Source organism: Amycolatopsis sp. NPDC051373 (assembly GCF_040689465.1).
In the GTDB taxonomy this organism is placed as follows: Bacteria; Actinomycetota; Actinomycetes; order Mycobacteriales; family Pseudonocardiaceae; genus Amycolatopsis.
In genome coordinates, this window is record NZ_JBFBAE010000005.1 from 1 (window position 1) to 230,686 (window position 230,686).

At 69.9% G+C, this 230,686-nt stretch carries 191 protein-coding genes, 2 tRNA genes, 1 other RNA gene, 3 pseudogenes and 1 riboswitch (1 of these 198 cut by a window edge); of the genes and pseudogenes, 106 read left to right on the forward strand and 91 right to left on the reverse strand.

The annotated features are described in order from the left end of the window. Positions 1 to 546: 546 nt before the first annotated feature. A complete protein-coding gene (locus AB0383_RS10510) occupies positions 547 to 2,133 on the reverse strand; it encodes a GMC family oxidoreductase N-terminal domain-containing protein (RefSeq protein WP_366186551.1) in 1,587 nt (528 codons plus the stop codon). Positions 2,134 to 2,351: 218 nt separating this feature from the next. Between AB0383_RS10510 and purS the strand changes: the two genes are divergently transcribed. After that, on the forward strand, positions 2,352 to 2,591 hold the full coding sequence (gene purS / locus AB0383_RS10515; protein ID WP_204092648.1) for a phosphoribosylformylglycinamidine synthase subunit PurS: 240 nt from the start codon (positions 2,352 to 2,354) through the stop codon (positions 2,589 to 2,591). Beyond that, positions 2,588 to 3,265, forward strand: a complete 678-nt coding sequence (purQ, locus tag AB0383_RS10520) for a phosphoribosylformylglycinamidine synthase subunit PurQ (RefSeq protein WP_364169905.1) — start codon at positions 2,588 to 2,590, stop codon at positions 3,263 to 3,265. Before purS ends, purQ begins: the two co-directional genes overlap by 4 nt. A gap of 1 nt (position 3,266) precedes the next feature. On the opposite strand, the gene AB0383_RS10525 is transcribed toward purQ, so the two are convergent. The 3 genes from AB0383_RS10525 to AB0383_RS10535 all read right to left on the reverse strand — a co-directional run bounded on the left by AB0383_RS10525 (position 3,267) and on the right by AB0383_RS10535 (position 7,791). After that, positions 3,267 to 4,253, reverse strand: a complete 987-nt coding sequence (locus tag AB0383_RS10525; protein WP_364169907.1) for a TIGR02452 family protein — start codon at positions 4,251 to 4,253, stop codon at positions 3,267 to 3,269. A gap of 173 nt (positions 4,254 to 4,426) precedes the next feature. Then, positions 4,427 to 6,166, reverse strand: coding sequence for an ABC transporter ATP-binding protein (locus AB0383_RS10530; RefSeq protein ID WP_364169910.1), 1,740 nt, complete (start codon positions 6,164 to 6,166; stop codon positions 4,427 to 4,429). Next, positions 6,163 to 7,791 (reverse strand): ABC transporter ATP-binding protein, encoded by a 1,629-nt coding sequence (locus AB0383_RS10535; RefSeq protein WP_364169913.1) that lies wholly within the window; start codon positions 7,789 to 7,791, stop codon positions 6,163 to 6,165. Before AB0383_RS10535 ends, AB0383_RS10530 begins: the two co-directional genes overlap by 4 nt. A 173-nt stretch (positions 7,792 to 7,964) precedes the next feature. Between AB0383_RS10535 and purL the strand changes: the two genes are divergently transcribed. After that, entirely contained in the window at positions 7,965 to 10,241 is a 2,277-nt protein-coding gene (gene purL, locus AB0383_RS10540) for a phosphoribosylformylglycinamidine synthase subunit PurL (RefSeq protein ID WP_364169916.1), read from the forward strand. Between the two features lie 112 nt (positions 10,242 to 10,353). Beyond that, on the forward strand, positions 10,354 to 10,926 hold the full coding sequence (locus tag AB0383_RS10545) for a TetR family transcriptional regulator (protein WP_364169919.1): 573 nt from the start codon (positions 10,354 to 10,356) through the stop codon (positions 10,924 to 10,926). On the opposite strand, the gene AB0383_RS10550 is transcribed toward AB0383_RS10545, so the two are convergent. From AB0383_RS10550 to AB0383_RS10570, 5 genes are all read right to left on the reverse strand, one after another. Next, positions 10,907 to 11,980: a pentapeptide repeat-containing protein gene (locus AB0383_RS10550; RefSeq protein ID WP_364169922.1), complete on the reverse strand. Its 1,074-nt coding sequence runs from the start codon at positions 11,978 to 11,980 to the stop codon at positions 10,907 to 10,909. The genes AB0383_RS10545 and AB0383_RS10550 overlap by 20 nt on opposite strands. A 3-nt stretch (positions 11,981 to 11,983) precedes the next feature. After that, the gene (locus AB0383_RS10555; RefSeq protein ID WP_366186556.1) at positions 11,984 to 12,856 is read right to left on the reverse strand and encodes a hypothetical protein; all 873 of its coding nucleotides are present in this window, start codon (positions 12,854 to 12,856) and stop codon (positions 11,984 to 11,986) included. Positions 12,857 to 13,072: 216 nt separating this feature from the next. Further along, positions 13,073 to 13,969: a lysozyme gene (locus AB0383_RS10560; protein WP_364169928.1), complete on the reverse strand. Its 897-nt coding sequence runs from the start codon at positions 13,967 to 13,969 to the stop codon at positions 13,073 to 13,075. Between the two features lie 172 nt (positions 13,970 to 14,141). Beyond that, positions 14,142 to 14,957 (reverse strand): lysozyme, encoded by an 816-nt coding sequence (locus tag AB0383_RS10565; RefSeq protein WP_366186558.1) that lies wholly within the window; start codon positions 14,955 to 14,957, stop codon positions 14,142 to 14,144. 211 nt (positions 14,958 to 15,168) lie between these two features. Next, complete coding sequence (locus tag AB0383_RS10570; RefSeq protein WP_364169933.1) at positions 15,169 to 15,846, reverse strand: type VII secretion system-associated protein; 678 nt, start codon at positions 15,844 to 15,846, stop codon at positions 15,169 to 15,171. Between the two features lie 58 nt (positions 15,847 to 15,904). Between AB0383_RS10570 and AB0383_RS10575 the strand changes: the two genes are divergently transcribed. The 7 genes from AB0383_RS10575 (at position 15,905) to arfB (ending at position 21,701) form a co-directional block, all read left to right on the forward strand. Continuing rightward, positions 15,905 to 16,285, forward strand: a complete 381-nt coding sequence (locus tag AB0383_RS10575; RefSeq protein WP_220245083.1) for a sterol carrier family protein — start codon at positions 15,905 to 15,907, stop codon at positions 16,283 to 16,285. 187 nt (positions 16,286 to 16,472) lie between these two features. Then, positions 16,473 to 17,351, forward strand: coding sequence for a helix-turn-helix transcriptional regulator (locus tag AB0383_RS10580; RefSeq protein WP_364169935.1), 879 nt, complete (start codon positions 16,473 to 16,475; stop codon positions 17,349 to 17,351). A gap of 426 nt (positions 17,352 to 17,777) precedes the next feature. Then, a complete protein-coding gene (locus tag AB0383_RS10585; protein WP_220245081.1) occupies positions 17,778 to 18,017 on the forward strand; it encodes a DUF397 domain-containing protein in 240 nt (79 codons plus the stop codon). Further along, positions 18,004 to 18,375 carry a hypothetical protein gene (locus AB0383_RS10590; RefSeq protein WP_354864993.1) on the forward strand — a complete coding sequence of 124 codons (372 nt, stop codon included), beginning with the start codon at positions 18,004 to 18,006 and terminating at the stop codon, positions 18,373 to 18,375. Before AB0383_RS10585 ends, AB0383_RS10590 begins: the two co-directional genes overlap by 14 nt. Positions 18,376 to 18,601: 226 nt before the next feature. After that, positions 18,602 to 20,128 (forward strand): amidophosphoribosyltransferase, encoded by a 1,527-nt coding sequence (gene purF, locus AB0383_RS10595; protein WP_364169938.1) that lies wholly within the window; start codon positions 18,602 to 18,604, stop codon positions 20,126 to 20,128. 30 nt (positions 20,129 to 20,158) lie between these two features. Next, positions 20,159 to 21,229 carry a phosphoribosylformylglycinamidine cyclo-ligase gene (purM, locus tag AB0383_RS10600; protein WP_364169941.1) on the forward strand — a complete coding sequence of 357 codons (1,071 nt, stop codon included), beginning with the start codon at positions 20,159 to 20,161 and terminating at the stop codon, positions 21,227 to 21,229. A gap of 55 nt (positions 21,230 to 21,284) precedes the next feature. Then, entirely contained in the window at positions 21,285 to 21,701 is a 417-nt protein-coding gene (gene arfB / locus AB0383_RS10605; RefSeq protein ID WP_364170721.1) for an alternative ribosome rescue aminoacyl-tRNA hydrolase ArfB, read from the forward strand. On the opposite strand, the gene AB0383_RS10610 is transcribed toward arfB, so the two are convergent. The 3 genes from AB0383_RS10610 to AB0383_RS10620 all read right to left on the reverse strand — a co-directional run bounded on the left by AB0383_RS10610 (position 21,698) and on the right by AB0383_RS10620 (position 24,444). Continuing rightward, a complete protein-coding gene (locus AB0383_RS10610; protein WP_366186563.1) occupies positions 21,698 to 22,441 on the reverse strand; it encodes a GNAT family N-acetyltransferase in 744 nt (247 codons plus the stop codon). The two genes, arfB and AB0383_RS10610, sit on opposite strands and share 4 nt — an antisense overlap. A 191-nt stretch (positions 22,442 to 22,632) precedes the next feature. Continuing rightward, a complete protein-coding gene (locus tag AB0383_RS10615; RefSeq protein ID WP_366186565.1) occupies positions 22,633 to 23,289 on the reverse strand; it encodes a VanZ family protein in 657 nt (218 codons plus the stop codon). A gap of 258 nt (positions 23,290 to 23,547) precedes the next feature. After that, positions 23,548 to 24,444 carry a Gfo/Idh/MocA family oxidoreductase gene (locus AB0383_RS10620; RefSeq protein ID WP_366186567.1) on the reverse strand — a complete coding sequence of 299 codons (897 nt, stop codon included), beginning with the start codon at positions 24,442 to 24,444 and terminating at the stop codon, positions 23,548 to 23,550. 43 nt (positions 24,445 to 24,487) lie between these two features. Further along, positions 24,488 to 24,623, forward strand: a riboswitch (cobalamin riboswitch). Positions 24,624 to 24,675: 52 nt separating this feature from the next. On the opposite strand from AB0383_RS10620, the gene AB0383_RS10625 reads away from it, so the two are divergent. Genes AB0383_RS10625 through AB0383_RS10640 form a run of 4 tightly spaced genes read left to right on the forward strand, consistent with a single transcriptional unit; the run spans position 24,676 to position 28,733 of the window. Continuing rightward, positions 24,676 to 25,290, forward strand: coding sequence for a hypothetical protein (locus AB0383_RS10625; RefSeq protein WP_366186569.1), 615 nt, complete (start codon positions 24,676 to 24,678; stop codon positions 25,288 to 25,290). Next, complete coding sequence (locus tag AB0383_RS10630; protein ID WP_364170723.1) at positions 25,280 to 26,356, forward strand: CbiQ family ECF transporter T component; 1,077 nt, start codon at positions 25,280 to 25,282, stop codon at positions 26,354 to 26,356. Before AB0383_RS10625 ends, AB0383_RS10630 begins: the two co-directional genes overlap by 11 nt. Continuing rightward, on the forward strand, positions 26,353 to 27,951 hold the full coding sequence (locus tag AB0383_RS10635; RefSeq protein WP_366186571.1) for an ATP-binding cassette domain-containing protein: 1,599 nt from the start codon (positions 26,353 to 26,355) through the stop codon (positions 27,949 to 27,951). The genes AB0383_RS10630 and AB0383_RS10635 overlap by 4 nt, the downstream gene beginning before the upstream one ends. Next, on the forward strand, positions 27,948 to 28,733 hold the full coding sequence (locus tag AB0383_RS10640) for an ECF transporter S component (protein WP_366186573.1): 786 nt from the start codon (positions 27,948 to 27,950) through the stop codon (positions 28,731 to 28,733). The genes AB0383_RS10635 and AB0383_RS10640 overlap by 4 nt, the downstream gene beginning before the upstream one ends. A 33-nt stretch (positions 28,734 to 28,766) precedes the next feature. Here the strand turns inward: AB0383_RS10640 and AB0383_RS10645 are convergent, their stop codons facing one another. Further along, positions 28,767 to 29,621 carry a 3-hydroxybutyryl-CoA dehydrogenase gene (locus tag AB0383_RS10645; protein WP_364169958.1) on the reverse strand — a complete coding sequence of 285 codons (855 nt, stop codon included), beginning with the start codon at positions 29,619 to 29,621 and terminating at the stop codon, positions 28,767 to 28,769. Between the two features lie 103 nt (positions 29,622 to 29,724). After that, positions 29,725 to 29,913, reverse strand: coding sequence for a DUF3073 domain-containing protein (locus AB0383_RS10650; protein ID WP_364169961.1), 189 nt, complete (start codon positions 29,911 to 29,913; stop codon positions 29,725 to 29,727). A 207-nt stretch (positions 29,914 to 30,120) separates the two neighbouring features. Here AB0383_RS10650 and AB0383_RS10655 point away from each other — a divergent pair, with 207 nt between their 5' ends. Continuing rightward, positions 30,121 to 31,017: a hypothetical protein gene (locus AB0383_RS10655; RefSeq protein ID WP_364169964.1), complete on the forward strand. Its 897-nt coding sequence runs from the start codon at positions 30,121 to 30,123 to the stop codon at positions 31,015 to 31,017. On the opposite strand, the gene AB0383_RS10660 is transcribed toward AB0383_RS10655, so the two are convergent. Genes AB0383_RS10660 through AB0383_RS10670 form a run of 3 tightly spaced genes read right to left on the reverse strand, consistent with a single transcriptional unit; the run spans position 30,998 to position 33,715 of the window. Next, positions 30,998 to 31,936 (reverse strand): asparaginase, encoded by a 939-nt coding sequence (locus AB0383_RS10660; RefSeq protein ID WP_366186576.1) that lies wholly within the window; start codon positions 31,934 to 31,936, stop codon positions 30,998 to 31,000. The genes AB0383_RS10655 and AB0383_RS10660 overlap by 20 nt on opposite strands. Beyond that, on the reverse strand, positions 31,933 to 32,499 hold the full coding sequence (locus AB0383_RS10665; protein WP_366186578.1) for an aerial mycelium formation protein: 567 nt from the start codon (positions 32,497 to 32,499) through the stop codon (positions 31,933 to 31,935). The genes AB0383_RS10660 and AB0383_RS10665 overlap by 4 nt, the downstream gene beginning before the upstream one ends. Positions 32,500 to 32,548: 49 nt before the next feature. Further along, positions 32,549 to 33,715 carry a folate-binding protein gene (locus tag AB0383_RS10670; protein ID WP_364169972.1) on the reverse strand — a complete coding sequence of 389 codons (1,167 nt, stop codon included), beginning with the start codon at positions 33,713 to 33,715 and terminating at the stop codon, positions 32,549 to 32,551. 31 nt (positions 33,716 to 33,746) lie between these two features. On the opposite strand from AB0383_RS10670, the gene AB0383_RS10675 reads away from it, so the two are divergent. Next, positions 33,747 to 34,592, forward strand: a complete 846-nt coding sequence (locus AB0383_RS10675; RefSeq protein WP_364169973.1) for an aminodeoxychorismate lyase — start codon at positions 33,747 to 33,749, stop codon at positions 34,590 to 34,592. Here AB0383_RS10675 and AB0383_RS10680 read toward each other — a convergent pair. Continuing rightward, a complete protein-coding gene (locus AB0383_RS10680; protein WP_364170725.1) occupies positions 34,574 to 35,017 on the reverse strand; it encodes a hypothetical protein in 444 nt (147 codons plus the stop codon). The genes AB0383_RS10675 and AB0383_RS10680 overlap by 19 nt on opposite strands. A gap of 338 nt (positions 35,018 to 35,355) precedes the next feature. On the opposite strand from AB0383_RS10680, the gene AB0383_RS10685 reads away from it, so the two are divergent. Next, positions 35,356 to 35,664, forward strand: coding sequence for a hypothetical protein (locus tag AB0383_RS10685; protein WP_364169976.1), 309 nt, complete (start codon positions 35,356 to 35,358; stop codon positions 35,662 to 35,664). 5 nt (positions 35,665 to 35,669) lie between these two features. Here AB0383_RS10685 and AB0383_RS10690 read toward each other — a convergent pair whose 3' ends face one another. From AB0383_RS10690 to AB0383_RS10730, 9 genes are all read right to left on the reverse strand, one after another. Further along, a complete protein-coding gene (locus AB0383_RS10690) occupies positions 35,670 to 36,518 on the reverse strand; it encodes a biotin-dependent carboxyltransferase family protein (protein WP_364169977.1) in 849 nt (282 codons plus the stop codon). Beyond that, positions 36,518 to 37,126 carry a 5-oxoprolinase subunit PxpB gene (gene pxpB / locus AB0383_RS10695; RefSeq protein WP_364169980.1) on the reverse strand — a complete coding sequence of 203 codons (609 nt, stop codon included), beginning with the start codon at positions 37,124 to 37,126 and terminating at the stop codon, positions 36,518 to 36,520. The genes AB0383_RS10690 and pxpB overlap by 1 nt, the downstream gene beginning before the upstream one ends. 123 nt (positions 37,127 to 37,249) lie before the next feature. Next, positions 37,250 to 37,864, reverse strand: coding sequence for an FABP family protein (locus AB0383_RS10700; RefSeq protein ID WP_364169983.1), 615 nt, complete (start codon positions 37,862 to 37,864; stop codon positions 37,250 to 37,252). A 354-nt stretch (positions 37,865 to 38,218) separates the two neighbouring features. Then, positions 38,219 to 38,527 (reverse strand): DUF1416 domain-containing protein, encoded by a 309-nt coding sequence (locus AB0383_RS10705; RefSeq protein WP_220245061.1) that lies wholly within the window; start codon positions 38,525 to 38,527, stop codon positions 38,219 to 38,221. Further along, positions 38,528 to 39,364, reverse strand: a complete 837-nt coding sequence (locus tag AB0383_RS10710) for a sulfurtransferase (protein ID WP_364169986.1) — start codon at positions 39,362 to 39,364, stop codon at positions 38,528 to 38,530. A 33-nt stretch (positions 39,365 to 39,397) separates the two neighbouring features. After that, positions 39,398 to 39,829, reverse strand: coding sequence for a DUF4395 domain-containing protein (locus tag AB0383_RS10715; protein WP_364169989.1), 432 nt, complete (start codon positions 39,827 to 39,829; stop codon positions 39,398 to 39,400). An 81-nt stretch (positions 39,830 to 39,910) separates the two neighbouring features. Beyond that, positions 39,911 to 40,009 (reverse strand): putative leader peptide, encoded by a 99-nt coding sequence (locus AB0383_RS10720; protein ID WP_326567015.1) that lies wholly within the window; start codon positions 40,007 to 40,009, stop codon positions 39,911 to 39,913. Positions 40,010 to 40,111: 102 nt separating this feature from the next. Next, positions 40,112 to 40,558, reverse strand: coding sequence for a thioredoxin family protein (locus AB0383_RS10725; RefSeq protein ID WP_364169993.1), 447 nt, complete (start codon positions 40,556 to 40,558; stop codon positions 40,112 to 40,114). 7 nt (positions 40,559 to 40,565) lie between these two features. Beyond that, positions 40,566 to 41,465 carry a DUF2993 domain-containing protein gene (locus tag AB0383_RS10730; RefSeq protein WP_364169996.1) on the reverse strand — a complete coding sequence of 300 codons (900 nt, stop codon included), beginning with the start codon at positions 41,463 to 41,465 and terminating at the stop codon, positions 40,566 to 40,568. 178 nt (positions 41,466 to 41,643) lie between these two features. Between AB0383_RS10730 and AB0383_RS10735 the strand changes: the two genes are divergently transcribed. The 6 genes from AB0383_RS10735 to pstB all read left to right on the forward strand — a co-directional run bounded on the left by AB0383_RS10735 (position 41,644) and on the right by pstB (position 47,527). Beyond that, positions 41,644 to 42,381, forward strand: coding sequence for a response regulator transcription factor (locus AB0383_RS10735; protein ID WP_364169999.1), 738 nt, complete (start codon positions 41,644 to 41,646; stop codon positions 42,379 to 42,381). 77 nt (positions 42,382 to 42,458) lie between these two features. Continuing rightward, positions 42,459 to 43,358: a mycothiol synthase gene (gene mshD / locus AB0383_RS10740; RefSeq protein WP_366186923.1), complete on the forward strand. Its 900-nt coding sequence runs from the start codon at positions 42,459 to 42,461 to the stop codon at positions 43,356 to 43,358. A 222-nt stretch (positions 43,359 to 43,580) separates the two neighbouring features. Beyond that, positions 43,581 to 44,711, forward strand: coding sequence for a phosphate ABC transporter substrate-binding protein PstS (gene pstS, locus AB0383_RS10745; RefSeq protein ID WP_364170001.1), 1,131 nt, complete (start codon positions 43,581 to 43,583; stop codon positions 44,709 to 44,711). 198 nt (positions 44,712 to 44,909) lie between these two features. Then, complete coding sequence (gene pstC / locus AB0383_RS10750) at positions 44,910 to 45,830, forward strand: phosphate ABC transporter permease subunit PstC (protein WP_364170729.1); 921 nt, start codon at positions 44,910 to 44,912, stop codon at positions 45,828 to 45,830. A 2-nt stretch (positions 45,831 to 45,832) separates the two neighbouring features. Beyond that, complete coding sequence (gene pstA / locus AB0383_RS10755) at positions 45,833 to 46,747, forward strand: phosphate ABC transporter permease PstA (RefSeq protein ID WP_364170004.1); 915 nt, start codon at positions 45,833 to 45,835, stop codon at positions 46,745 to 46,747. A 3-nt stretch (positions 46,748 to 46,750) separates the two neighbouring features. Then, positions 46,751 to 47,527: a phosphate ABC transporter ATP-binding protein PstB gene (gene pstB / locus AB0383_RS10760; protein ID WP_364051854.1), complete on the forward strand. Its 777-nt coding sequence runs from the start codon at positions 46,751 to 46,753 to the stop codon at positions 47,525 to 47,527. A gap of 253 nt (positions 47,528 to 47,780) precedes the next feature. On the opposite strand, the gene phoU is transcribed toward pstB, so the two are convergent. From phoU to AB0383_RS10785, 5 genes are all read right to left on the reverse strand, one after another. Next, positions 47,781 to 48,452, reverse strand: coding sequence for a phosphate signaling complex protein PhoU (phoU, locus tag AB0383_RS10765; RefSeq protein ID WP_364170007.1), 672 nt, complete (start codon positions 48,450 to 48,452; stop codon positions 47,781 to 47,783). An 83-nt stretch (positions 48,453 to 48,535) separates the two neighbouring features. Continuing rightward, positions 48,536 to 52,324 carry an LCP family protein gene (locus tag AB0383_RS10770; RefSeq protein ID WP_366186586.1) on the reverse strand — a complete coding sequence of 1,263 codons (3,789 nt, stop codon included), beginning with the start codon at positions 52,322 to 52,324 and terminating at the stop codon, positions 48,536 to 48,538. A gap of 228 nt (positions 52,325 to 52,552) precedes the next feature. Then, on the reverse strand, positions 52,553 to 53,227 hold the full coding sequence (locus AB0383_RS10775) for a GGDEF domain-containing protein (RefSeq protein WP_366186588.1): 675 nt from the start codon (positions 53,225 to 53,227) through the stop codon (positions 52,553 to 52,555). A 93-nt stretch (positions 53,228 to 53,320) separates the two neighbouring features. Then, positions 53,321 to 53,905 carry an isopentenyl-diphosphate Delta-isomerase gene (gene idi / locus AB0383_RS10780; protein WP_364170015.1) on the reverse strand — a complete coding sequence of 195 codons (585 nt, stop codon included), beginning with the start codon at positions 53,903 to 53,905 and terminating at the stop codon, positions 53,321 to 53,323. Positions 53,906 to 54,406: 501 nt separating this feature from the next. Further along, positions 54,407 to 55,240, reverse strand: a complete 834-nt coding sequence (locus AB0383_RS10785) for an alpha/beta hydrolase (RefSeq protein WP_366186590.1) — start codon at positions 55,238 to 55,240, stop codon at positions 54,407 to 54,409. 380 nt (positions 55,241 to 55,620) lie between these two features. Between AB0383_RS10785 and AB0383_RS10790 the strand changes: the two genes are divergently transcribed. From AB0383_RS10790 to AB0383_RS10860, 15 genes are all read left to right on the forward strand, one after another. Further along, positions 55,621 to 55,959: a WXG100 family type VII secretion target gene (locus AB0383_RS10790; RefSeq protein ID WP_366186592.1), complete on the forward strand. Its 339-nt coding sequence runs from the start codon at positions 55,621 to 55,623 to the stop codon at positions 55,957 to 55,959. A 45-nt stretch (positions 55,960 to 56,004) separates the two neighbouring features. Then, on the forward strand, positions 56,005 to 56,304 hold the full coding sequence (locus AB0383_RS10795; RefSeq protein WP_220245046.1) for a WXG100 family type VII secretion target: 300 nt from the start codon (positions 56,005 to 56,007) through the stop codon (positions 56,302 to 56,304). 95 nt (positions 56,305 to 56,399) lie between these two features. Continuing rightward, the gene (locus AB0383_RS10800; RefSeq protein ID WP_364170023.1) at positions 56,400 to 56,972 is read left to right on the forward strand and encodes a hypothetical protein; all 573 of its coding nucleotides are present in this window, start codon (positions 56,400 to 56,402) and stop codon (positions 56,970 to 56,972) included. A gap of 48 nt (positions 56,973 to 57,020) precedes the next feature. Continuing rightward, positions 57,021 to 60,638, forward strand: a complete 3,618-nt coding sequence (locus AB0383_RS10805; RefSeq protein ID WP_366186595.1) for a hypothetical protein — start codon at positions 57,021 to 57,023, stop codon at positions 60,636 to 60,638. A 28-nt stretch (positions 60,639 to 60,666) separates the two neighbouring features. Continuing rightward, on the forward strand, positions 60,667 to 64,668 hold the full coding sequence (eccCa, locus tag AB0383_RS10810) for a type VII secretion protein EccCa (RefSeq protein WP_366186597.1): 4,002 nt from the start codon (positions 60,667 to 60,669) through the stop codon (positions 64,666 to 64,668). Positions 64,669 to 64,732: 64 nt separating this feature from the next. Continuing rightward, on the forward strand, positions 64,733 to 66,109 hold the full coding sequence (gene eccD / locus AB0383_RS10815; RefSeq protein WP_366186925.1) for a type VII secretion integral membrane protein EccD: 1,377 nt from the start codon (positions 64,733 to 64,735) through the stop codon (positions 66,107 to 66,109). Positions 66,110 to 66,124: 15 nt separating this feature from the next. Then, on the forward strand, positions 66,125 to 66,394 hold the full coding sequence (locus AB0383_RS10820) for a type VII secretion protein EccB (RefSeq protein ID WP_220245042.1): 270 nt from the start codon (positions 66,125 to 66,127) through the stop codon (positions 66,392 to 66,394). Between the two features lie 76 nt (positions 66,395 to 66,470). Continuing rightward, on the forward strand, positions 66,471 to 69,515 hold the full coding sequence (locus tag AB0383_RS10825; RefSeq protein WP_366186599.1) for a hypothetical protein: 3,045 nt from the start codon (positions 66,471 to 66,473) through the stop codon (positions 69,513 to 69,515). Positions 69,516 to 69,546: 31 nt separating this feature from the next. Continuing rightward, positions 69,547 to 72,867, forward strand: a complete 3,321-nt coding sequence (locus AB0383_RS10830) for a right-handed parallel beta-helix repeat-containing protein (RefSeq protein WP_366186601.1) — start codon at positions 69,547 to 69,549, stop codon at positions 72,865 to 72,867. A gap of 11 nt (positions 72,868 to 72,878) precedes the next feature. Beyond that, entirely contained in the window at positions 72,879 to 73,277 is a 399-nt protein-coding gene (locus tag AB0383_RS10835; RefSeq protein ID WP_364170035.1) for a YbaB/EbfC family nucleoid-associated protein, read from the forward strand. Further along, positions 73,274 to 73,714, forward strand: a complete 441-nt coding sequence (locus AB0383_RS10840) for a hypothetical protein (protein ID WP_366186603.1) — start codon at positions 73,274 to 73,276, stop codon at positions 73,712 to 73,714. Before AB0383_RS10835 ends, AB0383_RS10840 begins: the two co-directional genes overlap by 4 nt. 50 nt (positions 73,715 to 73,764) lie before the next feature. Further along, positions 73,765 to 95,031: a TcdA/TcdB catalytic glycosyltransferase domain-containing protein gene (locus AB0383_RS10845; protein ID WP_366186605.1), complete on the forward strand. Its 21,267-nt coding sequence runs from the start codon at positions 73,765 to 73,767 to the stop codon at positions 95,029 to 95,031. Continuing rightward, a complete protein-coding gene (locus tag AB0383_RS10850) occupies positions 95,021 to 95,545 on the forward strand; it encodes a type VII secretion system-associated protein (RefSeq protein WP_364170044.1) in 525 nt (174 codons plus the stop codon). The genes AB0383_RS10845 and AB0383_RS10850 overlap by 11 nt, the downstream gene beginning before the upstream one ends. Before the next feature lie 19 nt (positions 95,546 to 95,564). After that, complete coding sequence (locus tag AB0383_RS10855) at positions 95,565 to 96,467, forward strand: SDR family oxidoreductase (RefSeq protein WP_364170047.1); 903 nt, start codon at positions 95,565 to 95,567, stop codon at positions 96,465 to 96,467. Between the two features lie 217 nt (positions 96,468 to 96,684). Beyond that, entirely contained in the window at positions 96,685 to 98,127 is a 1,443-nt protein-coding gene (locus tag AB0383_RS10860; RefSeq protein ID WP_364170049.1) for an amino acid permease, read from the forward strand. Positions 98,128 to 98,183: 56 nt separating this feature from the next. On the opposite strand, the gene AB0383_RS10865 is transcribed toward AB0383_RS10860, so the two are convergent. The 5 genes from AB0383_RS10865 to AB0383_RS10885 form a co-directional block, all read right to left on the reverse strand. Then, a complete protein-coding gene (locus AB0383_RS10865) occupies positions 98,184 to 98,336 on the reverse strand; it encodes a hypothetical protein (protein ID WP_366186608.1) in 153 nt (50 codons plus the stop codon). 238 nt (positions 98,337 to 98,574) lie between these two features. After that, a complete protein-coding gene (locus AB0383_RS10870; RefSeq protein ID WP_366186610.1) occupies positions 98,575 to 100,035 on the reverse strand; it encodes a cytosine permease in 1,461 nt (486 codons plus the stop codon). 23 nt (positions 100,036 to 100,058) lie between these two features. Continuing rightward, positions 100,059 to 100,982 (reverse strand): PfkB family carbohydrate kinase, encoded by a 924-nt coding sequence (locus AB0383_RS10875; RefSeq protein ID WP_366186612.1) that lies wholly within the window; start codon positions 100,980 to 100,982, stop codon positions 100,059 to 100,061. After that, positions 100,979 to 101,968 carry an ADP-ribosylglycohydrolase family protein gene (locus AB0383_RS10880; RefSeq protein WP_366186614.1) on the reverse strand — a complete coding sequence of 330 codons (990 nt, stop codon included), beginning with the start codon at positions 101,966 to 101,968 and terminating at the stop codon, positions 100,979 to 100,981. Before AB0383_RS10880 ends, AB0383_RS10875 begins: the two co-directional genes overlap by 4 nt. Beyond that, positions 101,965 to 102,657, reverse strand: coding sequence for a GntR family transcriptional regulator (locus AB0383_RS10885; RefSeq protein WP_364170062.1), 693 nt, complete (start codon positions 102,655 to 102,657; stop codon positions 101,965 to 101,967). The genes AB0383_RS10880 and AB0383_RS10885 overlap by 4 nt, the downstream gene beginning before the upstream one ends. A gap of 163 nt (positions 102,658 to 102,820) precedes the next feature. On the opposite strand from AB0383_RS10885, the gene AB0383_RS10890 reads away from it, so the two are divergent. Both AB0383_RS10890 and AB0383_RS10895 read left to right on the forward strand, forming a co-directional pair. After that, the gene (locus tag AB0383_RS10890; RefSeq protein WP_364170065.1) at positions 102,821 to 103,243 is read left to right on the forward strand and encodes an Hsp20/alpha crystallin family protein; all 423 of its coding nucleotides are present in this window, start codon (positions 102,821 to 102,823) and stop codon (positions 103,241 to 103,243) included. A gap of 247 nt (positions 103,244 to 103,490) precedes the next feature. Next, complete coding sequence (locus AB0383_RS10895) at positions 103,491 to 104,135, forward strand: hypothetical protein (RefSeq protein ID WP_366186616.1); 645 nt, start codon at positions 103,491 to 103,493, stop codon at positions 104,133 to 104,135. On the opposite strand, the gene AB0383_RS10900 is transcribed toward AB0383_RS10895, so the two are convergent. Beyond that, complete coding sequence (locus AB0383_RS10900) at positions 104,099 to 104,905, reverse strand: SAM-dependent methyltransferase (RefSeq protein WP_364170070.1); 807 nt, start codon at positions 104,903 to 104,905, stop codon at positions 104,099 to 104,101. The genes AB0383_RS10895 and AB0383_RS10900 overlap by 37 nt on opposite strands. Positions 104,906 to 104,965: 60 nt before the next feature. Further along, positions 104,966 to 105,568 (reverse strand): TetR/AcrR family transcriptional regulator C-terminal domain-containing protein, encoded by a 603-nt coding sequence (locus tag AB0383_RS10905; RefSeq protein ID WP_364170073.1) that lies wholly within the window; start codon positions 105,566 to 105,568, stop codon positions 104,966 to 104,968. Positions 105,569 to 105,631: 63 nt separating this feature from the next. Between AB0383_RS10905 and AB0383_RS10910 the strand changes: the two genes are divergently transcribed. After that, entirely contained in the window at positions 105,632 to 107,551 is a 1,920-nt protein-coding gene (locus AB0383_RS10910; protein ID WP_366186619.1) for an FAD-dependent monooxygenase, read from the forward strand. A gap of 118 nt (positions 107,552 to 107,669) precedes the next feature. Here the strand turns inward: AB0383_RS10910 and dusB are convergent, their stop codons facing one another. Together dusB and AB0383_RS10920 are read right to left on the reverse strand one after the other, a co-directional pair. Continuing rightward, a complete protein-coding gene (dusB, locus tag AB0383_RS10915) occupies positions 107,670 to 108,815 on the reverse strand; it encodes a tRNA dihydrouridine synthase DusB (RefSeq protein WP_366186621.1) in 1,146 nt (381 codons plus the stop codon). 152 nt (positions 108,816 to 108,967) lie between these two features. Further along, positions 108,968 to 110,008, reverse strand: a complete 1,041-nt coding sequence (locus tag AB0383_RS10920; protein ID WP_366186623.1) for an alcohol dehydrogenase catalytic domain-containing protein — start codon at positions 110,006 to 110,008, stop codon at positions 108,968 to 108,970. 360 nt (positions 110,009 to 110,368) lie between these two features. Here AB0383_RS10920 and AB0383_RS10925 point away from each other — a divergent pair, with 360 nt between their 5' ends. Next, positions 110,369 to 111,718, forward strand: a complete 1,350-nt coding sequence (locus tag AB0383_RS10925; protein WP_366186625.1) for an MFS transporter — start codon at positions 110,369 to 110,371, stop codon at positions 111,716 to 111,718. Positions 111,719 to 111,775: 57 nt separating this feature from the next. Here AB0383_RS10925 and AB0383_RS10930 read toward each other — a convergent pair whose 3' ends face one another. Genes AB0383_RS10930 through AB0383_RS10945 form a run of 4 tightly spaced genes read right to left on the reverse strand, consistent with a single transcriptional unit; the run spans position 111,776 to position 115,415 of the window. Further along, positions 111,776 to 113,020 carry an LLM class flavin-dependent oxidoreductase gene (locus AB0383_RS10930; RefSeq protein ID WP_366186627.1) on the reverse strand — a complete coding sequence of 415 codons (1,245 nt, stop codon included), beginning with the start codon at positions 113,018 to 113,020 and terminating at the stop codon, positions 111,776 to 111,778. A gap of 32 nt (positions 113,021 to 113,052) precedes the next feature. Then, entirely contained in the window at positions 113,053 to 113,814 is a 762-nt protein-coding gene (locus tag AB0383_RS10935; protein WP_366186629.1) for an SDR family oxidoreductase, read from the reverse strand. A gap of 12 nt (positions 113,815 to 113,826) precedes the next feature. After that, the gene (locus AB0383_RS10940) at positions 113,827 to 114,600 is read right to left on the reverse strand and encodes an alpha/beta hydrolase (protein ID WP_364170093.1); all 774 of its coding nucleotides are present in this window, start codon (positions 114,598 to 114,600) and stop codon (positions 113,827 to 113,829) included. A 17-nt stretch (positions 114,601 to 114,617) separates the two neighbouring features. Further along, on the reverse strand, positions 114,618 to 115,415 hold the full coding sequence (locus tag AB0383_RS10945) for an SDR family oxidoreductase (RefSeq protein WP_366186631.1): 798 nt from the start codon (positions 115,413 to 115,415) through the stop codon (positions 114,618 to 114,620). Positions 115,416 to 115,566: 151 nt separating this feature from the next. Here AB0383_RS10945 and AB0383_RS10950 point away from each other — a divergent pair, with 151 nt between their 5' ends. Together AB0383_RS10950 and AB0383_RS10955 are read left to right on the forward strand one after the other, a co-directional pair. After that, positions 115,567 to 116,148, forward strand: coding sequence for an NADPH-dependent FMN reductase (locus tag AB0383_RS10950; protein WP_354864886.1), 582 nt, complete (start codon positions 115,567 to 115,569; stop codon positions 116,146 to 116,148). After that, the gene (locus AB0383_RS10955; protein ID WP_366186633.1) at positions 116,148 to 117,683 is read left to right on the forward strand and encodes an AMP-binding protein; all 1,536 of its coding nucleotides are present in this window, start codon (positions 116,148 to 116,150) and stop codon (positions 117,681 to 117,683) included. The genes AB0383_RS10950 and AB0383_RS10955 overlap by 1 nt, the downstream gene beginning before the upstream one ends. Here the strand turns inward: AB0383_RS10955 and AB0383_RS10960 are convergent. Continuing rightward, positions 117,580 to 119,529, reverse strand: coding sequence for a GAF domain-containing protein (locus AB0383_RS10960; protein ID WP_366186635.1), 1,950 nt, complete (start codon positions 119,527 to 119,529; stop codon positions 117,580 to 117,582). The two genes, AB0383_RS10955 and AB0383_RS10960, sit on opposite strands and share 104 nt — an antisense overlap. Beyond that, the gene (locus tag AB0383_RS10965; RefSeq protein WP_366186637.1) at positions 119,526 to 122,534 is read right to left on the reverse strand and encodes a GAF domain-containing protein; all 3,009 of its coding nucleotides are present in this window, start codon (positions 122,532 to 122,534) and stop codon (positions 119,526 to 119,528) included. Before AB0383_RS10965 ends, AB0383_RS10960 begins: the two co-directional genes overlap by 4 nt. A 182-nt stretch (positions 122,535 to 122,716) precedes the next feature. On the opposite strand from AB0383_RS10965, the gene AB0383_RS10970 reads away from it, so the two are divergent. After that, on the forward strand, positions 122,717 to 123,508 hold the full coding sequence (locus AB0383_RS10970) for an alpha/beta hydrolase (protein ID WP_366186640.1): 792 nt from the start codon (positions 122,717 to 122,719) through the stop codon (positions 123,506 to 123,508). Then, positions 123,508 to 124,026 (forward strand): 3,4-dihydroxy-2-butanone-4-phosphate synthase, encoded by a 519-nt coding sequence (locus tag AB0383_RS10975; protein WP_364170106.1) that lies wholly within the window; start codon positions 123,508 to 123,510, stop codon positions 124,024 to 124,026. Before AB0383_RS10970 ends, AB0383_RS10975 begins: the two co-directional genes overlap by 1 nt. 11 nt (positions 124,027 to 124,037) lie before the next feature. On the opposite strand, the gene AB0383_RS10980 is transcribed toward AB0383_RS10975, so the two are convergent. Then, positions 124,038 to 124,592 carry an isochorismatase family protein gene (locus AB0383_RS10980; RefSeq protein WP_366186642.1) on the reverse strand — a complete coding sequence of 185 codons (555 nt, stop codon included), beginning with the start codon at positions 124,590 to 124,592 and terminating at the stop codon, positions 124,038 to 124,040. A 74-nt stretch (positions 124,593 to 124,666) separates the two neighbouring features. Between AB0383_RS10980 and AB0383_RS10985 the strand changes: the two genes are divergently transcribed. Further along, a complete protein-coding gene (locus tag AB0383_RS10985; protein ID WP_366186644.1) occupies positions 124,667 to 125,617 on the forward strand; it encodes a Gfo/Idh/MocA family oxidoreductase in 951 nt (316 codons plus the stop codon). Positions 125,618 to 125,866: 249 nt separating this feature from the next. On the opposite strand, the gene AB0383_RS10990 is transcribed toward AB0383_RS10985, so the two are convergent. Then, a complete protein-coding gene (locus AB0383_RS10990) occupies positions 125,867 to 126,157 on the reverse strand; it encodes a hypothetical protein (RefSeq protein WP_366186646.1) in 291 nt (96 codons plus the stop codon). Positions 126,158 to 126,280: 123 nt separating this feature from the next. Here AB0383_RS10990 and AB0383_RS10995 point away from each other — a divergent pair, with 123 nt between their 5' ends. After that, positions 126,281 to 128,569, forward strand: coding sequence for a DUF2339 domain-containing protein (locus tag AB0383_RS10995; protein ID WP_366186648.1), 2,289 nt, complete (start codon positions 126,281 to 126,283; stop codon positions 128,567 to 128,569). A 60-nt stretch (positions 128,570 to 128,629) separates the two neighbouring features. Further along, the gene (locus AB0383_RS11000; RefSeq protein ID WP_366186650.1) at positions 128,630 to 129,031 is read left to right on the forward strand and encodes a pyridoxamine 5'-phosphate oxidase family protein; all 402 of its coding nucleotides are present in this window, start codon (positions 128,630 to 128,632) and stop codon (positions 129,029 to 129,031) included. Between the two features lies 1 nt (position 129,032). Here AB0383_RS11000 and AB0383_RS11005 read toward each other — a convergent pair whose 3' ends face one another. After that, a complete protein-coding gene (locus tag AB0383_RS11005) occupies positions 129,033 to 129,602 on the reverse strand; it encodes a superoxide dismutase (RefSeq protein WP_366186652.1) in 570 nt (189 codons plus the stop codon). A gap of 330 nt (positions 129,603 to 129,932) precedes the next feature. Between AB0383_RS11005 and AB0383_RS11010 the strand changes: the two genes are divergently transcribed. Beyond that, positions 129,933 to 130,436 (forward strand): DUF6328 family protein, encoded by a 504-nt coding sequence (locus AB0383_RS11010; RefSeq protein ID WP_364170733.1) that lies wholly within the window; start codon positions 129,933 to 129,935, stop codon positions 130,434 to 130,436. Positions 130,437 to 131,316: 880 nt separating this feature from the next. On the opposite strand, the gene AB0383_RS11015 is transcribed toward AB0383_RS11010, so the two are convergent. Beyond that, complete coding sequence (locus AB0383_RS11015; RefSeq protein ID WP_366186654.1) at positions 131,317 to 131,814, reverse strand: Lrp/AsnC family transcriptional regulator; 498 nt, start codon at positions 131,812 to 131,814, stop codon at positions 131,317 to 131,319. Between the two features lie 335 nt (positions 131,815 to 132,149). Between AB0383_RS11015 and AB0383_RS11020 the strand changes: the two genes are divergently transcribed. Genes AB0383_RS11020 through AB0383_RS11030 form a run of 3 tightly spaced genes read left to right on the forward strand, consistent with a single transcriptional unit; the run spans position 132,150 to position 134,959 of the window. After that, positions 132,150 to 133,691 (forward strand): APC family permease, encoded by a 1,542-nt coding sequence (locus tag AB0383_RS11020; protein ID WP_366186656.1) that lies wholly within the window; start codon positions 132,150 to 132,152, stop codon positions 133,689 to 133,691. A 15-nt stretch (positions 133,692 to 133,706) separates the two neighbouring features. Further along, the gene (locus tag AB0383_RS11025; protein ID WP_364170129.1) at positions 133,707 to 134,504 is read left to right on the forward strand and encodes a thymidylate synthase; all 798 of its coding nucleotides are present in this window, start codon (positions 133,707 to 133,709) and stop codon (positions 134,502 to 134,504) included. After that, positions 134,501 to 134,959: a dihydrofolate reductase gene (locus AB0383_RS11030; protein ID WP_366186658.1), complete on the forward strand. Its 459-nt coding sequence runs from the start codon at positions 134,501 to 134,503 to the stop codon at positions 134,957 to 134,959. Before AB0383_RS11025 ends, AB0383_RS11030 begins: the two co-directional genes overlap by 4 nt. Positions 134,960 to 134,978: 19 nt before the next feature. Here AB0383_RS11030 and lysA read toward each other — a convergent pair whose 3' ends face one another. Then, positions 134,979 to 136,316, reverse strand: coding sequence for a diaminopimelate decarboxylase (gene lysA, locus AB0383_RS11035; protein ID WP_366186660.1), 1,338 nt, complete (start codon positions 136,314 to 136,316; stop codon positions 134,979 to 134,981). 208 nt (positions 136,317 to 136,524) lie between these two features. On the opposite strand from lysA, the gene AB0383_RS11040 reads away from it, so the two are divergent. Next, complete coding sequence (locus tag AB0383_RS11040; RefSeq protein WP_366186662.1) at positions 136,525 to 137,484, forward strand: RNA polymerase subunit sigma-70; 960 nt, start codon at positions 136,525 to 136,527, stop codon at positions 137,482 to 137,484. 6 nt (positions 137,485 to 137,490) lie between these two features. Here AB0383_RS11040 and AB0383_RS11045 read toward each other — a convergent pair whose 3' ends face one another. The 6 genes from AB0383_RS11045 to AB0383_RS11070 form a co-directional block, all read right to left on the reverse strand. Beyond that, the gene (locus AB0383_RS11045; RefSeq protein ID WP_366186664.1) at positions 137,491 to 137,676 is read right to left on the reverse strand and encodes an RGCVC family protein; all 186 of its coding nucleotides are present in this window, start codon (positions 137,674 to 137,676) and stop codon (positions 137,491 to 137,493) included. Further along, positions 137,673 to 138,722 (reverse strand): acyl-CoA desaturase, encoded by a 1,050-nt coding sequence (locus tag AB0383_RS11050; protein ID WP_366186666.1) that lies wholly within the window; start codon positions 138,720 to 138,722, stop codon positions 137,673 to 137,675. The genes AB0383_RS11045 and AB0383_RS11050 overlap by 4 nt, the downstream gene beginning before the upstream one ends. Positions 138,723 to 138,899: 177 nt before the next feature. Next, positions 138,900 to 139,802, reverse strand: coding sequence for a dihydrodipicolinate synthase family protein (locus AB0383_RS11055; protein WP_366186668.1), 903 nt, complete (start codon positions 139,800 to 139,802; stop codon positions 138,900 to 138,902). Between the two features lie 59 nt (positions 139,803 to 139,861). Continuing rightward, complete coding sequence (locus AB0383_RS11060) at positions 139,862 to 140,464, reverse strand: dihydrofolate reductase family protein (protein WP_366186670.1); 603 nt, start codon at positions 140,462 to 140,464, stop codon at positions 139,862 to 139,864. Beyond that, complete coding sequence (locus AB0383_RS11065; RefSeq protein ID WP_366186672.1) at positions 140,461 to 140,922, reverse strand: dihydrofolate reductase family protein; 462 nt, start codon at positions 140,920 to 140,922, stop codon at positions 140,461 to 140,463. Before AB0383_RS11065 ends, AB0383_RS11060 begins: the two co-directional genes overlap by 4 nt. A gap of 104 nt (positions 140,923 to 141,026) precedes the next feature. Next, positions 141,027 to 141,497, reverse strand: a complete 471-nt coding sequence (locus AB0383_RS11070; protein ID WP_366186674.1) for a heme-degrading domain-containing protein — start codon at positions 141,495 to 141,497, stop codon at positions 141,027 to 141,029. A 409-nt stretch (positions 141,498 to 141,906) separates the two neighbouring features. Here AB0383_RS11070 and AB0383_RS11075 point away from each other — a divergent pair. The 3 genes and pseudogenes from AB0383_RS11075 to AB0383_RS11085 all read left to right on the forward strand — a co-directional run. After that, positions 141,907 to 142,116: pseudogene (locus AB0383_RS11075) on the forward strand (alkaline phosphatase family protein); the annotation flags it as partial. Between the two features lie 133 nt (positions 142,117 to 142,249). After that, complete coding sequence (locus AB0383_RS11080; RefSeq protein WP_366186676.1) at positions 142,250 to 143,002, forward strand: alkaline phosphatase family protein; 753 nt, start codon at positions 142,250 to 142,252, stop codon at positions 143,000 to 143,002. After that, on the forward strand, positions 142,999 to 143,433 hold the full coding sequence (locus AB0383_RS11085; RefSeq protein WP_366186678.1) for a phospholipase domain-containing protein: 435 nt from the start codon (positions 142,999 to 143,001) through the stop codon (positions 143,431 to 143,433). The genes AB0383_RS11080 and AB0383_RS11085 overlap by 4 nt, the downstream gene beginning before the upstream one ends. 518 nt (positions 143,434 to 143,951) lie before the next feature. Here AB0383_RS11085 and AB0383_RS11090 read toward each other — a convergent pair. Further along, positions 143,952 to 145,184 carry a M20 family metallopeptidase gene (locus tag AB0383_RS11090; RefSeq protein WP_366186680.1) on the reverse strand — a complete coding sequence of 411 codons (1,233 nt, stop codon included), beginning with the start codon at positions 145,182 to 145,184 and terminating at the stop codon, positions 143,952 to 143,954. A gap of 76 nt (positions 145,185 to 145,260) precedes the next feature. Here AB0383_RS11090 and AB0383_RS11095 point away from each other — a divergent pair, with 76 nt between their 5' ends. The 3 genes and pseudogenes from AB0383_RS11095 (at position 145,261) to AB0383_RS11105 (ending at position 146,324) form a co-directional block, all read left to right on the forward strand. Continuing rightward, positions 145,261 to 145,743 carry a tRNA adenosine deaminase-associated protein gene (locus tag AB0383_RS11095; protein WP_354864834.1) on the forward strand — a complete coding sequence of 161 codons (483 nt, stop codon included), beginning with the start codon at positions 145,261 to 145,263 and terminating at the stop codon, positions 145,741 to 145,743. A 23-nt stretch (positions 145,744 to 145,766) separates the two neighbouring features. After that, positions 145,767 to 146,192: pseudogene (locus AB0383_RS11100) on the forward strand (nucleoside deaminase); the annotation flags it as partial. Positions 146,193 to 146,237: 45 nt separating this feature from the next. Then, a tRNA-Ser gene (locus AB0383_RS11105) sits at positions 146,238 to 146,324 on the forward strand. Between the two features lie 272 nt (positions 146,325 to 146,596). On the opposite strand, the gene AB0383_RS11110 is transcribed toward AB0383_RS11105, so the two are convergent. Further along, positions 146,597 to 147,169: a hypothetical protein gene (locus tag AB0383_RS11110; RefSeq protein WP_364170162.1), complete on the reverse strand. Its 573-nt coding sequence runs from the start codon at positions 147,167 to 147,169 to the stop codon at positions 146,597 to 146,599. Further along, positions 147,169 to 147,468: a hypothetical protein gene (locus tag AB0383_RS11115; RefSeq protein ID WP_220244967.1), complete on the reverse strand. Its 300-nt coding sequence runs from the start codon at positions 147,466 to 147,468 to the stop codon at positions 147,169 to 147,171. The genes AB0383_RS11110 and AB0383_RS11115 overlap by 1 nt, the downstream gene beginning before the upstream one ends. A gap of 313 nt (positions 147,469 to 147,781) precedes the next feature. On the opposite strand from AB0383_RS11115, the pseudogene AB0383_RS11120 reads away from it, so the two are divergent. Both AB0383_RS11120 and AB0383_RS11125 read left to right on the forward strand, forming a co-directional pair. Then, positions 147,782 to 148,426, forward strand: a pseudogene (locus AB0383_RS11120) (TauD/TfdA family dioxygenase). Next, entirely contained in the window at positions 148,423 to 148,851 is a 429-nt protein-coding gene (locus AB0383_RS11125) for a limonene-1,2-epoxide hydrolase family protein (RefSeq protein WP_364170165.1), read from the forward strand. The pseudogene AB0383_RS11120 and the gene AB0383_RS11125 overlap by 4 nt, the downstream one beginning before the upstream one ends. Before the next feature lie 332 nt (positions 148,852 to 149,183). On the opposite strand, the gene AB0383_RS11130 is transcribed toward AB0383_RS11125, so the two are convergent. Then, a complete protein-coding gene (locus tag AB0383_RS11130; RefSeq protein WP_364170167.1) occupies positions 149,184 to 150,221 on the reverse strand; it encodes a CapA family protein in 1,038 nt (345 codons plus the stop codon). A gap of 105 nt (positions 150,222 to 150,326) precedes the next feature. Here AB0383_RS11130 and AB0383_RS11135 point away from each other — a divergent pair, with 105 nt between their 5' ends. The 3 genes from AB0383_RS11135 to AB0383_RS11145 all read left to right on the forward strand — a co-directional run bounded on the left by AB0383_RS11135 (position 150,327) and on the right by AB0383_RS11145 (position 154,711). Then, positions 150,327 to 152,822, forward strand: a complete 2,496-nt coding sequence (locus tag AB0383_RS11135) for an endonuclease/exonuclease/phosphatase family protein (protein ID WP_366186684.1) — start codon at positions 150,327 to 150,329, stop codon at positions 152,820 to 152,822. A gap of 88 nt (positions 152,823 to 152,910) precedes the next feature. Then, positions 152,911 to 153,489 carry a hypothetical protein gene (locus AB0383_RS11140; protein WP_366186686.1) on the forward strand — a complete coding sequence of 193 codons (579 nt, stop codon included), beginning with the start codon at positions 152,911 to 152,913 and terminating at the stop codon, positions 153,487 to 153,489. Positions 153,490 to 153,601: 112 nt separating this feature from the next. Next, positions 153,602 to 154,711, forward strand: coding sequence for a serine protease (locus tag AB0383_RS11145; RefSeq protein WP_366186688.1), 1,110 nt, complete (start codon positions 153,602 to 153,604; stop codon positions 154,709 to 154,711). A gap of 4 nt (positions 154,712 to 154,715) precedes the next feature. Here AB0383_RS11145 and AB0383_RS11150 read toward each other — a convergent pair whose 3' ends face one another. The 6 genes from AB0383_RS11150 to AB0383_RS11175 all read right to left on the reverse strand — a co-directional run bounded on the left by AB0383_RS11150 (position 154,716) and on the right by AB0383_RS11175 (position 159,844). After that, positions 154,716 to 155,084 carry a hypothetical protein gene (locus AB0383_RS11150; RefSeq protein WP_220244960.1) on the reverse strand — a complete coding sequence of 123 codons (369 nt, stop codon included), beginning with the start codon at positions 155,082 to 155,084 and terminating at the stop codon, positions 154,716 to 154,718. Next, on the reverse strand, positions 155,081 to 157,822 hold the full coding sequence (locus AB0383_RS11155) for an FtsK/SpoIIIE domain-containing protein (RefSeq protein WP_366186690.1): 2,742 nt from the start codon (positions 157,820 to 157,822) through the stop codon (positions 155,081 to 155,083). Before AB0383_RS11155 ends, AB0383_RS11150 begins: the two co-directional genes overlap by 4 nt. Before the next feature lie 29 nt (positions 157,823 to 157,851). Next, entirely contained in the window at positions 157,852 to 158,100 is a 249-nt protein-coding gene (locus tag AB0383_RS11160; protein ID WP_220244958.1) for a hypothetical protein, read from the reverse strand. Positions 158,101 to 158,104: 4 nt separating this feature from the next. Then, positions 158,105 to 158,365 carry a hypothetical protein gene (locus AB0383_RS11165; protein WP_220244957.1) on the reverse strand — a complete coding sequence of 87 codons (261 nt, stop codon included), beginning with the start codon at positions 158,363 to 158,365 and terminating at the stop codon, positions 158,105 to 158,107. Positions 158,366 to 158,952: 587 nt separating this feature from the next. Continuing rightward, positions 158,953 to 159,037, reverse strand: a tRNA-Ser gene (locus AB0383_RS11170). Between the two features lie 57 nt (positions 159,038 to 159,094). Beyond that, the gene (locus tag AB0383_RS11175; RefSeq protein ID WP_364170181.1) at positions 159,095 to 159,844 is read right to left on the reverse strand and encodes a protein phosphatase 2C domain-containing protein; all 750 of its coding nucleotides are present in this window, start codon (positions 159,842 to 159,844) and stop codon (positions 159,095 to 159,097) included. 77 nt (positions 159,845 to 159,921) lie between these two features. Between AB0383_RS11175 and AB0383_RS11180 the strand changes: the two genes are divergently transcribed. Together AB0383_RS11180 and AB0383_RS11185 are read left to right on the forward strand one after the other, a co-directional pair. Beyond that, positions 159,922 to 161,673: an N-6 DNA methylase gene (locus tag AB0383_RS11180; protein WP_366186693.1), complete on the forward strand. Its 1,752-nt coding sequence runs from the start codon at positions 159,922 to 159,924 to the stop codon at positions 161,671 to 161,673. Between the two features lie 9 nt (positions 161,674 to 161,682). Beyond that, entirely contained in the window at positions 161,683 to 162,567 is an 885-nt protein-coding gene (locus AB0383_RS11185) for a serine/threonine-protein kinase (RefSeq protein ID WP_366186695.1), read from the forward strand. A 50-nt stretch (positions 162,568 to 162,617) separates the two neighbouring features. On the opposite strand, the gene AB0383_RS11190 is transcribed toward AB0383_RS11185, so the two are convergent. Next, positions 162,618 to 163,124, reverse strand: coding sequence for a hypothetical protein (locus AB0383_RS11190; protein WP_366186697.1), 507 nt, complete (start codon positions 163,122 to 163,124; stop codon positions 162,618 to 162,620). A gap of 213 nt (positions 163,125 to 163,337) precedes the next feature. Here AB0383_RS11190 and AB0383_RS11195 point away from each other — a divergent pair, with 213 nt between their 5' ends. Continuing rightward, positions 163,338 to 164,009, forward strand: coding sequence for a L,D-transpeptidase (locus AB0383_RS11195; protein ID WP_364170192.1), 672 nt, complete (start codon positions 163,338 to 163,340; stop codon positions 164,007 to 164,009). Between the two features lie 113 nt (positions 164,010 to 164,122). On the opposite strand, the gene AB0383_RS11200 is transcribed toward AB0383_RS11195, so the two are convergent. After that, entirely contained in the window at positions 164,123 to 164,437 is a 315-nt protein-coding gene (locus tag AB0383_RS11200) for a hypothetical protein (protein ID WP_366186699.1), read from the reverse strand. Positions 164,438 to 164,509: 72 nt separating this feature from the next. Between AB0383_RS11200 and AB0383_RS11205 the strand changes: the two genes are divergently transcribed. After that, positions 164,510 to 164,662 carry a hypothetical protein gene (locus AB0383_RS11205; RefSeq protein WP_366186701.1) on the forward strand — a complete coding sequence of 51 codons (153 nt, stop codon included), beginning with the start codon at positions 164,510 to 164,512 and terminating at the stop codon, positions 164,660 to 164,662. 173 nt (positions 164,663 to 164,835) lie between these two features. Here the strand turns inward: AB0383_RS11205 and AB0383_RS11210 are convergent, their stop codons facing one another. After that, positions 164,836 to 165,180: a hypothetical protein gene (locus AB0383_RS11210; protein ID WP_366186703.1), complete on the reverse strand. Its 345-nt coding sequence runs from the start codon at positions 165,178 to 165,180 to the stop codon at positions 164,836 to 164,838. 161 nt (positions 165,181 to 165,341) lie between these two features. Between AB0383_RS11210 and AB0383_RS11215 the strand changes: the two genes are divergently transcribed. Both AB0383_RS11215 and AB0383_RS11220 read left to right on the forward strand, forming a co-directional pair. Next, the gene (locus tag AB0383_RS11215; protein WP_366186705.1) at positions 165,342 to 168,326 is read left to right on the forward strand and encodes a PQQ-dependent sugar dehydrogenase; all 2,985 of its coding nucleotides are present in this window, start codon (positions 165,342 to 165,344) and stop codon (positions 168,324 to 168,326) included. A gap of 155 nt (positions 168,327 to 168,481) precedes the next feature. Continuing rightward, the gene (locus AB0383_RS11220; protein ID WP_364170198.1) at positions 168,482 to 168,928 is read left to right on the forward strand and encodes a cupin domain-containing protein; all 447 of its coding nucleotides are present in this window, start codon (positions 168,482 to 168,484) and stop codon (positions 168,926 to 168,928) included. Between the two features lie 55 nt (positions 168,929 to 168,983). Here the strand turns inward: AB0383_RS11220 and AB0383_RS11225 are convergent, their stop codons facing one another. After that, complete coding sequence (locus AB0383_RS11225) at positions 168,984 to 170,504, reverse strand: 3-hydroxyacyl-CoA dehydrogenase (RefSeq protein WP_366186707.1); 1,521 nt, start codon at positions 170,502 to 170,504, stop codon at positions 168,984 to 168,986. Positions 170,505 to 170,604: 100 nt separating this feature from the next. Next, the gene (locus AB0383_RS11230) at positions 170,605 to 171,282 is read right to left on the reverse strand and encodes a TetR/AcrR family transcriptional regulator (protein WP_364170203.1); all 678 of its coding nucleotides are present in this window, start codon (positions 171,280 to 171,282) and stop codon (positions 170,605 to 170,607) included. A gap of 126 nt (positions 171,283 to 171,408) precedes the next feature. Here AB0383_RS11230 and AB0383_RS11235 point away from each other — a divergent pair, with 126 nt between their 5' ends. Beyond that, entirely contained in the window at positions 171,409 to 171,858 is a 450-nt protein-coding gene (locus tag AB0383_RS11235) for a nitroreductase family deazaflavin-dependent oxidoreductase (protein ID WP_364170206.1), read from the forward strand. Position 171,859: 1 nt separating this feature from the next. Here the strand turns inward: AB0383_RS11235 and AB0383_RS11240 are convergent, their stop codons facing one another. The 4 genes from AB0383_RS11240 to AB0383_RS11255 form a co-directional block, all read right to left on the reverse strand. Next, entirely contained in the window at positions 171,860 to 172,054 is a 195-nt protein-coding gene (locus tag AB0383_RS11240) for a hypothetical protein (protein ID WP_364170207.1), read from the reverse strand. Positions 172,055 to 172,063: 9 nt separating this feature from the next. Continuing rightward, entirely contained in the window at positions 172,064 to 172,726 is a 663-nt protein-coding gene (locus AB0383_RS11245) for a response regulator transcription factor (RefSeq protein ID WP_220244944.1), read from the reverse strand. 40 nt (positions 172,727 to 172,766) lie between these two features. Next, on the reverse strand, positions 172,767 to 173,918 hold the full coding sequence (locus tag AB0383_RS11250) for a histidine kinase (protein ID WP_364170210.1): 1,152 nt from the start codon (positions 173,916 to 173,918) through the stop codon (positions 172,767 to 172,769). 961 nt (positions 173,919 to 174,879) lie between these two features. Next, positions 174,880 to 175,491, reverse strand: a complete 612-nt coding sequence (locus AB0383_RS11255; RefSeq protein ID WP_366186711.1) for a hypothetical protein — start codon at positions 175,489 to 175,491, stop codon at positions 174,880 to 174,882. A gap of 176 nt (positions 175,492 to 175,667) precedes the next feature. On the opposite strand from AB0383_RS11255, the gene AB0383_RS11260 reads away from it, so the two are divergent. From AB0383_RS11260 to AB0383_RS11270, 3 genes are all read left to right on the forward strand, one after another. Next, entirely contained in the window at positions 175,668 to 176,417 is a 750-nt protein-coding gene (locus AB0383_RS11260; protein WP_285971785.1) for a response regulator transcription factor, read from the forward strand. Continuing rightward, positions 176,395 to 177,918, forward strand: coding sequence for a HAMP domain-containing sensor histidine kinase (locus AB0383_RS11265; RefSeq protein WP_366186713.1), 1,524 nt, complete (start codon positions 176,395 to 176,397; stop codon positions 177,916 to 177,918). The genes AB0383_RS11260 and AB0383_RS11265 overlap by 23 nt, the downstream gene beginning before the upstream one ends. Before the next feature lie 66 nt (positions 177,919 to 177,984). After that, positions 177,985 to 179,898, forward strand: coding sequence for a glycosyltransferase family 39 protein (locus tag AB0383_RS11270; protein WP_364170219.1), 1,914 nt, complete (start codon positions 177,985 to 177,987; stop codon positions 179,896 to 179,898). Here the strand turns inward: AB0383_RS11270 and AB0383_RS11275 are convergent. Then, positions 179,885 to 180,808 carry a serine/threonine dehydratase gene (locus AB0383_RS11275; RefSeq protein WP_364170220.1) on the reverse strand — a complete coding sequence of 308 codons (924 nt, stop codon included), beginning with the start codon at positions 180,806 to 180,808 and terminating at the stop codon, positions 179,885 to 179,887. The two genes, AB0383_RS11270 and AB0383_RS11275, sit on opposite strands and share 14 nt — an antisense overlap. 236 nt (positions 180,809 to 181,044) lie before the next feature. Between AB0383_RS11275 and AB0383_RS11280 the strand changes: the two genes are divergently transcribed. The 3 genes from AB0383_RS11280 to ffs all read left to right on the forward strand — a co-directional run bounded on the left by AB0383_RS11280 (position 181,045) and on the right by ffs (position 184,061). Next, the gene (locus AB0383_RS11280) at positions 181,045 to 183,513 is read left to right on the forward strand and encodes a nitrate- and nitrite sensing domain-containing protein (RefSeq protein ID WP_366186716.1); all 2,469 of its coding nucleotides are present in this window, start codon (positions 181,045 to 181,047) and stop codon (positions 183,511 to 183,513) included. After that, entirely contained in the window at positions 183,510 to 183,938 is a 429-nt protein-coding gene (locus AB0383_RS11285; protein WP_364170225.1) for a roadblock/LC7 domain-containing protein, read from the forward strand. Before AB0383_RS11280 ends, AB0383_RS11285 begins: the two co-directional genes overlap by 4 nt. Positions 183,939 to 183,966: 28 nt before the next feature. Beyond that, positions 183,967 to 184,061, forward strand: an RNA gene (gene ffs / locus AB0383_RS11290) — signal recognition particle sRNA small type. Between the two features lie 27 nt (positions 184,062 to 184,088). Here the strand turns inward: ffs and AB0383_RS11295 are convergent. Continuing rightward, positions 184,089 to 184,955 (reverse strand): fused MFS/spermidine synthase, encoded by an 867-nt coding sequence (locus AB0383_RS11295; RefSeq protein ID WP_366186718.1) that lies wholly within the window; start codon positions 184,953 to 184,955, stop codon positions 184,089 to 184,091. Positions 184,956 to 185,078: 123 nt separating this feature from the next. Here AB0383_RS11295 and AB0383_RS11300 point away from each other — a divergent pair, with 123 nt between their 5' ends. Together AB0383_RS11300 and AB0383_RS11305 are read left to right on the forward strand one after the other, a co-directional pair. After that, positions 185,079 to 186,671 carry an ALF repeat-containing protein gene (locus AB0383_RS11300; RefSeq protein WP_366186720.1) on the forward strand — a complete coding sequence of 531 codons (1,593 nt, stop codon included), beginning with the start codon at positions 185,079 to 185,081 and terminating at the stop codon, positions 186,669 to 186,671. Between the two features lie 45 nt (positions 186,672 to 186,716). Beyond that, positions 186,717 to 188,888: a DNA polymerase III subunit gamma and tau gene (locus tag AB0383_RS11305; protein ID WP_366186722.1), complete on the forward strand. Its 2,172-nt coding sequence runs from the start codon at positions 186,717 to 186,719 to the stop codon at positions 188,886 to 188,888. A 525-nt stretch (positions 188,889 to 189,413) separates the two neighbouring features. Here the strand turns inward: AB0383_RS11305 and AB0383_RS11310 are convergent. Beyond that, on the reverse strand, positions 189,414 to 190,265 hold the full coding sequence (locus tag AB0383_RS11310) for an N-acetylmuramoyl-L-alanine amidase (RefSeq protein ID WP_366186927.1): 852 nt from the start codon (positions 190,263 to 190,265) through the stop codon (positions 189,414 to 189,416). 96 nt (positions 190,266 to 190,361) lie between these two features. Between AB0383_RS11310 and AB0383_RS11315 the strand changes: the two genes are divergently transcribed. After that, on the forward strand, positions 190,362 to 190,724 hold the full coding sequence (locus AB0383_RS11315; RefSeq protein ID WP_366186724.1) for a YbaB/EbfC family nucleoid-associated protein: 363 nt from the start codon (positions 190,362 to 190,364) through the stop codon (positions 190,722 to 190,724). Positions 190,725 to 190,727: 3 nt separating this feature from the next. Beyond that, positions 190,728 to 191,324: a recombination mediator RecR gene (gene recR, locus AB0383_RS11320; protein WP_364051417.1), complete on the forward strand. Its 597-nt coding sequence runs from the start codon at positions 190,728 to 190,730 to the stop codon at positions 191,322 to 191,324. Between the two features lie 180 nt (positions 191,325 to 191,504). Here the strand turns inward: recR and AB0383_RS11325 are convergent, their stop codons facing one another. Next, on the reverse strand, positions 191,505 to 193,448 hold the full coding sequence (locus tag AB0383_RS11325; protein ID WP_366186726.1) for an FG-GAP-like repeat-containing protein: 1,944 nt from the start codon (positions 193,446 to 193,448) through the stop codon (positions 191,505 to 191,507). 782 nt (positions 193,449 to 194,230) lie between these two features. Between AB0383_RS11325 and AB0383_RS11330 the strand changes: the two genes are divergently transcribed. From AB0383_RS11330 to AB0383_RS11340, 3 genes are all read left to right on the forward strand, one after another. After that, positions 194,231 to 194,782 (forward strand): hypothetical protein, encoded by a 552-nt coding sequence (locus tag AB0383_RS11330; RefSeq protein ID WP_366186728.1) that lies wholly within the window; start codon positions 194,231 to 194,233, stop codon positions 194,780 to 194,782. 481 nt (positions 194,783 to 195,263) lie between these two features. Further along, positions 195,264 to 199,211, forward strand: coding sequence for a nucleic acid/nucleotide deaminase domain-containing protein (locus AB0383_RS11335; protein WP_366186730.1), 3,948 nt, complete (start codon positions 195,264 to 195,266; stop codon positions 199,209 to 199,211). 33 nt (positions 199,212 to 199,244) lie between these two features. Continuing rightward, a complete protein-coding gene (locus tag AB0383_RS11340; protein ID WP_366186732.1) occupies positions 199,245 to 199,718 on the forward strand; it encodes a hypothetical protein in 474 nt (157 codons plus the stop codon). 607 nt (positions 199,719 to 200,325) lie between these two features. On the opposite strand, the gene AB0383_RS11345 is transcribed toward AB0383_RS11340, so the two are convergent. Then, positions 200,326 to 200,784, reverse strand: coding sequence for a hypothetical protein (locus AB0383_RS11345; protein WP_366186734.1), 459 nt, complete (start codon positions 200,782 to 200,784; stop codon positions 200,326 to 200,328). Between the two features lie 482 nt (positions 200,785 to 201,266). After that, positions 201,267 to 202,376: a UDP-N-acetylglucosamine 2-epimerase gene (locus AB0383_RS11350; RefSeq protein ID WP_366186736.1), complete on the reverse strand. Its 1,110-nt coding sequence runs from the start codon at positions 202,374 to 202,376 to the stop codon at positions 201,267 to 201,269. 72 nt (positions 202,377 to 202,448) lie between these two features. Here AB0383_RS11350 and AB0383_RS11355 point away from each other — a divergent pair, with 72 nt between their 5' ends. The 11 genes from AB0383_RS11355 to AB0383_RS11405 all read left to right on the forward strand — a co-directional run bounded on the left by AB0383_RS11355 (position 202,449) and on the right by AB0383_RS11405 (position 214,664). Beyond that, positions 202,449 to 203,468 (forward strand): glycosyltransferase family 2 protein, encoded by a 1,020-nt coding sequence (locus tag AB0383_RS11355; protein WP_366186929.1) that lies wholly within the window; start codon positions 202,449 to 202,451, stop codon positions 203,466 to 203,468. An 8-nt stretch (positions 203,469 to 203,476) separates the two neighbouring features. After that, positions 203,477 to 204,778 carry a hypothetical protein gene (locus tag AB0383_RS11360; RefSeq protein ID WP_366186738.1) on the forward strand — a complete coding sequence of 434 codons (1,302 nt, stop codon included), beginning with the start codon at positions 203,477 to 203,479 and terminating at the stop codon, positions 204,776 to 204,778. A 79-nt stretch (positions 204,779 to 204,857) separates the two neighbouring features. Next, positions 204,858 to 206,834, forward strand: a complete 1,977-nt coding sequence (locus AB0383_RS11365; RefSeq protein WP_366186740.1) for a DUF6541 family protein — start codon at positions 204,858 to 204,860, stop codon at positions 206,832 to 206,834. 27 nt (positions 206,835 to 206,861) lie between these two features. Further along, positions 206,862 to 207,599 (forward strand): glycosyltransferase family 2 protein, encoded by a 738-nt coding sequence (locus AB0383_RS11370; protein WP_364170736.1) that lies wholly within the window; start codon positions 206,862 to 206,864, stop codon positions 207,597 to 207,599. Between the two features lie 9 nt (positions 207,600 to 207,608). Further along, entirely contained in the window at positions 207,609 to 208,046 is a 438-nt protein-coding gene (locus AB0383_RS11375; protein WP_366186742.1) for a DUF2304 domain-containing protein, read from the forward strand. Positions 208,047 to 208,090: 44 nt separating this feature from the next. Then, positions 208,091 to 208,570, forward strand: a complete 480-nt coding sequence (locus AB0383_RS11380) for a uridine kinase (RefSeq protein WP_366186744.1) — start codon at positions 208,091 to 208,093, stop codon at positions 208,568 to 208,570. Between the two features lie 281 nt (positions 208,571 to 208,851). Beyond that, a complete protein-coding gene (locus tag AB0383_RS11385; RefSeq protein ID WP_364170264.1) occupies positions 208,852 to 210,522 on the forward strand; it encodes an ABC transporter substrate-binding protein in 1,671 nt (556 codons plus the stop codon). 91 nt (positions 210,523 to 210,613) lie between these two features. Continuing rightward, the gene (locus AB0383_RS11390) at positions 210,614 to 211,615 is read left to right on the forward strand and encodes an ABC transporter permease (protein ID WP_364170267.1); all 1,002 of its coding nucleotides are present in this window, start codon (positions 210,614 to 210,616) and stop codon (positions 211,613 to 211,615) included. Then, entirely contained in the window at positions 211,612 to 212,547 is a 936-nt protein-coding gene (locus tag AB0383_RS11395; RefSeq protein WP_364170270.1) for an ABC transporter permease, read from the forward strand. Before AB0383_RS11390 ends, AB0383_RS11395 begins: the two co-directional genes overlap by 4 nt. A 3-nt stretch (positions 212,548 to 212,550) precedes the next feature. Next, positions 212,551 to 213,546 carry an ABC transporter ATP-binding protein gene (locus tag AB0383_RS11400; protein WP_364170272.1) on the forward strand — a complete coding sequence of 332 codons (996 nt, stop codon included), beginning with the start codon at positions 212,551 to 212,553 and terminating at the stop codon, positions 213,544 to 213,546. Beyond that, positions 213,543 to 214,664 (forward strand): ABC transporter ATP-binding protein, encoded by a 1,122-nt coding sequence (locus AB0383_RS11405; protein WP_366186747.1) that lies wholly within the window; start codon positions 213,543 to 213,545, stop codon positions 214,662 to 214,664. Before AB0383_RS11400 ends, AB0383_RS11405 begins: the two co-directional genes overlap by 4 nt. A gap of 52 nt (positions 214,665 to 214,716) precedes the next feature. Here AB0383_RS11405 and AB0383_RS11410 read toward each other — a convergent pair whose 3' ends face one another. Beyond that, positions 214,717 to 215,139 carry a nuclear transport factor 2 family protein gene (locus AB0383_RS11410; protein ID WP_366186749.1) on the reverse strand — a complete coding sequence of 141 codons (423 nt, stop codon included), beginning with the start codon at positions 215,137 to 215,139 and terminating at the stop codon, positions 214,717 to 214,719. 98 nt (positions 215,140 to 215,237) lie between these two features. On the opposite strand from AB0383_RS11410, the gene AB0383_RS11415 reads away from it, so the two are divergent. From AB0383_RS11415 to AB0383_RS11425, 3 genes are all read left to right on the forward strand, one after another. Then, entirely contained in the window at positions 215,238 to 215,627 is a 390-nt protein-coding gene (locus AB0383_RS11415) for a YciI family protein (RefSeq protein ID WP_364170281.1), read from the forward strand. Continuing rightward, on the forward strand, positions 215,624 to 216,820 hold the full coding sequence (locus tag AB0383_RS11420) for a DUF6596 domain-containing protein (protein WP_366186751.1): 1,197 nt from the start codon (positions 215,624 to 215,626) through the stop codon (positions 216,818 to 216,820). Before AB0383_RS11415 ends, AB0383_RS11420 begins: the two co-directional genes overlap by 4 nt. Before the next feature lie 107 nt (positions 216,821 to 216,927). Then, on the forward strand, positions 216,928 to 217,569 hold the full coding sequence (locus tag AB0383_RS11425; RefSeq protein WP_364170287.1) for a DedA family protein: 642 nt from the start codon (positions 216,928 to 216,930) through the stop codon (positions 217,567 to 217,569). Here AB0383_RS11425 and AB0383_RS11430 read toward each other — a convergent pair. Beyond that, positions 217,566 to 218,138, reverse strand: coding sequence for a TetR/AcrR family transcriptional regulator (locus AB0383_RS11430; RefSeq protein ID WP_366186754.1), 573 nt, complete (start codon positions 218,136 to 218,138; stop codon positions 217,566 to 217,568). The two genes, AB0383_RS11425 and AB0383_RS11430, sit on opposite strands and share 4 nt — an antisense overlap. A gap of 89 nt (positions 218,139 to 218,227) precedes the next feature. Here AB0383_RS11430 and AB0383_RS11435 point away from each other — a divergent pair, with 89 nt between their 5' ends. Continuing rightward, complete coding sequence (locus AB0383_RS11435) at positions 218,228 to 219,388, forward strand: MFS transporter (protein WP_366186756.1); 1,161 nt, start codon at positions 218,228 to 218,230, stop codon at positions 219,386 to 219,388. On the opposite strand, the gene AB0383_RS11440 is transcribed toward AB0383_RS11435, so the two are convergent. Next, complete coding sequence (locus AB0383_RS11440; RefSeq protein ID WP_366186758.1) at positions 219,371 to 220,279, reverse strand: EamA family transporter; 909 nt, start codon at positions 220,277 to 220,279, stop codon at positions 219,371 to 219,373. The two genes, AB0383_RS11435 and AB0383_RS11440, sit on opposite strands and share 18 nt — an antisense overlap. Before the next feature lie 189 nt (positions 220,280 to 220,468). On the opposite strand from AB0383_RS11440, the gene AB0383_RS11445 reads away from it, so the two are divergent. After that, positions 220,469 to 221,374, forward strand: coding sequence for a LysR family transcriptional regulator (locus AB0383_RS11445; RefSeq protein WP_364170738.1), 906 nt, complete (start codon positions 220,469 to 220,471; stop codon positions 221,372 to 221,374). Here AB0383_RS11445 and AB0383_RS11450 read toward each other — a convergent pair. Beyond that, positions 221,371 to 221,919 carry a DedA family protein gene (locus AB0383_RS11450; protein ID WP_366186760.1) on the reverse strand — a complete coding sequence of 183 codons (549 nt, stop codon included), beginning with the start codon at positions 221,917 to 221,919 and terminating at the stop codon, positions 221,371 to 221,373. The two genes, AB0383_RS11445 and AB0383_RS11450, sit on opposite strands and share 4 nt — an antisense overlap. Before the next feature lie 129 nt (positions 221,920 to 222,048). On the opposite strand from AB0383_RS11450, the gene AB0383_RS11455 reads away from it, so the two are divergent. Further along, positions 222,049 to 222,948, forward strand: coding sequence for an SDR family oxidoreductase (locus AB0383_RS11455; RefSeq protein WP_366186762.1), 900 nt, complete (start codon positions 222,049 to 222,051; stop codon positions 222,946 to 222,948). A gap of 326 nt (positions 222,949 to 223,274) precedes the next feature. Here the strand turns inward: AB0383_RS11455 and AB0383_RS11460 are convergent, their stop codons facing one another. Together AB0383_RS11460 and leuA are read right to left on the reverse strand one after the other, a co-directional pair. Next, positions 223,275 to 224,246, reverse strand: a complete 972-nt coding sequence (locus AB0383_RS11460) for a YafY family protein (RefSeq protein WP_366186764.1) — start codon at positions 224,244 to 224,246, stop codon at positions 223,275 to 223,277. A gap of 10 nt (positions 224,247 to 224,256) precedes the next feature. Next, positions 224,257 to 226,044, reverse strand: coding sequence for a 2-isopropylmalate synthase (gene leuA / locus AB0383_RS11465; RefSeq protein ID WP_364170307.1), 1,788 nt, complete (start codon positions 226,042 to 226,044; stop codon positions 224,257 to 224,259). A gap of 244 nt (positions 226,045 to 226,288) precedes the next feature. Here leuA and AB0383_RS11470 point away from each other — a divergent pair, with 244 nt between their 5' ends. Continuing rightward, the gene (locus AB0383_RS11470; RefSeq protein WP_366186766.1) at positions 226,289 to 226,666 is read left to right on the forward strand and encodes a hypothetical protein; all 378 of its coding nucleotides are present in this window, start codon (positions 226,289 to 226,291) and stop codon (positions 226,664 to 226,666) included. Between the two features lie 67 nt (positions 226,667 to 226,733). Here AB0383_RS11470 and AB0383_RS11475 read toward each other — a convergent pair whose 3' ends face one another. Both AB0383_RS11475 and AB0383_RS11480 read right to left on the reverse strand, forming a co-directional pair. Beyond that, the gene (locus AB0383_RS11475; RefSeq protein WP_366186768.1) at positions 226,734 to 227,411 is read right to left on the reverse strand and encodes a hypothetical protein; all 678 of its coding nucleotides are present in this window, start codon (positions 227,409 to 227,411) and stop codon (positions 226,734 to 226,736) included. A gap of 175 nt (positions 227,412 to 227,586) precedes the next feature. Continuing rightward, positions 227,587 to 228,183 carry a nitroreductase family protein gene (locus AB0383_RS11480; RefSeq protein WP_366186770.1) on the reverse strand — a complete coding sequence of 199 codons (597 nt, stop codon included), beginning with the start codon at positions 228,181 to 228,183 and terminating at the stop codon, positions 227,587 to 227,589. 234 nt (positions 228,184 to 228,417) lie between these two features. Here AB0383_RS11480 and AB0383_RS11485 point away from each other — a divergent pair, with 234 nt between their 5' ends. Continuing rightward, complete coding sequence (locus tag AB0383_RS11485; RefSeq protein ID WP_364170318.1) at positions 228,418 to 229,683, forward strand: aspartate kinase; 1,266 nt, start codon at positions 228,418 to 228,420, stop codon at positions 229,681 to 229,683. Further along, on the forward strand, positions 229,683 to 230,686 hold the 5' portion of the coding sequence (locus AB0383_RS11490) for an aspartate-semialdehyde dehydrogenase (RefSeq protein WP_220244907.1). The gene runs 37 nt beyond the window's last position; only the first 1,004 of its 1,041 coding nucleotides appear in the window; its start codon is at positions 229,683 to 229,685; its stop codon lies off the right edge, out of view. The genes AB0383_RS11485 and AB0383_RS11490 overlap by 1 nt, the downstream gene beginning before the upstream one ends.

Consider the following 230,686-nt stretch of genomic DNA (forward strand, 5'->3'; position numbering starts at 1 on the left):
AGCCGGCCACCAAGCGTCACGCTACGATCAACCCTTCGAGCCTGCCCGGGCTCGGTGACAGACAACGAGACCTGCACCAGACCCGGGGCGCATCAGTACTTAGGTCGAACCCAACCGTGTGGCTAGGCGCCAGGGATCGACTCAATTGGGGAGAAGTCCATGGGCTGACCCCAGGTGTGGATAAGCGGGTGGGTCCGACCCAGACTGTGGGTAGGCGGCTGGGTTCGACCTAGGTTTGGCTGGTTGGGACGGACCTACCTGTGGGTGGTCTCGTCAGGTCTGACCCACCAGGGGACAACTGGTTAGGTTTGACCCAATCGGGACCACTGGCTAGGTCCGACCTAACTGGGGTCGCTGGCGAGGTAGACCCGGCCGGGGATAACCGGCGAGGGCGGACCCGGCCGGGGATAACTGGCGAGGTCGGACCAGGCTGGGGGCAACCGGTGAGGCGAGGTCCGACCCAATCGTGGACAACTGCCTAGGTCCGACCTAGCTGCGCGCAAACTGGGGACAGCTCCTTGGGTCCGACCTAAACCGGGGTCCGACCTAAGCCGACCGACCTCGAATCAAGTCGGCAGCTTTCTCCGCCACCATGATCGTCGGAGCGTTCGTGTTGCCGCGCGGCACCACCGGCATCACCGAGGCGTCGACGACGCGCAGGCCTTCCACCCCGCGCACCTTCAGCGAAGGGTCGACCACCGCGCGCTCGTCCGAGCCCATCGCGCATGTGCCCACCGGGTGGTAGAGCGTCTGGGTGTTCTCGCGGATGTGGTCGGTGAGGGCGTCGTCGGAGAGGTCGTGGGTCGTGGGCAGGAAGGGCTTGTCCAGGAACCGTGCGAGCGGCCCCGACTTGCCGATGTCGATCAGTGACCGCAGCGCCGTCTTCATGATGTCCAGGTCGATCGGTTCCGCGTAGTAAGCCGGGTCGATTTCCGGCTTCCACAGGGGATTCGCCGACTTCAGCCGCAATCGGCCGCGGCTGGCGACGTCGACCAAGGTCGCCGCCGAGGTGAAGCCCGGGACGGTGGGCTCGCGGAAACCGTTGTCGTAGAACAACGTTGGCGCGACGTGGATTTGCATGTCGGGAGCGGCGAGACCGTCGCGGGTCGGGAAGAACGCCCCGGCCTCGCCGATGTTCGACGCGAGCGGCCCGCGCCGCGTCAGCTGCCAGCGGACGAGGCCCGCCGGCGTGGCCGCGTCGACGAGGTCGGTGGTGCCCTTGGTCGACCAGATGATCCCGGCCGCCGGGTGGTCGTGCAGGTTCGAACCGACGCCCGCCAGCCCGGCGACGACGTCGATCCCCAGCTCACGCAGGTGCTCCGCCGGCCCGATGCCGGACAGCATCAGCAGCTGCGGCGAGTTCACCGCGCCCCCCGACAGCAGCACCTCCGCGTCGGCGCGTGCCGTGACCTCGACGCCCTTGTGCAGGTAGGTCACGCCCACCGCGCGCGTGCCCTCGAACACGACCCGCGTGGCCTGCGCGTGGGTGTGGACAGTCAGGTTCGGCCGGGTCAACGCGGGCCGCAGGTACGCGTCGGCGGTGGACCAGCGTCGCCCGCGCTTGCAGGTGACCTGGTAGACGCCGGCGCCTTCCTGGGTCTCGCCGTTGAAGTCGTCGGTGCGCTTCAAACCCCAGGCCACGGCGCTGTCGACCCACGCGCTCGAGAGCTCGTGGGTGAAGCGGCGGTCTTCGACCTGCAGCGGGCCGTCGGTGCCGTGCAGCGCTCCGCCGAGGCGCTGGTTGCCCTCGGCGCGCTTGAAGTACGGCAGCACGTCGTCCCAGCCCCAGCCGGTGGCGCCGTGGGAATCGCGCCAGCCGTCGTAGTCGGCGCGGTTGCCGCGGATGTAGATCATGGCGTTGATCGACGAGCTGCCGCCGAGCATCTTGCCGCGTGGCCAGTAGGCCGGCTTGCCGGTGTGCTTTTGCTCGACGGTCTCGTAGTTCCAGTCCCAGCGCGTCTTGAACAGCGACGCGAACGCGGCCGGGATGTGGATCTCGTCGGCGGTGTCCTCGCCGCCGGCCTCGAGCAGCAGCACCCGAGCGGCCGGGTCCTCGCTCAGCCGGGCCGCCAGCACACAGCCCGCGCTGCCCGCGCCGACGATGACGTAGTCGAACGAGTCCTGACCGGCCACGATGCCTCCAGCTGCTCATGTTGGCGTGCTGTCAACGACTCATCATGGCCCAGCACGCGGGCCGGGGAAAGGCCCCGTGAGCAGCATCCTCTCCCCGCGCGGCGCGGGCCAGTTGTGACCTGCGCTTCTGTGCGCGGCACCGGACGGGCGCCGGGCGCCACGGGTCAAGTACGCTCGGCCCGTACCCCACGACCTGCGTGAATAAGGAGCAGCCTGCCGTGGCCCGAGTCGTCGTCGACGTCATGCCGAAGCCCGAAATCCTCGACCCGCAGGGCCAGGCGGTGGCCCGCGCGCTGCCGCGTCTGGGCTTCACCGGCGTCACGGAAGTGCGCCAGGGCAAGCACTTCGAGCTCGAAGTCGACGACACCGTCGACGACGAGACGCTTGCCAAGATCGCCGAGGGTTTCCTCGCGAACCCCGTGATCGAGCAGTGGACCATCCGCCGGGTGGACGCGTGAGCGCGCGCATCGGCGTCATCACCTTCCCGGGCACGCTCGACGACGGCGACGCCGCCCGCGCGGTTCGCTACGCCGACGCCGAGGCCGTGCCCCTGTGGCACGCCGACGCCGACCTGCGCGGCGTCGACGGCGTGGTCGTCCCCGGCGGCTTCTCCTACGGCGATTACCTGCGCGCCGGCGTGATCGCCCGCTTCGCGCCGGTGATGACGTCGGTCATCGACGCCGCCCGCAAGGGCATGCCGGTCCTCGGCATCTGCAACGGCTTCCAGATCCTCTGCGAAGCCGGCCTGCTGCCCGGCGCGATGATCCGCAACGTCGGCCTGCACTTCGTGTGCCGCGACCAGTGGCTGCGCGTCGACGACAACACCACGGCGTGGACCAGCCGCTACGACAAGGGCGCGGAAATCCTCATCCCGCTCAAGAACAACGACGGCTGCTACATGGCCGACCAGTCCACTTTGGACATGCTGGAGGGTGAGGGCCGCGTCGCGTTCCGCTACGTGGACGGCAACCCCAACGGCTCCCGCAATGACATCGCGGGCGTCCGCAGCGAAAACGGCCGCGTCGTCGGCCTCATGCCCCACCCGGAACACGCGATCGACGCGCTGACCGGACCGTCGGACGACGGGCTCGGCATGTTCCTGAGCGCGGTCGACGCGTTCGCGAAGGCCTGATTCACCGGCCGAACGTGCGGGCGAACGCGGCGTAGGCCGGTTCGCCCGCACGCCGGTCCAGCACGGCGAAGGTGACGTGCTCGAAGTGCGGCCGGGCGTCGAGAGCCTTCCGGAACGCGCTCGCCACCACCGCCGGATCGTTCTCGAACATCCCGCAACCCCACGCACCCAGCACGAGCTTGCGGTGCCCGTGGCTCGCGGCGATCTCCACGACGCGCTCGGCCCGCCGTTTCGGGACGGCCGGCACGGAGGCTTCGTGCTCCGGCTGGTTGCGCTTGATCGCGCCCAGGTTGGGGGCGGCCGCGGTCAGGAACGCGACGGTGGTCGCCTCGGGCAGCAGGGCACCGTGGTCGCCGCGGAACACCGGCACGCCCGGCGAGTGGATGACGCGGTCGCCGTAGCAGAGGTCGCTGTTCGCGCGGTGGTACTCGTAGAACTCCCGCGCTTCGAGCAGGCACGCATAGAGCGCCGAGCTGCGGGCGATCGCCTCTTCTTGCGCTTGGGCACCGTTGAGGAAGCCGCCCTCGTGGGCGAAGACGATCGTGGTGTCCATGATCTCGAGGGCGGCGTACTCGTCGAGCGTCGCCTCCGACGGGCTCGCGGACGAGGTGATCGGCAGCGGTCTCTGCCACAGCAGGTTGCCCGTGCCGGCGTCGAGCAGCGCCGCGCTCGAGCACAGGTCGCCGAAGCCGACGGCGATGTGGTTGTCGGCCACGACGCTGCCCGCGCCGCAGAAGTGCTCTGACGGAGGCGCCGCCTGCCACCGCTGGGTGCCGTCTGCGAGGGCATACGCCACGGCGTTCTGATCGTTGACGACGACCAGCGACTCGCCGACCACCCATGAGTCGATTCCCAGGTTGTACTGGGGAACCTGCTGCGTGCCGACGCACCAGGGCCCGGCCGCGGCCGGTTGGGCGGCCGGCGGTGCGCCCGGCGAGACCGCGGGCGCGGGAGAACTGCGACCGACGATCACGATGGGCACGACCACGGCCGCCACCACGACGACGGCCAGGAACGCGCCTACGACAACGAAAAGAGTCCGATTACCACGAGAACGAGCGTTGCTCACTGTCAGTGCCCTCTCTGCCACTGCCAGTGTATCGACGAGGGCCGACAAAACCGTGAGCATCCTCGGTTGCGGTGACCCGGCGACGCGCCCGGCTACGTCGCCGCAGCCACCAGTCGTGCGTACGGGCCGTCGGCCGCCAGCAGTTCCGAGTGCGAGCCCAGCTCCGTGATCCGACCGCCCTCGACCACGGCGACGCGGTCGGCCGCGGCGGCCGTGTGGAGGCGGTGGGCGATGGCGATCACGGTGCGGCCCTCCAGCACGGCGTTCAGCGAACGCTCCAGCTCACGCGCGGAACCCGTGTCCAGCAACGAAGTCGCCTCGTCCAGCACCAGCGTGTGCGGGTCCGCCAGGACGACCCGCGCCAGAGCCAGCTGCTGAGCCAACGCCGCCGGGACCGCGTATGCGCCGGAGCCCAGCCGCGTGTCCAAGCCGTCCGGCAGGGAGGCGTACCAGTCTGCCGCACCTGCGGACGTCAACGCGGCCAGGAGTTCCGTGTCCGTCCAATCCCCGCCATCACGGCGTGCCGGCAGCGACAGGTTTTCCCGCAGCGAACCCGAGAACGTGTGGTGCTCCTGTGTCAGCAGCAGCACCTCGCCGCGCAGCAAATCCTCCGCCAGCGAAGAAACCTCCGTGCCACCAACGCGGATCGAGCCGGACGTCGGCGCCGAGATGCCCGCGAGCAGCCGGCCCAGCGTCGACTTGCCGGCGCCCGAAGGTCCGACGATCGCCAACCGCTCGCCCCGCGGCACCGACAAGTCGATCCCGTGCAGCACCTCGCGATCGGCCGTGTACCCGAAGTGGACGTCGCGCACCTCGATGTCGCGCCCGGCCGGCACCGTGGTCACCTCAGAACGCGCCGGAGCGGGCTGCACACCCAGGATCCGGCGCGCCGCGGCCAGCGCCACCTGCAGGTCCTCCATCCAGAACAGCGCCTCGTTCAACGGCGCCGTCATGGCCTGCGCGTAGGCCAGCATCGTGGTGATCGTGCCGAGCTGGGCCCAGCCCTGCGAGTACGCGAAGAACCCGAGGCCCAGCAACGCGGCGATCGGCAGCACGTAGCTGATCTCCAGCGAAGGCAGCCACCGCAGCTGCAGCGCGCGCATCCGGCGTTCGCCGAGCACGGCCTCGTCCAGGGCGTCACGGCCGAGGCGGATGCGGCGGTCGGTGAGGCTCAGGGCCTCGGTCGTCCGCGCGCCCTCCACGGTCTCGTGCGTGGCCGACTGCAGGTCACCCCAGCGGTCAAGCATCCAGGCCATCAGCTTGGGGATCCGGCGCTGGTACCAGATGTTCACGGGCACCAGCAGCGGTAGCGCCACGAGCAGGGCCAGCGCCAGCAGCGGCGACGTGATGATCATCGCGACCGTGGTCAGCAGCACCGTCACCACCGCGATCAGGATCTCCGGCGCCGCGAAGCGCACGGCATGGTCGAGGCGGCTGATGTCGCTCGTCGCGCGGCTGAGCAGGTCGCCGGTGCCGGCGGCCTCGACCGTGCCGAGCGGCAGGCTCAGCGAGTTGGCCACGAACCGTTCGCGCGTCTGCGCCAGCACTCGCTCGCCGAACATCCGGCCACGCAGGCGCGCGGCCTTCTTCGCCCAGGCCTGCAGCAGCAGCGCCACCACGAAACCCGTGGCCAGCAGGTCGACGCGCACCGTGCTGCCGCCGTCGACGACGCCCTGCACGAGCAGGCCGAGCAGCTGCGGCCCGGCCAGCCCGATCAGCGTCGCGAGGCAGAACAGCCCGAGCATCACCGAGAACTCGCGCCGGTGCTCGGCGGCCGTGCGCGCCGCCCAGCGCCGCACGTCGCGACCCGACGCGAGGGGGAGCCGTTTCACACCGTCACCGCTTTTCCGCTCACGACCTCGTCCGCCACGTGAGTCCACAGTGGACTCTGACTGAACACCACGGTCGTCTTCCCGCGCCGCAGGTCCGCGACGCGCTGGGTGATCCTGGCCTCCGTGTGCGCGTCGACGGCCGAGGTCGGCTCGTCGAGCAGCAGCACGTCGGCGTCCGTCGCGAGCGCCCGCGCCAGGCTCAGCCGTTGCCGCTGGCCGCCCGACACCTCGCGCCCCCGCTCGCCGATCAGCTCGTCGACACCCCGGGGCAGCGCCTCGATGATGTCGTCGGCGTCGGCCGCGTACAGAGCCGCTTCCACGCTCACGTCACTCGGCAGCGCGGAACTCAGCTGTTCGCGCAGCACGCCCGAGAACCACAGGTCCTGGTTGTGCGCGTACACCACCCGCGCCCGCAGCTCCGCCAACGCGACCTGGTCCACGGGCACGCCGCCGACCAGCACGGGCTCGGCCGCGTCCGTGAATCGCGCCAGGCGGTCGGCCAGCGTCTCCGCGTCGGCCCCGAGATCGACGACGGTGAGCTTGCCCGCCGCGAGGCAGATGCCGGTCTCGGTGTCCACCAAATCGAGCGGCCCGGCGGCCAGCGGCACCGGCGACGCCGGCTCGGCCAGCCGAGGCCGCAGCGACAGCAGGGCGCAGATCTTGCGTGCCGACACGAGCCCGGAGCTGACCGCGCTCACGGCCTCCGTCGCCGTGTCCACGGGCACGACCAGGAACGCCGAGACCCCGTAGAACGCCACCAGCTCGCCCACGCCGATCGTGCCGTCGAGCGCGAGCCGCGCGCCCAGCCACGTGATCGCCACGGTGACCAGGCCCGGCAGCACGATCGCCGCCGCGGCCAGCCACGCCTCCGCGCGCCCGACCTCCACGCCCGAGCGGCGCACCAGCTGGCTCGCGTCGTGGAACCGCTTCAGGAACCGCCGCTCGCCACCGACCCCACGCAGGATCCGCAGGCCGGACACGATGTCGGCGCCTAGTGCGTTGACGTCGCTGAGGTTCTCGCGCTGCACCGTCTTGCGCTTCTGCAACGGCTTGAGCAGCGGCCCGATCCCGAGCACGGCCAGCGGCACGCCGACCAGCGCGACGACGCCCAGCAGCGGCGACGAGCCCAGCATCGCGATACCGATCACCACGAACGCCACCACGGAACCCACGGTCCGGCCGATCACCTCGTAGGTGTTGCCGATCCAGTTGATGTCCGACGAAGTCACCGCCACGACGTTGCCGGTCGTCGTCGCCTCGCGCAGGGTCGCGCCCAGGCGCGTGGTGTGCGTGGTGACCAAGCGCTGCGTGGTGCTCGCGCCGTGGAGCCACATGCCGTACGACGTGAAGTGCAGCCACGTGCCGAAGCCCGCCTGGAACACGCCCAGCCCGGCCGCCACCAGCGCCCAGCGCCAGATCGCGCCGGTGTCGCCCGCCGCGATCGCGTCGATGCCGCGGCCGATCACCAGCGGCAGCAGCGCGCTGGGCAGCGACCAGAAGGCGCCCGTGAACGCGGCCGTCACCACCAGCCACGGGCGCGAACGCAGCACCGCGAGCAGGTAGCGGCCGGCCGTCGGCCGTGCGGGCAGCCGTGGTGAGGCGAAGGGATATGTGGCGGAGAGCACGATTGTCGACGGTAAGCCGGTCAACTGGGCCTGCGCGACTGATTTATCTTCTGGCGAACGGCGGATGGCCGAGGGATGCCACTGAGGGTGTGACCCGGCCGACACGTAGTCTTGAAGGTGTGGCGAACCCTGACACGGACCCTGGATCAAACACTGTGACCAGCAGCTCTGTCATGAATACTGACACCACCGCGCGGGCCGCGGAGACCCCCGACACCACGCAGCCGTACATCGAACTCGGCCTGGCCGAAGACGAGTACGCGCGCATCCGCGAGATCCTCGGCCGCCGTCCCACCGACGCCGAGCTGGCGATGTACTCGGTCATGTGGAGCGAGCACTGCTCGTACAAGTCCTCGAAGAAGCATCTGCGCTACTTCGGCGAGACGGCCACCGACGAGATGAAGGCCAAGATGCTCGCGGGCATCGGCGAGAACGCCGGCGTGGTCGACATCGGCGACGGCTGGGCGGTCACCTTCAAGGTCGAAAGCCACAACCACCCGTCCTATGTGGAGCCTTACCAGGGCGCCGCGACGGGTGTCGGCGGCATCGTGCGCGACATCATGGCCATGGGCGCGCGCCCGCTCGCGGTGGCCGACGCGCTGCGCTTCGGCCCGGCCGACGCCCCCGACACCAAGCGCGTGCTGCCCGGGGTGGTCGCCGGCGTCGGCGGTTACGGCAACTGCCTCGGCCTGCCGAACATCGGCGGCGAGCTGGTGTTCGACCCGTCCTACAGTGGCAACCCGCTGGTCAACGCCCTGTGTGTCGGCGCCATGCGCGTCGAGGACCTGCACCTCGCGTTCGCTTCCGGCACGGGCAACAAGATCATCCTGTTCGGCGCGCGCACCGGCCTCGACGGCATCGGCGGCGTGTCCGTGCTGGCGAGCGACACGTTCTCCGGCGACGAGACCGCGGCCGGCCGCCGCAAGCTGCCGAGCGTGCAGGTCGGCGACCCGTTCACCGAGAAGGTGCTCATCGAGTGCTGTCTCGACCTGTTCAAGGAGAAGCTCGTCGTCGGCATCCAGGACCTCGGCGGCGCCGGGCTGTCCTGCGCGACGTCGGAGCTCGCGGCCGCGGGTGACGGCGGCATGCACGTCTACCTCGACCGCGTCCCCCTGCGCGCCACCGGCATGACGCCGGCGGAGGTGCTCTCGAGCGAATCGCAGGAACGCATGTGCGCGGTCGTCTCGCCGGAGAACGTCGAGGCGTTCATGGCCGTGTGCGCCAAGTGGGACGTGATCGCCACCGACATCGGTGAGGTCACCGACGGCGACAACCTCGTGATCACCTGGCACGACGAGGTCGTGGTCGACGTCCCGGCCCACACCGTCGCGCACCAGGGCCCGGTCTACGACCGCCCGATCCAGCGCCCGGCGAGCCAGGACGAACTGATCGCCGACACGTCGGCTTCGCTCAAGCGCCCGTCGACCCCCGAAGAGCTGCGGGCCGACCTGCTCAAGCTCATCGCGTCGCCGAACCAGGCGTCGAAGGAATGGGTCACGGCGCAGTACGACCGCTACGTGCGCGGCAACTCCGTGCTCGCGCAGCCGTCGGACTCCGGCATGATCCGCATCGACGAGGAGAGCGGCCGCGGCGTGTCGGTGTCCACCGACTGCAACGCGAAGTTCGTCTACCTCGACCCGTACCGCGGCGCGCAGCTCGCGCTCGCCGAGGCGTACCGCAACGTCGCCACCGGCGGTGCGACACCGGTCGCGGTGTCAGACTGCCTGAACTTCGGCGCTCCGACCGATCCGGCTGTGATGTGGCAGTTCGAGCAGGCCGTGCACGGTCTGGCCGACGCGTGCGTCGAGCTGGGCATCCCGGTCACCGGCGGCAACGTGAGCTTCTTCAACCAGACCGGCGACACGGCCATCCTGCCGACGCCGGTGATCGCCGTGCTCGGCGTGATCGACGACGTCACCCGCCGCATCCCCACCGGCATCGGCGCGGAAGCCGGCGAGACGCTGCTGCTGCTCGGCGACACCCATGACGAGCTCGACGGCTCCGCCTGGGCCCGCGAGCTCCACGGCCACCTCGGCGGCGTGCCCCCGCGCGTGGACCTGGCCCGCGAGAAGCTCCTGGGCGAGATCCTCGTGGCCGGTTCGCGCGACGGCATGATCTCCGCCGCCCACGACCTCGCCGACGGTGGCCTGGCGCAGGCCCTCGTCGAGACTGTCCTCATCGGACAGTGCGGCGCGCGGGTGTTCCTCGACCGCGACCAGGACCCGTTCGTGCAGCTGTTCTCCGAGTCCTCGGGCCGCGTGCTCGTGGCGGTGCCGCGCACGGAGGAGCTGCGGTTCACGGAGATGTGCACCGCGCGCGGGCTGCCGTGGCGCAAGACCGGCGTCGTCGACCCGGACTCGCGCGCGCTCGAGCTGCAGGACATCACGGAGTTCTCGCTCGATGAGCTGCGCGAGACCTGGGAGAAGACGCTGCCGGCGTTGTTCGACTGAAGTTCTTGATCGCGGAGAGGGCCGCTTCCCGGACACCGGGGAGCGGCCCTTTGCTTGAGCCCTGTCCCGCTTGTCAGTGACTGACAGATTTGTCTCGGCTAGACTCGGCCGCATGGTCGGTGAAGGGTTGCGCGAGGTCACGCGCAGGGCGGTCACCGCGGAGATCGCCGCGAATGCGATGGATCTGTTCACCGAGCAGGGCTTCGAGGGCACGACCGTGGACCAGATCGCGGCCGCCGTGGGGGTTTCGACGCGCACCGTCTTCCGGTACTTCGCCGGCAAGGAGGACATGGTCGTCGGCAACCTGATGGAGCTCGGGCACGAGCTGGCCGCGGCTCTCGAAGCGCGGCCCGCCGATGAGGCGCCGTGGGCGGCGTTGCGCGCGGCGCTGCAGGTGTGCGTGGAGTCGCTGGAGGCCGCGGGGCTGCCTCGCGCGACGATCCTGGCCGAGACGCCCGCGCTGCGCACGGCGTTGCTGCGCAAGCACTTGCAGTGGCAGGAAGTGCTCGCGCCGGTGCTGGCCAAGCGGCTGGGTGGCGACGAGTTCGCGGCCCATGCGCTGGGCTCGGCCGCACTGTCCTGTTTGGACGTCGCGGGCTACGAGTGGACGCGCGTGGCGGGCAAGCAGCCGTTGGGGGACCTGCTCGACGCGGCGATCGAGGCGGTCAGCCCGCCGGCACGGTGAGCCGCGCGACGCCGTCGTCGAGTGGTTCGAGCAGCCAGCCGTCGGGGATCTGGTTGTCCTTTGTGGACGTCACCTTCGTGTTGTAGAGCGCCAGGTGCTCGGGCACGCGCGCGAAGCGCAGGTCGGCGTGGCCGCCGAACGAAGCCCGCCGCAGGTCCAGTGAGTCGTCGAACGTAACGTCGGTGAAGAGGGCGTCCTTGGTGAACACGGCGTCCTTGAACGCGGTGCGCCCGGCAAACGTCGTCTCCGTGAAGTCGGCGTTCTCGGTGAACACCGTGCCGCTGAACCACGCGTAGTCCAGGAACTTCGCGCCGCGACAGCGGAAGTTGCCGATCAGGCGGCCGTCGCCGGTGCCGGCGGCGGTGAAGTACGCCCGGTCCGTGATCAAGCAGCCGCTGAGGTTCGTGCTGCTGTGCAGCGACGCGTAGCGCAGCAGCAGCCGGCCGATCTTGCGGCGGGACAGATCGAGGTACTCCAGCACCGCACCGGTGAGGTCGAGGTCGTAGCTCGCAGCGTCCACTTCGGACGCCCACGGCAGCAGCTCGGCGACGAGCCGCTGCGCGGTCAGGCGGACCTGGAGCTCTCGCTCGACTTCGGGTCCGTCGCCGTGCTCGGGATTCTCGTACCGTGCGTGCTTGAACGGCCGCCGCAGGTAGGCGCACAGCACGTCGAGCACGGTCTGCGTGTACGTCGGCCGGCTGCGCGCCAAACCCGCCAACGCGTGCAACGCACCGACGCGCACCTGGTCGGCCTCGTGCCCGAGCAGCTCCACCGACTTGGCGAACCGCTCGTCGGACACGCGCTCACGGTCCTGTTCGGCCCGGCGCATCTCCAGGTCGTGGCGCTGCCGCTCGATCTCCTGGCGCGCCTCTTCGACGCGGCGGCGCCGGTCGTTGAGCCACAGCGCGTAGAGCGCCACGACGGCGCCGCCGGCCAGGCCGGCCGTTTTCAGGGCATCGCTGCGGCTGGTAGCGGGGTCGGTGAGCAGCCAGCCCCCGACCCCGCACAGCAGCAGCACGGACGCGACGAACGTCCAGAGCAGTGGGGACCGCACCGATCAGAAGGCGATGACGAAGAAGAAGCCGATGCACCAGTTGCCGCCGACGCTGGTGGCGATCACCGAGCCGTTGGCGTCCTTTCCGGACAGGCTGCCGTCGAGGTTGGCCGTGACGGTCGCGGTGCCGTCGTAGCTCTCGACCTTGAGCTGCGGGGTGCCGGTGGTGGCCTCGTCGATGCTGTCCTTGGAGAACGCTTCGCTGCCCTGGCACGTCATCGCGGTGGCGCCCGCGCCGTCCTTGGCGTTGATCTTCGCGACGAACGCGTCCACGGCCTGCTTGCCCTCGGCCGGCGCGTTGCCGCCACCACCGGTACCGGGGAGGTCGCTCTCGTCGGTCGGCAGGCCCGGCTCCGACGGTTCGCCGGTGGGCAGCTGCGGCCGCGACGACTGCGCGGGCGGCGGCACCGGGTTCTGCGTCTGCGCCGTGGAGCCCGAGTCCTTGCTCAGGAAGAAGCCGGGCGCGACGAATCCGGTGATGCCCAGCGCCACCACGACCACCACGGCCACGGCGATGCCGATCCACAGCCCGGTCTTGTTGTTCCTCGGCGGCTGGGGACCACCGCCGTACCCGCCGCCGTACGGCTGGTTCGGGTCCCAGCCCTGCTGCGGATACTGCTGGGTGCCCGGGTACTGCTGCTGGTACGGCCGGCCGTACGGCTGCTGCCCGGGGTACTGCTGCTGCGTGCTCGGGTCCCAGCCCTGCTGCTGGCCGCCCTGCTGCGCGTTGGGGTCCCACCCGGGCTGCTGGCCAGGCTGCTGCGCGTTCGGATCCCACCCCGGCTGCTGAGGAACCCCGCCCGTGCCGGGCTGCTGCCAGCCCTGGCCGTAGGGGTCCGGCTGGCCGCCTTGCCCTGGCTGCGGTGGGTAGGTCATCTCCGGTTCCGCCCTTCCTGGTGCACCGATTCGCGCCGTGGTCTGACGACCGGCGAGCGCCGGTGGTTCCTCCCCACGTGAGGTGCATTCTGCAAGGTCGGGAGCCACTGCACAAAAGACGTGACGAGAACGAAGCTCCCGGCCGCCCCGCAGGCAGGGGCGGCCGGGAGCCTCAGCCGGGAATCAGCGGTGAATCAGCTGTCACCCAGGAGCGGATCAGCCGTTGGCCAGAGCCTGGACCCGGTCGAGGGCACCGTTGAAAGTGTCCTGGTCGAGCGGGCTCGAGGTGTACTGCCAGACGGTGTAGTAACCCCAGCCGTTCGGCAGTGCGCCGGCCGACGACGCGTACCGCGCGACCCAGAGCGGCACCGTGGACGAGAAGTTCTGCGATGTGCCCACGCACTGGTTCCACCAGCTCGCCGAGGTGTAGATGACGGGCCAGCGGCCGGTCTTGGCGTGGTAGGTGTCGTGGAAGTCGCGGATCCACGCGCCCATCGAGGCCTGGCTCAGGCCGTAACACGTCGCGCCGTACGGGTTGTACTCCATGTCGAGCGCGCCCGGCAGGGTCTTGCCGTCCTTGGACCACCCGCCGCCGTGGGCGACGAAGTAGTTCGCCTGCGCCGCTCCGCTGGAGGTGTTCGGGGTGGCGAAGTGGTACGCACCGCGGATGAAGCCCTGGTTGTACGAACCGTTGTACTGCTGAGTGAAATACGGGTTGGTGTAGCTCGTGCTTTCCGTCGCCTTGGTCCAGACGAACCGTTTGCCCTGGTTCCACCAGCTCGCCCAGTTGACGTTGCCCTGGTAGCTGGCGACGTCCATGCCCGGCACGGTGGCCAGGACCTGGTTCGGGATGGCGGCCGCGGGCTGCGGCTGCTCGGCTTTGACTTTGGACGCCGGTGTTGAGGAATCGCCCTCCACTCGGCGGATTTGGGACCCCAGTTCGTGGTTGTGCGCCTGGATGTCGGCGTTTATCGCAGTGATCTCACTGGCCGATTGGTCCGGGTTGTAGGGAACGGCAATCGCCTGGGCCGTGGAGCCGAGCAGGAGCGCCACGGTGGGGATGGCCAGGACGGCGAGCAGGGTCGCCCGCCGTCCTCTTCGGGAAGTGGACATCGTTGAATCCCTTCACAGATACCCTCGCTGAGGGCGGCTATTGCAGGTAGCCGCCCGGGGGAGATTCTTGATGACGTCCCTCGGTTTGTCATCAAGATCCGTGAAGTTAAAAGTTCGCCTGGGTGATTTTCATCGGTTGATGACTACTAATTCCCAGCGTAGTAACGAATGTTCACCCGATTGCCAGATCGCGGAGGTTGGTGAGGGGACCGTTGAGCCAGTTCTGGTCTCCCGGCAGCGAACCCTTGTCCGCGAACTGCCAGATCGCCTGACTGTGCCAGCCGGCCGGCAGCTCGCCGATCTGCGTGTTGTAGCGCGCGAGCCACAGTGGATTCGCGCCGAGCGCCGGGCTGTTGCCGGTGCAGCGTTTCCACCAGCTCGTGGACGTGTAGATCGTGGGCAGGCGCCCGGTTCGTGCACGGTAAGTGTCCGAGAAGGACCGGATCCACGCGACCATGCCGGCGGGGTCCTTGCCGTAACAGGTCTCGCCGTAGGGGTTGTACTCCGCGTCGAGCGCGCCCGGCAGCGTTTTGCCGTCCGCGGACCAGCCGCCGCCGTGGGCGAGGAAGTAGTTGGCCTGCGTCGTGCCGTCGGACACGTCCGGGCGCGCGAAGTGGTACGAACCGCGGATGATCCCGGCTTGGTACGAACCGTTGTACTGCTGGGCGAACTGCGGGTTGACGAACCCCGTGCCCTCGGTGGCCTTCACGTAGACGAACTTCGCGCCGGCCTTCGCGGCGGCGGTCCAGTCCACCGCGCCCTGGTGGCCGCTCACGTCGTGACCGAGGACCTGGTCGCTCGCGGTGTATTCCACGTTCGGCGCGCCGGCGACGCCCTCGTACTTCTCGATCTGCGAGCCGGCGTAGTGGTCGTCGGCGCCTTCGTAGCTCGGCGCGGCTGTGGCCGGGGTGCACAGCGCGAGCCCGGAAACGACCGCGGCGCCCCACACGGTGGCACTCCGGCGCAGCAGCGGATTACGACGCTTCACCCTGGGCTCCCAACCGGACGCGTGTACTCCAACGAAGGCAAACGATGCCCGCAAGCCGCCGTTCCGGCGACTCGGTGATCACCTGATGGAGTGAGGACCGCAGGTCGGGGTGGGGTCGAGATCCGTGAGGGTGACGGGTCGTGGGTACGAAATAGCCCGCAGTCCACTCGGGACAGCGGGCTATTTCGAAACGTCTCAGCCGGAGTGGAGCTCAGCGCCGTTCTTCGGCCAGCGCCTTCAGCAGGTGCTCGGCCGGCACGACGGCGGTGATGCCGTCGTGCGGGTTGATGGCCACGGGGTGCCCGCCGAGCAGGCTGACGATGTCGCGTCCCAGCACGGCGCGTGCGTGCGGCCACTCGCGCGGCACGAGCGACTTGGCGGTGTAGGCGGGGACCATCACGCGGCCGTCGGTGTTGTGGAAGCCGATGACCGTGCGCTGCACAGGGGACATGGCGTAGACGAACAGCGTCGAGTCGAGGATGACCTTCGGCAGATCTTCGGCCGGGCGGTGCTCGGTGCGCACGAGCTGCAGCAGCCGCTCCAGCTCCGTGCCGGGCTCGGGGTAGCCGAGCGCCTTCGGCGAGGGCCGGTAGCGGTCGTTGGGGTGGAAGTCCTCGACGACGTCGCCCGAGGCGTTCACCGGGTACGCGCCCACGACGGCCCACGACGGCACCGGGCCGCCCGGGTCGAAGGCCTCGTCGATGACGTAGAGCCAGCTGTTGGGGTTGGCGCGCGCGTTGGCCCGCATCTCGGGGGTGATTTCGGGTTTGCCCTGCGGTCCGCGCCGGCCGTGCCGCCCGGCGGTGGCGGGCTTTCCCTCCGGTTTGCCGCGGCGCGCCGCGGGGGTGGTCGGGGAAACCATCCGATCTGCCTCGTCCCGCTGCGCCATCGCCGTCCCTCGGTGCCGGGTGCTGAATGTTCGTCCGACGTCACTCTACTGTTGGGCCATGGCCTCTTCGCGTTCGGTCGATCCCGCTGAGTTACGGGCGGCGGTGCTGGCCGTTTCGGGCTGGTTGCGAGGTGACGGGCCGGATCCGGCGCGGCCCGAGCTGGCGGCCGCGGTGCGGCTGAGCCTCAAGGCGCTCGCCGCCGACGCGCCCGGGCGCAGCGTCGAAGTGCGCGTGCCGCCGTTCGCCGCCGTGCAGTGCGTCGAGGGTCCCCGCCACACCCGGGGAACGCCACCGAACGTGATCGAAACCGACCCCCGCACGTGGCTCGAGCTGGCGACGGGCCTTCTCGATTGGCCCAGCGCCCTCGACGCGGCGCGCGTGACGGCCTCGGGCTCGCGGGCCGACCTTTCACACTGGCTCCCCGTGGTCCGGCTCTGACCACCTGGGGGTCTTGACCGGTGATTACTCACCTGACTGTGTCGTCGGGGGCCGACTCTCCGTAGAATCGTGACGACAAACCCGACGCGTGCCGAGCCGTGCTATACGGGTTGGCTCTGTACGTGTACTTTGGGTAGTCGGGCTGGAATCCCCCAGGTAAACGAGCGGCGTACGGAAGGTCCCGGTCATGAACGCGGTGAACGCGTCCGGTGGCGAGCAGAGTCTCGGCCCGACTGCGCGCCGGATGATCCTCGGCTCGCAGCTGCGCAAGCTGCGTGAGGAAGCCGGGATCACGCGTCAGCAAGCGGGCTACAACATCCGTGGTTCCGAGTCCAAGATCTCCCGCCTCGAGCTCGGCCGCGTCGGTTTCAAGGAACGCGACGTCGCCGACCTGCTCACCATGTACGGCGTCGCGGACGACGAAGAGCGTCGCGCTTTCCTCGACATGGTCACGCAGTCGAACGAGGCCGGCTGGTGGCGCAAGTTCGGCGATACCGTGCCCGGCTGGTTCACCGACCTCGTCGGTCTGGAAGAAGCCGCGTCGCGCATCCAGATCTGGGAACCGCTGTTCGTCTCCGGCCTGCTGCAGATCGAGCCCTACGCGCGTGCGATCTTCAGCCACGGCCGCCCCGAGATGGCCGACGAGAAGGTCGACCAGCTCGTGGCCCTGCGCATGCGCCGCCAGAAGTTGCTGGCCAGGCCCGACGCGCCCCGCCTGTGGGCGGTCCTCGACGAGTCGGTGCTCTACCGGCCGATCGGCGGGCCGAAGGTGTTCAAGCAGCAGCTCGAGTACCTGCTCGAGGTCACCACGCTGCCGCACGTGTCGGTGCAGGTCCTCCCGTACTGCCGTAGCGGTCTGTCGGCCGAGCACGCCTTCACGCTGCTGCGCTTCGCCGAGTCGGAACTGCCGAACATCGCCTACGTCGAGTACCTCACGGGCGCCCACTACCTCGACAAGCGCGACGAGATCGAAAAGTACGGCCGCGCGCTCGACCTGCTGGCTGTCGACGCGGAGACGCCGGAGCGCAGCCGGGCTCGGTTGGCCAAGCGCCGCGCGGAGATCTGAGTCTCGCCGAGTTCGTGGTCTGCCTGAGCCGCTGAGGGGTCCTCAGCCGCGTCGCGAGGGTGCCGCGTCATGTCACTCTGCAGGGCGTCGAGGCGCCCGCAGGGCGTCGAACCGGCGGTCACTGAAATTTCGGCGCTCACACGCCGTCGCGGCTATTCACCCGCTGAGGTCGCCGGTGGGTCGAGCTTTCGCTCAGCGCCACTTTCCTGGCGTCAACAGCGACCCAGCGTGATTTTTCACCCCTTCGAGTGGTGATGTAATCGTCCGACCGGGACTTTCTACTGAAGTCTGTCGTCACGCAGTGAGAAACTTGCAGAAACTTCTGCACGTGCATTTACCGCTGCATGAGCGCGTGCTAGCGTCCCAGTCACAGGTAGATGCACGTGCAGATTCCTGAGCTTTTCACCGTCCCGGAAGGTGGGGATCATGGCTGAGCGGTTCGAGAACGGCATTCCGGCCGACCGTCTGACCGGCGCCCAGTGGCGCAAGGCGAGCTACAGCGGCGCTGTGGGCAACTGCGTGGAGGTCGCTCCGCTGGCATCCGGCGAGATCGCGATGCGCAACTCCCGCTTCCCGACCGGTCCGGCGCTCGTATACACCCGTGCGGAGATGGCCGCGTTCCTCGCCGGCGCGAAGGACGGCGAATTCGACGATGTCCTCGGCTGACGCGCTGGAGACCGTCGAAACCGGTCTCCAGGAGCTCATCGGCCGCGGGTACCAGTTCGTGCACCAGACGGACGCGAACGGCGAGTTCGAAGCCGTGGTCGGCGTGCGGGTCCACGACAACGTGGTGGACGTCGTCCGGCTCAACGCCGAGGACGACGCGGTCGCCACGCGGGTGCCGGGGACGGAGGACAACGTCTTCGAGCCCGAGAAGTGGCTGTGGCGCCGCCGCGGTGAAGTCGCCGAGGTGCTGACCGAAGTGCTCGCGCTCCCCGATGAGGAGACCAAGGCGCTCGCCCCCGCCAAGGGGTGCTGGGTGCCCGGGCGCGGTGGCACCTCGAAGTGGCTCGCGGCCCGCTGAGACACCCTTGATCTTCAGGCCCCGTGCGATGTGGACAGCCACGTCGTGCGGGGCCTGGTTCACGTTCGGGGCCGAGAATCGGGATCCACAACGCGAGCACTGCTCTCCCTGGAGCGGTCGTCACAAGCCCGTGAAGTGGGGAGAACCACGTCGCGCACGGCCAGACCCGGCTTAACACCCCTTACACTTGGACTTGGCCCGCCCACGTCTTCTTGGGAGCACCTCGGTGGTTTCCGACCCCTCCGCCCGTCCTGACCAGCCCGAACCGGAACCCCGCGAGGAGTGTGGCGTCTTCGGCGTCTGGGCTCCCGGGGAAGAGGTCGCGAAGCTGACCTACTACGGCCTGTACGCGCTGCAGCACCGCGGGCAGGAGGCGGCCGGCATCTCGGTCTCCGACGGCTCGCAGATCGTGGTCTTCAAGGACCTCGGCCTGGTCAGCCAGGTGTTCGACGAGCAGGTGCTGCAGTCGCTGCAGGGCCACATCGCTGTCGGGCACTGCCGCTACTCCACGACCGGCGCCACGATCTGGGAGAACGCGCAGCCGATCTTCCGCACCACGGCCACCGGCAGCGGCCTGTCGTTCGCACACAACGGCAATCTCGTCAACACCGCCGAGCTGCGCGACCGCACGAAGGCCGCCGGCCTCAAGCCGCACGCGGGCCTCACCGGCTCGTCCAGCGACTCCGACCTCGTCTGCGGCCTGCTCGCCGCCAACGCGGCCGACAAGGGCATCGAGGCCGCGGCCATGGAGCTGCTGCCGACGCTGAAGGGCGCGTTCTGCCTGGTCTTCGCCGACGAGAACACCCTCTACGCCGCCCGCGACCCCCACGGCGTGCACCCGCTCGTGCTCGGCCGCCTGGAGCGCGGCTGGGTCGTGGCGAGCGAGACGGCCGCGCTGGACATCTGCGGCGCGTCGTTCGTGCGCGAGGTCGAGCCGGGTGAGCTCATCGCCATCGACGCGGAAGGCCTGCGCTCGTCGCGGTTCGCGAACCCGGAGCCCAAGGGCTGCGTGTTCGAGTACGTCTACCTCGCCCGCCCCGACACCACGATCGCCGGCCGCAGCGTGCACGCCACGCGCGTGGAGATCGGCCGCCGGCTCGCCGGCGAGCACCCGGCCGACGCCGACCTGGTCATGCCCGTGCCGGAGTCCGGCACGCCGGCCGCGATCGGCTACGCGCAGGGTTCGGGTATCCCGTACGGCACCGGTCTGGTGAAAAACGCCTACGTCGGGCGCACGTTCATCCAGCCGTCGCAGACGATCCGCCAGCTGGGCATCCGGCTGAAGCTCAACCCACTGCGGGACGTGATCCGCGGCAAGCGCCTGGTCGTGGTCGACGACTCGATCGTCCGCGGCAACACGCAGCGCGCGCTCGTGCGCATGCTGCGGGAGGCCGGCGCGCTCGAGGTCCACGTGCGGATCGCTTCGCCGCCCGTGCGCTGGCCGTGCTTCTACGGCATCGACTTCGCCTCGCGTGCCGAGCTCGTGGCCAACGGCGTCGACCTCGACGGCATCCGCCGCTCGATCGGAGCCGACTCGCTGGGCTACATTTCGCTCGACGGCCTGGTCGCGGCCTCGGAGCAGCCGAAGTCACGCCTGTGCACCGCGTGCTTCTCCGGCGAATACCCCATCGACCTGCCGGACGACGCGTTGATCGGCAAGCACCTGCTGGAAAGCATGGATTCGGTCAATGGCAAAGCGACTCCGGTCAGCCCGGCCGGGTACGGTGCCGAAGACGCCGTCCGGCGTCCCTAGTCAGATTTGTCCAGTAGGGAGTCCGCTTCCGTGAGCGAGTCCACGAGCGCCACGTACGCAGCCGCCGGTGTCAGCATCGAAGCCGGTGACCAGGCCGTCGAGCTGCTCAAGCCCCACGCCGAGCGCGCCACCCGCCCCGAGGTGCGCGGTGGTGTCGGCGGGTTCGCGGGGCTGTTCTCGCTCAAGCTCGACAAGTGGAAGGAGCCGGTGCTCGCGTCGTCCACCGACGGCGTGGGCACCAAGATCGCGGTCGCGCAGGCTCTGGACAAGCACGACACCGTGGGCATCGACCTGGTGGCCATGGTCGTCGACGACCTGGTCGTGACCGGCGCCGAGCCGCTGTTCCTGCAGGACTACATCGCGGTCGGCAAGGTCATCCCGGAGAAGATCGCGGCGCTGGTCGGCGGCATCGCCGAAGGCTGCGTGCAGGCCGGTTGCGCCCTGCTCGGCGGCGAGACGGCCGAGCACCCGGGCCTGATGGGCGAGCACGACTACGACGTGTCGGCCACCGGCGTCGGCGTGGTCGAGGCGTCCGCGCTGCTCACGCCCGAGAAGGTGCGCCCGGGTGACGTCGTGCTGGCCATGGGTTCCTCGGGCCTGCACTCCAACGGCTACTCGCTGGCCCGCCACGTGCTGCTCGACATCGCGCGCATGCCGCTCGAAGGGCACGTCGAGGAGTTCGGCCGCACGCTCGGCGAGGAGCTGCTGGAGCCGACCAAGATCTACGCCAAGGACTGCCTGGCGCTGGCCGCCGAGACCGAGGTGCGCACGTTCGCGCACATCACCGGCGGCGGCCTCGAGGCCAACCTCGCGCGCGTGATGCCGCGGGGCCTCGTCGCACGGCTGGAGCGCGGCACGTGGACGCCGGCGCCGGTGTTCGCCCTGATCGGGCAGCGCGGCAAGGTCGAGCGCGCCGAGCTGGAGAAGACGTTCAACATGGGCGTCGGCATGGTCGCGATCGTGTCGGCCGAGGACGTCGACCGGGCGCTGGCCGTGCTGACCGCGCGCCACGTGCCGGCGTGGATCCTCGGCGACGTGCAGCCGGCCGACAACCCCGACGGCCCGCGCGCCGTGCTCTCGGGCGACCACCCGAGGTTCTAGAAACGCGGTTGTCGCGGCTGGAAGACTGGACAGCGTGGCATCAGTAGCAGAGGACGTGGTGGTCGGCTCCCGGTTCGTGATTCCGGCGGCCGAGTTGAGCGAGCGCTTCTCCCGGTCGTCCGGACCGGGCGGGCAGGGCGTGAACACCACCGACTCGCGCGTGGAGCTCTCGTTCGACGTCGCGCGGTCGGCGGTGATCCCGGAGTCGTTGCGCGAGCGGATCGTGGCGCGGCTGGCGGGTCGCCTGGTCGACGGCGTGATCACCATCGCGGCCAGCGAGCAGCGTTCGCAGCTGCAGAACCGCGACGCCGCGCGTGAACGCCTCGCCGACCTGCTGATCAAGGCTTCGGCGCCGCCGCCGGCCAAGCGGCGTCCCACCAAACCCTCCCGGGGTTCGAAGGAACGCCGCCTGGCCGCGAAGAAGCGCCGCAGCGACGTGAAACGCGGCCGCGGCGGCCGGTTCGACGACTAGCTCACCGACAGGTGCACGCACTCGCCGGCCGGCTGGTAGCCGACGCGGCGGTAGACCGTGGCGATGCCCAGATCGCCCGGGGTGAGGAAGGCCGTGGGGCCACCTCGCTCGTGGACCAGACGCGTGAGATGCGCCGTGATCGCCGCGGCGATTCCCCGGCGGCGGTAGGCCTCGGCGACGGCGATGCCGGCGATCTCGGCCGCGCCGTCCACGATGTCCAGCGCGAACCCGCCGCCGATCACCGCGCCCGTCGCGGTGTCCTCGGCGCGCACGGCGCGGTCGCCGAACGAGCGGGTGCTCGCCAGTTCGGCGTCGGACACCTCCGGGGACTCGCCGAAGGCCACGTTCTGCGCCGAACGCAGGCTGCGCAGGTCGGCGTCCGTCTCCGGAACACGGAGCACGATCCCGGCGGGTGCCGGGTGGTCCACGAAGTCGGCCGGGGTGCAGGTCATGAGCGGGATGCGCCGCTCGAGCGAGTACCCCTGCGCGACGAGGAGGTCCTCCAGGCCGGGCGCGGCTTCGGTGAAGAACTCCAGCCGGGGCTGCAGGCCGCGGCCCGCGTACGCCTCGGTCAGCGCGGTGATCTCCGCCGGTGACGGCCCGGCGCCGTCATCGGGGATCGCGTAGTTGAGCATCGGGTGGCCGGTGGTGCGGGAGAAGGTCGCGAGGAACGGGCCGATCCGTTCGACGTCACGGCCTCGGGGCGCGGTGGCACGGACATGCGCCTGAAGGGCGGACATGCTGGGTGATCCCTTTCGGGGTCGAAGGAGACCCACGCGCGCTGCCGAGAAGGGCAGGGCATGGGAGGACGGCTGACGGGCTCGCGTCAGGCTTGACCTCGGCCGTCGCGAGCAGCGGCAGCAAACATAGGCGTTCCTTCGTCCGAAGATCCGAGAGCTTCCAGTGTCCCAGCTGGGGCAACCGATTTAACTCAGCGCCGTTCGCGGTGGCCGATCCCGGCGTAGCGCGTGTCCCACACCGAACGCGGCACGCGCAGGCGGACAGGCGCGTTGCAGACGGTCCGCCGCACCTGCTGCGGGATCGCGACCACGGGCACCACGTCGAAGTAGCGCCAGCCGCGGCGGGTCAGGGCGGCACCGAGCGTGGCGCCGATGGTGTTGAGCAGCACGTCGTCGGTCGAGGTCACGCGGCCGCTGTGGATGAGGAACTGCGTGACCTCCACCAGCACGGACGCGCTCAAGGCGGTGAGCGTGATCCGGCTGATCGACCGCAGCCGGCGCAGGCGCAGCGGCACGAGCGCGCCCAGCGGGCACAGGAGAAGCAGGTTGCCGACGACTTGCCAAAGCGATCCGTCGTCGGACAGCGCGGCGGCGAGGTCGGCACCGGGCACGAGATCGAGGGTGCTCCCCGAAGCGGCGCCGACGGGCATGATGACCAGGCAGAGCACGAGCGCGCCGATCGTCACCGCCGTCACGTCGACGGCCGCGGTCGCCGACGCGTGGCCGAGGCTGATGCTGCTTCTTCGCCGCCTCCGCGCGGCGAGCAAGGGCCAGCAGAGCAGCGCGTACGGCAACGCGATGGCCGTGATCGGGATGATCCCCCAGAAAGCGCGCAGCAAGGCGCCCATGCGCTTCCCTTCTCGAACCCCTCTGAACTGCTTCTTCCCGCCCTCCCAAGATCAACCTTCGCATTGCCGGTTCGAGTCGGCATGCTCAGCGGGCCGCACTATTCGGTGATCTTTCCGGTGGCGCGAAACGGCTTCCCGTGGTTCGGTCGAGGCGCGGACCGTCCATAGTGGATGCTGTGGACAACCCTGTGGAAGGATTTCGCCGACTTGGTGAAAAGCCTTGTTTCACAACGGAAATCAAGGGTTCGAGCCTGTGTACTACCCGGCGAGCTCGCGCGCCTTCCCGATGAGCGCGGACAGGTGCAGGCCACGGTGGACGTCGCACGGATGCGTGGTCGTGCCACTCGCGACCATGGCCGCGAAGTCGTCCAGCAGTGCCGTGTAGGACTCCCCGGCGGTGCCCGGTTTGCGACCGAGCGTCCGGTAGCCGTGCTCGCCGTAGACCGCGACCTCGACCACGCTCGGCTGAACCGGCAGTCGCAGCGACAGCGTCGCGGTGCTCGTGGCGCCGCCCTCGTGGGCGAACATCAGCTGCCACAGGTCGTCGGGGCCACGGTGAGCCGCGAGCACGTCGGTGATGCGGCCGAGGGCGGCGTCGAGCAGGTCGAACGCGTGCGGGCCGATGTCGGCGAGCGCGCCACCGGCCGCGTCGAGGCGCCAGGCCGAGGTCGAGTACTGCCCGCCGAGCAGCGCGCCCGACAGCCAGCGCGCGCCACCGCCGCGCCAGCCGCCCGAGGCGGCGAGGCCGTCGAGCCACTCGCGCGTCTGCTGGGAGAACCGCAGCGTGAGCATCACGAGCGACGCGACGCCGGCTTTGTCCACGGCGTCGGCCAGCCGCTGGGCGCTCGCCAGGTCGGCGGCGATCGGCTTCTCGAGGATCAGGTGCTTGCCGGCCTCGGCCGCGCGCGTCGCGATCTCCGCCTGCACGGCGGGCGGCACGGCGAAGGCGAGGGCGTCGACCAGCGAGAACAGCTCGTCGAGGTCGTCGGTGCCGACGGCTCCGTGGGCCTCGGCCAGCGGACGGGCGCTGGTGATGCGGCGCGCCCACACGGCGGTGAGCTCGGTGCCGGGGTGTTCGGTCAGGCCCGGCGCGTGCACCGTGGTCGCCCAGGGACCGGTTCCGACGAGGCCGATGCGCAGCTGTCCGACGTCCACGCCCGGCAGTGTAAGTGTGTCCGGCGCCGCTTCCGGCGGGTACCTCCGGTGGGTTAACGTCGGTCAGCTGTACACCACGATCGGGGGAAGCCGGTGGGAATCCGGCGCTGACCCGCAACCGTGAGCGGCCGCCCGTGCGGCCGTGAGCCGGATCGCCCGCCGTGGTCCGATTCGATGCGAGGTTCATCAACGATGCGGTTGTTCCCTGTCTTTTCTGCCCGGCTCCTTGCCGTGGCCGCGCTCCTGGTCACCGCCGGTCTGTCCGGTGCGAGTCCCGCCACCGCGACCGTGCCCGGCAAGGGCGCCGCGGGGTACTGCCCCGACGCCACGGGCGTGACGGTGGTCGTCGACTTCCAGGACCTCGGTGGCGACACCCTGATCCGCTGCGCGCCCGGGCCGCAGGCCGACGGCGTGGCGGCCATGCAGAACGCGGGCCTCGACATCGCGGGCGTCGGCAAGTACGGCCTCGCGCTGATCTGCAAGATCGAGGGCAAACCGGCCGACCAGTCGTGCTCGGGGATGCCGCCGGAGAGCGCGTCGTGGAGCTTCTGGACGGCGACCGACGGTGGCAAGTGGGCTTCGAGCCAGGTCGGCGTGCAGGGCTGGAAGCCGCCGGCGGGGAGCTTCGAGGGCTGGTCGTTCGCGCACAAGAAGTCCTTCCAGGACTACCCGCCGCCGCGGGTGGCGCCGGTGCGGAAGGCCAACGTGCCTGCGCCCGCGGCCGCGGCCACGGATTCCGGCGGCAGCGGTTTCCCGTGGAGCCTGGTGATCGGGCTCGTCGTGATCGCGGTGCTCGTCGTCGCGGGTGTGGTCGTCGGGCTGCGGCGCAGGCGTGCTGCCCGGTAACGCGCGGGCTCTGCACCCGGGCGCGTGGTGGGTGTGGGCGCTCGCGCTCGCCGTCGCCGCCAGCCGCACCACCAACCCGCTGCTGCTCGCGCTGGTGATCGCCGTGGCCGGGTTCGTGGTGGTGAACCGCCGGGGCGACGCGCCGTGGGCGCTGGCTTTTCGGGTGTACGCGCTGGTCGCGGGCGTGATCGTGGTGTCGCGCGTGCTGTTCCGCATCCTCAGCGGCGGCGAGGACGGCGGCCACGTGCTCTTCACGCTGCCGACGATCCCGCTGCCCGCCGCGGCCGCCGGGATCGAGCTGCTGGGGCCGACGTCGGCGGAGGAGCTGCTCGGCGGCTTTTACGACGGGCTGCGGCTGGCCACGATCGTGCTCTGCGTCGGCGCCGCCAACGCGCTGGCCAACCCGAAACGCCTGCTCAAGGCCGTGCCCGGCGCGTTGGCCGAGGTCAGCACGGCCGTCACGGTGGCGCTTTCGGTCGCGCCCCAGCTGGTGGAGAGCGTGCAGCGGGTGCGGCGCGCGCGACGGCTGCGGGCGGCGCGCGGCCGGGGGCTGAGGTTCGTGAAGGGGGTTTTCGTGCCGGTGCTCGCCGACGCGATGGACCGCTCGCTCCTGCTGGCGGCGGCCATGGACTCGCGCGGCTACGGCCGGCGTGGCTACCTCGCGCCGCGCGTGCGGGTGCTGATCGCGACCTGCGTGCTCGCGGGGCTGTTCGGGGTCGCCGTCGGGGTGTACGGGGTGCTCGACGGGTCGTCGAGCTGGCTCGGCGTGCCCATGCTGGTGGCGGGCTTGGCCGTGGCGTCCGCCGGGTTCGTGCTGGGCGGACGGCGGATCCGGCGGACGGCGTACCGGCCTGATCCGTGGCGGCTGCCGGAGACGTTGGTGGTGCTGTGTGGGGTCGCGTCGGCGGGGCTGCTGCTGGCTTCCTCGCCGGCGCAGCTGGCCACGTCGGTGAGCCCGCCGAGCTGGCCGACGTTGCCCTTGCTGCCGGCGTTGGCCGTGTTGATCGCGGCGTTGCCGGCCTGGCTCGCGCCGCGGCCACTGCCCGTCGCCGAGGTGGCTCGATGATCGAGTTTTCACAGGTCACCGTCACCTACGACGGAGCTTCCTCGCCGGTGCTGCGCGGCGTCGACCTCGTGGTGGAGGAAGGCGAGCTGTGCCTCGTGGCCGGGCGCACGGGGGTCGGCAAGTCGACTTTTCTCGGCGCCATCAACGGGCTCGTGCCCCACTTCACCGGCGGGACCCTGGCCGGGCGCGTGCTCGTCGACGGCCTGGACACAGCCACGCACCTGCCGCGTGAGCTGGCCTCGGTGGTCGGCGTCGTGGGGCAGGACCCGCTCGCCGGGTTCGTCACGGACACCGTCGAGGAAGAGCTCGCATACGCGATGGAGCAGCTGGCCGTGGCGCCCGACGTGATGCGCAAGCGCGTCGAGGAGACGCTCGACCTCCTGGGCATCGCCGAGCTGCGCGACCGTCCACTTCGGACGCTTTCGGGCGGCCAGCAGCAGCGCGTGGCGATCGGGTCCGTGCTCACGGCGCACCCGCGCGTGCTCGTGCTGGACGAGCCGACGTCCGCCCTCGACCCGACGGCCGCCGAGGAGGTGCTGGCCGCGATCACGCGGCTGGTCCACGACCTCGGCACGACGGTCGTCGTCGCGGAGCACCGGATGGAGCGCGTGGCGCAGTACGCCGACCGGCTGCTTTACCTGCCCGGCGACGGTTCCGTGCGGTCCGGACCGCCGGCGGAGGTGGTCGCGGACGCCGACGTGGCGCCGCCGATCGTGGAGCTCGGCCGCTTCGCGGGGTGGTCGCCGCTGCCGCTCTCGGTGCGGGACGCGCGGCGGCGGGCCGGGCCGTTGCGGGAGCGGCTCTCGTCGGTGACCCGCCCTGCCGCGGCCGGCGTGCCTACGGAGGACGCGCTCACCGCGCAGGGGGTGCAGGTGCGCTACGGGGGCGTAATGGCCGTGCGTGGGGTGGACCTGCGGCTGGGCCGGGGCGAGGTCGTTGCGCTGATGGGGCGCAACGGGTCCGGCAAGTCTTCGCTCCTGTGGGCGCTGCAGGGCAGTGGGCCGCGCTCGGGTGGAACCGTCGACGTGCTGGGGGCGGACCCGGCTTCGGTGCGGCCGCGGGCGGCGCGGTCGCGTGTCGGTCTGGTGCCGCAGACGCCGTCCGACCTGCTGTACCTCGACTCCGTGGCCGCCGAGTGCCGGCAGGCGGACGTCGAATCGGGCGCCGCCGCGGGCACGGCCCGGGCGTTGCTGGACCGGCTGGTTTCGGATGTCTCCGCGGATGCGAACCCTCGTGACCTCTCGGAAGGACAGCGGCTCGCGCTCGTGCTGGCCGTGCAGCTGGCGGCCGCGCCGCCCGTCGTCCTGCTCGACGAGCCCACGCGCGGCCTGGACTATCCCGCGAAGCGCCACTTCGCCTCGGTGCTGGCCGCGTTGGCGGCCGAAGGTCACGCGATCCTGCTGGCCACGCACGACGTCGAATTCGTCGCCGTGGCCGCGCACCGCGTGGTGGTGCTGGCCGAAGGCGAGGTCGTGGCCGACGGCCCGACCTCCGACGTCGTCGTGTCGTCCCCGGCGTTCGCACCGCAGGTCGCGAAGGTCCTGGCGCCGCAGGAATGGCTGACGGTCGCCGAGGTCGAGCAGGCGCTGAGGTGACCGACTTCCTCGGCCCGGCCGTGCGGATCCGGCTGCGAACCGCCGCCGTGCTCGTGGTTGCCGTGGCACTCGGCCTGGCAATGTTCTGCTGGCCGCTCTTCGTGTCCACGCCGCCTTCGGGCCACACCGCCGACGCGCCGTTCATCTTCATGGCGACGCTGCCGGTGCTGATCCTGATCGTGCTCGCCGAACTTTCCAGCGGCGGTCTCGACGCGAAGGCCCTGGCCCTGCTCGGCGTCCTGTCCGCCGTCGACGCGGCGCTGCGGCCGCTCGGCGCCGGCACGGGCGGCATCGAGCTGGTGTTCTTCCTGCTCGTGCTCGCCGGCCGCGTTTTCGGCCCGGGCTTCGGCTTCGTGCTGGGCGCGACCTCGCTCTTCGCGTCCGCGCTGCTCACGGGCGGCGTCGGGCCGTGGCTGCCGTTCCAGATGCTCGCGTCTTCACTGGTCGGCCTGGGTGCGGGGTTGCTCCCGCGGGGCGTGCGCGGCCGCTGGGAAATCGCGCTGCTCGCCGCCTACGGTGTGGTGGCCGCGTACTTCTACGGGCTCGCGATGAGCATGTTCACCTGGCCGTTCCTGGCGGGCACGTCGGCTTTGGACTTCGTGCCGGGTGCGCCGCTGGGCGCCAACCTGCACCGGTTCCTCGTCTTCACCGTGCTGACGTCCACGCTCGGCTGGGACACGGGCCGCGCGATCACCAACCTCGTCGCGATCCTGGTCCTGGGCCCGGCCATCCTCACGATCCTGCGCCGAGCGGCTCGGCGAGCGGCGTTCACCCGGCCCTGAGCGAACGCCCGGCCTCGTCGAGCCCGTCGAAAATCAGTAGGTGTAGAAGCCCCGACCGGACTTCTTGCCCATCAGGCCCGCGTCGACCATGCGCAGCAGGAGCGGCGGGGCCGCGTAGAGGGGCTCCTTGAACTCGTCGTACATCGAGTCCGCGATGGCCTTCACCGTGTCGAGGCCGATGAGGTCCGACAGGCGCAGCGGGCCCATCGGGTGGGCGGTGCCGAGCTCCATGCCGCGGTCGATGTCCTCGGCGGTGGCGAAGCCGGACTCGACCATGCGGATCGCCGAGAGCAGGTAGGGCACCAGCAGCGAGTTGACGATGAAGCCGGCGCGATCCTGGGCGCGGATCACCGTCTTGCCCAGCGCCCCGGCGTGCTCCTCGGCGCGGCGGGCCGTGTCGTCGCCCGTGAGCAGCGACGGGACCAGCTCCACCAGCGGCAGCACCGGCACGGGGTTGAAGAAGTGGATGCCCACGACCTGCTGTGGCCGGTTCGTGGCCATGGCGATCTTCACGATCGGGATCGACGAGGTATTGGACGCGAAGATCGCATCTTCCCGCGAGACGATCTTGTCGAGCTGCCCGAACACGTCGACCTTGGCCTGCTCCTGCTCGAGGATCGCCTCGATCACGAGGTCACGGTCGGCCAACTCGGCCAGCTCCGTGGTGAAGCGCAGCCGACCCAGCGCCGCGTCGGCGTCCTCGGCCGACAGCTTGCCGTTCTTCACGCCCCGCTGCAGCGACCTCTCGATGCGCGCCTTGCCGGCGTCGAGAGCAGGCTGGCTGACCTCGGTGATCACCACGTCGAAACCCGACTTGGCGTGCACCTCGGCGATGCCCGAGCCCATCTGCCCGGCACCCACCACGCCGACTCGCTGAATGTCTGTCACCGGCTAGCTCCTTCGTCACGCAGGCACAGAAAATGGGCAGCACGCGACGCGCGAGGGTGGTGCCGGGCCGTGCCCGGACTCCACCCTCGCGTATCGCGTCTGCTCAACGCCGGTATTCGTCGTACCCGTCGTCGTACGGGTCCTCGTACCGGTTGTCGTCCTCGTGCCCGTTGCTGGGCGAGGAATCACTTGACAGCTCGCGCTGCAAAGCATCGAAATCGGTGTCGTGGGAGCTGTACTTGAGCTCGCGCGCCACCTTCGTCTGCTTGGCCTTAGCCCGGCCGCGCCCCATGGCTCGACCCCCTCGCACAGGGGCGGGGCGGCCGGGGGAATCGGCGGCCCCGCATCGTCTCGACAGTTCTTTCCTGGTCACACCGTACCGTGTCCCGGGGGTTCGATGCGACGTGGCACGGTGTGCCGGTGGCGACAGTGTCCGCCGGACGCCGGTTACCGGCCTGTCGGGGGTGATCCGCGCAGGTGGGCGTGCCACGATGCTCAGGTGCTCCGTCCCTTCGTGGCGTATCTGAGGGTGTACGAACCCCTGCTCGCGCTCGGTGACCCGCCCGACGACCGCCTGCGTGAAGCGGTCGCCGCGGCGAAGCTGCGCCGGGCCGCGATCGGCGAACGCGAGCAGGCTGTGTGGCTCAAGTCACAGGCTGCCGCGCCCGCCCGGTTGCTGCCCGCGGAGCTCGCCGACGGCCGGCCCGCGCCGAGCTTGCTGACCGACGTCCTCGTGCTCGACCCGGCGGAGGTGCCGGCCGGCCACCCCGGCACCGGCCCGTTCGTCTGCCCGCTCGAACTGCGCGCCCGCGCGGCCGCCGCGCTGGTGACGTTCCTCGGCGACGCGACCCCGGCGTTGAAGAACGCCGTGCTCGACGCCGGCGGGGTCTCAGCCGACCGCGCCCGCTCGCACACGAAGGCCGCGATGACCGACCTGACCACGGCCGCCGCCCACACGCTCACCACCACCTGGACCGTGCCGCTGCCGTGGTTCGTCCTCGTCGACCCCGACGAGCGCAAGCTCGTCCTCGGCTCCGGCCAGGACGATCCGGTGCGCGAGCTGTCGTGGCGCATGTCGATGTCCGACGCGCTGACCCGCGCGGCCGAGGCCGGCGAGCTGATCGAGGCCGCGTTCGGCGACTCCGGTCCGGGCCGCGTGCTGTCGCAGACGCGCCAGTGGCTGGAGAGCTTCGACCCGGACTCCGTAGTGGAACTGGACTACGGCGGCCTGGTGCAACTGTTCGCCGATGCGATCCTCGAGTCCGACACCACGGCCGAGGAGGTTCACGACATCCTCGAGGCCCTGCGCACCGGCAACGTCGAGGAGCTGGCCGAGCTGTTCTCCGAGCTGCGCGAGTTCTGGGGCGACCTCGCGGCTAGGGAGCGCTCCAACTGACGAGCAGCCGGCCCACGGGCCGGCCACCACCGAGCACGGGCGGGTTCGCGAGGGCTTCGAGGTCGGAGACGTCCACGCCCAGGTGCGCGAGCACGGCCACGGCCAGCGGCGCGCAGCCGCGCTTCGCGCCGTCCGACATCTTCAGCGCCACCGCCGTGCCGTCGGCCAGCGCGAACGCCAGCACGCCCTCGGCGCCGATCTTCGACAGCAGGCCTGGCACCGCGCCCATCAGCGCGGTGTCCTCCCGGTCCGTGCCGGCGACCAGCCACGGGTGCGCGCGCATGGCGTCGGCCACGCGCAGTTCTTCGGACCCCGCCGAAGCCTGCACCAACCGGCCGAACGCCCGCGCCAGGCCGGTGAGCGAGTAGGCGAACAGCGGCGCACCGCAGCCGTCGACGCCGGTGGTGGCGATCGGTTCCCCGGTCAGCTCCACCACGGTGTCGGCGAGCGCCTTCTGCAACGGGTGGCCCGGCTGCTCGTAGCCGTCGGTCGGCCAGCCCGCGGCGACGCAGGTGGCGAGCATCCCGGCGTGCTTGCCGGAGCAGTTCATCGTGACGCGCAGCGGCTCGGTCGCCGCGTACATCGTCGGCTCGTGCAGCGGGTACGCGGGCGGGCAGGCCAGCGCCGACTCGTCGAGGCCGGCCGCCGCGAGCATCGCCGCGACGCGCTCGACGTGACCGGGTTCGCCGGAGTGGGAACCGCAGGCCAGCGCGAGGTCCGCGCCGTCGTAGTCCAGGCCGGCGCGCAGCATGCCGACGCCCTGCAGGGGTTTGGTGGACGAGCGCGGGAACACCGGACTCATCACGTCGCCGACCTCGTGGATCACGCTGCCGTCCGGGGCCGTGATCACGAGCGAACCGCGGTGCACGCTTTCCACGAGGCCGGACCGCTCGACCTCGACGAGAACCGGTTCTGTCACTCTTCGGTGCGTCCCAGTTCGGAGTCGAGCAGCTCGTCGACGGTCGCAGAGCCGCGCTGGTAGCGGGCGGCGATCTCGGCGTTGAGGGTGTCCATCACGCCTTGCACCTGGCGCCGGAACGTGGACACCGAAGACTCCTCGGTGGCGTAGGTGTCGAGCGCGGAGGCGAGCTTGCCGTCGGAGAGCGTGCCGACGTCGGTGAGGTCCGTGTCGCCGATCAGCGCCTCGGCGTGGCGGCGGTGCTCGCCGGCGCGCGAGGGTTCGAGCTGCTGGTGGCGCCCGGAACCGGTGGCGGGGCCGAGCGCGTTGTCGGCAAGGATCATGGCTAACTGGTCGACGATGCTGTTGACGCCACCGGACGACCGGCGCTGCTGTTCCGCGCGCACGATGTCGATCCGCGCGTGCAGCAGCCGGCGCAGGTACGAGAGGTCGGTCTCCTCCTGCGCGGCCTCGTCACGGCGTTCGCGCAGCACCGGCAGCGGCAGGTCGCCGAGTCCGGTGAGGTATCCCGGGGCGAGGACGCGGTCGATCCGCCGTCGCCCACCGGGACGCACTTCGATCACGGGCACATCCTGCTCTAGATTCCCCGACAATGCTACCGCCGGGTTCGCTTCAGCCCCGCAACCGTTGCGCGGCCTCCCGACCAGGGGCGGCGTGCTCACCCGGCACGGAGTCGGGGTCCACGATGGCCTGAACGATGCGGTCAGTGTTGTTTTCAGAGTTCTCGGCCGCGTCGTCTTTCCCCAGTCCGGCCAGCAGTTCCGCGCCTGCGGGCACGGAGCGCTTGACCAGGGCCAGCGCGATGGGGCCGAGCTCGTGGTGCTGCACGACGGTGCCCACGCGGCCCACCACACGTTCGCCCAGGCGCACCGGGTCACCTGTTTCGGGCGTGATCTCGGGTGAACCGTCGAGATGCAGCAGCGCGAGGTAGCGCGGCGGGCGCCCGACGTTGTGCACCTTCGCGACGGTCTCCTGGCCGCGGTAGCAGCCCTTCGCCACGTGGGCGGCGCTGCCGATCCAGCCGACCTCGTGCGGGATGGTGCGGTCGTCGGTGTCCACGCCGACCCGCGGGTGCCGCGATTCCACGCGCAGCGCTTCGAACGTCCAGCTGCCGGCCGGGCGCGCACCCGCGTCGGTGAGGCGCTGCCACCACGTCGCGAGCTCTTCACGCGGCACGAGAAGGTCCACACTGGACCGGGACGGCCACGGCATGCGGCGCGCGAAACCACCGCCGGGCAACTCCGACACGGAATACGGCTCGGTACCGACCTCCACACCCACCGCCGTCAGTACGCGTTCGGCCTCGGGCCCGAGCACGGTGAGGACGGCGAGTTCCGTTGTGGCGTCGAGGATCTCGACCTTCGACCAGAACTTCATCGCCTCGAGGTATTCACGCAACGTCTGCTTGCCGCCCTTGGGCAGCGCGCTCGTCGCGACGGGGCCGGGGTCGCTGTCGAGCCAGACGGTGCCGTCGAGGTGCGCCAGCACGAAGTGCGTGTCGACGTGGCCCTGGCTGTCGAGCACGAGGGCTTCGGTGCCGGACCCTTCGGGCAGCTCCGTCACGTGCTGGGAGATCACGAGGTGCAGCCAGCTCAAGCGTTCTTCGCCTGAAACAGCCAGCACTTCGCGGTGCGAGCGGTCGATCACGACCACGCCGCGGGCGGCGGTGCGCTGCTCGGCGAACGGATCGCCCCAGTGCCACGGAACTCCCGACTCGGGGTGTCCGTCAGGCGCGGCGATCGCGCGGGGGGCTTCGAGCAACGGCGAGCGGTAGGCCATAACCACAAGACTAGGTGAGTACCGTGACACTATGCGCGTCCTCGCCTTCCTCGATGGAACCCTGGCCGACCCCGAAGCCGCCCACATTCGTGTGGACGACCTCGGATTGCTGCGCGGAGACGGGGTGTTCGAGACCATCCTCGTGGCTGACAAAAAACCGCGGGAACTGCGTCCGCACCTCGACCGACTCGCCCGCTCCGCGGCGATGCTGGAGCTGCCGGCGCCCGACCTCGCCGCCTTCGAGACGGCGGCCCGCGCCGTGATCGACAACTGGGCCGGTGGTCGGGAAATCGCGTTGAAACTCGTGTACACGCGGGGTGTCGACGGTGATCCGGCCGGCACGCCGACCGCGTTCGCCATCGGCATGGAGATCGACGAGAAGGTGCGCCGCGCCCGCGCCGAGGGCGTCGCCGCGGTGACGCTGGAGCGCGGCTTCGGACCCGAGGTCGCCGAGCGCGCGCCGTGGCTGCTGTTGGGCGCGAAGACCGTTTCCTACGCCGTGAACATGGCCGCCCTGCGCGAGGCCGGCCGTCGGGGCGCACAGGATGTGATCTTCACCGCTGCCGACGGTTCCGTGCTGGAAGGCCCGACGTCCACGGTCGTGCTGGCCCGCGAGCGCACGCTCTACACGCCGCCGTCCACGGTCGGGATCCTGCCGGGCACCACGCAGGCGGCGCTGTTCCGCGGTGCGGAGAAGGCGGGCTGGACGGTGAAGGTGGAGCCGTTCTCGGCCGCCGACCTGGCGACGGCCGATGGGGTGTTCCTCGCGTCGTCGGTCCGGCTCGTCACCCGCGTGCACACGCTGGACGGCACCGCCTTGCCCGACTCGGCGGAGCTGCACCGCGAGCTGGTGGCGGCCTACGAAGGCGAGTACTGAGCCGGTGCCTCGCTGATCACCACGGCGGACGCGCGGACGCCTTCGGCCTCGTAGGCGGCGATCTTGTGGTGCCCGACCAGGATCAACGGCCGGGTGCCCGACAGCACGACGGCCACGGGACGGTGGCCGGTCCGGATCGCGGTGCGGTAGTAGGCGACGCGCGCTTCGTCGTCGGGTGGCCAGGTCGCGGTGGGCACGAGGGGCTCGTCGGTGTCGAGTCGGGCGGGGCCGTCGACCTGGTAACACCCGTCGACGAGCAGAGCCAGCAGGTCACGCAGCGTCTCGGCCAACGGACGCCGCAGCTGGCCCGTGGCCAGCGCGATTCGCAAGGACTGCGGCAGCTCCACCTGCACGCCACCGTTCCGTTCGAGGACCCTGTTCAGCTCCAGGACACCTGTCCCACCCGTGACCGTTACCCGTTCCACGCTCATCAAGACGAGCGGAACCGCACAGAGGTTCCAGGGTGTGCCTGCGCGAGTGCGCCGAGTGACCCGCGTCTCACCACGGCGTGTTGGTGAAGGCCGGTGTTCGAGCGCAAGGCCGACGTGAACTGCGCAATCAGCGGACCCGATCAGCAACGAGGAATTTGTTGGCAAGCGACACGGCCCGACCGGGGGTGGAGCAGGGTTCCCGCGGCCTGCCGGGGAAATGAATGACGCCGGCCGGGAACATCCTTTGGCCGCACCGGAGTCGTCGCTGGTCACCTGGTTTCAGGTCGGGCTTGGTCCCGTGCAGCCGTTCTGGACGCCGGTGCAACATCACCGTGGAGAGCGGACAGGATCCGGTCGTCCTTCACACGGCGCAACACCTGCACCAATCCTTGGTCGACTTCGCCCACGACGTCTTTCGATGCGAGTCGCGGATCGATCTGGCCCCGGTGCCGCCACCTCTGCCCGACGCGGTCTGGTCCGGTCCGCCGCGGTACCGCGTGGGTTTCCAGGGCACGTTGATCGAATGGTCACTGGACGCCATCGGCTGGCTCGGTGAGTTCAGCGCCGACGTGGCAGCCCGCCGAGGCGCCGGCGTCCCGCTGCTGCGCACGGTGAGCCGCTCGGCATCCGCGTCGGCATGACCGGATCAAGACGAGCGGAACCGCACAGAGGTTCCAGGGCGTGCCTGTGCGAGTGCGCCGAGTGACCCACGTCTCACCACGGCGGCCACCGGGTAGCCGCCGGTCGTGGGGTGGTCGGCGAGGAAAACGACGGGCAAGCCGCTCGGCGGGACCTGGATCGCGCCGGTCAGCAGGCCCTCGCTGGGCAGCTCGGCGGTGTTCGCGCGCCGCAGCGGTGGGCCGTCGAGGCGCAGGCCGACGCGGTTGGACTGTGGCGTCACCGTCCACCACGCGCCGAGGCCTTCGACGAGGTCGGTGAACCAGTCGTCGCGCGGGCCGAGGATCACGGGCACGACGAGCCGATCGGGTGCCGTGGGGGCGATCACCACGTCGGCTCCCGCCGGCACGCCGGTGACCGGGCCGAGTGGCAGCGAAACGCAGTCTTCCAGCGGTTCCGGCCCGATGCCCGACAGGACGTCCCGCGAGCGGCTGCCCAGCACCGGCTCGACGGCGATCCCGCCCGAAACCGCCAGGTAGCTGCGCAAACCGGCCGACGGGCGGCCGAGCGCAAGCGTTTGCCCCTCCCGTAGCGAGACGGCCGAGTGGGAACCGACCTGCCGGTCGTCCACCTGCACCGGCACGAGGGGTCCGGTCACGGCGACCGTGCACGGCGCCGTCGCCCGCACGGCAAGCCCGCCCAGCAACGCTTCGATCCCGGCCGCATCCTCGGGGTTGCCGACCAGGCGGTTGCCGAGGCGCAGGGCAGCGGCGTCGAGGGCACCGGAAGGGGGCACGCCGAGGTGTGCGTAACCGGGCCGGCCGAGATCCTGCACCAGCGCGAGCGGTCCCGTGTGGACGATCTCCAGCGCGCGCATCACACGCTCCGGAAGCGCACGCGGTCGCCGGGCGCGAACAGTGCGGGCCGCTCGGCGGCCGGGTCGAACAGCGTCGCGTCGGTGTGCCCGAGCAGCCGCCAGCCGCCGGGTGACTCGCGCGGGTAGACGCCGGTGAACTCTCCGCCGATGCCCACGGACCCGGCGGGGACCTTCGTGCGCGGGGACTCGAGCCGGGGTTGCCGCAGTGCGTCCGGCAGCCCGGTCAGGTAGCCGAAACCGGGCGCGAAGCCGGTGAACGCGACGGTGTACTGGGCTTCGGTGTGCAGCTCGACGACGTCGGCCTCGGAGACCCCGGCATCGCGCGCCACGAGCGACAGGTCCTCGCCGTCGTAGTGCACGTCCAGCGTGACCTCACGCGCCGACCCAGCGGGCGGGTGCGTGAGATCAGCGCCGTCGAGCAGCTCCCGCACCGACTTGAGCGCGGGTGACCCGGGCTCCGACACCACCAGCAGGCTGCGGGCCCCGGGCACGAGGTCGGCGATCCCGTCGACGACGGCGGCCTCGACCGTGGCGCGGGCGGCGGTCATCTGCGCGAGTGAGTCGCAGTCGAGCAGGGCGGCGTGCTCGCCGCAGGGCCGCCAGAGCATGGACAGAGCGTACTGTGCTGATTGCTACCAATCCGACCACAGTCACGGCCGAATGGCTTCGTAGCAACGGTTACGTGCCGGGTGGTGGTCGGCCTACTTTTGGCCGGATCAGTAAAGCCCAGCTCAGCCGACGACGCGGTGCAGCAGAGCCGACACGTGCGGCTGCATCTCCTGGCCCATCATCGCGCGCTCCTCGACGTAGCCGAGGCTGCCTTCGATGAGGCCGTAGAGCCGCTGCGCCGCGGTGACGTCCTTGGCCGTTGCCGTGCGGATCACCGCGTCGGTGCCCAGCTCCCACGACGTCTGGTTGCGCGGCTTGCCGTAGTAGAGCTCCACGATGCCGGAGCTGTGCGTGAGCAGCAGCTCGATCGTGTCGTCCTCCTGTGGCCGCCAGAACCCGCTCTCGCGGGCGGCGGGGCGGATGACGTTGCCCTCGTCGTCGAGCAGCCACGCGCGGGCCTCGTGCGTGAGGAACGGGCGGCCGTCGTGCGCGATGGTGAGCTGCTGCGCGAACTTGACCGGCCCCTCGATGGTGGGGTAGTCGACCTCGCCCTCACCGCGCCAGACGCCGACCATCGGCAGCAGCGCGAGGCACGCGTCGTTCAGGTTCGGGCCCTCGCGCAGGTTGGCCGTGTCGTTGGGGATCGGCAGGTCGTCCCACAACGGCAGGTTGCGCGTGCGGGTGCTCGCCGCGCGCTCCTCCGCGGCCGCGATGGCTTCGTCGCCACTGGCGGTCATGGTGCTCAGCGCTGGTCGGCGTACAGCCGGTAGACGACGTAGCAGGCGAACCACACGATGGCGACTGCCGCCAGGGCCAGCAGGATCGTAAACAGGGTCTCCACAGCGAGGACAATAGTCGGCCCGGCGCCCTCAGGCTCCGCGCAGGGTCGTCGCGGTGAGCACAGTCACGACGAGCAGCACGCCACCGGCCATGGCCGCGTGCGGCCCGGCCGTCAGGTTCGCGCTGCCCGAGAGGGCGGCCACGCCGTGGAGAAGTGTCCTTCCCTGCGCGGGTACACGGAGCGGGTCCTGAACGAAGAAAAGTGAAGGGCCCCCAGGGAAAACCCTGGGGGCCCTTCATGGAAAAACGCGTCAGCCGACCGAGATCGCCAGCTGGTGCAGGCCTGGGCCTTCGGCGGTGACGGAGGCCTCGCCGTTGCCCGTGCGGTGCAGCGCGCGCACCGTCCACGAGCCCGGCGCCGCGTAGAAGCGGAAGTCACCCTCGGGTGAGGCGACCACCTCGCCGGTGAAGTCGCCGCCGCCGTCGAGCAGGCGCACGAACGCGCCGCCCAGCGGGCCGTCGGAGCCGGTCACCTTGCCGGCCAGCACGACCTGACCGTTGGTGTCGAAGTCAGCGGGCGTGGCCACCTGGACCGGGGCGCCGCAACCGTCGTCAGCCATCTACTTCGCTCCCAATTCGACCGGCACGCCGACCAGCGAGCCGTATTCCGTCCACGAACCGTCGTAGTTCTTCACGTCGGAGTAGCCGAGCAGCTCGTGCAGCGCGAACCACGCGATGGACGAACGCTCACCGATGCGGCAGTAGGCGATGGTCGCCTTCGCGTCGTCGATGCCGGCCTCGGTGTAGAGGTCCTTGATCTCGTCCTCGGTCTTGAAGGTGCCGTCCTCGTTGGCGACCTTGGCCCACGGCACGTTCAGCGCGCCCGGGATGTGGCCCGGCACCTGGGACTGCTCCTGCGGCAGGTGCGCCGGGGCGAGCAGCTTGCCGGAGAACTCGTCGGGCGAACGCACGTCGACGAAGTTCTTCGCGCCGATGGACTCCACGACCTCGTCGCGGAACGCGCGCAGCGAGAGGTCCTGTTCCGTGGCCTTGTATTCGGTGGCGTCGCGCTTCACGTCGTCGGCGTTGAGCTCACGGCCGTCGAGCTCCCACTTCTTGCGGCCGCCGTCGAGCAGCTGCACGTTCTGGTGGCCGTAGAGCTTGAAGTACCAGTATGCGTAGGCGGCGAACCAGTTGTTGTTGCCGCCGTAGAGGATCACGCGGTCGTCGTTCGAGATGCCCTTCTCCGAGAGCAGCTTCTCGAACGCGGCCTTGTTCACGAAGTCGCGGCGCACGCCGTCCTGCAGGTCGTTGCGCCAGTCGAGCTTCACCGCACCGCGGATGTGCCCGGCGTCGTAGGCGGTCGTGTCCTCGTCGACCTCGACGAACACCACACCGGGTGTGTCCAGGTTCTCCTCGGCCCACTGAGTGGTGACCAGGGCGTCTTCACGGCTCATGGAAGCGAACTCTCCTTCTGGGGTTTGGAACTGCTAGGAAGCCCGCGCGGGGCTGAAGCGCTTGAGCAGCAGGTACATCTCGCAGCCGAGGCAGAAGTTGAACGCGCCGTTGAGGAACGCGGCGAACAGCGCGAACGCCGTCGCGACGATGCCGAGCGGGGCCACGCCGGCGATGAAGCCGATCGTGCCCACGAGCGCGAACACGAAGCCCACGGCCTGCGCGAACCGCAGCGGCGCCGCGTCCTCGCGCTCGGTCGGCGGGCCGAGCCGCGGCGCGACGAGCGCGCGGTACAGCACGGAGTACGGCGCCGGCTTCAGACCGACGAACGCGCCGATCGCGAAGATCACGGTCTGCAGGGCCAGAAGCGGCCACCACTGCGTCACGAGCACCACGGCGAGCACGACGGTGGTGATGATCGCGGCGAACCGCGGGCCACGCGGGTCGACAGCCGGTCCGGCGGGCATGGTTCCTCCTGCTGAGGGCGAGGCGAAGGGCGTGCGAGAGCACGGACGGTAGAGCGTGCGAAAACCGGCGGACGACGTGCTTCAGCGCCGGCGCGACGAGCGCGGACACAAGCTGCTGCGCACGCGGCACAAATCCACCGCGCGGCGCTGCGTCAGCAGGGTGATGGGCAGCTCGTCCACGTCAGGAAGGGTACCCAGTGCTCCAACCGGCTGGGAACCGCGTTCATACCTTGGGACGAGTCCCGCCCATTGGGAAACAGCCGGTGAGGCGGTCGCCGCCAGTCAGCGAACGTCGGCTTCGGCCAGGTGCGGACGCAGGGCTTCCAGCAGCTCCGGGCCCTTCGGCACGCCGCCCACGCGCAGCAGCTCGCGGCCGTCGGCGGTCAGCGCGAGCGTGGTGGGGGTGCGCAGCACGGACAGGGCGTGGGCGACCTCGGGCTGTTCGGTCACGTCGAGGTCGACGTGGTGCAGCCCCTCGGTCTTGTCGGCCAGCGACGACAGGATCGCGCGCGTGTGGCGGCACGGCGCGCAGAACGTGGTGGAGATCTGCACGAGCGTGACGGCCGAGGCCGGGTCGAGCGCTTCGGCGACCGGAGCGGGCAGCTGGGCGAGGTCGCGGGCCGCGGCGGCGGGCTTGGCCGCGCGGACCCGTCCGTTGCGGGCCTTGAGCAGCAGGCCGGCCAGAACCGCGACCACCAGCGTGGCCAGCAGCACCCAGACTCCGATCACCGGGCACTCACCCCTTCGACGTCGTCAGGTCCGAGAAGTTCACGTTGGTTGCCTCGCCCTTGATCGTCACGGAACCACTGTCCACGCGCACCGCCGTCGGGGTGACCGAGAGCGGCAGCGTGCCCGTGTCGATCGAGGCGCGGAAGTTCGGCAAGAGGGCCTTCTGCACTGACTCCGGAACGACGGTGGTCTCGTGGTCATTCCCGAATTGCAGCCGGTGGGGGGTGATCGTGATGGTCTTGCCCTTGAGCTCGATCAGCGCGAAGCAGAAGATCTCCACCTTCTGACCGGCCACCTGCACGTCACCCGACAGGCGCATGCCGGCGGTGTTGCCGTCCTCCGGCTCGCCTGCCGCGTTGGTGGGGGTCGGGTCCGGCTCCTGGCCCTGGTCGGTGTCGCCGTACTTGACGTAGGCCTCGGTGCTCTGATCGATGCGCAGGTTCTGGATCTTGTCGAGCGGCGAGATGCGCGCGATGTCCGACGCCTTGATCGTCACGGCGCCGGTGAGCTTGCCGATCTTCACGTTCTTCGTGTTGCCCGCGGTGAGGTCGGACAACGGCGCTGTTACGTCTTCGAGCTCGGCGCTCACGCCGAGATCGCGCAGCTCACCGCCCACGGGCACGCCGTCGGCCGATACGGTGATGTGACTGTAGTCACCCGAGAGCGCCTGTGTGAGGAACGGGAAACCGTGGATGTCGACCGACGGGTCGTCGGTCAGGCCGAGCTGCTCGCGCGCCTTCTGGGAGATCGTGTGCTCGGCGAACGCGGCGGCCCCGAAATCGGCTCCGACCAGCAGGATCACGATGACCCCGAGCACGATGACCCAGCGGCGGACGCGCCGTCCGCGACGCCGGTTGTCCGGCCGAGGAGCCGGTCGGTCGTCCCGCGTCACGGGCCTGCTCACCATCGCGTCGGTTCTCCTGTTCGTCGGGGGCCGGGGCGCTTCCTGGGGTTCGGCCAGGTGTGATCGATCCAGCACGAGCTAGGTGACGTGTTGTTCACCCGGTATTCTCACTCAGCACCGACCGAGGCCCACGTTCGAGGCCGTGCGCCAGGCCCTGACTTTGTGAAGGCGGTGTGGCTCCATGAGCCTGGACCTTCTGGTACTTACCGCGGAAGCCGACCCCACCTCTGTGCTTCCCGCATTGGATCTGCTGCCCCACACCGTACGCGTCCGCGAGCCCGAGGTGACGGCCCTGCTCGACGCCGGGCACCGCGACGTCATCCTGCTCGACGCCCGCAGCGACCTCGCCTCGGCGAAGAGCCTCTGCCGCCTGCTCAAGGGCGCCGGCGACGACGAGGCGAGCACGCCCGTGATCGCCGTCGTCGGCGAAGGTGGCCTGGTGGCCGTGAGCTCCGAGTGGCGCACCGACGACATCCTCCTGCCGACCGCCGGCCCCGCCGAGGTCGACGCGCGCCTGCGGCTCGTGACGACCCGCGACGGCGTCTCCGGCCAGGTCGAGGCCGAGCTGCGCGTGGGCGACCTCGTGATCGACGAGGCCACCTACACCGCTCGCCTGCGCAAGCGCACCCTCGAGCTCACGTACAAGGAGTTCGAGCTCCTGAAGTACCTCGCGCAGCACGCCGGGCGCGTCTTCACCCGCGCGCAGCTGCTGCAGGAGGTCTGGGGCTACGACTTCTTCGGCGGCACGCGCACGGTCGACGTCCACGTGCGGCGCCTGCGCGCCAAGCTGGGCCCGGAGCACGAGCAGATGATCGGCACCGTCCGCAACGTCGGCTACAAGTTCGAGCGCCCGGCGAAGTCCGGTCCGAAGCAGCCGGCGCCGGCGATCGAATCCGCGCCCGAGTACACCAACCGCTGAGCGCACGCGATTCCCCCAACGAGCCCCTTCGCGCGGCGCCGCGCGTGGGTAATGTCGGCTTCGTGGCGGAAACAGAGCTGACGGGCTGGACGGCCGAACTCGGGACTGACGCGGCGGAAGCGGTGCGTGAGGTGCTGCTCGCGGCGAAGGCGGCCGACGGGCGGCCCGAGGTCGACGCGACCGGTCCGTTGCCGCGCGAGTTCGCGGGCGGGCTGCACCTGCTCGCGCGCCTCGACGGCAAGCCCGCCGGCTACGCGCACCTCGACACCGAGGGCGACTCCTACGGCCGCCAAGTTGCGGAGGTCGTGGTGCATCCCGACTACCGCCGCCGCGGCGTCGGCACCGCGCTGGCCCGCGAGCTCGACGCGAAGGCCGCCGAAGGCGCCCGCGTCTGGGCCCACGGGGACAGCGCCGCGGCCGCCGCCCTGGCGAAGGACTTCGGCCTCGGCCGGCAGCGCGAGCTGCTGATCCTGCACGTCGAGGTCGAAGGCGCCGACTGGCCCGAACCCGTGCTGCGCGAAGGACTGCGGCTGCGCACCTTCGTGCCGGGGCAGGACGAAGAGGCCATGATCGCCGTCAACGCGCGCGCGTTCGACTGGCACCCGGAGCAGGGCGCGTTCAGTGTGGACGAGCTGCGCGCCGAAGAACGGCAGCCGTGGTTCGACCCGGCCGGTTTCTTCCTGGCGGAGAACCAGGACGGCGACGTTGTCGGCTTCCACTGGACGAAGGTGCACGAGCCCGTGCCCGGCCGCTTCGGCGGTGAGCCGGTCGGGGAGGTCTACGTCGTGGGCGTCGATCCGGGCACACAGGGTGGCGGTCTCGGCAAGGCGCTGACGCTCGCGGGCCTGCGGTACTTGCGCGAGAAGGGACTACGCCAAGTAATCCTTTACGTCGAGGGCGACAACGCACCGGCACTGGCGGTCTATTCGAAACTCGGGTTCACGCGTTTCGAAACCGACGTCCAGTACGGTCGGTAGTCACCATCGACGGGGCACGCCCCGTGTTACTTTCTGCGTACATGCAGGTCACGGCAGGGACACGACACCCTTTCGGCGTAGTCGCCCTGCTCACATACGGTGCCTTGTTCACTTTGCGTTCATGTGAGCAAGGGGGACCGTCCATCGGGGCTGCCTAATGTCCGGATCCGGCGCGCTGAGACGCGCGCCGATCCGGCGAAGTCTCCGAGTGGAGGAAATGCAGTGAAGATCATGCGGCCCCTTGGTGCCGTGGGCATCGTGGCGAGCGCCGCCCTGGTGCTCGCTGCCTGTGGTAGCGACCCTGCGGCGAGCAACGGCAGCAACTCCAGCTCGGCCGCCGCCCCCGCCGCCACCGGCACCGCGCAGGTCGACTGCGGTGGCAAGAGCCCGCTGTCCGGTGAGGGCTCGACGGCTCAGAACAACGCCATCGACGTCTTCAAGCTCGCCTACGGCAAGCAGTGCAGTGGCCAGCAGGTCAACTACACCGCCAGCGGCTCGGGCGCGGGTGTCAAGCAGTTCAACGGCAACCAGGTCGACTTCGGCGGCACGGACTCCCCGGCCACCGGCGCGGATCTCGAGGCCGCCAACAAGCGCTGCGCCTCCCCGGCGTGGAACATCCCGATGGTCGTCGGCCCCGTGGCCGTCGGTTACCACCTGTCGGGTGTCGACAAGCTCGTTCTCACGCCGTCCGTGATCGCGAAGATCTTCAGCGGTGGCATCACGAAGTGGAACGACCCGGCCATCAAGGCGATCAAGGGCAACGAGAGCTTCACGTTCCCGGACAAGGCGATCCAGGTCGTCTCCCGCTCGGACGAGTCGGGCACCACCGACAACTTCCAGAAGTACCTCGGCGCGGCTGCCAAGGCCGACTGGACCAAGGGCGCGGGTAAGAAGTTCAACGGTGGCGTCGGTAACGGTGCTTCCGGCTCGAACGGTGTCGCCACCACGGTCAAGGGTGCCGACGGCTCGATCACGTACGTGGAGGGCGCGTTCGCCAAGGACGGCGTCACCCCGGCCCTGATCGACAGCGGCTCCGGCGGCGTCGAGCTGTCCGCCGAGAACGTCGCGAAGTCCCTCGACTCCGCGACCTTCCTGAACCCGGGCTCCAACGACCTCGCGCTCGACCTGAACAAGATCTACGCGAGCAACGTCGCCGGTGCCTACCCGCTGCTGCTCACGACCTACGAGCTCGTGTGCTCGAAGTACTCGAACCCGGACGTCTCGAAGGCCGTCAAGGCGTTCCTGACCACGTCGGCGACGACCGGCCAGCAGCAGCTGTCGAGCAAGGGTTACGTGCCGATCCCGCAGAGCCTGCAGGACAAGGTGCTGACCGCTGTCAAGGCGATCTCCTGACTTATCCTCGACTTGGCTGAATAACAAGTACACGCAGGACCTAACCAGTCGATGAGCGAGTCATCCTCGACGCGAACGCCCACCGGCACCCCCGGTGGGCGTTCGTCGTCCGCCCGAGCGTTCCCGGAGGATCCGATTTCGGACACAACATCCGCGCCGGCGCCCGAAAGGCCGCCCGCGCAGGAGAAGCCGAAGAAGGTGCGGGCCGGTGACCGCATCTTCCAGAACCTGACCACCGGGGCCGGCATCTTCATCGTGGCTCTGATCGGCCTGATCGGGATCTTCCTGATCATCCAGGCCATCCCGGCGCTGCGGGTCGACAAGGTCAACTTCCTGTTCAACCACGGGTGGTCCACCAACGACCCGGAGAACATGGCGTTCGGCATCGCCGACCTGTTCGAGGTCACCGTGGCGACCTCCGTGGTGGCGCTGATCATCGCCATGCCGGTGTCGCTCGGCATCGCCCTGTTCCTCACCCAGTACGCGCCGAAGCGGCTCGCCCGCGGGTTCGCCTACGTGATCGACCTGCTGGCCGCCGTGCCGTCGATCATCTTCGGCCTCTGGGGCATCATCGTGTTCGCCCCGGCGATCGAGCCGTTCTCGCTGTGGGTGAACTCCACGTTCTCGTGGTTCCCGCTCTTCGCTCCGGGCAACGTGCAGCCCAACGTGCGCGGCACGATTTTCACAGCCGGCATCGTGCTGGCGGTGATGATCCTGCCGATCATCACGTCGCTCTCGCGCGAGGTCTTCGAGCGCACGCCGACCCCGCACATCGAAGGCGCGCTGGCGCTGGGGGCCACCCGCTGGGAGGTCATCCGCACCACGGTGCTGCCGTTCGGCAAGGCCGGTTACATCGGGGCGTCGATGCTGGGCCTCGGCCGCGCGCTCGGTGAGACCATCGCGCTCGCGGTCATCCTGCTCATCCCGCAGGGCCGCAACTTCGACTGGAGCCTCTTCGACGGCGGTGCGACGTTCGCGTCGAAGATCGCCGCGAACTACAGCGAGTTCAACAACGCCACCTCGGCCGGCGCGTACATCGCCGCCGGTCTGGTGCTGTTCGTGCTGACGTTCCTGGTGAACTTCGCCGCCCGCTCCGTCATCAGCAGGAAGGGGGACTGAGCATGTCCACAACGCTCGAACGTCCCGCTGTGACCCCCGCGTTCCAGCAGGTCAGCCTGGCCCGCAAGGCCAAGAACGGCTTCGCCACCGTGCTCGTGTGGCTGGCGTTCCTGATCGCCGTGGTGCCGCTGGTGTGGGTGCTCTACACCGTGATCGTCAACGGCATCAAGCGGATCCCGTTCTCGAACTGGTGGACCGAGGACTTCGGCTCCGTGCTGAGTGACGAGGTCGGCGGCGGTGTGCTGCACGCGATCATCGGCACGCTGGAGCAGGGCCTGATCTGCGCGATCATCGCGGTGCCCATCGGCCTGCTGGTGTCGATCTACCTGGTGGAGTACGGCCGCGGCAAGCTCGCGAAGGCCACCACGTTCATGGTCGACATCCTCTCCGGTGTCCCCTCGATCGTGGCCGCGCTGTTCATCTACGCGCTGTGGATCACCACGCTCGGCCTGCCGCGCAGTGGGTTCGCGGTGTCGCTGGCGCTGGTGCTGCTCATGATCCCGGTGGTCGTCCGCTCGTCGGAGGAGATGCTGCGGATCGTGCCGGACGACCTGCGTGAGGCGTCCTACGCGCTGGGCGTGCCGAAGTGGAAGACGATCATGAAGATCGTGCTGCCGACGGCGTTGTCCGGCATCATCGGCGGCATCATGATGGCGCTCGCCCGCGTGATGGGCGAGACGGCGCCGCTGCTGGTCCTCGTGGGCTACTCGGCCTACGTGAACTGGAACCCCTTCGACGGCGAGCAGGCCGCACTGCCCCTGGTGATGAACAACGAGCGCGTGACCAACTCGCTCGACCCCGGGAGCGTCGGCTTCGACCGGATCTGGGGCGCGGCGTTGACGCTCGTCATCATCATCGCGATCCTGAACTTGCTCGCCACCCTGCTCTCCCGGCTCCTCGCCCCGAAGAAGAAGTGAGTCATGGCCAAGCGAATCGACGTCAAGGACGTAGACATCTACTACGGCAAGTTCCACGCCGTGGACAGCGTCACGCTGAACGTGCCGCCGCGCAACGTCACCGCGTTCATCGGGCCGTCGGGGTGCGGTAAGTCGACCGTGCTGCGCACGCTCAACCGGATGCACGAGGTCATCCCGGGTGCGCGCGTCGAGGGCGAGGTGCTGCTCGACGGCGAGGACATCTACGCGTCCGCGGTGGATCCGGTGCAGGTGCGCCGCACGATCGGCATGGTGTTCCAGCGCCCCAACCCGTTCCCCACGATGTCGATCAAGGACAACGTGGTGGCCGGGCTTCGCCTCGGCGGCACCAAGAACCGCAAGCAGCTCGACGAGATCGCCGAGCGCGCGCTGCGCGGTGCCAACCTGTGGAACGAGGTCAAGGACCGGCTCAACAAGCCGGGCGGCGGCCTCTCCGGTGGTCAGCAGCAGCGGCTCTGCATCGCCCGCGCCATCGCGGTGCAGCCCGACGTGCTCCTGATGGACGAGCCGTGCTCCGCGCTCGACCCGATCTCGACCCTCGCCATCGAGGACCTGATCGGTGAGCTCAAGAAGGAGTACACGATCGTCATCGTCACGCATAACATGCAGCAGGCGGCTCGTGTTTCCGACCAGACGGCGTTCTTCAACCTGGCCGGCGTCGGCCAGCCCGGCCGGCTGATCGAGCTGAACGACACGGAGAAGATCTTCTCCAACCCGGACGAGAAGGCGACCGAGGACTACATCTCGGGCCGCTTCGGCTGATCGTTCTCTTGGGTCTGCAGCGAAAACGGCCCCTCTGTCCGATGTGGACGGAGGGGCCGTTTCGTTTGTCGTTGCTCAGCAGTCGTGATTGATGGCCTGCCGGGCCGCGTCGACGGCGGCGCTGGCACCGACGGCCTTGGCCGCGTTGAGTGCCTTCTGGGCACTGACGAGCCGCGCCTGGCGTCGGGCCAAGATCAAAGTGGACGGTCGACCGGGGTTCTGATCGAAGAGCCTTTGTGGACTGACCGCGAGATCAGACGTTGAGGTCCTCGTCGGAGTCGTAGCCCGGCATGCGGCCGGTGACCACGAAGATCATGCGCTTGGCGACCGAGACGGCGTGGTCGGCGTAGCGCTCGTAGAAGCGGCCGAGCAGCGTGACGTCGACGGCCGCGGCGACACCGTAGGGCCACTCGCGGTCCATCAGCACGGTGAACAGGTGACGGTGGATGTCGTCGACCTGGTCGTCCTCGGCCTCCAGGTCCTTGGCGGCGTTGACGTCCTTGGACTTGATGACCTGCTCGGCCTGGCGCGCGAGCTTCACAGCGGCGCGGCCCATCTCGATGAAGTAGGGCTTCACCGACTCCGGCAGCACCGCCTCGGGGTGGCGCCGCCGCGCGGCCTTGGCGACGTGCAGGGCGAGGTCGCCCATGCGCTCTAGGCTCTCGGCGGCGTGGATTGCGGCGAGCACGGTGCGCAGGTCCGTGGCGACGGGAGCCTGGAGGGCGAGCAGCGCGTAGGCCTGTTCCTCGCACTCGGCGCGGGCGTCGTCGACCTTCGCGTCGTCGCTGATCACCTGCTCCGCGAGGCCCAGGTCGACCTCCAGCAGTGCCTTGGTGGCCAGCTCCATCGCCTCGGCGACCTGAGCCGACATGGCAGCCAGGTTCTCGGCGAGCTGTTCGAGTTCGACATGGTAAGCCTCACGCATGGAGACACCCTACGACGCGCGTTGTCCGAATACCGCATCGTAGGGTGAACCGCACGTGAACCCGGTCTAACGAATCCCGTGGCTCAGCCTTCGGCGGTGTTGCTGTCGATCTTGGCCGAGTTGCCCGCGTTGGCCGCGGTGGTGGTCTTTTCGCCGGGCAGCGGGGTGTTGTCGCGCAGGGCGTCGAAGAGCGAGTCCGTTCTGGACTGCACGAGGACCTCGTTGCCGCGCTTGTTGGCGGTGCCGGTGGTGGGCACGGTCATGAAGTTGATCTTGGACGGGTCCACGCCGCGCATCGACTGGGCGAGCGTCATCATCTGCTGCACACCGAGGTTGTCACCGAAGGTGGCCTTCGCGAACGCCGTGATGAAGCCGGACAGCTTGCCCGGGTCGAGGACCACATCGGACGACATGACCTTCTTCAGCAGCGCCCCGATGAACGCCTGCTGCCGCTTGATGCGGCCGTAGTCGGACGTCGGGTCGCCCTTCACATGCCGGGCACGCACGTAGTTCAGGGCCTGGTCGCCGGAGATGGTGACGTCACCGGTCTCCAGCAGGACCTTGCCGAGTACCTCGTCGTCGATGGGCTTCTCGTTGTTGATGGTGACGCCGTGGACCGCGTCGACCATGTCCTTGAAGCCGTTGAAGTCGATGCCCACGAAGTGGTTGATGCGCAGGCCGGTGATCTTCTGGACCACCTTCGTGACGCACTGCGGGCCACCCACGGCGTACGCGGTGTTGAGCTTCGCAATGCTCTGCCCCGACACGACCTCGTCGGTGGTGGCGGACTTCGAGGGGTCCCAGCGGTTGCAGTCGGGCCGGTTGATCTCGAGGTCGCGCGGGAACGACACCACGACCACGCGCTTCCGGTCGGCCGGCACGTGGGCGACCATCACGGTGTCCGAGCGGGCGCCGGGGTTGCTCTCGGCCGTGCCGACGCCTTCTTCCGCGGAGGCGCCGTCGCGGCTGTCGGAGCCGACCATGAGGAAGTTCTCGTCGTTGGCCTGGGCGTCGGCGTTGCGGATGTCGGAGGAGTTCTCGTCGAGCGCGGCGACCTGGGTGAACTTGGCGTCGAACCAGTTCACCGCCCCCCAGGCTACGCCGGTGCCCAGGAAGACCAGCACGGCCAGCACGATGAGCACGATCCGCCCGATCCGGACGGCCCGCTCGTTGTGGCGCTGCTTCTTCTCCTGCAGACGCGTTTGCGGGGCGCGCTCTTCGGGATTCTCGTCGTCTGCCTCTGCCTCTGCCTCGGCTTCGGCGGGGATCGCCTTCTGGATCCCCGTGGGCGCCACCACGCGCTGCAGGGCGGTGCGCGTCTGCTCGAACAACGCGACGGGCCTCGCCGTCAGCCGCGCCATCCGCTCGCGCCGCTTGTCCTCCTCCGCCAGCATCTCGTCGTGGGCGGCCGAGAAGCGCGCGAGAGTGTGGTCGATCTTCCGGCGGTACTGCGTGGCCTCGTCGATCGCCTCCATCTCGTCCGTCATGGTCAACGGATCGAGCTCCGACCGCGCGGGCACCCCGGCGGGGCGCGCGGGTGGGCGGCGCTGGCGGGGTGGACGTTTGCCGTCGACGGGAGGCGTGAGCTGGGTGCGCTCCCCGACTGGGGAGGTGAGCTGAGTGCGCTCTGCCCCCGGGGCGGCTTGGTTGTTCTGGTCGGCTTCGGCGCTTTGGTCGTTCTCGTCGAACCCGTCGGCCGCGAGACCTCGGTCTGTGCCGGGCACACCGGACTTGCCGGGCACACCGGACTTGCCGGGCACGCCGGACTTGCCGGGCACGCCGGACTTGCCGGGCACGCCGGGCTTGCCGTTGTCGGCGCCGTTCGGCCCGGGCCGGCCGTTCGCACCGGCTTGGGGCCGCCGCTTGCCATTCGCCCCGGCCTTGCCATTCAGCCCGGCAGCACCGTTGGCCGTCGGCACACCGTGCGGCCCGGACGTGCCACTCGACCCCGGCTTGCCATTCGCACCGGCAAGCCCATCCAGTCCCGGCATCCCGCCGGGGCCCGGCATGCCGTTCGGTCCGGACTTGCCGTTGGGAGCCTTGCCATTGAGCCCGGCCATGCCGTTGCCCGCGGCGTTGCCATTCGGCCCGGCCTTGCCATTCGGCCCGGCTTGAGGCCCTGGCTTGCCATCGGGCCCGGCCTTGCCATTGGGCTTGGCGACGCCGTTGGCACCGGGCATGCCGTTGCCCGCGGGATTGCCGTTCGGCCCGGTTTGAGGCGCGGGCTTGCCACCGGGCCCAGCCTTGCCATTGGGGCCGGCAACGCCGTTGGCCCCCGGCATGCCGCCGCCATTCGGCCCAGCCTTGCCATTCGCACCGGCAGGACCGCCGGGGTGTGGCATGCCGTTGGCCGTCGGCATGCCATTCGGGCCTGCCTTGCCATTGGGGCCGGCAGCTCCCGGCACGCCATGGGGGCCGGACGTGCCATTCGGCGCGGACTTGCCATGGGGACTGGCAGGGCCGCCTGCGCCTGGCACGCTGTTTGCGCCGGTCATGCCATTCGCGTCGCCTCGCGGCGCCGGCTTGCCGTTCGGGCCGGGCTTGCCATTGGGACTGGCAGCGCCGTTCGGCCCCGGCATGCCATTCGTGCCGGTCTGGGGGCTCGGCTTGCCATGGGGAGCCGGCTTGCCATTCGGGCCGGCGGCGCCGTTGGGCCGTGGCATGCCGTTGGTGGGAGGCATGCCATTCGGGCCCTGGTTGCCATTCGGCGCGGCAGCGCCGCCTGCGCCTGGCATGCCGTTCGGGCCGGGGCGCTGGCCGTCGGGGCGCGCGGGGCGTTCGGCCGGGGGTAGCGGGGCGGCGCCCGGCGGGCCCGAGGTGCGGCCGCGGGGGCGGCCGTTCGGGGGCTCGGGCGGCGCTGAAGCGCCGTGGCGGCCGGGGGGGTCGGCGGCCGGGAGGTCCGAGAAGTCCGGGCTGTCGTCGGGCGCGGCGTGGCTGCCGCCGGGCGCCGGGGGTTCCGGGGCGCGGCGGCGGCCGGTGGGGAGTGGCTGCGAGGTCGTCGGGCGGCGCGGGGAAGGCGGTTCCGGCGCGGCTCGGCGGGGTCCGCGCGCGGGGGCCGGCTCCGCGGCATCCGCGGCGTGCGAGGCCCGGCCCGGGGAATCCGCGCGTGGCACGGGGCCGCCCGCCGAAGGTGCGGCGGGCGGGTCGTCGTCGGGGCGGGCGCGGCGGCCGCGGGGTGGCGGCTGCTCGGCGCGGTGAGAGCGGGAAGAGGCCGAGTAGCTCTCGTCCGCGAGGTGCGAGCTGCTGCCGCCGCCGAGGTGGGAGGAGCCGTTGGATTCCGCGAGGTGCGAGCTGCTGCCGCCGCCGAGGTGGGAGCTGCCGTTGGACTCTGCCAAGTGTGAGTTGCCGGGGCTGGCCAAGCGGGAGCTGCCGTTGGACTCCGCGAGGTGCGAGCTGCTGCCGCCGCTGAGGCGGGAGCTGCCGCTCGACTCCGCGACGTGCGATCTGCCGCGGCCGCCCAGGTGGGAGGAGCCGTTGGATTCCGCGAGGTGCGAGCTGCCGCCGAGATGGGAGGAGCCGTTCGACGCTGCGCGGTGTGAGCTGCCATCGAAGTCCGAGTCGTCGGCGCGGCGCGAGCCCGTGCGGGAGCCGTGCGCGGCAGAGTAGCCGTTGGGTCCGCCCAGGTGGGAGCTGCCGTTCGACTCCGCCAGGTGGGAGCTGCCGTTCGACCGCGCCCCGGGTTCCGCGCGCCGCGAGCCCGGGTCCGAGTCTTCCGTGTCGAAGGTCGGGCGTTCGCCGGTGTGGCGGGCCACGACGTCGGAGACGCTGATGCCGCCCTGGGTTTCCATGGAGCGGCGGCGGCCGGCGCGGGTGCGGGGGGTGCTGTTGTCCGAGTGGCGACCGGTGCCGGGGAGGGGGCGATCGTCGGGCACTCGGACTCCTTTCGCACTTCGGGCGCTTACGAACCGGCGGCGGGGCCTTTCGTTCCGGCTCTCCCCGGGCACGTCGTTCCCCGGGAGGTTTTCGTTATCGTACGGATACCCGCCGTTCGTGACGACACCCTCCCGCGAACTTCTTCACCTTGAGTCGACCCAAGACGGCCCGAAGCGGACGAACAGGTGAAGATTGGAGCAAGCGAATGGGAGTGAGCCGCCTTTACGTTACTCAGAGTGGGTTATGACGCGCGTCGTTTCGCGGTCGTGATAGGCGACTTTGTTGCGCCCCGCGCGTTTCGCCGCGTACAGGAGGTTGTCCGCGCGCAGGAGTTGCCGCTGGGCGGACACCGGGCCGGCGGAAGCGTGCGCCAGTCCCGCGCTGATGGTGACTCTCAAGCCGGGCTGAAGTTCTGACCAGGGGTGACGGGCGACCCGCGTGCGAGCGGCCTCGACGATCCGCACGGCCCCCGGCGCGTCGACGCCCGGCAGCACGAGCGCGAACTCCTCGCCGCCGTAGCGCGCGCAGAACCCGTCGGGTGGCAGCTCTTCCTGCAGGAGGTCGGCGACGCGGCACAGCACGCGATCGCCGAGGAGGTGACCGTACGTGTCGTTCACGTGCTTGAACCGATCGAGGTCGATCAGTGCGACGGCCAGCCCGCGCGCGGCCGGCAGCCCGGGCAGGCGCTGGTCGAGGTAACGGCGGTTGTAACTCGACGTCAACGTGTCCCGGAGGCTGCCGGCCCGCGCGATGTCGAGCGCGCACCGCAGGTGCTCGTACGCCCGGCGCCAGTCGCCCTGCTTGGCGAACATGCCGGCGATGGACTCGTGCAGGCTCAGCAGATCGGGAGCGGGTGCACCCGCCGTGAGCTCGTCCTCGGCCGCCACACCCACCTCCGCCACCTCATGGTTGTCGTCTTAAAGGAGCGGTGTCTTGAGGCATCGGTACGCGCGAAAGCGAATATCGCTCAAGTGGACGACTGGGGCCCGGTTTTGTCACGCACCGAAGTTCTGTTGCCCCAACGACGAAAACGGCTTCTTCCCCTTGAGCTGCGCGTACTGGTCTTTGGCCCAGTAACTCACGTTTACCCCAGTGCCTTCGAGCAACTGTGCGTAATCGGGCCACGAGACCCACCGCCAGTCACCGACTTCCTCGGGGTTCGGCTCGGGGTCGCGATCGACCCACGCGACGAACACCGGGCAGAACTCGTTCTCCACGATCCCCTGGAACGGCGGCGTCCGGTACCGGTACTTCGGCAGCACGCACTCCAGGTCCTGCAGTTCCGGCAGCCCGATCTCGTACGCCGCGCGCCGGCGCACGGCGTCGGGCAGCGACTCGCCCGGCGCGGGGTGCCCGCAGACGCTGTTGGTCCACACCCCCGGCCACACCTTCTTGTCCAGTGCTCGTTGCGTGATCAGCAACGACTGGTCCGAACGGCGCAGCACATAACACGAGAACGCGAGGTGCAGCCGCGTCTCGCCGTGGTGGCTCGCGAGCTTCGGCCCGGTCTCTCCCGTCGGCACGCCGTCCTCCGTGACGAAGACGACGCGCTCGGACTCGGATTCGGTGATGGTGTCCACGTGACCACTGAACACCAGAGCTCCACGGACGAGGTACCGCAAGGCGGGTGGCCGTGCCGTTCATCCCGTTTCGGGTGGCCGGGCGGCACGGTGCGTGACCGCCGCGGCCCCTCGCGCCTCCGGGCGACCTCCTCGGGTGAACGATTGAGTCCGAAGTGGACAAAACGGCACCGGGCCCGGCCGGTCGACACGATCCGTCACCGCCGGGGCCATCGAGCCGCCGCGGGGCCCGTCTCGGGTGAACTACCGAGCCGGCCCTTGACGCACGGTTGCCACGAGCCCGGAAACCCGATGATTGACGGGAAATCCTTACCCAGGAGCGAAAATCGACAACATAACCCGCCCTCGGCGAACCACACCGAACAGCACATTCCGTGACAGCCGCCGGCCCGCAGGTCAACGCGTGACCGCCTCGGGTGAACGATCTTGTCCACCGGTCCGAATTGGACGTATGTCAGTAATAATTCCCGTGTGCCAACGAAACCAGGGCCGGCTCCTTCGTCAGTGGCTGCCGAGGTGCTCCACGATGAGGGAGGTGAGGGCCTCGGGGGCTTCTTCGGCGACCCAGTGGGACACGTCCTCGAGCATCTCGAACCGGTACGGCCCGGTGACCCAGTTGCCGGTGTCGAGCGCCGCCGTGGAGCCGAAAGCGACGTCCTCGGTGGACCACACGTAGAGCGTCGGCACGTCGATCTTGCCGATCTTCCCGCCGGGGCGGCCGGCGCGGTACCAGTTCAGCGCGGCCGTGAGCGCGCCCGGTTCTTCGAGGCGCCGCACGTACTCGTCGATGCGGCTGGGCGGGATGCGGCGGTCGAAGATGTCGCGCAGCGCGCGGGCGCCCTCGGCGAGCATCTTCCGCTCCGTGGCCGGCGTCGCGCGCCACTCCGTCATGTACGCCGAGCGCAGGTGCTGGTCCTCGTCGGTCTTCATCGCCGCCGCGAGAGCGGCGGGATGCGGGGTGGACACCACGGCGAGGCTGCGCAGCCGGCCGGGGTGCGCGTCCGCGGTCCACCACGCGACGGCCCCGCCCCAGTCGTGCCCGACGAGGTCGAACTTCGGCCACCCCAACGCATCCGCCATTGCCACGGCGTCGTCCACCAGGGTAGAAATACCGTACTCCGCCGGTTGTTCTGGTCGAACGTCCGGCGAGTACCCCCGCTGGTCGGGTGCCACGGCGCGGTAGCCGAGCACGCCGAGGGTCGCCACCTGGTGTTCCCACTCCACGGCGGCCTCGGGGAAACCGTGGAGCAGCAGCACGGGGCGACCGTCCTGGGGCCCGGCGGCGATCGCGTCGAAAGAGCCGGCTTCGGTCGGGATGGTGAGCTGGTCGATCACAGCTCGCACTCTACGGGGGCGCACCGACATTTTCCGGCGATGGCCTCTCATGCAGACCTGGGCGGAAAAAGGGGCAAGAAGCGGACCGATCCGGTCAGTCGCACCGGGGCCTTGCTGGGCATGTCTTGTTTGTCTGGTCGTGAACGCTGTTGCCCCCGCGTCCGCGACGTGGTGTCCATAAGGGAACAACAGACCGCAGGGTGTCGCGCACTCACTTACCGTTACCTCGCCGGCTCCGGTCAGCCTTCTCGAACCTCGGAAGTGTGAAGCGGCGTCACGGCATTTGCGATGAACCGTCCTCACGACGACGTCGTGTCGGCGGAGAGCAGCTTCGACTACATGTCGACAATCGAAGAACAATCCAACCAGAGGAGAAGAGCATGGCTTCGCAGGACGGCGCCAAGGTCGATACCGGGATCATGCGTCAGGGTGCGAGCACGATCAACAGCACCGGTGACGGGATCACGAGCACCGGTGGCCAGGTGGACTCGACCATGCAGGAACTGCTCGGCACCTGGCGGTCGGACTCCGCCACGATCTTCCACCAGGCCATGGGCGAGTTCGACAACACGGTGAAGAAGATCGTGCAGCGCCTCACCACGCTTTCCGAGCACGTCACCCAGGGCGCGGCGGACTACGACCGCGGCGACGAGGACAACACCTCCACGGCTCGCGCGCAGGCCGCTGCCATCGGCGGTGGCGGCCTCAACGGCTTCTGATCTGCTCGAAACCAATCCCCAGCTTTCTCCTGAGAGGACAGATCCATGGCTCTGGGCAACTTCCAGATCAACTTCGCCGTGATGGGCGACACCGTCAACACGGCCAAGCAGCAGGCGCAGCAGATCACCTCGCTGCTGGAAGAGATGCACAGCAAGATCCAGGCGCAGCGCGAGCACTGGACCGGTTCGGCGGCCGACGAGTTCCAGTCGACCTACGAGTGGTGCCACCAGCAGGCCCAGGTCCTGCCGCAGGCCCTCGACGCCGCTTCGCAGACCCTGTCGCACATCAACGAGGGCACCTCGACCACCGAGAGCGGCAACGCGCAGCGGTTCGCGCAGCGCTGATGCCGGCGTCGCGGGTCCCCGGGGCGCGGTGGGTCACCCGCCGCGCCCCCGGTGTCCCCACCGGGTCCGCAGACCTGAAAGGACAGTGAGCACTCATGGCATTCGACCCAGTCGTCTTCGAATCGGCGAAGACGGTGATGGACTCCATCAACGGCGACGGGAACAACACCCCGGCGTCGACGAGCGGCCCGTTCAAGAGCCCGGGTGACCAGACCCCGCCGCCGGTCGACAACCCGTGGATCCCGCAGGGCAACGTCACCACGCCGCCCCCGGTTCCCGGCGGCGCCGATCACCCCGGCAAGGGCGTGACCACGGTCAACACCGAGGCGATGCGCACGTTCGCCACGAACATGCAGACCCTCGCCGACGGCCCGCTCAAGGACCTGCCCGGCCAGCTCGACGGCATCACCGTCAAGCCCGGTATCTTCGCCACCGCCAACGGCAAGATCACCCAGCCGATCGTCGGGCCCGGCGGGGTGCGCGACACCACGCGCGCCACGATCCAGGACCTCATCACGTCGCTGCACGACCTTTCCGAAGCCGTGAACACGGCGTCGAAGGCCTACGACGACGCCGACGAGGCCAACAACATGACGATGGACAAGTACAACCAGTACTTCGGCAACGTCAGCAACGAAATCAACAACGCGGGCAACAAGCACAGCTGACCGGTCCCACGGGGGCGGCGGTCCCAGGTTCGAGGCGAACGAGGGAAGATGGCAGACAACCCGAATAACAACAACGGGTTCCAGCAGGACGACGACGGCATCTGGCCCGACTCCAGCAGCAACGGGAAATCGAACACCACCGGGGACCCCGGCAAGGACTTCGACGGGCTGACCTGGAAGCAGATCGAGGCCGCCATCCTCGGCGGCGGTTCGATGACCGGCGGTCAGGACAACCTGGACCGGGCCTACGGCAACGTCAATTGGCAGTCGCTGCAGGCCGCCGCCGGCGTGTTCCAGACGACGCAGCTGAACCTCGCCGCCATCTCCCAAGCCATCAAGGACCAGACCGCCGCTCTCGCGGGCGACGACGGGCCGTGGAAGGGCACCGCTGCCGACAACTTCAAGGTCCTGGCCGCCAACCTGAGCGGGAAGTTCGACGCCCTCGTGCACATGATCACCGACGGCGGTGGCGGTGCGCGCGACATCCCGACCCAGCTCGTGAACTCCGCCGCCTACCTGCAGTGGGCGCAGAACACCCTTCGCTACATCGACAGCTACTACGCCGAGCAGGTCATCGCCCGCGGCAAGGTGCTCGGCGACGGGCGGGCGTTCATCTCGCAGTTCCCCGACGCGGTCGAGATGATGACCAACGACATGCGTCAGGTCGGCAACCAGCTGGCCGGGAAGTACAACACGGTCGCGACCTCCAGCTACAGCCCGCCGCCGCCCGGCCAGGCCCCACCGCCCCCGCCGCCGAACGTCCCGCCGCCCGGCGGCGGTGACGACAACCTGCCGCCGCCCCCGAACATCCCGCCGCCCGCCGACATCCCGCCTCCCGGCGGCGGTGCCGGTGGTGGCGACGGTGGTGGTGGCGCGGGCAACGTCCCGCCCCCGAACATCCCGCCGCCCCCGGGTGACACCGGTGGCGGTGACGGGACCGGTGGCGCCGGCAACCCGCCGCCCCTCAACGCCGCGGCCATCCCGCCGCCTCCTGGTGACGTCGGTGGCGGCGACGGTGGTGCCGGCGACCCGCCGCCGTTCAGGAACCTCGACGTGGCGCCGCCGAACCTCGACACGTCCGGTGGCGGCGGCCCCGGTGGTGGCGCCGGGCTGAGCAACTTCGACACCACGCCGCCTCCGCTCACGTCGCCGAACCTGCCGCCGCCCCCGGGCTCGATCGGTGGCGACGACGGCGGGCAGAACGGTGGCCAGAACGGTGGTCTCGGCAACCTGCCCCCGTTCACCTCGCCCAATTTGACGCCGCCGCCCGGCTCGACGGGCAGCAACAACGGCGCCGGCAACGGCGGGACCAACCTTGCCAACATCAAGCCGCCCGCGCTCACGCCGCCGCCCGGTGACGTCAAGGGCGGGGGTGGCCTCGGGGACCTCGGCAACACCGGTGGTCCCGGCAGCACGGGTGGTGGTGGCGGCCTCGGCGACATCAAGCCGCCGGCCCTCACGCCGCCGCCGGACAACGCCGGCCTGGGCAACAACCTGTCGAGCAACGCGCTGAACCCGTCGGACCTGCCGCCGGGCTTGCAGGATGGCAGCAACAACGGCAACCAGGGCGCCATCCCGCCGCCGTCGATGATGCCGCCGCCGACCGGCGCGGGTGGTGCCGGTGGTCTGGGCAACCAGGGCAGCGACCGGCCGGACTCGGCGGGCCTGCTCGGGGGCGTGGACAAGCCGTGGCTCTCGGACATCCCGAAGGGCATCGGCGACCCGACCTCGCTCGGCGAGACCCCGCCGCTGAGCCACGCTTCGTGGGCGCCGCCGCCCGGTGACGCCGGTGGGACCGGTGGCGCGGGCGGTGCGGACCTCGACGGCGCCGGCGGTCTCGGTGGCGCGGGCTCGGACGGTCCCGGTGGGATCAAGGGGCTGGACTCGAGCAACCTCGTGCCGCCGCCGGACCTGCCTCAGTCGCTGGCGGACCCGAACGGGACGAACGGTCCCGGCCAGGTCGGCGCCGGCGGTGCGGGCTCGGGTATGCCGATGATGCCGCCGGGTGGCGCGGGTGGTGGCGCGAGCGGCCTGGGCAACCAGGGCAGCGAGCGGCCCGACTCCGCCGGTCTGCTCGGGGGCATCGACAAGCCGTGGCTCACCGACGTCCCGCAGGGCATCGGCGACCCGACCTCGTTCGGCGAGACGCCGCCGCTCAAGTCGGCGTCGTGGGCTCCGCCGCCCGGAGCGGACGCGAGTATCAGCGGTGCCGGTGACCTCGGTGGTGCCGGTGACAGCGGTGGGCTCGACGGGGTGAAGGGGCTCGACTCGAGCAACCTCGTGCCGCCACCGGACCTGCCTCAGTCGCTGGCGGACCCGAACGGGACGAACGGTCCCGGCCAGGTCGGCGCCGGCGGTGCGGGCTCGGGCATGCCGATGATGCCGCCGGGTGGCGCGGGAGGCGGGGCCGGTGCGAACGCACCGGCTGCCGACCGGCCCGACTCGGCCGGTCTGCTCGGTGGCGTGGACAACGCGTGGCTGGCGAACTCGCCGGCCGGCGTCGGTGACCCGAACTCGTTCGGGGACACCCCGCCGTCGAAGTCGGCCGACTGGGCGCCGCCGGCACTGTCCTCTGTGGACAGTATCGACGCGCCCGCCACGCACCACGTCGACAACACCGGCACGCCGGGCATGGCCGTCCCGCCGCAGAACGGCATGGGCGGTCCCGCGCCGGCGGGCACCGCGACCGACCGGCCCGACTCCGCGAGCCTGCTCGACGCCACCACGCAGCCGTGGACGAACGGCCAGGTCCCGGCGAGTGCCGGCGACCCGGCCGTGGTCAGCGACACCCCGGCGGCGCCCGCGACGTCGTGGTCGACGCAGCCCGATCCGGTGCCTGCCGCGCCGGTGCCGGTGGCCGTCACTCCGGTCACCCCGGTGCCGGTCGACGCCACTCCGGCCCACCCGACGCCGGTCGACCCGACGCCCGTCGAAGCCGCCCCGGCCGAGACGGTGACCCCGGCGACCCCCGACGACCTGGCCCCCGTCACGGGCTGGGGCACCGGCGACCAGCCGCCGGCCGGCTCGGGTGGCTGGGCGACGAGCGCGGTCCCGGCCGTTCCGGTCGTGGTGCCGCCCGTGCAAGCGGGCTGGGGCGTGGCCGGCTCGGCCGCAACGCCGGCAACCCCGGCCACGCAATCGGCCCAGAACACGCAGAACTCCGAGCAGTACAACGACAAGCACGACGACCGCGAAGGCGCGATCGCGGGCGGCGTCGGCGGTGGCGAGCCCGACGAGGTGCGCATCGCCGTGGTCCAGGCCGCGGAGGTCGTGGACACCTCGGCGTGGGACGCCGGCACGGCCGACTTCCTGCCGGGCCTGCTGCCTTCCTCGGTGTTCGCGCAGCGCGAGGAGCGTGAGGAGGACTTCGTCACCGACCTGGTGGAGCGCTCGGACAAGCCGTGGCGCCCCGCGGGTGGCACGGAGGACTCGCCGCACCTCGCGACGTACCAGCGGGTGCGGACCGGTCAGGGCGAGTTCTACGCCGACGAGCTGCCCACGAACGGCGGACCCGACCCCGACGAACTCGAGTCCGAAGAGGACACTGCCGAAGTCGAAGAGGGCGAAGAGGAAGAAGAGGCCGAGCGCACGATGGCGGACCTGCTGAGCCAGGACGAGTCCGCGTGGGGTCGCCCGGCGAGCCGGCCTTCGGGCGTGCTCGAGTGACGGGGAAGGTTCGGAAGGAGGTGCACCGGTGAGTACTGAGACGGTCAAGCGTGGCCCGCGGGCCGCGGGTCCGGAGCTGCCCGAGGGGCAGGAAGACCTGCAGGAGCCGCCGGTGCTCGCCGAGCCGGCGGCCCGGGACTTCAACTCGCTGTTGATGATGCTGCCGATGGGCATCGGGTCGATGGTGATGATCCTGGCGTTCTCGGGTGTGGGCGGCAGCTCGCCGATGACGTATGTGCTCGGTGGCGGCATGGGCGTGTCGATGATGGCCATGAGCCTGGGCCAGCTGTCGCGGGCGGCGGGTGAGCGCAAGCGGAAGATGAAGGCCGAGCGGCGCGACTACCTGCGCTACATCGCGCAGGTGCGCGACCGTGCGCGGTCCACGGCGGAGCACCAGCGGCGGGCGGTGGCGTGGAACAACCCGTCGCCGGATTCGCTGTGGTCGCTGGCGATGGGGCCGCGGCTGTGGGAGCGGCGGGTGAGCCACGACGACTTCGGCCGCGTGCGCATCGGGCTGGGGTCGCAGCAGTCGGCGCTGGAGCTGATGCCGCCGGTCACGAAGCCGATCGAGGACCTGGACCCGCTGTCGGCCATTTCGTTGCGGCGCTTCACCGAGACGTACCGGACGTTGTCGGGCATTCCGACGGCGGTGGGGCTGCGCAGCTTCACGAGCGTGGAGTTCGACGGCGACCCCGAGGCCGCCGTCGGTCTGGTGCGGGCGATGCTGGCGCAGCTGATCACGTTCCACTCGCCCGACGAGCTTCGCGTGGCGGTGCTGACGACCGAGGCCGCCCAGTCGCAGTGGGACTGGGTGAAGTGGATGCCGCACAACAACCATCCGACGTTCCGCGATCCGGCGGGTCCGTTGCGGTTGCTGGCGACAGATCACGACGAGCTGATGGACATCCTGGGCCCGGACGTCGCCGACCGCGACGACCACGACAAGTCGGTGGGTCCGAGCACGACCGAGCCGCTGGTGGTGATCGTGGCGCACCTGGCGCCGATCCCGGAGTCGTCGCGGCTGGTGGGCGCGGGTCTGCGCAACGTGGTGTTGCTGGACGTCACGGGTGCGCTGCCCGGTGGCCCGAAGGTGCTGCGGCTGAACACGAAGGACGATCTGGTCGAGTTCCCGGCCGGCACGGGCGCGGGTTCGGCGTTGCGCGACGAGCTGTCGGTGACGCAGGCCGAGGGCCTGGCGCGGTTGCTGGCGCCGAAGCGGACGAGCGGCACGTTGGAGATCGCGGAGCAGCCGCTGGAAAGCGACTTCGGGTTGACGGCGTTGCTGAACATCAAGGACGTGCACACGTTCGACATCGCGGCGCAGTGGCGGCCGCGGGCGGTGCAGCGGGCGCGGATGTCGGTCCCGATCGGCGTGACCGAAGAGGGCGAGATCGTCGAGCTGGACCTGAAGGAGTCGGCGCAGGGCGGCATGGGCCCGCACGGCATGCTGATCGGCGCGACCGGTTCGGGCAAGTCGGAGCTGCTGCGCACGCTGGTGCTGGGGCTGGCGGCGACGCACTCGTCGGAGATCCTGAACTTCGTGCTGGTTGACTTCAAGGGTGGCGCGACGTTCCTGGGGATGGACCGGCTGCCGCACACCTCGGCGATGATCACCAACCTGGCCGACGAGCTGCCGCTGGTCGACCGCATGCAGGACTCGCTCAACGGTGAGATGGTGCGCCGGCAGGAACAGTTGCGCGCCAGTGGTTATCCGTCGTTGTACGAGTACGAGAAGGCGCGCGCGGCCGGTGAACAGCTGGCGCCGATGCCGACGTTGTTCCTGGTGGTGGACGAGTTCTCCGAGCTGTTGAGCGCGAAGCCGGAGTTCATGGAGCTGTTCGTCTCGGTCGGGCGGCTGGGCCGGAGCCTCGGTGTGCACCTGCTGCTCGCGTCGCAGCGGCTGGACGAGGGCCGCATCCACCGCGTGGAGGGCCACCTGTCGTACCGGATCGCGCTGCGCACGTTCTCCTCGATGGAGTCGCGCAGTGTGATCGGGGTCGGCAGCGCGTATGAGCTGCCTTCGGAGCCGGGCAACGGTTTCCTCAAGATCGACACCACGAACCTGGTGCGCTTCAAGGCCGCGTACGTGTCCGGCCCCGTGCCCGCCGGCAGCGGCGAGGGCCACGCGGACGCCGCGCGCGTGAGCCGCGAGGTGGTGCCGTTCTTCACCCAGGCGCGCCCGAGCCGGTTCATCATCCGCGACGACGAGCCGGACGCGGGCGAGAAGAAGATGTCCGATGTGGACGCTCTCGACGCGGCGCCGGTCGGCCCGACGCTGGCCGACGTGTTCGTCGACCGGCTCACGGGCGCGGGCCCGGCGGCGCGGCAGGTGTGGCTGCCGCCGCTGGCGGAGTCGCCGAGCCTCGACTCGCTGCTGCCCAGCGTGCTGCCCGACCCGGTGCGCGGCATGAGCGTGCAGGACCCGGCGCACCACGGCCGCCTGCGGGTGCCGATGGGCATGATCGACCGGCCGTTCGAGCAGGTGCGCGAGCTGCTGATGGCCGATCTGTCCAGTGCCGCGGGCCACGTGGCCGTGGTGGGTGGCCCGAAGACGGGCAAGTCGACCATCGTCCGCACGCTGGTGCTGGCGCTGGCGATGACGCACACGCCGGAGGAGGTCCAGTTCTACGGGCTGGACTTCGGTGGTGGCGGCATCATGTCGATCAACGGCCTGCCGCACGTCGGCTCGGTCGCCACGCGCCTCGAGCGCGACCGCGTGGTGCGGACCATCGAAGAGATCTCGCAGATCATGGAGTACCGCGAGAACGTGTTCTCCGAGCGCGGGGTCGAGTCGATGGAGGTCTACCGGCAGCTGCGCCGGCGCGGCCAGATCGACGACCCGTTCGGCGACGTCTTCCTGGTCATCGACGGCTGGTACAGCCTCAAGAACGACTATTCGGAGCTGGAGCAGAAGATCGGCGAGCTGGCCTCGCGCGGTCTGTCGTTCGGCATCCACGTGGTGATCGCGTCCACGCGCTGGTCGGAGATCCGCCCGTACCTGCGCGACCTGCTGCAGACGCGGTTCGAGTTGCGCCTGGGTGACCCGATGGAGTCGGAGATCGGTTCGCGCAAGGCCAAAACGGTGCCGAACCAGCCCGGCCGCGGCATGACGCCGGACGGGCTGCACTTCCTGGCGGCGCTGCCGCGCATGGACGGCAGCTCCGCGACCGACGACCTGGCGGCGGCGACCAAGGCCGTGGCCGAAGAGGTGCACACGTTCTGGCCGGGCCGCAAGGCGCCGGCGGTGCGGATGCTGCCGAACACGTTGCCGATCAGCGAGCTCCCGCGGCCGGACGGCGACCTGCGGATCGCGCTGGGCCAGGACGAGCAGCGGCTGCTGCCGGTGTGGCACAACTTCGAGGCGACGCCGCACCTGCTCACCTTCGGCGACAACGAGACCGGCAAGACCAACCTGCTGCGGCTGGTCATCCGCTCGGTGCTCGCGCGCTACCAGCCGAGCGAGGCGAAGATCGTGCTCGCCGACCCGAGCCGCATGCTCGACACGGAGGTCCCCGAGGCCTACCGCGTCGGCTACGCCACCACCACGGAGGCGTTGCACGAGCTGGCCGCGCAGGCGAGCGTGTCGCTCACCCCGCGGGTACCGGACCAGTCCATCACCGCCGACCGGCTCAAGCGCCGCGACTGGTGGACGGGCCCGCGGCTGTTCTTCGTGGTCGACGACTACCAGCTGCTCACCGGCGGCATGGGCTCGCCGCTCGAGCCGCTGCTGTCGCTGCTTTCGCAGGGCGCCTACATCGGGTTCCACCTCATCGTCGCGCGCAGCACCTCCGGGGTGATGCGCGCGCTGAGCGACCCGGTGATCCGCCGGGTGTGGGAGCTGGGCAGCCCCGGCGTGGTCTTCTCCTACCCCAAGGAAGAAGGCAAGTTCCTCGGCGAGGCGACCCCGCGCAACCTGCCCGCGGGCCGCGCGCAGCTGGTCACCCGCCGCGGCGTGAAGCTCGTGCAGACCGGTTACGTGCCGCTGGGCGCGGAAGCCGAGCAGCAGCAGCTGGTGGGCGGCCTGCGATGAGCTCTTTCGAACACGGTGCTTTCGACGACAACGCGCGCGCTGGAAGGAGCGGACGTTGACAGCCATGCAGGGCGAGCTCTGCCGGATCACGGTGTACGGGCCGCAGGGGCGGGCCGATCTGGCCGTGCCGATGTCGGTGCCGCTCACGAGCCTGCTGCCGGTGCTGCTGCACCACACCGGCGGCCGCGAGGACCTGGCCGACACGTGGGTGCTGCAGCGCCTCGGTGAGGCCCCGCTCGACGCGGCCGGCACGCCGGAGTCGCTGGACTGGAAGGAGGGCGAGGAGTTCCACCTCCGCCCCCGCCTGGACCCGCTGCCGGAGCTCGACTTCGACGACATCGCCGACGGCATGGCCACCGCCGTCAGCCGCCAGCCCGGGCGCTGGAAGCCGGAGTTCAACCGCTGGCTGTTCCTCGGCTTCGCGATCTTCGCGCAGGTCGTGCTGGCGTGGATCCTGCTCATGCCCGGTCCGCTGGGCCTGTCCGCGATCGGGACCGCCGTTGTGGCGCTGGGCCTGGTCGTGGCCGCGGTCGCGTGCGGCGTGCGCTCCGAAGACAACGCGCTGCTCCTGCTGCTCGGCCTCGGCGGCTGCGGGTTCGCGGCCATCGCCGGCGCCGTGGGCGTGGCCGGGGTCGACGCCGCGTTCGACCTGCAGGGCGCGCCGATCCTCGTGGGCTCGTTGACGTTCGCGCTGGCCGGTGGCCTGCTCATCGGTGGGCGCGCGGCGTGGTCGCCCGGCCTGCCGTTCGTGCCGTTCGGCGCGGTGGTGGCGACGGGTGTCGCCGGCGCCCTTTCGATGTGGCTGCACCTCGGTGCCGGGCTGACCACGACGCAGACGGCGGGCCTCGTGTCGGCCGTGCTCATCGCGGTGCTCGTGTTCGCGCCGCGCATCGGCATCCGGTTCGCGCGCATCCGCGGCCCGCAGCTGCCGCGCACCGCGTCGGAGCTGCAATACGACATCGAGCCCGCGCCCGCCGAGCAGATGGTGCGGCAGACGGCCTACGCCGACGGTTACCTCACGATCTTCTGCATCGCGTCGGCGGTGGTGTTCACCTGCGCGTTCCCGTTCCTCGCGGAACAGGACCTGTTCCCGAAGCTGCTGGCGTTGCTCGTGGCCGCGGCGGTGCTGATGCGCTCGCGGGCGCTGCTCGGCGCGTGGCAGCGGGTGCCGCTGTCGATCGCCGGCTCGGTCGGGCTGGTGCTGCTCGCGCTGTCGCTGGTCGACCCGATGGCGGCCAACTGGCGCGGGGTGTCGGCCGGCGGGCTGGCGCTGGTGTTCTTCCTGCTGGTGCTGGCGATGCTGCGGCCGCCGCCGCGGCGCCTGCTGCCGATCTGGGGCCACCTGGCCAACTGGACCGAGACGTTGAGCGCGGTGGCGGTGATCCCGATCCTGCTGCAGCTGTTCGGGGTCTACGGCTGGGCGACCGGGCTCACGGCGTGAACGGGGTGAGCTGACATGGTGCAGACGCAGAAGGACCACGTCGAGGCGTATTCGTTCCTCATCGGACGGATGACCTCGGCCCTGGTGCTGGGCGACGCGAGCCACCTCGACGTGCCGGCCAAGCGGACCTGGAACGGCCTGCTCGGCGGCGCGCTGCTGGCCCTGCTGATCGTGGTCGGGTTTTTCGTCTACGGCCTGATCGCGCATCACACCGGCGGGAGTGCGCCGTCTGCACCAGTGGGGGGCACCGGCGGGCCGTCCCACACGGTGCGCATCCCGACGTGAACCGATAGACCTACGCCGCACGTGACAGCTGTGCCGGGAGCTCGGGCCGGTGCCGGTAGGAAGGACGAAGGTGAACATGGACCTCTCGCTGGTGCGTCGCGGGACCGGTGCCTCCGGTACCACCCTCGACAAGCAGACGGTCGGGAACGCTCTTGTCGTCCACCCCGCGACCGGGATGACCGACGAGGCCCAGGCGCTCGCGCTGGGCGTCGCGGCCGACACCGAGCACGACCTGGTCGTCGTGGACCTGCCGGTGGACTCGCCGATCTGCCTGTGGGAGTCGGTGGCGAAGGTCCTGCCGCGGCGCCGTCGCGGAGTGCGGCTGGTGATCGGCGGGCGTTCGCGCGAGACGTCGGCGCTGGCCGGGCAGTGGCTGTCGGAGCGGATCAACCGCACGGTGCTGGCGCCTGACGGTTCGGTGATCCCGAGCGCCGGCGGTGCCCTGTTCGTCCACTCCGGACGCGGCAGCGGCTGGGTGAAGTTCCAGCCGGGGCGCGCGCCGAAGTGGGAGGCCAAGCGGTTCCCGCGGCCGTCGTGGGACTCCGGGCTCACGGCGGAGTTGACGTCCACGAGCTCGCGCGGGGTCGCGGAGCCGTTGCCGGGTGGGCTGTGGGTGCGTCCGGTCGGCTTCGACCAGGGACAGCGCGCGCACCGCGCGGCGCTGGTCAAGGGCCTGCCCGCGCAGCACGACACGATGACCATCGTGCTGGGCTGCCCCGGCTGCCCACCGTTGACGCTCGACGACGCGGCCCGCCTGTGGGTGCGGCTGCCGGAGAACGTGCGGGCCAACGCGCGGTTCGTGCAGTACGGGCCGATGTCGGTGCCGGCCGGGACGTCGCTGGGCCAGGCGCTGGCCGACCTGCTGGGCAAGGAGGTCGCGTTCTACACCGGCCTGCCCGTCGGGTCGCCGCAGCTGGTCGACGTGCGCACGGTGCTGTTCGACGGCCGGCTGGGCTGGACCACGTTCGTGCGCGAGATCGGCTACCAGCCGCGCGTGCAGGGCGGGCCGGTGCAGGCGCCGCGCCTGATCAGCCACCGCCCACCGATCCACGGCCTCAACGAGGTCGCCCCGGCCGTGTACTGGTACTCGCCTGACGCCGTGATCGAGGTCGTGCAGTCCGGCCTGCTGGTGCGCTCGCCGCACGACGGCCGCGAAACCCCGGCCGTGCGCGCGCTGACGCTGGACAACTCGATCAACAACCTGACTTTCGACGCGACGAGCGAAGACGCCGTGGACCGCATGCGCATGCTGGCCCAGGACGTGCTCGCGCGGCTCGACGAGAACACGCGGCGCATGAGCCGCGTCCTGCCCGCGCACGCGCTGCTGGCCGAGCGCGGCCGGGTGCAGGTGACGACCAAGGCGCTGGCGGAGATCGAGCAGGGTGACGCGGCTCCGGCCCCGGCGTTGCTGGAAGCCAGTCCGACGGAGGTCGTGGTGCCCGGCGAGTACAAGCCGGCCGCGCCCGTGGACCTCGAGGTGGACGTCACGCCGGAGCCGGCGTTGCTGCGGTCCGAGCCGACGATCACCCAGCGCCTCGACCCGGGTGTCGGGGTACCGCGGTCGCTGGCCGGGGGCGGCAGCCCGATCACGATCACGTCGGCTCGGCCGCCGATGGTGCCGATGGAGGAGTCCTCCGGCGGTCCGTTCGGGCACAGGCAGGACGACAAACCGGCGGGCCGGCACGCCGAGAAGCCCGGTGGCGCCGGGTTCGCGGGTCCGGTCGGCCCCACCGTGCTTCAGGGTGGAGCCGAGGCTCCGGCTGCGTTCGCGGGTCCGTCGGTGCCGCCGAAGTTCGGGGCGCCCGAGGGTGGGGCCGAGGCTCCGGCTGCGTTCGCCGGTTCGTCGGTGCCGCCGAAGTTCGGGGCGCCCGGCGGTTTCGCGGGCCCGGGTTCGGTCGTGCCGGTTCCCGGTGCGCCGACCGGGTTCTCGGGTCCGGCTACCCCGCCCGCGCCGATTCCGCCTGCCGCGCCGCCGGTCGGGATGCCGTCGGCTCCGGTGGCTCCGCCCAGTCTGGCCGCCGGGCCCGTGTCGATGCCACCAGCCGCGACCCCGCCTGTGGGGATGCCGCCCGCGGCCACGCCGCCGGCCGGGATGCCTCCGGCCGCCACTCCGCCCACCGGGATGCCGCCTGCCGCGGGGGTGCAGCCGGTGACGCCGCCGTCGGTCGAGGCGCCGACCGTGCAGGGACCGGTCGTTCCCGTCGAGATCACCACCCAGAACACCGAGACCGCCGAAGACGCTGAAACCAGCGAGGACGCTCAAGCCACCGAAGCCGTCGCCGAGCCAGTCGCCCCGGTCGCCCCGGCCGAGAAGGGCGAGGCGCGCCTGCAGCCCACCCCGGGTGCCGAGGCGACGGCGCTGCTGCCCAAGCGTCGCGCCGAGAAGGAACGCGAGTGGCTGCGCAAGTCGCTCGGCGCGGAGTACGGCTTGATGTCCAACGCCGTGGCCCGCATCCTGTCCGAGCACCCCGGGTTCCAGGGGGCGCTGTCGACGTCGTCGGCCGAGGTGCTCACAGACGCGGTCGCCGTGCAGCTGTACCTCTCGGTCAAGGGCGCGGCCATCGACGGCGCGCTGCGTACCGGCGCCAACGGGCCGCACGTGCCCATCGCGCGCTGCGTGGTCGCGGGCCTGAGCCGCCTGCCCTCGCACCGCGGCCCGGCGACGTTCGCGACGTCCGTGTCGAAGTCCGAGTGGGACCTGTTCCGCTCGCAGAAGGTGCTCACCGAGTGGGGTTTCCTCAACACGCTCACGCAGCCGTCGTCCACTTTGGACGGCGAAACCGACGTGCTGGTCTGGTCGATCACGGCCCGCCGCACGAAGCTGCTGGAACCCACCGCCGGTGGCGTGGAGAACCGGGTGCTGTTCGTGCCCGGCACGAGTTTCAAGGTGCTGGACCTGCGCGAACCCGCCGAGGGCGTGCGCGGGCTGGTACTGCTGCGGGAACTGACGTCGAGCGAGGTGGACGAGACCGGCAAGGTCGCGTCCGACCGGATCTCGCTCGACGAGCTGGCTCTGGTGTCGCTGCGCCGGGAGCTCGAGGTGTGGGCCGAGGCCGAGGGACGGGACCCGATCGCCGAGGTGTCCGCGCCGCGGTTCGGGGCGCTCCCGGGGCTGGTGTGAGCGTGGTGTCGAGGCGGGAGAGGCGAAATCGATGAACCGACAGTTGCTCGTGGTCGGCGGTGATCGGCCGGGGGCGTTCCCGACCATCGGCGCCGCGCTGGCGCAAGCGCAGCCGGGGGCCACGATCAGCGTGAACCCGGGCCGCTACGAGGAGAACCTCGTGGTGGACCGGATGGTTTCGCTGGTCGCCGAGCAGGGTGCGGGCACCGTCGAGGTCGTGGCGAGCGAGGGCAGCGTCCTCGTCGCCAATGCCGAGGCCGTGCAGCTGCGCGGGTTCACGCTCACCAGCACCGACAGCAACCTCGTGGCCGTCGACGTGGTGCGCGGCGAGGCGGCGCTGGACGGCTGCCGGATCTCCGGCGCCTCCTGGGCGACGCTGCTCGCGCGCCTGCAGGGCCAGCTCGCGCTGCGCGGCTGCACGGTCACGAGCTCTGCGGGCGCCGGCGTGGTCGTGGCTTCGCCGGCGCAGAGCACGATCGAGGACACGGAGATCGTCGACGCGGCGTCGTCGGGGATCGTGGTGGCCGAGGTCGGGTCCGTGGTGCTGCGCCGGTGCGCCGTGCGCCGCCCGCAGGGCAACGGGATCTGCGTGAACGGCGAGGCGGTGGCAGTAATCGAACACTGCGAGATCACCGGCGCACAAAAACCTGCGATGGTGGTGGAACAACAGGGCCGCGCAACAATCACGGGCCTCACTGTGCGTGAAAGCGCAAATGTTGATCTTTATCTCACCAGCCAGGGCCGGATCTCGGTGGCGAGCTCACAGTTCGTCGCCGCGCCGATGCAGGCCGCGCACGTGGCCGGGTCTTCGGCGCCGCTGCTGCGCGAGTGCGTGTTCTCCGGTGCCGAGCGCAACGCGGTGCAGGCGACGGCGAACGCGGCGCCGCAGTTCGTGGACTGCACGTTCGAGGGTTCGCCGGTCGCGATCCTCGTCGACGGTGAGTCGACGCCGAAGTTCGAGCGCGCGACCGTGCGCGGTTCGACGCAGACGGCGGTGCTCGTGAACGCCGAGGCGGCCGTGAAGATCACCGGCCTGCGGCTGAACACCGAATCCGGGCCGGGAATCGTCCTTTCCGGACAGTCGCGAATGGAGCTGGCCGACGCGTCGATCGAGACCGGCCGCGAGGCGGGCCTGGAGGCGACCGAGTCGGCGCGGGTGACCGTGGCCGACATCAGAGTGGGCTCGACCGCCGAACACGCCGTGACGCTCGGGGCGAGCACGCCGTCGTCGCTCACCTCAGTGCTGGTGCGCGGCGGCGGCCTTCGTGTGTCGGGCCCGGCCGAAAGTTCGTTGCAGGACTGTGAAATCGCCGAGGCGAAGGCCGACGGGATCACCGTCGCCGGCGGCTCCGTGCTGAGTGCCTCGCGGTGCCGCGTCCGCAGCGCCAAGCGCAACGGTGTGGTGCTGGAAGAGGGTTCGCGCGGGTCGCTCGTCGAGTGCGAGGTGCTCGGCGCCGGTGGCGACGGGTTCCTCGTCGAGACGCGCGAGCCGGTGACGATCCGCGACTGCGTGGTCAACGACGCGGGCGGCGAGGCCGTGCACCGCCTTGAGGACGACCAGGCGACGGTGGAGAACGTGAGCACCGACCAGGTGCGGGCGGAACCTTCGAGCGGATTGTCGTCGGAGTTCCCGTCGACGCCCGACCAGCCGACCGGCCCGCAGAGCGTGAGCGACGCCGCGGGTGAGGTGCTGGACGGGCCGCTGGGTGACCTGGAGTCCCTGGTGGGTCTGGCCGGGGTGAAGAAGGAGGTCACCGGCCTGATCAACCTGATCAAGATGTCCCAGATGCGTGAGCGCATGGGGCTGCCGATGCCGCCGATGAGCCGCCACCTCGTGTTCGCGGGCCCTCCCGGTACCGGTAAGACCACGGTCGCGCGCCTGTACGGCACGGTGCTGGCGGAGCTGGGCATCCTGTCCAAGGGCCACATGATCGAGGTCGCGCGTCAGGACCTGGTGGGCCAGTACATCGGTTCGACGGCGATCAAGACCACCGAGGTGGTCGAGAAGGCCATCGGTGGCGTGCTGTTCATCGACGAGGCGTACACGCTGGCCGCGGGTTCGGGCGGGTCCGGTCCGGACTTCGGTCAGGAAGCCATCGACGCGCTGATGAAGATCATGGAAGACCAGCGTGATTCGCTGGTGGTGATCGTCGCGGGGTACTCGGAGCAGATGGACCTGTTCCTGCAGTCCAACCCCGGTCTGGCGTCGCGGTTCACGCGCACGATCGAGTTCCCGAACTACAGCGTCGACGAGCTGGTCACGATCACCACGGGCTTGACCCGCAAGCACTACTACGAGCTGACCGACGACGCGATCACGGCGTTGCGCGAGTACTTCGAGCGGGTGCCGAAGGACGCGACGTTCGGTAACGGCCGTGTGGCGCGCAAGCTGTTCGAGGCGATGGTGAACAACCAGGCTTCGCGGCTGGCGTTGCAGCCGCCGTCGAAGGACTCGGAGCTCAACCGGCTGACGGCCGAGGACCTGCGGGCCGAGCTGGTGCAGCTGGCGGCCGCGGCGGCCGCGGCGGTCTCGGTGGGTTCGGACCCGGCGGCGGCCGTCGGCGCGAGCACGGGCTGGAACCGGCTGCGCACCCTCGTCGGCCAGGCCGGCGTGCGGGAGAACGCGCAGCGCCAGCTGGTGCGCCTGGGCGGGCTGAAGCAGGAACGCCAGCCCCTGGGGCACCTGGCGAACCTGGTGATCAGTGGCGAACGCGGGTCCGGGCGGGCCGAGTTCGCGAAGCTGTACGCGTTGAGCCTGGCGGAGCTGGGGCTGGTGAACGTCGGGCAGCTCGTGCGTTGCTCGGTGGCCGCCGACCTGTACCCGCGCTGGCCGGGGCAGGCCGAGCACCTCGTGCGCACGGCCATGAACGACGCCAGCGGTGGCGTGCTCGTGCTCGATGTGGACGGTGACTGGGAGATCGCGACGCACAGCTCGGGCGCGGAGGTCGTCGAGGCCGTCGCGGAGGCCGTGACGCGCCGTCCGGCTGACCCGGTGGTGGTGCTGAGCGGGCAGACGCAGCGGGTGGCCGCGTTGCTGGGTGTGGTGCCCGCGTTGCGGAGCTCGTTCACCGTCGGGTGGGAGCTCGGCGAGTACACAGTGGACGAACTGGCGGAGATCGCCGTGCGGCTGCTGGTGCGGCGCGGTCACGACGTCCCTGACGACGTCCGGGACGCGCTGGCCCACGAGCTGGCATCGGCTTCGGAGCACACCGTGCACGCGGCCCACGAGCTGGCGCGGACGTTGTCGGTGGCGGCCGCGTCGCGCACACTCGCGGCCGCGGACCTGCGCGGGATCCGTCCACCTGAGACCGGAGCGCTGGCGCTGGGCCAGGGCCTGGCGTCGGTCGGCTGAGGAGGTAACGCATGAGTTCGCCGTACCAGAAGATGCTGGACGAGGCCATGGGCGCCTACCAGCAGCAGCGCGAGCGGTTCGAGGAGAACCGCAAGCAGGTGGATTCGCTCACGACCAGCGCCACGTCGGCGCGGCGCGAGGTGACCGCGACGGTGTCGCGCACCGGTGAGCTGACCGAACTTTCCTTCCCCACCAGTGTGTACAAGAGGATGGCGCCGGCCGAGCTGGCGGCGGTGATCGTGAAAACGGTCGAGGAGGCGCGGCAGAAGTCGATCAGCGCCTCTGCGGAGGCGATGGCACCGATGCTGCCGCCCGGGCTCTCGGCGCAGGACTTGATGAGCGGCCGCGTGGACGTGCGGGCGTTGTTCTCGGGACGTGTTCCCGGCATGGAGGAAGGGACCCAGGCATGACTGACGACTTCTTCGTCGACGCGGACGGACTCACCAACAGCGCCAACGGCTTCGCCCAGAAGGCGGGCGAGCTGCGGAGCCTGGCGCAGCGCGTGCAGGCCCTGACCAACCCCAGCACCGTTCTGGCCGCGACCGGCAACGACAAGAACGGCTCGAACTTCGCCAACGTGCACCTCGCGGCGGCCGGCAAGATCTACAACGGACTCGACGCGTGGGCCAAGGCCGTGGACGGGACGACCACGGCGGTGCGCGACATGGCCGACTCGTTTCGCGACGTCGACGAGGGCGCGACGGAGCTCGCGGGGTCGTTGCGGACGGACTTCACGCAGCTGAACACGGACGTCAACAGTGGTGGCGACGGTGGTCCGGCCGAGCCGTTGCGGGCGCGTGAAGGCACCGCGCTGAAGCCGACGATTCCGTCGAAGCCGACGCACTGAGTCCTTTGTAGACCTATTTTTGTCAAGGGGGTGAACCCGCGGTGAGCCTGATGGTGGATCCAAGCCTGAACTGGATCTTCTACATCATCGCGGGTGACGCCTGGCCGCAGGGCGACGAGGACGCCATGCGCGCGCTGGCCGACGAGTGGGACGATGTCGCCCGGCGCGTGGCCGAAGCGGGCACCGGCTTCAACCAGATCGCGGGCCGCGTGGCCGCGAACGTCGGCGGCGACGTGCAGAAGAACTTCGTCGACTTCGCCAACAACCTCGGCACGATGGGCACGGACTTCATCGCGGCCGCGCAGGGCCAGGCGCAGGCGCTGCGGGCGCAGGCGCTCGACGTCGAGAAGTCCAAGTACAGCATGTTGATCGCCATCGCGATCACGGCCGCCGACATCATCTGGGCGATGTCGAACCCGTTCACGATGCCGCTGGTGCCGGAGATCTTCGCGGCGGGGCGCACCGCCATCGTGGAGATCGAGCGGACGCTCATGCAGCGCCTGATGAACCTCGCGACGCACCTCGCGGAGGCCGCCGCGGAGGAGGCAGCGGAAGAGATCGCGGAAGAGATGCTCGCGCAGGTCATCCAGATCGCGCAAGGCAACCGCCACGGCCTCGACGGCAAGGCCATCATGCAGTCCGGCGTCCTGGGCGGCATCGGCGGCGCGTTCGCCCACAATTTCCACGGCGCCATGAACAAGTTCGACAACAAGTTCGGCACCAAGTTCGGCAAGAACGTCTGGGGCGCCGCCGCCAACGAGGCCACCACCGAAGTCGTCGTCGGCGGCGCCGGCGCCGCCATCTTCGGCGGCGACACCGACAGCCTCGGCTGGGGCGCCCTCAACGGCGGCCTCTCCGGCGCCGCCTCCCACGGCGCCCACCACGCCGGCCAATCCCTCCACGACAAACTGAACGCCGGCGGCGACGGCCCGACGGCCAAAGGCCCGAACGGTCCGGGGGATCTGGGCGGGATCAGCGGGAATCCGGGTTTGGAGAACCTGTCGGTGCCTCCGCCTCCGCCCCCGCCCCCGGCTGCCGGCGGTTCTGGCGGCAACGGCTCTGGTGCCTCCGGCGGCTCTGGCGGCAACGACGGCTCGGTTGGCTCTGGCGGCTCTGCCGGCGCCGGTGGCAACAACGGCTCTGTCGCCAACTCGGGCGGTGGCGCCAACTCCGGCTCCGGCGACACGGGCGGCGCCAACTCCGGCTCCGGCAACAACACCGCCGGCGGCAACACTGGCGGCGCGAACACCAGCGGCGGCACAACCGGCGGAACCAACTCGAGCAACGGCGCAACCGGCGGCGCGAACACCGGCAGCGGCGCGAACTCGGGCGCTGGCAACACTGGGACTGGGACTGGGAACGCGGGCAACACCGGCGCGGGCAACACAGGTGGCGGCAACACGGGCAACACGGGCGCCGGCAGTTCCGGCAACGCGGGTGCAGGAAACACCGGCAACGCCGGGGCCGGTGGCACCGGCAACCCTGGTGGCGGTGTCACGGGCGCCGGTAACACCGGTAACACGGGTGTAGGTAATGGAAATGCCGATGGCGGCAACGCCGGTGGGAGCAACACTGGCAACGTCAGCGCCGGCAACACCGGCAACACGAGCGGCGGCAACTCCAGCTCAGGCAACACAAACACCAGCACCGGCAACACCGGCCCGGCCGGCAACACCGGAGCCGCAAACACCAGCACCGGCAACACCGGCCCGGCCGGCAACACCGGAGCCGCAAACACCAGCACCGGCAACACCGGCCCGGCCGGCAACACCGGAGCCGCAAACACCAGCGGCGACAACTCCGGCGCCAACAGCAACACCGGCACCGGAAACACCGGCTCCACCGGCGGCCTCAACGGCAACCCGAACACCGGCGCAAGCAACACGGGCACTGGCAACACCAACTCGGGTGTGGGCAACACCGGCACGGGTAACACGAACATCGGCACAAACAACACCGGCGCGAACGGCTCCGGCACCAACACCGGCACAAACAACACCGGCGCGAACGGCTCCGGCACCAACACCGGCACAAACAACACCGGCGACACTTCGGTACCGCCGCCATCAGCGCCGAACTCGGTCAACACCGGCAGCCCGGTGCCGCCGCCCTCGGTCCCGGGCGGCGTCAACTCCGACACCGGCCACACAGCCGCCCCACCGCCCTCCACCGCCGGCGACCACTCGGCCACCCAGAACGACCCCGGCCTCCCCGGCTTCGGCGGCAACCAGAACACCGGCGCTCCGCCCAACACCCCCACCAACGGCAATGCCACCCAGACCCCGAACACCACCACCGGCCCCAACACCACCAACACCGGCACAGGCTCGAACACCTCGGGCACCAACGTGAGTTCGAACAGCAACATCAACACCATCCCGAACGCGACCTCGGGCAACACAAGTTCGAACAACAACATCACCAGTGGGCCAAACAACACCGCCGCCACCACCGCGGGTCCGAACATCAACACCGGCACGGGCCCGAACAACACCTCAGGCACTGCGGGTTCGAACAGCAACATCGGCGCCGGTCCGAACACCAACACGGGTTCGAATGCCGACACCAGTACCGGTCCGAATGCCGCCTCGGGTACCAACACGGGTCCGAATAGCAACACCGGCACCGGCCCTAACACCGCCTCCGGCACCCTCACAGGTTCGAACAACAACACCGGCCTCAACACCAACGCGAACCCGAACACCACCGGGAACACCAAGACCACCCCGAACACGACCTCCGACCCAACGTCGACCAAGTCGGTGCCGCCTCCGGTGGCCGGCAGCGTCGGTGGCGTCAAGTCGACTTCGGGACCCGATCAGACCCCGGGGAACATCTCCACCGGCCCGAACGCCAAGACCAGCTCCGACGGCCCGAACCTCACCCCGGCCGTCCAGCCGAACACTTCCCCGACGCCCGCACCCCAGAACCTCACCCCCACGCCGGCGCCGAACCAGAACACTTCGCGCTCGCCGACTCCGTCCGAGAACACTTCTCCATCGGCGAATCGGGCCGGGAACACTTCGCTCTCGCCCACTCCGGCCGAAAACACCTCACCGGCTCCCAAGTCGAGCGAGAACCTCTCGCCGAACCCGAACCTGGCGACGAACCCGAACGTCTCGCCGACCCCAGCGCCAACCTCGTTGAAGACCTCACCGACCCCGACGCCGGACATCAAGACCGAGACCGACTCCGACTCGGCTACCGACATCAATGTCGACCCGAAGCAGGATCTGGCCACAGACACCAAGTCCGAGACCGCTGTCGACTCGGCGAGTGATGTCAAGACCGAGCCGAACTCGAACCTGACGACCGACACAAACGCCGACCCCAAGGAGGACTCGGCCACTGACATCAGGTCCGACCCCACGCCGGATTCGGACACCAAGACCAACACCAACACCAACCCCGAGACCAACACCAATCAGAACCCAGCCGCCAACCAGGACCCAGCCGCCAACCAGGACCCAGCCACCAACCCCACCCCCCGCCGCAACCGCCACACCCCCGCCGAAGCGCCCAGCAAGCAGGGCCCCGCCAAGACGGACCCGAACACCCGCGACACCGGCCTGGTCGAAGCGGCACTCCGCAGCGCACACTTCCAATCCGCCAAAGTGGACAGTGCGAAACCCTTCCTCACCAAGGCCGACATCAAAGCCGCGACCGACTCGCTCATCACCAAGGTCACCGAGAACCCCGGCAACTTCGACTTCACCTCGCTCAAGCCCAACGGCCTCGGCGACTGGGCGGTCAAGAACCTCGACTCCCGTCAGCTCAAGGACATAGCGCCGGACCTGGAGCCGGAAAACAAAGACGCCGATGACGCGACGCACATTCGCACCTGGCGCAAGGCCGTGTCGCAGGACTTGGCCGGGCCGTCGGGCAAGCGGTGGCAGGATGTGCGCACTGCGGTGAGCGGCAAGCTGTCCGACGGCGACCGTCAGGTGCTGGACCACATCACGACCGAGGTCAACGAGAACGGCGAGCTGCCGACGTCCGCGGACCTGGTCGTCAAGGGGCTGCGGACGCCGTCGTGGCATGACTCTGTCGTCGGGAAGCGGTTGCCGCAGGCGGTGGCGCATGCGTTGGACGTGCGGTTGATCGTGGAGCGGGGCGGGCCGGATCACACGTCGCGCTACGGGAGTGAGAACAATCCCGAGGTGCGCGTTCGCAACCAGGACGGGCAGTTCGGGGCGCTGGGCGGGCCGTCGCGGCGGGAGATGGTGCGCGGGTTCGAGGCGGCGCTGAGCGACCTCGACGCCGACCAGGTGCGCGACATCGTGGTGGACCTCGCGACGAACCAGCGCGACAACGACGTCAACGATCCCGCCGCGCGGTTCGAACGCATGCGGCAGGCGCTGGTCCAAGGCAACTCCGACGTCCTGACCAACGACCTCAACAAAGACTTCCTCGAAGGCGCCAAACGCATCCTGCGCCTCAAGCAGGCCGTGGCCTACCCCGGCGGCCCGAACGAGTTCACGAAGGCGTTGCGGGACAAGCGAAACGACGTCACCACCCGCATCGGCGACCTCAAGGCCGAGGGCAACACCCTGGCCAAGCGCTTCCTCGGTGAAGACCAGGACACGCGCGACCAGCGCGAACAGCTGATCACCAGTCTCGAGCAGATGCAGGAGGAGCTCACGAGCCGCATCCTGCTGCTGGCGGCCGACAAGCGGACCCTCGACAACCTGTACCTGCTCGACCAGCACGTCGACGGCCCCGACGCCGACAACCTCGCCCGGCTGCGGCCCAACCAGCTCAAGTCGCTCGACACGCACCTCAACCAGCAGATCGACGCCGCCACCAAGGCCGGCTTCGACACCACGCACCTGAAGACGCTGCAGCAGCGCGTGCAGGACGAGCCGACCGTGCGCCAGCTCGTGAACAACATTCCGGTCACCGGCACCCAGCACTTCGAGAACCTCGCCGAGCAGACCGCCGACAGCCTGGCAAGCCTGCGCGAGGACCAGAAGAACGTCGCGCTCGACACGGGCCTGTGGAGCTTCCTCAACCACCTCGACACGAAGGAGAACGCCGACTACCGCGCCCAGCTCGACCAGGAGATCAGCCAGACCGAGGACCACCTGTCGGATCTGCAGCGCAAGATCGACCTGATCAAGAATCCCGACTACGGCATCCGCATCTCCCGCAGTGCGCGCATCTTCAACAACATGCAGCACCTGGAGACGTTGACCACGGAGGGTAAAGCCAAGGCGGCGGCGGAAAAGGCGGCACTCGCGGCCAACCGGAACCCGAACCCGGAGTCCACACCGGACATCAGGCCGGTGGAAGGTCCCACGCCCGGCCCGAAGTCCACAACGGACACTGACCAGGACCAGCACGTCAACCAGGACATAGACCAACACTCGAGCCAGGACAACAACCAAGACTCCACTCAGGACCAGAGTCCGGACAACAACCAGGACCCAACCCCCGCCGACCTCGGGCCCGACCTCGAACGCGAAGTCTTCGAGTCCTCCCTCTACGGCATGGACCGCTCGGGCCTCAACGCGCTCCACACCCTCTACCTCGACGACCCCATGCGCCTCCCCGAGGTCCAGAAGATCCTCAAGTACGACAAGATCGCCCTCTCCGAAGGCGGTCTCGACGGCCACCTGAAGAACCTGCAGACCTCGATCGACGACGTCACCAAAGACCTGCAGGGCCTCAAGAACGTCAAGGACCAGCTGCCCAACCGCCTGAAGACGGACTCGATGATCCGCGACCAGGCCGAGCGCAACCAGCAGCGCGAGTTCCTCAACCGGCGCCTCGACCGCCTCAACCAGCAGGTCGAACAGCTCAACCAGAACCGCGCCGCCGTGCTCACCGTTTACGGGCTGCACGTCGGCAACGACCCGAAGTCGTGGGGCTGGCGTCAGGTCGGCGACCAGGACCTGCCGGCGATCGCCAACCACGTCGCGCAGCAGATCACCGCCGCGCAGCTAGTGGGGGACCCGACCGAGCACCTCGAGAATCTGCTCGAGACCGTCACGAACATGATGGTCAACGGCCGTCCGCCGGCGCCGTTCTCGCCCTCGGGTGCGCCGCCGAAGCCGCACAGTGACAACAACCGGCCGAACCCCGGGCAGTCGCCCAAGGATCTCCCCGGTCCCAAGGACTGGGGCAACCGGCGCGACACGGCGCCGTCGTCACGGCTCGTGCTGGAGCGGTTCGACCCGAAGAAGGCGATCGCGCAACAGTTCTCCGGCAACCGCGACGGCCTGAAGGACGGCCAGCTCGAAGGCGCCGTGATGCACATCCGCTACGACGTGCGCCGCTTCGAGACCTCACCCGGCAACTGGGTGCGCGAGTTCACCGTGCCGCTGGACCTCACGTCGTCGTCGAACTCCGTCTCGATCGACCAGCGCAACCAGCTCGCGCAGGCCCTGCAGAACCACCTCGACAACACCGTCAACCAGCACTACCGCCTGCCCAATGGCGACCAGCTCCACATCACCGTCGACGCCCGCGCCAACAACACCGTCGACCCTGCCGACGACAACTGGACCTCGGACCCGTCACGCAGCGTCCCGGTCAACATTCACGACACCGCTGTGGACCCCAAAGCGCCTCGCACCAACCAGACCAACTGGGACGTCAACGACAACCCCACCGGCCTCACCCACGAGGTCATGCACTTCCTCGGCCTCGGCGAGGGCTACCGGAACGACACGCTGCTGTTCAATCGCACCGACCAGCCCGGCGTGATGGGCCGCGATGCCTGGTCCGACACGTCGCTCACCGACGACAACCTGGCCAAGATCGAGGACATCTCGAACCAGGCCGTGATCCACGACCACCACCTCGGCGACCCGGACGCGAAGCCGAACCGCCCGTACCAGCCGCCGCAACGCGCCACCGAGTCCACTTCGGACCACCCGAACCTCCACACCCCGACCGAAGCGCCGAGCACCACGGTCGACATCAACGGCAAAACCCTCACCGTGCAGCACGGCACGGTGATCCCTCGTGACGTCCTGCGCCCCGCGCAGGGCACGATGCTCGGCACCCACGGCATCGAGGGCGTCTACGTCGGCGGCCACGAAGGTCCCGACAACTTCCGCCGCGCCGTCATCGCGAGCATCTCGCAGGACGCGCCCAGGGAACACCAGCGCATCACCACGAACCTCCGCGCCAACACCGACACCGACCTCGACGCCATCGCCCGCGCCGCCAACCTCCGCGTTCACGTCCTGGAACAGAACGGCAGCTGGACCAGCCACGGCCCCGAAACCGGCCGCCCGGTCCACATCGCCAAGGCCGAAGTGGACGGCAAGGACAGCTACCTCGGTACGAAGGAAGACGTCCACATCGGACGCCAGAACGTCAGCTACCCCGGCCCGTCGGTCGTGCTGACGAAGAAGGACCTCGCGGCCAACACGTTCGACCGCGAGAAGCGCAAGGTCCTCAACCGCGGCGAGTTCGAGATCGAGACGATCCGCGGTGAGCAGTACGTGCGGATGTACACCGCGGTACTCAACCCGGCGAAGCCCGGATCGTTCAAGGATGTGCACCAGGACGACGAGGGCAACGTCAACGTCTTCGGCGGCGCCGGCAAGGCCGACATCTTCTGGGTGGGCGGCGGACGGCCCATGCGCGCGGTGCAGTGGACGTCGAAGTACGAGACCGACCCGAACTACCAGCCGGGCATGCAGCCGGTGCTGCGTTCGTTCCTGGTGCCGCTCGACACGTTCACCAAGGTCAGCCGCGAAGCGACAGTCGAGGCGCTGCCGGACAACAAGCTCGCCATGAACGTGGACCAGACCGGTGATGTCAACCAGTTCGGCCTGCGCGGCGAGCACTTCACCGCCATGCGCGACGCCGCGCTCAAAGGTTCGCTCGTCACCTACTCCGCCAACCAGACCTACGACCACTCCGAGCTGGCCGGCCGCCAGGAGGACATCGCCGACCTCTACTCGCGGCTCGGCCTGCCGCCCGATTTCCAGTCCGACGCGCTGGGCAAGGACAACGACCCGTGGTTCGGCTGGACGACCGACAAGGGCCAGGAACGCAAGTACTTCCGCAACGACCCGCAGGACCTGCGGGCGCTGGCCACGAAGCTCTCGGACCTCTACCACACGCACCAGGAACTGAAGGGCGGGAAATCCTGGGACGCGTACTTCACACCGCACTCCGACTCGATCCCCAGTGACAAGGAGAAGCCCGGCAAGGACGGTGGGAAGCAGGCCCCGCCGAGCACCGTCGAGCAGCGCCGCCAGGACCTCAACGTCTTCCTCAACACCCGGGGCCCGTCCGGTTCGGTCGTCAAGCAGCTCACCGACGGGATCGGCCGCACGCTCGGCGAGAAGCTCGACCAGGGCCCGGGCACGGTGGCGCTCGACGGCATCAAGGTGCGCGATGAGGTCCTGACGGCCGCGAAGAACCTCGGCGGCATCCTCAAGGACGTCGTCAACAAGGAGTTCCGGGCACTGCACACAAACCCGGTCACCAAGTTCGTCTCGCCCGACGCCAAGATCGAGACGATCGCCAAGATGCGCGAGGTGATGGCGAACGAGGAGCTCGTGGCCGCCATCGCCAAGAACACGGCCGACCAGCTGGTGACCACGACGCTCGATTCCCTGGGCGCGAATCGCGGGGTCGACGGCTTCAAGCAGAAGCTGACCACGGCCGTCGAAAACGCCGTGAAGCAGCAGTTCACCGTCACCGACGGGAAGTTCAGCGACAAGGTCGAGCAAGGGTTCGCGGACAACGAGGGTGCGAAGAAGAACTACTTCGCCGGCAACCGCGCCGATGCCGTCGCGGCCGAGGTCTCGGCCGCTCTGAAGAACGCCGACCTGGCCCAGGACGCGAGGGATTCCGGCCTCGGGTTCGACCGGGAGACCGTGAAGCAGCGCCTGTCCGACGGCGTACTACCCGACGCCGTCTCCGAAGTGACGACGCAGCACCTCGTCGGCCTCGACTCGAAGCAGCTGCAGGAAGTGTTCGAGAACGGTTTGCAGGACGCGGCGGCCAAGGTGCGCACGAGCATGGACAAGGACCCCGTGCTCAAGTTCACCACCACCGCGCAGCGCGAGGCCCTCGCCGACGAAGCCGCGAGGGTGCTAAACCCCGAGACGGTCAAGGGCATCACGTTCAAGCCCGTGACGCAGGAAGACGTCGACGCGTTCATGGCGAAGGTGCCCGACTACGCCACTCAGGCGGAGATCGGCGCGGCCATCGCCACCGACGAGAAGCGCGTGAAGGTCGACTTCAACACCCGCGAGAACGCCTATGACCCCGCCACCAAGCAGGTCGACTCGAAGACGTTCGACAACGAGTACGGCGCCTGGTCGCAGGGCGCGACCCGCGGCCACACGCAGTTCCACCCGGCCGGTGAGTTCGGCCGGCACCAGGACATCGGCCGCGGCCTTGACACAGTGATCGGCGACGAGCTCGCGAAGACCGACGACGACCACCGCGGTGCCCAGCGGATCCTCGACCACCTCGTCACCCGGCTCGACAGCCGGCCGGACGGCAGCACGCCAGACGCCCACGAGTCGATCGTGCGCAAGTTCAACGAGGTCGTGAAGGCCGAGGGCAAGCACAACCGCTACCGCACCGGGACCAAGGCGAACCCGAACACCTTTGGGGAACACGCCCAGATGGTGCTCAACCAGTACCTGCGCCTCACCCGAGGCGAACACGACGCCGACCGGTTCGTGCCCCGCGAGACGCTGGCCAAGGCGATCCTGTTCCACGACATGGAGAAGCTGAACTCCAAGAACCAGTACGGCGCCGGGCAGGAGCAGCACGACAACGAGCCGGAGCACCGCGGCGCCGTCGAGCAGATGAACCGCCACGAAGGCCTGTGGAACTCCGCCCGCGATTTCCGCATCGCCCGCGAAATGGTGGACGCCGACCCGTTCGGCTTCTACTTCCGCGGCAAGGACGTCAGCGCCCAGCAGGTGCACGATTTCATCGAGAACCTCGCGAAGGACGTCGGCCGGCCCGGCGGCGGGCCGGTGCGGGCCACCGACGTGAAGAAGCTGTTCGACGAGTTCCACCAGTACTACCAGGCCGATTTCTCGTCGTACTTCGCCGACAGCCACTTCGTCCACAATGGCAAGGTCGAGGCCTTCGGCGCCAAGTCGGCCCTGTCGGGGATCAAGGAGGAGCGGAAGAACGGCCCGCTCGTCACCACGGACGGTGGCCACCGCTTCGAGTACGACCCGGACTACGCGCAGAAGTACGACGAGCTCAAGCAGCTTTTCGACGACGACGTGCGGCGGGAGCAGGAAGAGCAGGAACGCGTTGTCACCGTCGCCGACGACGATCCGGTGCCCGACACCCGCTCGCTCACCGACCGGTTGCCCGAGTACGCCAAGAAGGGCGAGGCCCTCGGCTCACTCGTGCCGATGAACCCGCACGGCGTGAAGCAGGTCGGCGACACCATCAAGCGCCTGGTCACGTCACTCGACTCCCGCAGGAACCCGCCGGACCCGGTGGGCATCGACGCCATCACCGGCACGCTCGACAGCGCCGCCTTCGAGTCGTTCCTCGGACCGGGCCGCAAGTCCATGGTGCGCGTCGGGGAGAAGTGGTACGAGGTCCACGTGCGGGCCGAGCTCGACCTGGACGCGGTGCAGGCCGACGAGATCGCGAAGCAGCCGCACGCCACGATCAGCGACGTCAACGACCAGACGCAGGCCACGCACGCCCAAGGCCAGAACGACACGATCGCGCGGACCGTGGGCACGTCGTACTTCGCGCTGATCCCGCCCGGCGCCTACGTGTCGGTCGCGCCCATGGTGCAGCTCGCGACGGCGGCGCAGACGCACACGTCCACCGTCACGGGCACCGAGCAGCGGGTGGTGCGCTCGGCCGGCGACGTGGACGGTGCCGACGTCAACGTGAAGTACTCGATCACCGTCACCGACCAGGTCGGCGGGCTCACCGGGTCCACTGTGGACGGCAAGGTTTCGCTGCTGTGGTCGCAGGACCTCGGCAACCTCGAGCCGGACGCCGAGGCCAAGGGTGACCCGAAGCCCGGCTGGGCCGAGAACATCGAGCTGCTCGCGCCCGAAGCCGTGCTGCTCGACGAGCAGGCACTGTTCGACAAGGTGGCCAAGCGGCTGCACCCCTCGGTCACGAAGTTCGGGGCGCCCGGGCGCCAGGCGTTGCGCGAGTTCGTCAGCGGCGGTGGGATCCGGGGTGTCCTCGGTACGGCGTTGCAGGGCGGCCCGGTCGTGTCCAGCGACCTGCTCAGCCCCCACGGCAGCCACCGCGACGCCGTGCAGCTGCAGGCGCGGCCGAAGGACGTCGAGCTCGTCGGCGTGGTGCCGGGGGACAGCGAGCTGCGGTTCAACGACTCGTCGGTGAACGGCGGGGCGACGGCGGCGGCGTCGAAGTCCGGAATGGACCTGTCCGTGACCGTCGGCGGTGGCTCTTACCTGCCGGGCAAGGTCGGTGGCCTCGTCGGCGTCAGCGGGTCCGTCTCGTCGAAGGTCACCGAGACGGCGATGGGCGGCACCAGCGTCACGGCGAAGAACACGGTGGAAGCCAAGGGCGACATCGGGATCTACAAGGTGAAGGTGGACGTCGACGTCGTCACCTCGGCCGGTGAGGTCGAGACCGTCGAGGCGACCGCGTACGTCCGCATGGGGCTGCCCGAGGCGAAGGCCCAAGGCCTGCCCGTGCCGGCGGACACGCGCGAGAAGCTCACCGACGTCGGCAAGCGCTACGAGCCGCCCTACCTCGCCGCGGCCGCCGCCGCGGGCCACGTGCGCACCGGCTCGTTCACGCCGGCCGCGAAGGTACAGCCGCAAATCGAAAACGCGCTTCGCGACCGGCCCGGCATGGCGAAGTTCCTGCCGCGCTGGGACAAGTTCCAGGCCGACGACAAGAGCTCCAGCCGCGACATCGCGGAGCGCTTCGCCAACCTGCGCAAGCTCACGGCCACGTTCTCACCCGCGGCACTCAAGGCCAAAATGGACACTCTGCTCGGCCCCGGCGTGTCCGTGCAGCTGAAGCGGCGCGGCCTGTTCACCGACGAGTACATCAGCGTCACGGTGAAGGCCAAGCTGTCGCCGGGTCGGCACCTCGGGCAGGCCACCGGGCGCTCGGTCAAGGGCTCGGTCGCCACGGCGCCGTCGCTGAGCAGTGCGACCACTGTGGACAAGAGCTGGTCGGTCGGGCTGGAAGGCCGCATGGTCATCCCGCAGCCCACGGCGATCGCGAGCTCCAGCATCAGCCCCGCGGTCGTGCCGATCCAGTACTCCGACGCGTACAGCTGGAAGAACTCCGGCGGCCCCACCGTCACGACCACCACGAGCCTTTCCGGCAGCCCCGACTCGCAAGTGTTCGAGCACGACGTGGAGTTCGAGGTCGAGATCACCAGCTACACCCGCAACCGCCCGTGGGTGAAGCGCCTGACGCCGGGTTCGCCGTTCCGCGTGACGCCCAAGGTGTCCACTGTGGCCAAGACCGGAGACCCGGCGCTGCCGAAGATCTCCGGCAAGGTCGACCTGTGGGTCAACGACGGTTCGGCGCTGAAGAAGGACCCCGGCGACTTCCTGCCCGGCAAGCCCGGCACCACCGTGCTGAACAAGAACGACACCCCGACGATCGATGACATGCTGGCCGGCCCCCAGCCCGACCAGCCGAAGTTTCTGCACGTCGAAGCGGTCACCAACACCGAGGCCCTGCGCGACGAGGCCCTGCGCCAGCTGGAGCGCGCGTCCGACGGCGACGGCGTGCTCGGCCTGTCCGGCGGCGAGGCCCGCAAGCGCGTGGACCGGATGTTCTCGCCCGAGACGTTCCGCGGCGGCCTGCCGAAGTTCCTGCGCCAGGGCGCGCGGGCCGGCGGCTTCCGCTACGAACGGCGCGTGGCCGACCGCGTCGGCGGGCTCGGCATGAACGTGGCGCTCAGCAACCCGAAGGTCGTCGTGGCGTCCGACGCGGGCGGAAGCGAGACCACGTTCGCCGGTGGCGCGAAGGCCGCGTTCGAGCAGACGCACAAGCAGGCGCTCGAGGGCAACGTGCAACTCGGCGTCACCATCCGGCCGGACGGCAGCATGGCCGCCGCCCACGGTCAGGGGCAGGTCTACGCGTCGGCCAAGTGGAGCCCGTGGACCCGCACATCGGGCGGCTCGAAGGAGGTCAGCGCGAGCGTCGACCACCTCAATCGGGCCAATGCCAAGGGCCGCACCGTGCTCGTGCAGTACGACGCCGACGTGCGGCTGGTCGCCGAGACGCGCCAGGAGAGCCTGGTCAACGGCTCGACCTCACGTGCCGGCGCCGACGTGAAGCTGCCCGGCGCGGTGTACGTGCGCATGTCCGAGGACCAGGCCCGCGAACAGGGCCTGCTGCCGAAGGTCGAGCCGCGCACCGAGCCGCCGGGCAAAATGGCGCCGCCCGCGCTCGTCGGCCGCGACTCCAGCGCGCTGGGCGCTGCCGTGGTCGAGGACGCGCCCGACCTGTCGCAGCTCGTGCGCGACGCCCGGGCCGCGCTGGGCCGCACCGGCGACAAGCTGCTGCCGAAATCGGTGCTCGACGACTCCATGACCAACTTGCAGCGCACGCTCGATCTCGCGTCGCCCGACGCCGTCACGTCCCTTGTGGACAGTGCGCTCGACGGTGGCGCGCCCCTGCTGCTGCACGACGCCGGCGTGCTGTCCACCGACACCTACCAGGTGCTCCTGAAAGCGACGATCACCGACACCGAGTTCCTCGACGTCGTCCACGACGGCGGCGAGATCGACCACGTCGTGAGCGCCGCCGTGACGGACAAGGAGAACGCCGGCCACGGCTCGTCCTACGGCGGCCAGTTCCGCGGCGCAGGGCGTGGCCTGTTCAGCGACACCAAGCCGGACGTGAGTGGCTACGAGGGTCTCACACTCGGCGTGTCCGGCTCGAAGACGAAAACCGACCAGACGGTGTCGGCCACCGCGACGACCAAGGGCTCCAAGGCTTCGCAGAGCGGCCCTGCCGTGCGCCACCGCCACAAGGTGAAGTTCGAGCTCGTGGTGCAGCGCGGCGGCAAGACCTACCCGGTCACCGCGCAGAACGCGAACGTGACCGTGCGCTCCGCGGCCGACGACCACAAGATCAGCACCGAGGGCCAGGCGCTGAAGGCCCACGAGCCGCGCACGACCGAGCTCACCGCCGCCGACGCGACACCCGAGAAGCTCGCCGAATGGCAGGCCCAAGGCGTGGGCAAGCTGCCGCCGTCGGCGCACACCGAGGGCGTGCGTGGGTCTGCCGCCGTGCAGGCCGGGGCCGAGCGCGCGCTGCGGCTCGCCGGCGCCGGCAACAGCCTCACCGGCCGGGGCACCGGCGCCAACAACACGCTGGTCACGTCGCTGACCAACGAGATCCTGCAGGGCCACCTGCCGAACATGCTCGACGGCCCGCAAGCCGCACCCGACCTCCACGAAGCGTCGCTGATCAAGAACGGCCACGGCAGCGTGAAGGTCTACTCGCGCCTGGTCAAGCCCGACCTCACGGCCCTGAGTGACACCGTGAAGCTGGAGCGCACCGACCAGACCACGGCCACGTTCACGGGCGAGGCGAAGGAGGCGCTCAGCGGCGAGAACCAGTACCTGCCCGGCGTCGGCGGCGTCACCGACCCGAAGGACAACTCGCACTCGTGGAGCGGCGCGGACATCCGCAACCCGGCCGCGATGAGCGATCCGACGGCGACTGTCGCGGGTGGACAGCGGTCCACCGTCGCGAAGCCGAAGGGCCGCAGTGGGCTCGTCGGGTTCGACGTGGAGTACCGGGTGGTCGCCGACCTCGGTGGCGGTCGCACGGCGGCCGTCGAGGTGAAGGTGCCGGCGTCGGCCCTGGTCCGCATGTCCGATGTGGACCTCGAAAAGCTGCTGGGCGAAGCGCTGCCGGACGCGATCACCAAGGCACAGGACGCGGTGAAGGACGCGGCCTCGGACTGGCGCAAGGCGGAGGAGGCCGTGGAGACGGCCCAGCACGAAGCCGATGACCGCTGGCTCGACGAGCGGGACAGCGTCAAGACGTTGACCAAGGACGCGAACGGGCTGGCCGTCGAGACCGACGCCGACCCCGTGCGCGAGCTGCGCCAGGCCCTGGCCGACGCGGAGAACGACGCCAAGGACGCCGGGCGTGAGCTGCGCGAGGGCAACGCCGAGATCACGCGGCTGCAGGACGTCCCGGAACAGGCGCTGGCCCTGGCGTCGGTCACCGACGAGGGCTCGCCCGAGCGGCAGCAGCTGCTGGACCAGGTCGCCCGCGCGGAGCAGGGCGTGCGCGACATCCGCGCCGCGCAGCCCGGGCTCGTGCGGCGCCGCCAGGACGCGCAGGACCGCGCGGAGCAGCTGGCCAACGTCCTCGACTCCTACCGAAACGACAACTCCGACTTCACCTCCCGCCGTGAAGACGCGCTGCGCCAGGTCCGGGAGGCGCGCGAGAAGGCCGACGAGGCGCGCAAGAAGTGGTGGCAGGCCAAGGAAGAGGTCGACTGGCGGCTCGCCACGCACCTGTGGCCGGCCAAGAAGGTCGAGTCCCGTTTCGACCCGCGTTCGACCGAGCACGTTGTCGAGGCCCCGGACACCGCACCCGACACTGGGCCCGCGACGATCTCCGGCTGGGACGTCAACGCGGACCGGCCGTACGGCTTCGACGTCAACGACGTTCAGCTGCATCAGGTCACGGACCGCTCGGGCAAGGTCGTCGCGGTGTCGTTCCTGCCGGCGGCGGAGCAGACGTCCGCGGTCGAGCACGACTGGATTGCCGACAACTCCGGTGAGGTCTCTTCGCTCGACGAGGGCGTGACGACGAAGACGCTCGACCCGGTCGTTGCCGAGGCTCGCCGCCACGGAACCACGCCTGACCTGGGCGGACGTCAATTCGGTGACTGGGCCGCGAAGTCGCCCGCGCCGTGGGGCACCGACACCGGCGACACGTTCTTCGTCTTCGCCCACGGCAAACCACAGTCGGTGAAGCTGACGCTGGTCGGCGGGCAGACCGTGCGGGTGGACGGCACGACGTTCGCGCGGATCGTCGCCAACTCGGCGCCGTTCGCGCAGGCCGGGCCCAAGTCGTCGGTCACGCTCATCGCGTGCAGCACCGGCCAAACCGACGGTCCCGGCGGCGTGGCCCACGACTTCCAGCGCGCGCTGAGCGACCTCGGTGGGCCGGCGACGGTGCACGCGCCGACGAAACCCACGCTGTTCGGTCGCGACACCGCGACGCTGGGCAAGGCGCTCGGCTCCACCGGCGCGTTCACCGCGGTCACGGACGGCGGGCACTTCCGGACGTTCGGTGGCAAGCCGGGTGACGAGGCGATCGTCGCCCTCGTGCACGAACTCGACACCAACCCCCGCACCGAACCGCCGGCCGGGCCGATCTCGCCGGCGGACCACGACGGCACGCTCGCGCTCGCGTCCACAGTGGAGCGGCAGCTGGCCGACACCGCCGCCCGCACCGGCGAGCTGCGGCTCACCGACGTCCACGACCTCGTGGCCCGCCACGAGCGGCCCGACGTCGTCTACTCGGCCGTGCTCACCCACCTGGCCTCGGGCAACACGCCGGTGCACACCGTGGTCGACGCCCGCCGCGACCCGGACACCGGAGAGTGGACGCGCGTGCCGCTGCCGCCGATGGCGCGTGGCCTGATCACGGTGACGGGCAAGGGCACCTGGAGCACCGATGAGCTGGCCCGGCCCGCTCGGCTCAACCCCGCGTGGACCGAAGGCCCGGCGCGCGAGACCACCCACCCGCGGCCCGACGCCGCGCACTACGCCGAGACGCTCGCCGAGCACCACCTCGACGGCGAGCCGCTGCCGGCGGTCACCGTGCCCGCGGACCGCGTGGACCACTTCAAGGCCGACGTCACGCGCCTGCTGGGCGAGCGCGGCTTCGGCGACCTGGCGTTCGACCACTTGGTGCACGCCGACCACACGCGCCTGACCGGCGAGGTTGTCGGCGAACCGGGCATGACAATCGACTTCGCGCCCGGCGCGGTCACCACGACCGTGCTGACCGACCACACCGGCACCGCGCGCGGGCTGACGTTCCTCGACCCCGCGGAGGCCGCGAAGGTTCAGACCTGGCTGCGGCAGACCGGGGGCGAGAACCTGGTGGTCGAAGCCGACCCGGACGAGATGCGTGCCTTCGCCACCGGCGCGGCGAACGACCTGCGCGGCCGCGGGCCCGGCGACGGCGGCATCCCCGTGCGCACACCGTGGGCCGACGAATTGGCCGAGGGCCGCACGTTTCTCGTCACCGGCCACGGCGAGGAAACCCGCGTGAAGGTCGCCGTGACCGGCCCGGACGGCACGCGGCGCGAGGTCTACGTCGACGGCGAGACGCTCGCCCAGATCGTCACGGCGTCGCCCGAGTTCACCGACGCGCAGCCGGATTCGGTCACGCTGTTCCAGTGCGCGGCGGCCCGGCGGCTCGGCCCCGGCGGGGTCGCGCACGACTTCCAGGCGGCGCTCGAAGCCCGTGGCGGGCCGTCGATCGTGCACGCGGCCACCGATTCCGTGCTGGCCAACCACCGCGACGACAGCCCCGACGACGAACCGTCGGCCCCGCTCTTCGGCGCTCGCGACGACGCGTTCACCGCCGTTGTCCGCGGCGGGCACTGGGAGACGCTCGGCCGTCCCCTCGACGCGGACGCCGTGGTCGACGAGCTCACGAACGCGTTGCTCAAGAACTGGCGCTACGCCCGGGTTCCCGCCACGGGAGGCCCGGTCCGCCTCGCCGACCGCGCCCGCACGCTGTACCTGGCGGCCGAGGTCGTGAACGCCGTCTACGACCGTGCGCCCGACGACGAGGTGCAGGCGCTGCTCGGCCGGCACGAGGATCCCGAGCTGCTCGCCGCCGTGGTCAACGAGTACCTACGGGCGACGGTCACGCCCGACGAGGTGCCGCCGTACACCTCCGCCGCCGAGCTCACCCAGGACCTGCGCGCGGCCTCGGCCGGCCACGGACCGGCGCCGGACGGCGCGCCACTGCTCGGCCCCGACCTGTTCGGCCTCTACCGCGCGCCGGAGCCGCCCGGCTTCCTGCGTGGCCACGACTACTCGAACCTCACCGCGGGCCAGGGCCTCGCGCTGCTCGACACACTTGACCTGACCCGGGGCGTGCCGGTGCTGCGCGACCACGCGGACCCGGCGAACCTGCCCGACCTGAGGGACTGGACGATCGAGCACACCCGCGCCGACGACCGGCTGTCCGCGTGGGCGCCCGGCGACGTCGAGCCGTTGGAAAAGACCACGTCGACGCCGCTGCTCATGCACGCCATCTGGCTCGGCGGGCCGCTGCGCGACGCCGGCACGATGCGTGCGTTCCGCGAGAACTTCGGCGGCGCGGCCGCGCGGCTGCACGACGGTGTCGTGCCCGTGCTGTGGACGGACGTCCCGCGTTCGCAGATCGAGCTCGCGCTGACAACCGAGCCGCCGGCCGAAGGCCCCGACCCGCTGGCCGACGTGCGCGACTTCGTGAACTGGGCGCAGCAGCACCACGTGCGGCTCGTGAACGTCGACGAGGTGTTCTCGAGCGAGAACCCCATGCTGCTCAACGAGTTCTACCACTCCGAGACCGGCAAGCTGACCGGTCCGGGCTACGCGGCGGCCAGCGACATCCTTCGCATGGAGCTGATGAACCGCTTCGGTGGCCTCTACACCGACGGCGACAACGTGGTGGAAAGCCTTGAGGACCTGTTCCACGCGGCGACCTCGCGCGAGGGCTACGCGACGCACCGCATCGGCATGAACGTGGCCAACTCGGCGTTCGCGATGAGCAAGGGGCACCCGTTCGCTCGCGTGCACCTCGACGTCGTGCGCGAGAACTACGGCAAGACGCAGCGCAACCTCCTGCCGCCCGAGGCGTACGACCTCCCGCCGGCGTTCTTCCAAATGCCGCAGGGGCGCGTGCACCGCAACTCGATCATCGTTCGCACCGGGCCCTCGGCGCTGTCGGGCACTGCGCGGCGCATCGGCCTGCCGTCGGCGTTCGAACTGCCTGAGATGACCGACATCCGGATGAACAGCGACGGCAGCTGGCTCAAGCCGCCGGCCGTGGGGGCGCGACCGGTGTCGGGGCGCGACGAGACGCTGGAGCTGACCCAGCACGTGGTGCAGAGCCTGGTGCGCGGGCTGTACAACCGCGCCGGTGACCTGCACCTGACCGCGGTCGAGCCGGCCGTGCGCCGCCACGCCGACCCGGACCTGGTGTGGGACGCGGCGCTGGCGTTCCTCGCGGCGGACCCGGACCTGGCGCCGCTCGTGCGCACGGTGACCGACCAGCACACCTACACCGGGACCGACCACGACGTGCGGCTGCCGGCTTCCGCGCGGGCTTTGCTCGACATCGATTCCGACCGGGTGCACCGCACGCTGGGCGAGGTCCAGCACGGGGCTACGCTGCGGAACCCGGACGACGCCGTGTTGGTGTCCGATGTGGACAATCCAGTGGAGATCGGCGCGCGGGAGCTGGCGCGGGCGTTGCGGGCGGTCGACGGTGAGCCGCCCGCGATCCACGTGACCGGCGGCGACCGTGCGCAGGCACGCGAGGCCGCGCGGGCGCTGGCCGGGCACCTCGGGCGTGAGCTGGGTGATCGCGACCTGCTGGCGCGGGTGCCGGTGAAGATCCGGGTCGCCGAGGGTTCGGGTGTCACGGTGTCGTTCCGGCCGGTGCGGGGTGCCGCGGTGGAGTTCTCGCTTGGTTCATCGGCCGCTCCCGCCGTGTTCGGCGGTGTCGACGGGCAGCCGTACTCCTCGGATTCGGTGCCGTTCAGTGGCTACCGCGGTGCGAACCCCGGCGTGGTCACGAAGATCGACACCCTGCCCGAAGGCAGTGCCGAGCTGACGCAGGCGGCGGACCGGCCGCCGACGCTCGTGCTCGCGTCGGGTGCGCTGGCGGACGAGTTCACGCAGCACGTGCGATCGTCCGGAATGGACCTTCCGGTGCACGCCACGCCCACGCCGTCGCCCGACAACGTCGTGGACACCTTCCCGGCCGTCTCCTACCTGGTTTCCGGTGACCACACGCTGACCGAAGACGACCGGCGCACGATCGCCGAACTCGGCCAGGCTGCCGAACACGGCTGGTGGTACCGGCCGTCGATCCCGGCCGGCCCGGTGAGTCTCGACGACCGCACCGGCACGTTGGCGCTGCTCAGCGGCGCGGTCACCGCGTTGCGTTCGGGCGGGACGGCGCTCGACCTCACGGCCGCCGCCGACGTCGTGGCCCGCCACGAGCAGCCTGATCTCCTGTGGACGGCGGCGCTGGAGCTGGCGTCGCGCAACGTCGACGTGCGGAACGTGATCGACCACCGGCTCGTCGACGGACGCTGGCAGCAGGTCCGGCTGCCGGAGTCGGCACGTGAGCGGTTCACGGTGACGGGCAAGGGCGTCTGGCGCGGCGGCGCGGTGTCCCGGCCCGTGCGCCTGAACACCCAGCCCGGCCCGGCGAGCGACTTCGACGTCGAACCGGTGTCGCTGCCGCTCGACGAGTCCGTCGCGCGGTGGATCGCGGAGTCGACAGTGGAACGCGCGGCCGACGGACTGCCGGCGCCTCGCGCCCAGGTGAGCGGCCCGGACGACGTGCGCGTCCAGTTCGCCGCGCAGGTCCAGGCTTTGCTGGCGGACCTGACGCCGGCCGGGGTCACGCCGCACGCGGCGGCCTCGATCGTGACCACCGGCCCGGGTGCCGAGGCCATGGCAACGATCTCGCTGCCTGCGAACGCGGCACCGTCCACGCTGTCCGCCGCCGAAACCGCCGTCGCCGTGGGCCTGGCCGAGGAGTACACGCTCCTGCAGCTCCACGGCGTCGCCGACACCGTGCTCGCCAAGCCCGGCCGTGCCGCGGAAGCGCTGCTGGACCTGGCCAACGAGGTCGCCCACGGCACGGACGTCGGCCGGGCCGCCGACGCCGTCGAGGTCCTCGACCGCCACGGCGCCCTCGACGCCGCGTTGGACAACGGCCTGCTCCTCGCCCAGTTCCGCAAGATCCTGGGCCACGCGGACGCCGAGTCCTACGCCCGCGACCTCGCCACGGCGATTCGCGCGTTCGCCTCGGAAAAGCTCGCGACGGACGTGCTGAAGGAAGCCGTGCGCGGCGCGCTGGAGGGCTGGCGCGGCGGGCCGGGTACGTTCGAGCAGCGCGTGGAGCGGACCCGCGACACGCTGTGGGTGATGCGGCGCCTGCACTTGAGCAGCCTGGCGTGGCTGAACCGCTGGCGCACCGCCGAGCACATCCGGCAGTACGCCGCGCGCATGAAGGAGCAGGCGGCGAAGCAGGACGTGATGCTGGCCAAGGTGGGTGAGGCGCAGGACGCCTTCCTCGCCTCGGTGGGCGAGCCGCACGCGAGCGGAGGAGGCGCCGGCGATGGCGAATGACCAGTGGGTGCTGCTCGTCGACCCGGCGTGGGCGCCGTCGTCCACCGACGACGGCGCCGAGGTCGCGGCCCCGCCGCTGGCCGCCGTCGTGGGTGGCTGGCTCGCCGGTGAGGACGGCGCGGTCGGCCGCTTCGAGGCGAACCCCGCCTACGAACCCTCGGGTCCTGGCTCGCCGAGCGACCCGCTCGACGCCGTGCTCCGCCTGGTCGCCCGCGGTGACGCCGAAGCCGACCAGCTCGCCGCGATCCTGCGGGAGTCGACTGTGTCGGTCGCCCTGGACGTGGACGACGTGCCGCTGGTGGCGCCTTCGCCGGACAACATCCCGTGCGTCCTCGCCACCACGGCCCCGGTGCACCGCACCCGCGTCCGCGCGGCCGGCTGGCTGCCCGTCGCCGCGCGCGACCTGCCCGCGTTGCTCGAGGCTCACAACGGCGTTGACCTGCTGCTGAACCCCGGCGCCCCAGGGTGCACCCGTCTGCTGGCCGACACCGTCCGGGACGCGCTGGCCGGCTGACCGTGTCACACTCGAGGTGATGGCTGATCTCCGGAACCGGGTAGCTCTGGTGGCCGGCGCGACCCGCGGCGCCGGGCGCGGCATCGCGGCGGCCCTCGGCGAAGCCGGCGCGACGGTGATCTGCACCGGCCGCAGCAGCTGGGAACGCGACGGCCATTCCGACTACGACCGCCCCGAGACGATCGAGGAGACGGCCGCGCTCGTCACCAGCCTCGGCGGCACCGGCGTGCCCAGTCAGGTCGACCACCTCGACCACGAGCAGGTGCGCGTGCTGGCCGAACGCGTGCGCCGCGAACACGGCCGGCTCGACGTGCTGGTCAACGACATCTGGGGCGCCGAGCGGCTCAAGGGCGGCCCGGCCGACTGGAACACACCGATCTGGGAGCACGACCTCGACGACGGCCTGCGGATCCTGCGCCTTGGCGTGGAAACGCACCTCGTGACCTCGCACTACCTGTTGCCGCTGCTCGTTTCGCAACCCGGCGGGCTCCTGGTCGAAGTCACCGACGGCACGCTGGAGTACAACGCTTCCCAGTACCGGATCTCCGTGTTCTACGACCTCGCGAAGGCCTCGGTGAACCGGCTCGCGTTCTCGCAGGGCCACGAGCTCGCGGCACACGGCGGCACGGCCGTCGCGATCACACCAGGCTGGCTGCGTTCGGAGATGATGCTCGACAACTACGGCGTCACCGAGGAAAACTGGCGCGCCGCCTTGGAACCTGACCGCCCGGACGGCCTTCCGACTGCCCCGCCGCCCTTCGCGCAGTCCGAGTCGCCGCGCTACGTGGGCCGCGCGGTGGCGGCGCTGGCCGCGGACCCGGAGCGCGCGCGGTGGAACCAGCGGTCGGTGAGCTCGGCGGAGCTCGCGCGCGAGTACGGCTTCACCGATGTCGACGGCTCGCAGCCGGACAGCTGGGCATGAAACGCGTTTCGCGTTTTCCGGTACGGGAGTCCGTGAATTTCGGCATTATCGGGCACATTTGAGAATGGCTTGAGGTTCGCAGCTCAAATCAACCCTAAGTTATCGCCGCTCCCGTTGCGGCCGGATGCGGTCCGACCACATCATGATCTGGCACGACACAGTGGTCGGCCGACCCTGCGTCACGACACGCACTTTGTTGTCAGAACAGGGGAATCACATGTCGCCCTCGGATCAGACGGCGGTCGCCGAGCCGCCGGAAACCTCGTTCAAGCACGAGGAAGCCGGGTACCACAAAGGACTGAAGAACCGTCAGGTCCAGATGATCGCGATCGGCGGCGCCATCGGGACCGGTCTGTTTCTGGGCGCCGGCTCGCGCCTGCACGGCACCGGTCCGGCGCTGGCCGTCGTCTACGCGGTGGCCGGGATCATCGCGTTCTTCGTGGTCCGTGCGATGGGCGAACTGGTGATGCACCGGCCGTCTTCCGGATCCTTTGTGTCCTATTCGCGTGAATTCCTCGGCGAGAAAGCCGCGTTCTTCGCCGGCTGGATGTACTTCCTGAACTGGGCCACGGCGGGCGTCGCCGACGTGACCGCGGTGGCCAAGTACACGCAGTTCTTCTGGCCGGACCTGCAGCAATGGATTCCTGCGCTCATCGCGTTGTTCGCGATCCTCGCGGTGAACATGGTCTCGGTGAAGCTGTTCGGCGAACTCGAGTTCTGGTTCGCCGCCATCAAGGTACTCGCGCTCGTGGTGTTCATGGTCGTGGCGATCTTCGTGTTGATCAGCCGAACGCCCGTCGACGGCGTGGTGACCGGCCCGAGCCTGATCACCGGCAATGGCGGCCTGTTCCCGACCGGTGTGCTGCCCGCGTTGCTGATCCTGCAGGGTGTCGTGTTCGCCTATTCCGGCGTCGAGATGGTCGGTGTGACCGCCGGCGAGACCGCCAACCCGCGCAAGGTCATCCCGAAGGCGGTCAACTCCGTCGCCTGGCGCATCGGCATCTTCTACGTGGGCTCTGTGCTTCTGCTGGTGATGGTGCTGCCGTGGACGGCGTACAAGAGCGGGGAGAGCCCGTTCGTCACGTTCTTCTCGAAGCTCGGCATCCCCGCGGCCGGCGGCATCATGGACGTCATCGTGCTCACCGCGGCGCTGTCCAGCGTGAACTCCGGCCTGTACTCCACCGGGCGAATCCTGAGGTCGCTCTCGATCGCCGGCTCGGCCCCGAAGTTCACCTCGAAGATGAGCAAGAGCGGCGTCCCCTTCGGCGGCGTGCTCCTGACCGCGGCGGTGTACGTGCTCGGCGTGGTACTCAACTTGGTGGTGCCCGGTGAGGCCTTCGAGGTGGCGCTGGAGTTCTCGGCGCTGGGCATCATCGGCATGTGGTCGATGATCGTGATCTGCCACCTGGCGATGACTCGCAAGGCCGCGCGCGGCGAGATGTCCAGGCCTTCGTACCGCCTGCCGGGCGCGCCGTACACCAACTACGTGACGCTGGCGTTCCTCTTGCTGGTCCTCACGATGAGCTGGTGGGGCGGCACGACCGGCCGGATCCTGATCTACAGCATTCCGGTGCTGGCGTTGGTTCTGGTCGCCGGCTGGCTCGGGGTCCGCGGCCGCGTCCGCCGGATCGCGGCGGAGCGGCAGGACGAGCTGACTTAGGTTCGCGCCTGATCTCCTGGGCCTCGGCGCGGTTTTCTCCGCCGGAGGCTCAGTCGCTACCTGGTGAGCACCTCGTCGGTTGTGGCGACGCCGACGAGCGGGCCGTAGAGCCGGGGGATTGCGAGCGTTCGTTCGTGGGTCTCGTCGGAAACGCCCGCGTGCGCGTCGGCGACGACGGTCACCGGCACGCCCGCGTCGGCGGCGGCCAACTCGGTGGAGAGGACACAGCATTTCGTGGAGACACCCGCGAGCGCCGAGCCCGCCGTCGCCTGCGAGGGTGGCGAGTTCGGACGTCCACCTGCCGAACGTGGTCTCGTCCACAGTGGACCTGGCACGGCTCGCCGACCAACACGTAGGCACAGGAATCCGGTGCTCGCAGGGCGACCGGCCACACTTCGTAATACTTCACCCCGGCGGGGGTAAAACCCGACCACAGCGCGAGATCGCTCAAAGGCGATCTCGCCGCCTCGGCGAAGCCGAGGCAGACAACACCGTCACCACGAAACCGAGCCCCAGCGCCACCAGTACGCCGAGGTTCGCAAACGCCCACGAGCCCTCGCGACCGCCGAGACCGAACGGCGCCAGCAGGTAACCCTGCCAGTGCAGCCAGCTCGCCGACGCGTTGGTGACCAGGCCCCAGCCGACGGCCGTTGCGACGATGATCAGGGCGATGGGCCCGAAGCGCACGTCGCCGTAACGGCCGCGGCGGTCGTAGAGGTCGGCTTCGGCGTAGTCGCGGCGGCGCAGCAGCACGTCGGCGAGCATCACGCCGCACCACGCAGCCACGGGCACGCCGAGCGTGGTGAGGAAACCCTGGAACTGGCCGAGGAAAGTGCCGCCGAAGAAGACGATGTAGACGGTGCCGGCGATCATGATCACGCCGTCGATCAGCGCCGCGACGTAGCGCGGGATCCGCAGGCCCGCGGACAGCAGCGACAGCCCTGAGGAGTAGATGTCCAGCACGGCGCCGCCCACCAGGCCGAGCACGGCGACGATCGCGAACGGCACCAGGAACCACAGCGGCAGGATCGTGGTCAGCGCGCCGATCGGGTCCGCCGCGATGCTCGAGTTCAGCTCCGGCGACGAACCCGCCAGCAGCAGCCCGAACACCAGCAGTACGAGCGGCGCCACCGACGCGCCGAACGTCGTCCAGCCGATCACACCGCGTCCGGACGACGAGCGCGGCAGGTAGCGCGAGTAGTCGGCCGCCGCGTTCACCCAGCCGAGCCCGAAGCCCGTCATCAGGAACACGAGCGCGCCGATGAACTCCTGCGCCGAGCCCGCGGGCACCGCGCTCACCGCCGACCAGTGCACGTGGCCGGCCACCAGGATCACGTAGACCACGGTGAGCACGCCGGTGATCCACGTGATGATCGTCTGCAGCCGCATGATCAGGTCGAAGCCCATCACGCCGCTGAGCACGGTGAGCCCGGCGACCACGACCAGCGCGATCACCTTCGTCGTCGTGCCACCGCCCCAGCCGAGCCGCTCGAACACCGTCGCGGTGGCCATCGTGGCGAGCGCGGTCAACACCGTCTCCCAGCCGACGGTGAGGATCCACGAGATCGCCGACGGCAGGTGGTTGCCGCGCACGCCGAACGCCGCGCGCGAGAGCGTCATCGTCGGCGCGGAGCCGCGTTTGCCCGCCACCGCGATGAAGCCGCAGAGCAGGAACGAGAACACGATCCCGATCACACCGGCGATCGTGGCCTGCCAGAACGAGATCCCGAACCCGAGCGCGAACGAGCCGTAGCTGAGCCCCAGGATCGACACGTTGGCGCCGAACCACGGCCAGAACAGATCCCTTGGCCGGCCCCGGCGCTCGGCGTCGCCGATCACGTTGATGCCGTGTGTCTCGACCTTGAGCCGGCTGCTTGTTTCCGGTGCCTGTTGTTCGGTCCTGGCCATGGTGCCCGCCTATCTGAACCTGATCATATTTGCTCGGTGCGACGGTAGAAGTCGCCCGTGTCGTCGTCAATATTCCGCCAGAATTCGTTCAGTTCCGCACGCGTTGGTGCGGTGGCGGGTCCGTGTCGGGTTACGGACATCGCCGCGGCGGCGTTGGCGCGGCGTGCTGCGTTCGGCAGGTCCGCTCCACGCAGGAGCTCCGCGGCCAGGACGCCGCAGTGGCTGTCACCGGCACCGTTCGTGTCGACCGCGGTGACGGGGAAGCCGTCGATCCGGGCGGTCTCGCCGCCGTGGTGGATCGTGCAGCCGGCGGGGCCGTCGCGGACGATCACGGTCGTACTCTCGGCGAGCGCGGTGACGTCGAGCGACTCGGCCTCGCGGGCATTGCAGCTGAGGGTGTCTACTGTGGACAACAGGGTGCTCAGCGCGCGTGAGTCCAGTTCGGACACCAGCGAACCGGGGTCGAACAGCACCCGCGATCCCGGCAGGTCCGGCAGCCAGCGCAGCAGGGCGTCGCGGTTGGCGGCGTGCAGGAGGCTGTAACCGGTGACGTACACGAGGTCGTCGGGCGCGGCGGCGACACGCGCGAGCTGGTCGGCGCGCAGCCGGCCCTCGGCGCCGGTGCCGGTGGCGAACGTCCGCTCGCCGGAGGGGTCCACGAGCGCCACGACGACGCCGGTGTCGCCGCTGACCGTGGGCTCCTGCGCGACCGTGATGCCCTCGATCTCCAGCGCGGCGCGCACGAGGTCGCCGAAGCCGCCGGTGCCGTGCGTGCCGGCGTAGACGACCTCGGCGCCCGCGCGTGCGGCCGCGGCCATGACGTTGAACCCGCCGCCGGGCAGCAGGTTCGTGGACGTCGCCAGCACGTCGCCGCCTGGTGCCGGCAACCGCGGCACGGTGAGGACGAGGTCGACGACGACCTGTCCCGTGTGGATCAACCGGCTCACGGGATGGTCCTGCGCACGGTGACGAGACCGTCGACGAGCGGACCGAGGTCGAGACCGTTCACTCTGACCACGGTTTGGGCCAGCTCGGCCGGGATCTCTTCGCCGCACGCGCCGAGTAGCGCCCCGCAGATCGCGGCGACGGTGTCGGTGTCGCCGCCCAGCCTCGCGGCCGTCGTCAGCGCGTCGGCCGGGTCGAGCACCTCGGCCAGCGCGAACGCGGCGACCACCGACTCCTGCGCGGCCACGGAAGTGCCGATCACGTCGGCCACGGCGTCGTCCAGCTCGGTGCGCCGCAGGCCCCGCACCCAGTCTCGCGCCCAGTGGATGCGCGCGGCGACGCTGCCGCCCGCGCTCCAGTGGCCTCGCGTCGCGCCGAGGGCGGCCGCACGTTCGGCCAGGTCGAAGGCGTCCATGCGGTTCGCGCCGTCCACACCCGCCGACACCGCTGCGGCGACAGCGGCCGCGGCCGCGAGGCCGAGCGAGGTGTTGTGCGTGACGCGCGCGGTCTCGGCCACGGCGTCGACGAGCGTCGCCAGGTCGTCAACCGGTGTGGCGATGCCGACCGGGGTCACGCGCATGGCGGCGCCGTTGGTCGTGCCGCCGCGGCCGGCCTCTTCCGGCGGGACGCCGTTTTCCAGCAGTGACAACGCTTTTTTCGTCGACGGCCCGAGTAGATCGGCTGAACCGCGGCGGATCATGTCGGCTTCCCAGGCCAGCAACGCGTCGGCGAACACGCGCGGCTCGACGTGGCCGCCGCCGGCCACGAGCAGGCGTGCGAGCAGCAGGGCCTGCTCGGTGTCGTCGGTGATCGTGCCCGCGGGCAGGCCGGGTGCGATGGGCTGCCCGGCGATCGCGTCGCGGAAGCCGTCGATCTTCCCGTACGCGGCGCGGATCTCGGCGCGGCACATCGACTGCGTCGGCATGCCGAGCGCGTCACCCACGGCCAGTCCGGTCAACGCGGCGAGCGCGCGGTCTCGGGGGCTCATCGTCGGCCGAAGGAGAGGTGGAAGCTGAAGCGCGTGGGATCGAGCAGGCTCACGACGTGCTCGACGAGCCGGGAATCCGCGTCGAGCGACGTGCGCGTGGCCTTGAGGAACAGCTCGCCGGCGGGGCGGCCGAGCAGCGCGGCAGAAGTGGCGTCGAGCGGCTGTGCGGTGATCCACTGGTCGCCCCCGACGGGCTCCACGCCGGCTTCGCGCAGGGTCGCCGTGATGGAGCTGTCGACCAGGCGCAGCTCGGCCAGCGACCCGACGGGTGGGAGAGTGGCTTCTTCGAGCGAGACGCCACGGCCGGTCTCGTCGCGGCGCAGCCGTTTCACGCGCACGAACTTCGGCGTGGTGAACCGGCGGGTGAGCTCGGCGTCCTGGACCTCCGTGATGCCGAGCAGTTCGGTGGTCACGGGCGCGCCGGAGTCGGCGAGCGCGCGGGCCCAGCCGACGCGCTGGTCGAGCGTGACCCCGTCGAACGTCACGAACGACCCGACGCCGGCGTGGGTGGAAATGAGCGCTTGATGTTGCAATTCCACCAGCGCGTTGCGCACAGTCCCACGGCTGACCTGGTACCGCTCGGCGAGCTGGTGCTCACCCGGCAACTGGTCACCATGGGCGAGCCGGCCCGAGTGGATGAGCTCGGCGAGCTCACCGACGAGCTTCTGCTTCTTTCCACCCGTGTACATGTTCACACCTGTACACCTGTACACCTGGTCGTGTCCGTCTGGCAACTCTCGGCTGTGATGTGCGTCTATCGGGAACAACTAAGTTGAGTTGTCCGTTGTCAACTTCGTAAGGTCCGGTCAGCCGTCCAGGAGCTGATCGAGGCCACCTGAAGGAGGAACGCAGATGTTGATCCGGACCGACCCGTTCGCCCAGTTCGACCGCCTGACCCAGCAGTTCTTCGCCGGCCAGCCCACCAGCTCACCGCGCACGATGCCGATGGACGCCTACCGCGACGGAGACGAGTACGTCGTGCAGTTCGACCTCCCGGGCGTGGCTCGCGAGTCGATCGACGTGAGCGTGGAGCGCAACGTGCTGACCGTGAAGGCCGAGCGCGCTGCCGCCTTCGGTGAGGACGCCCGCGTGCAGGTCTCCGAGCGTTCGCGCGGCAAGGTTTCGCGCCGCCTCGTCCTCGGTGACACCCTCGACACCGACCGTGTCGCCGCGGAGTACGTCGACGGTGTGCTGACCCTGCGCATCCCGGTGGCCGAGAAGGCCCAGCCGCGCAAGATCACTGTCGGTGGCGAGCCGCAGCAGCTCGAGAACTGAGTACCAGGCGCATTTCTCGGCCCCGTCGTTCCTCTCGGGACGACGGGGCCGAACCATGTCTGTCCACAGTGGATCGTTCTGCTGGGGATTCTTCCGGGCAAGTACGTTGCCCTGCCTTGCCTTCACGGTATGATGTGGTCGCCGTCACACCAAGGTCGTGAACCGTTCACCGGATGGGACCCGTGTCTGCGGGTGTCCGGCACCGAGGTGCGGAGCCGGGAAACCCGACAAGGTTCTGGAGAATCCCATGCTGCGCAAGACTGTTCTCTCCCTGGCCGCCTTCGGTGCCGTCGCCGGCGCGGTGCTCGGCGGTGCCGGCATCGCCTCCGCTTCACCCGCCGCCTCCGGGGCGAGCGGCATCCTCGACTCGGGCATCAACTTCTCGGAACCGCAGGGCTCCCAGGGTATCGGCGGCAACGGCGGCGAGTGCGTCACCGTCAACATCCCCGCCACCGGCTCGCTGCAGAGCTTCGGCGACACGATGACCCTGTGGACCGGCGCGGACTGCAAGACCGGCGACGCCGCGGTCCTCACCGACAGCGTCGCCGACATCCCGGCCACCTTCGGCGCCGGTTTCGCCCACGTCCAGTCCATCTTCATCGGTGACAACGCCCCTGCGAAGCCGCCCGTCGCCGGTGCCAGCGCGATCATCGACTCGGGCAAGAACTTCTCCGAGCCGCAGGGCTCGCAGGGCATCAACGGCAATGTCGGCGACAAGGTCAACATCAACATCCCGGCCACCGGCTCGATCCAGTTCGTCTCCGGCACCTTGACGCTCTACACCGGCCCGAACCTGACGGGCAAGTCGCTGGTCGTCACCCACGACGTCGCCGACCTCGCCGCCCTCGGCTTCGGTCAGGTGCAGTCGGTGCTGATCGGTGCGGCCGCCTGATCCTTCCCCGCTCGCGAAAAAGGCCACTCCGACCTCCGGGGTGGCCTTTCGCTGTTTATCCACAACCCCCTGTGGACAACCTGGGGACAGCTTGTGGAGAACACGGGAAACTGCAGCTCAGAGCTTGCGCCCGATTCCGCCGGCGATGATCCGGTGGGCGACCGTGAGGGCTTGAGCTGCGGGCCGTCCGACCACCGGTGCACGAGTTCGGTGATGCCGGGCTCAACCATCTCCAGCCCGTCGAACAGCTCCTCGATCTCGGTGCGCGTGCGCCACGTCGCGCCACCCGGCGAGCCGCGCGCGACGGCCTGTTCGAGTTCGCGCATCACCGCGGTGTCCTCGGACTCCGGGTCGAGCGGGTGGGAAATGATCACGGAGGACCCGCGCGGCAGGGCGTCGATGTACTCGCGCATCACCTCGGCCCGCGCGCTGCGCTCGCCCTTGTGGTGGTGCAGCGTCGCGACCTGCGAGAGCGCGATCGGCTGGTGCCAGTCGAGATGGGTGCGCACGGTCTCGTTGTCGAGGATCGAGCGCGGGGTGACGTCGGTCTGCTTGGCGATGAACCGCATGGCGCGGATGAACGCGCGGTTCTCCTTGGCGACCTCGACCACGTCCGGCAGCGCGGCGGCCATCTGCCGGCCGGTCTTGCGGTCGATCTCGTAGTTGTCGCTGCCGCCCAGCGGGTAGTTGTACACGCGTGCCACGGAGGCCCGGTTGTGGTCGACGCCCACGGAAGCGTTCGCATCGGCACCAGCGGCGTTCGGCGACATCGCGCTCGAGCTCCCGAAGGTCGTGTCGGGAGTCGCACCGAGCGCAGTCGCCGGGGCGACTCAGGGGGCCGCGGGGCGGGTGGCGTTCAGCCCGGCGAGGACGACGCCGAGCGCGTAGCGGAAGTCGTCCGCTGGGGTGGCCCCGGCAGCTTGGCGGTCGCGTAAGCCTTGCGCCATCAAGGGAAACGGAATCTGCACGGTTTCGTCGGGCCTGGTCTGGTCCTCGACCGCGCGGCCGAGCACGAAGTGGACGAACACCCCCGCCGCGCGCGTCGCGTCGGCGAGCGGGAACCCCGCCCGGTGCAAGATCTCGACGGCGCGCTCCGCGAACTCACCCAGCGATCGGGCCACACTCAGGTCGGCGCCGATCGCGATGCTGGGCCCGTCGCGGTGGCCGAGAAGCGCGGTGTGCAGCGCTTTACCCGCTTCCTCCAGCCACTCGAGCCAGTGCACGGTCTTTTCCGGCAGCCGGCCGAGGACCGGCTCGACGATCGCATCGGTCATGTGGTCGAGCAGCGCGCGTTTGCTGCTGAAGTGCCAGTACAGCGCCGGCGCCTTGACGCCGAGCTCGCCGGCGAGCCGCCGGACGGTGAGCTTGTCGAGCCCGTCCTGCTCTAGCTGGGCCAACGCGGTGCGCACCGCGTCCGGCACGTCGATCGGCATGCTCCTTGACTCCTTAACTAGTTCAGGTGCAGAGTAGCACTTAACAAGTTAAGGAGATTTCTCGTGGACGCAGACGTCATCATCGTCGGAGCCGGCCCCGTCGGCCTCCTCCTCGCCGCCGAGGTCCAGCTGGGCGGCGGCCGCGCCGTGGTGCTGGAACGCCTCACCGAACCCTCGCGTGATCGCAAGGCCCGCGGCATCGGCCCCCTGGCCACCGAAGCCCTCCGGCGCCGCGGCCTCGGCCCCCACCTGTCCGCCGCGGACCCCGACGGCGCCCGCGACTTCACCCGCGACCACGGCACCGAGCTGGGCCACTTCGCGAACATCCACAAACTCGCGCCAGACCCCCACCGCCACGGCACCCGCATTTGGCAGCCCGACCTGGAACGCCTCCTCACCACCCACGCCGAGTCCCTCGGCGCCCGGATCCTCCGCGGCCACGACGTCGTCGCCCTGGAATCCGGTACCGACAGCGTCACCGTCCTCACTCACACGTCCACCGGCGAACATCGCCTGTGCGCCCGTTACCTAATCGGGTGCGACGGCGCACACAGCCGCGTCCGAAAACTCACACCCTTCGCCTTCCCCGGCACGCCACCCCTCCTGCGCACCATCGCCGGCGCCGTCACCTTCAGCGGCCCCGCCCCAGCCTCCGGCCGCTACCCCACCGGCACCTTCCTCCACGGCGGCTCCCTCGCCGGCGTCACGGAACTCGCCGGCTCGGCCACGGTCGCGTCAGCCGCGCCGTCCGGCACCACCACCCCGGTCACCCCGGCCAGCGATGGCCGCCCGTCCACCACGCCGGCTGCGGGCGGTGGTCTGGTCACCTCCGCGGTTTCGACCGGCGGCGGCCCCCCGTTAACGCCGACCAGCGCCGTTGCCCCAGCGGTTCCGGTCGGCGACACTCACCCGTCCGCCACCCTGGCGGCCGGTGCCGGTCTGATCACCTCCGCCACCTCGACCGGTGACTGCCCCTCCGCGGCCCCGGCCAGCGCCGCTGCACCAGTCGCCACGGTTGGCGATGGCCGCCCGTCCACCCTTGCTGCCGACGGGGGCCTAGCCATCTCAGGCACGTCGCACGACGATGGTCGCCCGGGCGCTCCGGTCGTCCTGGCCGGAAGCACTCGGTTCACACCAGCGACCGTGCCGAGTGACGCCGCGCCGGTGACCTCGGCCAATTCAGCCGGCGAAGACCGCCCGGCCATCCCGGGCACCCGGGCCGACAACCGTGGCCCGGTCACCGCCGCTGAGCTGGCCGCCGCCATCCATCGGGTCACCGGCGCCGACGTCACCATCGACGATCTCCGCGAACCCCGCGACTTCACCGACCAGGCCCGCCAAGCCGACACCTACCGCCACGGCCGAGTCCTGCTGGCCGGCGACGCCGCCCACGTCCACTCGCCCAGCGGCGGCCAAGGCCTGAACCTCGGCCTGCTCGACGCGATGAACCTGGGCTGGAAACTCGCCGCCGTCTCCCGCGGCGCCGCGCCCGAGTCACTCCTGGACACCTACACCCGCGAACGCCACCCCGCCGCGGCGGCCGTCCTGCACAACACCCGCGCGCAGTCGGCCCTCTTGGCCCCCGGCCCCCACGTCGACGCGCTGCGCGACATCGTCAGCGAACTCATGGAAATCCCCGCGGTGAACCGGTATTTCAGCGCTCTACTGTCCGGTGTGGACCATCGGTACGAGCTGCCGTACCCCGGCACCGAACCCGTCGGCCTCCACTCGCCCGACTTGGACCTCATCGACGACCACGGCGTCCACTCCAGACTGCACGAACACCTGCGCTCCGGCCGTGGCCTGCTCCTGCTCACACCCGAGACACAAGCTTTCGCGAGTTATGCGACAAACCGTGTTGAAATCCTCCCAGTGACCAACATCGGCCCGCGCCTCCTCCGCCCCGACGGCGTCATCGCCTGGGCAGAAGGGGACAGCGAGTCGTTGCAACTCGCACTCGACACGTGGTTTCCAGCATCATGATCAGCTCAGTGAAGTGCGAATATCCTCGCCGCCCGCGAATTGTGCGACGCGCCGTGTTCGAATTCCGCCAGCGACCAACATCGGCCGGTGAAGCCAAAACCCAAAACCACAACCAGGCTCACCCGCCCGAATGCATGTCCTCAGCCTCAGGCACACAGTCGTCATCCGGGTCGTTCAGCCAACCGTGCGGCAGCGTCACCTTGCCCGGCGAGCCCTGGCGCCCCCGGGGACCATCGGCGTTCTCCGGGAACGGCGCGTCGAAGTCGAGCCGGGCGATGAGGTCGTCGAGCTCGTCGAGGCTCGACACCATCGCGAACCCGCGCCGCAGCTCGGACCCCACGGGGAAGCCCATGAAGTACCACGCCATGTGCTTGCGCAGATCACGCAGCGCCTTGGTCGCCCCGTCGTGCGCCACCAGCAGCTCCGCGTGCCGGCGCAACACCCGCGCGACCTCGCCCAGGTTGGGCCCGGCCGGGATCTCGCGCCCCGCGAACGCCGCCTCCAGCTCCCCAAACAGCCACGGCCGCCCGAGGCACCCGCGCCCGACGACCACACCGTCGCAGCCGGTCTCGTCGACCATGCGCAGCGCGTCGGCGGCGGAGAAGATGTCACCGTTGCCCAGCACGGGAATGCTGGTCACGGCGTGCTTGAGCTCGGCGATCTTCGACCAGTCGGCCTGGCCGGAGTAGCGCTGCGCGGCCGTGCGCGCGTGCAGGCTGACCGCCGCCGCGCCCTCGGCCTCGGCGATACGCCCGGCGTCGAGGAACGTGCGGTGGTCGTCGTCGATGCCCACACGGAACTTGACCGTGAACGGCACCCCGGCCTCGGCCGCCGCCGCGGCCGATTCGCGCACGATGTCCGCGAACAGCTTCCGCTTGAACGGCAGGGCCGCCCCGCCGCCCTTGCGAGTCACCTTCGCGACGGGACACCCGAAGTTCGAGTCGATGTGGTCCGCGAGCCCCTCGCCGGTGATGATCTTCACGGCCTCGCGCATCGTCTTCGGATCCACGCCGTAAAGCTGCATCGACCTGGGCTTCTCGTGCTCGCCGAAGGTCATCATGTGCATCGTCCCGGGGTGCCGCTCCACGACGGCCCGCGCGGTGATCATCTCGCACACGTAGATGCCCGCCCCGTACTCCGCGCACAACTGCCGGAACGCGACGTTCGTGATCCCCGCCATCGGCGCCAACACGACCGGCGGGTCGACCTGGTAGGGGCCGATCTGCAGGGCGGGCTTGCTCAAGGTGGCGGTCACGTCCTCCATTGTCGCTTGTGGTGTCGATCACGTCGAGGAGGGGCACGTCAAGACAGCTGCATGGCCAGGTGAAGGTCGTATTCGTCGCTGCGAAGCTCATCCAAGATCTCGATGAGCTCGCTCGCCATCGCTGAAATGAAGTCGACCTTGCTGACCAGACGTCACGGTGACACCACCACCTTGATCGACGCCCCTGTATCCCGCTGCGCCTCGAACGCCGCCGTGATGTCCGCCAGCGCGAAGCGGTGCGAGATGAGCGGCCGGACGTCCACTCGTCGCGACACGAGCAGGTCGAACGCCTCCTGGCAATCGCGCGGGGTGTAGGCGAAGCTGCCGAGCAGGCGGAGCTCCTTCTGCACCAGGTCGTCGACCGGGATGCTCAGCGGGTGAGCCGCGAGCGCGATCGCGGCGATCGGCGCGGCGGACCGGGCCAGGGAGAACGCCAGCGGCAGCACAGGAGCAGCACCCGAGCATTCGAACACTGCCCCGATCGCACCCGAACGAGGTTGGTAGGGCGACGAAGTCGTGCCGCGCGAGGCGAACAGGGATGCGCCCACATCGTCCGACGAGGGGTTCAACGCTTCGTGCGCCCCTGCGGAAACGGCGGCCGCCAGGCGCCGATGTGAAGTATCCACCACGATCACATCACGGGCGCCCGCCGCGCGGAGGACTTGCACCACGCATTGTCCGATTGTTCCCAGGCCGAACACCACGATCGGCTCGTCCAACGGCGGCGCGGCGTGGTGCACGGCCCGCACGGCCACCGAAAGCGGCTCCAGAAAACAAGCCTCCTCCAACGGAAAGTCGCCAGGAAGCACGAACAAGTGCTGCCCCACCACGGCGTTCCGCACCAGCACCTGGTCCCCGAACCCACCGGAATGACCGGACCCTTCAGAACACAGGTTCTGCCGACCTTCCGAACACCGCGGACAAGACCCGCACGGCGCCGCCGGATTCACCGCGACCCGGTCGCCGACGCGCAAGCCGGCCACGGCAGACCCCACCGCGGTCACCGTCCCCGCGTACTCGTGCCCGAGCGGCACGCCGGGCGCGATCCACACGCCCTCGGTGTAGGAGTGCACATCCGAACCGCAGATCCCGCACGCCCCCACGGACAAGACCACATCGGACGGTCCGCACACCGGTGCGTCGACCTCGTCGAGGGACAGGGTTTCAACCGCCTGCCAAGTGACCACGCGCACAACAGCCTCCTAAGTGGATTTACCTCGGAAAACCGGTATCGGAAACCGCCCCGGCCCAACGCAAAAGAAGGTCCTTTGTGCTCGGGGCGAGAACCCAGGCACCGCACCAGATCCTGGACATCGACCAACGATAACCACGCGTTGCGCCGCACGGGTGAATTCCGAAAGATCAAGAAACGCGTTGCTGCACAAGAACTTTATCCTGAATCGAGAAGCTCCGAAGTGGCGCTTGACACACTCTGGACCCGGGCGCAAGCTGTCTCGAACCGACTAGTCGGTCGGGAGTACTTCGGCTGAGGCACCTGTTCCGCCTCCCTATCCACCACCTGCATCCGCACCCCTGTGTCCGGAGGGTCTGTCATGTCGTTCCCCGCACCGGTAACCCGCCCCAAGCTCTTCACGGGCAAACGCGGGCTCATGCTCGCGAGTATCCTGATCGTCAACTTCGTGGTCTGGCTGGACAGCGCGAAGTTCAGCCTGCTCAACCCGTTCTGGTCCACCGACCTGCACCTTTCGCCGAGCCAGATCTCGAGCGTCACGGCGAGCTACCTGCTGGGGTACTTCCCCCTGCTCCTGCTCGCCGGCATCCTCGCCGACCGCCTCGGCGCCAAGCAGATGCTCATCATCTGCATCTCCGGCGTCACGGTGCTCTCGGCGACGATGGCGTTCGTCCACACCTACAACGAGATGTGGTGGCGGAACCTGATCTTCGGCGTCTTCTTCGGATTCTCCTGGGCCCCTTCACAACGGCTCCTTTCCGTGTGGTTCCCGGGCGCACTCGGCGCCAGGGCGACGTCGACGTGGATGAGCTCGACCCTCATCGCCGGTGTGCTCGCGCCGGCGATCGCACTGCCGCTGGCGAACCACCTGTCTTGGCGGGACGCGTTCATCGTGGTGGCGGCGCTGGGTGTGCCGGCGCTGGTGATGCTGGTTCTGTTCACCGCCAACAAACCCGAGAAGCTGCGCGGGATCACGCCTGCGGAGATCGCGAGCATCCACGCCGAACATCGCGGGGTCGAGGTCCGCGAGAAGCTGAGCTTCGGTGAACTGCTGCGAGCGCTGAAGAACCGCAGCATCCTCACGATGATCATCGCGACCGCACTGGCGACGACCCCGACGTGGCTTTCGGGGCCGTGGCTGCCCTACGGCCTGATCACCCTCGACAAAGTCAACCCCGACACGGTGGCCTGGGTCAGCCCGCTCATCGCGATCGTCCCGGTCCTCTTCGGACTCATCAACGGAACACTGGTGTCCCGGTTCTTCGGCGGCCGCACGCGGCCGTGGCTGGTCCTCGGCCCGGCCTGTGGCGCGGTCGGCTTCCTGATGGGTGTGCTGCTGCACGATTCGACGTGGGTCCTGTGGGGGTTCTTCATCGGGGCCTTCGCCTTCCTCTGCGATCCGATGTTCTGGGGTACGGTCAACAGCTACTGGTCCGGCATCGCCCGGCCGGAGGTCACCGGCACGCTCAACGGCGCGTCGGCGGCCATGCAGGTCGCGGTCGGCTGGGTGATCACCGACCAGAGCGGGAAGTGGATCGACACTTCGGTGTCGGGCCGCGGCCAGCTCGACACGATCTGGATCGTCGGTGCGATCCTGTTCGCCGTGGCCATCATTCCGGTCCTTCTGTCCAAAGAGGTACGAGTGCACCAGGCCGTGGCGGGTGACCTCGAGCCGACGCTGACGGCCCGGACCACCGATCCGGTGTCCTGACGCACACGAGCTGAAGAAGGGGCTTCCCCGCACTGCGGGGGAAGCCCCTTCGGCGGTTCAGCCCGCGGTGACCGCGGAGGGGAAGCGTTCCGCGATCCGCTGCTGGCTCACCTTGGGCGTCCAGCGGTCCTCGAGGCCGGCCCAGATGTCCCGCAGCTTCGGGATCACCTGCGTGCCGAACAGCTGGTTGTTCATCGCCGCGACCTCTTCGGGCAGGTTGCCCACGTGCATGCACGTGATGAGCTGGCCGATCCGCAGGTCCGTCACAAGGTCGCGCACGCGCTGCTCCACCCGCTCCGGCGTGCCGGCGATGATGTAGCCCAGCTCGTCGTACTCCCAGAAGGACAGTTCGCCGTTCTGAGCCTTCATGCGTTCCTCATTGGACATCGTGCGCGCCCGCGTGAGGTTGGCCCGGATCGACGGCAGCGAGTTGTAGCCCGGCGGTGTCGCGAATTCCAGCGCTGTGGGGTTTTGGCGGTAGAAGTACTTCACGGCGTCGCCGTAGAGCCGCTCGGCCTCGGCGTCGCTGTCGGCGCAGCAGATGATCTGCGTGAACGCCATGCGGTTCGGGTTCATGTCGGCGCCCTGCTGCTCGGTGTAGTCCCAGAAGCCCTTCACGATCGGCTCGGCGCTCTGCTTGCCGCTGAAGGAGAGGTAGCCGTAGCAGTAGTTGAAGGCGTTGACCACGTCCCACGTCTCCACGCTGCCGCTGCCCGGGATCCACACGGGTATCTCGTCCTGCACCGGCCGCGGCCACGTGTTGACGTAGCGCAGCTTGGTGTACTTCCCGTTGAAGGGGAACGGTTCCTCGGCCTTCCACGCGCGGGTTATGAGGTCCCGGGCTTCGTGGAAGCGGTCGCGGAGCTCGATGGGCGGCACGCCGTAGGAGAAGGCCGTGTCCATCGGGGTGCCGAACACCATGCCGGCGATGATGCGGCCACCGGAGATGGTGTCGAGCATCGCGATCTCCTCGGCCACTCGCACTGGCGGGTTGTACAGCGCCAGCGAGTTGCCGCACAGCGCGATCGCGGAGTTCTGCGTGGTCCCGGCGAGGATGGCGGCGATCAAGTTGGGCGACGGTGTCATCGCGAGTGATGTTTGGTGGTGTTCGTTCAACAACAGGGAGTCCCAGCCGAGGCCGTCGGCCTGTTGCATCAGGCGCAGGTAGGTGTGGTAATCCTCGTGCACCTGCGACGGGTCGGCCACCGACGCCGGCGGCGTGACCCATGAGCTGTGCACGGTGCGGCCGTAGTCGTCGGGAAGCTTGGTGTAGTACTGCTGCGCGAACCAGTGGAACTTCACGTGCGTACCTGCCTTTCGAAGGAGTTGGGGGTTCAGCCCGCTGCCATGGATCCGCCGTCGACGCGGTAGGTCTCGCCGTTGACGAACGCCGACTCGTCGGAAGCCAGGTACAGCACCATGTTCGCAATGTCCGACGGCAGCCCGGCACGCGGTGACGCGGTGCCGGCCAGCGACTTCTCCGGGAGATCGGGCACGGCGTCGAGCAGCTGCTGGGTCTGGATCACACCCGGGGCGATCGCGTTGCAGCGGATGCCCTGACGTCCGTGCTGCGCCGCGATGTACCGCGTCAGCCCGACGACGGCCGCCTTGGTGGTGCCGTACGCCGTGAGTCCGGCGCTGCCGCGCAACCCGCCGATCGACGCCATGTTCACAATCGAACCGCCTCGGCCGGCCGCGACCAGGTGCGGAAGTGCGAATTTGCACACCAGGAAGATGCTCCGCACGTTCGTGGCGAACGCCCGGTCCCACAGCGCGATGTCGGTGTCGATCACCGTGGTGTCGCCGAACCACGCGTCAGGACCCACGAGCGCGGCGTTGTTGTGGATCACGTCCACGCGGCCGTGGCGCTCGATCACCGTGGCAACCATGTCCTCAATGGACTGCTGGTCGGTGGCGTCGAACCGCACGGCGCTCGCCGTGTCACCGATCTTCTCGGCCACCAGCTTGGCGCCGTCCTCGTTGATGTCCGCGACCACCACGGTCGCGCCTTCCCGCGCGAGCGTGTACGCGGTCTCGCGGCCGATGCCCGCCGCGCCCCCGGTGACCAGCGCGACCTTGTCGTCTACCCTGCCCATTTCGACGTCCTCTCAGGAATCCAGGAAAGCGGTGACCACGGACACGAACTCGTCTTCCTGCTCGACCATCGGGTAGTGCCCGGCCTCGTCGATCACGGTGACCTTGGCGTCGGGCACGAGTCGCGCGAACTCCTCGGCGTACGCGGTGGTGACGAGGCCGTCGGACGCGCCGTTGACCACGAGCGTCGGCGCGGAGATCAGCGGCAGCCGGCGCCGCAGGCCTCGGTCGGCGATGGGCCACATGAACTTCGTGGCCGAGCCGAGGTTGCCGGCGGAGAACAGGATCCCCGCGTGGGGGTCTTCGGGGTCGGGCACGAAGTTCGTCGGCTCCTGCTCGGGCGGACCGGCGTGCCACTTGGCGGCCTTCACGTCGGCGGCCGCGCCGAACGGGTCGAGCGAAGGCTGGTCGTCGAGCCAGATTCCGAACGGATCCACCAGCACGAGCCGCCGTACGAGTTGGGGAGCGATCACGGCGAGTTCGGCTGCGAACATCCCGCCGAGCGAGTGCCCGACAACGTCCACCTGCTCCAGCCCCCAGGAACGGACCAGTTCGCGGTGGAACAGCGCGACGTCGAGCACGTCGGTGAAGTGCTCGAACCCGGTCGACTTGCCGTAGCCCGGCAGCTCGGGCGCGAGCACCCGCCGGGACTCGGCGAGCCGCTTCAGGAAGCCGGCGCCGCCGGGGTGGCGCTCGTATCCGTGCAGGTACAGCAGGGGCGACCCGCTGCCGTCCTCCCAGAGGTCGACCTCGAACCGCCCGATGCCTGCGATGTCCAGCGTTGTCATGCGGGAACCTCCATTCCTCAATCGGTGAACTGGCCGCCCGCCGGGTGCAGCATCTGGCCGGTGACGAACGACGATTCGGCGGACGCGAGCCACAGCACCGCGTTCGCCTGCTCGTCGGCGGTGCCGAGGCGGTTCATCGGCGTGATGCGCATCGCCGAGGAGTAGGCTGCCTCGTTGTCTTTGATCCCGGCGATCATCGGCGTGGCCGTGTAGCCGGGGCCCACGGCGTTCACGCGGACGCCGGTGGTGGCGAGCTCGAGTCCGAGGACCTTGGTGAGCATCCAGACGCCGGCTTTCGACGTGCAGTAGGGCGCGGCGCCGGCGAGCGGGATCTTCGCCGCGCTCGAGGCGATGTTGATGATCGAACCCCCGTCACCCTGTTCGAGCATCTGCCGGGCGAGCGCGCGGTCGGTCATCATCACGCCCAGCACGTTGACGTCCAGGACCCGCCGGAACGCCTCCGTCGCCAGGTTCACCACGTGCGTCGCGTCGCCGTTCTGCGCGCGGGTCTCGACGGTGCTCATCCCCGCAGCGGTCGCGATGCCCGCGGCCGCCACGCCGACGTCGACCCGGCCGAACTCGGCCACCGCCGCGGCGACGAGGGCGTCGCAGTCGGCTTCGCTGGTGGTGTCTGTTCGTTTGTACACAGCCTTTTGGCCGATCTCTTCCACCAGTCGTAAGGTTTCGCTCGCATCTTGCACGTCGCCGATCACCACGTGTGCGCCCTCGCGCGCGAAGCGCACCGCGGTGGCCCGGCCGATGCCGCTCGCGCCGCCCGTGACGACGGCGATCTTGTTCTCCAGTGCCATGACCATGCGCTCGACTGTGACCTGTGGCACGCGGGTGCGACAACGGAAGTTCGTGCGCGCTGCCGGCCCGCGGCATGTGCGGATTCCCATTGCCGCGGCGCCCGGCTCCCGCTGACGATGAGATGGGCAAGTCAGCGCGAGTGACGGGTGGTGGGTCGTGGAACGAGCTGGACAGCTGCACGTCGTGGGCCTTGGGGGCACTGTGCGCCCCGGATCGTCGAGTGAGCAGTCGCTGCGGATCGCGTTGCGGCACGCGCAAGAGCTGGGCGCGACCACGCACGCGTTCGCCGGGGCTTCGTTGGCCCAGCTGCCGATGTATGCGCCGGGCGGCGACGGCGGTGCGGTGGCGCGCGAGCTCGTCGACCACCTGCGCCGGGCCGACGGGGTGATCATCGCCTCGCCCGGCTACCACGGGTCGATGTCGGGGCTGGTCAAGAACGCTCTGGACTACGTGGAGGACATGCGCGAGGACCCGTTGTCCTACCTCGCCGACCGGGCGGTCGGGCTGGTCGTGGCGGCGCACGGGTGGCAGGCGGGGGTGACGACGCTGGGTGCGTTGCGCTCGGTGGTGCACGCGTTGCGTGGCTGGGTCACGCCGTACGGCGCGGTGGTGAACTCGCTGGAGACGCAGTTCGCCGACGGTGCCTGTGACCAGCCGCGTGTGGTGCAGCAGCTGCACCTGGTGGCCGACGAGGTGGTGCGGTTCGCGGGTCTCGTCGCCGCGGCGCGGGTCGCCTGATGGAGCTCTCGTTCGAGCCGCTGACGCCACTGTCCTATCTGGACCGCGCGGCGGCGGCGCACGGGTCTCGGGCCGCGGTGGTGGACGGCGCTTCTCGATGGACGTACGCGCAGCTGCACGACCGGTGTCGTCGGCTGGCGGGGGCGCTGGCGCCGTTGGCCGGTGGGCGTCCGGTGGCGGTGCTCGCGCCGAACACGCACGTGTTGCTGGAGGCCAACTTCGGTGTGCCGTGGGCGGGAGTGCCGCTGGTAGCGGTGAACACGCGGCTGTCGGCGCGCGAGGTCGCGTACATCCTCGAGCATTCCGAGGCTTCGGTGCTGGTGCACGATCCGGTGTTCGACCCGCTGGTGGACGAGGTGCTGTCAAGCGTCAGCGGGGTGCGGCGGATCCGGTCCGGGGACGAGTACGAGGCGTTGCTCGCGGCCGCTGTCCCGCTGGCGTTGACGCCCGACGACGAGCGGGCCGTGCTGTCGATCAACTACACGTCCGGCACCACCGGTCGGCCGAAAGGCGTGGTGTACCACCACCGCGGCGCGTACTTGCAGGCGTTGGCGATGGTGGGGCACGTGGGATTGTCACCATCTTCTGTGCATTTGTGGACACTGCCGATGTTCCACTGCAACGGCTGGTGTTTCCCCTGGGCCGTCACGGCGGCCGCGGCGACACACGTGTGCCTGCCGAAGGTCGAGCCCGCCGAGGTGTGGCGGCTGATCCGCGAGGAGGGCGTCACCCACCTCAACGGGGCGCCCACGGTGTTGTCGATGTTGGCTTACGCACAAGAAGCCGCACCGGTCACTCCGGCGGTGCGCGTGGCGACCGGTGGCGCCCCACCGTCGCCGGCGATCCTGCGGCGCATGGGTGAGCTGGGGTTCGACGTGACGCACCTGTACGGACTCACGGAAACCTTCGGACCGGCGATGATCTGCGACTGGCGTCCGGAGTGGAACGGGCTCGACGCGGCGGCGCAGTCACGGATGAAGGCACGGCAGGGCGTGGGGAACATGATCGCCTGCGTCGTACGGGTGGTCGGCGCCGACGGGGTGGACGTGCCCGCCGACGGAGTGACAGTCGGCGAGATCGCGTTGCGGGGCAACAACGTGATGCTCGGCTACTTCAAAGACCCCGAGGCCACGCGTGCGGCGGCGCCCGACGGGTGGTTCCGCACCGGTGACCTGGGTGTTCTGCATCCCGACGGGTATGTGGAACTGCGCGACCGCAGCAAGGACGTGATCATCTCCGGTGGCGAGAACATCGCGTCCGTCGAGGTGGAGCAGGCGATCGCGGACCACCCGGCCGTGCTGGAGGTCGCGGTGGTCGCCGCGCCGCACGAGCACTGGGGCGAGGTGCCGGCGGCGTACGTGACGCTGCACGCGGGCTCGTCGGCGACGGAGGAGGAGATCGTGGCCCACGTTCGGTCGAGGCTGGCGCGGTTCAAGGCGCCGAAGTCGGTGCAGTTCGGTGAGCTGCCGAAGACGTCGACGGGGAAGGTGCAGAAGTTCGTGCTGCGGGAGCGGGCGCGGCGGGGCCCGGCATGAGTCGGTAGAGCTGCAGGGCGACCTGCAGGTCGAGGGTGTTTTCGGGGTCGCGCCAGGCGGCCCCGTCGAGCACGTGGTCGATGCGTTCGAGGCGCTGGTAGAGCGTGTTGACGTGGATGCCGAGCGCGCGGGCCGCGGCGGGTGGGCTCTGGCCGCGGTCGAAGTAGCACTCGAGGGTGGCCAGCAGGGACGAGCGGTGTTCGGCGTCGTAGTCGAGCAGCGGTCCCAGGGCCCGGCGGACGACGCGGTGTAGTTGGTCGGGGCCGACGTTGTCGAGGACTACGCCGACGACGCCCAGCTCGTCGAGGCCGGCGCCGCTGCCTTTTCGGCCGAGGGCAAGTAAAAGGCGGTGGCAGCGCAGGGCTTGGTGGTGGGTGGTGCGCAGCGCCGGGAGGTCGTGGGCCGGGCCGGCGGCTCCGGCGGTGACGGGGGTGCTCGCGTCGAGCTCGGCCGCGACGGCCCGGGCGATGGCGCCGGCGTCGCACCCGGGAAGGATCAGGACGAGGTGACCGTCCACTTCGCTCGCGAGGCCGCCGCGCCGGCCGGCGGCGCATTCGGCTGCGGTGGTGAGTTCTGGCGCATCTCCTGATACCACCACGATCACGTGAGGTTCGTTTTCCACCAGGACGGTGAACCTTTTCGCACGCCGCGTGATGGAGTCCCAGTCGGGTTCGCGTTCGCCGAGGAGGTCTTCCACCAGCTCGTGGCGCAGGTCTTGTTCGACTGTTGCCGTCTGGCGTTCGAGAAGTACCAGGAGTGTCGCGGTTTGTGCCGCGCGTTCGAGGGTGCCGAGTTCGGTTTCGGTCAACGGCTGGGTTCGGCCGAAGTACAGCCGCCCGTGCGTCTCGCCGCCGGCGCGCAGCGGGACGACGGTGCCGGTGCGGAACACGGCCTCGACCGGGATCCCGCCGGGCGCGGTGGCGGCGACGCGGTCGGTGCCCGTCTCGAGGGCGACGGTGCCGTCGAGCAGCCGCGCCATCGTGTCGGCCACTTCGCCGAGGTCGGCGCCTGCGAGTGCGAGCGGCATCAGGAGCTCGTGGGCGGTGCCGGCGAGCTCGAGCGCGTGGCGTTGTTCGGACATTTGCGCGTGGGTTTCACGCAGCTCTTCGGTGGAGCTGCCGAGCTGGCCGAACAGCCGCGCGTTGTCGATCACCACCGACGCGTGGTGCGCGAGCGAGGTCAACAAAGCGATGTCTTGTTGATCGAATGTTCGCTCGTGACGATCGGCTGCGAACAACGCACCGATCACCCGATGTCCCAGTTTCATCGGCACACCGGCGATGCTCACCACGCCGTCTTCCCCGACGGCGCTCGCCACCTGCGTTTCGCGGCAGATGCGCGGGTCGGTGAGGTAATTGGTGGTGGCGAACGGACGTCCGGTCGCGATCACGCGGCCGCCGACGCCTGAGCCGGGCCGTTGGCGCACCGAGCGGATCGGCGCGGTGACCGTGCCCGAGGTGACGCGCATGTAGGCGTCGCCGGTGTCGTCGTCGATGAGGGCGATGTAGGTGGAGTCGGTGGCCAGCAGGCGGCGGACGCGTTCGACGATGGCGCTGAGCACCTCGTCGACGTCTCGCAGCGAGGTCAGGTCGCGCGCGGTTTCGTACAGGGCTTGGGTTTCGCGTTCGCGCTGCGCCCTGCGAGCGAGGATGCCGCGGACGGTGCGTGCGTCCGCGATCGCTTGCCGCAAAAGGTTCTTCCGGTCTCCTTCGGGAAGCTGCCGGACGTGTGCCTCGACGGTTTCGAAATCAGTGGCAGGCGCCTCTTCGGCGAGCAGGAAGGTGAGGTGGGCGAGGACTTCGGCCGGAGTGTCTATTGTGGACGTGATGAGCGCTTCCGCTGTCATGACACCACCGGGATCTGGTCGATTACGCGCCGGAGTTGCAGGGCGATGCGCAGCGTGAGCGCGCCCGCGGGCTCACGCCAACGGCGATGCCCGAGCACTTGGTCGACGCGGTCGAGGCGCTGGTAGACGGTGTTGGCGTGCACCTGCAGCCGGCGCGCGGCGGCGCGCGGGTTCTCGCCGGCGGCGAAGTAGCCGTCGAGGGTTTCGGCGAGCAGGGAGCCGTGTTCGGTGTCGTAGGCCAGGATCGGGCCCGCGCTGTCCTTGACGAGCCGGCGGACGTGTTCGCGCGAGGCGCCGTCGAGCACCAGGCCGAGCACACCGAGGTCCGCCAGGCTGGCGGCGGTGCCCGCTCGCCCGAGCGCGACGAGCAACCGGTGGCAGCGCTCGGCTTCCCGGTGCAGGCTCCGCACGACGGGCGCGGTCGCGGCGGGTCCCGCCACACCGGCGGTGACGGTGCCGCCGGTCGCGCGCTCGAGGTGCTTTCTCGCAGATCGCACGGCTGCCGTCGCGTCGGTGCAAGGCACCAGCAACACGACGTGCCCTCCGTGCTCGGTCGCCACACCGCCGTGCGCCCGCACGTAATCGGCGGCGGCTCTCAGCAGACGTCTCCTCGTGGTGCCTGTCGCGGACAACACGAGAACCGTCTGCCGCACGGAAAAGTCGATCGCGCCGGACACCTTCGCGCGCCTGCGCAACGCCACCCAATCCGGCTCACGTTCGGCAAGTAACTCATCCACCACCTGCCCGCGCACCTGCTGTTCGGCAGCGGACATCTGACGTTCGACCAGCAACAACAGGGCCGCCGTCTGCGCCGACCGCTCGAGGATCCGCTTGTCGGTGTCCAACGGCTCAACCCGCCCCGCGAACACCAGATGCCCGAACGTCTCACTGCCGGCCCGCACGGGCACCGTCCAGGCGCGCCGGCCCAAGTCCCGCACCCGCCCGGGCCCGGGTTCGCCGGCCGACCACTCAGACGGCCCGGCCTTGGCGGGTTCATCGGGCTCGTTGGCCTGACGCTCAGGCAGCCCGGCCTTCTCGAGTTCATTGGGCTCGCCGGTCTGGTCGGGCTCGTCGGCGCGCCCGGTCGCGCGCCGGCCCCGCTCGGTTGCGGGTTCCCCCGACGGCTCAGCCGGATCCGCCAGGCCGTTCTCCATCAGGCCGTTCTCCATCAGGGGCATTCCAACGGCTTCCGCGGCGAGTACGGTCCCCTTCCGCGCGTTGCGGTCCCGCTCGCGGACCCGGCCGGTTCCCGGCTCGGCAGGCGGCTGGGCGGCCGGCTTCGGCACGCTGGTCTCCACCACCGGCGCCCAGCCGACTTCGGCGGCGCGCACGGGCGTCGTCCGCGCGTTCCGGCTCCGGTCTTCGCCGGGTGCGGATTCCGTCCGGGGCGGTTCCGGAGATCCGATGTTCGTCGGCGGTGTACCGTCGGCTTTGTCGTCGGCTTTGTCGTCGGCTTTGACGGCGGGCGCGGTCAAGCGCGCGCCCTGGCCGCGGCGGTGGAGGGGCGCGGATTCCGGCTGTGACGGTTCCAGCCGATCGGCGTTCGCCAGGGGCATCCCGTCGGGTTGGTTGGTGCGCGAAGGCACCCTTCGGACGCTTGGTCGGGGGTCCTGTGCGCGGGCGGTGCTGGGGCTGTCGGCTGGCAGGTCCGGCAGCTCCGCGGGACTGGCGTTCGCCGGGGGTGTCCTGCCGGGTTGGTTGGTGCGCGAAGGCGCCCTCCCCGCGCTTGGTCGGGGGTCCCGTGTGCGGGCGGGGCCGGGGCTGTTGGGTGGCAGGTCCGGCGGCCTGTCCAACGGCTCCGCGGGATCGGCGTTCGCCGGGGGTGTCCTGCCGGGTTCGGTGGCGCGCGAAGGCACCCTCCGTGCGCTTGGTCGTAGTTCCCGTGCGCGGGTGGGCCCGGGGTCGTCGGGCGGCAGGTCTGGCAGCCTGTCCAACGGCTCCGCGGGATCGGCGTTCGCCGGGGGTGTCCTGCCGGGTTCGGTGGCGCGCGAAGGCACCCTCCGTGCGCTCGGACGTACATCCCGTGCGCGGGTGGCCCCGGGGTCGTCAGGTGGTAGGTCTGGCAGCCGATCCAGCAATTCAGCCGGACCGGCCTTCGCCAGCGGTGTTCCGTCGGGCTCGGCCGCGAGGACGGCACCGTCGAGCGTCTCCGCGACGGCGGCCACCAGCTCGGCCAAGTCGGCGCGGCGCAGGACCATCGCCATCAGCTGTTCGTGGGCCGTCGCTGCCTGTTCGAGGGCTTTGTTGTGGCGGGCGAGCTGGTGGTTGGCGACGGTCAGCTCTTCGGCGGTCGCTTTCGTGGCTGCGAAGAGGCGTGCGTTTTCCAACACGATCGCTGCGTGATCCGCGAGCGAGCCCAGCAGATCGATCTCGGATTGTGCGAATGTTCGCTCGTCGCGGTTGGCTCCGAACAGAACGCCGATCACTTCCGCACCTACGCGCATCGGGACGCCGAGGATGCTCACGATCCCGTCCTCCGCCACGGCCGACGCGACGGAGTGCTTGCGGCGGATCCGGTCGTCGCGCAGGTAGTTGGCGGTGGCGAACGGGCGGCCTTCCTGCGCGACCCAGCCGCCGACGCCGTAGCCGGGCGGCTGGCGCAGCGATTCGATGGGCCGCGTGATCGTGCCTAGCGTGACGCGCATGTACGCGTCACCCGTCTCCGGATCGACGAGCGCCATGTACGCCGCGTCTGTGCCGAGCAACCGTCGCGCGCGGGCGACGATCGCGTCGAGCGCGGCGTCCACCTCCCTCACCGAGGCGAGGTCACTGGCCGTGTCCAGCAGCGCCTGCATCTCCCGCTCGCGGCGCTTGCGGTCGGCGAGCAGCCCGCGGATGCGCGCGGCCCTGGTCAGTGTGAGGGCGACGAGCTCCCCATCACCCTCGCCCGCCAGGTCCTCGCCGAGCCGGTCGAACTCGCCCGTCGCGCCGGTTTCGTCGGCGAGCAGGTGCAGCAGCCTGGCCAGGTCCCGTTCCGTGGTGGTCACACCGCCGTTGGTGTCCATCTCGTCTCCTCGGTGCCTGTTGACATCTTGACCACAGATGTGAGGCCCCGTCGACCAAAAGCCGCTGGATGGCGCAGTGTGTGTGCGTTCACCCACGTCCGATGTGCGGCTCGTGTACATCCTCCCGTTGTCGCGCGACCCGACGCGGCCGGATGCTCGTGTCTTCGAGAGGACGGTGCCCCTTGGCGACAGCGACCGTGAACGGCGTGACCCTCCACTACGACACCGCAGGCGAAGGCCCGCCGCTGCTGCTCATCGCCGGCCTCGGCGCCAACTCGAGCGCGTGGGCGGGCGCGGTGCCCGAACTGAGCCGCCGGTTCACCGTGATCACCTTCGACAACCGGGGCGTCGGCCGCAGCGCGGTGCCCCCGGGTCCGTACGCGGTGGACATGCTGGCCGACGACGCGGCCGCGCTGGTGCAGTTCCTGGACTTCGGTCCGGTCGCCGCCGTGGGCTGGTCACTCGGCGCGTCGGTGCTGCAGTCGATGCTGATCCACCACGGTTCGATCCTGTCGAAAGCCGTGCTGCTCAACGGTTTCCCGTCGTACACACCCATCCAGCACGCCTGGCTCGACGCCGGCCTCGCCCTCCGCCGTGCCGACGTGGACCCGCTGGCTGTCGGCGTGATCGGCATGGCCTGGGCCTTCACCGCCCGCGTGTTGTCGGACCACGAAACCCTTGCCGCCCAGGCGAAACTGGCGGCGGACGACCCGTACCCGACGTCGCTGGAGGGCTTCGAAGCGCAAGCCGCGGGCCTGCGCGGCTACGACTCCCGCCCGGACCTGCCTTCGGCTCTGACCCCAACCCTCGTGCTGGCCGGCGCCGAAGACGTCCTGACGCCTGTGTCGCAGTCCGTGGAAATGGCTTCGCTGCTGCCGAACGCTTCGCTACGGGTCCTGCCGCGCGGAGGCCACGCCATGCTCCTGGAGTACCCGGACGACACCCTCGCCGCGATCACGGACTACCTGGGCTGATGAGCCTCGCCGCCGATCTGGACGTCGGAGCGCTCGCGGCCCTGGGCCGCGGCGAACCGGTGCTGCTCGACGACTGCCTGGTCCTCTCGGCCGAGCTGGTGACCACCGCGTCGATGGCCTTCCTCATCCGCTATACCAGCGGTTTCGCCTGCGTCGCCCTCCCGCGCGAGCGGCTGCGCGCCCTGCGCATCCCGCTGCTCCCCGCCGACGACACCGACTGCCCGCCGTTCGCCGTCTCCGTGGACGCCGCCGGCGGCACCACCACGGGCATCTCCGCCCACGACCGTGCCCTGACCGCGCGAACCCTCGCGGTCCGGACCACGACGTGGACCGACCTCACCCGGCCCGGCCACGTCGTTCCGATCCTGGCCCGCCCCGGCTGCACGGGCGTGGCGGAAGCGGCCGTGGAACTGTGCCGTCGAGCCGGCCTCGCCGCGGCGGCCGTGCTGGCCGTGGTCGAGGGCGAGGAGCCGGCACTCGCCGGCCTGCCGAGGTTCTCGGCAGTGGAGGTGTTCTGACTTCGCACAGGTCAGGCTGTGAAGTCGACCTCCTCGGTGGTCACCGTGCCGGCCTTCCGGCCGGGCGCCGTGTGGTAGCTCCAGTACAGGTTCGTGTGTGCGATGACCTTGTCGGGCGTCGGCGCGCCGTACTCAGAGAGGTCTTCGGTGGTGTGCGCGTCGCCGATGAGGGTGGCGTCGTAGCCGCGCGCGATGGCGCCGTGGAGGGTCGAGCGGATGCACTCGTCCGTCTGCGCCCCCGAGACGAACAGGCGCCCGATTCCGCGCTCGGCCAGCACTGACTCGAGGTCGGTTTCCTCGAACGAGTCGGCGTAGGTCTTCTGGACCAACGCTTCCGAGTCCCGCCGGACGAGCTCCGGCACGTACTGCCACTTCTCGCTGTCACGCCGCATCTGGTCGCTGTTGTGCTGCACCCACACCACGTCGACGTCGGCGACGCGGGCTTTGTCGACGAGCACGCCGATGTTGGCGACGACCTTGTCGCGCTCGTGGGCGTGGTCGACCACGCCGTTCTGCACGTCGATCACGAGCAGGCCGGTCTTCGGGCGGTTGACGAGTGTGGTCATGGCGCCTCCTCCGTTCGGGTGGGTCGATGGTAAGTCTTGGGTCCGACAGTTTCGGGCCAAAACGTGGAGGACGCATGCTGCGCTGGGGAATCATGGGTACGGGCGGCATCGCCGGCGCCTTCGCGGAGGATTTGAAGCTCACCGATTCCGGCGTGATCGCCGCCGTCGGCTCGCGCAGCCAGGAGAGCGCCGACGCGTTCGCCGACCGTCTCGGCATCCCCACCCGCCACGGCAGCTACAAGGCGCTTGCGCAGGACCCGGACGTCGACGTCGTGTACGTAGCCACCCCACACCCGATGCACCACGACAACGCCATGCTCGCGCTGGCCGCAGGCAAGCCGGTGCTGGTGGAGAAGCCGTTCACCATGAACGCCGACGAGGCCCGTTCGCTGGTCTCCTTCGCGCGCGAACGCGGACTGTTCCTGATGGAAGCGATGTGGACGCGCTTCCTGCCGCACATCCACCACGTCCGCAGCCTGCTCCCGGAGCTCGGCGACATCGTCACCGTCTCCGCCGACCACGGCCAGTGGTTCGCCGAGGACGCCGACTTCCGCCTCTTCGCCCCGTCCCTCGGCGGCGGCGCGCTGCTCGATCTGGGCGTCTACCCGGTTTCGTTCGCGTCGATGATCCTCGGGACGCCGTCGCGCGTGGCCTCGATCGTTTCGCCGGCGTTCACCGGCGTCGACGCCCAGACGTCCATGCTCTTCGGCTACGACAGCGGCGCCCACGCGGTCCTCAACTGCACCCTCCGCGCCGCCTCACCCACCACGGCCTCCATCGTCGGCACCGACGCCCGCCTGGACATCGAAGGCGCCTTCTACGCCCCGGCCTCGTTCACCGTCACCCCGCGCGGCGGCACCCCCGTCCGCCACACCCACACCGACCCCGGCCGCGGCCTCCGCCATCAGGCAGACGAGGTCGCTCAGCTCCTCGCGGCTGGCGCGCTGGAAAGCCCACTGATGCCGCTCGACGAAACCATCTCGATCATGGCGACGATGGACGAGGTAATCGCTCAAGCCGGCTGACGGTCCGGACTACTGTATCGGGCGCTATCCAAAGCTCGGGAGGGTTGCGGACGGCCCCGCAGGACCCCGATGCAGGCCGCGACGTGTGGCGGCCTGTGTTCGGGACTCGGCTGCCAACCGAGGAACGCCGGGGCGACCGGTGCTGCGACTTCGCTTCAGCCGCGGAGCGCACGGCCGCTCCCCGCCAGCCGGGGAGCGGACGGTGACCTGCGCGGGAACCTCGCCCAGGTTTGAGGCGCTGGCCGCGCCTCAGCGGTGGTCCAGCTCCTCGCCGGCCTGCCGCGCGACGGCGGCCCGCAGTTCCTCCATGCGCGTTCTCGGACAGAAGGTCGTGTGGTCGTGGAGGGATAGGTCGTTGAAGCTCCCCGCCGCGCCGCGGAACAGCCCGAGCGACGACCTCAGCGTGCGCCGCCGTTCGAGCGGGGTCTGCGCGTGTGCGAGCCGTTCGTGGTGCGTCCGGAGGAACGTCGCCGCGCCCGGTTCGTGCGGTCGGTGCACCTCGGCCGGCTCGGCGACGTCGTTCAGCAGCTGATTGTCCACGCCACTCCTCGTCGCCGGGCCTTCGTCGCGAAGACTGGCCCGAGGTGATCGCAACCGTCCCGTGTCCGGGGTTGAGTAGTGCTACGGATCCGATCACCACCACCCATCCCCGACCCTGACCGCATGACCACGGACGCCGCCACGCTGCACCGCCTCGCCGACGCCCTCGACGACCTCGGCCGGCACATCGCCGCCGTCGGCACCGAACTCCGCTCCGCCGCGGCGCCCGGCACGTCGACCCCGGACCCGGCTCAGCAGGGTGGGGCGGTCAACCCGCTTGTCAAACCCGCTTCTCAGCCGCCAGCGCCGCCGGGCCGGCCGGTGACGCCCGCCGAGACGCAGCAGCCCGCTGCGGTCCAGGACCCGAGCCAGCCCGGGCAGGCGCAGCCTTCGCCGGCCGCTGCGCCGCCGCACGCCACCCCGCTGCCGGCCGCACAAGCGCAGCCCAGTCCGCAGCAGCCCGGCGGCGAGCAGTCGCAGGCTCAGACTGCCTCACCCCCGGGGTCGCTCCAGGCAGATCCGCAGCTGACTCACCAAGTCGGGCCGGACCAGTCGCCCCTGGTGGCTTCGCAGCCGATGCAGCAAGCCGGGCCGGACCAGTCGGCCCAGGTAGCTCCGCAGCCGACGCAGCAAGCCGGACCAGACCAGTCGCCCCAGGTAGCTCCGCAGCCGACGCAGCAAACCGGACCAGACCAGTCACCCAAGGCGGCTCCGCAGCCGACCTACCAAGCCGGACCACACCAGCCGTCCCAGGCGGACCCGCAGCCAACGCACCCCCAGGCCGGCTCTCAGCCGTACTCGCCGTACGGCCCCGGCTACCAGCCCTACCCCGGCCCTTACGCCTACCCGATGCCGCCCGCACCCCAGCCGTACGCGCAGCGGCCCTACCCCGACACCAACCCCTTCCCGCCCTACACCCCGTCGCCCACGCTGAGCGAGCGGCTCGGCAAGGAGGGCGCCGGGTCGCGGTTGCTCGCGTGGGTCGGTGGGGCCGTGACGTTGCTGGGTGTCGTGCTGCTGCTGGGGCTCGCGGTGCAGCGCGGGTGGCTGGGACCGTTGCCGCGGATACTCGTGGGGGCCGTGTTCGGTGCGGCGCTCGTCGGCGCGGGGGCGTGGCTGCATCGCAAGCCGGCCGCGCGCACCGGTGCGTTCGCCCTTGCCGCGACAGGGATCGCGACGCTCTACCTAGACGCGATAGCCGCCACCTCCCTGTACGAGTTCCTGCCCATCCCCGCGGGCCTCGCCGTCGGGCTCGTGACCGCGCTGGGCGGGCTGTTGCTCGCCGTCATGTGGGATTCCCCTCTGCTCGCCAGTTCCGTTGTTGTCGCTTGCGGCGTGTGCGCACCCGTGATCACCCAGGGCTTCACGCCGGAACTCGTGACCTTCTTGCTCATCATCCAGATCGCGACGGTGCCCGTCCAGTTGCGACGGTCGTGGTGGTCCCTTTCGCTCACTTCGGCAATTCCGCCCTTGACAGCGTCGCTGATCGGCACCGCGTTGCACACGCAGAACACCGGCGTCGCGGCGGCCGCCGGCTTCGTGAGCGCCGCGATTTCGATGATCATGTTGCGCCGCAAGGAAAATGATCCGACCCTGCTGGCCGTACTCGCCATCGCGCCGCTGCCCGTGTTGGCCGCCGCGGTGGTGCTTCCGAAGACACAGGCCGCGCTTTTGACGGGCGCGGTGGCGGTTGTCCTTGTCTCGACATGGCCGATCGTGCGTGGCCAAGCCGGCACCGTCGCGGGTGTCGCCGGTCTGGTTGCCGCTTTGCAAGCCACTGTCACGGAATTCGACGGGGGTGCGGTGTTGCTCGGCGAAGCGGTGGCGCTCGCGTTCGCCGCTCGCTACACGAAGAACCGTTTCGTGCTCGGGGGTTCGCTGGCTTTCGCGGTGATCGGCGGGCTTGTCGCGATCGTCGTGGACGTGACGCCGGCGCTGCTCGTCGTCCCGAGTCCGCACGCGACTGCGGATCTGCTCGGCGCACTCGCCGCGGCCGCGCTCATGCTGGGTGCCGCGATCGCGTTGACCTGGGCCGCTGTGCGTCTCGAAATCCTCAAGCCCAGTAAGCTTTTTCCGTGGCTTCCCGGCGGTCTCGCGGCCCTCTACGGCGCAGCCGGTCTGGTCCTGTGCGCGGCGCTCCTCGCGGTTCCCGGCCGGTCCGGTTTCCTGCTGGGCCACGCGTTGATCACCGTCTCCTGGACGGTCGCCGCCCTCGTCCTGCTTCTCCGCGGTATCGCTGTCGTCGCGCTTCGCGTGGTGGGTCTGGTGCTGGTCGCCGCCGCGGTCGCGAAGCTGGTGCTGTTCGACCTCGCGGCGCTCGACGGGCTCGCCCGAGTGGGTGCATTTCTCGGCGCCGGTCTGGTTCTTTTGCTTGCAGGGAGCCGATATGCGCGGATGGTCGCCTCGCGCTAGCGGAAACTGTCGGTGGGTTGTGGTTCTCTTGAACTCACCACTTCCGAGGGGAGATCGAAGATGCCGTACACAACCGACCCGAACCTGATCAAGCGCGCCGGCGAGCCCGTGGGCTGGCTGACCACCATCACGCCGAGGGGGCGCCCCGCACCGCGTCCGGTGTGGTTCGTCCTCGACGGCGACGACATCCTGGTGTTCAGCCAGCCCGACACCGCCAAGCTCCGCCACATCGCCGGCAGCCCGGAGGTGAGCTTTCACCTCAACAGCGACGAAAACGGCGGAAGCATCCTCGTCGTCAACGGCCGCGCTCACGTCGACGAGGGAAAACCCTCCGAAGCGCCGGGCTACCTCGACAAGTACGAGCCGTCCTACGTCGGCGTCGGATACGCCGACGCGGCCGCGTTCGACGCGTCGTTCTCGGTGTGCGTCCGTATCGTCCCGGAGCGCTCCTGGGGGTTCTAGGTCAGAAGCCGACGTCCAGGCAGGCCAGCCGGGCGCCCGCGGTGCCGGCGTGACCGGGGTCGGTGTGCGTGTGGGTTTCGTGGATCACCACGGAGTGCGCGCGTCGTGAGCCGAACTTCCAGTCCACAGTGGACTTGGCGTGGCCCGTGCCGAAGCGGTCGGTGGTGAAGTCGAGCCAGATCTCGTTGCGCGGGTTCGCGTAGGCGGGGTCGACCGATGGCTTCACCGGGTCCGGCGTGTGCTGGAAGTGCGGGCCGGCGTCGTCACCGGTGGGGCCGCATGCGTTCGCGTGGGCGTGGGCGCCGTACTGGTGGTTCGGCAGCAGGCCGGTGACCACGAGCACGGTGGTGGTGCCGGTGGCGCGTGCGGACGTGCCGAACACGTGGGCCTGCGCGCCGCCCGGGACGAGGTCGGTGCGGTAGGTCACGGCGGGGGCACCGGGGGCGTACCCGGTGAAGGTGCCGTGCGCGGAGGTGAAATGCACCGGGGTTGCCGCTTCGGCGGTGGCGCCGGAGAGGCCGGCCAAGCCGGCGACGAGAGCAGCGGAAAGGAGTGTGGAAGCGATTCGCATGGTCACTCTCTAGCCAGCGCGCGGACTGCGACGCCATGGGCGCCACCCGAACGTGTGAGCAGTTCCCCGTCGTGGGCAGCATCGGGTGAAACCTTCACGGGGCCGGTCGGCCAGGTTCGAGGGGAGGGCGGGGCCTGGCGGTCGGGCTTAGTGTTTTGGCACGAAGCCGAGCTTGGAGTCCATCCGATGACTGACGCCGACGAGCAGCGCCGAGCCAACCCGTCCACCGCAGACCCCGCAGGAGCCGAATTCCGCCGTGGGGTCGGCCTCGGTTCGACCACCGACGGTGCACCGCCGGTGGAGGCCGACGGGGTCATCGACAACCGCGACGTGGAGCACACCGGGGAGACGCGCAACCAGAAGCTGCAGCGCAACGTCGGCGAGCTGCTTCAGGAGCTGCGTGTCGCGCAGGCCGGGGTGCAGATCCTGTTCGGGTTCCTGCTGGCGGTGGTGTTCACGGACCGGTTCCAGGCGGCCAGCGGGCTCGAGAAGGTGCTGCACCTGGTCGCGGTGCTGCTGGCGGTCGCCGCCACGGCGCTGCTCACCGCGCCCGCGGCGTGGCACCGGCTGCTGTTCCGCACGGGCCGCCGCGACGAGATCCTGCGCGTCGGCAACCGCGTCGTGCTCGCCGGCTTCGGGTGCCTCGCCGGGGCGGTCACGCTGACGGTCGCCCTCATCGCGAAGGTCGTCTACGGCACCGCCGCTTTCATCGCCGCGGGCAGCTTCACGGTCCTGCTGTTCGGCTTGCTGTGGTTCGTCGTCCCCTTCCGCCTCCCCAAGGACGACCCGATCCCCGCCAACCCGCTGCGGCCAGAGCGCGACCGGCAGGGCTGACCGGCCGACGAGCCGTGCCCGCGGGCCGGCCGGACCGCTCGCCTGCTGTTGTGGCGCTCCGGTGTTGGCGGGGCGGGGCGGCGCGGCGAGACGTTGCGGGCGCCGGGCTCCGCGGGGACCGCCGGCACGGGGCGACAGCGGGACACCGGAACAACTCGCGAGAGTGGTCGCGTCGCGGCAGGACCGCTTGTGCCGCCTGCGGGCGCCGGGCTTGGGGGGACGGCTGGCACGGGGTTACAGCGGGATACCGGAACAACTCGCGAGAGTGGTCGCGTCGCGGCAGGACCGCTTGTGCCACTGCGGGTGCGGCGGGGCCACTGCCACTGCCACTGCCACGCTGCCACTGGCTGCTCGCGGTCACGATCTGGCGCGACCGAGCTGCTTGGGCCGCAGGCGAGCGCGACGGGACCGCCGCCCAGCCTGCTCGCGTCGCGAATCGGCGCGACCGGATCGTCGGCGCCGCAGCATGCACGCGCGATAGGTCCCGCCGCCGAGCCGGTACGAGGGGACCCTTCGCACCAGCTTGCGAGCGCAAGGGGACCGTTCGCACAACCTGCGAGCGCAAGGGGACCGTTCGCACAACCTGCGAGCTTGAGAGGGACCCATCGCACCAACGCGACAGCAACGCCATGCATCCCGGCCGCAGCGCGCCCATCGGGTCGGCGCGAACATCACAACGACTTTGCCGGAACCCTGCCCGGGAAGGCGGGGGCTGCGCGGTGATTGGGGAAGGGCTGGGGGATAAAGAGAAAAGGCACGCACCCAAACCAGAAGCAAGAGACCGGAGTAGGAAGCCCACCTCAAACACCCAGTCACAGCGGCGAAAAGCTCGGAACTGAGGCGGGGACCCGGCCTCATCCGAGAAACGCGGCGAAAAACCTCACACGGTCAGGTTGCCCCACGCGTAGTTCTGCTTGGCCAGCTTCAGGTACACGAACAGCTCCGTGGAGGTCACCCCGGGGATGGGGCGTACCTGGTCTCCCAGGACGGCCAGCAGGTGCTCGTCGTCACGGCAGAGAAGCGACGCCAGGAGATCGAAGCGGCCGGCGCAGAGGACCACCTGGTGGACGTCGGCGAGGTCCGACAGGCGGTTGGCGACCTCGCGCGGGTCGCCGCTTACGGTGACGCCGATCATGGCCTGGCGGGTCAAGTCGACGTTTTCAGGGGCCGTCACGGCGACGATCTGCATCATGTCGTCGCGCAGCAGGCGTTGGACTCGCTGGCGCACGGCGCCCTCGGAGAGTCCGACTGCTTTGGCCAATGCGGTGAACGAGGCACGGCCGTCGTTCTGGAGCAGGGCGATCAAGGTTCTGTCTGTGCCGTCCAACGCCTTCGGCGCGCGCAGCTCCTCGACCTTCGTACGGTTTCCGTCACCCATGCCGTCCCTCCCTGTGTTTCGGCATGTGATTCCTTAGGCGCGCAGCGTATCTGCCCTCGCGCCCGAACAGGAGTTTGTTTCGGGATTCACGCGATTCGCCGACCAGGCTGACGACGACGCCGAAATCAGTGGTCAAGGCGCCGTGGAGGTGAGGTTTTCGGTGTGCGGATGTGCGACGGCGCACACGGAGTGCCGGGCCCGAGCCCCTACCCGGTACCGTCTGGCGGCTGTGAATGGCCCAGAAGGGCCCCGAAAGAACGAAAAAGACCCGGAAGGCCTAACGAAGGCCTGGAGGGTCCGACCAAAATCCCACCCCCGCGTAAGGAGGACCGGTCATGCCCGAAGCCGTCGCGCTCGGCGCGCACCCCGCCCCGGCCGTGCCGGCCAAAGGGCTCCGGACAGGGGCTCTGGGCATGGTGTCGGCGACGGTGATCGGGATGTCGTCGACGGCCCCGGCGTACTCGATCGCCGCGACGCTCGGGTTCATCGTGCTCGCGGGCGCCGGCTTCAAGGCCGCCGCGTTCATCCTTCTGTCGTTCATCCCCGTGCTCTTCGTGGCCGTCGCGTTCCGCGAGCTCAACACCGCCGAACCCGACTGCGGCACCAACTTCACCTGGGCGACGCGCGCGTTCGGCAGCCGCGCGGGCTGGATGACGGGCTGGGTGGTCACCGTCGCGCAGCTGCTGGTCATGAGCAGCCAGTCGGCGCTCACCGGCCGCTACACGCTGCTCCTGCTGGGCGCGGACAGCCTCGCGGACAACCGCGCCGTGACCACCGCCATCGGCTGCGCGTGGCTGCTCGGGCTCTGCTACCTGTGCTACCGCGGCATCGAAGTGTCCGCGCGCGCCCAGTGGATCCTGCTGGGCATCGAGCTCGCCGTGCTCATCATCTTCTCCGCCGTCGCCCTCGTCCGCGTCTACGAGGGCAGCGCCGGTCCGCAGGCAAGCCACCCGCAGTGGAGCTGGCTGTGGCCCAACGGGGTCGGCCTCGGCACGGCCGTGTCGGCGGTGCTGCTGGCCGTGTTCATCTACTGGGGCTGGGAAAGCTCGCTGTCGGTCAACGAGGAGTCGGCCGACCCGCGCCGAGCGCCCGGACGCGCCGCCGTGCTCTCGACGGTGCTGCTCTTGCTCAACTACCTGCTCGTCACGGTCGCCGCGCTCGCGTTCGCCGGCGTCGGGGAGAGCGGCATCGGCCTGGGCAACGAGGCCAACTCCGAAGACGTGCTGGCCGGCCTCGGCGGCGCGGTGTTCGGCGACTCCGGGCTCGGTAAGGTGATGGGCCTGCTGCTCATCGTCTCCGTGCTCACCAGCGGCGCCGCCACCAGCCAGGCGACGATCATGCCCGCCGCGCGCACCACGCTGTCGATGGCGAGCCACGGTGCGCTGCCCAAGGTCTTCGGCCGCGTACACCCGAAGTACCGGACGCCGTCGGTCTCCACCTGGACGTTCGGCCTCGTCGCGCTCGTGCTCTACGTGCTGCTCGCGGTGTGGAGCGACAACGTGCTCTCGGACTCGGTCGACGCCGTCGGGCTGACCATCGCGATCGAGTACACGATGACGGCACTTGCGTGCGTCTGGGTGTTCCGCAAGACCCTTCTGACCAGCCTGCGCCACTTCGTCCTGCGCGGCGTGTTGCCGTTCGTCGGCGGGGTGTTCTTCCTGGCCGTGCTGGTGCTCGCGCTCATCGCATACGCGAAGCCGGACGCGGGGGAGACCACCGTGTTCGGCATCGGCGGCGTCGCGGTGATCGGGGTCGTGTCGATCCTGGTCGGGTTCCCGCTGATGTTCGCCGTGCACCGCGCGTGCCGCGAGTTCTTCGCCGGCCAGCGCCTGCCCCGCGGGTCGGTGGCGCGTGACGGCGAAGCCATCGAGGTCTGATTTAGGCTGGTGGGCATGCCGGACACACAGTACGAAGACCTGCTCCGCCACGTGCTCGACACGGGCGCCCGCAAGCAGGACCGCACCGGCACTGGCACGCGGTCGATCTTCGGGCACCAGCTGCGCTACCGGCTGGCCGACGGCTTCCCGCTGGTCACCACGAAGAAAGTCCACTTCCGCTCGATCGCCTACGAGCTGCTGTGGTTCCTGCGCGGCGACTCGAACGTCCGCTGGCTGCAGGACAACGGCGTCACGATCTGGGACGAGTGGGCCTCCCCCGAAGGCGACCTCGGTCCGGTCTACGGCGTCCAGTGGCGCTCGTGGCCGACCCCGGACGACGGGCACGTCGACCAGATCAGCGAAGTGCTCAAGACGCTGCGCGAGAACCCCGACTCGCGGCGCATGATCGTGTCCGCGTGGAACGTCGCCGACATCCCGCGCATGGCGCTGCCGCCGTGCCACGCGTTCTTCCAGTTCTACGTCGCCGACGGCGAGCTGTCCTGCCAGCTCTACCAGCGCAGCGCGGACCTGTTTCTCGGTGTGCCGTTCAACATCGCCAGCTACGCCCTGCTCACCCACATGATCGCCGAGCAGGTGGGCCTGCGCGTCGGCGACTTCGTGTGGACCGGCGGAGACTGCCACATCTACGACAACCACGTCGACCAGGTCCGCACGCAGCTCGCGCGCGACGCGCGGCCGTTCCCGACGCTGAGCCTGAAGCCGGCCGACAGCCTGTTCGACTACACCTACGAGCACATCTCGGTCGACGGTTACGACCCCCACCCCGGCATCAAGGCACCGGTGGCGGTGTGATCGGGGTCGAATGGGCGCAGTCGTCCAACGGCGTCATCGGCCGTGACGGCGCGTTGCCGTGGCACCTGCCGGAGGACCTGAAGCACTTCCGCACGTTGACCTCGGGCGCGACCGTGCTGATGGGCCGGCGCACGTGGGAGTCGCTGCCGCCGAGGTTCCGGCCGTTGCCCGGCCGGCGCAACCTCGTACTTTCGCGCACGCCGCAGGAAGGCGTCGAGACGTTCCCCGACCTGGCGCAGGCGTTCGCCGCGGTGTCCGGGGACGTGTGGGTGATGGGCGGCGAGGCGGTGTACCGGGCGGCGCTGCCGTTCGCGGACCGGATCGTGGTCACGGAGATCCAGGAGCACTTCGAGGGCGACACATACGCGCCCCAGGTCGGGCGGCCGCCGGACTCCGCCGGCGAGTGGCAGGAATCGTCGACGGGGCTGCACTACCGGTTGCTGACCTGGGGCTGAGGTCAGCAACCGGCTCGCTTCAGCAGCGCCGCAGCAGGTCCTCCTCGGTTTCGCGCGGCACGAGCAGCTTCGCGAAGCCGTCGCGCACGCCGATGAGCGGCGGGCGGCCGACGAGGTTGTAGTTCGAAGCCAGCGAGTGGTGGTACGCGCCGGTGCACGGCACGGCCAGCAGGTCGCCGGCGTGCACGTCGCCGGGCAGGCAGATGTCGTCGGCCAGCACGTCACCCGTCTCGCAGTGGCGGCCGACCACGGTCATCGGCGTGCGCGCGGCCTTCGTGTGCCGCCCGACGAGGCGCGCGGTGTAGCGGGCGCCGTACAGGGCGGGGCGCGCGTTGTCGCTCATGCCGCCGTCGACGGCGACGAACGTCCGGCTGCCGCGCTTCACCGCACACACCCGGTAAACCGTGATCCCGGCGGGGCCGACGATCGCGCGTCCGGGCTCGATCGTCAAGCGGGGCAAGGGAAAGTCGTGCGACGAGCATTCATAGGCCAGCGCGACCCGGAGCCGGCGCGCGTAGCCGTCGAGATCGAACGACGCCTCGCGATCGAGGTACGGCACGGCGTGGCCGCCGCCGAGGTCCAGCTCGCGCAGGGTGACGCCGTACTGGTCGCGCACGCGCACCAGCACCTCCACCATGCGCCGCGCGGCCTCCTCGTACCGGTCGACGCGCGCGACCTGCGAGCCGATGTGGCAGTGCAGCCCGACCAACCTGAGCCCGGGCTGCGCGAGCACGGCGGCGACGGCGCGGTCCACGTTGTCGCGGACATCCGGGCGCAGCGAGAAGCCGAACTTCTGCCCTTCGGTGCCGGTGGTGATCGCCGCGTGGGTGTCGCCGGAGACGCCGGGCGTCACGCGGATCATGACCTGCTGCGCGCCGTGGGCCAGCGCGCCGAGCTGCTCGATCTCGTCGAGCGAGTCGAGCACGATGCGGCGCACGCCGTACTCCAGCGCGGCCTTGAGGTCTTCCGGGGTTTTCGCGTTGCCGTGCAACAGGATCCGCTCGGAGGGGAAGCCGACGGACCGCGCGACGGCGAGCTCGCCCGCCGAACACGTGTCCAGCGAAAGGCCCTCCTCAGCCATCCAGCGCAGCACGGCGCGCGTACACAGCGCCTTGCTCGCGAAGGCCACTTCGGCCTCCGGCAGGGCACGGCGGTAGGCGCGTGCGGTCTCGCGGACCTGGGCCTCGTCGATGAGGTACGCCGGGGTCCCGAACCGGTTGGCCAGGTGGCTCACCGGAGCACCCGCGAAGATCAGCTCACCGCCTTCGCCGAGGCAGGTGCTGCGCGGCCAGAGCCCCGGCTCGAGATGGTCGGCGGCCTCATAACCGAGGCTGGGGAGGAGCTCGCTGAGTGTCACGGTGACCTCCGGGCGATGTGCGAATTCGGACACCGTCAGCACACTGCGGTGGTGTTCGATTCGCCCCAGCCGTGAACACCACCCTGACGCTCCGCCCGGCCGCGCTGACACCTTCTTGACGCGCGAGTAACTTCGGCCACATTCCGTTTGACCTGCGAAGAGTCGATTTCTCCCGCCGCGTCCCGTCTCATGGGACATGGTTGAAGAGATGACGGACTTCGCGACCGAAACCGAGACGCACCGCCACGAGCTTCGGGTGCACTGCTACCGGCTGCTGGGTTCCTTCGACGAGGCCGAGGACCTGGTGCAGGAGACGCTGCTGCGCGCGTGGCGCGGCCGCGGCACCTACGACGGCCACGCCGGCCTGCGCGCGTGGCTCTACCGCATCGCGACGAACGCGTGCCTGGATCACCTCGCCGCGCACCCGCGTGAGCTGCCGGTGCTGGACTTGCCGACGGCCGGCGGTTCCGATCTGGCGCCGCGGCCGGACGTCGCGGTGCCGTGGCTGCAGCCGGTGCCCGACGACGTGCTCGGCGAGGTGGTCGCGCGCGAGACGGTGGAGCTGGCTTTCCTCGCGGCGATCCAGCACCTGTCCCCACGCCGTCGGGCGGCGGTGGTGCTGCGTGACGTGCTCGGCTGGTCGGCCCGCGAGACGGCGGCGGCGCTCGAGACGACGCCGGCGTCGATCAACACCGCCGTGCTGCAGGGGCGGGCGTCACTGAAGGAACACCTGCCGCAGCGGCGGACAGAGTGGTCTTCCGAGGGCAGCGACGAGGAACTCGCTGTGGTGGCGCGGTATATGGCGGCGTTGGTGGATCACGACGAAGAGGCGTTCGCTTCGTTGTTGCGCGAAGACGTCCGCTGCAGTCACGCCCCGGGCGCCGGCGGGCACGTCGGCGCGGAGCCGACTTGGTACGCGGGCCGAGAGACGGTGCTCGAAGGCTGGGCGCCCGCGTTGCGCGGCCCGGACGCCGTGGCGTTCCATGTGCTGGCAACGCGGGCCAACGGCCTGCCGGCGCTCGCGACCTACGTCCGGCTCGACGGTGCGTTCCGGGCGTTCGGGCTCAACGTGTTGCGAATCGCGTGGGGGAATGTCGCTGAAGTGACAACATTCGCACCGGCGGTGTTCGAGCTGTTCGACTTCCCGCAAACGCTGCCACTCGACTGACGCTGGTCAGCGTCCTCGGTGCTCGGCTTTTTTCGCGGCGCCACACACGCAGCCGCGCTCGGAGTGGCCCGCCGCGGTCGCCGCGCAGTACCTGCGGGCGATCACGTCGTGCTCCTCGAGCGGGTGCGGGCAGCTGGGGCAGGACGTCTCGGGCCGGACCTCCGCCGGGGTCTCGTGTTCGGCGGAGGTCATGACGTGGCCGGCTCCGGCGCGCGCTCGCGCAGGGGAGCGCCGACGGAGTGAAGGTGTTCGAGCACGTAGCCGTAGGAGCGCGCCCAGCCGCACTGGGCGTAGGAAATCCCGTGGCGGGCGCAGAACTCGCGCACGATCACCTGCGCGTGCTTGAGGTTCCCGCGAGCCATGCTCGGGAAGAGGTGGTGCTCGATCTGGTAGTTGAGGCCGCCGAGGGCGAAGTCGACGACAACGCCGCCGCGGATGTTGCGCGACGTCAGCACCTGCTTGCGCAGGAAGTCGAGCTTGTGGCCCGTCACGAGCATTTCCATGCCCTTGTGGTTGGGAGCGAACGAACATCCCATGTACAACCCCCACAGGAACTGGTGTACGACGATGAACACCAGACCCGTCAGGGGTGACAACACGATGAACACCGCGGCCAGGTACGCCACCAGGTGCCCGATCAGCAACGCCGACTCGAGCTTGTGCCGGCGCATGTCACCGGCCCACACCGCGCGAATGCTCGACACGTGCAGGTTGAGGCCTTCGAGCAGCAGCAGCGGGAAGAACAAGAACGCCTGGTACTTCGCCACCCAGCGCAGGAAGCCGCGCTTCTCGTGGCTCTGTGCGCGCGAGAACGCGAGCGCGGCGATGTCGACGTCCGGGTCCTCGTCCTCGTGGTTCGGGTTGGCGTGGTGGCGGGCGTGCGTGGCGATCCACCAGCCGTAGCTGAGCCCGGTGAGTCCACCGTGGACGAGTCCGGTGGCGTCGTTGGCCTTGCGGCTGGAGAAGATCTGCTTGTGGCCGGCGTCGTGGCCGATGAAGGCCAGCTGCGCGAACATCATCGCGAAGAAGGCGGCGAGGAACAGCTGCCACCAGGAGTCGCCGAGGAACACGAACGCCACCCAGCCGCCCGCGAAGGCGGCGAGGTTGAGGCCGATGCGGATTCCGTAGGCGGTACGGCGGCGCTTGAGCAGGCCGGCCGCCTTGACGAGCCGCGAAAGTTCGGCGAAATCGCTTCCGGTGGCGGGTTCCGTGGCGTCGAAAGTGGGCGAAGTTGTCATCGCGACACCGCTCTGGTTCAGGCGAATCGCTTGTCCAGAGACGGATTCCGGCCACGACGGGTCCGGTCCCGGTCCGGGAGAAGGGCGCTGGGGCCTAGGCCGCGGTGGCACCGCAGCCTGACCACACCCTCTCATCCTCGGCTTGCAAAGGCAATTGCCCGCGGGTGTCGGGAAACCTCAAGAAAGTCCCCACGACGAGAGCAGACCGAAAACCTGCTCGCGCTCGGCGGCGGTCAGTCGGCGGCTCGGCGGCCGCACGTCGGGCCGGCAGAGGCCGAGTTGCGACAACGCGTCCTTGACCACGCTGACGTTGTTGGCGTTGCGTTCGGCCGCGCGCATCTGTTCGAACGGCCGGATCAGTTCCCACAACCGCATGGCACCGGCGAAATCGCCCTCGCGCAGCCGCGCGAACAGGTCGAGCGAGACGCGCGGCGCGACGTTCACCAGCCCTGATGTGAACCCCTGCGCGCCGACCGCGAAATAGCCCGGCGCCGAAAGCTCGGCCAGTCCCGCGATCCAGACGAACCGTTCGAGACCGGCGTCACGCGAAACTGTTGCAAAACGCACAGGATCTGACACCGCGTACTTAACACCGATCACATTCGGCGCCGCGTCGGCCAGGCGCGCAAGTTCTTCGCCGTCGATCTCGGGGTTGCGCACATACAGCACCACGCCGATCTCCGGCACGGCCGACGCGATCGCGCGGTGGTACTCGACCCAGCCCTCGCGTGAGACGTACGGGTGCACCGGCTGGTGGATCATCACCAGGTCGGCACCGGTGTCGCGCGCGTGCCGGGCCGCCTTCACGGCCGTGCGCACGTCGTGTCCGACGCCCGCCAGCACACTCGCCTCCCGCGCCGCCTTCACGGTGACCTCGAGGCACAGCCGCGTCTCGTGCTCGTCGAGCGCGTAGAACTCGCCGGTGTTGCCGTTGGGCGTGACCACCTCGACGCCGTTGGTCACCAGCCGCTCGACGAGCCGGCCGTATGTCTCCGTCTCGACCCCGCCGCTCCCGTTGAACGGCGTCACGGGGATCGCGACGACGCCCGCCAACCGCCGTTTCTGCACTTCGAACGCCACTGGTGTGTCCGATCTGATATATGATGTGACGACGCAGAGGGTAGCACTGGGGTGGTGGGTCAGGCGTCCTGATCTTCGGGTCGGGCGGTCCGGTAGACCTGCACGGAGACACCCTTGCCGGTCGTGCGATGTTCGACGAGCTCGAGTGCGCGGCGCGGTGTTCCCGGCGGGAACAGCCGTTGTCCTTTTCCCAACACCACGGGGAACACCCACACGCGGTGCTCGTCGACCAGGCCGGCGGCCATCAGCGTCTGGAGCAGATCGCTGCTGCCGTGCACCTGCAACTCCCGCCCGGGCTCGGCCTTGAGCTCGGTCACGGCCCGCACGACGTCGTCGCGCAGGAAGGCCGTGCCCTGCCACGATGAGCGCGTGAGCGTGCGCGAGGCAACGTACTTCGGCAGCGTATTCAGCGGTCCCGCCACCGGGTCGGAGCCGCCGACGGAGGGCCAGTAGCCCGCGAAGATCTCGTACGTGCGGCGCCCGAGAAGGAACGCGTCGGCGCGCGAGAACCAGTCGGCGGTGTACTCGGCCATCACCGCGTCGTAGTACGGCGTGACCCAGCCGCCGAGGTCGAAACCGCCGCGCGGGTCCTCGGTGGGCGTGCCCGGGCCCTGCACCACGCCGTCGAGGGAGACGAACGTGGTGGCGGTGAGCGTGGTCATGCCATCGACCCGAACGTCGGCGCGCCCGCGGCCGCGTACTCCTGGATGACGACGCCGGTGCTCGTCGCGCTCGTCGACAGCGGGCGCAGTGCGAGCGGGTGGGCGCCGGCGGGGAAGAGCGGGTGGCCTTCACCGAGGACGACGGGGAAGACGAGCAGGCGGTACTCGTCGACGAGGTCGTCGAGCTCGGCCACGAGGCTGCCGCTGGCATGGAGCTGCAGCTCGCCGTCGTAGCGGGCCTTCAACCGGCGGATCTCGGTGGCGAGGTCGCCGGTGACGACGTGCCTCGGCAGGTCACCGGTGCTCGGGCAGTAGTCGGCGATGTCCTTGACCTGCAGGAACGCCGACGCGCGGCGCTGCCAGCGGGCCAGTGCCGCGCCCATCTGCGCGTCGACGTGACCCGGTCCGCGCACCACGCCGTCCAGAGTCAGGAACGCCGTGACGATCAGCTTGCCCATCGGTCGTCTCCCTCGTTCGTCAGGTCTTGGTGAACCGTCGAACGAGGGATGCGCCGAATCGACAACTTCTTGTGCGCGGGCTACCAGTTTTTGTGCGGGGTTTTTCAGCCGACGAGGAACGCGGCCAGTTGCTCGACCACGAACGCGTGGTCATCGGCCTGCGGCAGGCCCGAGACGCCGACCGTGCCGACCGGCCCGACGTTCTTGACCAGCACCGGGAACACGCCGCCGTGGGCCGCGTACAGGTCGGGGTCGAGGCGCGAGTCGGCCTCGAAGCTGCTGCCCTTTGCACGGAACTGCGTGCCGACGAGGAACGAGCTGTGCCCGTAGCGGTCGACGACGCGGCTCTTGCGGTCGATCCAGGCGTCGTTGTCGGCCGATGTTCCCGGGAGCGCGGCGTGGAACAACCGCTGTCCGTTTCTGCGCACGGAGATCGTGACGGGCAGGGCGCGTTCGCGCGCCGCGGCGAGCAGGTGCTGGCCGAGCGCGAGGGCGGTCTCGTTGTCGAACCGGGGAAACACCAGCCGGCTCTCCTGCTCGAGGAGCTCCTGCATGAGCTCGGATTCGGTCGTCATGTCCGATATTAAATCAACACTGTTGTGTAATCGCCACCGTGTTCAGCCGCGGTTCACATTCGGCTGCTTGTCGTCCACCGTGACCTGGGGAAGGCTGCTTGCCGCGCGTGAGGTGGATCTCCGTCACGCACATTCCGGACGAGGAGGTACGGAATGGGTAGGCGGAAGGGCGGCTGAGCCGTCGCTCGGTGCTCGGCGGCGCGGCGGCGGCCGGCATGGCAGGCGCGGCGGCGGGTCTCGGCGGCGGGTCTCGGCGGCGCGTTCGCCGAGGCGGCCGCGGGTCCCCGGCGGCGCGGCAGCCTCGACGACGTCGAGCACGTCGTGGTGCTCATGCAGGAGAACCGGTCGTTCGACCACTACTACGGCACGGCGGCCGGTGTTCGAGGCTTCGGCGACACCGCGACGGTGCGTGACGTGTTCCGCCAGCCCGACGCGAAGCGCACCGACGGAGGCACCTGCTGCCGTTCCACGTCGACACCGCGCTCGTCGACGGCCAGACCTCGGCGACCTCGCGCACGACTGGGCGACCACGCACCAGGCGTGGGCCAACGGCGCCTACGACGCATGGGTCCCGGCGAAGACCGAGGTGACCATGAGCTACTTCAACCGCGAGGACCTGCCGTTCCGCCGGGCGCTCGCGAGCGCGTTCACCTTGTGTGACAACGACTTCTGCTTGCTGCAGGCTCGCCGAGCGGGCCGGCCTGCGCACGCAGTGGTAGGCGGATTCGGGGCAGGACAAGAACGTCGACCACGTGCTGCAGCAGTTCGTGGCGGACTGCAAGACGGGCACGTTGCCGGCGGTTTCGTGGGTGGTGGCGCCGTACGCGTACTGCGAACACCCGGCCGCGCGGCCGGTGGACGGCGCGGCTTACACGCAGCGCGTGCTGAAGGCGTTATGGGACAACCCGAAGCTGTGGGAGTCCACTGTGGTCCTGATCAACTACGACGAGAACGACGGGTTCTTCGACCACGTCGTGCCGCCGTGCGCTCCGGCCGGGACGCCGGGCGAGCTGCTGCCGGTGAACCAGCCCTCGGGCCCCGGCGGCGTCGGGACGGGCGCACTGGCGCCAATCGGCCTCGGGCCGCGCGTGCCGATGACGGTGATCTCGCCGTGGAGCCGCGGCGGGTTCGTGAACTCGCAGGTCTTCGACCACGTGTCCGTGCTGCGGTTCCTGGAGACGTGGACGGGCGTGCGCGAGCCCAACATCTCGGCGTGGCGCCACGAGATCTGTGGTGACCTGACCAGTTGCTTCGAGTTTTCGCGTCGGGATGTTTCGATCCCCGCGCTGCCGGACGCGACGGCGTTGCGCGCCGAAGCGGACCGGACGCAGACGAAGCTGCCCCAGCCGGCGCCCCCGCTGACGGGGCAGCAGGCCATGCCGGAACAGGAGCGTGGAACGGCTCCGGCGCGGGCGTTGCCTTATCAGCCGGTGGCTTTTGTTTCGGTGGGTGCGGGGTCGCCGGCTTTGCAGGCGTCGAATCACGGGCGGCTGGTTTGCAGTTGACTTCTTACGCTTATCACGCCGGTGGGGCTTCGCAGCTGTTCGACGTTTCCGGTGGCGGGTCTGCTGCGGGGAAGATTGCGTTTTCTGGTTCTTATGATGTCGCGGTTCACGGGCCGAATGGATTTGTGGTGGAGGCGTCCGGGGATTCGTCGACTTCGGGGGTGGAGGTCGCGGCTGCCATTTCGGGTTCGGCAGCGCACCCGGTTTTCCAGGTTAAGGTGACAAATTCCGCGTCTCGGCCGGCGACGTTGACGGTGAAGGGGCGCCCCGGCTTTGTGGTGGGTGCGCACGGTCAGCACACGATTTCCCTTGATGCGCTGGCCGGCAATTCCGGCTGGTATGACGTGCGGCTGTCGCTCGTCGGGCACCCGGAGTGGCACCGGCGGTTCGCCGGGCACCTGGAGAACGGGCAGCCGAGCAGGACGGCTTGATCTGGCTGTGCGAGGGGGCCGTTCGCTGGGCGAAGGGTCCACTTGTGCGGGCGCTCGCGCATGACTGATCCTGTCGCAGTGCCCGGCGGCGTGACTGGTCCTGTCGCGCGCGGGTTGCGACGCGACTGGACCTGTCGCAGTGCCCGGCAGCGTGACTGGACCTTTCGCGCGCCGGTTTGCGCCCGCGACAGGACCTTTCGCGCACAGCGTGAGGGTGCGACTGGACCTTTCGCACGCAGTGCCAGGGTGCGACCGGGCCTTTCGTGCCCAGCATCCTGGCGCGAGCGGACCACTCGTGCGCTGGCTGAGACGCGACTGGACCGCTCGTGCAGTCGATTGAGTGCGAGCGGTCCGGTCGCGGCGCGCCGAGCGCGGGCGAGGGGACCTTTCGTGCCACAGCAGCGGAGCGAGTGGTCGCTTCGTGCCAGTCTTGACGTCGCGAGGGGACCGTTCGTGCACATGAACCGGCACGACGGGACCGTTCGCCCAGCGAAGGTCCCCTCGTGAGCCCTCAGCCCTCAGCCCCGCAAAGCGTTCAATGCGAACGCCGCATACATCGCCACCCCAGCCGGCATCGCGGCCTCGTCGAAGACCACCCGGTTCGAGTGGTTCGCGGGTGCGTCCGAGGGCGAGAGCCCCGGCGGGCACGCCCCGAGGAACGCGAACGCCCCCGGAACCCGTTGCAGCACATAAGAAAAGTCCTCCGCCCCCATGATCGGGTGGGGAATCTCCTGGACGTTCTCCTCGCCCAGCACCGTCGCGCCAAGGGCCAGCACCTCGGCGGCCACCCCGGGGTCGTTCACGGTCGGCGGGTAGCCCGGCTCGATGTCGGCCAGGACGCGGCAGCCGTGGGCCGCCCCGATGGACTCGCAGACGCGGGGCAGCTCGGTCCGGACCACGGCGCGCGTGGCTTCCGACAGGGTGCGGATGGTCCCTTCGAGCACGGCGGTCTCGGGGATGATGTTCGTGGTCGTGCCGGCCTCGATGCGGGTCACGGAGATCACGGCGGGGTCGAAGACGCCGATGCGGCGGGTGATCATCGTCTGCAGGGCGCCGACCACCGCGGCCGCCGCGGGGACGGGGTCGATGGCTTCCTGCGGGGCGGACCCGTGGCCGCCGCGGCCGGTGACGTCGACGCGGAAGGTGTCGGCGGACGCCATCATCGCGCCGCCGCGGACCTGGAGTAGGCCGGTGGGCGTGTTGGCCATCATGTGGAGGCCGAAGGCCTGCGAGACGCGCGGGCCGGCGGCGTCGAGCACGCCCTCGTGGATCATGAAGCGCGCGCCGTGGTGGCCTTCCTCGCCGGGCTGGAACATGAAGACCACGGAGCCGGCCAACGAGTCGACGCGCGAGGCCAGCAGGCGGGCGGCGGAGGCGAGCATGGCGACGTGGGTGTCGTGCCCGCAGGCGTGCATGGAGTCGTCGACCTCGGACGAGAACTCGAGGCCGGTGTCTTCGTGCAGCGGCAGCGCGTCCATGTCCCCGCGCAGCAGCACGGCCGGGCCCGGGCGCGCGCCGCGCAGCACGGCGGTGAGCGATGTCGTGGAGCGGCCTTCGGTCACGGAAAGCGGCAGGTCGGCGAGGGCCGAACGGATCGCTTCCTGCGTCTGGGGCAGCTGGAGCCCCTGCTCCGGCCGGCGGTGCAGGGCGCGGCGCAACGCGACAGTGCGGTCCTGCAGCTCCCGCGCGGCGTCGAGCAGCCCGTCGAGGCGGGTGTCCGGGAGAGTCGGCAGGTCGGTGGGTCCGGTCATGGCTCGATAGTGGCACCACGGACGCTTCGGGTGCACCGTGCGTGCGCTCGCATCGACGGCGGAATACGGTGTGCGCATGGCGGTGCAAGAGCCGGTCACGGGCTTCGCGATGGCAGTGGTCCGAGAAGACGGTCGGTGGCGGTGCAGTGCGCTCGATCCCGCGGCGCTCACGGAGCTCGACGCGGCGATCACCGAGCTGGGGAAACTTCGCTCGACCGGCGCGGCGTTCGGGCTCCTGGCGGTGGACGACGAGTTCTTCGTGATCGTGCGGCCGAGCCCGCGGGGGCCGTCGCTGCTGTTGTCGGACGCCGCGGCGGCGCTCGACTACGACATCGCCGCGGACGTGCTCGACGTCCTGCGCGTCGACCCTCCCGACGAGGACGACGACGCCGTCTGGCCCGAAGGTGACCTCGACATCCTCGCCGATCTCGGACTGCCGGGCGGCGAGCTTGAAGTTATCGTCGGAGAGGTGGATCTCTACCCCGACGAGCAGCTCCAGATGATCGCCCAGCGCTGCGGCTTCGCGGCCGAGTTCTCGAAACTTCTGGACGAGCTCTGAGACGCCCGGCCGACACCGAAGCCGTGCAGGCGGCGCTCGAAGCCGCGCGCGGTCCAGGCGCCGATGTGCCCATCGGCGCCGTGGTGTTCGGCCCTGACGGAAGGCCACTCGCCGCGGCCCGCAACGCCCGCGTCGAGCTCGGCGACCCCACCGCCCACGCGGAGATCCTCGCCCTGCGCGCGGCGGCCCGCGTCCACGGAGACGGCTGGCGTCTGGAGGGCTGCACGCTCGCGGTGACGTTGGAACCCTGCACGATGTGCGCGGGCGCCCTCGTGCTCGCCCGCGTGGCCCGCCTGGTGTTCGGCGCGTGGGAGCCCAAGACCGGCGCCGTGGCTTCCCTGTGGGACGTCGTGCGCGACCGCCGGCTCAACCACCGCCCCGAAGTCCACGGCGGTGTGCTGGCCGAGGAGTGCGCGGAGCTGCTCGAGACGTACTTTGCCACCCGCCGCCACCCCGCCGATGTCGTGCCTTCGGCCTCCGGTATTGTTCTCGGCGGTGGCGTGTCCGAGCGGCCGAAGGAGCACGACTCGAAATCGTGTGACGGTTAATCCCGTCCGTGGGTTCAAATCCCACCGCCACCGCTCGCGAGTGGGCGAGCTATGTCGACGGAAGGCGTCGAGGTAGCTCGCTCTCCGTGTTTTCTGGGGGTGCAACCCCCAGACCCCGCCCGGAGGGCGTTGCCCCCGGACCCCCGTGGTGGTCAACTGCCGCGGATTGGTCACTGGTGGCGGGTGGCGTCCTTGAAAGACAAAGCCGGTGTTGCGCGAAGGTCGAGCTGTCGTCGGCGCGGCCGGTCGAGGGCGTTTGGTTGAGGGGTACGGATTTGCCGGGCGTCGGCGGAAGCCAGTGGGACTCAGTCGAACGGCAGAACCGGCGTGCCGAACGGCTCCAGGAACGAGATCGTCTCCATGATCGTCGACACCCCCGTTTCCACGGCCCGTACGACCGCGGCGCACGCCTCGATCACCGGTTGCACCGCTTCTGTCGAGCGGTCGCCCGCCAGTACCGCCACCGCGGACGCCGCGGCTGACCCCGCGACGCAAGTGACCTGAGCGGCCGTCTCCGCCGCGAGCCGGTCGAGCAGATCGGCCAAGTCCAGCCCGACGGCGGCAGTGCGGGCGGCGGCTTCGGCGGCCTGCCGGTAGTGCACGTCGAGCTCGTCGGCGCGGGTGCGGAACAGGGCGGCAGGCTCGCCGCCCCAGCGGCGTTCCGCGCGGTGGGCGCCGCTTTCGAAGGCGAGGCGGGCGGTGACCAGGACGTCGCGGCCGGCCGACAGGGTGCGGGCCGACTCGCGGATGGCGGGGGGTGAGCAGTCGATCTGCTGCAGCGCGGCCACGGGGTCCGGGGCGCCGAGGCGCGCGCCGGCCTTCCGCAGCGGCTCGAGGGTCGCGGCGGCCTTCTCCAGGGCCGGGTGCAGGAAGGGCATCAGGTGAACAGCGCCGTCGCCACCGCGGGGCGGATCTTCTCCGCGTGCCCGCCCGCCGCCATGCGCAGGCGGCCCGCGAGGTCGGACGTCGCGTCGCCCAGCACGCGGGCGTCGACGTCGCGGGCGGCCAGCGCGGCCTCCCAGCGCGAGGCCAGCTCGCGCGCCGGCGCGGAGATGCCGAACGGCGTGGACTCCAGGCGCGCCTCGGCGAAGCGGCCGGCCGCCTGGTCGGCGTCGGCCGCGGCCTTGTCCAGCGCGTCGGCCGCGGCGCGCAGCCGCTCACTCGTCGAGCTCGCCATGGCGACCTCCCCTTCCCGGAACAAACCAGTTCAAGGTGGCCAGGCCCCCACCTCGTCACCCTGTAGGGGGAGATCTAACCTCATCACGTCCTGTGTGGTCACTCGGCCGGGCGTAGGACAGTTTCACATCGTGAAGAGCCTTGACCCCGCTCGGCAGCGCTGACGACCATCGCGCCCATGCCGGCCACCCGCCGCGCCGCCGACCCAGCCGCCCCGCCGGGGCAGGCACAGGCGCGCCCCGGTCCACGTGGCAAGTCACTCCGATCGGCCGAACTCCGCTCAACCAAGCCGATTCGCCCACCCGGAGGGCTTGATGTCGATCGACCTGCCGAGCTTGTCGGCCACCCCCGCCGACGGCATCCTCGAAGGCCCGCGCGTGCTGCGCCGGTTGCCCGAAGGCGCCGAAGAACGCCCTACGAACTGTTCACCGTCCGCACCCTCGGCCGGGTGAGGGTGTCGACCTCGGAGCGTCAATGACCCCACGGCTTCGCATAGAGCTGAACCGCGCGTTGCTGGAGTGGAAGATGCTGTTCTTCCGCGAACAGAAACTGACGGCGGAACAACAGCGCGTGTTCGCTTCCCACTGAGGAGCGTTGAAACCTGCCCCTTCATCCCGCAAGGCGACAACAACGAAGTCGTCCGCTTCACCCGCACCGCCGGCATGCCGGGCTACGAGAACATCTGGCACACCGACGTCACCTGGCGCCCCGCACCCGCGCTCGGCTCCGTCCTCCGGCTGGTGGAGGTCCCGCCGGTCGGCGGCGACACGATGCGGGTCGACATGGCCGCCGCCTACGACAACCTGCCGGCCGACGTGCGCGAAGGCGTCGACGTGGCGTTATGGGACAACCGCGCCACCCAGCACTACGCAGTGAACGACTACCACCCCCTCAACCGGGTGGCCGAACGCGTCGCCATCGTGGGCGACCGGCCGTTCGGGCCTAACCTGGTCGTATGAGCGAACCCAAGGCCGTGGTCACCGCGTTCCTGCAGGCTCTCGAGGACATGGACGTCGAGCGGGCGCTGAACCACGTCGCAGTCGACATCACCTACCAGAACGTGCCGCTCCCGCCCGCCCGCGGGCTCGCGGCCGTGGAGAAGCAGCTGCGCATGCTGACCCGGTTCGGCACCGGGTTCGAAGCGCGCACGCACCACATCGCCGCCGACGGCAACGTCGTGCTCACCGAACGCACCGATGTGCTGCGCCGCGGCTCGTTCGCGGCGGAGTTCTGGGTGTGCGGCACCTTCGAGGTCGAGAACGGCCGGATCGTGCTGTGGCGCGACTACTTCGACTGGACCACTGTCCTCGCCGCCGGCGCGAAGGGCGCCGGCCGCGCGGCGGTGGCCGGAGCGAAGACCCTCATCGGCAAGGCCCGTCCGTGAGCGGTGCGGCCGCCAAGCCGCCGAGCCGCACCGCCCACGAACCCCCGGGGCAAACTTTTCGCGGACGCCGCGGTCGCGGGAAAAGCGGAAATCCCGCGTCCGCGGCGTACCCCAGCGGGCGCCAAACCGCGCGAGCCGAACACGATCAACCCCCATGTGATCGTGTCGCCTCCCCCCCACGGTTTGCGACCCGTGAGCTCCCGGGAAGTGGTCTGGGCCACTTTCTCGTGGGCTCGCGAGTAAAGGTACCTCCGCCGCAAACCGACGGCGCCAAAGCTTGACCTGCATTTAAGGCAGATGGGCCGTCCGGGTGACGACCTGGGGAAACGCCCTCAGCGCTTCGGCGCGAGAAACCCTTCGACGGTGCCGATCCCGGAGCCCACGGCCACCTTTGTGGACCGGCGCGCCGACAGTTCGGCCACGTGCCGCAGCACCTGTGCCGCCGCTTCGCCGGCCAGCGGCACGCACTCGTTGTCCTCGCCGCGGCGCACCGGTATGAGTTCGAGCCGCGGCCGGTCGCCGAGCAGGCACCCGGCGAGCAGCCCGTCGACGTGGCGGCCGCGCATCGCGGGCCAGTCGAACACGAGGTTGCCGAGGCTGTAGAGGATCGGACGCCCCCGGTAGACCTCCACAGCCTGGATGCTGTGCGGCCCGTGGCCCACCACGAGGTCGGCGCCCGCGTCGATGATCGCGTGGGCATAGGCGATCTGGTACTCGGTGAGCTCTTCGCCCGGCAGCCCCCAGTGCATCGACACGACCACGTGGTCGGCCGCCGCGCGGGCGCGGTGGACGTCGGCGACCACGCGTTCCAGGTCCGCCGGCACCGGGGTGGTGTGGACGATCGGCGGCCGGCCCGGCACGTCGAGCACCCGCGGATCCGGCTGGTACGAGGTGTACGCGCCGGCGACCGCGACGCCCGCCGAATCGGCCTTCGCCTCTTGGCCGACCGGCCAGCACAACGACGTGAACGCGAGGAAGGCGACGCGGCGATCGGCCCGTTCGATCACGGCGGGCGTGTGCGCGGCGGTGAGGTTCGCACCACCGCCGCAGTACGCGATCCCGGCATTCTCCAGCACCGACAGGCTGGCGAGCATGGCCGGCGGCGGGTACGTCACGTTGTTGGCGACCGACACCACGTCGATCCCGGCGGCGGTGAGCGCCTCGACCATTTCCGGCGCGGAATGGCGCCAATTCGGCTTGTGCGGGATGTCCAGACCGCCGTGGTCACTGATCGATCCCGACAGTGGACCCTCGAGGTTGACAAAACGCAGGTCGGCCCCGCTCAACAACGGTGTCAGCGCCCGGAATGCCGTTTTCGGCTCGCTTCGGCCCTGCACGTTGACGTCTCCGCCGAGTACGAGAGAGATCACTGTGTCAACCCGTCCCTCGGAGGTAATTCCGCGAACTCGTTACGAATCGTTGCCTCTTAGTCTTCCTACCCTTCGCTTGTTCGGGGGACGATGCGTCGACCGTTCATGCAAAGGGGACTCAGGGTGACCATATCCGGTCGAAGAAAGAGCGTGCTGACCGCCGCTGCCGTCGCGGGCCTGGTGGTGAGCGGAGCTCCCGCCGCACTCGCCACACCCAGCGCAGACGCGGTCATCGCCGAGGTCTACGGCGGCGGTGGCAACGCCGGCGCCACGCTCACCAACGACTTCGTGGAGCTCGCGAACCGCGGCGGCGCGCCGCTCGCGCTCGACGGCTACAGCGTGCAGTACCTGCCGGCCACGGCCAGCGCGTCGAGCACGTGGCAGGTCACGAAGCTCGCCGGCTCGGTCGTCGCGGGCGGCCGCTACCTCGTCGGTGAGTCGAAGGGCTCCGGCGGCACCGTCGCGCTGCCCACCCCGGACGCGACCGGCACCATCTCGATGTCCGGGACCGCCGGCACGATCGCGCTGGTCACCGGTTCCACCGCGCTGACCTGCAAAACCGCCGCCGACTGCGCCGCCGCCCCGCAGGTCAAGGACCTCGTCGGCTTCGGTGACGCCGTGGTCCGCGAGGGCACGCCGACGGCCGCCCTGTCGAACACGACCTCGGCCGCGCGCGCCGCGTCCCTGGCCGACACGGACGACAACAGCGCCGACTTCACCGTCGGCGACCCGACGCCCACCAACTCCAAGGGCGAAACGGCCGGCGGCGACACCGGTCCGGTCGACCCGGGCACGCCCGCGAAGATCCACGACATCCAGGGCACCACGCGGATCTCGCCGTTGAAGGACAAGAAGGTCAGCGACGTCACGGGCATCGTGACGGCCGTGCGCACCTTCGGTTCGTCGCGCGGCTTCTGGCTGACCGACCCGAACCCCGACAGCGACCCGCGTACCAGTGAGGGCCTGTTCGTGTTCACCGGTTCGACCACGCCCGTCGTCGCCGTCGGCGACGCGGTGACCGCGGCCGGCACGGTGAAGGAGTTCTACCCGGACGCCCCGGCGACGTCGAACTACCAGTCGCTCACCGAGCTGTCCAGTGCACAGTGGACGGTCGGCACGCACGGGAACCCGTTGCCCACGCCCACGAAAATCACGCCCGACCAGATCCCGGACGTGCTCGCGCCCAACGCCGGCGGCAACATCGAGGCGCTGCCACTGGAGCCGGCGAAGTACGCGCTGGACTTCTGGGAGTCGCACGAGAGCGAGATCATCAGCATCTCCGACGCCCGCGTGGTCGGCCCGAGCAACGACTTCGACGAGCTCTACGTGACCACGAAGCCGCAGCAGAACCCGACGCCGCGCGGCGGCACGGTCTACCTCGGCTACGACAAGATCAACACCGGTGTGCTGAAGGTCCAGTCGATCATCCCGTTCGACCAGCAGCCGTTCCCGAAGGTCAACACCGGTGACGTGCTCACCGGGACGACGTCGGGCCCGGTGGAGTACAGCAGCTTCGGCGGCTACACGCTCTTCGCGTCGCAGATGGGTCCGGCGAAGGACAACCACCTGCAGAAGGAGGTCACGGCGCGCCAGCGTCCGGGCCAGCTCGCGGTGGCGACGTACAACGTCGAGAACCTCGCACCGTCCGACCCGGACACGAAGTTCGCGCAGCTCGCGCACGGCATCGTCGACAACCTGGCCGCGCCGGACGTGGTGACCCTCGAGGAGATCCAGGACAACGACGGCGCCACCAACGACGGTGTGGTCGCCGCCGACGTGACGCTCAAGAAGTTCACCGACGCGATCATCGCGGCGGGCGGCCCGCACTACCAGTGGCGCGAGATCGACCCGACCAACGACGAGGACGGCGGCGAGCCGGGCGGCAACATTCGCGTGGGCTTCCTGTTCAACCCGGCGCGAGTGTCCTTCGTGGACCGCCCGGGCGGCAGCGCGCTGTCCTCGGTGGGTGTCGTGAAGGACCACGGCAAGGTGCACCTGACGCAGTCCCCGGGCCGCGTCGACCCGACGAACGACGCGTGGACCGACAGCCGTAAGCCGCTGGCCGGCGAGTTCGTCTTCCAGGGCCGCACGGTGTTCGTGATCGCCAACCACTTCAACTCCAAGGGCGGCGACCAGCCGACGCACGGCCGGTTCCAGCCGCCGGTGCGCAGCTCCGAGGTGCAGCGCCAGAAGCAGGCGACTGTGCTGAAGGGCTTCGTCTCGCAGCTGCTTTCGGCCGACCGCAACGCCAACGTGGTGGTGGCCGGTGACCTCAACGACTACCAGTTCTCGCCCGCGTTGGCCCAGCTGACGTCCGGCGGCCTGAAGGACCTCATCGCGACGCTGCCCGCCGCCGAGCGGTACAGCTACGTGTTCGAGGGCCAGTCGCAGGTGCTGGACCACATCCTGGCCGCGCCGGCGCTTCGCGGCGTGGACTACGACGTGGTCCACATCAACGCCGAGTTCGCCGACCAGGCCAGCGACCACGACCCGCAGATCGTGCGGTTCCGGCCGTCGACGGGGAACAAGCTGGGGGACGTTGCTTACGACCTGCTGGACTACCTGGACCAGTTGCTGGGGCGGACAGCTCCGCGTAAGTAGTTTCGCCGGGTGCGGGAAGGCTTCCCCGATCGGAGGCCTTCCCGTATCCGCTTTTCTCGCTAGAATCCCTCCGGCAAAGGGGGATTTGTTGAGCAAGGAACAGCCCGAGCGCGAGGGCTTCTGGTCGCTTGGCCACAAGTGGATCACAGCCATCGCTGCTCTGATCACCGCACTCGCCACTGCCGGAATCATCGTCGGTGTGAACAGCGGTTCTTCGGACAAGAGCGGAAACGCGCTGCCTGCACCGACTCAACCCGCGTCGCAGGCGCCGGCGGCTCCGGGATCGACGGCCGCGAGTTCGGCCCCACCCGCTTCCTCGAACGCACCCGCTGATCCGGCCGTGTACTACGCCGGTCCGGTCACCTGGGGTCAGGTCAACCTCGACCTGACCCCGCCTGCCTATTCCTCCACCAACGACATCATGGGGTCCGGCCCGGATCTGTACAACAGTGGTCACGTCAAGATCGACATCTGGGCCGACCGCGGTGAACCCGGGCGCAAGGACTGCGAAACCCTTGCGCTCACCACCGGCGGCGCGGAGGTCGACTCACTCCACGCGGGCAGCATCGTCTGTGGCATCACCGAGAAGGGCCGGCCGTTCCGGTTGAACGTGAAGGTCGCCAGCAGCAACGGCATCGTCACCGACGCGGTGGTCTGGAACGCGTAGCCGTTCGGCGAGTAACCCGTAGCCGAAAGGCGTACGTGGTGATCAGCCCGCCGCATGTTGTCCCGGCAGCCGCGCGATTCGTACGTTCGGACCAACCGATGAGGAGGTCCGAATGCGCAGGACGATGATCGTGGGCGCGGCTGTTCTGGTGGCCGGCACGGTGGCGGCGGCGCCCGCGATGGCGGTGTCCGGGGGTGACACCGCGCGGCCCGGCGCGGCGCCGTGGATGGCGACGGTCGTGTTCAAAGGGGACGGGCCCCTGGTGCAGCGGGAAAGTTGCGGCGGCGCGTTGATCGCGCCGGATCGGGTGGTGACGGCGGCGCACTGCCTCGACCACGTGGACCCCACGCACTTCGAGGTGCACCTCGGGGGTGGGACGCTGTCGACGGATCCCGGGCGGATCGTGCCGATCGAGGGGTGGTCGGTCGACCCGGGGTTTCGGCTGATCCCGTCGCCGCGGGCGCCGGAGGACTACTCGAAGGCCAGTGCCGCCGATGATGTCGCGCTGATCAAGCTGGCGCGTCCGGTGTTCGACATTCCGACGTTGCCGGTGGCCAACAGGGCGCCGAAGCCAGGCTCCACTGTGGACGTCTACGGGCACGGGCTCACCAGAACACCGGACCCGAAGGACCCGCTGCCCGCGCTCGGTGACCGGCTCGCGCACGCGCAGCTCAAGGTGATCGACGATCAGGCGTGCGGGCAGGCCTTCGGGAGCCAGGACGTGATCGACGGGCCGTCGGTGCTGTGTACGCAGGCCGCGGCGACGGTCTGTTCCGGCGACAGCGGCGGTCCGCTGGTTCAGGACGGCCGGCTCGTCGGCATCGTCAGCTTCGCCGGTGAGGTCGCCGGTAAGCAGTGCGGTGACCCGACCGCCAACGGGTTCGCCGACGCGGCCGCGTTGCGTTCCTTCCTGACGCAGCCGAGGCCGCCGCTCGCGCCGATGACTCAAGCGGACCCCACGATCGCCGGCACCAAAGCCGCGGGCAACACGCTCACCTGCGAAGCTCCGAAGTGGACCAACGGCACACCGGCCGAGGTGGACTACGCCTGGTACTCCAACAAGGTCGACCCCTCCAACGGCTTCGAGTTCTACATCCCGGTCGAGGGCGCGACGAACTCCCAGCTGGCCATCACCCCGGACCTCGCGGCCCACAAGCTGGATTGCGGCGTCACGGCCAGTACCGCGGGCGGCACCGTCGTGCTCTACACCGACGTCATCTGACAACTCAGCGTTTCGCTCGCCACCCCAGCGCCAGCACGGCCTGCACCAGCTCCTGGTACGACGGCTTCACTTCCTCGAGATACCGGTCCAGGTACTGCGGCCGCGCCGTCGACACCGGCTGCGGATCATCGGCCGGCTCGAGGAAGGTGAGCCGTGCGACGTTGTGCAGGGCCATCTTCCACCAGCGGGAAGCGCGTTCGGCCGCCTTCTCCTCGCGTTCCTTCGCGGCGGAGACGGCGGCGTGCGCGTCGGCGAGCTGGTGGTCGATTTCGTCGGCGCGGGCGAGCTCCCAGGCGCGCAGGTTGTCGGCGGAGCCGCGGGCCAGGCCGACGATTTCCTTGTAGCGCATGGCCGCGCTGGCGTCGTCCGTCATGCCGGGTCTCCCGTCTGCTCGGGCCGCTGGAAGGGGATGATGACTTCGGGGGCGCCGTGCGTGGTGCGGTCGAAGAACAACGCGCGGCCCTGGCGCGGCGACCAGTGCACGACTTGGCCGGCGGCGAACGGGGACAGCTCGTTGCCCTGCACGTCGAGCGCCGCCCAGGTGCCGATGTCGTCGGTGCCGCCGAAGCCGAGCGTGTCCTTGAGGCGCGCGATGCTGCGCCACCAGCCGATGGTGTGCACGCCGTGGCCCGGGCCCGTCTTGAGCACCGTGCGCAGGTGATCGAGGCCGCTCTTGAGCTGGCCGGGGGCCTTGGTTTCCAGCGTGGGCAACGCGGCGTCCACCCCGTACAGCAGCAAGATCCGTGACGGGCCGCCGAGTTCCCCGTCCACAATGGAGGTCAGCAAAGCCGCCAGGTCGTCGATCAAATCTGTCACGTGACCCTCGGCGCGCAGCCGTTCCGTCAGCTCCAGGACGGCCGGCGCGCACGCCTCGATCGGGCAGTACAGCACGAACTCGACCTCGCCGATCTCGTACTGCCGCGCCAGTGACCGCGCCGCGGAGTCCATGATGGACAGTGCCTCCGCCGACGCGCCGCCCAGTACCGCGACGTTGCGGCCGGGCGCGCGAGGCAGCTCCACGCCCTGCGCGGCCTCCGTCACGTCGATCGACTGTCCCAGCAGCGCGCGCGGGCGCGAGGTCGGCTTGAGCTCCGTGTACGCCGGGAACTGTTCCAGCACCGGCGAATGCGCGCCGTCGAACAGGCGGGGGCGCGGGAAGCGTCCGGAGTAGAGCTCCCACAGCTTGTGCTGCAGGTCGACGAACACGTTGCGGCTGCTCGCGTCCGGGATGTGCGCGAGCAGGTTTCCGTGCGCCACGCCGGAATCGTGGTTGATCACGGCGTGCCACTTCGGCGCGGACACCGCCGCGTTGTTCGTCTCCGCCAGCACGCGCCGCGCCTTCGGCATCGCGATGCGTAGCGTGCACTGCTCGAATACCGCCGGCTTGCCCCAGAACGCCTCGATGCCCGCGACGTCCTGGCTCGCGAGCACGAGGTGGATGCCCTGCGAACGCCCACGCCGCGCGATGTCCTCCAGTAGCTGCGTGGCCATGGCCGTGACCTGGTCGCGCCCGGCGAACAGGTACTGGAACTCGTCGATCACGGCGACGATCCGCGGCCAGTGCCCGCTCGGGTCCTGCTCGCGCAGGTCGGCCAGGTTCGTGACCTCGTGTTCCTTGGCCGCGGCCGAACGCCGGCGCAGCTCGTCGGCGAGGAAGCGCAGCAGTGCCAGGCCGAACTCGCGGTCGGTGTTCACGTTGACACCCACGAGCTTCGCGTGCGGCAGCCAGCTCGCGTCCTTGCGACCGGGCGCGAGGCCCGCGAACGACACGCCTTCCTTGAAGTCCAGCAGGTACAGCGCCAGCTCGTCCGGCGTGTAGCGCGCGGCGAGGCTGCCGAGCAGCGAGTACAGGAAGTTTGTCTTACCGGAACCGCTCGGCCCGCCGATCAGGGCGTGCGGGCTCGCGTCGCCGATCACGACCTCGACGGCCTCGCCCTCGTAGAACCCGACGGGCGCGCGCAGCTCCCGCGCCGAGCTCTCCTGGCCGAACTCCGTGGGCAGCAGGTCGGCGAACGAGCGCGGCCCGCCTTGCTTGGCGATCAACGCTTCCGCGATCCGCCCGGCCGCCCGGATCACCTGTCCGGAAGGCAATGGCGGATCGAGGTCCACGACGAGGTCGGTGCCGGTCATGCTGCTGATCGCGCGCCGCTCGTCGAGCAGGCTCAGCGATTCGATCGACGCGCTCACGGCCGTGGGCACGTCGATGAGGATGAGGCAGATCCCGGCGGCGAGCGCGCCGCTGGCCACACGCTTGAGGTCGCGTGCGAGCTCCGGTTCCAGCGTCTCGCCGTTGCCGTAGAGCACCGCGATCCGGTACGGCTCCACGCGCTGGTTGCTGGCACGGCGCAGCTCTCGCAACGACGTGTGCCCGGCCTGCATGCCGGTGGCGTGGATACGGCGGATGTGGCCGGCCAGCTCGTCGAGGAGGTCTTCCAGCCGCGTCGGGTCGTAGAGCGACAGCGCACTGGTACGGCTGATCGGATAGAGGTCGGGCAGGATCGCGGTGAGCTGCCCGATGTCCCACAGGTGGATCTTCACGGCGCCGGGCTCGAACGTCGATAGCACCCGCATCAGCAGGTTCTGCACGATCCCGTCGATCACCGGACGCGTTTTGGGCGCCGAGGTGATCTGCAGGTGCGACTCGTCGAGCAGGGGCACGGCGACGTCGAACGTCCGCGAGATGTCGCGGCCGGCCGCCGTCGCCGAGCCGACGCGCCACAACCCCGGCGCGGTGATGCCGGGGTTGGTCCCCACCCGGCCGAGCCATTCGCTCGGCGGCCGCCCCGCGGGACCCGGTGCGTTGGCCGTCACCAGGTCCCGCAGGGCGCCCGGACCCGAGCTCCAGTCGGTATAGAACGCGTTGCGCACGCCGCCGAGCGAAGCGAAAACCTCGTGCGCGGCCGGGTGCCGCGCCCATTCCGTCTGCTGCTCGGCGTTGGCGTGGTTCATGCCGACGCGCACGATTTCCTGTTCGAGAGCGAGCCGCGCCACGTCGGCCTCGGCGGCTTCGCGGGCGCCGGCGGCGGCACCGAGCACGAGCCCGATCTGGTGCCGGACCCGGTCCAGCGCCGTCTGAACGCGGTTGCGCTGCTCGGCGGATTTACTGGCCATCGGTGTCGCTCATACTGTGCCGTTCGTCCCTACAGGCGTGACTGGTATCCGCTCACCAGGTCGTCGGCGGCGGCTAGGCGGGTGAGGAGATGGTCGAGTCCCTCGTCGGCCTGGTCCAGTTGCGTCGGCAGCCAAGGATCGGCCTTCGCTTGTGCGTCGACGAGCGCTCTGCGGGCGTCCCCGAGCAGGGACTTGGCCCGCTCGGCGTGGGCGCGCCCGTCGGTGAGGCCCGCCATCGCAGCGGTGAGCAACTGGTGGATCTCGGCGAGTCCCGACATGGAGCTACAACCGGGCCGAGTAGGAGTCGGCCGACGAAATACTGGCCTGGATGGTGCTTTGCATCCCGGTGATTCCGTTCAGCGCTTCGGCCAGCAGACCGTGGGCCTGGTTGACCTCGTGCTGACTGCTGCCCTGCGTCGCCTGGGAAAGCGACAACTGGGCTTCTTCGAGAGATTGCGCTGCCTGCTGCAGGGCGGCGATGCTCGCGGACGCCTTCTCGTTCGCGAGCGCGATGCCAGCGCGGATCTCTTCCACTCCGGGCATGGGGGCGGACTCCTCGGTGCGTCGGGGCTGGAACGACCACGTACAAACTTAGCGTGATCAGGTGTCTTCGGTAAGTGAGGAACTGGGGGAGAATCGACAAGGCCCCGGACGTGGGTGACGTCCGGGGCCTCGCGGGCAGCGGTTGGTAGCGGAACCCCCGAACCGTGTTCCAGCCATGGTGACCTGCGGTTTTCGAGGCTCGCGCGCGAGTGGCCGCGCCCAGGTCAGGCCGGTATTCGTGACACCGATGAACCTCTCCGAACTTCTACGATCGAGTCTGCGGAGGAGACTAGCGGGTGCGGCCGGGTTGGGTTTCGGAGGTCCTCGGGTAGCCCCCGGCCTGCGCGGGTGTCGATCAGCAACGCTTCGGCAACGGCCTCCACGCGGACGCGTACGGGAGAAAACGGGTATATGAAAGGAAATTCGCGTTTCCGGAAGTGCCGCGCCGCTTGGTCTTATCGCGCGCCGATCACGCGCGGTGAGGAATCGAGGCTGGGCAACAAGAGTGGCGCGTCGGCCGGAGCCCGCGAACGACAAAACGCCGGACGGCTCGTGAAAGCTGCCCGGCGTTTCGCCTGCTACTGCGGCGGAGGATACAGGATTCGAACCTGCGAGGGCGTGAACCCAACACGCTTTCCAAGCGTGCGCCTTAGGCCGCTCGGCCAATCCTCCGTGGAGAAGGGTACCGGATGGGGTGGTGCGGTCCCGCAGGTGGGCCGGGGGTGGCGATCAGGCGGGGACGACGTCGGCGACGACGATGGTGATGTTGTCGGGGCCGCCGCCGTCGTTGGCGAGGGTGATGAGGGCGGGGACGGCTTCGCCGGGGGTGCCGGCGGCAAGGGTCTCGGCGATGGCGGGTTCGCCGGCGCCGGCGGTGAGGCCGTCGGAGCAGAGCAGGAGGCGGTCGTCGGCGAGGGGGGTGAACTCCCAGACGTCCGGGTCGCCCGAGCCGGTGCTCTGCAGCGCCTTCATGAGCAGCGAGCGGCGTGGGTGGTCGATGGCGTCGGCCTGGGAGATGCGGCCGTCTTCGACGAGGGCCTGGACGAGGGTGTGGTCGCGCGTGATGCGGTGCAGTTCGCCGTCGCGCAGGAGGTAGCCGCGGGAGTCGCCGATATGGGCGGCGGCGAAGCGCACGCCGTCGAAGAGCAGGGTGGTGAGCGTGGTGCCCATGCCGTGGGTGGCGGGATCCTGCTCGGCGACCTCGGCGAGGCGCTCGCCGACGCGCCGGACGCCGTCGGCGAGGGTGCTCTGGAGGTCGAGCGAGGTGAGGTCGAGTGAGCGCAGCTCGGAGTCCAGGCTCGCGAGCACGCCGACCGCGGTGGCACTGGCCACTTCCCCGTGGGGCTGACCACCGATACCGTCGGCCACGGCGAGCAGGCGTCCGCTGGCGTAGACGGAGTCCTCGTTGATCGAGCGTCGTCGCCCGGTGTCGGAGCCCGCGGCGTAGCGCAGGGTGAACCGGGTCTGGTTGGTGACCATATCACCATGAAACCATTGGTTGACTGAGTTAACAAGTAAAACGATGGAAACTCCAGTCATCAGCTATCGTGCTGGCCATGGACGACACCGCGACGGTCAGCGCCGCCGACATCGCCCGGCTCGCGGGGGTGCGTCGCGCCGCGGTGAGCAACTGGCGGCGGCGCCACGACGACTTCCCGCGCCCGGTCGGCGGCACCGCGTCCAGCCCGCTGTTCTCGCTGCCCGAGGTGCAGGCCTGGTTGACCAGCCGCGGCCGGCCCGTGGTGCTCGCGCCGATCGACCTGGCGTGGCAACGGCTGCGCGCCCTCGGCGACGACCTCGAGCTGGACACCCGCGTCGCCGACGCCGGTGAGTATCTCGCCCACGCCACCGAACGTCCCACGGACGACCCGGAGCTGCTCGCCCTCCTCGCCGAGGTGGCCACGACGAACGGCGCGACCTGGACGTTCGAGCAGCTCTGCGAACGCTACTTCGAAGCCCACGCCCGCCGCGTCTCGCCGACGCCTCCCGCGTACGCGAGCTTGATGGTCCGCCTCGCCGGTGCGAAGGGGGCCACCGTGCTCGACCCGGCGTGCGGCTTCGGGTCCCTGCTCCTCGCCGCCGAGGCCGCCGGGGCCACCCTTGTCCAGGGACAGGACAGCGATCCCACCACCGCCCGCATCGCCGCCCTGCGCTTGCGTCTCCACGGCGCCGACACCGAAGTCCACACCGGCGACTCCCTCCGTGAGGACGCTTTCACCGACCAGCAGGCCGACGTCGTCCTGTGCGACCCGCCGTTCAACGAACGCGCGTGGGGCCACGAAGAGCTCGTCGGCGACCCGCGCTGGGAATACGGGCTGCCGCCGCGCGGGGAGTCGGAGCTCGCGTGGGTGCAGCACTGTCTCGCCCGCGTGAAACCCGGCGGCACCGTCGCCATCCTCATGCCCGGCGCCGCCGCCGGCCGGCGCAGCGGCAAACGCATCCGCGCCAACCTCCTGCGCGCCGGCGCCCTGCGCGCCGTGCTCACGCTCGCCCCCGGCGCCGACCTCTGGCTCCTGACGAGACCCGAGCCCGGCAGCCGCGCGCCCGCCACCGCGCTGATCGCCGAGACGACCGTCGACGACGCCGAAGCCCTGTGGCGCGACCACCTCGACAACGGCACCGGCGAACGCATCATCGACCTCCTCGACGACGACGTCGACCTCGCTCCCGCCCAGCGCCGCACCGCCCGCGAAGACCTCGGCGAGGCTTTCCTTGCCGCACAACGGCTTTTCGGCCGCGTCGGCCTCGACCTCCCGCCACTGCAGCCGACGGGCGAGGAACCGCCGCACACCACCGTCGGCGAGCTGGTGAAGGCCGGCGCGCTGGAGATCCACCACGCACCCGCGCGGACCGGCGACGGCGACGAACCCGTCCTGACCCCCGACGACGTCCTGGCCGGCCGCGCCCCCACCGGCTACGCCGCCCCCGACGACGCGGCCGTGATCGCGCACGAAGGCGACGTGATCGCGTCCGTCACCGGCGCCGTCAAAGTCCACAGTGGACCGCCCGTGCGGCTCGGCCCAGCGCTTTCGCTCTACCGCGTGGATCCCGCCCGCCTCGACGCCGAGTTCCTCGCCGGCTGCCTGCGCGCGGCCGATTTCCCCGTGCACAGCGCCTCGACCCGCATCGACGCGAGGCGCCTCAAAGTGCCGCGTTACCCGCTCGCCGAGCAACGCTCGTACGGAGCCGCTTTCCACGCCCTCGCCGAGTTCGACCGGGCGCTGCGGGAGACGGCGGAAATCGGCCGTGACCTGGTCCGGCTAGGCTTTGCGGCGCTCGCCGAAGGACGGCTGCGGCCCGGCGCCTGAAGGGAACCCATGCTCATCGCCGATCGCTACGAGGTCGACGAGCTGCCGCTGGGCCGCGGCGGGATGGGCGCGGTGCACCGCGGGCACGACCGGCGGCTCGACCGGCGCGTCGCCATCAAGCTGCTGCGCCTGCCCGGCCGCGACGAAGAGCTCGAAGAACGCTTCGCCCGCGAAGCCCGCATCCTCGCGACGCTCGACCACGCCGGCGTCCCCACGCTGTACGACTTCGGCACCCACGACGGCCGGTTGTTCCAGGTCATGCAGTTCGTCGATGGCGTCACGGTCGCCGACCTCCTCGCCGAGCACGGCCCGCTGCCGGTGCCGTGGGCCGCGGCGATCGCGGCGCAGACGGCTGCCGTGCTGGCGGCGGCCCACGCCCGGTCCGTCTGCCACCGCGACCTCAAGCCCGCCAACCTCATGCTGTGCCCCGATGGCAGCGTGAAGGTGATGGACTTCGGCCTCGCTGTGCTGCGCGAAGCCGACGTCGCCCGCTTCACGCGCGCCGGTCAGCTGCTGGGTACGCCGTCGTACATGGCGCCGGAGCAGATCCAGCGCGGCCTCGCGGAGCCGCGGAGCGACCTGTACGCGCTGGGCTGCGCGTTGCACGAGATGCTCACCGGTCGACAGCTCTTCACCGGGCCCACCGCGTACGCCGTGTTCGAGAAGCAGGTAAAGGACGCGCCCGCCACCGTGCCGGGGATCCCCGCCGCGCTCAACGCCCTGCTCGCGGCGACCCTCGCGAAGGACCCGGCGGACCGCCCGTCCGGCGCCGACGCGTTGTACACGCGCCTGGGCCCGTTCGTCCGTGATCTGCCGCCGTTGCCGGGTTTCCTGCACACGGTGCCGAGTCCCGCGCGGATGTACGCGCGCGTGGTGGCGCAAGTCCGAGGATGACGAAAACCTCCCGGCCCGCGTGCGGTCGGGAGGATTTCGCGGCGAACGCGTCAGGCCCGCACCGTCGACCGGCTCTGCTCGGCCAGCGGCAGGCCGCGCTGCTGGATGCGGTAGTAGGTCAGCGCGTTCTGGACGCCGATGCTCAGGCCCAGCGTCAGCAGGATCGACGCCGAGGTGAGACCGCTGCCGAAGCCCAGGTAGCCGCCGAGGAAGCCGAAGCCGACGCGGGCGCCGATGGTCGCGAGCCACAGCACGAGGGTCCGCGCCGAGCCCTTCTGGAACGTCGTGGTGCCGCGCGCCGTGAGCGTCGTGCTGGCGCTGCGGGCGAGGCCAAGCACGACCAGCACCGCGATGTCCGCGCCGAGCAGCACGAGTTCGCCGGTGCTCGCCTTCGGCAGCGCCTGGGCCGTGGTGAACACCCCCATGGCGGTGAGCACGAGCGGGATCGTGACCAGCGACTTCCGGCTCAGCAGCGTGCCGCGCAGCTGCTTGTAGACCACGCGGTAGAGGACGAGGGCCGCGATGGCGAGGTAGGCGAGGATGGTCAGCGGGTTCATCGGGGGCTCCTTGGTCGGTGGTGACACCCAGATTCGTCCTTCCGACCTGCCGTTTCGTCGGCTCACGGGCGGGTCCCGGGTGGATCCTCGCGTCCACCCGGGGGTGGAGCCGCGCCGAAATCGTGACCTTGGGGCCGCAACCACCACCGGGGGACGGTCGTCTATCCCCGTGACAAGCTCGACTGACGAGTTCGACCCTGGGGGTACCGGATCGTGAAGAGGCTTCTGGTGGGGATCGCGGCCGTGGCCGGCGCGTTCGTGCTCGCCGCGTGTTCCGGCGGCGGTGCGTCGCCCGCCAACGTGACCGGCGGCGGCGCGGTGGAGGCCGGTGCCGGCGGCGGCGCGCCGACGACCTCGGTGGCCGCGTCGAGCAGCGCGCCCGCGACCACGAGCAGCGCCCCGGCCACCACCAGCTCGCCGGCCACGAGCACGTCGAAGCCCAAGCCGACGAGCACCAAGCCGACCAGCACCAAACCGAAGCCCGCCACGACCAAGCCGAAGCCGGCGACGACCACGGCCAACGTGCCGTGCGCCAAGGCCGCCGCCGCGTCGGGCACGGCCGCGTGCGTGGACATCTCGGCGCACAAGGCGTGGCTGCTGCGGGATGGCAAGGTGATCTACGGCCCCGTCTCGATGCTGCCGGGCCGCAAGGGCTACGCGACGCCGACGGGCTCGTTCCGCGTGCTGTCGAAGGAGAAGATGCACTACAGCCGCGAGTTCGACAACGCGCCCATGCCGAACTCGGTCTTCTTCTACCCCGGCGACGCCTTCCACACCGGCAGCCTGAAGACGTACTCCCACGGCTGCGTGCACCTCTCGGCGACGTCGTCGCTCAAGTTCTTCAACACCCTCCACGTCGGCGACGTCGTGCAGGTCGTGCCCTGACGGGTGGGTGAAACGCGAAGTGGGGGCGCCGGTCGAACCGGCGCCCCCACTTCTTTTGTTTACGCAGCCAAGGGCCCGAACCCGGCGGGACCGCTCGTGCCGTTCGTCCCGGACTACGCCTGGCAGCTGGAGCGATACGCGACGGCCTTCGAACCGTCCGTCCCGACGGCTTGGTCGGCCCACGTGCGGATCGTCCGGTAGGTGTCCGGCGCGTTGCGCTGCAGGTTGAGGTCGTGCCCGGCGGCCGGCGTCACCGCGGCCCGGATGCACGCGGCCGGCGCGAAGTACTGCCCCTCCTCCTTCTGCAGCGCCTGGCTCGAGGCGCAGTGCGCGGCGCCGGGACCGCAGAAGAACGGGTCCTTCTCACCGTCCACGAGGAACATCGGGATCCGGATCTGCTCGGTGTGCGTGGACAGTGGCAGTGACAACTCCTGCCTGGTGCTGGGGATGGCGCCGAGGGAGAGCTTGTTGTAGCGGTTGATGAACGTCGAGCCCTCGGTGTGAAGTACGTCGGGTCGAGGCCGACGACGGACGCCGTTTTGGCGTCGATCATCGCCGGGTTGCGCGCGAAGCCGCTGAAGAACCGGACCAGCGGATCGAGCTGGATGCTCGAGCCCCAGCCGGTGCCGATCACGGCGTCGGCGTCGTTGTAGATCGAGGACTCCAGCCACGACGTCGCCGTGCCGTAGGAGTGCCCGACCAGGATCACGTGCTGGAACGGCGACCCGCCGATCTTGCCCGCGCGCAGCTGTTGCAGCACCTGGTGCGCGACCTCGGCCTGCACGTCGAGGGTGACTAGCGCGCCCGACGGGTGGGCGCTCTTGCCCTACCCGAGGCGGTCGATGGCGAACACGCCGTAGCCGGCCGCGGTCATCTGCCGGACGAACGAGCAGGTCTCGGGCTGGTAGCCGGAGTCCCAGTACCGGTTGGTGTAGGTGATGCCGTGCAATGCCAGCATCACCGTCTTCGCGGAGCCGGACGCCGGCAGGCACAGCCGGCCGTGGATGGTCAGCTCCGGCGGTGCCGTGATCGAGTCGACGGGCAGCGGAACCACCTGGTGGTTGAGCACTTCACTCGGCACCGTCGTGTCGACGAAGCTGCAGCCGGGCGAGAGCGGGAGCTGGGAGTTGGAGACGGGGAACGTGACGCCTTGATGGTTATTAGTAGACAAATATCAACCATCCGGGGCGGGCTCAGGTGTTCGAATGTCCACAGCATTCGCAGGCCGGGTGTCATTCGTGGTCCGGTGCGGGTGCTTAACGCGATTCACCCGGATGTGGTAACGACGTCCTCTTCGTGAGCGATAACCGATCACTCACGAAGGGGCACCGAATGGCCTGGAACAAGCTCCGCTCGCTGCTGACGGCCACCGCGCTGGCCGTGGCGCTGGTCCCGATCACGGCGTCCGTAGCGGTGGCCGACGACGTCGCGCCGACGTTGCCCGCCGGCTTCGTGCTGCGGGACACGCCCACCGGGCTCTCGCCCTACGACTTCACCGACTTCGCGTGGCTGCCCGACGACAGCGTGCTGGCGCTGGGCAAGAGCGGTGCCGTCAACTGGGTCCCGGCCAACGGCTCGGGCGCCCCCGTGCGGATCGCGAACTTCCCGGTCGAGACACAGGGCGACATGGGGCTCACGAGCGTCGCGCTCGCCCCGGACTACGCGGCCTCGCACCAGATCTACCTCAACCGGGCCGTGAGCACGGGCGGCGGCCAGTACCTGCTGCGCGCCGCGCGCTTCACCGTGACCCTCGACGGTTCGGGCCACCCCACCGGGCTCACCGGCGAGAAGGTGATCTTCGAGCTGCCCGGCAGCCAGTACTACATCCACGGCCTCGACACCGTGATCCCCGCGCCCGACGGCACGCTCTGGTACTCCGTGGGCGACAACGGCGACGCGGGCAAGACCAACGAGGTCGCTTTCGCGGCGCTGGACCTCGACTCGCCGTCCGGCAAGATCCTGCACCTCACGCCGGACGGCAAGGGTGTGCCGAGCAACCCGTACTACACGGCTTCGGCCCCGGATTCCACGCGCAGCAAGGTGTTCGCGAGTGGCTTCCGCAACCCGTTCCGCTTCACGCTCGATCCGAAGAGCGGACTGCCTGTGGTGGGCGACGTCGGCTGGTTCCTGTGGGAAGAGATCGACGTGGTGCAGCCCGGCGCGAACCTCGCGTGGCCGTGCTGGGAGGGCAACCACCCGACGCCCGGCTACAGCACCGACGCTCGCTGCGCCCACGTCGTGAACACGCCGCCGCTGTGGGAACACCAGCACGGCACCGGGCCGGCGAACGGCAACAGCGTCACCGGCGGTGTTGTCTACAATGGAACGACCTACCCGGCCGCGTACCAGGGCGCGTACTTCTTCGGTGACTACGCGGGCCAGAAGCTGTGGACGCTCAAGTACAACGCGCAGGGCGCCCTCACGCAGGCGCCGGCGAACCCGCCGCCGTTCGCGAACATCGGCGGCGTCACGCGAATCTCCGCGGCACCCAACGGCGACATCGTGTTCGCCGACCTCAACGGCAGCCGCCTGCGCCGCCTGAGCTACTCGACGAACAACGCGGCGCCGGTCGCGGTGGCGACGTCGTCGACCGATCCCGACACTCGCACGGTTTCCTTCGACGCCAGTGGTTCCTACGACTTCGATGGCGACGCGCTCACCTACACCTGGAACTTCGGCGACGGCACCACGGCGACGGGTGTCGCGGCGAGCCACCAGTACGGCGCGGGAGCGTCGTTCACGGCCACGCTCACCGCCCAGGACCCCTTGGGTGCCAAGGGGACCACGACGGTCGCGGTCGCGCCGGGCAACCATTCGCCGGACCTGGAACTGTCCACTCCGGACAAGACGTTCGCCGTCGGGGAGCCGGTTTCGCTGACCGCCACGGCCACCGACGAAGAGGACGGCACCCTGCCCGTCACGTGGACGTCGCTGATCCGGCACTGTCCCGACCTCGGCGTGTGCCACGTGCACCCCGACGACGGTGCCACCGGGCCGTCGCTCTCCGTGCCGTTCACCGACCACACCGACTCGCGCATGGAGTTCACCGCGACGGTCACCGACAGCGCCGGCGTGAAGGCGAACAAGACCTACGTCGCCATGCCGCACCAGCACCGGCTCACCCTCGTGAGCACGCAGCCGGCCGCGCTCAGCATCCCCAGCGAGGGTGGGGTGAGCAGCGCGATGGTCACCGAGGGCGCGACCTTCGACGTGACGGCGGCGCCGCTGGGCAGCGACGGAGCGTCGAAGTTCACCGGCTGGCAGGACGGGCCGGCCACCGCTTCGTGGTCGATCACCGTCGGCGCGGGCGACACGACGCTGACCGCGAACTACGCCACCGCGATCGACCAGCGTTACGCCGCGGAACCCGCGCTGCGCACGCTCGTCGGCGCGGCGACCGGTCCTGAGGTGGTCGACGGCCCGGTGCACTACCGCCCGTACGCCAACGCCCGCCTGTACTGGACTGCGGCCACTGGCGTGCGCGAGATCGGTGGTCAGATCCTCGCCGAGTACCTCGCGATCGGCGGCCACCAGGCTTACGGGCCGCCGGTGACCGACGAGACGCCGACTCCCGACGGTGTCGGCCATTTCAACCACCTGCAGGGCACGCCGGGCACGCAGGCGGCCTCGATCTACTGGACGCCGTCGACGGGTGCGCACTCGATCCAAGGCCTGATCCGCGCGAAGTGGGCGGCGCTGGGCTGGGAAAAGACCATGGGCTACCCGATCAACGACGAGGCCGGCACGCCCGACGGAGTGGGCCGCTACAACCACTTCAGCGGCGGCGGCTCGATCTACTACACCGTGGCCACGGGCGCGCACTGGATCAACGGGGCGATCAAGCAGAAGTGGGCCGCGTACGGCTGGGAACGCGTCCTCGGTTATCCGACCACGGACGAATCGGTGACCCCGGACGGCGTCGGCCGGTACAACCACTTCACCGGTGGCGCCTCGATCTACTGGACGCCGTCGACGGGGGCGCACGAGATCGGTGGCGCGATCAAGCAGAAGTGGGCCGCGTACGGCTGGGAACGCGGCTTCGGCTACCCGACCACGGACGAAACCGCGACGCCCAACGGGGCCGCGCGCTACAACCACTTCACCGGCAACGCGTCGATCTACTGGAGCCCGGCGACGGGCGCGCACAACGTGAAGGGCGAGATCCGCAAGCGCTGGGCCGCGCTCGGGTGGGAGAAGTCGTACCTGGGACTGCCGACGTCGGACGAGTACCGCTACGGCACCGGCTACCGCAGCGATTTCGAGGGCGGGTACATCGTGTGGACGCCGGCTGGCGGCCCGGTGGACCGGCACTGGTGAGTGGTGGAGGTCACCCACGCCGGGAGCGGCGGCGTGGGTGATCTGTCCATTGTGGCGTTCCGAAGGGTGGGAATTGCCCGCAAAGCCGGGAAGTAAGGAACTTCAGACAAGGGTTCGTGAGGTACCTTCGCGGAAGATCACCAGAGAGGTCTTCCATGCGCAAGTTCGCCCTGGCCGCCGTCGCCGGCGTTGCCGCCCTCACCGCGTTGTTCGCGCCCGCCGTCGCGTCCGCCACCCCGGCCCGGGGTGTCAGCGCGACCGTCGTCGCACAGTGGACGGTCGGCAACACCGACTACGTGCTCCGCAAGATCACGATCGCCCCCGGTAGCCCCACCAGCCCCGGCACTACCGGCTGGCACAGCCACGAAGGCAACCTGTACGGCAAGGTCCTCTCCGGGACGCTGACCCACTACAAGTCCGACTGTTCCGTCGACGGGGTTTACAACAAGGGCGACAGCATCATGGAACCCGCCGGCGCCGACCACGTCCACGAAGGACGCAACGAAGGCACCACGCCGATGGTGCTCGAAGTCCTCTACGTCCTGCCCCACGCCGCGCCGCTCTCGGATGACGCGCCGAACCCGGGCTGCAGCTTCGACTGACCCGCACCGGAACCGGGGGTGCCGCGGTCGGGGCGGCACCCCCGGTTCCCGCGGCTCAGAGCAGGTCGGCGGGCCGCGTGCCCTTCGAGGTGAGCGGCAGGCCGAGCGCGACGCGTTCGGTCAGCCAGCTGCTCGGTCGGTAGCGCGGGTCCCCTGTGGACTGGTACAGGCCCGCGAGGACGCGTAGCACCTTGTCCGGACCGACGAGGTCGCCCCATTCCAGGGGGCCGCGCGGGTAACCGAGGCCGAGGCGGACGGCGGTGTCGATGTCGGCCGGGTCGGCGAGGTTCTGGGCAGCGATGTAGCACGCCGTGTTGACGATCGAAGCCAGCAAGCGTTGCGCGACGGGTGCGGGGCCGTCCTGGACGATGGTCACCGGTTGGCCCGTGGCGGCCAAAGCGCCCCAGGCGGCGCGGCCCGCGGCGGGGTCGAGTCCCGGGTGGACGGACAGGGTGAGGCGGCCTTGGTAGCCGCTCAAGGCGTCCACGCCGCAGACGCGCGATGCGGGCAGGCCGGCTCGGGCGGCGGCGTCCAAAGTGGACTCGCCGCGCAAGGCCACCAGCAGCACGGCGTCGGGGTACGCGTCGGCGACGACCTGCACGCCGGCGGCGGTGAGCAGGCGGCCGAGGCGTTCCTCGGCGGTGAACACGGGCTTGTCCGGGGCCGGCGGCGCAGCCGGTTCGGGCGTGACCTCCTGCTTGCCGTCGACGTAGCGGTAGAACCCCTCGCCGTTCTTGCGCCCGAGCAGCCCCGCCGCCACGCGCGGGCGCGTCAGCCACGACGGGCGCAGCCGCGGCTCGGAGTGGAAGCCGCTCCAGATGCTTTCGAGCACGGCGTGGGAGACGTCGAGGCCGGTCAGGTCGAGCAGCTCGAACGGCCCGAGCTTGAGCCCCAGCACGTCGCGCGCGATGCGGTCGACGTCCGCCGGCTCGGCGACCGACTCGGACAGGATCTGCAGGGCCTCGGTGTTCAGGCCGCGTCCGGCGTGGTTGACCAGAAAGCCCGGCGCGTCCTTCGCGAGCACGGGTTCGTGGCCCCAGCGGCGCACCAGTTTCAGTGCCTCTTCGGGCAGCCACTCGACCGTGCGGACGCCGGGGACGACCTCGACCAGCCGCATCAGCGGCACGGGGTTGAAGAAGTGCAAGCCGATCACGCGCGTCGGGTCGCTCAGGCCCGCCGCGATCTCCGTGACCGACAGGGAGCTCGTGTTGGTGGCGAACACCGTGTCAGGCCGGCAGACCTGCTCGAGCTTGCCGAACAGCACACGCTTGGCCTCGAGGTCCTCGCGCACGGCCTCGATCACGAGGTCCACGTTCCCGGCCGGCGCGGACGGCGCGTCCACCATCACCAGGCGCTGCTTGGCGGCGCGCCCCTCGGCCTCGGAGAGGCGGCCCTTGGTGACCAGCTTGTCGAGCATGCCGTGGACGTAGTCCAGCGCCGAGCGCACCGCGTCGAGGTCGAGGTCGGCCAGCTCGACCGTGACCCCGCCGGTCGCGGCGAGCTGGGCGATGCCGCGCCCCATCACGCCGGTCCCGACCACCCGGACCCTGCTGACCCGCTCGGCCCATCCCGCCACGTCGAACCACCTTCCCCGCGAAGTCGTTACGGGCGAACGTACCGTCTCTCCGCCGTCGATGAACCGTTCTGGGAGGGCTAGTTCACAGCTTCCCCGGGCCTCACAGCCCCACGAAGTCGGCCATCTGTCCGGTGAGGTGCTCGAAGTAGGCGTCGGACGGGTCGACGCTGCCCACGTACTGCCCGAACAGCTCGAAGCTGATCGCGCCGAACAGCTGTGTCCACGCGCCGATCAGCCGCGTCACGACCTCGGGTGGCGCGTTCGCGCCCAGGTCCCGGGCCAGACCCTCGGCCTGCCCGCGCAGCTCGGCGGACATCGGCGCCGTGACGGCCGGCTCGTGCGGGTCGGCCTCGAGCAGCACCTTCGCCATCGCCTGCGCCACGCGCGCGGCGGGCACGATCGTGTCCTGCGGCGCCTGGTAGCCGGGAATCGGCGAACCGTAGATCAGCGCGTACTCGTGCGGGTGCGCCTTGGCCCACGCGCGGGTGGCCTGCCAGACGGCGCGCCAGCGCTCGCGCGGGCCGCCGGTGCCCGGGTCGGCTTTCTCCGCGGCCTCGCCGACGGCGTCGTAGGCGTCGATGATCAGCTCGGTGAGCAGCCGGTCGCGGCTGGGGAAGTAGCGATACAGCGCCGAGGACACCATGCCCAGCTCACGCGCGACCGCGCGCAGCGACAACCCGTGCGCGCCGACCTCGGCCAGCTGGCGGCGGGCTTCGTCCTTGATCTCCCGAGTCAGCTCGGCGCGGGCGCGTTCGCGGGCGGTCCTGGTGGCGGTCATGGGGACCAGTGTGCCACTTCGAGAGCGTTGCACAAGATGGAGAGCACTGCTCTTGACGCTGAGCGCGGCGTGGTGTTCACTGATCTCAACAGAGAGCAGTGCTCTCGAAGAACTGGAGGTCCTGAGATGAACACCGAGAAGCGCTACATCAAGCCCGCCAAGGCCACCAACTCGTTCAACAACTTCGTGCAGTGGCTGACCAAGCGGGGTGTGAGCGTGGTGGGCAGCCGTGTGCTGATGGTCCGCGGCCGCAAGACCGGCGAGATCCGCGAGGTGCCGGTGAACCTGCTGCCGTTCGAGGGCGGCCGCTACCTGGTCGCGCCGCGCGGCGAGACGCAGTGGGTGCGCAACCTGCGCGTGGCCGGCAAGGGGCAGCTGCGCGTCGGCAAGCGTGTGGAGGGTTTCACCTACCGCGAGCTGACCGATGACGAGAAGCCCGTGCTGCTGCGCGCGTACCTCAAGCGCTGGAAGTTCGAGGTCGGCGTGTTCTTCGACGGGGTGGACGCCAAGGCGCCGGAGGAGAAGCTGCGCGAGATCGCGCCGGGCTACCCCATCTTCGAGCTGATGCCCGCCTGAACTACTTCTTCGTGGTCCGCCGAGCTGTGGCGGCCACGACCACGACCCCGACGAGGATCGCGACCAGCCCGATCAGGAACCACAGCTTCTGACCGGTCATGAAACTGCCGGTGATGACGCCGGCGCCCTGCAGGACCCAGACGGCCCCCACCAGCACCAGCACCGCGCCGATGGCCAGCGTGATCCAGCGTTTCACAGGTTCCTCCTAGGTGGCCTCTTTCGCGACCAGGTCGTTGCGGTAGGCGTAGACGACGGCGTGCACGCGGTCGCGCAGACCGAGCTTCGCGAGCACGCGCGAGACGTGCGTCTTCACAGTCTCCTCGCCGACGTGAAGCTGGCGTGCGATCTCCGCGTTGCTGCGCGCGTCGGCGATGAGAAGGAGCACCTCGCGTTCACGGGACGTGAGCCGCGCCAGCTCCGGCGGCTCGGCGGCGCGGGGCTCGAGGCTGGCGGCGAAACCGGCCACGAGCCGGCGCGTGACGGACGGGTCGATCAACGCGTCACCCCTCGCCGCGACGCGCATGGCGGCCACGAGCTCCTCGGGGGCCAGGCTCTTGAGCAGGAAGCCGCTGGCGCCGGCGCGCAGGGCGCGGTAGACGTACTCGTCGGCGTCGTACGTGGTCAGGACCAGCACGCGGGTGTCGTTGCCGGGGGTGGCGAGGATGGCTTCGGTGGCGGCGAGGCCGTCGAGGCGGGGCATGCGGACGTCGAGGACCGCGACGTCCGGCTTGAGGCGCTGGGTTTCCGCCACAGCTTCACGCCCGTCGGCCGCTTCGCCGACGCACTCGAAGTCGGGCTGCGTGTCGAGGAGGGCGCGCATGCCGGAGCGGAACATGGCGTGGTCGTCGGCGAGCAGCACGCGGATCATGCGACCTCCTGTGTCTTGCGGGGCCGGCGCGATTGTGTGCTCATGCCACCTCCAGTGGGAAGCCGGCCTTGACCTGCCAAGTGTTGTCTTTTTGTCCGTAGGTGACCTCGCCGCCGAAGAGCGTCACGCGCTGGCGGATGCCGGCGAGGCCGCGGTGGGCGCCGTCGCGTGGTGTTGCGGGCCGGCCGGTTTCGTTGGTGACGGTCAGGACGATCTCCGTGCGCCGGTGGTCCAGCTCCAGCTCGACGGGCCCGGTGCCGTGGCGCAACGCGTTCGTGAGCGCTTCCTGCGCGATGCGGTAGAGGGCGACGTCGAGTGAGCCGGGGACTTCGCGGACGTCGCCGTGCACTGTGAGGCGCACGGGCAGACCCGTTGCGCGGACGGTGTCGAGCAGCTCGTCGAGGTTGTCCAGCCCGGGCTGCGCGGCTTCGTCGCCGCGCGCGTGCAGCAGATCCAGCAGGCGGCGCAGGTCGGCCATCGCGGAGCGGCTCGCGGACTCGACGGCTCCGAGCGAGGTCCGGACCGGGCTGTTTCCCTCGGGCAGCCCGAGCCTCGCCGCGCCGGCGTGCACGCCGATCGCGCTGACGTGGTGGGAGATCACGTCGTGCAGATCGCGGGCGATGGTCTCGCGCTCTTCGAGAACGGCCCGGTGAATGGCTTCGGCTTCGTGCCTCCGGCGCTCTTCGGCTTCGCGCTCCAGGTCGGCGATGTACGCGCCGCGGGCCGTCGTGTACCGCCCGACGAGCCACGGCAGCACCGCCGAGACGGCCATGCTGATCGCGATGAGCGCCGGGTTCGAACCCCGGCCACCGCCGAGCAGCTCTCCCGCGCCGACGCCCGCCAGCGTCGCCGCCAGCGCCACCACCGCCGGCCCCACCCGCAACCACGCCCCGGCCCGATACCCGGCGACGAGGATGCCCGCGTTGTTGCCGACTACGAATCCGGTGCAGGTGCAGAGGAGCAGCGGGGCGGCGACGAAAAGTGCGGCGTGACCGGCTGCTACCCAACCGGAGTACCTGGCCGCTCCGGCCAGCGCTCCGTCCACGATGACCGCGCCGGCGAGGACCACCCAGCCCCGCCAGCCGGCTTCGGGAAGGGGGCCGCGGAGGGTGAAGAGGGAGACGTCGCAGACCAGGCAGACGAGGGCTACCAGCAGTGATTGCCGCGCCAGTGACCCGTTGATGTCGCGCACTCGGCCAACTTACGCATCGGTGGCGGGGTTTTGGTGTGGTTTGGGGAGGGGGTGCGTGTTTGGAGGTGTGGGGTTGGTTGTGCGGGGTTGGTGTCTCGGGGTTGGCTTCGCGAGGGGACTGGTGGGGTCGGGTTGGTTGAGTGGTGGGACCAGTCGTGCCTGGGTTGGCTGCTGCGAGTGGACCGGTGGGGCCGGGTTGGCTGCGTGAGTGGGCCGGTGGGGCCGGGCTGGCTGCGTGAGTGGACCGGTGGAGCGGGGTTGGCTGCCCCAGTGGGCCGGTGGAGCGGGTTGGCTGCCCGAGTCGAGCGGTCGGGCCGGGCTGGCCGCGCGAGTGGACCGGTCGGGCGCCTCGGCCGGTGGGGCCAGTCGCGCCGAGTTTGCTACGCGAGTGGACCAATCGTGCCGTCTTAGGGCGCGAGTGGACCGGTCAGGCCGGTTCCGCGGCGCCAGTGGGCTTTCCACGCCGGGCCGCCGCGCCAGTGAACCGGTCGCGCCGGGTTCGTGGTGAGTGGACCGGACAGGTCAGGCAGGGCGGAGGCGCGGGTGGACCGGTCGTGCATGGTCGGCGGGGTGAAGGGACCAGCGGGATCAGGCCCTTGGTGCGAGTGACCGGTCGTGCTGGAGAGCGCGAGTGGACCGGTCGCGTCCGGTCGGCGGGGAGGGGACCATCGGGGCCAAGTCAGCCGCGCGAGTGGACCCGTCGGGTCAGTTCTGTGGGGCGAGTGGACCGTTCGTGCGGGAGTCCGTGTTGCGAGTGGACCGGTCGGGCACCTCGGCCGGGACCAGTCGCGCCGAGTTTGCTGTGCGAGTGGGCCGATCGTGCTGTCCAGGGGCGCGAGTGGGCCGGTCACCCGGCTTCCGTGGCGCGAGTGGACCGGTCGTACCGAAAACGCCGGCGCCGGCGTCACCTCCCGATGGCGGTCGGGGAGGTGACGCCGGCGCCGGCGTCTGGGGAGCCGGGTCAGTTGCCGTAGCGGCGGCGGCCCTGTCCGGTGCCGCCCGGTTGGCCGCTGCGTTGGGTGGCGGCGGCGGCGGATTGCAGGGAGGTGGCGGTGGCGGTGGTGCCGTTGACCTTGGCGATGACGGTGACGTTGTCGCCGGTTTTGGGGGTCGTGGCGGATTTCTGGGTGGACGAGTCGAGGACGTAGGTCTGTTTGTAGCCGTCCTTGCTGGTCAGGGTGACGGACGTCGCGCTGATCTCGGTGATGGCGCCGGTCTGGAGGCGTTCGGTGGTGTAGCCGCCGGCGGGGTCGGTGACGACGAAGTCGCCGTGGAGGGCGTCGCGCAGGGCGGCAGCGCCCCCGAAGCCCCCGAAGCCGCCCGGGCCGCCAGGGCCGCGGCCAGCGAAACCGCCCTGGCCACCGGGGCCGCCGAAGCCGCCAGGGCCCTGCTGTGCCGAAGCGTCATTGGAGCTCGTGCCCGCCCAGATCGCGAGGCCGCCGCCCACGGCGATGACCACCGCGACGCCCGCGGCGATCGCCGTTTTGCGGCCCGACCACGACTTCTTCGGGGCCGCCGGTGGCTCGCCGCCAGGTGCGCCCCAGGTGGCGCCCTGTGCTGGATCCGTCGTCATGGTGTTTTCCTCCGGGTCTTGACTGTCCGACCGAGAGTCGCGGCCGCCGCTGTGCGGAAGCTGTGTCCGGAGTGGGTTGAGGCTGTGCAAGGGGGCCACGAACGGCTGAACACGCGCACAGGAAACGCACAGTCACCGCACAGCTCGGCCTGAACACCGGGCCCGAGGATGGCACCATGAGCAGTATGAACGCGACGTCGCCCGGCCGGGGCAAGGACGAGCTGCGCCGCGCCGACGGCAGCCCGGTGCGCGTGCTGGTGGTGGACGACGAGTCGACGCTGGCCGAGCTCGTCGCCATGGCGCTGCGCATGGAGGGCTGGGAGGTGCGCAGCGCGGGCGATGGCACGGAGGCCGTCCGCGTGGCGCGCGACTTCCGGCCCGACGCGGTGGTGCTCGACGTGATGCTGCCCGACTTCGACGGCCTCGAGGTGCTGCGCCGCATGCGCGCCGAGGCGCCGTTCCTGCCGGTGCTGTTCCTCACCGCCAAGGACGCCGTCGAAGACCGCATCGCCGGCCTCACCGCGGGCGGCGACGACTACGTCACCAAACCCTTCAGCCTCGAAGAGGTCGCGCTCCGGCTGCGTGCCCTCCTCCGACGCGCCAACGGGGTCACGGGCGCCAGCGGCTCACAGCTCGTGGTCGGCGACCTGACGCTCGACGAGGACAGCCGCGAGGTCCACCGCGGCGGTGACCTCGTGCCGCTCACCGCCACGGAGTTCGAGCTGCTGCGCTACCTCATGCGCAACCCCAAGCGCGTGCTGAGCAAGGCGCAGATCCTCGACCGCGTGTGGAGCTACGACTTCGGCGGCCAGGCCAACATCGTCGAGCTCTACATCTCCTACCTGCGCAAGAAGATCGACGCCGACCGCGAGCCCATGATCCACACGATGCGCGGCGCGGGGTATGTCCTCAAGCCCGCCGGCTGACGCGCCCCCGGGCCGTGCGCGCCGGCCGTGGTCGCTGCGGCGCCGGCTGATCGTGCAGCTGGCGGCGCTGCTGGCGCTCGTCTGCCTGGTGGTCGGCGTGGTCACGGAGTTCGCGCTGCAGGACTTCCTGGTCGGCCAGCTGGACAAACGCCTCGCCGCGGCGACCGACCGCGGCTTCCGCAGCGGCGACCGTCCACCGTGGATCTACGGCGACAAACCGCCACCCGACCCGCTGCGCGTGCTGGGCCAAGGCGACGGCACGCTCGCCGTCCAGGTCCACAACGGCGCTGTGCGCGCGGCCGTGCTCAACTTCGGCTCCGCCACGCCGTCGAAGGTCAAGCCGCCGCTGCAGTCGGTCTCCACCGCGCAGCAGAAGATGCTGCTCGGCCTGCCGCCCGACGGTCACCGCCGCACGATCGACCTCGGCGGCGACCTCGGCGAGTACCGGGTGATCGCGTCGTTCTCCCCGTCGGGTGACTTCTCGGTGGTCGGCCTGCCGCTCTCGGACGTCACGGACACGTTGTGGCGCTTGGGGTTCATCTTCGGCGGCGTCGCGCTCGGCGGCATCATCGTGGCCGGCGTCGCGGGCGCCGTCACGATCCGGCGCACCATGGCGCCGCTCGACCGGCTCGCCGCCACCGCGTCGCGCGTCTCGGAGCTGCAACTCGACCGCGGCGAAGTGGCGTTGTCGGAGCGGGTGCCCGAAGTGGACACCGACCCGCGTACCGAGGTCGGCAAGGTCGGCTTCGCGCTCAACCGCATGCTCGGCCACATCGCCAACGCGCTGAAAGCCCGCCAGGCCAGCGAAAGCCGCGTGCGCCAGTTCGTCGCCGACGCGAGCCACGAGCTGCGCACGCCGCTGGCCGCCATCCGCGGCTACGCGGAGCTCACGCGCCGCAGCAAGGAGCAGGTGCCGCCCGACGTCGCGTTCGCCATGAACCGCGTCGAGTCCGAGTCGGCGCGCATGACGACGCTGGTGGAGGACCTGCTGCTGCTCGCCCGGCTCGACTCCGGCCGACCCGTCGTGCCCGAGCCGGTGGACCTCTCGCGCCTGGTGGCCGACGCCGTCGCCGACTCCCACGTGGCCGGCCCTGACCACAAGTGGCGGCTCGAGGCGCCCGGCGAGCCGATCAGCGTCCTCGGCGACGCCGGCCAGCTGCACCAGGTCGTGCTCAACCTCCTGGGCAACGCCCGCACCCACACCCCGCCCGGCACCACCGTGACCACCGGACTGTCCGCAAAGGACGGCTGGGTGCGGCTCTCGGTGCTCGACGACGGCCCCGGCATCCCGCCGGAAATCCTGCCGGAGGTGTTCGAACGCTTCGCCCGCGGCGACAACTCGCGCTCCCGCGCAGCCGGCAGCACGGGGCTCGGCCTGGCCATCGTCGCGGCCGTCGTGGCCGCGCACAGCGGTCGCGTTTCGGTGTTCAGTGAGCCCGGACGAACAGAGTTTGTCGCAATGTTCCCAGAGTTTCGTGACCCGGCTATCACCCGGTCGTGAATTTCTCACAGGACGTGCACAGCAAGCGCACATGCGAGCCACAAACCCCGTCGTGAGCATGGCCGTATGACGAGTGCCCTCACCGCGCCCGGACCGACCACAGTGGACCCGACGGACGCGGCACCGCCCGTTCAGCGACCCAGATGGGTGCGGCCGGCGGTCGCGGTGCTCCTGGTCGCGACCGCTGCGCTGTATGTCACCGATGTCGCGATTTCGGGCTGGGGCAACGACTTCTACGCCATGGCCGTGCAGGCCGGCACCGAGAGCTGGAAGGCGTGGTTCTTCGGCTCGCTCGATCCGGGCAATGTGGTCACCGTTGACAAACCGCCGTTCTCGCTGTGGGTCATGGGGCTTTCGGGCCGGATCTTCGGCTTCTCCAGCTGGAGCATGCTGGTGCCCGACGCGCTGGCGGGCGTCGCGTCCGTCGGCCTGCTCTACCTCGCGGTGCGGCGCCTGTCCGGCCCGGGCGCCGGGTTGCTCGCGGGTTCCGTGCTCGCGTTGACGCCGGTCGCCGCTCTGATGTTCCGCTTCGACAACCCCGACGCGTTCCTCGTGCTGCTCCTGGTCGCCGGTGGCTACTGCGTGGTGCGCGCGCTGGAGCGGGCGAGCACGAAGTGGCTGGTGCTCGCGGGCGTCGCGATCGGGTTCGGGTTCCTCGACAAGATGCTGCAGGCGTTCCTGGTGCTGCCGGCGTTCGTGCTCGCGTACGCGGTGGCGGCGCCGACGTCGCTCGGCCGGCGCGTGTGGCAGCTGCTCGCCGCGGCCGGTGCGGTGCTCGTGTCGGCGGGGTGGTGGGTGCTGGCCGTCGCGCTGTGGCCGGCCGCCGACCGGCCCTACATCAGCGGTTCGACGAACAACAGCGTGCTGGAGCTGGCCTTCGGCTACAACGGCCTGGGCCGGATCTTCGGCCAGGGTCGAGGCGGGGGTGGTGGCGGCGCGCGCCCCGAGCTGCCCGCCGGCTTCGACCTGCCGAACCGCGCCGGCGGCGGTGGCGGCTTCCGCGGCTTCGGCGGAGGCACGGGCCTGACGCGGTTGTTCACCGAGCAGTTCGGCGGCGAGGCGTCGTGGCTGCTGCCCGCCGCGTTGATCGGGCTCGTCGCCGGCCTGTGGTTCACCCGCCGCGCCCCGCGCACCGACCGCACGCGCGCCGCGCTGCTGCTGTGGGGCGGCTGGACGGTCGTCTCCGTCGTGGTCTTCAGCTACATGAGCGGGATCATCCACCCGTACTACACGGTGGCGCTCGCGCCCGGCATCGCCGCGACGATCGGCATCGCGGCCCGCGAGCTGTGGCGCGGCCGTGCGCACTTCGCCCCGCGTGCGGTGCTCGCGCTGATGCTCGCGACCACCGCCGTGTGGGCGTTCATCCTGCTCGCCCGTACGCCCGACTGGCAGCCGTGGCTGCGCTACACCGTGCTCGTGCTGGGCGCGCTCGGCACGGCGGCCGTGCTCTTCGGCGCCGACTCGTTCCGTCGCGCCGCCCCGGTCGTCGCCGTGCTCGGGCTCGTGGCGGCGCTGCTCGGCACGGCATCGTTCACCTTCGCGACGGCTGCCACCGCGCACACCGGCGGCCAGCCGTCGTCGGGGCCGGCGAGCCAGCGCGGCGGTGGGTTCCGAGGTGGGTTCGGCGGGGCCACGACGTCCACAGTGGAACTCGATCGGCTCCTCCAGGCGACCACCACGAAGTGGGCCGCCGCCCAGACCGGCGCCATGCAGTCGGCCGGGCTCGCGCTCAGCAGCGGCAGGCCCGTGATGGCCATCGGCGGCTTCAGCGGCAGCGACCCGGCGCCGACGCTCGCGCAGTTCCAGCAGTACGTCGGCGCCGGCGAGGTGCACTACTTCGTGGGCGGCAGCGGACGCGGCGGTTTCGGTGGCTTCGGCGGCAACCGCGGCACGGCCGGGCAGATCACCACGTGGGTCGAGCAGAACTTCCCCGCCACGACCGTCGGCGGCACGACCGTCTACGACCTCACGCGAAAGTAACGCTCGTGTTCGCTCCACAGAGGACGAAGCAGGGCCGCGCGGCGGGCACGCGACCGGCAAGCCACGCCGCGAGCGGGACCGCCGCGGCCGGCTCCACGGCCAGGCGGAACTCGGCCCACAGCCGGTCGCGAGCGGCGAGCAGCTCGGCATCGCTGACCAGCACGGACGTGACGTTCGGAGCGTTCAGGATCCGAAAGGGCACTTCGCCCACTCGGGTCGCACCGAGCGCCGAGGCGGCCACGGAGTCGAGCGTGACGTCCACCGGCTGACCGGCCTCGAGCGCGGCGTGCAGCGCCTGGCAGTGCTCCGGCTCGACGGCGAACACCTGCCGGCGGTTCGCGGCCAGCGCCGTGCCCGCGGCGAGCCCGCCACCACCGACCGCGACCACCACGGCGTCGACGTCCGGGTCGTCGGCGACGATCTCGGCCGTGACCGTGCCCTGGCCGGCGACCACGTCGGGGTCGTCGTAGGCCGAAAGGTAGCGTGTGCCGGGTTCGTCGCCGACCGCCAGCGCTGCGGCCGCCGCCTCCGCGTACGTCGCGCCGTGGCGGATCAGTTTCGCGCCCGCGGCCTCGATCCCCGCGGCCTTCGCGGCCGGCACGGACTCCGGCACGTACACGACCACGGGCAGGCCCAGCGCCTGCGCGGCCGTCGCGACGCCGAGGCCGTGGTTGCCGCCCGAGGCCGTGACGACGCGGCGCGGGGCCGGTCCGGCGAGCAGCGCGTTGACGGCGCCGCGCAGCTTGAACGAACCACTGCGCTGCAGGTGCTCCAGCTTGAACACCACGGGCCGACCGTCGATTTCGGTCCGTAGCTGAGGCGTCCTCCGAACGTGTGGCCGGATGCGATTCGCGGCTGCGGCCACGTCGGCGGGCGTCGGCGTACGCGGTGGTGTGCTCATACCGTCCATCTTCGTCCTGGGACACGCGGTCTTGAAGCGTTGTCGGGATCTTGTGCCAGTCGCTAAGCTCTCGCGCGGAAGAGCCAGGGGCCGGCCACCCTTGTCCGTTACGGTACGGGTCTCACTGTGCGTGTCGGGTTCCATGCAGGGTCCTCCTTCGCGGTGTCATCCGTTCGGTCTTGCTCCTTTGTGTACAGAAGTCCGCCCGCGGCACCCGTGAGCGGAGGAACGGGAAGGTGACGCTGATGCGCCACGGCAGGACCCGGCCCCGGTGGGCCGGTGCGCGGGTGCTGTCGAGACTCGGCATCCGCGGCAAGCTCAACCTGTTGCTCCTGCCGCCGCTGGCCGCCGTGCTGCTGGTCTCCGTGCCGTTCGTGGTCAAGCAGACCGGCAGCGTCGCCTCGGCCGACGACACCGTGCGGGCCGCGTGGAACACCCAGGAGCTCAGCGGGCTCGTCTGGCAGGTGCAGCGCGAGGGCGTGCTCGCGGCCGCCTTCGTGGCGTCGCCCTCGACGGCCGACACCGACCTCGTGCACCAGCAGCAGATCGTCGACGCGACCGTCGGCCAGGTCCGCACCGCGCTCGGCGCCACCGCGCCGGCCGAGCTGAAGACGGCGCTCACGCGCGTCGCCTCCCTCGGTGACGAGCGGCAGAACACCTTGCACCGCAGCATTTCCGCCGAACGCATCGCCCGCACGTACGACACCGTGGTGAGCGCCCTGATCGACGCGCTGCAGCTCGTGCCACGCACGGCCGCCGACGCCGAGGGCGCCCGTCAGCTCTCCGCGCTCGAAGCACTCCTGCGTGCCGACGAAGAAGAGTCGCTGCGCGTCACCGCCCTGGTCGTGGCGGCACAGTCGCAGTCGGCCGGACAGTCCCTCCTGGACGAAGCGACCCAGCGCGCCCAGGTGCACGCCGACCGCTTCACCCAGCTCGCCGGCCACGACCAGGCCGCGCTCCTGGCCGACGTCGACTCCGGCGAGGCCGCCCACCGCCTCGACCAGCTCGCCACGCAGCTGCCCGGCCCGGACGACCAGCCCGAGCCCTACGTGCACGACGTCGTGTCGGCCGGCCAGCAACAGGCCGCCGAACGCCGCACCGCGCAGGACCGCGTGACGGCCGAGATCAACGCCGCGGCCGGCGACCGCACGGCGGCGGCGACGCGGCTGGCCTGGCTGGTCGGCGGCGGCGCGGCCGTCCTCTTCGGACTCGTCGCGTTCCTCGCGCTGGCCGTGAGCCGCTCGATCGCCGACCCGCTGCGCCGCCTCACCTCGGCCGCCACCTCCGTCGCCGACCTGGCCGATGCCGAGCTCGTGCGCGTCGGCGACACCGAGGCCGACGACGACCAGGCACCCCGCCTGGCGACCATCGACGTCGCTTCCGACGACGAGCTCGGCGAGCTCGCCACCGCGTTCAACCGGGTCCAGACCACCGCCGCCGCGCTGGTCGAGCGCCAGACGCTGACGCGGCGCAACACGAGCCTGATGTTCGCGAACGTCGCGAAGCGCACACAGAACCTCGTCGGCCGCCAGCTCGCGCTCGTCGACGAGCTCGAACGCCACGAGCAGGATTCGCGCGCTCTCGCGGGGCTGTTCCGGCTCGACCACTTGTCCGCGCGCCTGCGCCGCACGGCCGACAACCTGCTCGTCATCTCCGGCACGCACGACGAGAACCCGATCGCCGGCCCGATCCAGCTGTCCACGGCCGTGCGCGCGGCGCTGGCGGAGATCGAGGACTTCCCGCGTGTGCGGCTGGGAGAGCTGCCCGACGTGCGGCTCACGTCCTCGCTCGGCGCCGACCTCGTCCGGCTTTTCGCGGAGCTGCTGGAGAACGCGGCTTCGTTCTCCGCGCCGACCACGAGCGTCGAGGTCGAGACGGAGTTCGTGGAGTCCGGCGACCTCGTCGTGGCGATCGTCGACCACGGCATCGGCATGGCCGCGGAAAGGCTGGCGCAGGAGAACCGGCGTCTGCTGGAGCGCGAACGCCTCGAGCTCGCGCCGACGAGCGTGCTCGGCCTGTTCGTCGCCGGCCGCCTGGCGCGGCGCCACGCCCTGGGAGTCGAACTCACCTCGACGCCGGACACGGGCGGGGTCACCGCGCGTGTCACGGTGCCTGCCGACCAGTTCGACCGCATGGACGCGCCGGTCGAGGACAAGCCGGTGGAATCGGAGCCGGCGGCCGAAGCCGCCGGACTGTTCGACGCGGGCCGCGCGCCCGAAGCTCTGCCGGCGCCCGCGATCGCGGTCCTGGAGACGGCGTCGCTCGGCTTCACCTGGTTCCGCGACCCGGAACCCGAGCCCGAGTGGCCCGACGCCGAACCCGACGAGCCGCCCGCACCCGACTTCACCCTCGACGGCGACGACCTCGCCACCTCGTTGTCCGCCGACCCGCCCGTGCCGGCGCAGCAGACGGTGGAAACTGCCGTCGCCCGCGCGAAGGAGCTGGCGGCGAAGCTCGAACGCACGAAGTCCGCTGTGCACGGCCTCACCACGCAGCGGTTCGCTCCGCTGGACCAGGAGCTGACCCGCCGCGTCCCCGGCGCTCAGCTGGCCCCCGGCCTCAAGGCGCAGCAGACCATCCGGACCCCGCTGCGCGCCGTCCGCCGCGGTCTGCGTGACCCGGCCGCGGAACGGGCAGTCTTCGATTCGTACTCCGACGGCGTGGCCAAGGCAGACGCGTCGCGAGCCACCGTCAACGCAGGAGGAGAGACATGACGATCCCGGACGTCAGCGCCGAAGCCCAGAACTTCAACTGGCTGGTCAACCGCTTCGCACTCCACACCGCCGGCGCGATCGCCGCCCTCGCGGTGTCGTCCGACGGCCTGCTCATCGCCATGTCCCAGGAACTCGAACGCGACAACGCCGATCGCCTGGCCGCCATCTCGTCCGCCATGCTCGGCCTCGCCCAGGGCGTCGCCGACAGCCACCCGCTGGGCTCGCCGGACAAGGTGATCGTCGAGCTCGAGCGCGGTTACCTGCTGGTCTGCACCATCAGCGTCGGCTGCTCGCTCGGCGTGCTGGCCAACAAACAGGCCAGCCTGGGCACGATCGCGTACGAGATGGCGATGTTCGCCAACCGCGCCACCGAGGTCCTGACGCCGGCGCTCATCGAGGAGCTCAAACAAGCGGTCGGCAGCTAGGCGCCGGTTCGCCTCCGCTACACTGGACAACGGACCCCGCGCGGCGTCCACCCTGTGAACCTCCCCAGGGCCGGAAGGCAGCAAGGATAAGCAGGCTCTGACGGGTGCGCGGGGTCCCCTTTATTTTCGGGGCCAAGTTTTCAGGGCTCTTCAGAACAGCCCGAGCACGTCCTCCGGCGGCACCGGCGAGGCGACCGGCTCGGCGTCCCGCACCGGCAGCGCCTTCCCCCGCAGCTTCCGCAGCTCGCCGCCGGAAACGCAGCGCGCGGGGTATGCCGAAGAAGCCGCCTTGCGCGTCAGGACGTCCACCGCCAGTTCGGCGCGCGAAGCCGCCACCACGACGTTGCCGAAGCGCCGCCCGCGCAGCACCCCGGGCTCGGCCAGCAGCACGACGTGGGAGAAGACCTCGCCGACCGTCGCCAGGAATCGCCGCACGAACGCGAGCCCGGGCCCGTCGGTGATGTTCGCCAGCATCGCGCCGCCGCCGCGCAGCACGCGCGCCACGTCGGTCACGAATTCCACCGTCGCGAGGCCGCCCGCGAACGACGCCCGCTCGAACGCGTCCACCACCACGAGGTCCGCCGACGCGTCGTGTCGGGACGCCACGCCCTCGCGCCCGCCCTCGATCCGCACCTTCAACCGCGGCACGCTGCGCAGGTCGAGCTGTTCGCGCACCAGCTCGATCAACGGTCCGTCCGCGTCGAACACCAGCTGCCGCGACCCCGTCCGCGTCGCCGCGATGTAGCGGGCGAGGGTGCAGCCGGCGCCGCCCACGTGCAGCGCGTCGAGCGGCCCCTCGGGCAGGCAGTCGACGACCTCGCCGAGCCGCCGGACGTAGTCGAACTCCAGGTTCGTCGGGTCGTCCAGGTCGACGTAGGACTGCGCGACGCCGTCGACCGAGATGAGCCACGCGTTCGGCCGATCGGCGTCGGCGAGCAGCTCGGCCGTGCCGAACCGCACCGGGTACTTCCCCGGCCGCGGCCCGCCCTTGCCGCGGTTGCGGGCAGAACGGCTCACGGGGTTCCTCTCTTCGGACGAGTCTGTCCGAGCGTACTTGTGGCGGTTTGGGGCACACCTGAAACGCCTTCGCGTCCACGCCGATAGGGGTTCGGAAGATCCTTTACCGATGTGGGGGAACCGTTGAACGGGACAAGACTGCTCGTCGCCGGGGCTGTGCTGGCGCTCGGGCTGGGGGTCGCCACGCCGGCGAGCGCCGACGTGCTGAGTGACCGCGCGCAGGCCGTGGCGCTGTACGAGACCGGCGGCCCGACGATGACGAGCGAGGCCCGCAAGGCCCTGCTCGGCACCGCCGACGAGCTTCACGCGTTCCTGGCCACCGGCCGGCAGAACGCGCAGGACAACGACGAGCGGCTGCTCGTCGATCAGGCGATGGCCGCGGGCGGGCCGATCGTGAAGCGGGACGCGCAGAAGGCACTCGACGGCACCCCGGACGACATCCGCGCGTTCCTGGCCACCGGCCTGCAGGTTTCGCGTGAGATCGACGAGGACCTGCTGGTCAACCAGGCCATGTCCGCGGGTGGCCCCGGCGTGAAGCGGGCGGCGCAGATCGCGCTCGACGGCACCCCGGCCGACCGGCACGAGTTCCTGCAGACCGGCCTCGCCCAGGCGCAGGCCGACGACGACCGCGTGCGCGCCACGCAGGTCATGTCCGCCGGCGGGCCCGAGGTCCACGCGGCCGGGCAGACGGCGCTGAGCGGCACGATCGAAGACGTCCGGTACTTCTTGAACCTCTGGAACAAGGTCGCGGCGGCCGGCGACGCGGAGATCGCGGCCGTGACGCACCAGCGCGACCTCGCGCGCAAGGCCGCGGATTTCCACTTCAAGGCCCAGGCGCAGGCAGCGGCCGACGCGGCGGCGAAGCTCGCGGCCGACGCGCGCAAGGCGAACACCGACCGGCTGAACGCCCAGCTCGCGGCGGGCCAGCAGGCCGGGCAGGCGGCGTCCGCCGCCGACGCGAAGGCCCAGGCCGACGCCAAGGCAAAGGCCGACGCGGCGGCGGAGCTCGTGGCGGAGAAGGACCGGCAGCTCGCCGAGGCCGTCGCGCCGGGCACCGACCCGGCGCTCGCGCTGACCGACAGCCGCTCGGCCGCGCTGTACCTGCTGCGCAACGCCGGCACCGCCGTCCGCACCGCCGCCCGCTCGGCGCTGAGCGGCACGGACGAGAACCTGACCACGTTCGTCCGCACCGGCCTCGACACCGCGCAGGAGGCCGACGACCGCGCGGCCGTCACGGCGATCGCCGACGGCGACGGGAAGCCGGCGCTGAAGCAGGCCGCGGCCGACGCGCTGGCCGGGACCTGGGCGCAGGTCAAGGAGTTCCTGCGCACCAAGAACTACCCGGGCAAGGACGTCGACGAACGCCTGGCCGTGAACCAGATCATGGCCGCCGGCGGTCCCGCCACGAAGGAGTGGGCGCAGAAGGCGCTCGACGGCACCCCGGCGGACATCACCGCGTTCCTCGAGAAGGGGCAGTACCAATCGAAGGAGATCGACAACCGCATCTTCGTCGGCCGGGCGATGTCCGCGCCCGGGGCCGAGGAGGTCAACGCGGTCGCGCAGGGCGCGCTCGACGGCCCCGACTCGGCGCTCGGTGCTTTCCTCGCGAACGAGGTGCCCCGCGCGCAGCAGCGTGACGCGGTGACCGCCGCGCACGTCGCTGCCGTGAACGCGCTGGTCGCGGACGCGGCGAAGGCGGCCGCCTCGGTGCGCTGACCTGGCCCGGCGAAGGTTGTCGGTCGGTGCCGGTACTCTCGCGGAGTGGCTCTCGCGCTGTACCGCAAGTACCGTCCGGCGACCTTCGCCGAGGTCGTCGGCCAGGAGCATGTGACCGAACCGCTGCGGACCGCTCTGGCGGCGGGCCGCATCAACCACGCGTACCTCTTCTCCGGCCCGCGCGGCTGCGGCAAGACGTCGAGCGCGCGGATCATGGCGCGGTCGCTCAACTGCGTCGAAGGCCCGACGCCGGATCCGTGCGGCAAGTGCAATTCGTGCCGCGCGCTCGCTCCCGAGGGGCCGGGCAGCGTCGACGTCACGGAGCTCGACGCCGCCAGCCACGGTGGTGTCGACGACGCCCGCGAGCTGCGCGACAAGGCGTTCTACGCGCCCGCCGAATCGCGCTACCGCGTGTTCATCATCGACGAGGCGCACATGGTCACCACGCAGGGCTTCAACGCCCTGCTGAAGATCGTGGAAGAGCCGCCCGAGCACCTGATCTTCATCTTCGCGACGACCGAGCCGGAGAAGGTCCTCACCACCATCCGCTCGCGGACGCACCACTACCCGTTCCGCCTGATCCCGCCGAGCTCGATGCGGGCGCTGCTGGAGCGCAACGTCGCGGCCGAGGGCGCGCAGGTCGAGCCCGCCGTGTACCCGCTGGTGATCCGCGCGGGCGGCGGCTCGGCGCGGGACACGCAGTCGGTCCTCGACCAGCTGCTGGCCGGCGCGGGCCCCGAGGGCGTCACGTACCCGCGCGCGGTGTCGCTGCTCGGTGTCACCGACGTCGCGCTGATCGACGACATGGTCGACGCGCTGTCGGCCGAAGACGCGGCCACGGTGTTCAGCACGGTCGAGAAGCTCGCCGACGCCGGCCACGACCCGCGCCGTTTCGCCACCGACCTGCTCGACCGCCTGCGCGACCTCGTGCTGATGCGCTCGGTGCCCGAGGCCGGTGAGCGCGGTCTGGTGTCCGCGCCCGCCGAGGAGCTCGGGCGGATGAGCGCGCAGTCCGAACGCATCGGTCTCGGCACGCTGTCGCGCTACGCCGACATCGTCCACAATGGACTTCTCGAGATGCGCGGCGCGACGTCCCCGCGGCTCGTGCTCGAACTGCTGTGCGCGCGGATGCTGCTGCCTTCGGTCACGGAGTCGGAAAATGCTTTGCTGGCACGGATCGAGCGGCTCGAACGCCGTGCCGTCGTCGCCGGTGGTGGCGGTGAGGCGGGTGTCGAGCCGCAGCTGCGTTCGGCTCCCGCGGCGGAGCACCAGTTCCAGCGCCCTTCGCAGCGTCCGACTTCCGCGGCGCCTGCCACCGCTCCGGCTGCCGAGCCGCCTGTTCGGGCTCAGGCCTCCGCGGCTGCTCCGGCTCCGTCCCGGCCTGCCGCCCCGGCTCCGGCTCCGGCGCGTCCGGCGGAAGAGCCCGCCCCGGCCGCCGCCGGACCCGCGGCTCCGGCTCCGGCTCCGGCTCCGGCTCCGTCCGACGACGGCTGGGGCACCCCGCGGACGCCAGGCGGCGCCCCCGCGGCTGCGGCGGAACCGGCTCCCGAACCGTCAGCCCCCGCCGCACCGGTCGCGTCCGAAGGCGGCTTCGACGCCGCCGCGATCCGCAACGTCTGGCCGCAGCTGCTGGCCGCGCTGCGCAAGCTGGCCGGGGGCCGCAGCCTCGAAGCGATGCTCACGCAGGCGACCGTCGTCGACGTCGAGGGCACGAGCGTCACGCTCACGCACAAGTCCGAGCCCCTCGCCCGGCGCCTGTCCGACCAGGACAACGCGCGCAAGATCGCCGGCGCCCTGTCCGACGTGCTCGGTGGCGACTGGCAGGTCCGCTGCGTCCACGGCGCCACCGCGGCCGCCGCGCCGTCCCGCGCCGCCGCGCCCCAGCGCCAGCAGGCCCCGCCCACGCCGGAGCGTTCGTTCACGCGCCCGTCGGCCGCCCCCGCCGCCGCTGCCGCACCGGCGCAACAGCCCGTCGCCGCGGAGCCGCAGCGCGCCCCGGAGCCCGTGCGGACGCCGGAACCTCCTTCTCGGCCCAAGGTCGCCACGACCGAGCCCGACATCCCGCTGCCGCCGGAGCCGTCGGACGAGGACGACGACATCTACTCGGAGGACTCGAGCCCCGTCCCGCCTCCACCGCCACCCTCCCCGGAGGAAGACCCGGACGAGATCGCCCGCAAGCTCATCTCCGACCACCTGGGCGCGCGCCCGCTCGACTAGGGCTTGTCTCTGAACGTGCGGAGCGGCAATCGCCGATAGCCCTACCACCTCGGCTGTGACCACGAGACTGTCCTGCGGCTTTCGCGGGCTGGGTTGCTCGCGGCTCTGTCGGGCATCCGCTTCTCGACGGGATCGACTACAGCACCGGGAACACGCCGCCGGGCGAACCAGAATTCGAAAACCGAGAGGTCGAGCCCTGCTGACGGCTGCGGCTCGGCTGCGAAGCCAAACGATGACGGCGGCCAGGACGACGGCGCCGCGGTAGACGGTGGCGTGCTTGTCGCCGCAGGTGGCCAAGGCGCGCCGCTGCTCGAGCAGGTTGAAGGACCTTTCGACGACGTTGCGCGTCTTGTACTTCTCGGTATCCGGCCCGATCGGGGGCCCGCCTGCAGCGCCCTTGCGGTTGTGGTTGGCGCAGCCGATCCCCTCCATCACGGTGCGGTGATCGGCTTACGGATGCCCGCCCTTGTAGTCACCCCGCGCGCCTCACTCAACGGTTCGGAGACACGCTCTACCCCCAGCGCGTCAGGCGAGGTAGGCCTCGATCGCCTCGGCGATGGCGGCGGCGTACTTCGTGCGCCCGGCAGCCGACGACATCAGCGTGGCCTCCGCGGAGTTGCGCATGTTGCCGCACTCGACGAGCACCGTCGGGCGGGTCGAGAGGTTCAGCCCGCCGAGGTCGGAGCGGGCGGACAGGCCCGCGCTGCCGATGTAGGTGGACGTGGTGAAGCCGTCGGCGCGAAGCCCGTCGCGCAGGGCGTGGGCGAGACGCGTCGACGGAGCGCCCTGGGCCGCGTTCAGCGGTGGCGACGAGTACGCGACGTGAAACCCGTGCGCGCCCGCGGAGGTGGAGCCGTCGGCGTGGATGGAGACGACCGCGTCGGCGCCGGCGTCGTTGCCGATTTCCGCGCGGCGGTCGACGCACGGGCCCACGCCGGTGTCGTTCGTGCGCGTGTAGACGACCTTGATCCCCTTGGCCGCCAACGCGTTCCCGACTTCCTGAGCCACCGCGAAGTTGAACGCGTGCTCGGAGTACCCCGCGTTGGTGGCCGTGCCGGTCGTGTTGCACGGCTTCATCTCGCCGCGCCCGGCCGGGACGCTGCGGTTGATGTCCTTCGGGTGCGACGCGTTGCCGCCGTTGTGGCCGGGGTCCAGCACGACGACCTTGCCCGTCACCGCGGGCTTGGCCCAAGACGAGGACGTCGACGGCACTGGCGGCAGTGAAGCCACCGAGGACGACGACACGACAGCCGGTGAAGACGTGGTCACCGGGGTGACCGCAGGCGTCGCGGCCGGCGTCCCGCCACCACCGGAACACGCTGTGAGCAGCACCAGGCCGGCCAGCAGCGGGAGAGGGTTCACGCGCACGGCGACCACCGTGCCACAGGCGTGCGCGTGGCGCCTGGGCAGGCAGCACGGCGACGCGGCTACGCTGGGGAGGAACACCCAGTGGCGGAAGGATCGAGAGCGATCATGGTGCAACCCGGCGGCGGCGGCTTCGATCTGTCGCAGATCATGCAGCAGGCGCAGCAGATGCAGCAGCAGCTCGTGCAGGCGCAGGAGGAGCTCGCGAACACCGAGGTCACGGGAACCGCGGGTGGCGGCCTGGTCACCGCGACGGTGTCCGGCGACAGCCAGCTCAAGAACCTCGTGATCGACCCCAAGGTGGTCGACCCGGAAGACGTCGAGACCCTGGCCGACCTCGTGGTCGCCGCGGTGCGCGACGCGTCGGCCAACGCGCAGAAGCTCACCGAGCAGAAGCTCGGCCCCCTGGCCGGTGGCCTCGGCGGCGGTGGCGGGATGCCGGACCTCGGCAGCCTCGGGTTCGGCGGCTGACCCTTGTACGAGGGTGTGGTCCAGGACCTGATCGACGAGCTCGGGCGGCTTCCCGGGGTCGGGCCGAAGAGCGCCCAGCGCATCGCTTTCCACCTCCTGGCAACGGATCCCGCCGACATCGGGCGGCTGCAGGACGTGCTCGGCAAGGTCAAGGAAGGCGTGCAGTTCTGCGAGATCTGCGGCAACGTCTCCGAGCAGCAGACCTGCCGCATCTGCCGGGACGAGCGCCGCGACCTCACGGTGATCTGCGTGGTCGAGGAGCCCAAGGACGTCCTGGCCGTGGAGCGCACGCGTGAGTTCAAGGGCCGCTACCACGTCCTGGGCGGGGCGCTCGACCCGTTGTCGGGCATCGGGCCGGAGCAGCTGCGCATGCGTGAGCTGCTCAAGCGGATCGGCGCGGCGGACATCAAAGAGATCATCATCGCGACGGACCCGAACACCGAGGGCGAGGCCACGGCCACGTACCTGGTGCGCATGCTGCGCGACTTCCCGGGCCTGTCCGTCACGCGGCTGGCCTCGGGCCTGCCGATGGGCGGCGACCTGGAGTTCGCGGACGAGCTGACCCTTGGCCGTGCGCTGTCCGGCCGGCGGGCTTTGTAGGCGATTTGTAGACGACAACGACAACGGCCCCTTCGCCTGAGACTCAGGAGAAGGGGCCGTTTCGCGTTCAGGTCCCGGCGCAGCGAGCGCCCGAAGACCATCCACCCGGGTGGCCAGGCTTCGACGACGAACGGTCTGCCCGGCGGAGGGGGTGCCGGACAGACCGTTCGCGAGGGCCGGTCAGAAAAGGACGGCCGGGGTGGCGTCGAAGTTGCCGACGCCACTGTCCCAGTGGTGGGTAAGGGCGCCGAGAGTTCCGCCTGCCTCGCTGTGCAAGGTGTACAACACGGTGTTCGCGCTGCCGTAGTTGTACATCGCGACGACGTCGGTGCGACCATCTCCGTCGAGGTCACCGGTGGTCCAGTGCGACTTGGTGATCGACCATCCGCCGGCACCGCTGTCCCACCGGCTGACCGGTGCGTCGACACCGGCTGCGGTGGCCCGCCAGACGAGGAACGAGGTGTCGGAGTTGCCGTTGTCGTAGGCGGCGCCGATGTCGGTGAGCCCGTCACCGTCGAAGTCACCGGACACGAACTGCGCCTTGGGGTCGGAGAACGTGCCGCCCCACTTCACGCTCCGGTCGGTGAAGGTGCCGTCCGGCTTCGAGTACCAGACGAACAGGTTGGACGTGTTGTTCAGGTAGTCGTAGAACGACGCCACGTCCGTCCGCCCGTCGCCGTTGAAGTCGCCGGTCAACCAGTACGACCGCGAGGTGACCCAGTTGCCCGCGCCGCTCGACCAATCCGTGACCGGCGCGTCGACGCCCGTGGCGGTGGTGTGCCAGACGAGGAACGAGGTGTCGGAGTTGCCGTTGTCGTAGGCGGCGCCGATGTCGGTGAGCCCGTCACCGTCGAAGTCACCGGACACGAACTTGGCCTTGGTGGCGTTGAAGCTGCCGCCCCATTTGACCCCCTGCGGGTCGAAGCCGCCGGAGGCGTTGCCGTACCAGAAGAACAGGTTGGCGGTGTTGTTCAGGTAATCGTAGACCGCGGCGAAGTCGCTGCGGCCGTCACCGTTGAAGTCACCGGTGACCCATCGGGCCTGGGCGGCGTTGAACTGGCCGGCGCCGCTGTCCCACCTGAGCGCCGGAGCGCCGGTTCCGGTGGCGGTGGTCGGCCAGACGTAGACGCCGGTGCGCTTGCTCCCGAAGTCGTACGCTGCGGCGACGTCGTCCTTGCCATCACCGGTGAAGTCGTGGGCCGCGGCCGGGGTCGTGGCGGAGAAGACATCAGTCGGGGCGTTGGCGAACCCGTCCGCGGTCGCGGCAGCGACCCGGTAGTAGCGGGTCTGATGACCGGGCAGGGAGCCTTGGCTGTACGACGTGGACTGCGTGGTCGCCAGCAGGTGCGCGGCATCGGTCGGTACGTCGGGGCTCGTCGAGCCGTAGACGCGGTATGTCGCGTTGTCGGCGGCGGGCAGCGAGTTCCAGCTCACGGTGATCGAGTGCCCGATGCCCTTGGCCGTGGCGGCGAGGACCTGGTCGCGCACCCAGCTGGTGAGGTCGTCGATCCGCGTGGCCGTGGTCCCCTGGCGTGTCTCGGTCTCGCCGAAGCAGCTGTGCTGCCACGATTTGGTGACCACACCGACCAGCGTGGCCACGCCGCCGCGGTCCGCGACTACGGGCGCGCCGGCGTCGCCTCGGCAGGTGTCAACCCCGTTGTCGCCGGTCAGCACGTCCTCGGTGACCCCGACCGAGGCGACATTGAACGTCGCGGTGTGCAGCTGGTTGGGGATCCATTCCGTGCCGGTACGCCCGAAGCCCGCCACGCGGAGCGAGTCTCCGGCCGTCGGAGCGGCACTCCCAAGCGCCAGGGGGGTGATGTCACTGATCGGGGTTTCCAGCTTCGCCAAGGCGAAGCCGCGGTCGGCCTGCGTGGTGACTGTCGTGACCTTCACCGCGTGGCCGGTACTGGTCGTAAGGTCGGGCCGCCCGACTATCGCCGTGGTGTCCTTCACGGGCACGCCGCCGTCGGGAGTCTCGGCGAAGCATGTGGCAGCCGTGACCACCCAGCTGGGGGCGACGAGCGCGCCGCTGCACGAGCGCCCGTCCATGGTGATCTTGGTCGCGAAACCGTCGTTTCCCGTGCCCGGGGAAGAAACGGCCTGTGCCGAGGGTACGGTCACCAACGCTCCTGCGAGGACGGTCGCGGTGACCGCACCGAGCGACTTTGCGTGTTTCCGCATCAATCTTCTTTCTAGGACAGGTTGCAGTACGACGTGGCAGCTATGCCGCAGGCCCGGCCCCGACCGCGGTGGTCAGTTCCAGTACCACGGTTGCGATTCGCGAGACACAACAGTGTTTCGACAGCGCAGTGACAAACAACGATGTAAGTTTGGCCATGTGCATATCGGAATTACCCACTGTTAGGTTCAGCGAAAATCGCGCTTCGCATCCCGGCGCGATCGAGACTAACCACGACAGCCGGCGGCGAGCTACCGCCGGTTGTGGGTGATCCAGATTACTTGTCTGGTTTGCTCCTGGGGGCTTGACCTCGCCTGCCTGCACCGGTCTGAACCAAATCGGTCTGGATCGGGTGAAGGCCTGGAGTTGGGGTGTCGAGTGTCCGAATCTTCCGGATGACCTAGACGCAGCTTAAAGGCGCGGCCGTAGCGGTGGTAGCTCTGTGGACCATTTGCAGTTGATTTACTCCATGCGGCAGTAGGGTTCCACCCAATCAGCTCAAACGATAGTGGAAGCCGAGTATGTCAGTTATTTACCATCCTGTGAAACAGATCACTGTACTGGTTCTTTACGTTGATCATACCGAGGTGATCTTGCTAGTGTTAATTTGTAATTATGGGGTATCAGGATCCGCTATTATCATATTTTCACTACCGCATCTCTGTGCATCTGGGCTGTCCGTGAAACTGTCAACCACGCATCTTTGGTCATGGAAAGAGGTCTCGTGCGCATTTCGCGAAGATGGTTTCCGCTGCTAGTTGGCGCTGCCGCAGGCGTGCTGGTGATGATTTCGAGCTCATTGTCGAGTCCGGTGGCGGTCGCGGGGCCGACCTCCGCTGTCGCGGACGACCAGGCGACCCTGGTGGAGGACTTTTCCTATCCGGGTGCAGCGCAGATCAAGAACGAGTATGGGGTCGTCCTGACCTCGGGTGATGGTCACATCCTTTTCGCTGACTGCGCGACCGACCAGGGCCTCGGAAAGGGCTTGTTGCAGGTCTACACCACCGAGTTCATCGGCGCCAACGGTGAAGGCATGCTTTGCTTTAAGGTCACCGCATCCGCCGGATATCTGAACTTGCTGGTGCCGGCGGTGTACGAGATCCGCGGGGATGGCTCGTCCTCAGAGCAAGGCCACAAGGTCAAGGCGGACTTGACCACCGACTCCGGCGAGCACAGCACCGTCGAGGTTAGACCCATAGGCTCCACCCCTGTGGGAATCGGCGACGACCCGAACAACGCCCCGACCACTCTGCTGCGCCTGGAGTCCCACGCCTGACCAGGGTTCGAAGGTGTCGAGCGGTGAAGCCGACCGGTGTCATGTGCGCTTGCGGTGTAGCGGCGGCACCTCAGCCCGTACCGTCCATGGGCCGTGATGTAGGAGAACCCCGGCACGCTGGACTGTCCCAGCAGCGATGAACGCATCATCATCGCCGGCCATCGCAGCAGCTTCCATTACAGCGCCACTAACTGCCTCGGCATCAACGGCTCCACGAAGGTGCCGTACTTCTGGCACTGGCGGTCATATGGGGGTTTCGCGATGTCTCTGTCGCGAAATCCCCGACAGCGTCGACAGTTCCAGACCTCAGTCGCTTGATCATTCCAAGGACGCCTCGAGGTGTTGAGGTGTCACCGGGTTGCCCTCGCACGTCCGCAGGAAGGAATCCGAGTTGAGAGCGCACCGTTTCGGCCGGACATCGCGTGGGAGATCCCGCCACACGCGGTTACTGCGCCAGCTCAGACGTCCACTGCGGCGCGGCGTGATCTTCACGCTGATCACCGCGCTTGTCGTTTCGCTGCTCGGTCTGACGCCAGCTGACGCCCAACAAGTCAGGGCGGCCGCTGTTGCGGCGGCGACGAATCCGTCGCCCGCGACGGCGTTGCCGCCTCGGGCGAAGGTGCTGGAGCTGTGGCGAAGCGGGGGTAGCCAGGTCAAACCCGCGGCAGAGCGGGCGTTGCTGGGCTCGGACGCCGACATCGATGCGTTCCTCAGCAGCAATGTCGACCGGCTCCACAATCTGGATGACCGGATCGCGGTCGACCAGATCCTGGCCTCGGGCGGGCCCGCAGTGCAGGCGGCGGCTCAGCATTCACTCGATGCCGCCAACAGCGACCCCACCGCGCTGCGGACCTTCCTGGACACGGGGTGGCCACAAGCGCAAGCGAACGACCTGCGCGTGAGGGTGGATCAGATCCTCGCCGGAGGCGGCCCGCAGGTGCAGGCAGCGGCCCAGACCGCGCTCGACGCCGGGACCCAGGACGCGCTGGAGACCTTCCTCAACACCACCTCCGTTCAGGCCGAGGCGGTCGACCTTCGTGTCCAGGTCGACCAGATCCTCGGCGCCGGTGGTCCCGAAGTGAAGGCCGCTGCACAAACCGCGCTGGATGCACACACCCCGGATGCGTTGCGGCTGTTCATCGAGCGCGAATGGGAAGTCGCCGAAGCACGAGACGCGGAGACCGACAGCATCTCCCAGCTCGCGGACGCGGCGAAGGTCGCCGGCGACCGCGCGACAAAAGAAACCCAAGCCGCGACGGATTCCGCGAACAAGGCCCTCCATGAAGCTGACCTCGCCCGCCAGGACGCGGAACTAGCGGCCGCGGCAGCCCAGCAATCACAACAGAACGCCCAGGGCGCGGCCGCGGCGGCTGATCGTGCGGCCAGCGCTGCCAACCGCGCGGCCAGTGCCGCGACTGCGGCCATCGGCGCCGCGAATGCCGCGACGGCTGCCGCTCGCATCGCGGCCAGCGCCGCCGCGCGTGCCTCGGCCGCGGCGGCCAAGGCCGGACAGGCGTCGAGTACCGCGTGGCGTTACGCAGCCGCGGCACGAACCGACCGCACCAAGGCCGGAGACGCCTCGAAGGCCGCGCAAGACGCCGCGGCCGCGTCCACAGCCGCGCAGAAGGCTGTCGACGCTATCGACCAAGCACAGGCCGCGCTAGGGAAAGCCAAAGAAGCGGTCGGATACGCAGTCTCGGCCAAGGACGACGCCAACGGCGCCGCCTCGGCCGCACAGCAAGCGGCTCAGTGGGCGCAGGCAGCCGGAGCGGACGCTAGTCGCGCCGTCGCGGCAGCCGCGGCCGCGCGACGACAGGCCGACATCGCTGCCCGCGCGGCAAACGCGGCGCAAACCTACGCCAACGAGGCCTCGGCTGCCGCCGCTCAGGCGCGTGACCTGGCTGTGCGCGCGGCAGCCGACGCCGCTATCGCAGCCGCAGCCGCCGCCGACGCGGCCGCGCACGCGGGCGAAGCCGAAAACGCCGCGCAACTCGCCACCGACCATGCGAACTCGGCGACCGCCGCCGCACAGATCGCAGTGGACTCGGCAGACCAGGCGCAGAAGCTCTACGACGCAGCTCGCCAGGTGGACGCCGACCGGCTGGAGGTGCAATCCGAGCAGGCGACCGACGCGGCGCAGCAATCACTCACCGTCTCCGACCAGCTCGGCCTGACTCGCGACCGCGATCTCCCGCAGCAGACCCAGCGTGACGCCGAAACCCAGGGCTGGATCGCTGAAGCCACCGCCCCCGGCGCGGATCCCGCGCTGGTCGTCGCCGACGGACGCAAGATCGCCCTGCGACTTCTCGACACCGCGGGCCCGTGGACCCGCGCCGCCGCAGAAGGCGCACTCACCGGAGACGACACCGGCGTCACCGAATTCGTCCACACCGCGCTCACTGACGCGACAGCCAGGGACAACCGGGAAACGCTGCAGGAACTCATCGACAACGGCACGGCCAACTTCAAAGCCGGTGCCCAAGCCGCACTCGCGGCCGGTGACGACGCCGTTACTCAGTTCCTGACCCACCCCACCTACTTCCGGCAGGCCACCGACCTGCGAATCACCGTCAACCAGGCACTCGCTGCCGCCCGCGACGACGGCAACGCAACTGTCGCCGACGCTGCCCAAACCGCACTCGACACGGGAACCGTCGACGCTTTCCAACAGTTCCTCGACACCGGGCTGAACATCGCCCGCAACCATGACGACCGGATCGCTCTCGACCAGCTCATCGCCAACCCTGACGCCGGCCCCGAGACCAAGCTCCTCGCCCAAGCCGCCCTTGCCGGTTCGCCGGAAATCATCCGCCAGTACCGGGATAACGGGCAATACATCGCCGAACGCCACGACCACGAAGCCGCCGTCCACGACTCCGCGGTCGCCAGCCTCGTCTCCGAAACCCACTCCGTCGCCGCAAAAGCAGCGCAAGACGCGGCCACCGCACAATCCGTCGCTGCGACCGCGCGCAACGCCGCAGACGAAGCCGCTGGTTACGCGACCGAGGCCAACAACCACGCCACCGAAGCGGCGAACTTCGCCGCCCAAGCCGCACAATCGGCACAGCATGCGCTGACATCAGCGCAGCAGGCAGCAACCTCCGCCGATACAGCGGCCGCGGCCGCGCGACGGGCGTCGCAGGCCGCGGTGCACGCGACGCTCTCTGCGATCAGCGCCCGAAATTCGGCAAACAGCGCGGCTCGTTCGGCACAGTCTGCCGTTGCCGCTTGGCAGCAGGCTTACAACGATGCCATAGCGGCCGGCAAAGACGCCCAAATTGCTGTCGACTCCGCCAACGCAGCCCGCGACCAGGCGGTTCAGAAAGCAGAGGCTGAACAAGCCGCCGCGAAACAACACGCACAAGACCAGCTCAATCAGCGTTGCGGGACCGTTCCCGCAGGTCCGGACCGGGACGCCTGCCTGGTCACTGCGTCACGCCTGGTCGACGACCCGACCGGCGAGTCCCAGCGGAACGTCGCGGTTTGCCAGCAGCTCAATGGCCTCAGCCAGGATGCCTTTCAGAACTGCCTCAAGGCCGCCTACGACCCCAGCCTGGCCTACGTCGTCAACCAGGCGATTCACGAATATCAGCAAGCCCAGGACGACGCCAACACCCAAAAATGGTGGATCATCGGCGGCACTATCGTCGCCGGAGTCATCGTCGCCGGGGTCGGGATCTTCTGCGCCGAAACCTGCGCCGCACCCATCCTCGGCGGACTCGCGTCCCTCAGCGCCGGAGCCGTCGCCGACGCCGCCGGTGCCGGCCTCGAAATCACCTTCGGTACCGAACTGCTCACCGGCCTCGCCACCGACACCTTCCTCACCACCCGGCTCAACGCTCTCACCGAAGCCTCTTTCCTCACCGACACCGCCGTCAGCCGAGGCCTCGCCAACCTCGCCCTCAACCTCGCCAAACAGGCCGGAAGCTGTATTAGCGGCCTCACCGCCCGTACCACAGCTGCGACGGCAAGCAACTTGTGCCCGATCGAGATCCGGTACGAGAAATGGGGAATCGACGTTGTCGACATCGGCTACAAGGCGCGCCGCGCGTTTGCGCATACCTTTGACCCTGGAAACAACATTGCGGTCGCAAAAGTGCCTGGATATGTTGACGCGACACTCAATGGAATGGAACCAGGAATGGGTGATGGGTATGTGCTCGGATTGAGTGGCGGAAAAACCGGTCCTCATGCAGAGCAGCAAATATTCAACAAGCTCGCTGCAGCCGGGATTAGCCCTAAGAGTATTGAGCGCCTATTCACTGAACGGTCCCCCTGTGATGAATGCGGCGAGCTCCTAAGCGGCTTGGCGGACAACGTCGACGTGCTATATGCAGTGAGCTACATGGGCGGGAGTAAGATGGAGAAGGAGCTTCTGTTAAGCTTGATAGAGATTCGGGAGCAAGGAGGAATCGGGGGAGTCGGATAGGTATCATGATTAAACTTAGAGGAAAACTTTTCAATGACTGTTGATGCGCGCCAGTTCTATTGGACAGCGCCACCGTTCGAGGAACAACCTCTGTTTCGTGCAGCCGACGATGTGGTCGCCGGATGGATGGAACTTGCTAACCACGCACAAAGCGAGTTGGAGGGGTTCGGAATCCCTGCCACCGTTCTGGTCGCGGACGACCGAGTCGGCCTAGGTGCCGATCCTGGTGCTCAACTAATCGTCTGCAACGCACGCCCGTTTGGGGTGATCCTCACGTGGGAACCATCAATTAGGGGGACTGAAGAATTCAGAAATATCGTCCTGAACCGGTCGACTACATCACCTCTCCTTCGGTATGTCGCAGAAGGGCGAAATCTGATGACTGAAGCTTGCATGGCCGTATTGTCTGCCGCGGGATTTAGTACTGCAAGAGATCACTTCGAAGGAACTGGATATGATTACCGGGTCTTGTTTGCGCCACAAATTCCAATAATTGAGCGCGAATAAACCGTAATGTCTTAAGGGTGTTGGAGGATCATCGTGTCCAGCGGTGATCCTCGCGCTGTTGTTTCCCGGAGCCGTGATCGCCACGGCCGCCTTGGGTGCAGCGGGGCTCCGTGCGTCCGCGACATGTCGGCGACACAGACTTGAGCCGGTGGCTCGGCACGACGCCGCTCTGGGCACGGCGCAGGCCGCCGTTGGCTGTGACGTCAACGGCGGGCGCCAGCGTGGATCGCGAGACTTCATACTCAAACCGGGCTCCGCCTGGCCACGGCTGCGCAGTGATTTTCGCTGTCGGCGCGCTCGCTGCGACACCCGCCGCCGCCATCACTGGCGGTATCACCGTCCCGAACACAACCTGTAACTTCATCGCCCGGAAAGCCACCCCGCCGAAGAAGCCACTATTCTCATCCCACTTACCCTTCGCTGGCTGAACCCGACGCGGGCGCGCGCTGATCTCGGCCACACCCCGCGCAAGGCGTGTTGGAGTACGACACCAGCGGGCGGACATCTGAAGTAACGCTATCCGCTGCGTTTAAGCCATGGCCAACACCTGCACGCTCGGCCAGAACGCCGCAGAACCCATCGTCGCCGACCTTGAACCCCCGTGCCCCTACCGCTCCATCGGAGAGCTTACTGACCGCCTGCAATTAACCGTTTCCGTAATCGAAGCCCTCGTCACCTCGGTCGCCTTCACCAGCATCGGACCGGGCGTCCGCAAAGCGCTCCGGACCGCCGCCGCAGTCACGTGTGCTGGGCATCTATTGTCTCGTAATTCTCTGACGTCGGCACCGGCCACGTCGTGGGCGAGTGCACCCCGGTCCGCGATGGTGCGGCGTTCCTGGGCTTCCAGACCAAAGCGGTGAAACCTCACCGAGACCAGGACGTCCACGTCGTGCTGAACAACCTCTCCACCCACACCACACCGGAGGTCGAGGACCGGCTGGCCGGGCATCCAAGATGCGCATTTCCATATCACACCCAAGGGATCGTCCCGGATCAAGCAGATCGAGACCTGGTTCGGGATCATCACCGGCCAATCCATCCGCCGCGGCACCTTCACCTCGGTCACGGTCCTCATTCGCCAGATCCGCGAATACATCAATCACTGGAACACCCCGCCACGCCCTTAACCTGGACCGTTACCTCCGACGAGATCCCGGCCAAAGTCCAACTCGGCAAATCAACATCAAGAAACTCGTCGACAACAACGGGAAGTAAAGACACCAGAGTCACGCGACACCAGCCCGGATTCGCGATCGGCACGAGGCCCTGCTCTGCCCGAATGAACTTTTTCGGACTCGCCGCCGTAGACCCGTGGGCCACCGGCACCTCGGCTGCCTGCCCATCGATTCCTCCGCAGCCGCCTCCACCAGCTCGGCGCCTTCCTCGACGGCGACGGCTCCTTTGATGTCCAAGTCGGCGGGACAGTCACGCGGAGGCAAGGCCCGACGTCAACACCGTCGCTTGATCGCGATGCAATGCGACCGACACCGACAACTGAGACCTCGTCGAAGCCGCATTCGCCGCACCCGATGCCCCATTGGGGTGGGGTCAGCAGTAGCCGAGCTGCGCCAGCGTGTCGACGATGATGTCGGACGGGTGGTACTTGTCCATCCAGGACTCACCGCGGCGGTTCTGGTACGTGTCCAGGAAGTTCTGCAGCTTGTCGCCGCGCATCTCCGTCAGAACCACGGTTTCGCCCAGGTGCTGCGGGGTTTCCGTGCGCTCGCGGTGCACCGCGCAGGGCAGGCCGAGGTAGTAGCACTCGGCCGAGAGGCCGCCGGAGTCGGTGACGACGTACTCGGCGCGCGCCACCAGCGGCAGGAACTTCAGGTAACGCATCTTGGGCTGCGCGATGAACTTGTCGTCGAACAGGTTGTCCAGGCCCAGCGACCGGATCTTCTCCCGCTCCGGCGCGCCCGCCATGTACAGGATCGGCATCTTGCGGCTCTGCTCGCGCAGGATCTCCAGCGCCTCGCGGTACTTGTCCGCGCGCGAGACGAGCTCGAAGCGGTGCAGCGTGGCCAGACCGAACTTCTCCGGCAGGTTCGGCACGTCCAGCGGTTGGTTGATGGCCAGGCGCATCGCGTCGATCGCGGTGTTGGCCTCGGTGTCGACGACGACGCCGCGCGCGTGGCGCAGGTTGTTCACCTCACGCGCGCTCGGCGCGAAGTGCATGTCCACGATCTTCGCCGCGATCTTGCGGTTCAGCTCTTCCGGCAGCGGCGACAGGATGCTGCCCGACCGCGCGCCCGCCTCGACGTGCCCGACCCGCGACTTGAGGATCCGCTTGCCGATCAGCGAACCGTACGGCGTGGTGAACGTGTCGCCGTGCACCAGTACGAGCGGCGGCCGCCCGTCGTCGTTCAGCGCAGCGCGCAGCTCGGCGCGGCGGCTCCACGCGGTGCGCAGCACCTGCGCGGCCCAGCCCGGCACCTGAGCCGGCGACTCCAGGTTGTGAGCCTTGTCCTCGGGCACGAGCCAGACGTCGGGCTCGGGCAGTTTGAGGTCCGACAGCACGTCGGCGACCTCGTCCACGTGCTGCGCGGTGAACCAGATCTTCGGCCTCATGCCGCGTTCGGCGATCCCGTGGTAGACCGGCGCGATCTTGATCAGTTCCGCGGTGGTGCCGAGAATGAAGGAAATCACCGTGAGGCCCATTTCTGGTCGGTTTGCGGTGCCCGAAGGATACTGGGCACGTCCGGCCCTGAGGCACAGGGTAGCCTCGGCCCGGTGAGTGCGAACCCGCTCCTCCCCTCGCTCAGCGTCGTGATTCCGGTCTACAACGAGCAGGACTGGATCAGCCGCTCCGTCGGCGCGCTGGTCGCCTCCGCGGAGGCGGCGCAGTGGCCGGTCGAGATCCTCGTGGTCGACGACGGAAGCACGGACGCCACCGCTGAAAAGCTCACTGAACTGCGCGAACGACACGGGATCACCGTGCTCAGCCAGGCGAACGGCGGCCGGTTCGAAGCCCGCCGGGCCGGCATGTCCAAGGCTTCCGGCGACTGGATCGTGCTGCTGGACAGCCGGGTGATCGTCGACCAGCACAGCCTCACTTTTCTGCGCGACCAGCTGGTCGAACATCCCGAGCGCGCGGTGTGGAACGGCCACATCAACGTCGCATCGGAACACAATCCTTACGCGGGCTTCATGGCAGGTCTGGTCAAGGTTCCGTGGCGGCGTTACTGCGCGAACCCGCGGCTGATGTCCTTCGGTATCGAAGACTTCGACGTGTACCCCAAGGGCACCACGTTTTTCTGCGCGCGCCGCGAGCTCCTCGAAGGTTCCGTGGTCGCGTTCGCGTCCTTGTTCGACGACATCCGGTTCGCCAGTGACGACACCCGGATGCTGCGCTGGATTGCGGAACGCGAGCGGATTTTCCTCGCACCGGACCTGTCGGCGACCTATCACGGGCGCGACTCGTTCAAAAAGTTCTACTCTCAATCATTCTTTCGTGGCACCACCTATGTCGATTCGTACCTCGCTTCTCCGGGCGTGGCCCGAAACGCGTTGTTCGGTGCGCTCGCCGTCGGTGTCGTCGGACTCGGCCTCGCGGCGAAGAAGCCCAAAACCGCAGCCGTCGCGGGGGTGGCAGGGGCGGTCGCGGCCGGTGCCGCGGTGAAGCGCTGCGGCGCCACGAACGCGGAGGCCCGAGCGGTCACCACCCTGCTGCCGGTGTTCGCGACCGGCTTCGGCGCGGGGGTCGTGCGGGGTTTGTACCTCGCGCTGCGGACGATCCTGCGCCGCCGATGAGCTCGCCGGTGAGCGAAGCGCAGGAATCGGGCACCAAGGCCCCGGGCGGCGGCGCTCGCGGGACCGCGGGCAAGCTCGGCGGCTCGCTGATCGTGTCGATCGGCCTCGGCTACGTCCTCACCGTCGCCTGTGCCCGGTTGCTGCCGCCAGACCAGTACGCGACCTTCGTGACGTTCTGGGGCCTCCTCATGGGGCTCGGCAGCGCGTTGTCGCCGCTGGAGCAGGAGTTGTCCCGGCAGTCCGCGGTGGCGGCGCTCACCGGCGGTCGCGCCGGTCGGGGCGCGCTTCGCGCCGTGGCGACCGGTGTGGCGGTGGCGGCGGTGTTCGGCCTGTGCCTGCTCATTCCGCCGGTGAACGAACGGCTGTTCCACGGCACGTGGGAACTGGCGCTGATCGTCCTGTCCGGTGGCGTCGCCTTCGCGTGCCAGTTCGGGATCCGGGGGCTGCTGATCGGGCAGCACCAGGTCAAGCAGTTCTCCTGGCTGGTCGTGGCCGAGCCGGCGGTCCGCGCGATCGTGCTCGGCGCGCTGGTCGTGGCCACGGCGTACAACCTCGTCACGCTGGCGCTGGCGGTCGCGGCCGGTTCGTTCGCCTGGTTGCTGTTCGTCAGGCAGGCGCGCGGTCTCGTCGACGTGCGCGCCGAGGGCGACAGCTGGCCGGTCACCGTGCGCCGCATGCTGATGCTCCTGCTCGGCGCGGCTTTGACGGCCAGCGTCATCACCGGGTACCCGGCCTTGGTCGGCCTGCTCGCGCCGGGCGGGGACCGCGATCGGATCGGCGCGTTGTTCGCCGCTCTGGTCATCGCCCGGCTGCCGCTCACCCTGATCGGGCCCGTGCAGTCGCTCGCCGTGCCGTTCGTGGTCCGGTTGTCCACCAGCGCCGAAGGTCGCCACCGATTGCGCCGGGTGTTGTCGCTGGGCACGCTCGCCTCGCTGGCCCTGGCCGCACTGGGCGCGGTCGTCGGTGCGCTGATCGGGCCGTGGGCGGTCCGGTTCGTCAACGGCTCGGGTTACCAGGTCGACGGCTGGGCGGTCGCGGGACTCGTGTGGTCGTCGGTGCTGCTCGTACCGATGCAGCTGCTCACCGCGGTGCTGGTCGCGCGGACGCAGGCGCGGCGCGTGCTCGTCACCTGGGCCGTGGTCGCGGTCACGGCGGCCGTGCTGTTGCTGGTGATCCCCGGGGACACGGTGCTGCGCGCAGTCATCGCCCTGGCCGCGGCGCCGACCGTCGGGCTCGCTGTGGTGCTGGTCTTCGTGCTGGGCAAATCGCCGGTCGAGGCAACCTCAGACACCGGTGAAACGTCGTCCTAGTGCCGCAGTACTGTGACTGCGGAATGACCGCCGTGAGTGCGTCGGTATCAAGCGCAGATCAGGTTGGACAGCGAATTCGATGAACGTTCTTGTCGTTTTGCTTGCGTTCTGGCTGCCCGGGCTCGTCTTCGGTGCCGCCATCCGGCTCAGGGGGTGGACGCTCGCCGCCGCCGCGCCGTTGATGACATTCGGCGTGGTGGCGATCGGTGTCCCGGTGCTCGGTGACCTCGGCATCCGCTGGTCGCTGCTCAACGTCGCGATCTGGACGCTGGTGCTCGCCGCGGTCGGTTTCGGGCTTTCGTTCGCGGTGCGCCAGCTGAACGCCCGGCGGCACCCGGAACGCGCCGACGAAGAGTCCGAACCACGACTGCCCGTGCGCGACCACATCATCATGGCACTCGGTGTCCTGGCCGGCATGGCGGTCGGCGCGGTCACGTTCTTCCGCGGCTCGAACGGCATTACCAGCGTCCAGCAAGGTTGGGACGCACCGTTCCACGGCAACCTCGTGCGCTGGATCGCGGAGCACGGCGACGCGCGGCCGTCCACAGTGGGCACGATCGCGAACCTGCCCAACCAGACCGATTACTTCTACCCCGACACCTACCACGCGCTGCTCGCTCTCGTGTTCGGCAAAGCCGGGCTCACGATGATGCCGACGCTGAACCTGGCCGTGCTGGCGGTGATCCTGGCAGTGCCGCTCGGTGTCGCGGCGATGTGCCACGCGTGGAAGATGCCGCCGCTCGGCGTTGCCGCCGCGGCCGCCGTCACGACCTGGTTCACGTCGTTCCCGTACGACTCGCTCTGGCGCGGACCACTGTGGCCGTACGTCGCCGGGGTCGCGATGCTCCCCGCGATGCTCGCGGTCACGAAGCACCTGTTGCGGCCGCGAGGAGTCACCGCCCCGATCGCGATCGGGGTCGGTGTGGCCGGGCTGGCCGGGCTGCACACCAGCCTGATTTTCGTGATCGCGGTCTACTTCATCCTCATCCTCGTCGCGGTGTTGTTCCGCTGGGAGAAGATCGACTGGCGCCGCTCGGCACCGTCCCTGATCGCGACGGTCGTGCTCGCCGCTGTGCTGGGCCTCCCGCTCGTGCTGCCTTCGCTGTACAACGCGGGTGGCGTGACCAGCGCGACGTGGGCATCGGAAGCGACGGTCAGCGGCGCGCTCGGCGAGACCATCACGTTCTCCCCGATGGCCAATTTCCCGCAGTGGTGGATCGGGGTGCCCGCTTTCATCGGGATCGTCCTGCTGGTCCGGCACCGCCGGATGATGTGGGTGGTCGGCGCGTACATCGTGTTCGGCGGCCTGTTCGCGGCCACGGTCTCCCTCGAGACACCGCTGATCGACACGATCACCGGCCCGTTCTACAACGACCACTGGCGCATCGCCGCGCTCGTGCCGCTGGCCGGCGCGGTCGCGTTCGGCGAGTTCGCCCACACCGCGTCGGCCTGGTTCGCGCGCAAGGTCGGTACCCGCGTGCCGCTCGCGCCCGCGGCGCTGTCGCTCATCGGCGTGGTCCTGCTGGGTCTGGTGGTCGGCGGGCTGAGCCGCGGTGGCTACATCGGACGCAACACCGCCCGCCTCGAGATCAACTACGGCGACGGGCCTACCGTCTCGAAGGCCGAAGAAGCCGCGTATGCCTGGCTCGCCTCGCACACCGTGCCCGGTGAACGCGTGATGAACAACAAGGCCGACGGCTCGGCGTGGATGTACGCGCTTTCCGGCGTGATGCCGGTGGAGTGGAACTTCTACGGCGCGGCGGCCGACACCGAAGCGGGCTACCTCAGCGTGTGGCTCGACGACATCGAGCAGTTCCCGCAGGTGCGCAAGGACCTCACGGATCTGCACGTGCGCTACGTCATCGTCGGCAAGGGGATGGCCACCCCCACCGCGGAGCAGTCCGTGGGTGTGGCCGACATCACGCCGGGCCCGGACTTCCGCGAGGTGTTCCGCAACGATGGCGCCACCATCTACCAAATCGAAGGACAAGCAGGTGTGGTCGCCTCCGGCGCCACCACGCCCGGCTCCGGGTCCGACGACGCTCACGGGCAGTGAGAAGCTAAGGTGATCTCCGTGTCGAGCATGTCCGTGAGCACCCGGCGAGTACTCATCGTGATGCCGGCGCTGAATGAGCAGGCCAGCGTCGGGGCCGTGATCTCCCATGTCAAGCAGTCTCTCCCCGGCATGGACGTGCTCGTGGTGGATGACGGCTCGAAGGACCGAACCGCGGAGCTGGCGCGCGCCGCGGGCGCCGAGGTGGCCCGATTGTCGGTCAACCTGGGAGTCGGCGGTGCGATGCGGACGGGTTTCCGCTACGCCGCCGCGCGCGGGTACGACGTCGTCGTGCAGGTCGATGCCGACGGGCAGCACGACCCGGACGAGGTGGGTGCCCTCCTGGAAGCGCTCGACGCGGGCGCTGACATCGCGATCGGCTCCCGATTCGCCGGAAAGGGTGCCTACAAGGCCAGCGGGCCGCGAAAGTATGCGATGGTGGTGCTGTCGCTCGTGTTCAGCCGCCTCGCCGGCCGCAAGCTCAGCGACGTCACGTCCGGGTTCAAGGCCATGGGGCCGCGCGCGATCCGGATGTTCGCCGCGTACTACCCGGCCGAGTACCTGGGCGACACGGTCGAGTCCCTCGTGATGGCGATCAGGGCGAAGCTCGTGATCGCCGAGATCCCGGTGATCATGCGCGAGCGGACCGGTGGCGCGCCGAGCCATTCGCCGGTGAAGTCCGCCGTCTACCTGACCCGCGCGGGCCTGGCGCTGTTGCTCGCACTTGTCCGTCGTCGTCCGTCCGTCGACTCGTCCGACGCTGCGTAAGGGGACCACATGGCCGGCTGGCGCGTACTGAGCATCGTCATCGCGTGTCTGGTGCTGTTCGTCGTCGTCGAGATGATGCGCCGCCGGAAGCTGCGCGAGAAGTACGCGGGTATCTGGCTCGTGCTGGCGCTCGGCGTGGTCGTGCTCGCCGTCGTGCCTTCGGCAGCGCAGTTCCTCGCCCGAGCGACAGGTGTCGAGACACCGTCCAACCTGGTCTTCTTCTTGGCCGGCGTGGTCCTGGCCCTGGTTGCGCTGCACCTGTCCACCGAGGTCGGGCACCTGGAGGAAGAGGTCCGGACCTCTGTCGAGGAGACAGCGCTGCTGCGCTGCGAGCTCGAGGACACCAAGCGGGAGCTCGAAGCCCGCATCGCGGCGCTGGAGGTCAAGACGGCCACGCCTGACGACGTGAAGGGCCTACCCGAAGTGAGCGCCGCACGCGTTCGCTGATCTCCGCACTGCTCGCCGCCCCGCCTCGGCTGGGCGGCGTTCGTGTGCTCGCGATCGACGGGCCTTCCGGGGCCGGTAAGTCGACGCTCGCCGAGGCCGTGGTTGCCGAGCTGGGGCCGCGGGCCGCGCTCGTGAGCACCGACGCGTTCGCGACCTGGGACAACCCGGTGGCGTGGTGGCCACAGCTCGAGCGTGGCGTGCTGGAACCGCTCTCGGCCGGGCGCGCCGGCGAGTACCGGCGGGTGGACTGGACCTCCGGGGAACCACGACCGGGTGAACTCGTGACCGTTGGGGTGCCTGGGGTTCTGGTGCTGGAGGGCGTGTCGAGCGGCCGCCGTTCGATGCGTCCGAGGTTGTCGCACCTGTGCTGGATCGAGGGCGGCACGGCGCCGGAACGGCTGGAACGCGCCGTGGCTCGTGACGGTGAGGCGTCGCGCGCCCACCTGCGTCGCTGGCAGTTGTTCGAACAAGGCTGGTTCGCCGTCGACGGCACACCCGAATCGGCACAAACCCGACTGCCTTGATCGTCACCGCGCGTCCGAAACGACCCGAAAACCGCCTTCGGTACTACGCCATTAGAGTGGCCATAGTGCCACTCTCCGTACCAATGCGACAAAATTCGTCACATTGCGTACACAATTCTCGACACATTGCGGTGCCTTTGGCCCTTACGTAGCGCGATCGTAACCTCACGTGCTTAAGTGCAAGCCGAGTTCCCGCTAGTGTCGGCGAGCACACCGACCGTCCGAGAGTTCCTGACCGACCGGACGGTACTTGACACCGAACATCTCCCAAGGGGTGCCAGATGCAGCAATTGCGCCTGACCCGAACACGTCGAGCGGCCCTGATCGGGCTTGCCGGGGTGCTCGCGGTCTCGCTCACCGCGTGCGCCGAGTCGAAGCGCGACGAGGCCGGAGGCGGTGGCACCGGCGGCACAATGGTCTTCGGCGACACCGGCAACCCGAAGATGTTCGACCCGGTGTTCAACGACGACGGCGAGACCTTCCGGATCACGCGCCAGATGCTCGACACGCTGATCCAGAACAAGCAGGGCACCGCGGAGCTGGAGCCCTCGCTCGCCACGAAGTGGGAGTCGAGCAACGACGGCAAGACCTGGACCTTCACCCTCAAGCAGGGTGTGAAGTTCAGCGATGGCACGGAGTTCAACGCTGACGCGGTCTGCTACAACTTCAACCGCTGGTACAACATGAAGGGCGCCGCCGCCCAGAGTCAGATGATCTACTACGGCGACGTCTTCGAGGGCTTCGCCAAGAACGAGGGCGACGCCGGTGGCGACCCCGTGTTCAAGAGCTGCGAGGCGAAGGACCCGTCGACCGCGGTCGTGAACCTGAACAAGGCCAAGGGTGCGTTCCCCGCCGCGTTCACGCTGCCGTCGTTCGCGATGCAGAGCCCGACCGCGATGAAGCAGCACGACGCGGACAAGGTCACGCAGTCCGGTGACTCCTTCACCTACAGCGACTACGCGTACAAGTTCGTGACCGGCACCGGCCCGTTCAAGTTCGACAGCTGGGACCAGGGCAAGGGCGAGATCACGCTGGTGCGCAACGACTCCAGCTACGCGCCGGCAAAGCTCGACAAGCTCGTCTTCAAGGTCATCCCCGACGAGAACGCGCGCAAGCAGGCCCTGAAGGCCGGCGACATCCAGGGTTACGACTTCCCGGCCCCGCAGGACTACGGGCTGCTGCGCAACGAGGGTGAGCAGGTCCTCATCCGCCCGTCGTTCAACGTGCTGTACCTGGGCATCAACCAGTCGGGCAACCCGAAGCTCAAGGACGTGCGCGTGCGCCAGGCCCTGGCCTACGGCATCAACCGCGAGCAGTTCGTGAAGTCGAAGCTGGCCGAGGGTTCCGAGGTCGCCACCGAGTTCGTGCCGAAGGCCATCTCGGGTTACACCGACGACGTGACCAAGTACCCGTACGACCCGGCGAAGGCCAAGCAGCTGCTCGCCGAGGCCGGCGCCAGCAACCTCACGCTGAAGTTCTACTACCCGACCGAGGTCACCCGGCCCTACATGCCGAACCCGGCCGACACGTTCACCTCGATCTCCGAGGACCTGAAGAACATCGGTATCACGATCCAGCCGGTGGCCGAGCCGTGGAACGGCGGCTACAAGGACGACGTGCAGAAGTTCGGCAAGCAGGACCTGCACCTGCTCGGCTGGACCGGTGACTACAACGACGCCGGCAACTTCGTCGGCACGTTCTTCGGCCGCGAGAAGAAGGAGTTCGGGTTCAACAACCCCGAGCTGTTCAGCGCTCTCGCCGCGGCCGACGGCTCGCCGGCCGGCGACGCGCACGCCAAGGCCTACCAGGGCGTGAACAAGCAGATCATGGATTACCTGCCCGCGATCCCGATCGCCTACCCGACGCCGGCGATCGTGGTCGGTCCGAAGATCAAGGGTGTGGTGGCCAGCCCGCTCACCGACGAACGCTTCAACAACGTCACGATCGGCTGACGTGCTCCGCTGAGCAGCCGGGCTGGGGGGCAGGCGCTACCGCGCCTGCCCCCTTTGCCCACGTTCCCGGGCTGTACACAAAGGACTACAAGTGCTCCGTTTCCTAGTGCGTCGGGTGCTACAAGCGATTCCGACGCTTCTCATCCTGTCCATCCTGGTCTTCGCCTGGTTGCGCTCCCTGCCCGGCGGCCCCGCTGCCGCGCTCCTGGGTGACAAGGCGACGCCGGAGAAGATCGCCAGCCTCAATCACGTGCTCGGTCTGGACCAGCCGATCATCCTGCAGTACTTCAAGTTCCTCGGCCGCGCCGTGACCGGCGACTTCGGCAACTCCCTCGTCTCGGCCCAGCCGGTGATGGGCGAGATCGGCACGTTCCTCCCCGCCACCATCGAGCTCGGGCTCTCCGCGATGATCATCGCGATCGTGCTCGGCGTGCCCTTCGGCTACCTGGCCGCGCGCTACCGCGGCGGTGTGCCGGACAACATCATCATCGTGCTGACGCTGGTCGGTGTCGCGGTGCCGGTGTTCTTCCTCGGCTACACGATGCAGGACGTGCTGGCCACCCCGCTCGGGTTGCCTTCGCAAGGCCGTCAAGCGCCGGGCATCGACGCCACCAGCATCACGAACTTCGCCATCCTCGACGGCATCATGACGGGTGAGTGGGACGCCGTCTGGGACGCGATCAAGCACCTGATCCTGCCGGCGTTCGCGCTGGCGACCATCCCGCTGGCGGTGATCACCCGCATCACCCGCGCTTCGGTGCTCGACGTGTTCAACGAAGACTTCCTCCGCACGGCCAACTCCAAGGGGCTCACGCAGTCGGTGATCCGGCGGCGGCACGTGCTGCGCAACGCGTTGCTGCCGGTGGTCACGACCATCGGCCTGCAGACCGGCGCGCTGCTCGGCGGCGCCGTGCTGACCGAGCGGGTCTTCAACTTCCGTGGCCTCGGCTTCCTGCTGGCCGAAGGCATCGAACGGCGTGACTACCCCCGGCTGCAGGCGCTGCTGCTGTTCGGGGCTGTGGTGTACGTGCTGGTGAACATGCTGGTCGACATCTCGTACGGGATCATCGACCCGAGGGTGCGTGTGCGATGAACACTTTGCTGGCCAAGAAAAAAGAGCCGATCGACAAGCTGGCCAAGGCGTCGGCCAGTGGGCGCAGCCTCGGAGCCGAGGCGTTCCGGCGGATGCTGCGCAGCCCGGTGGCGATCACCGGTGGCGTGATCACGCTGCTGTTCCTGCTGCTGGCCATCTTCGCGCCGCTGATCGCCCCGAAGGACCCGCAGATCCGCTACCTGCAGAGCCAGGTGGAGCTCGGCAAGGGCATCATCCCCGGCCCGAGCCCGGGTTTCCCGCTCGGCGTCGACGACTTCGGCCGCGACTTCCTGTCGCGACTCATCGTCGGGGCGCAGCAGACGCTGCTGGTCGGTGTGCTGGCGACCGTGATCGGCGTGCTGGTCGGGGTCATCATCGGCGGTCTCGCCGGTGCGTTCGGCGGCTGGGTCGACACCGTCCTCATGCGACTGGTCGACGTGCTGCTGTCGTTCCCCTCGCTGCTGCTGGCGATCTCGATCGCGGCGCTGTTCGCGAAGCCGAGCCAGTGGACGGTGATCCTCGCCGTGTCGATCATCGGCGTGCCGATCTTCGCGCGACTGCTGCGCGGTTCGATGCTGGCGCAACGGGAAGCCGACCACGTGCTGGCCGCGACGTCGTTGGGCGTCAAACGCGGCACGATCGTGTTCCGCCACATGCTGCCCAACTCGCTGGGCCCCGTGATCGTGCAGGCCACGCTCACGCTGGCCACCGCGATCCTGGAGGCCGCGGCGCTGTCGTTCCTCGGCCTGGGCGACCCGGACCCGACGCGGGCGGAGTGGGGGCTGATGCTGGGCAACGCCTCGCGCCAGTTCCTCGACATCCGCCCGGAGCTCGCGTACTACCCGGCCATCGCGATCATCGTGGTGGCGCTCGGGTTCACGCTGCTCGGCGAGTCCCTGCGTGAAGCCCTCGACCCGAAGAACCGGCGGTAACCCATGGCACTCCTCGAAGTCCGCGACCTCTCGGTCGTGTTCCAGCGCCGCGGTGAGAAGCCGTTCACCGCGGTCGACGGCGTCAGCTTCGACGTCGAACCCGGCCAGACGGTGGGGCTCGTGGGCGAGTCCGGCTGCGGCAAGTCCGTGACGTCGCTGGCGATCATGCGGCTGCTGGCCAAGCGCGGCAACAAGGTCAGCGGTTCGGTGTCGTTCGAGGGCACCGACCTGCTGAAGATCTCCGACCGTGACATGCGCGACCGGCGCGGGCGCGACCTGGGCATGGTGTTCCAGGACCCGCTGTCCTCGCTCAACCCCGTGATCCCGATCGGCCTGCAGATCACCGAGGTGCTCGAACGCCACCGCGGGATGTCGCGCAGCAAGGCGAAAGTCGAGGCCGCGGACCTGCTCGACAAGGTCGGCATTCCCGACCCCACACGGCGGCTTTCCGAGTACCCGCACCAGCTTTCGGGCGGGATGCGCCAGCGCGCGCTCATCGCCATCGCGCTCGCGTGCCGGCCGCGGCTGCTCATCGCCGACGAGCCGACCACCGCGCTCGACGTGACCATTCAGGCACAGATCCTGGCGCTGCTGCGGGAACTCGTGCAGGACACCGGCACCGCGCTGATCATGATCACGCACGACCTCGGTGTCGTCGCCGGCCTCTGCGACGAGGTCAACGTGCTCTACGGCGGCAAGATCGTGGAGCGCGCCGAGCGCCACGCGCTGTTCGCCGAGCCGAGGCACCCGTACACCCACGGGCTGCTGGCCTCGATTCCGCGCCTCGACGTCGGCCGGGGCGAGAAGCTCGTGCCGATCCCCGGCTCCGTGTCCGACAACATCCCGTGGGACGGCGGGTGCGCCTTCGCGCCGCGCTGCCCCAACGCGCTGGAGGTCTGCCAGGAGCGTTCGCCGCAGCTCGTCCCCGATCACAACGGCCTGCTGCGCTGCCACAACCCGGTGAAGCCCGCCGTGGCCACCGCAGGAGGGACCCGATGACCGAGGTGCTCAACGAGCCGCAGGACGACGTTCTGCTGGAGGTCACCGACCTCAAGGTGCACTTCCCGATCAAGCGCGGCATCGTGGTCGACCGCACCGTCGGGCACGTGTACGCGGTGGACGGGGTCGACCTGTCGATCCGCCGCGGCGAGACCTACGGGCTGGTCGGCGAGTCCGGCTGCGGCAAGTCCACTTTGGGCCGCGCGATCCTGCGGCTCAACGAGCCGACGGCCGGCAAGGTCGTGTTCGACGGCACGGACGTCGCCCAGCTCAAGGGCGAGAAGCTGCGCAAGGCGCGCCGGCGCATGCAGATGATCTTCCAGGACCCGATGTCCAGTTTGGACCCTCGGCAGCCGGTGGAGTCCATCCTGCTCGAAGGCATGCGCGCGCACGGGCTGGCCAAGGACAAAGCGGCGACGGACCAGCGGCTGCGTGAGCTGCTGGGCGCGGTCGGCCTGCCCGAGACGGCGCTGCGCAAGTACCCGCACGAGTTCTCGGGCGGGCAGCGCCAGCGCATCGGCATCGCGCGAGCGCTGGCCGTAGAGCCGGACCTGATCGTGGCCGACGAGCCGGTTTCCGCGCTCGACGTGTCGGTGCAGGCGCAGGTCGTGAACCTGCTGGAGGACCTGCAGAACGAGCTGGGCCTGACGTATGTGGTGATCGCGCACGACCTCGCCGTCGTCCGGCACATCTCCGACCGCATCGGCGTGATGTACCTGGGCGCGCTGGTGGAGGAGACGACCTCGGCGGAGCTGTACGAGAACCCGCTGCACCCGTACACGCGGGCGCTGCTTTCGGCGATTCCCGTGCCGGACCCGCTCGTCGAGGACACACGTGAGCAGATCCTGCTCGCGGGCGACTTGCCTTCGCCGGCGAACCCGCCGACCGGCTGCCGGTTCCACACGCGCTGCCCGTGGCGGCAGGCGAGCCTGTGCGACACCGACCGGCCGCAGCTGCGCGAGATCGGCGCCGGGCACCGCGTGGCGTGCCACTACGCCGAGGACATCCGCGACGGCCGCATCCAGCCGCACGACGTGGAGCCCGAGCTGGTGGAGCTCACCGGGGTGCTCAACCCGGACGCGGCGCCGGACATCGGCTCGGTCAGCGAAATCCTGTAATCGACGGGCGTGAAGGGCACCTCGATCTCATCGAGGTGCCCTTCACCGCGTTCTACGGCTGCAGATCGATGGCCGCCCGGAACGAACCGTCCATGTGGAACGGCGTCGAGCTGTGCTCGTGCACGATCCGCCACGCGCCGTCGACGCGACGGAAGGCCAGCGTCGAGCGGAACCACAGCGTGAACGGTTCGCCCATCCCCGCCGGCACGGCCGACATCTTCGCCAGCGCCGTGGTGAAGGCGAAGTCGCCGGACTCGGTCACTTCGACGTCGGTGTACTCGTAGGTCACCGGGCTGTCGAAGGTGCCGAACCACTTCGTGAGGAACTCCGCGGACGCCCCGGTGGTACGCAGCGGCGGCGCCAGATCGAACTTCACGGCACCCTCGGCGTAGCCCGCCACCAGGCGCGCGGGGTCCTTGGCGTACATGGCGGCGGTGCGCTCGGCCAGCAGGTCGCGGATCTCGTTCTCGGACATTCTGTGCTCTCCTTTAGTTCTCCGGGTTTCACGGGGGACGTCGAAGCCGTCGGCGTGGCTTCGACATCCGGGTGAAGACAATTTCGAGGAGGCACCCGATGAAGTACTTGGTCCTGATCTACGGCAACCCGGCTTCGCGCGCGGTGTGGGCGGGGATGAGTGACGAGCAGAAGGCCGCGGGCCTGCGCGCGTACGTCGAGTTCAACGACGACCTCGACGGCTCCGGCGAGCGCATCGTGTCCGAACGGCTGGCCGCGCCCGAGCTCACGAAGCAGGTCATCGTGCGCGACGACGAGGTAAGCACCACCGACGGCCCGTTCGCGGAGATCAAGGAGCAGCTCGCCGGCTTCTACCTGTTGGAATGCGACTCCGAAGAGCGCGCGCTGGAGATCGCGGCGCGGATCCCCGAGGCGCCGTACGCGACGATCGAGGTCCGGCCCGTGATGGGCTTGACCGGGGACGTGGACTTCGACCTGGCGGACCTGTGATCGAGGGCCTCCTGCGCGAGCTGGCGCCGCAGGTCCTCACCGCGCTCGTGCGCCGCTACGGCGGGTTCGACACGTGCGAGGACGCCGTGCAGGAGGCCCTCCTCGCCGCCGCGGTGCAGTGGCCGCGCGACGGCGTGCCGGACAACCCCAAGGCGTGGCTCATCACCACTGCTTCGCGGCGGCGGATCGAGCTGTGGCGCAGCGAGTCCGCCCGGCAGCGGCGTGAGGAGACGGTGGCCGCGCTGGCGCCACCCGACCCGGATCCGGCGCCGGCCGTGGACGACACGCTTACGTTGCTGCTGCTCTGCTGCCACCCGGCGTTGACGCGGCCTTCGCAGGTCGCGCTGACGTTGCGCGCGGTCGGGGGCCTGACGACGGCCGAGATCGCGCGGGCGTTCCTCGTGCCGGAGCCGACGATCGGCCAGCGCATCAGCCGCGCGAAGCAGAAGGTGAAGGGCACGTCGTTCAGCCTGCCGCCGGCGGACGAGCGGCCCGCTCGCGTCGCCGCCGTGCTGCAGGTGTTGTACCTGGTCTTCACGGAGGGGCACACGGCCAGCGCGGGCTCGGCCGTCGACCGCGTGGAGCTCACGGCCGAGGCCATCCGGCTCACGCGGCAGCTGCACGCTGAGCTCCCTGACGATGGTGAGGTGACCGGCTTGCTCGCGTTGATGCTGCTCACCGGCGCGCGCCGGGCCGCTCGCCTGGGGCCCGGCGGCACGATGGTCCCCCTCGCGGAGCAGGACCGTTCGCGGTGGGACGCCGACGCCATCGCCGAGGGCACGGCGCTGATCACCCACGCCCTCGCGACCGCGCCCGTCGGTCCGTACCAGCTGCAGGCCGCGATCGCCGCCGTCCACGACGAGGCGGTTTCGGCCGAGGACACCGACTGGCCCCAGATCCTGCTGCTCTACGACCTGCTGCGCCAGGTCGCGCCGGGACCGATGGTGACGCTCAACCGGCTCGTGGCGCTCGCGATGGTCGAGGGTCCGGCCGTCGCGCTGGCCGAGCTCGACGCCGCCGAACCGCCGGACCACTATCGCGTCGACGTCGTCCGCGCGCACCTGCTCGAACTCGCGGGTGATCTCGAAGCCGCCCGGGAGTTCTACGCCGCGGCGGCGCGACGGACGTTGAGCTTGCCCGAGCGCAGGCACCTTGAAGCGCGTGCTTTGCCCGATATGACCGGAAAACCCTGACTCAAGTCGGACCCGGCCCCCGACTGAAGGGTGACGCCCGCGCATCAGGGCCCCGGTAGTCTGCGGAGAGCAGGCACAAAATCGGCAAGCCGCAGGGGGTAGGCGCAGTGAACATCGACCACGTGCTGGAGGCGATCCCTCCGCTGTCGGTCTACCTCCTCGTGGGGCTCGTCGTGATGGTCGAGAGCCTCGGGATCCCGCTGCCCGGCGAGATCGTGCTCGTGAGCGCGGCGCTTCTCGCTTCCTCGCACAGTGGTCTCAACCCGCTGTGGATCGGTGTCCTGGCCAGCGCGGGTGCCATCATCGGCGACAGCATCGGCTACCTGATCGGCCGCAAGGGCGGTAAACGCCTCTTCGACTGGGCCGGCCGGAAGTTCCCCAAACACTTCGGTCCACAACACATCGCGAACGCGGAACGCATGTTCCACAAACGCGGCATGTGGGCCGTGTTCTTCGGCCGCTTCGTCGCCGTGCTGCGCATCCTCGCCGGCCCGCTCGCGGGTTCGCTGAACATGCACTACCCGCGCTTCCTCATCGCCAACGCGCTCGGCGGCATCGTCTGGGCCGGCGGCACCACCGCGTTGATCTACTACCTCGGCGTGGTCGCGGACAAGTGGCTCAAGGGCTTCCAGTGGGCCGGCCTCGGCGCGGCGCTGGTGATCGGTGTGGTCGTGACGCTGGTGCTCAAGAAGCGCATGTCGCGCAACCACGAGGTGCAGGCAGAGCAGAAGGACGACGCGGTCGCCTAGTTCGCCGGCGGGGAGATCAGCGTCGCCGCGAGCCGCTTCGCCGTGTGGAACGGCCGCGAGGCCTGGGTGACGACCGACGTGACCGCGGCGCCCTCCAGTAACAGCATCAGCTCGTCGGCCAGGGTTTCGGCGGGCTCCGGATTGATGCGGCGGAGCTGCGTCAGCAGGTAGCCGTGCAGCGCGGTCTTGTGGTGGCGGACGACTTCGCGCACCGGGTCGGCCGGATCGGGGAACTCCGAGGTGGCGTTGAGGAAGCCGCAGCCGCGGAAGCCGTCGCGGGAGAGCCAGGCTTCATAGGCGTCGAACACCGCCAAGACCCGGTCAGCCGGATCCGTGTGCCCGGCCGTGATCCGGTCGATCTCCTCCTGCCACTGCCGGTCCCGCTCGCGCAGGTAGGCGACGACGAGCCGGCTCTTCGAACCGAAGTTGCCGTAGAGCGCGGCCTTCGTCACGCCCGCCTCGGCCGCCACGGTGTCGACCCCCACGGCGTGGATGCCGTCGCGGTAGAACAACGTCGACGCCGCCTTGAGCACCTTGGCTCCCGCGTCGCCGGACCGGGTCCGTGCCACGACACCTCCAGACTGTGCAGTCTCGCTGTTACCAGTCCAAATACTAGCATCGGTTGACAACAGACAGACCTGTCTGTTTGGTTACGGCCATGGTCAGTGTCAGCGAGCGGACAACCGCGCGGTGGTGGTCCACCGCCGCGGTCGGCGCCGGCGTGATCGCGCTCTGCTACGGGTTCGCGCGCTACGCCTACGGACTGTTCGTGCCCCGGTTCGGCGAGACGTTCGGGCTCACGACCGTCGGCGTCGGCGTGCTCGGCGGACTGTCCACCGCGGGCTACGGCGCCGGGCTGCTGCTGTCCCTGCGCACGGCCACGCGATCCGCGCGCGCCACCGTGCTGCTGGCCGGCGCGTTGGCGGCGGTGGGGCTCGGGCTCATGGCCGCCGCGCCGAACGTGGCCGTGTTCGGCGGTGGGATCGTCGTGGCGGGCGGCAGCGCGGGCCTGGTCTCGCCCGGCGTCGCGCAGCTGATCGGGGAAACCGTCGGGGCGCGCCACCGGGTCCGGGCGCAGACCTGGGCCAATACCGGGACCGGGCTCGGGCTGGCCGCGTCGGCGTTCACGCCGCTGCTGGCGTTCGGCTGGTCCTCGATCTGGGCGGGCTTCGCCGTGCTCGCCGCGGCGATGACGGTGCTCGCCTGGCGGACGTTGCCACGCCCGCCCGCGTCCGCCACGATCCCGGCGAAGTCCACGCCGGTCCACGGCCTGACGCCGCTCGTGGTCAACTCCGTCCTCATCGGAGCGACGAGCGCGCCGTACTGGACGTTCTCCAGCTCCCGGCTCACCGCGACAGGTCTGAGCCCGACCGCGGCGACCTGGTGCTGGTTCACGATCGGCGCGGCCGGGTTGCTCGGCGGGCTGGCCGGGCGCGCCGCCGAGCGCGTCGGGCTGCGGACTGCCAACCTCGTCACGTGGACGCTGGCGGCGGCCGGCCTCGCACTGCTGGCTCTACCGCGACCGGGACTGCTTGGCGCGCTGGTTTCCAGCGCGCTGTTCGGCGCCACCTACATGGCCCTGACGGGGCTGTGCATCCTGTGGGCCGCTCGCCTGTTCCCCACGCGTCCGGCTCGCGGGGTCACCTGGTCGTTCGTCGGCCTCGGCGTCGGGCAGACTGCGGCGTCACCCTTAGCCGGCGCGGCGGCGGCCGGAGTCGGGCTGCCCGCGGTGTTCGGGCTGGCCGGGCTGGTGGCGCTCGCCGCCTGGAGCCAGCTCGACGCCCGCCTCGCCCCGCCTGCCTCAGGCCCCGGCGGGTAGCAGGTCTTCGTCGGGCAGCTCCACGGGCTTTCGGCGAAGACTCCCCAGCAGCACCCCGCCGATCACCACGGCCGCGGCGACGATCTCGAGCACCGTGGGCACCTCGTCGAGTACGAAGTACGACGCCGTGAGCCCGACCACCGGCACGAGCAGAGAGAACGGCGCGACGACGCCGGCGGGGTGGTGCTTCATGAGTGTCGTCCAGATGCCGGAGCCCACGACAGTGCCGAACACGATCACGTACGCCATGCCCGCGACGCCGATCAGGCCAGTGGTGGTGCCGAGCGTCGTGAGCGAGTGCCAGCCGGCCGTCGGGCCTTCGAAGACGAACGACAGCGCCAGCATCGGCAGCGGCGGGACCACGGACATCCACAGCATGAGGTGCACCGGGTTGTCGGGTGTCGCGCGACGCACCGCGAGGTTGCCGAACGCCCAGCTCAGGGCGGCCAGCAGCGTCAGGATCACCGGCAGCAGCGCGGCGTGCGAGGACTGCTGCCACGCGATCGCCGTCATGCCCGCGACGGCCAGCAGGATGCCGGTGAGCTGGCGGCCGGACACCCGTTCGCGCAGGAGCACGGCGCCGAGCAGCACGGTGAACGGCGCGGACGCCTGCAGCACCAGCGAGGCCAGGCCCGTCGGCATGCCGAGGTCCATGGCGACGAACAGGAACGCGAACTGGCCGGTGCCGAACCCGAGGCCGTAGCCGAGCAGGTAGCGCAGCTTCACCTTCGGCCACGGCACGAACAGGATCGTCGGGATCGCGATCAGCGCGAACCGCAACGCGCCGGCGAACATCGGCGGGAACTGGCCCAGTGCGGCGTGGATGGCGAGGAAGTTGCAGCCCCACAGCACGGCGACGAGCACAGCGAGGAGACGGTCACGTGCGGGCATGTCCTCCACTGTGCAGGCGCGGATCGTGAAGGACCAGCGAGAAAAACTGCACTGACCATGTAGCTGTCCTTCAAATACTGTGTTGTTGTTTACCGACCCGACCACAGCCACGGCGGGAATGGTTGCCAGACACGTGACGTCCGGTTGGGTGCCCGCCTACTTTTGGTCGGATCGGTAAAGGTGGACATGGTGGACCTCGGAAGACTTCGGACATTGCGGGAGTTCGCGGACCGCGGCAGCGTGACCGCGGCGGCGAGGGCGCTGCACTGCACCCCTTCGGCGGTGTCGCAGCAGCTGCGCGCGCTTCAGACGGAGGTCGGCCTGCCGCTGACCGAGCCGGACGGCCGCGGCCTGCGGCTCACCGACGCCGGCCGGGCGCTCGTCGGGCGCGCCGACGAGGTGCTCGCCGCGCTGGACCGGGCGGAATCCGAGCTCGACACGTACCGAAGTGCGCCGCGCGGGCGGGTGCGGATCGCGATTTTCCAGTCGGCGGGCCTGATGTTGCTGCCGGGGCTGCTCACGCGCGTCGCGGCGTTCGACGGTCTGGAGGTGGACGTCCGCGATGTCGACATGACGCCTTCGGACGTGCCGGGGCTGGTCGCGGACTACGACGTGGTCGTGACGCACCGGGACGAGCACGCCGGCGAGTTCACCTCCGACCGGCTCGAGGTGGTGCCGCTGCTGCGGGAGCCGTTGGACGTCGCGTTGCCGGCCGGGCACGTGTTGGCGCGGCGGCGCCGGGTGGATCTCGCGGACCTCGCCGACGAACGCTGGATCTCCGTGGACCACGGATTTCCGGTGGACGACGTGCTGCGGTCGCTGACCGTGCGGACGGGGGTTCGGCCGCAGATCGTGCAGCGCATCAACGATTTCCGCATCACCGAGCGGCTCGTCGCGGCGGGGCACGGCATCGCGCTGTTGCCGCGCTACACGATGGACACGCGGCGGGGCAGCGGTCTGGTCGGGCGTCCCCTGGCGGGGATCCGCGCTGCGCGACTGGTCGAGGTGGTGTGCCGGCGGGGTGCGTTGTCGCGGCCGGCGGTGGCGACGGTGATCGCCCAGCTGCGCGAGGAAGTGGCGGCGTTGACGAGCTAGCTCCGGGCGCCGCGGCGGACGCCGAACGTGATCGCGACGCCGAGCAGCGTGGCGACGCCGAAGGAGAGCAGCATGCTGACCACCGGTTCGTCGATGAGCTCGCCGCCGGCATAACCGAGGAAGGCGACATACGACGTCCACAGCGTGATGCCGATCGCCGACGCGCTGAAGAACTCGCCCATCGGCCAGCGCAGCGAACCGGCCAGCAGCGCGCCGACCGTGCCGCCCGAGGGCAGCCAGCGGGCGAGGACCAGGATCGGGCGCGGGTGGCGTTGCAGGCGGCCGTCGAGCCAGGCCAGTCCGGCGGCCATCTTGCGGCGCCGGCTGAGGCGCTCCAGTACGCGCGCGCCGCCGAAGCGGCCCAGCGCGTAGAGGGCCTGGTCGCCCATCAGGCACCCGGCGGTGGCGACGGTGATCACCACGGCCAGCGACGTCCCGCCTTGCGCGGCCGCGATGCCCATGCCGAGGATCGTCACCTCGGTGGGCAGCAGGGGCACCAGCGAGACGACGAACAGCACCACGAGCCCTGCCGTCGTTGCGTCCACACTCCCATTAACCGCCGTGCGCGGGCGGATGAGTCCTGTTCACCGAGTACTCACAGAAAGGCACAGGCGGTACACAGCTCGGGTCAACCATGACAGCGGGTGTCATGGTTGACCGCGACCGTGGTCCGCATGAACCTTTTGGGAAAGATCGCCCTGGTCGCGGGTGGCACGCGCGGTGCCAGCCGCGCGATCGCCGTGGAGCTGGGGCGGGCGGGGGCCTTCGTTTACGTGACCGGGCGTACTTCGGGCTCCGAGCGGTCCGAAGTGGACCGTCCGGAGACGATCGAGGAGACGGTTTCCTTGATCGAGGAGGCGGGTGGCCGCGGCGAGGCCATCCGCGTCGACCACCTGGTGCCCTCCGAAGTCGCGGCCCTGGCCTCTCGGCTGGACCACCTGGACATCCTCGTCAACGGCCTCTGGGGCGGCGACCGCCACCTGGAATGGGGCAAACCCGTCTGGGAACACTCGCTGGACGCGGGCCTGCGCATGATCCGCCTGGCGATCGACGCGCACCTCATCACCAGCCACCACCTGCTGCCGCTGATGATCGACCGCCAGGGCGGCCTGGTGGTGGAGCTGACGGACGGCACCGCGTCGTACAACGCGCGGTATCGGGCGGGGACCTCGCTGCCGTTTTACCTGGCGAAGGCTTCGGCCCACCCGCTGGCGATCGGCGAGGCGGCGGAGCTGGCGCCGTTCGGCTGCACGGCCGTCGCGTTCACCCCGGGCTACCTGCGTTCCGAAGCGATGCTCGAGATCTACGGCGTCACGGAAGCCACGTGGCGCGATGCGGTGGCCGAGGTGCCGCATTTCGCCATCTCGGAATCCCCGGCCTTCGGCGGCCGGGCGATCGTCGCGCTGGCCGCGGACCCGGACCGCGCTCGCTGGTCCGGCCAGACGGTGAGCAGCGGCCAACTCGCCCAGGCCTACTCGATCGACGACGTGGACGGCAGCCGCCCGGACGCGTGGCGCTACCTGGTGGAGGTGGCGGACACCGGCAAGCCGGCGGATGTGAGCGGCTATCGCTGAGCATTGGTGGTTGTCCACAGGCGAGTCGAGTTGTGGAGAGCTGCGCCGTCCTCGGCGACGTGACCAGCAGCCGGCTTTCCGAACACGACACCAGTAACACCGACCTGGCCGAACCAGCACCGCAGCCCGCCTCATCGCCTGCGCACCTCGCCATCAACGCACACCGACAAGCCGGACACACCGCCATCGCCACAGCACCCCCGCCTCGCCACCCGAGCCCCTGCTCGGAATACCCGCCCGACCAGCACAAGGACTTGCCGGAACCCTGCCTTGGGAGGGCGGGGCCTGTCTCCGGGGCGGTGGGGCAAGCCGGCGGATGTGAGCGGTTATCGCTGAGCGTTGCGGGCGGCGAGTTCGGTGCCGATGTCGGCCAGGGCGGCCCTCAGTTCCGGTGGGTCGAGGACTTCGATGCCGGGGCTGAGGGCCACCAGTTGACCGAGGGCGATCTCGCCGCCCTCGAGCGCGAGTTCCGCCGGCGCCCAGCCGTCGGAGTCTGGTTCGGCCAGGGAGAGGACGGTGTCCGCGAGGTGTTCGCCGCCGAAGACGCGGCGGAGTTCGCGGATGGCGAGGCGGTTCAGGCGGGCTCGTACCCGCACTGGGCGGGAGACCTGTTCGAAGGTTGCGGATGAAGTGCGCCACCATGTCGGGAGGTCGAAATCGGCGGGGCGGTCGAACTCTTCGCCGAGCTCGTCGGCGTCGAGGATCCGGGAGACGCGATAGGTGCGGTAGGCGTTCTCGACCCGCGCCACCAGGTACCAGACCCCCGCCTTCAACACGAGCCCCAACGGCTCCAGCACCCGGTCGGCGACTTTGTCCTTGCGCTGATAGGAAACCGCGAGCCGGCGCTGCGTCCAGACCGCGCGCGAAACCGTGCTCAACGCCGCCGGCTGGTCGGCGCCACCGAACCACCCCGGCGCATCCAGGTGAAACCGCCCGGCCACCAGCGCCGCGTGCTCCCGCAGCTCGGCCGGCATCCCCGCCGAAACCTTCGCCCGCGCGGCACTGCCCGCGGTGTCCAACCCCAGCCCTGCCAACGCTTCCGGTGCGCCCAACGCGAACAGTGCCACGGCTTCCCGCGCGGTCAGCCCGTCGGGCCCCGCCCGCCAACCGTCGACGAGACGGAAGCCGCCGTGCCGGCCCTGCTGCGTCCACAGTGGAACTCCGGCGTCCCGCAAGGCCGCCAGATCGCGGTGCATCGTGCGTTCCGAAACGCCCAGTTCCGCGGCGAGCTCAGAGGCGGTCGCACTGCGGCGGCGCTGCAGCGTGAACAGCAGCGCGACCAGCCTCTCCGCTTTCACCGCACCAACATCAGCGGTTCGCGCGGTTGACCGCGCTCACCACCGCGCGCAGCGACGACGTCACGATCGACGGGTCGATGCCCACGCCCCAGAACACGCGGTCGGAGATCGCGCACTCGATGTACGACGCGGCGCGCGAGTCGTCGCCCGGGGTCAGGGTGTGTTCGCTGTAGTCCAGGAGCCGCAGGTCGAAGCCGACGGTGGACAGGGCGTCGAAGAACGCCGCGATGGGACCGTTGCCGCGGCCGGTGATGTCGTGCTCGTCGCCCTCGACGGTCACCGTGGCTTCGATGTCGTACTCGCCGCCGCCGTTGTCGGTCACGCGCTGGCGCACCAGCTCCAGCGGGGTGCGCGGCTCGAGGTACTCCTTCGAGAACGCGTTCCACATCGTGGCCGGGTCGACCTCGCCGCCCTCGGTATCGGTGTAGGCCTGGACCACCTTGGAGAACTCGATCTGCAGGCGCCGCGGCAGGTCGAGCTGGTGCTCGGCCTTCATGATGTAGGCGACGCCGCCCTTGCCCGACTGCGAGTTCACGCGGATCACGGCCTCGTACGTGCGGCCGACGTCCTTCGGGTCGATCGGCAGGTACGGGACCTCCCACGGGTACTCGTCCACTGGCACGCCGGCCTTGTCGGCCGCGTCCTTCAGCGCGTCGAGGCCCTTGTTGATCGCGTCCTGATGGCTGCCGGAGAACGCGGTGAACACCAGGTCACCGCCCCACGGTGTGCGCTCGGCCACGGGCAGCTGGTTGCAGTACTCGACGGTGCGCTTGATCTCGTCGATGTCCGAGAAGTCGATCTGCGGGTCCACACCCTGGCTGAACAGGTTCATGCCCAGCGCGACGAGGTCGACGTTGCCGGTGCGCTCGCCGTTGCCGAACAGGCAGCCCTCGATGCGATCGGCGCCCGCCTGGTAGCCCAGCTCGGCGGCGGCGATGCCGGTGCCGCGGTCGTTGTGCGGGTGCAGCGACAGGATCACCGAGTCGCGGCGCTCCAGGTTGCGGCTCATCCACTCGATCGAGTCGGCGTAGACGTTCGGCGTCGCCATCTCGACGGTCGCCGGCAGGTTCAGGATCACCGGCTTCTCCGGCGTCGGCTGCCAGATCTCGGTCACGGCGTTGCAGACCTCGAGCGCGTACGACAGCTCCGTGCCGGTGTAGGACTCCGGTGAGTACTGGAAGCGGAAGTCGGTGTCCGGCTGCTTTGCGGCCAGCTCGACGACCATCTCCGCGGCCTGCGTCGCGATCTTCTTGATGCCCTCGCGCTCCTCGCGGAACACCACGCGGCGCTGCAGGATCGAGGTCGAGTTGTAGATGTGCACGATCGCGCGCGGCGCGCCCTCGAGCGACTTGAACGTGCGCTCGATCAGCTCCGGGCGGCACTGGGTCAGCACCTGGATGCTCACGTCGTCCGGGATCGCGCCCTCGTCGATGATCTCGCGGACGAAGTCGAAGTCCGTCTGCGACGCGGCGGGGAACCCGACCTCGATCTCCTTGTAACCCATGCGTACGAGCAGGTCGAAGAACTTGCGCTTGCGCGCCGGCGACATCGGGTCGATCAGGGCCTGGTTGCCGTCACGCAGGTCCACCGCGCACCACAGCGGCGCGCGCTCGATGCGCTTCTCGGGCCAGGTGCGGTCGGGCAGCTCGATGTTCTCAATCAGCTCGTACCAGGGCTTGTAGCGGTGGACGGGCATCGACGTGCCGCGTTGCGGGTTCCAGCGGGGCTGGTCCGCGGGCGCCGGGCGCGACGGCGTGCGAACGCGGGAAGTGCTCGTGCGGGGGTCGTTCGTGGCCATGGGTGAAGACGTCTCCTGACGAGGTGGGTGCATACGACCGGCACCACAAAGCCCCGCGACGAGGAGCCGGTCTGGTCAGGCCCCGTCGCGGCAGCGAAGCAGGAGAGCACGCGCCACGAAGTCACCTTAACCACGGAACGCGGCCGTTGTGAAGTCACCTCCGCGATCGAACTGTTACGTCCGGTGCCCGCCGGGTGTTACCAGCGGGTAGCGGGCGGGGGTGTGACGTGTCAGACTGCCGAGCATGGGCGAGCACGCCGAACAGACACCTGAGACGGAGATCGAGTCGCGGCCGAAGCGCGCCGAGATCGACTGGCGACGCACCCGTGAGCAGGCGTTTTCCTTCGTCGCCACGCTCGTGCGGTGGGTCGGGCTGATCTTCGCCGCGATCCTCGTGCTGCACGTGATCTTCACCGTCGGCGAGGCCAATCCGGACAACGGAATCGTCTCGTTCGTCCGAAGCTGGGCCGACTTCCTCTCGATCGGCTTCAAGGACCTCTTCACCCCGAGTGACGCGAAACTCAGGGTGCTGGTCAACTACGGCATCGCGGCGATCTTCTGGCTCGTGGTGTCCGGGATCGTCGCGAAGATCCTCCGCCGCATCGGCGGAATCTCTTCCTGACCGCGGTCACGGGCCGTTCCCGCCGTGGCGCGAACGGCCCGTTCGCACGGGTTCGGAACAGCGCGGGTCAGCTCTGCCAGGTGATCGGCTTGCTGCCGTAGTCCGTGCCCGGAGCCTGGTCGCTGTAGTCGCCCTCGTCGTACGACGCGCCGGTCACCGTCGTGCCGGCCTGCGCCACCGCGAGCACGCAGCTTTCGTACGTGGCGCCCTTCGTGGTGAAGTCCTTGCCCGCGTCGCCGCTGTCGCACTTGTCGAACGTGCCGATCACGGACACACCCTGCGCTTCGGAACCGTCTGGGAGCAGGGCGTTCATCAGCCCGAGCGAGGTGTAGGAGAAGTCCGTGCCGCTCTCGTTCGAGACGGTGACGCGCACGTAGTACGGCGTCATGCCCTTCGCCTTGTCGCCCAGGTCCAGCGGCGCGAGGTCCGCCTCGGTGCCCTTGTCGATCGACTTCACCGTGACGCCGATCGAGCCCGTCTTGTCCTCCGACTTGAACGGCACGATCGCCTTCTCGCCCAGCTTCAGCTTGGTGCCCTGCGGCGTGAAACCACCGGCCGACGACGTGTTCTGCTGCGCGCTCGGCGGCGCTTCCGTGCTCGCCTGGGTCGCGCTGGTGCTCTGACTCTGCTGCTGCGCCGGGGCACCGGACGCGGCCGAAGGCGTGCCGTTCATCTCGCTCCCGCAGCCGGCCAGGGCCAGTACCGCCGCGGAGACCCCCAGGGCCGCCAGCACACGACTACGCATGTCGTTCTCTCCTCATGTCCACCCAGTGTGTGCGGGCTTCGATGCGGTGCCCCGATCAGCGGTTCCCTGATCGAGCGACATTACTTAGCGGTGCGAAGTGAATGCGATCAGCGGTTCCCTGATCGAGCGACATTACTTAGCGATGCGAAGTGAATGCGATCAGTCGTTCCGCGCGTCAATCACCCAACGCGGGCGTGCCCCATTCACCACTGAACGCGAACTCACTCAGTGGAATGCGCTGCCGCGGCTTCAGCTCCCGCTCGATGCGCCGCTCGTCCTCCAGCACGGCGGCGTCGGCGGCGTGGCCCACCGCGATGGCCACCCGCGGCACGGCCTCGTCCGGCAACCCGAACGACGAGCGGACCGCGTCGGGGGAGAAGCCCGCCATCTGGTGCGCGATCAGGCCGAGCTCCACGGCCTGCAGCACCAGGTTCTCGCTCGCCAGGCCGAGGCCGTACTCGGCGTAGGGGACCTCGCCCTTCTCGTTGGTGGTCACCATCACGCCGACGAGCAGCGCGCCCGCGCGGAACGCCCACGCCTGGTTGCCGGTGTTCAACGCGGCCAGGATTCGGGTGAACGTGGGGTCGCCGCGCCGGCCCACGAGATAGCGCGCGGGCTGGGTGTTGCCGAAGGACGGCGCCCAGCGTGCGGCCTCCAGCAAGGTGGTCAGTTCCTGCGGGGACACCTCGGCGGTCGCGTCGAAGGCGCGGGGGCTCCAGCGCTCGGCGACGGCCTGGCTCACGGGGACGCTCGTCTCAGCGGGTTTGCGCACGTCCCGCACCGTAGTACGGCGGGAGTGCTCTCCATCACTCCGGAGGAAGGGCTTCGAACATTTCGGTGGTGTTAAGGAAGATTTACTTCCGACACACCCTCGATCGATGTGCGCCGCCACTCGATTGAGTGGCGCGCGCCCTCGGCCCCGGTAGGCTTTCGCCCAAGTGAAGGGACGCGGGGGCTCCTCGGTGCCCACCAGGAGCACTCCCGGCCCGTCAAGGAGGTTCGGGCTGTGGCCCTCGTGGTCCAGAAGTACGGTGGATCGTCGCTGGAAAGTGCCGACCGGATCAAGCGCGTCGCCGAACGCATCGTCGCCACCAAGAAGGCGGGCAACGACGTCGTGGTGGTGTGCTCGGCGATGGGTGACACCACCGACGAGCTGCTCGATCTGGCGCAGCAGGTGAACCCCGCGCCGCCGGAGCGGGAGATGGACATGCTGCTCACGGCCGGTGAGCGCATCTCGAACGCGCTGGTCGCGATGGCGATTTCCGCGCACGGCGCCGAGGCGTGGTCGTTCACCGGTTCGCAGGCGGGTGTCGTCACGACGTCGGTGCACGGCAACGCGCGCATCATCGACGTGACGCCGAGTCGCGTCACGGAGGCCCTGGACCAGGGTTACATCGCGCTGGTGGCCGGGTTCCAGGGCGTTTCCCAGGACACCAAGGACATCACGACGCTCGGCCGCGGCGGTTCGGACACCACCGCCGTCGCGCTCGCCGCCGCGCTGGGCGCCGACGTGTGCGAGATCTATTCCGATGTGGACGGTGTGTACTCCGCCGACCCGCGGATCGTGCCGGACGCGCGGAAACTCGACACGATCCCGTACGAGGAGATGCTGGAGCTCGCCGCGAGCGGTTCGAAGATCCTGCACCTGCGTTCGGTCGAGTACGCGCGCCGCTACGGCGTGCCGATCCGAGTCCGCTCTTCCTACAGCGACAAGCCGGGCACCACCGTGACCGGGTCAATCGAGGAGATCCCCGTGGAACAAGCGCTGATCACCGGTGTGGCACACGACCGTTCGGAGGCCAAGATCACGGTCACCGGCGTGCCGGACCACGCCGGGGCGGCCGCCCGGATCTTCCGCGTGATCGCCGACGCGGAGATCGACATCGACATGGTGCTGCAGAACGTGTCCAGCACGATCTCGGGTCGCACCGACATCACGTTCACGCTGTCGAAGGCCAACGGCGCCAAGGCCGTGCAGGAGCTCGAGAAGGTCAAGGGCGAGATCGGCTTCGAGACTGTGCTGTACGACGACCACGTCGGCAAGGTCTCGCTCGTCGGCGCGGGGATGCGCTCGCACCCCGGTGTCACGGCGACGTTCTGCGAGGCGCTCGCACAGTCGGGCGTCAACATCGAAATCATCAACACCTCGGAGATCCGCATCTCGGTGCTGATCCGCGACGCGCAGCTCGACGACGCCGTGCGCGCGATCCACGAGGCGTTCGAGCTCGGCGGCGACGAAGAAGCCGTTGTGTATGCGGGGAGTGGTCGCTGATGAGCAACGGTCTGCGCGTCGGGGTGGTCGGAGCGACCGGCCAGGTCGGCGGTGTGATGCGGAAGCTGCTGGCGGAGCGCGGTTTCCCGGTGGACGAGATGCGCTACTTCGCGTCGTCCCGGTCAGCGGGAACGAAGCTTCCGTGGCAGGGCGAGGAGATCACGGTCGAGGACACCGCCATCGCGGATCCGTCCGGTTTGGACATCGCCTTGTTCTCCGCGGGCGGTTCGACTTCGCGTGAGCAGTCGCCGCGCTTCTCCGCCGCGGGCGTGACGGTGATCGACAACTCGTCGGCCTTCCGCCGCGATCCGGACGTGCCGCTGGTCGTCAGCGAGGTCAACCCGGAAGCCATCAAGGAGGCGCGCAAGGGGATCATCGCGAACCCCAACTGCACCACCATGGCGGCCATGCCGGTGCTCAAGCCGCTGCACGACGAGGCCGGCCTGCTGCGCTTGATCACGAGCACCTACCAGGCCGTGTCCGGCAGCGGCCTCGCCGGCGTCGACGAGCTGGCCGCCCAGGTCAACGCCGTCGCCTCCCGCGCGGCGGCCCTGACCCACGACGGTTCGGCTGTGGACTTCCCGGCCCCGGCCAAGTACGTGGCGCCCATCGCGTTCAACGTCCTGCCCATGGCCGGCTCCGTCGTCGACGACGGCTCGTTCGAGACGGACGAGGAACAGAAGCTGCGCAACGAAAGCCGCAAGATCCTGGGCCTGCCGGAGCTGCTCGTGTCCGGCACGTGCGTCCGGGTCCCGGTGTTCTCCGGCCACGCGCTGTCGATCAACGTCGAGTTCGCGCAGCCCATCTCGGTGGAGCGAGCCACGGAACTGTTGTCGGTCGCGCCCGGCGTGCAGCTCTCGGACGTCCCCACGCCGCTGCAGGCCGCGGGCAAGGACCCGAGCTTCGTCGGCCGCATCCGCTCCGATCCCGGTGTGCCGGACGGTCGCGGCCTGGCGCTGTTCGTGGCGACGGACAACCTGCGCAAGGGTGCGGCGTTGAACGC

Bases quoted from the DNA above. Each gene is read 5' to 3' on its own strand.
- purL (WP_364169916.1), top strand. From the start codon at position 7,965: ATGAATACTGACACCACCGCGCGGGCCGCGGAGACCCCCGACACCACG.
- AB0383_RS10545 (WP_364169919.1), top strand. From the start codon at position 10,354: ATGGTCGGTGAAGGGTTGCGCGAGGTCACGCGCAGGGCGGTCACCGCG.
- AB0383_RS10555 (WP_366186556.1), bottom strand. From the start codon at position 12,856: ATGACCTACCCACCGCAGCCAGGGCAAGGCGGCCAGCCGGACCCCTAC.
- AB0383_RS10560 (WP_364169928.1), bottom strand. From the start codon at position 13,969: ATGTCCACTTCCCGAAGAGGACGGCGGGCGACCCTGCTCGCCGTCCTG.
- AB0383_RS10570 (WP_364169933.1), bottom strand. From the start codon at position 15,846: ATGGCGCAGCGGGACGAGGCAGATCGGATGGTTTCCCCGACCACCCCC.
- AB0383_RS10575 (WP_220245083.1), top strand. From the start codon at position 15,905: ATGGCCTCTTCGCGTTCGGTCGATCCCGCTGAGTTACGGGCGGCGGTG.
- AB0383_RS10580 (WP_364169935.1), top strand. From the start codon at position 16,473: ATGAACGCGGTGAACGCGTCCGGTGGCGAGCAGAGTCTCGGCCCGACT.
- AB0383_RS10585 (WP_220245081.1), top strand. From the start codon at position 17,778: ATGGCTGAGCGGTTCGAGAACGGCATTCCGGCCGACCGTCTGACCGGC.
- AB0383_RS10590 (WP_354864993.1), top strand. From the start codon at position 18,004: ATGTCCTCGGCTGACGCGCTGGAGACCGTCGAAACCGGTCTCCAGGAG.
- AB0383_RS10610 (WP_366186563.1), bottom strand. From the start codon at position 22,441: ATGTCCGCCCTTCAGGCGCATGTCCGTGCCACCGCGCCCCGAGGCCGT.
- AB0383_RS10615 (WP_366186565.1), bottom strand. From the start codon at position 23,289: ATGGGCGCCTTGCTGCGCGCTTTCTGGGGGATCATCCCGATCACGGCC.
- AB0383_RS10635 (WP_366186571.1), top strand. From the start codon at position 26,353: ATGATCGAGTTTTCACAGGTCACCGTCACCTACGACGGAGCTTCCTCG.
- AB0383_RS10650 (WP_364169961.1), bottom strand. From the start codon at position 29,913: ATGGGGCGCGGCCGGGCTAAGGCCAAGCAGACGAAGGTGGCGCGCGAG.
- AB0383_RS10670 (WP_364169972.1), bottom strand. From the start codon at position 33,715: ATGGCCTACCGCTCGCCGTTGCTCGAAGCCCCCCGCGCGATCGCCGCG.
- AB0383_RS10675 (WP_364169973.1), top strand. From the start codon at position 33,747: ATGCGCGTCCTCGCCTTCCTCGATGGAACCCTGGCCGACCCCGAAGCC.
- AB0383_RS10690 (WP_364169977.1), bottom strand. From the start codon at position 36,518: ATGCGCGCGCTGGAGATCGTCCACACGGGACCGCTCGCGCTGGTGCAG.
- pxpB (WP_364169980.1), bottom strand. From the start codon at position 37,126: ATGCTCTGGCGGCCCTGCGGCGAGCACGCCGCCCTGCTCGACTGCGAC.
- AB0383_RS10700 (WP_364169983.1), bottom strand. From the start codon at position 37,864: ATGACCGCCAGTGGCGACGAAGCCATCGCGGCCGCGGAGGAGCGCGCG.
- AB0383_RS10705 (WP_220245061.1), bottom strand. From the start codon at position 38,527: ATGGCTGACGACGGTTGCGGCGCCCCGGTCCAGGTGGCCACGCCCGCT.
- AB0383_RS10710 (WP_364169986.1), bottom strand. From the start codon at position 39,364: ATGAGCCGTGAAGACGCCCTGGTCACCACTCAGTGGGCCGAGGAGAAC.
- AB0383_RS10715 (WP_364169989.1), bottom strand. From the start codon at position 39,829: ATGCCCGCCGGACCGGCTGTCGACCCGCGTGGCCCGCGGTTCGCCGCG.
- AB0383_RS10730 (WP_364169996.1), bottom strand. From the start codon at position 41,465: ATGGTGAGCAGGCCCGTGACGCGGGACGACCGACCGGCTCCTCGGCCG.
- AB0383_RS10735 (WP_364169999.1), top strand. From the start codon at position 41,644: ATGAGCCTGGACCTTCTGGTACTTACCGCGGAAGCCGACCCCACCTCT.
- pstA (WP_364170004.1), top strand. From the start codon at position 45,833: ATGTCCACAACGCTCGAACGTCCCGCTGTGACCCCCGCGTTCCAGCAG.
- pstB (WP_364051854.1), top strand. From the start codon at position 46,751: ATGGCCAAGCGAATCGACGTCAAGGACGTAGACATCTACTACGGCAAG.
- phoU (WP_364170007.1), bottom strand. From the start codon at position 48,452: ATGCGTGAGGCTTACCATGTCGAACTCGAACAGCTCGCCGAGAACCTG.
- AB0383_RS10790 (WP_366186592.1), top strand. From the start codon at position 55,621: ATGGCTTCGCAGGACGGCGCCAAGGTCGATACCGGGATCATGCGTCAG.
- AB0383_RS10795 (WP_220245046.1), top strand. From the start codon at position 56,005: ATGGCTCTGGGCAACTTCCAGATCAACTTCGCCGTGATGGGCGACACC.
- AB0383_RS10800 (WP_364170023.1), top strand. From the start codon at position 56,400: ATGGCATTCGACCCAGTCGTCTTCGAATCGGCGAAGACGGTGATGGAC.
- AB0383_RS10805 (WP_366186595.1), top strand. From the start codon at position 57,021: ATGGCAGACAACCCGAATAACAACAACGGGTTCCAGCAGGACGACGAC.
- eccD (WP_366186925.1), top strand. From the start codon at position 64,733: ATGCAGGGCGAGCTCTGCCGGATCACGGTGTACGGGCCGCAGGGGCGG.
- AB0383_RS10820 (WP_220245042.1), top strand. From the start codon at position 66,125: ATGGTGCAGACGCAGAAGGACCACGTCGAGGCGTATTCGTTCCTCATC.
- AB0383_RS10825 (WP_366186599.1), top strand. From the start codon at position 66,471: ATGGACCTCTCGCTGGTGCGTCGCGGGACCGGTGCCTCCGGTACCACC.
- AB0383_RS10830 (WP_366186601.1), top strand. From the start codon at position 69,547: ATGAACCGACAGTTGCTCGTGGTCGGCGGTGATCGGCCGGGGGCGTTC.
- AB0383_RS10835 (WP_364170035.1), top strand. From the start codon at position 72,879: ATGAGTTCGCCGTACCAGAAGATGCTGGACGAGGCCATGGGCGCCTAC.
- AB0383_RS10840 (WP_366186603.1), top strand. From the start codon at position 73,274: ATGACTGACGACTTCTTCGTCGACGCGGACGGACTCACCAACAGCGCC.
- AB0383_RS10845 (WP_366186605.1), top strand. From the start codon at position 73,765: ATGGTGGATCCAAGCCTGAACTGGATCTTCTACATCATCGCGGGTGAC.
- AB0383_RS10850 (WP_364170044.1), top strand. From the start codon at position 95,021: ATGGCGAATGACCAGTGGGTGCTGCTCGTCGACCCGGCGTGGGCGCCG.
- AB0383_RS10855 (WP_364170047.1), top strand. From the start codon at position 95,565: ATGGCTGATCTCCGGAACCGGGTAGCTCTGGTGGCCGGCGCGACCCGC.
- AB0383_RS10860 (WP_364170049.1), top strand. From the start codon at position 96,685: ATGTCGCCCTCGGATCAGACGGCGGTCGCCGAGCCGCCGGAAACCTCG.
- AB0383_RS10870 (WP_366186610.1), bottom strand. From the start codon at position 100,035: ATGGCCAGGACCGAACAACAGGCACCGGAAACAAGCAGCCGGCTCAAG.
- AB0383_RS10880 (WP_366186614.1), bottom strand. From the start codon at position 101,968: ATGAGCCCCCGAGACCGCGCGCTCGCCGCGTTGACCGGACTGGCCGTG.
- AB0383_RS10885 (WP_364170062.1), bottom strand. From the start codon at position 102,657: ATGTACACGGGTGGAAAGAAGCAGAAGCTCGTCGGTGAGCTCGCCGAG.
- AB0383_RS10890 (WP_364170065.1), top strand. From the start codon at position 102,821: ATGTTGATCCGGACCGACCCGTTCGCCCAGTTCGACCGCCTGACCCAG.
- AB0383_RS10895 (WP_366186616.1), top strand. From the start codon at position 103,491: ATGCTGCGCAAGACTGTTCTCTCCCTGGCCGCCTTCGGTGCCGTCGCC.
- AB0383_RS10900 (WP_364170070.1), bottom strand. From the start codon at position 104,905: ATGTCGCCGAACGCCGCTGGTGCCGATGCGAACGCTTCCGTGGGCGTC.
- AB0383_RS10905 (WP_364170073.1), bottom strand. From the start codon at position 105,568: ATGCCGATCGACGTGCCGGACGCGGTGCGCACCGCGTTGGCCCAGCTA.
- dusB (WP_366186621.1), bottom strand. From the start codon at position 108,815: ATGGAGGACGTGACCGCCACCTTGAGCAAGCCCGCCCTGCAGATCGGC.
- AB0383_RS10925 (WP_366186625.1), top strand. From the start codon at position 110,369: ATGTCGTTCCCCGCACCGGTAACCCGCCCCAAGCTCTTCACGGGCAAA.
- AB0383_RS10935 (WP_366186629.1), bottom strand. From the start codon at position 113,814: ATGGGCAGGGTAGACGACAAGGTCGCGCTGGTCACCGGGGGCGCGGCG.
- AB0383_RS10940 (WP_364170093.1), bottom strand. From the start codon at position 114,600: ATGACAACGCTGGACATCGCAGGCATCGGGCGGTTCGAGGTCGACCTC.
- AB0383_RS10945 (WP_366186631.1), bottom strand. From the start codon at position 115,415: ATGGTCATGGCACTGGAGAACAAGATCGCCGTCGTCACGGGCGGCGCG.
- AB0383_RS10955 (WP_366186633.1), top strand. From the start codon at position 116,148: ATGGAGCTCTCGTTCGAGCCGCTGACGCCACTGTCCTATCTGGACCGC.
- AB0383_RS10960 (WP_366186635.1), bottom strand. From the start codon at position 119,529: ATGACAGCGGAAGCGCTCATCACGTCCACAATAGACACTCCGGCCGAA.
- AB0383_RS10965 (WP_366186637.1), bottom strand. From the start codon at position 122,534: ATGGACACCAACGGCGGTGTGACCACCACGGAACGGGACCTGGCCAGG.
- AB0383_RS10975 (WP_364170106.1), top strand. From the start codon at position 123,508: ATGAGCCTCGCCGCCGATCTGGACGTCGGAGCGCTCGCGGCCCTGGGC.
- AB0383_RS10980 (WP_366186642.1), bottom strand. From the start codon at position 124,592: ATGACCACACTCGTCAACCGCCCGAAGACCGGCCTGCTCGTGATCGAC.
- AB0383_RS10985 (WP_366186644.1), top strand. From the start codon at position 124,667: ATGCTGCGCTGGGGAATCATGGGTACGGGCGGCATCGCCGGCGCCTTC.
- AB0383_RS10995 (WP_366186648.1), top strand. From the start codon at position 126,281: ATGACCACGGACGCCGCCACGCTGCACCGCCTCGCCGACGCCCTCGAC.
- AB0383_RS11000 (WP_366186650.1), top strand. From the start codon at position 128,630: ATGCCGTACACAACCGACCCGAACCTGATCAAGCGCGCCGGCGAGCCC.
- AB0383_RS11005 (WP_366186652.1), bottom strand. From the start codon at position 129,602: ATGCGAATCGCTTCCACACTCCTTTCCGCTGCTCTCGTCGCCGGCTTG.
- AB0383_RS11015 (WP_366186654.1), bottom strand. From the start codon at position 131,814: ATGGGTGACGGAAACCGTACGAAGGTCGAGGAGCTGCGCGCGCCGAAG.
- AB0383_RS11020 (WP_366186656.1), top strand. From the start codon at position 132,150: ATGCCCGAAGCCGTCGCGCTCGGCGCGCACCCCGCCCCGGCCGTGCCG.
- AB0383_RS11025 (WP_364170129.1), top strand. From the start codon at position 133,707: ATGCCGGACACACAGTACGAAGACCTGCTCCGCCACGTGCTCGACACG.
- AB0383_RS11040 (WP_366186662.1), top strand. From the start codon at position 136,525: ATGACGGACTTCGCGACCGAAACCGAGACGCACCGCCACGAGCTTCGG.
- AB0383_RS11045 (WP_366186664.1), bottom strand. From the start codon at position 137,676: ATGACCTCCGCCGAACACGAGACCCCGGCGGAGGTCCGGCCCGAGACG.
- AB0383_RS11050 (WP_366186666.1), bottom strand. From the start codon at position 138,722: ATGACAACTTCGCCCACTTTCGACGCCACGGAACCCGCCACCGGAAGC.
- AB0383_RS11060 (WP_366186670.1), bottom strand. From the start codon at position 140,464: ATGACCACGCTCACCGCCACCACGTTCGTCTCCCTCGACGGCGTGGTG.
- AB0383_RS11065 (WP_366186672.1), bottom strand. From the start codon at position 140,922: ATGGGCAAGCTGATCGTCACGGCGTTCCTGACTCTGGACGGCGTGGTG.
- AB0383_RS11070 (WP_366186674.1), bottom strand. From the start codon at position 141,497: ATGACGACCGAATCCGAGCTCATGCAGGAGCTCCTCGAGCAGGAGAGC.
- AB0383_RS11090 (WP_366186680.1), bottom strand. From the start codon at position 145,184: ATGACCGGACCCACCGACCTGCCGACTCTCCCGGACACCCGCCTCGAC.
- AB0383_RS11095 (WP_354864834.1), top strand. From the start codon at position 145,261: ATGGCGGTGCAAGAGCCGGTCACGGGCTTCGCGATGGCAGTGGTCCGA.
- AB0383_RS11110 (WP_364170162.1), bottom strand. From the start codon at position 147,169: ATGCCCTTCCTGCACCCGGCCCTGGAGAAGGCCGCCGCGACCCTCGAG.
- AB0383_RS11115 (WP_220244967.1), bottom strand. From the start codon at position 147,468: ATGGCGAGCTCGACGAGTGAGCGGCTGCGCGCCGCGGCCGACGCGCTG.
- AB0383_RS11125 (WP_364170165.1), top strand. From the start codon at position 148,423: ATGAGCGAACCCAAGGCCGTGGTCACCGCGTTCCTGCAGGCTCTCGAG.
- AB0383_RS11135 (WP_366186684.1), top strand. From the start codon at position 150,327: ATGCAAAGGGGACTCAGGGTGACCATATCCGGTCGAAGAAAGAGCGTG.
- AB0383_RS11145 (WP_366186688.1), top strand. From the start codon at position 153,602: ATGCGCAGGACGATGATCGTGGGCGCGGCTGTTCTGGTGGCCGGCACG.
- AB0383_RS11150 (WP_220244960.1), bottom strand. From the start codon at position 155,084: ATGACGGACGACGCCAGCGCGGCCATGCGCTACAAGGAAATCGTCGGC.
- AB0383_RS11155 (WP_366186690.1), bottom strand. From the start codon at position 157,822: ATGGCCAGTAAATCCGCCGAGCAGCGCAACCGCGTTCAGACGGCGCTG.
- AB0383_RS11160 (WP_220244958.1), bottom strand. From the start codon at position 158,100: ATGTCGGGACTCGCCGAGATCCACCAGTTGCTCACCGCTGCGATGGCG.
- AB0383_RS11165 (WP_220244957.1), bottom strand. From the start codon at position 158,365: ATGCCCGGAGTGGAAGAGATCCGCGCTGGCATCGCGCTCGCGAACGAG.
- AB0383_RS11175 (WP_364170181.1), bottom strand. From the start codon at position 159,844: ATGGTCACCAACCAGACCCGGTTCACCCTGCGCTACGCCGCGGGCTCC.
- AB0383_RS11180 (WP_366186693.1), top strand. From the start codon at position 159,922: ATGGACGACACCGCGACGGTCAGCGCCGCCGACATCGCCCGGCTCGCG.
- AB0383_RS11185 (WP_366186695.1), top strand. From the start codon at position 161,683: ATGCTCATCGCCGATCGCTACGAGGTCGACGAGCTGCCGCTGGGCCGC.
- AB0383_RS11190 (WP_366186697.1), bottom strand. From the start codon at position 163,124: ATGAACCCGCTGACCATCCTCGCCTACCTCGCCATCGCGGCCCTCGTC.
- AB0383_RS11215 (WP_366186705.1), top strand. From the start codon at position 165,342: ATGGCCTGGAACAAGCTCCGCTCGCTGCTGACGGCCACCGCGCTGGCC.
- AB0383_RS11220 (WP_364170198.1), top strand. From the start codon at position 168,482: ATGCGCAAGTTCGCCCTGGCCGCCGTCGCCGGCGTTGCCGCCCTCACC.
- AB0383_RS11230 (WP_364170203.1), bottom strand. From the start codon at position 171,282: ATGACCGCCACCAGGACCGCCCGCGAACGCGCCCGCGCCGAGCTGACT.
- AB0383_RS11235 (WP_364170206.1), top strand. From the start codon at position 171,409: ATGAACACCGAGAAGCGCTACATCAAGCCCGCCAAGGCCACCAACTCG.
- AB0383_RS11245 (WP_220244944.1), bottom strand. From the start codon at position 172,726: ATGATCCGCGTGCTGCTCGCCGACGACCACGCCATGTTCCGCTCCGGC.
- AB0383_RS11255 (WP_366186711.1), bottom strand. From the start codon at position 175,491: ATGACGACGGATCCAGCACAGGGCGCCACCTGGGGCGCACCTGGCGGC.
- AB0383_RS11260 (WP_285971785.1), top strand. From the start codon at position 175,668: ATGAGCAGTATGAACGCGACGTCGCCCGGCCGGGGCAAGGACGAGCTG.
- AB0383_RS11265 (WP_366186713.1), top strand. From the start codon at position 176,395: ATGTCCTCAAGCCCGCCGGCTGACGCGCCCCCGGGCCGTGCGCGCCGG.
- AB0383_RS11270 (WP_364170219.1), top strand. From the start codon at position 177,985: ATGACGAGTGCCCTCACCGCGCCCGGACCGACCACAGTGGACCCGACG.
- AB0383_RS11275 (WP_364170220.1), bottom strand. From the start codon at position 180,808: ATGGACGGTATGAGCACACCACCGCGTACGCCGACGCCCGCCGACGTG.
- AB0383_RS11280 (WP_366186716.1), top strand. From the start codon at position 181,045: ATGCGCCACGGCAGGACCCGGCCCCGGTGGGCCGGTGCGCGGGTGCTG.
- AB0383_RS11285 (WP_364170225.1), top strand. From the start codon at position 183,510: ATGACGATCCCGGACGTCAGCGCCGAAGCCCAGAACTTCAACTGGCTG.
- AB0383_RS11315 (WP_366186724.1), top strand. From the start codon at position 190,362: ATGGTGCAACCCGGCGGCGGCGGCTTCGATCTGTCGCAGATCATGCAG.
- AB0383_RS11340 (WP_366186732.1), top strand. From the start codon at position 199,245: ATGACTGTTGATGCGCGCCAGTTCTATTGGACAGCGCCACCGTTCGAG.
- AB0383_RS11350 (WP_366186736.1), bottom strand. From the start codon at position 202,376: ATGGGCCTCACGGTGATTTCCTTCATTCTCGGCACCACCGCGGAACTG.
- AB0383_RS11365 (WP_366186740.1), top strand. From the start codon at position 204,858: ATGAACGTTCTTGTCGTTTTGCTTGCGTTCTGGCTGCCCGGGCTCGTC.
- AB0383_RS11370 (WP_364170736.1), top strand. From the start codon at position 206,862: ATGTCCGTGAGCACCCGGCGAGTACTCATCGTGATGCCGGCGCTGAAT.
- AB0383_RS11375 (WP_366186742.1), top strand. From the start codon at position 207,609: ATGGCCGGCTGGCGCGTACTGAGCATCGTCATCGCGTGTCTGGTGCTG.
- AB0383_RS11385 (WP_364170264.1), top strand. From the start codon at position 208,852: ATGCAGCAATTGCGCCTGACCCGAACACGTCGAGCGGCCCTGATCGGG.
- AB0383_RS11395 (WP_364170270.1), top strand. From the start codon at position 211,612: ATGAACACTTTGCTGGCCAAGAAAAAAGAGCCGATCGACAAGCTGGCC.
- AB0383_RS11400 (WP_364170272.1), top strand. From the start codon at position 212,551: ATGGCACTCCTCGAAGTCCGCGACCTCTCGGTCGTGTTCCAGCGCCGC.
- AB0383_RS11405 (WP_366186747.1), top strand. From the start codon at position 213,543: ATGACCGAGGTGCTCAACGAGCCGCAGGACGACGTTCTGCTGGAGGTC.
- AB0383_RS11410 (WP_366186749.1), bottom strand. From the start codon at position 215,139: ATGTCCGAGAACGAGATCCGCGACCTGCTGGCCGAGCGCACCGCCGCC.
- AB0383_RS11415 (WP_364170281.1), top strand. From the start codon at position 215,238: ATGAAGTACTTGGTCCTGATCTACGGCAACCCGGCTTCGCGCGCGGTG.
- AB0383_RS11435 (WP_366186756.1), top strand. From the start codon at position 218,228: ATGGTCAGTGTCAGCGAGCGGACAACCGCGCGGTGGTGGTCCACCGCC.
- AB0383_RS11440 (WP_366186758.1), bottom strand. From the start codon at position 220,279: ATGCCCGCACGTGACCGTCTCCTCGCTGTGCTCGTCGCCGTGCTGTGG.
- AB0383_RS11455 (WP_366186762.1), top strand. From the start codon at position 222,049: ATGAACCTTTTGGGAAAGATCGCCCTGGTCGCGGGTGGCACGCGCGGT.
- leuA (WP_364170307.1), bottom strand. From the start codon at position 226,044: ATGGCCACGAACGACCCCCGCACGAGCACTTCCCGCGTTCGCACGCCG.
- AB0383_RS11470 (WP_366186766.1), top strand. From the start codon at position 226,289: ATGGGCGAGCACGCCGAACAGACACCTGAGACGGAGATCGAGTCGCGG.
- AB0383_RS11475 (WP_366186768.1), bottom strand. From the start codon at position 227,411: ATGCGTAGTCGTGTGCTGGCGGCCCTGGGGGTCTCCGCGGCGGTACTG.